The following is a 230,686-nucleotide window of genomic DNA, read 5'->3' as shown; positions in this document are numbered from 1 at the left end:
GGCTATATATTGATGTAAAACGGAATTTGAATCAGCGAAGTTTACTGTTATTATACACCAATTTTGAAACCTTAGATGCTCTGTATAGGCAACTGCCCTATTTAAAAGCCATTGCTAAAAGTCATTTATTGGTAGTCATATTTTTTGAAAACACCGAGTTGCAAAAACTCACCCAAAAGAGTACGACAAATACTTTTGAAATATTTGAAAAAACCATTGCTGAAAAGTTTATTTACGAGAAAAAAATAATTGTAAACGAACTCCAAAAACATGGTATCCAAAGTATATTAACGGCACCAGAACATTTAACCATCAATACCATCAACAAATATTTAGAAATAAAAGCAAGAGGGCTTCTTTAAAAAAGTTCAGAGTTATGAGTTATGAGTTATGAGTTCAGAGTTATGTAACTAAAGAACAAACTCTTTAACTCATAACTCATAACTTTTTTTATACCGTTTCGCTTAACCAAGCTTTCATCATCCAAATGGTTTTTTCCTGTTCCGTTATAAAATCACTCATCATAGAGTTTGTTCCTTCATCGTTAGCATCATTCGATTTATCTAAAATGGCACGCTCAATTTTCAATAATTCCGTCAAAGAATCAACTATAAGAGTTACCGCCTTTTCATCTTGCGATATGTTTTTTCCAACTGGCACTTGTGCGTTTTCAATATAATCCTTAAAGGTATGAAGCGGCGTTTCCCCCAATGTTAATATGCGTTCCGCAATTAAATCTACTTTCATATTCGCATCAGTGTATAATTCTTCAAACTTCACGTGCAAATCAAAAAATCGCTTCCCTTTGATGTTCCAATGTATCCCGCGCAAATTTTGATAATATATTTGAAAATTCGCTAACAAATTATTTAGATCCTTTGCTAAATCTTTGGTCTTTTCAATATCTAATCCAATACTATTCAATATCATAACTATCTCGTTTTATTATACTACAAATTTAATCTATAATTAACAGTCAGATCAATAAGTTTTATTGATAGTTTTTATATTTTTATAGGCTAAATTTATATCCATGACAATTACACAATTATACTATGTTTTGGCTGTAGCCGAAAATCAAAACTTCACAAAAGCAGCAGAAAAATGTTTTGTTACCCAACCGACTCTAAGCATGCAAATACAAAAGCTGGAAGAGGAACTTGATATTCAAATTTTTGACAGAAGTAAAAAACCCATAGAATTAACAGATGTTGGTAGAAAAATAGTAACCCAAGCCAGAAATATTGTAAACGAATCGTATAGAATACAAGACATTGTAGATCAACAAAAAGGTTTTATAGGTGGTGAATTTAAATTGGGCATTATTCCAACCATCATGCCAACATTACTCCCCATGTTTTTAAAGAATTTCATAAAAAAACACCCCAAGATAAAGCTTAAAATAGAAGAATTAACAACCGAAGAAATTATTGATCGCCTAAAAGACGGTCATTTGGACGCAGCCATTGCTGCAACACCTTTAGAGGACGAAAACATAAAAGAGCGCGTTCTTTATTTTGAACCTTTTGTAAGTTATATTCCTAAAGGTCATAGACTTCATTCGAATAAAAAAATTGATGTGGCCGATTTAGATATAAACGACATGCTACTACTTGAAGACGGGCATTGTTTTAGAGACGGTGTGCTTAATCTATGCAAAGCCTTTAAAGATAATTCGGACGAAGTATTTCAACTAGAAAGTGGCAGTATTGAAACATTGATAAAATTATCGAACGAAGGTTTGGGTATGACGCTACTTCCCTATTTGCACACTTTGGATATTAATGATAGGGAAAAAGAAAACCTGCATTATTTTAATGAGCCTTCACCAGCTAGAGAAGTGAGTTTAATTTATCATAAAAGTGAATTAAAAATGCAAATTATTGAAGCCCTACAAGATGTTATATCGGGCGTCGTGCGTGGTGCTATTGCTTTTCAAGATGTAAAAATTATAAGTCCGTTAGCCCAAAAACAAAAAAGGGTCACTATATAGCGACCCTTTTTTGTGGTTTTAAATAAATTAAACATTGATTTAGTTCTGGGTTTTGCTGTACAAGAGAAAGAATAAATAATTTAAGCTCTTCCAACTCATGAGGCAATAATCGTTGTACTGCCTTTTGTACTTCTTTGCAAAACAATGATGCATCAAAACTAACTTTTTTAAGTACAGTTTTGGTATAATCAAGCATTGCTCTTGCCATAGTTTTATTAAGGTTTAGGTTTGTGATAAAAGTAGATTTTTTTAATAAGCTCCTATTTTTAATTCAACTTTTAAATTTAGTAAAAAAAAATAAGTTTTTTTAAGTTTTAATTAAAATTAACGTTTTAATATTTTTAAAAAAGCTTGACTATATTCAAATCCAACAAAACCAGTTTGTAATGCTATTTAAAAAATTTAAGGCTTTTAGTAAGTAATTTAATCATTTTAGTAAGTAAATATTTTAAAGAATAGCACTAAACTTGTAATTTAGCAGCGTTAAGTTTCTCTAATTTATAAATTGCTAACATAACAGTATTGTCTCTCAACTTTCAATGTCTCTCACACAATGAATATTTTTAAATTATTTTCCATTTTCCTTATTGTCCTTTTTTTTAATAATACGTATTCGCAAACAGGTCCTGGTGGTATTGGAAGTGCTACCAATAATGAGTTATGGCTTATAGCTGAAAAAAATGTATTTACGGATGCTGGAACGCTTTCTGGAGCTGATGGCGATTTAATATTGCAATGGAATGACAATTCCGGTAATGCTAATAATGCTACAACAACAAGCTCAAGGAGACCAATACTAAACACTAATAATTTAAATGGGTATGCAACTTTAAACTTCGATGGTATTGACGATCGTATGCTTTCTAGTTTAACAAATGGAACAAGCTCACAATTAACCATATTTGTTGTTGCCAAATTCAACTCTTACATAAATGATAATGATGGTGTTATTCAAGGCTCTCCTTCTGGACAAGCCTTTACTGCAACTACAAATATGAAATCGGTTGGAATGTGGGTAAACAAAGCAAGTGGTAAACTATGGGGAAGAGGTGTTGAATCCAGTGGAAACCAAAGAAGTCTCCCACAGAGCACAACACTAACTCCAGGACAATGCTATATTATAACCCAAGACTTTGATGGGAGTACTATTGGACAATATGTAAACTCTACATTATCTTCTAACATATCATATAATAATACATTGCAAAGTTGGACTGATTTTGGGATAGGTGAACAAGGAGATAAAAATATGAATGGTAATATTGCAGAGGTTATTGTTTTTAAAGAGCACTTAAATCAAGCAAAACGTACAATTATTGAAAATTATCTAGCCGCAAAATATGGACAATCATTAGCAAGTAATGATTTTTACACCAGAGACAACCCTGGTAATGGTGATTTTGACCATCATGTAGCGGGTATTGGGCAAGCATCCGATGGCTCAAACCATACAGAATCAAAGGGTACTGGCATTGTAAGAATAAGCGATCCGTCTTCATTAGCCAATGGAAGCTTTTTATTTTGGGGTGAAGAAACTAAAAACCCTACTTATACTTTTTCCACAAATACCAGCAATTACACAGAACAGTTAAACTCCAAATGGCGTGTAAGCAAAACTGGAGGCCATATAGAAACCGTAACCGTATCTTTTGATATTAGCGGCATCAACTTAACTGACAAACAAAGTTGTTCGCCTTTACAGTTGATTGTTGACAACAATAACAATTTCTCATCACCAACTATTTACCCTTTAACTATTTCAGGCTCAACAGCTACAGCGACCGGAGTTTCTTTTAACAACAATAATTATTTTACACTCCGCTATATAGATCAAATTGTTTGGGATGGCTCAAATTTTCACAATGGTGTTGGCTCTGGAAATGCTCCAAACAGTACTAATTTATGTTTAAAATTAACTGTAAAATCTGGAGGAGCCGCAACCTTAACTTTTGATGCCCATGTAAGGGAAGTTGAAGTTGAAACTGGAGCCATTTTAAATGTTGCCGACGGCGTGTTATTGGAAACAGAAGACCGAGTTGTTATAAATGGCACTTTAGATTTGCTGGGTGAAGCACAACTTATACAAAACCATACGGGAACTACTGCTAACTCTGGCAGTGGAAGTTTTAGAATTAAGCAACAAGGCACTACCAATCTATATAATTATAATTACTGGAGTGCTCCCGTAAATAGAGATGGTTTTTGGAGAATTGGTTATTTAGAAGATGCTACTGGAACCGTGAATTTTACGAGTGCATTAAACCCTAACCCTTCAACATCACCAATTACCTTAAGCAGTAGGTGGCTTTATGGTTTTAAAGGTCCCATTGGAGATTATAATGCTTGGGAAAAACTATCTCCAACAGCTAATTTATCGCCAGGGGTTGGTTTTACAATGAAAGGTTCTGGAGCCTCGACCACCGAACAAGAATTTGTTTTTAGGGGCATCCCTAATGATGGAGATTATACAATTTCTGTTACCGAAAATACCGAATTTTTAATAGGAAACCCATACCCTTCTACTTTAGATGCCAATCAATTTATTACAGATAATTTATCAGTTATTGATGGCTCGTTATATTTTTGGGAATCGTTCGCAACCAATAATAGTCATTATTTAGCTAATTACGAGGGAGGTTATGCCACTTACAATTTAATGATGCCCTTACCTGCAGTTGCCGATGCCTCCGGATTAACAAGTGGCAATGGTACTTCATCAAAGCCCGCACCCACACAATATATAAATATGGGACAAGGCTTTTTTACAACCATTTTAAATTCAGGTTCTTTGGTGTTTAATAATGCCCAACGCGGTTTTGCCCGTGAATCTGCAAACGAAACCATTTATTTTAAAACCAGCACTAAAAACAAACAAACTATAAATGAAGACAACAGACCTAAAATTTGGTTTTCGTTTACTGAACCAAAAGGCTATACAAAAATAATTGGGCTTGGCTACGATGAAAAAACTACTAACGGCTATGATAGAGGCTACGATGCCAAATCGTATGACAGCTTTAAAAATGACCTATATTGGGTATTAAATAATGAACGCTTGGTAATTCAAGCGTTACCAGAAATACATATTGAAGACCAATTGCCCCTAGGTATTAAAGTTTCGGATGCTGGTCTATATAAATTTTCGATTAGCAACATGGAAAATGTTCCCGATGATTTAAACATTTATTTAGTTGACAATATCCAAAACAACTATTACAACTTGAGAGATGGCGATGTGCAACTATTCTTAAATTCCGGAACAAAAAGCAATCAGTTTTCAATGGCGTTCAAAAATGAAAATTCATTAGGAACTATTTCCTTTGAACATAAAAACTTTTTCACATCATACAATAACAACAATAAAATATTGGCATTACACACAGAAGAATCTTTAGAAAATGTTCAAAGTCTAAAAATTTTCAACCTGGTTGGTCAAGAAGTTTTATCCATACATGCCCCTCAATCTTATTTAATTAATCTATCTCAACTTAACGATGGTGTTTATGTTCTTAAAGCTATTTCTAAAACTATAGAAAATGCCAAAAGCATTAAATTTGTTAAGTATTAGATAATATAAGTGTGTTTTTAATGAGGCTGTCTAAAAAGTCTAGTTCTATGTCATCCTATGTTTGCAAAAGGAAGTTCTTTTAATATTTTATAAATTTATTTCAACAGAAGAAAGAGAAAGATAAAAGCTAAATCTTGTCATTGGTCAATTAAGACTGTTCAATATGCTAGTTCCTTTCTCTCTCTGCTTTTGAACTTGGACAGTTCATTGGTCATAAAGACCGTATTTAGGATTGATAAGTCTCAAGCAGATTTCTTCCGTTTACTTTAATTTCCTTAAAAGCAAATGTATGAAAAAAAGCAAAAATTATGTTGGAATTGATATTTCAAAATTAACTTTTGATGTTGCTATTTGTAATTCTGAAAGCAAGTATAAGTATTTTAAATTTGCTAATAATCATGAAGGTTTTATTTTGTTTTCAGAACTTTTAAATGCATCAGAATCTATTTGCATAATGGAAGCTAGCGGTCCATACTATCTAAAGTTAGCTACTTTTTTATCAGAGAGTGGGATTGGTGTTTGTGTTGTAAATCCATTGATAGTCAGGAGGTTTTCTCAAATGCGAATGAGTCGGGCAAAAACAGATAGAAAAGATGCTATGCTAATTGCAGAATATGGAAAAACCGAACGACCAAATCTCTGGCAACCAGAAGCAGATTATGTTTTAGAGCTTAAGCAAATGCAGGCATATCTAGAACAATTGAATAAAAATAGAACAGGATATATAGTTCAAAGAGAAGCTTTTAATCAAAACCCTATAAAAAGTAAAACCCTTGAAAAAAGTATTAATTCTGTTTTAGAAACAATAGAACAAGAGATTAAACAAATTGAAAAAAGAATGGAGTTAATAATAAAAACCCATCATCAAGAAATGTTTAATCAACTAAAAAGCATTCCAGGAATGGGAGCTAAAACATCTTTGTTTTTGATTGTAATATCAGGAGGATTTAGCAAGTTTAAGAATCATAAACAACTTGCTTCTTATGTTGGAATATCACCAAGAATATTTGAATCTGGAACAAGTGTAAAGGGTAGATCGAAAATTTGTAAAATGGGAATGAGTAAAATAAGAGCTATGCTGTATGTTTGTGCATGGTCAGCAAAAAAATGTAACAAAACCTGTAAAGAATTATATGACAGGTTAGTAGAAAAAGGGAAATCAAAAAAGCTTGCATTAATTGCAGTTGTAAACAAACTATTAAAACAAGCTTTTGCTATTGCAACAAAAAAAGAATATTATTCAGTAAAAATTAACTAAAATAAATTTGGAAATAAACACAGTTCATATTGAGCACTTCGACAAGCTCAGCACAGGCTTTGTCGAAATATTTTAACTTACTGGTAATCAATATCGGTTTCGACAAGCTACCATTGACGTATTTGCTAAACCGCTGTTTTATAGCTAATTGACAAACCAAGTTCTCTTGCCATTTTCATAATGTTCTTTTGTTTATTAAACAAGATCTTCTCCTCATAATCTTTGATTCCCTTCTCTACATATGACAGTCCTTTAACAAATAGCTTCCAATAGAGCTCTGCCAGTTTTCTTGCCATTGCCTTTATTGCCGGTGATGCCCCTTTCTTTGCCCTTATCTTTCTGCCAAAAGCACCCAATGCAATTTTCTTGCTGTTGAGCAGGCTCGTGGCCGCTTGCTTAAATATCAGGCCGGCCTTTGGTTGTCCTTTAGCCTTATAGTTTTTTTTCATCTTGCCCGAATGGTGCTGTTTTGGCGCCAGTCCCAACCAGGAAGTAAAATGCTTTTCTGTTTTCCATTTATGTAAATCAGTCCCTATTTCCGATAGGAGCTGCATCCAATTATAATCTGTTATACCGGGTAGGACCGTAGCATCTTTGCCTTCAAATATTTGCAATAGATAACGGTCCATTCCTTCTATATTTGGTTTGTGGTGCCTCACGTTTTTTCGTGGAGTTGCCTTATTTGATACTTTAGGCCGGTTTGCCCCCATCTTTTTAAGGACTTCTTCCATTTTCAGATCACAACCGGCAATTTGTTGTTGATAAAAATCATAGCACACCACTGCTTGGCCCAAAGCAAATAGCCCTGCTTCATTGTAGTGCCCTTTCAAGGATTTAAGGATCAGTTCCTTTTTTGTTTTCAACACACTCCCATGGCATAGCTTTACCAAAACCCCGGGATCCCTTTCGCCCTTTAAGATCGCCCTGATTATTTTCAATCCACTTACCCCGTGAACTTGGTCCAGAACTTCTTTTAGCCGAACGTTCATCAGGGTCAGTGCTTTTTGCATATGGTTAATATGCATAGCAGCACTACGGATGTGATCTTCGCGCAGGCGTTGATAGCTCCTTAGTTCATGTACCAGTTCATCTGCAACAAAACAACGGTTCAACAAACCATAGCTGTGCAATTGCTGTATCCATTGACAGTCCTTTACATCGGTCTTTCTGCCTGGAACTTGTTTTGTGCTCCTGCCATCCACCAACCATACATCGATGCCTCTTGCCTTCAATATATCATAGAGGATGACCCAATACACTCCCGTGGCTTCCATGGCCACTGAGGTTACATTGTTTTCCTCTAAGTAAGATACCGCCTGTTCCAGATCTGATGTGAAGGTATCAAAACTGCGAACCTCCTTATCTTCAAGACCTATGAAGATTTTTTTGGCTCCGATATCGATCCCTCCTGCGTTTTTCCTGATTTTTTTCATCCTACATTATTTTTTAAAATCACACCCAGAAAATTTTTATGCTTGCTAGACTACCATTCGGGCATTATTATAAATAAGCACCATAATCGCTACCCCTATTTTCTGAAAACCATACTCAACCACAGGTATATAAACACTACGCTGTGCCTCGGAAATATTGTGACTTTTTGTTAAACTTGCACAAAATACGTCATCGCATTCGCTAGTTAAAAACTTTAACAAAAGTCTCAACCTGACAAATTAAATGTAAAGGACTTTTTAGACAGCCTTGTTAAATTGTTTAAGAACAAGACCTTTTAAAATCTATTATCGCCATCTAAAATATTACCCAAACCACCTAAAATACTCCCTTCGCCTTTATCTTTGCCACCACCTTGAGGTGCCGATGCCAATACGCGACCAGCTAATCTGCTAAATGGCAAGGATTGGATATAAACAATTCCGGGACCTTGCAATTTGGCAAAAAACAACCCTTCACCACCAAAAATGGTGTTTTTAATACCACCCACAAATTCAATATCATAATCGATATCTTGGGTAAACCCGACAATACAACCCGTATCCACACGCAAGATTTCCCCACGTTGCAATACCTTTTTTGCCATAGTACCGCCTGCATGTACAAACGCCATACCATCACCTTCTAGCTTTTGCATGATGAAACCCTCGCCACCAAAAAGTCCGCGACCTAATCTTTTACTGAATTCTATTCCAACGCTCACACCTTTAGCTGCGCATAAAAACGCATCTTTTTGGCAAATAAACTTGCCTCTAAACTCTGTTAAATCAATAGGAATGATTTTTCCGGGATATGGCGATGCAAAACTTACATTTCGTTTTCCCGTTAAATTATTATAGAAAGCCGTCATAAACAAACTTTCACCTGTTAGTATGCGTTTTCCCGCGCCTAAAATTTTTCCTAAAAATCCAGAATCGTTTTGAGACCCATCACCAAAAATAGTCTCCATTTTAATGCCATCGTCCATCATCATAAAACTACCTGCTTCGGCAATCACCCCTTCTTGCGGGTCGAGTTCTATTTCTACATATTGCATTTCTTCGCCGTAGATTCTATAGTCAATTTCGTGTGCTGTCATGTTATTTTTGATTTGTTAATTTGTTGATTTATTGATTCGTTAATTTGTATGTCTTAAAAACACTCATAATGTTACATATAGCTGGGTGTTGGGTGCTGGACACTAGGTTCTGGGTGATGGGTGTTGGGTGCTGGGTTTGGTAAAACGTGAAAAGGTGAAAGGTGAAAGGTGCGTCTTGTCGTTTAAAAACTTCTTTCTAACCGTCTAACTTTCTAACCGTCTAACAATCTAACCAGTCTAACAATCTAACCAGTCTAACCAGTCTAACCATCTAACTACCTAACCTTCACACTCCATTCAAAAACAAAGGCAGAAACCTCAACACCTTCTTCATTGATCCCAACAGATTTCATACGAACGGTTTGTCCCTCGCCTGTTTCAATTGTTTTTTGTAATGCTTCATCTATTAAACTTCCATCGTTACAAGTAAAGGTAATTTTACCCGTTGCTTTTTTTGAAAATGTTGCCGAATTTGATGTTACTAACATGGAAACCTGTTTTCCAGATTCTTTAATTTTCGCCATCATTAAAGCCCCAGTTGAAAACTCTGCCGCCATACCTTGTACCGCCCAAAACATGGACTTAAAAGGATTTTGGTTTATCCATCGATGGGTGACTCTAACAATGCATTTTTCAGCATCTATATACTGTGTGCGAACACCACAAAAAAAGGCTGAAGGCAGCTTAAACAAAGTGAAAACATTTAGTTTTCTGGGAGTTATATTCATATGTAATGATTTAGAGACCGTCTGAATTTTTCACTAAGTTATGAAAATAATCCATTCCTATAAATGTTAAATTTATGTTAATTATCAGTACTATGCGTAACATAATACCTGTTTAAAGACATATATTTGCATAAGAAACTATTATATGCTTTTAAATCATGTTAGATAACCACCAAAAAAACATCGCCACATTCATTCATTTATCAACCTTTAGTAGGTTTATTATTCCGTTTGGAAATTTTATCGGACCTATAATATTATGGGTTGCCAATAAAGAGAAGTCTGAATTTATAGATGCCCATGGAAAACAAGCCATTAATTTTCAAGTAAGTATTTTGCTTTATGCCATTATCCTTGGTGCTATAACGGTTCCATTTTTCATATTTAAAATGTTTAGTGGTTTAGACTTTATAGACTTTCATGGTTTTCACGATTTTCATATCAACATCGGCAAGCCTTCCCCTCTTTTATATATTGGTGGTGGCTTAGGTGTTTTGGCTATTATAGGTTTTATTATTGAACTTGTTTTAATAGTTATAGCAAGTTTAAAAGCACGAGATGGCGCATATTATAAATACCCACTAACAATCAATTTCTTAAAATAAATTTCATCAATAAATCATCATCAAATCAATCAAAAAATGAACAGTTTCACATTATCAAAATGTTTTAGAACATGACGCAAGCATGGGTAAAATCATCAATCAATTTAAATGTCTCGAATGCGCACTGCAGAAGACTTTAAAAAAACAATATTAAAGGACTTATGAAAATAGAAAACACAAAAGCACAAATGCGCAAAGGGGTTTTGGAATTCTGCATACTATCGGTCTTAAAAGACGACGATGCTTATGTAGCAGAAATTTTAGATACCTTAAAAGACGCTAAACTGCTCGTAGTGGAAGGTACCATTTACCCACTACTTACACGATTGAAAAATGCCGGACTTCTTAATTACCGTTGGGAAGAGTCTACTTCTGGACCACCAAGAAAATATTACGGACTGACCGAAACTGGCAAATTATTTTTAAAGGAATTAAACACCACGTGGAGCGAATTACAAAACGCTGTGAACCTAGTAACCATTCAAAAAAAACAACATTAAAATGAATAAAACAGTCAACATAAATTTAGCAGGTACATTCTTCCACATTGATGAAGATGCGTACTTAAAACTGCAACGCTATCTTGAGGCTATAAAACGTTCATTTACAGACTCTCAAGGTCGTACTGAAATTATTGCAGATATCGAAGCACGTATCGCCGAACTTTTTAGTGAACGCGTTCAAAACGATAAACAAGTCATTCGCATTAAGGAAGTTGATGAAGTTATATCCATCATGGGGCAACCAGAAGATTATTTGGTTGATGATGAAATTTTCGAGGACGAACCACAACCATCGTATCAAAGAAAATCATCAAGTTCAAAAAAACTATTTAGAGATACCGACAACTCATATATTGGCGGTGTTGCTTCAGGACTGGGGCATTACTTAGGTATTGACGCCGTATGGGTACGTTTACTTTGGATTTTGCTCACCATTGGTTCGGGTGGTACTTTCATACTTATTTATATTCTGTTCTGGATTTTAGTTCCCGAAGCTAAAACAACTGCCGAAAAAATAATGATGACAGGCGAACCTGTAAACATTAGCAACATAGAAAAAAAAATTAAAGATGGTTTTGATACTGTTTCAGAAACGGTATCGGACGTCGCTAAAAATGTCACAGACTCTGTTTCTGGTGCTGCTAAGAATGTATCGGACGCAGCAAAAAAAGTCGATCTTCAAAAGCAAGGAAGCAGAATTAAATCGAACTCAAAATCATTTTTTGACACGTTAGCAGATGTCATCATGTTTTTCCTTAAAATATTTGCAAAGTTTATAGGAATCATCTTAATATTAGTGGGTGCCTTTGCCCTAATATCATTAATAATTAGTTGGCTTTCATTAGGCGTTGCCGATATTGTACACATACCAGGAATGGATTTTGTAAATATTGCCATTGCAGGAAACTCACCGGTTTGGTTGGCTTCTTTATTAGCCTTTTTCGCTATCGGAATTCCTTTCTTTTTCCTTTTCTATTTAGGTTTGAAAATTCTTGTGAACAACTTAAAATCTATTGGAAACATTGCAAAATTCACCCTTTTAGGCTTGTGGTTATTCTCAATCATCGGATTAATAGTCATTGGGTTAAGAGAAGCAAGCGAACATGCATTTAACGAGCATGTTATAGAAAAACAAGCGCTTTTTATTACTGCCAATGATACCTTAGAAATTAAAATGGCTGAAAATGATTTATTAAGAAACCGCCACCACAGGCACGATTCGTTTAAAGTAGCAAATAATGAAAACGGTGAAAAAACTATTTACAATTCAGATATTAGCATCACTGTTAAATCTACAACCGATTCTTTAGCCACGATTAGTATAGAAAAAAGTGCCGATGGCAGAAATTATGACAAAGCCATAGAACGTGCTAAAAACATACATTATAATTACGTTTTAAAAGGAAATATGCTCGAATTGGATTCTTATTTATCAACGGATGCAAAAAACAGATTCAGTGACCAAGAGATCGTTGTGATTCTTTATTTACCAGAAGGTTCCGTGGTGAAATTCAGTAACAATACCAGACGCTATTTAAGCTATGACATAGATTCAAATTATGTAAATCAATACTTAAATATTACTGAAGACGGTCTAGTATGTAATGATTGTGATGATGAATTTGAAATAGACGTGGATACGCCCAACGTGAAAATTGATGAAAGTGGTATTGAAATTAAGGGCGACAAAAGCAGTTTAAAAATTGACAACAAAGGCATTAATGCCGAATCGGAAGACGTTAAGGTAAATATTAATTCGGAAGGCGTTAGTGTTAAATCAGAAAACTAAACAATTCATCATTAAAAAACAACAGTTCAGATATTTAAGTTACTAATCAATAACAAAAAACTAGATATTTGAATAATAAAACCATCAATCATACTGAAATAAATTCAGCATACATACTGAAACATGTTCAGCATACATACTGAAATAAAACCATCAATCAAAAAACGAACAATTATGACAACTTTAGCAAAAATTATAGTAGCTACCCTCATTAGTTTAAGTTTATTTTCTTGCAATTTTGATATAAACATAAACTCAGGCATTGAAGGAAACGGTAATGTAACCATTAAAAAAAGAAACATTAACCAACCTTTTAGTGCCATAAAAGCTACCGAAGGTTTAAATGTATATGTAACACAAAGCGACAACGAAGACATCAGCGTTGAAGCCGATGAAAATCTACAGGACATTATTATAACCGAAGTTGTCGATAATGTTTTGAAAATTCACACCAAAAAAAATATAGGCAAATGCACCTCAAAAAAAGTATTGGTAAGCTTTAAAACTATTTCCAACATTAAAGCTACAAGTGGCAGCAATGTAAAATCCACAAACACCCTTGCTATAAAACATTTAGATTTAGAAACTAGCAGTGGCAGTAATGTCGATTTAAGTATTAACGCCGCCAATCTAAACTGTAAATCTTCCAGTGGTAGCAGTTTAAAACTATCTGGAAAAACCATTAAGCTTACTGCCGAAGCCTCAAGCGGCAGCACTATAAAAGCTAAAGATATGGAAGCCCAATCCAGTTATGCAAAAGCCTCAAGTGGAGCCAATATTACGGTAAACACTTCAAAAGAATTAACAGCGAAAGCAAGCAGTGGAGGCCATATTACCTATTTGGGAAATCCTGAAAAAGTAACTAAAACCGATAGTGTTTCTGGTAGTATAACGAAACAATAAAATCTTAAAACCATCTTAAGCTAAAAAATAAAGTTTAAGGTGGTTTTGCTTATATTTGTTACGCAACAACTTTCTTCAAATCAATGATTAAACCATATATTACCACCCTTGTTTTGCTGTTTTGTTTCGCTACCGCGGCACAAAATCCTGAAAAAGTAAGAGGAAATAAAATTGTTACCATTATACAAACCGAAATCAATCCGTTTCACACTATTATAGTTGATGAAGATTTTGACATTGAAATCATTTATAACAAGGTGCCTTCCGTAACTATTGAAACCGATGAAAACCTACATGAATTTATAAAGTTTGATGTTGTTAACGGTGTTTTATCCTTTAATAAAACGACAAGAATAGTCACAAAAAAACGCTTGAATATTACTGTGAATCACGATGATAGTTTAAACACTATTAAAGTCACCGATTCTGGTGAAATTCTATCATTAACAACCATGAATTTGGCTAACGCTATACTTATAACGGAAGGGGCATCAAGAGCAGGATTAACTATAAAAACGACCGATTTTGAGTTTCAATGCCAAGGTAAGTCCAAAGTAAGACTTAATTTAACCTGCGAAAACGCTAAACTGTCATTATCTGATAACAGTAAATTAGAGGCATTAATTTATTCACCAATTACAAACATAGATTTATACCAACGTGCTCACGCAACAATTGAAGGAGAAACCAATGAATTTAGGCTAAGAACCGATAATTACTCACAATTTAATGGTAAAAATTTTACTGCCCATATCTGTAGCACGTTAAATGAAATATCCAGCGATGCCTATTTGGAAGTAACCGATACAGTAACCATAGATGCTTCGGGTAGTAGTAGCGTGTACCTATATGGCAACCCAAAAATTATAGTAAATAAACTTAGTGATACTTCTAAGCTTCAAAAAAAGGAAAAATAAAAAGTCAAGATGAGTTCATTACGGACAATCCAAAAAACAAAAAAGAATGATATTATATTTAACATCATTCCTTTAAAAAATTTGAATCCGAACTAGCCCAACCTAAACTATTTTTCTCGAACTGCTAATTGAAAAAAAATTTCAATTGTATCATCTACAGAAATAAGCCCGAACATTTTTTTTGGTGCTTCTAAGCCATAATCGTCCAAGCTTATTGCCAAGTCTCCCGTGATAAGCATGTCATTATTTTTTTTGACTTTTACAGGAATTTTATAGGCTTTAACAATCCCTGCAATTTCTATATTTATGGATGCTTGAACATCCAATGTGTTTTCTAATGGCGTAATCTCCTTTAGAAACAATGTTATTTGAGGATACTTATCTGTTTTTAAAATTTTTTGAAAATCACTATTTATTCCCTTACCCCCACAATCAAAACAATTATTATCTAAAACTAAAGCAGTTTTTTTGAAAACCATTTTAGCACCTTCAACACAATAGTTTACGTGAATGGGATTTTTAAATTTATTAATATTAAATACACAAGAAAAGGTATTAACATTGGTTGTTCCTCTAACTACCAAAGAACTCTCAGTAGTTATAATAACCGATGTACTTTTAATTGTTGAATCTCTAGTTGTAAAAGCCAATGCGGTCACTATAGAGATTAAAAATATAATCCTCTTGATAATCATAACATTAAAACTTAATTTCTGGAACCTTATTATAAACTTGTTTAAACTTTTAACAATTGGCTAAAAATTGCCCTTTTGCGCTCGCTTTTTGTAATAATTAGTTGCTTAGCGATTATTAAAATAGAAATGTAAATATATATTTGAATATCAACGCATTACAATTTTATCTATTTTTCTATATTCTTTATTCTTTATTCTTTCAGCAAAGCGGTCTTGAGTCTTTAATCAAAACCAATGATATAAAAACAAGTCTCAAAGTAAATGCCAATTTAAAAATATTTTTGTAAATAATTTTGACTTTGTACTCTTGAGACTTGTTGCACTTAATTATGAAACACTTAGAAACTTATAGCTGCTTCTAACATAAGACCATTAAACTTGCCATCCTCTAAAAGGTCCCCTGTTGGATAATCTTTATATTTTTGAACAACATACTCAGCTTTCATTAAGACATTTTTGGTCATAAACCAGCCAGCACCTAATTGGAATCTATCAATATTTATATCATCACCACTTGCCAATTCAGCACTTACTGTATTGTATCGACCACCTAAGTAGAAGTTTTCACTGTTACCAAATCTATAGATAAGTTCACCAGCGTATTGTGTTGCTTTTCTTCTATCAGCTTCAGTTAAAGATCTTCCAGAAGTTAACTCAACAGTTCCAAACATTTCCAAACCACCATACTTTATGAATGGGTTGATCATTATAGCAGTGATTTTGTTTTTAAACCCTGGATCGAAACGTCCTGATCTAAAGTTATCGCTAGTAGCTGTTGCAGGTAGCATAACACTATAATATCTAGAACCAGCTCTATCTGCAGTATATAAATATACAGATGGTGCGTACCCTGTGTTATATAAAGACCCAGTTAATCTAAATCTGAAATCATCGGCAATTTGTTTATCGTAACCTACTTTTGCTAAGAAAGCTGCGCCTCCAGTCGTACCATTAGACTCTTTAACGCTTTGATTTAATTTACCATTAGAGAAACCTACCATTCCTAAAAAGCCACTATCACATTGGTAAAGTAATTCAGCTCCAACTTCAGTTGTAAATGAATCCATAATCAGGTTTCCTACAAACGGATTGAAAAGCGTTTGGGCGTTATCACTTCTTCTAAAGTGGGCGTCACCATAATTATTTTCCATATGACCAATTTTAATGGTAGCATGGCTCATGAAATCTTCTAAAAACCCTTCACTAATAAAATCTAATTTATCAATTTGAAAATAGCCCCCTTTAACATAAGGTTCTGGGTGATGTCTTGAAGATAAATACGTTCTTAAATGCATTCTTACACCATCATAAAGTGCCACGTCTAAATCTAAATTGGCAGTAGCTAAGTTAAAGTTACTTCCTATTTTCCCTAATGGAACGGCTCCAGAGTTTTCATTATCCAAAGCTTGGAATTGGAGTGTAGAAGCACCTCCTACTCTAACTTTCACGCCATCAAAGGTTGACACGGTATCTTTTTGTACTTCAAAAACACCTATCCCATCTTGATCTTGTGGTTTAAAATTATCCAAGTGTCTATTTTGAGCATAAAAACTGAATCCTATTAATATGATTCCTAATAATATTGATTTTTTTAATATTGTTTTCATAATTTTTAATTTTTGTTGTTTGGTTTATTAAATTGTTTGGTTTATTTAAATATGGTTGAAAATTTGATTGTTATATCATCGCCTGTTGTTATGGTACCTAATAATGCCTTTGGTGGATCAATCTTAAAGTCGGTCATCTTAATTTTTTTTTCACCAGTAAGCGTTATTTTATTTCCCACAATGTTTAAAGTAAACTCTAAAGGAATGCGTTTCTTAACACCCGAAATGGTTAAGTCGCCATCTGCTTTTACTGTAAACTTGCCGTTTCCTTTGTTTAAAGTTTCTTTAACCTCGATCAATTGAAAAGAAATTGTTTTATAAGAACTTGAGTTTAAAGCTTTATAAGTATTTTTATCCATAGAAGATTTGCCACTTTTTAAGCTTTCTACAGCTATATCAACTGTGCATTTATCAACATCGCCTGTTTCAAGGTTTTTAAAAATTATTTTTCCGCTTTGTTGTTCGGCAGTAATGTGCCAATCATGTAAACTTGAAGTTCCTAAAACGGTTAATGAAGATTCTTTGTTTATTAAATTGAATTGTTGCGCTTGAATTAAATGACATGTTAAAATAAAAAGAGCCATCAAGCTTAAAACTCTTTTGTATGTTTTTTTATTTGAATTCATAAGTTCTATTGTTTTTTAATTATGGTACAAAGTTCATCCGAAACCAAGTATTAAAATATGATTTTTGTCATATCGAAGTTTAAGAGACTGTCTAACTGTTATAACATCTCCAATTTTTAACAAAAAAAAGAGGACTTCATTTTTTTTGAAGTCCTCTTTTTTTAAACTGGTATCTCGTTCTGAAAAAATCACATAAACAACTGACTGTTATACTATTTAATATACTTTTAAAATAAAAGATTCTAAGCTTTCCAATTTTATTTTGATGCTTCCAACACCATTTTTAACTACAATAGCGGACGAAAACGCTTTATATAATTCGTCCTTAACTTTATAATTTCCATCTACTAAATCCCATGCTTTAATAATATCCTGAGGTATTTTTAATTGGAATTCCTGACTGTTATCGGCATCAAAATTTGAAACAATGATTAATTTTTCATCAGGACTCCAACGTATAAAAGACAATACCTTATCACTATAATCTTCAGTATTTTTTCTATTGAATAGATGAATATCTCGATAGTTTCCCGTTAATGCCGAACTATTAATCGTGAAATTTAACAGGCGTTTGTAAAAATCCCGCAATGATTTTTCGGCTTCGGTTGATTGTCCGCCGTCAAACTGTTTGTTATTAACCCAACGCTGTAAATGGGGCACTCCAATATAATCAAAAATAGACGTTCTGGAAGGCTGCCCAAAACCGGCATTTTCGGCACCTGGCTCGCCCAATTCCTGTCCAAAATAGACCATAGTTGGCGAAGTGCTTATTGTAGCAGAAACCACCATGGCCGGTTTTCCTTTTTCTGCACTTCCCGCAAATTCGGGACTTGCAATACGCTGCTCGTCATGGTTCTCTAAAAAGTGCAACATGTGATGCTCAATATCTTTTAATTCATTTTGAATAGCCGGAATATGATCGGTTTTTCCATAACCTTGCATAATATGTTTTATGGTGTCATACAACTGTACTTTATCATACAAATAATCCATTTTTCCTTTTTTAATGTAATCTCTGTATAAACTTGGGTTGTACACTTCTGCCATTAAAAAAGCGTTTGGGTTTTTCATTTTGATACTGGAATTCATATAGCTCCAAAACTCAACAGGCACCATTTCTGCCATGTCGTAACGGAAACCATCGACACCAAAATCTATCCAATACAGTGCAATATCCCTGAATTTTTTCCAAGAATTTGGAACCGTTTTATCTTTCCAAAATTCAACATGCTTTTTATAATCCTTATTTTCAAAACCTGCTGGTAATTCGTCAAAGTCTTTTTTGCCTTCTGGCGAAACACCGTAATTAATTTTAACGGTTTCGTACCAATCGTTTGGATTGGGTTGAGCTAATCGCGAACCATTACCTGTCCATTTTGCAGGATTTTCATAAAATGCATGATCTTCTAACGGATGTTTTTCATCCCCTAAAGGTGTATAACCTTGTTCCCATACTGGCACTTTAAAAGCGTCATTCGGATTGTAATAAAAGTTGTTATTTACATGATAAACCTTCGATTTATCGTCTGAAGCACCAAAATCATCCACCCCTTTTGGGTTGGTTAAACCTTGGTAATTTCGGGCTACATGATTTGGCACCATATCAATAATCACTTTTAATCCTGCTGTGTGGGTTCTACCAATTAAATCTCGAAACTCTTGCAATCTGTTTTCAACATTTACAGCTAAATCTGGATTTACATTGTAATAATCTTTTACGGCGTAAGGCGACCCTGCACGTCCTTTTACCACATCGGGGTCGTCGTTAGAAATGCCATATTTACTATAATCTGTAATGACATCGTGGTGTGGTACACCTGTGTACCAAATATACGTTACACCTAAATCCTTAATTTCCTTTAATGCCTTGTCTGTAAAGTCGTTAAACTTACCCACACCATTTTCTTCTATGGTGCCCCAAGGTTTATTGTTTGTATTTGTATTACCAAATAAACGTGTAAATACCTGATAAACCACTTGCTTCTTTTGGTTATCTGAAACTGATGGTTCTTGGGATATATCAGCTTTCTTTTCACCATTACAGCCAAGTAATCCTAAAAATACAATAAAAACAAGACGTGAGATGTAAGTTAAAGATTGATTCATTATTAAATTTTAGTTGATAAAATGGTGATTCCTTTTGAGTTTAATACCATGTCATCTTTCCAAACAAAAGTTTCGTTAGTTACAATATTTTTTAAAGTTTTACCTTTTAAACCAATTTCATCATAACGTTTCAAATTGATTGTTATCGGACTATCGTTTTTATTTATTATTACAGCAACTGTTTCTCCATCAATAATTCTAAACAATAAATAAGTCCCTATAAACGGTGCAAAATGAATGGTTTTTCCATCATGGATGGCTTTGCTGGTTTTACGATAGTTCAACACTTTTTTCATAAACGACTGCATGTCCTTTTGGGCATCGTTTAAGCCTTCGCCAGTAAATGCATTTACGGCATCTCCTTGCCATCCTCCAGGAAAATCGGTACGTATTAAGCCGTGATCACCTGGTTTTGCAGTATCATTCATTAAAATTTCGGTACCGTAATATATTTGTGGAATTCTAGGTAATGTTAAGATGTAACTCAGTGCCATTTTGGTATTGGTTACATCTTCTTTCAATTGGGTAAAAATGCGACTCATATCATGGTTATCTGGAAAAATCATAATGTCTTTAGGAGTTGCATAATAAAAATCGTTTGCCAACCCTTCATACATTTTAATTAAGCCGGTATCCCAACTTTCTCTTTCATTCAACCCATTCACTATTTGGTGTTGCATGGCGAAATCCATAGGTGATTTTAAATTGGACTGATACCCATCCTTGTTGTCAGCGCCCTTTTGCCAATAACCAATGAGTAGTGGGTTTGTGCTCCATTCTTCACCGACAATACTGAATTTTGGATATTCATTCATAATAGCTCCTGCCCATTGGCTCATAAAATCTTTATCTGGATATGGATAGGTATCTTGACGAATACCACCTAAACCAGCCGTTTCTATCCACCAAATACTATTTTGAATAATGTATGTGGCCATAAATGGATTGCGTTGGTTTAAATCGGGCATTCCAGAAACAAACCAACCATTAACCATTTCTTTATGGTCATTTTTTGAAGCGTATCTATCTTGGTTTGTGGTTCGCCTGTGATTGGATGTAATGGTTACTTTATCATTCCAATTAGCTTTATTATCTTCATAGTTTTTTTGATAATTTACCCAGTCTTTAAAAGGTAAATCTTTCATCCACCAATGTTCTATACCACAATGATTTGCCACTTGATCCATAATTAATTTAATCCCCTTTTTTTCTGCAGCATGAGATAATTCTATATAGTCAGTCAGTGTTCCAAAACGTGGGTCTATTTCATAAAAATCAGTCATGGCATAACCATGATATGAGCTTTGAGGCATATCATTAATTAGTAATGGGCATGGCCATATAGCCGTAAAGCCCAAATCTTCAATATAATCTAAATGATTTGTAATGCCTTTAATGTCACCACCGTGCCTTGCATAATCATTGGTTCTATCGATGTTTTTTTCCAGTAAACTTTGGTTTATATCATTAGATGGGTCTCCATTTGCAAACCTGTCGGGCGTCATTAAATAAACAGCATCCGAACTATTAAATCCAACATAATTTTCTGCGGGTTTTGGTCTTGCTTTAAATTGGTAAGGCTGTTTTATTTCATTGCCATTTTTAAACTTAAATACGATATCAAATGTTCCTGCTTTAGTAGTTTTATCTATTTCTAAATCGATAAATAAATAATTAGGACTATCGGCTTTATGAACTTTTTTAACAGTAACACCTTTATACAATATGCTAGGTATTGCTTCAGAAATATTTGGATGTTTTACCAACAATTGCAATTGGGTATTGTTAAAGCCAACCCACCAATTTAATGGCTCAACCCGTTCTAATTGGGCATGTCCTAACATGTCCATAAATAGAAGCATTAAAACAATAAAAATTAATTGCTTACCGCTTTGTTTCTTTTTTAGATGGTAATTCATAAGTCTATTTTTTTAATTTGACTATTTAACTTCTATAATACTAATAGCATAACCACCACCTGGAACAGACACTTGCGATAGTTTCGATTTACTAGTTACTTTTTTTGTTTTAATGGTATAGGCCTGCGGATTGGTTTTATAGTGCGCATCTTTGGCATCGGCATAAATGGTCGCCATATACTTTTTATCCTTATCTAAAAAATCGAAGGTTATGTTTGATGTTCTGGCTTCATTACCATTCACATTGCCAACAAACCAATTGTTACTCCCTTTTTCTTTACGGGCAACAGTAATATAATCACCTGGTTCTGCTTCTAAATAAACACTCTCATCCCAATCGATTGCCACATCTTTTATAAACTGAAAGGCATCCATAAATTGTTCGTAATGCTCGGGTAAATCGGCCGCCATTTGCAAGGGGCTATACATGGTAACATATAATGCCAACTGATTTGCAAGCGTGCTATTGACATGAGAATCATTATTAGGGTTTAATTTACTAATATCCATTTCAAAAATTCCTGGGGTATAGTCCATAGGACCACCAATTAAACGCGTAAATGGCAAGATGGTAACATGATTAGGTTTAGAACCTCCAAAGGCTTGAAATTCGGTACCTCTAGCAGATTCATTTCCTATTAAATTGGGATAGGTCCTACAGATTCCCGTAGGGCGAATAGCTTCGTGTGCATTGACCATAATTTTATAATCGGCCGCTTTTTCAATAGCATATTGATAATGGTTTATAATCCATTGGCTATAATGGTGTTCGCCTCTTGGTAAGATATTGCCAACGTAACCACTCTTTACGGCATCATAACCGTTGTCATTCATAAACTGATAGGCTTGATCCATGTGGCGTTCATAATTTCGGACCGATCCGGACGTTTCGTGGTGCATGATCATTTTAACGCCTTTAGATTTTGCATAGGCATGAATCGCTTCCACATCAAAATCTGGATACGGCGTTACAAAATCGAATACATAGTCTTTAGATTTTCCAAACCAATCTTCCCAACCTTCATTCCAACCTTCAACTAAAACAGCATCAAAACCATGTTGTGCAGCAAAATCAATATAGTATTTCACCTTGGTATTGTTTGCTGCGTGTGTACTGTTTGGCTTTACTTTAGTATAATCGGTCACTCCAAGTTGTACTGCAGGCAACTCATCTGTATAAGCCCAAGAGCTCTTCCCTGTTATCATTTCCCACCAAACGCCGATATATTTTACTGGTTTAATCCAAGAAGTATCTTCTATGGCACAAGGATCGTTTAAGTTTAATGTCATTTTTGATGACAAAATATCCCGTGCATCGTCACTTACCATTATCGTTCTCCAAGGTGAATTTGAAGGTGCTTGCATATAGCCTTTATCGCCAACGGCATCCGGTGTTAACCAAGATTGAAAAACCATGTTTTCATCATCCAAATTTAGATGCATACAAGAATAATTGATTAATGCCGCTTCATGAATATTTATATATAAACCTTCATCGGTTTTCATCATTAAGGCGGTTTGCACACCTGTTTTGGAAAACTGTTCTTGAGATGCGTTACTTGTTACAGCATTATCAAATGCGCCACGAATTTCAGAGAGTTTAGATTCCGTATAATCGTATTCTTGCGTATCATAATCTCCCGGAATCCAAAATGCGGTATGATCTCCCGCCATGGCAAACTGTGTTTTCTCCTCTTTTATAACAAAATATACTAAGTTTTTTTGAGCAGGAAACTCGTAACGAAATCCTAAACCTTCGTTAAACATTCGAAAACGGATCACCAGGGTTCTATCTGTTTCATTCTGGGTCAAAGTAACCGCTAATTCGTTATAATGGTTCCGAATGGCTTTCACTTCACCCCAAACAGGTTTCCAAGTTTCATCAAAAGTTGCTGTTTCAGTATTTGAAATTGTAAAATCGTTCACCAAAGATTTTTTATCATCTTTTAGTTCCAAACCTAAACGGCTTTGTTTTACAACAGCGTTATCTTTATAAGATAGTTTATAAGTTGGTGCGCCATCACTATCAAGTGAAAACTGCATGCTTAGTGCGCCGTTAGGTGATTTTAATTTTTGTGCATTGAGCTGACTGCATGCCGAAATCAAAACGGCTAGGGTTATCATAAATGATTTCATCTGTTTATATTTGTTTTCAAAGTTTCAAAGTTTCAAAGTTTCAAAGAGGCAAAGCTTCAAAGTTGCAAAGGCTCTTGATTCTTGGCTCTATTTTCTATTTTCTATTCTCTATTCCATAACCCCAAATAGTCATTTCCTTGAGTGAGTAAAGTTTTGGTCATGGATATTTGCTACGCCAGTTCGCCTAAAGGCTCGTGTCATCTGTTTATTTTTTTATTGTTTTTATTTGGTCAGATGGTACACCCTAAAATGAGTATTTCATCTATTAATTTTAAAATTATATATAAAACGATACACTAATTTAATGTTTGTAATTGTTTCTTTTGAAGTATTAGAGATTTATTGTTCACTAAGATCTCCAGTACTTCACCGTTTATTAATTCAAAATTTGTTTGATTTTGATTCACACTTACTTTCAAAATATGGTTTCTAAAATTCACTTTGAACGAATACCCTTCCCATTGTTTTGGTATTTTTGGTGTAAATGACAACATGTTATTTTTAACACGCATACCACCAAAACCTTCTACAATACTCATCCAAGTTCCAGCCATAGACGTTGTGTGCAATCCTTCGTGAACTTCGTGGTTATAATCGTCTAAATCTAAACGCGATGTTCTTAGATAAAAGGTGTAAGCTTGTTCCATTCTATCTAACTTAGCCGCTTGTATACTGTGTACACAAGGTGATAACGAACTTTCATGAACGGTAAATGGCTCGTAAAAATCGAAATGACGTTCTAATTCTTCCATAGAAAAATGTTCTTCAAAAAAATAGAATCCTTGTAAGGTATCGGCTTGTTTTATATAAGGCGAGCGCAAGATTCTATCCCAACTCCATTTCTGGTTGATGGGACGATGCGACTTATCTAAATCGGTCACCGTAATTAATTCTTTATCTAAAAAACCATCTTGCTGTAAATAGACTTGATGTTTTTCAGAATAGGGAAAATACATAGTCTCTGCCACTGTTTTCCAATCTATTAATTCACTTTCAGATAAGCGTACCTTATTCATTATACGGGTATAATCTGAAGGATATTCTGCTTCAATCTTACTAATGTTTTCTAAAGTATAATTAATACACCACTGTGCTAAATAATTGGTATAAAAATTATTATTGACGTTGTTTTCGTATTCATTAGGTCCCGTAACACCTAAAATAACATATTTGTTTTTGTCTGTTGAAAACGTAGCACGCTGTTGCCAAAAACGAGCAATCCCTATTAAAACCTCTAAGCCTTTTTCTGGTATATAACTGTAATCTCCCGTGTAGCGGTGGTAGTTATAAATAGCAAAAGCAATGGCGCCATTTCTGTGTATTTCTTCAAACGTAATTTCCCATTCGTTATGGCATTCTTCTCCGTTCATGGTTACCATAGGGTATAAAGCTGCACCGTTTTTAAAGCCTAACTTTTCTGCATTTTCAATGGCTTTTCCTAAATGATTGTAGCGGTATTCCAATAAGGTTTTTGCCACCTGCTGGTTTTTTGTTGCCATGTAAAACGGGATGCAATAGGCTTCGGTATCCCAATAGGTACTGCCCCCATATTTTTCACCTGTAAAGCCTTTGGGTCCGATATTTAAACGTGAATCTTTACCTAAATAGGTTTGATTTAATTGGAAAATATTAAAACGGATCCCTTGTTGTGCCTTTACATCGCCTTGAATGGTAATATCGGCCATGTCCCAAATATTTTCCCAAGCCTGTTTTTGGGTTTCTAACAGGGCATTAAACCCTAAATCCACAGCAGTTTTTAATACGTTTTTTGCTGCTGAAATCAATGCTTCTTTTTCATGATTTCTATCTACTGTATAGCCCCCAAACTTATGAATGGCAACTGTTTCATTTGCTTTTACTTGCTGTTTGTAACTAAAAGAAATGGATGTTTCGGTGGTTTTAACACTTGGCTGTAAAGCAACTTCTTTTTCGTTTAAAAATAATTGGGATTCCATAAATGTGCATGTATGGAAATCTGTTTTCATGGTTTTGGCCTGAATAAAAGCTTGCTGGTTTTTGTGATTTACGTGTAATGTATCCCAAAACTTATCATCCCAATTTGTGTCCTTATTGGTAATACCACTACTTAAATAAGGCTGAAATATAATTTCTGCATCTTTATTTATAGGTTTTACACAGTATTGAATGGCTCCAAGTTCGTCAAATTCCAAACTTAAAAAGCGCTTTGCCTCCACTTGAATGACCGTATTATTTTGAAGTGTTGCGTTAAAACTTCTGGACAGCCAACCTTCTTTCATGTTGAGTTCCCTCTTAAAGTTTTCTACTTTTTTACACGTATATAAATCGAGTTGCTCTCCATTTACAATAACATCGATCCCAATCCAACTTGGGGCATTAAGTACCTTGGCAAAATATTCTGGATAGCCATTTTTCCACCACCCCACTCTGGTTTTATCTGGGTAATAAACACCTGCGATGTAACTCCCTTGAAAGGTATGACCAGAATACTGCTCTTCAAAATTGGCACGCTGCCCCATGGCACCATTGCCAATACTGAAAAGACTTTCTGAGGACTTAACGCGAGAGGCGTCAAACCCTTCTTCTATGATTGACCAATCTCTTGGTATGATATAATCTTGATTCATTATTTTTTAATTTTTTCTGATTAGTACATGACAAAAATTGAAGAATGTCACATTGAGCACTATCGAAAATGAAAATATATTTTTATTTGAAGATAAAAGCGCAGCTTGCGAAATGCTATTAAAACAATATTTCCAATGTCTTCGACTGCGCTCAGACTGACATCTGAACATATTTGGATTTTTGTCATGTACTATTTTTTTCTGAAAGAAATCTGCTGAAAAAATCTTCAGGTATTTCTGTTAAACTATTAAAATTAAAATCGGCTTCTTTAAGGATTTCCTTATCTCCAATTCCTACGGAAGTCATATTTGCTATATTAGCGGCTTCTATACCCGCAATGGCATCTTCAAAAACAATACAGCTTTTTGGAGGCATGTTTAATTTTTTTGCTCCAATTAAAAACACTTCGGGATCTGGCTTTGCTTTTGAAACTGCATTGCCATCTACAATACCATAAAAACGATGGTATAGCCCAACTTGCTTTAAAATTAATTCGGCATTCTTACTTGCGGAACCTAGTACATAGTTGATACCTAAATCGTCTAAAGTGTTTAGTAGTTTTTCTGCACCAGGAAGAATTTCATCGGCATTCATTTTCATTATATACCCAAGATATTCTTCGTTTTTACTGATTAATATCTCTTGCTTTCGTTGTTCGGGTAATTGAACTTCCCCGATATCTAACAAAATTTCCAACGACCTGACGCGACTCACGCCTTTTAACAACTCGTTATGCGTTTCGGTAAATTCAAAATCCAAATTATCTGCCAGGCTTTTCCAAGCCAAATAATGGTATTTTGCGGTGTCCACAATAACACCATCTAAATCGAATATAACTCCTATTTTACTCATTTATCTTTCTAGCCTTCTCCTAAAGAGAGGGCTTATTTGTTATTTATTATTTTATTGTACAACATCATCAACGTCTTTCACTTTATAGACTAATGATGCTGCTATTAAAAAACTGATGCCACTCATCATCAAAGCAAATATGGCTTGATTTCCGTAAGCGTATTTTACAAGAGGGCCACCAATTAGCGCATTGATTATTTGTGGAAGGACTATGAAAAAATTAAAAATCCCCATATAAACACCCATTTTTTTAGGTGATATAGAACCTGCTAAGATGGCATAGGGCATGGCCAGGATACTTGCCCAAGCAATACCGATCCCTATCATGGAAACAATAAGCCAATTTTTGTCTGGCATCATATAAATGGACAGCAAGCCCAAGCCACCTATAATTAAAGAGATGGAATGGGTACGTTTTCTTCCTATTTTTTTAGCTATATATGGCAAGGCAAAGGCATAGAACGCAGATACTAAATTGTAAACACCAAATAGAATTCCTATCCAATCACCCGCATCCTGATACATGACACTACTACTGTCTGTGTACGGCAACCCATAAATATGTTGTGCGATAGCTGGGGTTGCAAAAACCCACATTCCAAAAAGCCCAAACCAAGAAAAGAACTGCACCCAACTTAGTTGGCGCATGGTTGTTGGCATTTTTTTGAAGTCATCAAAAATATCGAGCAAGCTAGATTTTTCTTCTGGACCATCTCTTACGATGGTCTCAGAATGCACTTGCTCATCTTCAAAACTTGCTAGTTCTTCTGGGGAATATTCTTTAGTCGTTAAAACCGTCACTAAAATAGAAATGACCAATATGACAGCGCCAATAATGAATGATAAGATTAAGTTTGTTGGAACAACACCTGCTGATGTTTCATTTGATATGCCAAACCAATTAGTAAGTGCGTAAGGTAGCCACGAACCAATCACCGCACCAAACCCAATTAAAGCTGTTTGAACACTAAATCCTAAAGTACGTTGGTCTGTTCTTAAATTGTCACCAACTAAAGCGCGAAAAGGCTCCATGGCAATATTAAAAGAGGCATCCATAATCATGAGCATTCCTGCTCCTACCCAAAGTGCGGGCAAAAACGCGATAAACATATCGGCTTGTGGCATTAACACCAAACCTATAGATGCTAAAATAGCTCCAACCAAGAAATAGGGTTTTCTTCTGCCAAAGCGTCCCCATGTTTTATCGCTATAATGACCCACTATGGGTTGAACAATTAAGCCCATAAGGGGTGCAATTATCCAAAACCATGATAGTTCGTGAACATCGGCTCCGAAAATTTGAAGTATTCTACTGGCGTTGGCATTTTGAAGGGCAAAACCCATCTGGATCCCCAGAAATCCGAAACTCATGTTCCAAATTTGCAGGAAACTTAATCTACGCTTTTCCATTAAATAGTATGTTAAATTAATACTATTTGATAAGCGACTTACTTATCAAAACTTATTGTGAGAAGTGAAAATATAAGTTTTGATTCGGTTACAAATATATATAATAAAAATTTATTCCTCCAAATAAATTTTTATTTAGTAGATTCTCTTTCAATAATATCGGTCTCTATAACGACCTTAATAAATTCTTTTTTAGTATCATTATTGGTAAAATATTGTTCGTTTTCGGCGTCTTCTGCCTCTAATCTATCAATCAATAAATTAGCCGATTGTTCACCCATTTTTTGCCCATGTTGGCTCACCGTTGTTAAGCTAGGTGTTGCATGTTTTGAGAGCACGCCATCTGTAAAACCTATAACTTGGATATCGTCTGGGATTTTCAACCCTAATTTTCTAGCAACTTTCATAGCGGAGACCGCATAAAGTTCGTTTACAGCAAACACCCCATCAATACTAGGGTTCGACTTAAAAAATTGGGCTATCTCTGCTTCTAAAACTTCCAAATTATTTTCAACATCCAAACTATCATCAATTTTCAAAATCAGATTTGAATCAGCAACTATTCCACTATATTGTAATGCTTCTAAATACCCTTGGGTCCTTAATCTACCTACACTGATGTAATCCATTGTTGTTATTAAGGCAATATTTTTACAGTCATTTTCAATGAGTTTCTTAACCGCCTTAACTGCTCCATTTAAATCATCAACAATAACTTTGTCGCAATTTACCTCATTAACAACCCTATCAAACATGACAATGGGGATTCCTTGGCTTATGGCGGCGTTAAAATGATGATAATCTTGTTTCAATAACGTTTCCTTGGAAATGGATAGAATAAACCCATCAATACTGCCATTGGCAAGCATTTCCATATTTATAACCTCCTTGGTAAATGATTCATTGGACAATCCCACAATAACATTATAACCTCTACGATTGGCAACCCTTTCTATACCTCGAATTACCGTTGAAAAAAAATGGTGTACAATCTCTGGAATTAAAATACCAATGGTTTTTGTCTTTCTGTTTTTTAAACTGAGCGCTATATTGTTAGGCTTGTAGCTATAAAGTTTAGCAAAGGCCTGTATCTTTTTTGTAGTATCCTCACTAATCTCTTTGCTATTGCTCAATGCTTTTGAAACTGTAGAAATGGAGACGTCTAGTTCTCTCGCAATTTGCTTTAATGTGATCTTTCTTTTCATATGCAATAAATCATTTATTTGTATAGGTCATACGGAATCGCTTATCTTCATTGGTGTTGCAAGCAAACTTCTTGTTTATGGCGATTTCATTAGTTGGAATCTTAATTATTTTATCTGTCATATGCCGAGAGCTAGTAAAAACATCAAGCTAATGCCTCGCATTTTATTGGTATTGAATTCTTACTAAAATAACAATTTTATATGGTTATGTAAAGATACCATCTTAATTATTTTAACAAAAAGAATTACGACTTTATTAGAATAATCCATTTAAATTAAAAAGTTGTCAACACGAAAACGTTTTCGTTAAATATTTCGTAACTTATAATTATTTCTTAACAATTTGTTTACATAGTTTTGATTTGAGAAGTGAAAATATAACTAAACTAAAAATTAAGACTTTAACTAAAAAATGTATGAAGACAATTATTAATGCTATACTGTTTTCTCTGCTTTTTGTGCCCACCATCTTAGAAGCACAAACAAATTTAAAAGGAACAGTAACAGAACAATCAACATCTTTACCTATCCCAGGTGTTAACGTGCTTATTAAAGGCACGTACACAGGAACAGCTACAGATTTTGATGGTGAATATCAAATTGAAGTAAATAACGGTGATGTGCTATTGTTTTCTTTTATAGGTTATAAATCACAAGAAATTATTTACTCAGGGCAAACCGTTTTGAATGTCGTATTAGAAGAAGATACTGCTCAATTATCTGAAGTTGTAGTGATTGGTTATGGCTCCACTACTAAAAAGGATGCTACTGGCTCTGTAGAATCGGTGACATCTGAAGATTTTACGAAAGGTAACATTGTAACCGCAGAAAACTTACTAAATGGTCGGGTATCTGGCGTCACGGTTACTACCAGTGGCGCACCTGGTTCGGGCTCTGAAATTAGAATTAGAGGTGGTTCGTCTATAAACGCGTCCAATAACCCTCTTATTATTATTGACGGCTTGCCTATTACCAATGATGGTGTGAGCGGATCTAGAGGTGTTTTGGCCAGTATAAACCCAAATGACATTGACTCGTTTACTGTTTTAAAAGATGCCTCAGCAACCGCTATTTATGGTTCACGGGCATCAAATGGTGTTATCATTATTGTTACCAAAAAAGGGAAGTCTACTTTTAGTGCGACTTATGATACACAATTCAGTTTTTCAGAGGTGTCTGACCATATAAATGTCTTTACTGGAGATGAATTTAGACAACTAATAAATTCCCAACCCATTAATGGGACAACAATAAATACTGATTTATTGGGAAGTGCCAGTACAAATTGGCAGGACGAAATATTTAGAAATACCATGTCATCGCAGCACAATGTTTCTATGCAAGGAGCTCTATTTAAAGTTTTGCCAGCAAGATTTTCATTTGGAACAACCAATCAAGAAGGTACTTTAGAAACTTCAAAGTTTGATAGACGAAATTTAAGCTTAGCATTAAACCCAACTTTTTTTGATAACCACTTAAAAGTAAACTTAAATGCTAACCTTGCTTTTGAAGATAACCGATTTGCCGATGCTTCGCAAATAAATGCAGCACTAGTGTATGATCCATCACAACCAGTTTACGATCCATCGTCTCCTTTTGGAGGCTATTACCAACATAGAAGTGGAACACTTGTAGCGAACGGAACGACAAACCCCGTTGCCTCTTTACTGCAAAGAACCAATACTGGAGATGCCAATAGATCGTATGGTAATTTAAATTTTGATTATAAATTCCATTTCTTCCCAGAATTAAAAGCAGTAGTGAATATAGGTTATGATGAAACGGAATCTAAAGGATTAGATATATCGGATGCGCTAGTAGCAACGACAGATGCTGATCAACTTTTTAAAGGTTCGTACAAGCAAAATTTCCAAAAGAGAACTAATAAGTTACTTGATGGATACTTAGCATATGATAAAGAGTTTGATGATTTTCGAACTGAATTAACTGCAGGTTATTCATATCAAAAATTTACTAACAGTGGAAAAAATGGTAGAAATTTAACAGACCCTTTAAGTGTTGATGACTTTTACTCTGATCCAAATATTGTTTTAATAGGTTTCTTTGGTAGAGCGAATGTTACTTTACTAGATAAATATTTATTAACTTTTACATACAGACGTGATGGTTCTTCTCGCTTTAGCAAAGAAAATCAATGGGGTGACTTTCCTGCTGGTGCTATCGCTTGGAATATTAGTGATGAAGACTTTCTAAAAAACTCCAACACCATTTCGAACTTAAAATTAAGAGCCAGTTACGGGATTACTGGACAACAAGAGGTATCTGAAAAGGATATATTCTTAAGTAGATATAGAGGCGGAAGATCGGACTCCCAATATCAATTTGGGAATTCTATAATTGAATCTTTAATTCCCTCAGAAATTAATCCAGACTTGAAATGGGAAGAAACAACGACTATTGAATTCGGTATTGATTATGGTTTATTTGATGATAGAATCTCGGGGTCATTAAATGTCTTTAAGAAAAGTTCCAAAGACTTATTATTCGTAGCACCGGTAGCTGATGCTTCTAACTTTTCAAATAGCATCATTCAAAATATTGGAGAATTACAAATTCAAGGTTTAGAGTTTTCTTTAAATGCTGATGTGGTTAAAAAAGAGGATTTTAATGTTAATTTAAACTTTAACGCCACCTTTTTAGACAGAGAAATTAAAGATTTAGCACTTGGACAAGATGTCAGAACTGGTGGAATCTCTGGAGGAACTGGAAATAACATCCAGATACACAGAGAGGGCGAAGCTCCCAATTCCTTTTATGTATTCAAACAATTATATGATCCTTCTGGAAATCCAATTGAAGGTGCTTACGCAGACTTAAACGGTGATAACATTATTAATGACAACGATCGCTACATAAAAGAAAACCCAGGAGCTGATGTTATATTGGGATTCCAATCCAACATTAACTATAAAAATATTGATTTAGCTTTCAACTTGAGAGCCAATATAGGGAACTATGTTTATGACAACGTAAACTCATCTAAAACACAATACGAAAAACTGCTCGATAATGCCGTACTTGGCAATCTTCCAACATCCATATTAGAGACCAATTTCCAAAGAACGTCGGATGTTATCACTTCAGATATATACATTAAGGATGCCTCTTTTTTAAGAATGGACAATATTACTTTGGGCTATACTTTTAATGAGATATCAAATTCCTTAAAAAGTATACGCATATGGGGTGGACTACAAAATGTCTTCACTTTAACAAATTATAGTGGATTAGATCCAGAGGTAACAGATAATGATTCAGAAGCTTCATTATCAATAGGAATTGATAACGTCGTGTATCCCAGACCTAGAACCATTTTAGTTGGAGCTAATTTTAAATTTTAATAAAAACAACCATGAAAACAAGATTTAAAATATACAAAACAATTGGGGTTTTAAGCCTTTTTCTTGCTACGATCACCTCTTGTACCGATGACTTGAACATCATACCCAATGACGACCAGACCATATTAAGTGATGAACTTTTTAAAAATGAAACGGCTTATAAACAGGTTTTAGCAGGTATTTATGCCAATTTAGCCTTAACAGGAACGGATGGCGCTGGAAGCTCTAACCTTAAAAATATTGATGCGGGAACCAGCCAATTTGGACGTGTACTTTTGTACGTACAATCGCTATCTGCCGATGAAATGATTTGGTCTTATGAAAACGACCCTGGCACCAGGGAAATTCAAAGAAACCTATGGACCGCTCAAAACCCTTTACTATTAGGAATGTTCAGTAGAGCTCATTTATCAATTGCTTTAGCAAATAATTTTTTAAGAGAAACTACGGATGCCAAACTGGACGAAAGAGGCGTGTCGACATCTGTAAGAAGTGACATAGTAGCTTATAGAGCCGAAGCACGATTGATGAGAGCAATGGCATACTATTACATGATGGATATTTTCGGAAAAGCAAATTTTGCTACCGAAGATGATGCCATTAATTCACAGCCAGCAGTAGCAGACAGAGACGAATTATTCGCTTTTATAGAAAGTGAGCTAAAAGCTATTGACACAGACTTGATAGCACCTAGACAAAATGAATATGGAAGAGCTGATAAAGGCGTTGCCTATATGATTTTAGCAAAAATTTACTTGAACGCTGAGGTTTATATAGGGGAAAACAGATACAGTGATTGTATTACTTATTGTGAAAAAATAATTGATGGTGGTTATTCATTAGCAACAAATTATCTTCACAACTTTATGGCAGATAATAATACAAATTCAGCTATGAATGAAATTATTTTCCCCATTATATCAGATGGTGTTTCTACACAGAATTATGGCCCAACAACCGTGATGATTAATGGATCTGTAGGAAGTCTTGAGGTTAATGGTGAAGAAGTTGGTGTTGGCGCTGCTGGCTGGGGAGGCGCTCTTAGAGTAAGAAAGCAGCTTGCAGATTTGTTTGGATCGAGTTTTGCAAATGATGATCGCAATACTATCATTTCGGAAAACAGACCTATTGATATTATTGATATTTCTGACAAAGATACTGGATATATTATTCAAAAATATTCTAATGCAACATCTACAGGAAGCTTTGGTACCGACAAAACATTTGTTGACACAGATTTTCCTTTATTCAGATTGGCCGATGTGTATTTAATGTACGCCGAAGCTCATTTAAGAGGTGGAGGCGGAAGCTTAACTACTGCTGTAGGTTATATAAATGCTTTAAGAACAAGAGCGAACAACTCAAACACTATAACATCTGGGGAATTAACCTTAGATTTTATTTTGGACGAAAGAGCAAGAGAACTTCACTGGGAAGCACATAGAAGACAAGATTTAATTCGATTTGGACGATTTACAGGTGGTAATTATAATTGGGCATGGAAAGGTAATGGTAGTAATGGTATTTCGATTCCTTCTTATTTCAATATATATCCTATACCAACGGCGAGTATTGGTGCTAACCCTAATCTTACCCAAAACCTTGGGTACTAATAAAAAAATGTATTAAAATGAAAAATTTGAAAAACATATCAATTTTAGCATTTGTGGTATCTATGTTTTCGCTGCTTAATTCATGCGAGGACACCACAGATACTTTTGAAGTTGCGGTTACAGCCCCAATTACTTTGGCAGATTTAACAATAAATACCATTGAGCTAGATCCTGTAAACACAAATAATGCAGCGTTAACGCTTAATTGGACTGAAGCCGATTATAAACAACCAGCATCTGTAAATTACAGTATTGAAATTTCTGCAGACGAATCGTTTACTAATCCAGTAAAAGCAGCCACTGTAAATGGAAAAAACACTGTGACGTTATCGGTTAGCGAATTAAATTCGGCAGCTGGAACAATCGGTTTACCGCCATTTGCATGGAATACTTTATATACAAGAGTAACATCTTCTCTTGGTACACAAAACGGTTTGCCAGTGGCATCAAACAGTATCAGTTTTAGCGTCTATCCCTATTTTAATTATCCTTTTAATGATTTTTATTTAGTAGGAAACGGTGTCTCGTCCGGTTGGAATAATAATAGTAATAACCATCCTTTATTCAGAGATCAAGGAAATGCTAATTTATATCATTACACAGGCTTTTTTACAAAAGGAGGCGGTGGCTTTGATGATGGCAGATTCAAAATATTAGAATCTAGAGGCTTATGGCAGCCACAATGGGGTGTTACCGATAATGAGGGTGATGATGTTCTTAAAGAAGCCGGTGACATTGCTGGAAACCCGGGCACACAAAGTGGCGATCCTGGCCGTTTTGGAGTTCCTGTTGATGGATATTATATGTTTACTATCAACTTTTCTTCAAAAACATATACTATCATCCCTTATGATGCCTCAGCAGCAACCAATTTTACTAGTATGAGTATTCAAGGGACTGCGACAACTACAACAGCTATGAACCAGTCAAGTTTTAACGGACATATTTGGTATTTAAATAGTGTTCGATTGATACCTGGAGATTTACAATTTCTAACCAATACAGGATCTGTTTGGGCAGGAACAACGGCATTCTCTGGTCAAGCTACAGAAAACGGAGAAAACATTCCAGTTGTTGTAGAGGACGATTACGAAGTTTGGTTCAACGATTTAGATGGTCGTTATATACTAATTCCGTTGAATTTATAATTATTAAAAGAATATAGACATGAATTTATATATAAAAAAGTTAGGCATCCTTTTTCTTTTTCTTGCTTTTATTTTTACAGCTTGTGAAACTCAAGAAAGTATTGAGATTACATCTCCAGATCCAGCATTGGTATTACAAGAACCAGGCATTAGTAATGTGTTTTTAAATTTTGGAACACCAACCAATGCGGCAATAACAATCTCTTGGAACGATGATTTAACAGAGAGTTCTTCTTATGATATTGAAATGTCATTAGATCCCGAATTAACAACCATAGTTAATTTAGGGAGTGTAAGTGCTAAATCTTATACAATAAATGTTGAAGATTTAAATGCAGCTATAAGAAGTGCTGGCGCTACAAACTACAGAGATGTTGCTATTTATTTAAGAGTTAAAGGAAGTGGAATATACAGTAACGTGATACAATATTTAGTGACTACCTACCCTACTGAAACACCTCAAATAACCAGTCCGTCAGCAAATGACGCTTTCGTACTATCTTTAAGTACTTCAAACGAAACGGTTATTACAGTTGAATGGACAGATCTTGCATTATCTTCTACTCTTGGAGTTGATATAAACTATATAGTAGAAGCTGCCTTAGAAGGAACAGACTTTGCGGTTCCAGTTTCTTTAGGCACAATTGAAAACGATACGAAAGTATCTTCGACCCATGCCGATTTAAATGCCGTTGCCATTGGAATTGGATTGACTCCAGAAATTTCAGGAAATATGGACATTAGAATTGTCGCAAAAAACACGAATTCTAATGGCAATGTTCTAGAAAGAGTTTCTGAAGTTTTAACTATTTCTGTAACGCCTTACCTCGCAAGTTTCCCTAATTTATATATGGTTGGTGATGCTACGACACCTGGTTGGGATAACAATAATAATAACACACCCATGTTCAGAAATCAAGATGTTCCGAATGCTTATGTATTTACTGGTTACTTCAAGGCTGGAGCATTCAAATTATTAGAAACTAAAGGACAATGGCAACCACAATGGGGCACAAATGATGGTTCTTCACTAGCCGTAAATCCTGGCGGTGGTTCAGACCCTGGCACATTTAATGTCGCTTCTGCTGGCTACTACACCTATAATATGACGACAGTTGGCGAATCAGGCAGCTATACGGTAACACCTTATGATGCATCTGCTGCTGCTACTTATACAACGATGGGTCTTATAGGACAAGCTATTGGTGGTTGGGGAGATGGTGATGAAATTAACTTCACTCAAGATCCAAACAATCCTCATTTATGGTATTCATTAGCTGTTAACTTTACTAATGGTGAAGAGTTTCTAATAAGAGCCAATGATATGTGGACGAACGTTTGGAGATACACAGGCTCCACAGAGCTTTATGGTAAAGCATTTTTAGGCGACGGAAACAACTTCCCGTTTACAGAACCATCTGGCAGTTACGATGTATGGTTTAATGATTTAGATGGCAGTTACCTAATTATTCCAAATTAGATTTTTTTTAAACATATTAAAAGAGGCTGTCTAAAAAGTCCTTCAAACTTAATTTGTCAGGTTGAGACTTTTGTTAAAGTTTTTAACTAGCGAATGCGATGACGTATTTTGTGCAAGTTTAACAAAAAGTCACAATATTTCCGAGGCACAGCGTAGTGTTTATATACCTGTGGTTGAGTATGGTTTTCAGAAAATAGGGGTAGCGATTATGGTGCTTATTTATAATAATGCCCGAATGGTAGTCTAGCAAGCATAAAAATTTTCTGGGTGTGATTTTAAAAAATAATGTAGGATGAAAAAAATCAGGAAAAACGCAGGAGGGATCGATATCGGAGCCAAAAAAATCTTCATAGGTCTTGAAGATAAGGAGGTTCGCAGTTTTGATACCTTCACATCAGATCTGGAACAGGCGGTATCTTACTTAGAGGAAAACAATGTAACCTCAGTGGCCATGGAAGCCACGGGAGTGTATTGGGTCATCCTCTATGATATATTGAAGGCAAGAGGCATCGATGTATGGTTGGTGGATGGCAGGAGCACAAAACAAGTTCCAGGCAGAAAGACCGATGTAAAGGACTGTCAATGGATACAGCAATTGCACAGCTATGGTTTGTTGAACCGTTGTTTTGTTGCAGATGAACTGGTACATGAACTAAGGAGCTATCAACGCCTGCGCGAAGATCACATCCGTAGTGCTGCTATGCATATTAACCATATGCAAAAAGCACTGACCCTGATGAACGTTCGGCTAAAAGAAGTTCTGGACCAAGTTCACGGGGTAAGTGGATTGAAAATAATCAGGGCGATCTTAAAGGGCGAAAGGGATCCCGGGGTTTTGGTAAAGCTATGCCATGGGAGTGTGTTGAAAACAAAAAAGGAACTGATCCTTAAATCCTTGAAAGGGCACTACAATGAAGCAGGGCTATTTGCTTTGGGCCAAGCAGTGGTGTGCTATGATTTTTATCAACAACAAATTGCCGGTTGTGATCTGAAAATGGAAGAAGTCCTTAAAAAGATGGGGGCAAACCGGCCTAAAGTATCAAATAAGGCAACTCCACGAAAAAACGTGAGGCACCACAAACCAAATATAGAAGGAATGGACCGTTATCTATTGCAAATATTTGAAGGCAAAGATGCTACGGTCCTACCCGGTATAACAGATTATAATTGGATGCAGCTCCTATCGGAAATAGGGACTGATTTACATAAATGGAAAACAGAAAAGCATTTTACTTCCTGGTTGGGACTGGCGCCAAAACAGCACCATTCGGGCAAGATGAAAAAAAACTATAAGGCTAAAGGACAACCAAAGGCCGGCCTGATATTTAAGCAAGCGGCCACGAGCCTGCTCAACAGCAAGAAAATTGCATTGGGTGCTTTTGGCAGAAAGATAAGGGCAAAGAAAGGGGCATCACCGGCAATAAAGGCAATGGCAAGAAAACTGGCAGAGCTCTATTGGAAGCTATTTGTTAAAGGACTGTCATATGTAGAGAAGGGAATCAAAGATTATGAGGAGAAGATCTTGTTTAATAAACAAAAGAACATTATGAAAATGGCAAGAGAACTTGGTTTGTCAATTAGCTATAAAACAGCGGTTTAGCAAATACGTCAATGGTAGCTTGTCGAAACCGATATTGATTACCAGTAAGTTAAAACATTTCGACAAGCTCAATATGACATAGAACTAGACTTTTTAGACAGCCTCTTTTTTTACAAATAACAAAATAGACTATGAAAAAATTATACGCACTTTTTTTATTATTTACATCTGTAATTTATGGTCAAGTAGTTACCACCATACCTACCATACCAACTGCTACAGATGCTATTACAATAACATTTAATGCTACCGGAACCGAATTAGAAGGCTATGCTGGCGATGTCTATGCACATACCGGAGTCATAACTACAGCTTCAACAAGTAATTCAGACTGGAAACATGTTATAGGAAGCTGGGGAAATAATACTACACAACCAAAGTTAACCCGAACCGGCACAAATACGTATCAACTAACCATAACTCCCGATATCCCAACTTTTTACAGTACATCTGTTGGTGAGGTTGTTACCCATATTGCTGTTGTGTTTAGAAACAGTGCAGGAAACGCCCAATCCAGACCCGATATTTTCATTCCTATCTATGCTGAAGGCTTGAACGTTACTATAACAAACCCCACAAACAGTGCCGTTTATAATTTAAACGATAACATTACCATCAGTGCAGAATCCAGCATTAATGCCAATTTAGAATTGAAAGTTAATACGACTTCCATACAAACAGCTTCAAACACGACTTCAATTTCAACCTCATATACGTTTACGTCAACAGGAAGTTATACTATTGATGCATTGGCATCTCAAAACGACGAAACCAAACAAGAAACCATTTCGGTTTATGTAAAAACAACGACCCAAAACCAAACCATGCCCACAGGTTTAAAAAATGGTTATAACAACAATGGCGACGGTACTGTAACGTTTGTTTTAGAAGCACCTTTTAAAACCGATGTATTCTTGGTTGGAGGTTTTAATAACTGGATGCTCAATGAAACTTACCAAATGAAAAAAGATGGGGATCATTTTTGGTTAACGGTAAATGGACTGAACCCAGATACAGAATACGCCTATCAATATGTTATTGATTACACTTTAAAAGTAGCCGATCCCTATTCTAAAAAAGTTCTTGATCCTAATAATGACCAATATATACCAACGACCACCTACCCTAATTTAATGGCGTACCCAACAGGTGAAACAACGGGAATAGTTTCTACTTTTAAAATTAATGAAACATCGTATACTTGGCAAAATACCTCGTTTACGAGACCCAATAAAGAAAACATCGTTATCTATGAAATGTTATTAAGGGATTTCACAGAAAGCGATACGTACCAAGAAGCCTTAACACATCTGGATTACTTACAAGACTTAGGCGTTACAGCTATTGAACTCATGCCCATTAATGAGTTTGAAGGCAATGATAGCTGGGGCTATAATCCTTCATTTTATATGGCTTTGGATAAAGCATACGGAACAAGCAACGATTTAAAACAGTTTATTGATGCATGCCATAGCCGAGGTATGGCCGTTATTACAGATGTTGTTTTTAATCATTCATACAGCCAATCACCTTTATTACAAATGTATTGGGATGGCGTAAATAACCGCCCTGCAGCAAACAGTCCTTATTATAATCAAAGTCATAATTTAGTTGATAATACATCTGCACATTGGGGATATGATTTTAACCATGAATCTACTTATACAGTCGACTTTTTTAATGATGTTTTAAAGTTTTGGATGGATGAATACAAGATTGATGGTTTTCGTTTTGACTTTACCAAAGGTCTTTCTAACACCCTATATTATGGGACAAACAACTGGGCAAGCGCCTACGATGCCGATAGAATAGCAAACTTAAAGGCGTATGCAGACCATGTATGGAACCAAGACCCAGGAAATGAAGCTTATGTTATTTTTGAGCATTTATCCGATAATTCTGAAGAAACAGAACTCGCTAATTATGGCATCATGCTTTGGGGGAATCTTAACCATAGTTTTAATCAAAATACCATGGGATATGCATCAGATGCCGATGTTTCTTGGCTATCATATAAAAACAGAGGCTGGAACAACCCACATGTTGTTGGCTATATGGAAAGTCACGACGAAGAACGCCTAATGGTTAAAAATTTAGCCTATGGCAATTCGAGTGGTGACTACAATGTAAAAACCTTAAGCACGGCATTAGACCGACAAGAAGCCGCCTCCGTAATTTTTTATGGCGTTCCCGGTCCTAAAATGCTATGGCAGTTTGGAGAACTTGGCTATGATAAAAGTATTAATTGTGCAAACGATATTAATAACGGTAGCTGTAGACTAGAGAGAAAACCTGATGCATGGACACTGGGTTATGATACTGAGACAGACCGAATGGATTTGCACAACGTAACAACAAAAATGATAGCGCTTAAAAAGCAATTTCCATCTACTTTTAATACCGATGATTTTAGTTTTAGTTTAAACGGTCTTGTAAAACGCATCAACTTGAATGATAATGTTGGGAATTTAGATGTTGTTATTGTAGCAAATTTTGATGTTACTGCGCAATCTGTAAATCCAAACTTCCCTACTACCGGAAACTGGTACGACACGTTTTCTGGAAACACACTAAACGTTACCAACCCAACAGCCTTATTAAGTTTACAACCCGGTGAATACCGATTATACTCCCAAACACAAAATTTAAGCACGGACCAAGTTGGTTCTTCAGAAAGGATTAAAATGTATCCAAACCCAACAAACACTAGTTTTTCACTCAATAAAAACAGTAACAATATTGTTATTTACAGCCTTACCGGAAAACAGGTAAAACAATTTAAAGGGCCTTTTTCAAAAGGAACTTCATTTGATGTCTCGAACTTATCCAAGGGTATTTATTTAATGAAAATAACCAATGATTCTGGAGAACTAAACGTTATGAAACTATTGAAAGTATAAACTAATAAACCAGTATATTCATGGGTTTGGAAATTATAAAATAAAGCTTAATACGTCTTTGCGAACTTGCTTTTTGTTATAATTTGTTGCCATTTAGTCTATGAAGTAGTTTAATCTTTTTCGCTTGAAACGAAAAAGGTTAACCGCTTCTATTGTCTATTGTCTATTAGTCTATTGTCTATAGTCTCTTTTCTTTTTTCTTCTAGCAAAGCGGTCTTGAATCTTTAATCGGACACTAATGATTATAATAAAAGACTAGTAGGCTCTATATTTTTTTCAACGACCAACCTTGCCAACAAATAACTTACGGTGCTTTCTGCTCCTTGATTAAGGTTGACTTGATGTTCTTCCAATCCATCATAACAGCCACCAGTAACAGGGTTGTAAATGATTTGGCTCAAATGATTTTCACCCAAAAACCAATTAAAGGCCGTTTTCATTTTATCCAAATATGTTTTATCATTCTTTATATAAAAAAAAGTATTTAAAGCTAGAATGGTGTAGGCCACTTCAATGGGTTGTTCACCAAAATGGTTTTTATCTTTTCCCTTATGGTGCCAACCACGATTGGAAATCACCTTGATTTTTCCATCATTGAGAGTCGTCTCTAATAAAAAATCAAACGTTTTATGGGCAATGTCTTTAAATAGTTCGTTTTGGGTACATACGCCCGCCAGTAACATACCCTCTGGAATTACAGCATTGGCATAGGTAAGATACTCTTCATACCATTGCCATTCGTCATTAGAAACACCTCGGTATTTTGACACCAAATTATCAGCTAATTTTGTGATAAGGTGTAAAATAGACGCCTCTTTTTTAAAAAGATAATAGAAATACAAACCTTTTATACAAAACGCCATAGCCCGGGGGGATTGTATGCGATGGATGACGTGAATTGCTTTTTGAAAAGCAGTTTCAACTTGGGATTGTAAATTGAAATCCAACAATTGTTTTAATGATAAAAATTCCCCCAATGCCCAAATGGCCCTTCCATTGGCATCTTCAAGGTTTTCATCTTTGTTTTTATCAAAAAAAGATTTGTCAGTAGTCACATAATTCAAAAAGGTACCATCTTCCTGTTGGCAAAACAGAATAAATTTCAAATACGTATTGATTAAAGGCAAATCACTAAACTTCCCTGTTAATTCAAAGTGTTTGGCCACTGCAATTAAAGCCCTGGCATTATCGTCAATTGTATAACCAGATGCTAAATCGGGATCGGATATTTTAGCAAATTGAATCATTCCAAAATCGGTCGTCATTCGATTGATGTGCTTTAAATTGATTTCAGGGACTTTGTAATTCAGTTGAAAACCTGTTCCCTTTACGACTGTTTCAGCAAGTTTGATATGGGAAATAGCAGCATTTTGCCAAGCGGTAGGACTTATTCTGTGTAGCGCATTTAACCGCATATTTTCCATCATGTCTGGGTTTGAAAGTATCAAAATAGCAGCGTCTGCAAGTTGTTCCGCATTTCCGAAGTCAAAGTTAATGCCTGCTCCGTCTAGCATTTCCAACGAGTGTGGAATAGGGGTTGATAACACAGGACACGCAGCCGACAAAGCATAAACTAACGTACCACTTACCGCTTGTTGAGGATCTTTGGATGTGAAAAAATAGACATCGGTACGCTGTAAGTATTCCAGCAACACCTCTAAAGCAAGATATTTATTGATAAACAGAACATTATTCTCCATTTTCAACTCCTTTACTTTCTCATGTAAATAATCCCTATAAATTTCCCCATCTATTTTTATAACTTCTGGGTGTGTTTTTCCAATAATCAAATACAAAACATTCGGAAATTTAGCTACAATTTTAGGTAAAGCATCCAGTGCTGTTTCTATACCTTTTCCTTCGCTTATCAACCCAAAAGTAGAAATGATGATTTTACTTTTAAAAGGAACCGATTCTTTTAAAGTTAGATGTAATGGCTCTATAAGATGTGTCCCATGTGGAATGATTTTTATTTTCTCTTTAGGGATTACATATTCGTTTTTTAATATTTTGGCTGATAGATTTGTCATTATAATGACTTGACTCGACAGTGCTATAATTTTTTGAACAACTACTTTTCTATCATCATTGGGATTTGTTAGAACGGTATGAAATGTAGTAATAACTGGCTTATCTAGATATTCTAAAAAGTCGATAATAAAATCTCCTAAATGACCACCATATAATCCGAATTCGTGTTGTAAGTAGATTATTTTAATAGCTTCATCTGCATTTAGCGTTAAGGCTAATCTTCTGTAATCTTCTTTCAATCCTGTTTTTAAAAAATAGTTTACTTCAGGTGGATATCTTAAAACACTGTCCCCTTTTTGCAAAGCGCAAACTTTGATGGTAAAACTATCACCATATTTATCCTCAATAGCTTTAATCAAGTCTTGGCTATAGGTCGCAATACCACATTTCCTCGGTGGGAAAGAGGTTATCATTACTATTTCACTAACAGTCATTTTTATATTTTATATTATTGTATATCCGTAATCAATCATTTAGAGAATATCGTTGTCTGGTCGAGCGCAGTCGAGACCTAATTTTGAAGTCGTTAAGTTAATAACCTCTCGACTGCGCTCGAGGAGACCCGCTCATTATGATTAATAACGGATAATCAAATTTATATTTAATAATTCCATAATTAATTCTTCTAAATTTACTGATGATGCTGCGATTTGAATGTCAGGTCTTAATTCAATGCAAAAACATGACTTTTCCTTTTACCATTTCAGTACAAAATGGGATTTTTGTCCCAAAGCAATAATTTTTATCTGGATTACTTTTAATGTTGTTATTGATGTAGCTTATGGATTTAAAGCATTTACACCATCATAAGCACAATAGGTTAAATAACATACATTAATCAATTTTTACTATTCTTGGATCTTCAATTCCATGGATTTCATAATCCAATTCGGTTTCTGAAAGAGCAATGCCTTCATTTTTGATAGCAATCATTTATTTAATATTTGAAATTGGTTAAGGAGGGGCTTCCTTGGTAGCTCGATTTGAGGTTGCAGTAAGGCTATTTACTGATGTGAAATATTCAATGGGTAAAACATGTTGCTTTTCTATAAAGTATTAATGGACTACCAATGCCGTTTTTTAAAATTGGGACTTGGACAAGCTGACAAACTAAACGTCATTTTATATTGCTTTTTTTAGAATAAAAATGATACTTCATCTTGGCTTTTTTCAATTGGCTGCAAAATGATCTATATCCTCTTTTAAGAAAATTATTTGTTTTCTTTTGTTGCAACTGCTCTTTCGGTTTCCTGTTTTTCTTTTCTATGGGCCGAATTATGGAATTAATACTATGGTAAACTCAGTTCCTTGATTAACTGTGCTCTTCACACTTATTTCTCCACCTAATTTTTCCACTTGTACTTTTACCATATAGAGTCCCATTCCTTTTCCTTCGGCTTTGTCGGTATGAAAGCGTTTGTATAATCCGAATAAATCATTCCCACTTTTCTTTAGGTCAACTCCCAGGCCGTTATCTTTAAATGTGAGAATAATTTTTTCATCGACTAAATCGCTTTCAACTGTAATGTCTAATGGCACATCAGGTCTCCTGTATTTTATACTATTTGAAATAAGATTATAAAAAACACTATACATGTAACTTTTAATCGTGAACATGTCATCCACTCGACTAAAATCTATTTTAAAATTGGCTTGTTCTTTTTCCAAAATGTTCCTGATGCTTTCTTGAATATCACTAACTAGTTTTGAAAATTGGATCTGCTCCTTTTTTTCGTTTAATTGTTTTCCAAGACTTAGAATAACATTCAAATCAACAATCACCTCATCTAATCTTTCCGCAGATGTAGCAAGTGCATTCATGATAAACTCTTTTTCACCTTCTTCTAAATCTTTATCATTTATTAATGTTGTCAAACTAAGAATATTTGAAACAGGTGCTCTTAAATCATGGGAAATAATGTTGTCAAAGTGCTCGTGGTCTTTGTTTCGCTGAATTAAATCAGCTGTAATTTTTTCCTTAAGGGCTTCCTCTTCCTTTTGTTTTGTAACATCTCTGAAAACAAGTACAACGCCCATCATATTTCCTTTTAGATCGAAAATAGGCGCACAACTGTCGTTAATTGAATATTCCTTTTTTTCATCGCGGGAAATCAATATAGTGTCTGGATCTAATGCCAATGCTTTTCCCGTTTTAAGAACGGATTTAATTGGATTATCACTTTCTTCCCTTGTTAGTTTATCGATAATATAAAACACCTCTGTTATTGGTTTGTTTTCCGCTTCTTCTGACTTCCATCCAGTAAGGTTTTCGGCTATCGCATTCATCAATATGATGTTTCCTTCCATATCTGTCGCAATCACCGCATCGCCAATACTCTTAAGTATCACCGACTGCCGTTCTTTATCAAATTGCAAAGCAGTATTAAAATATTTTTTCATCTCTTTAATATCCGCAAAAACCGTTACGTCATCTTCATGTACCGGCTTTGAATTTAATAGTTCTTTATTGTTCATAATAAAATAGTATTTATATTAATAGTGGCAACTTCAGCATGGTTACCTCTTGCTGTGTTAAGTTCTACGAAATAACATCTTACAGCAATTTATAGTTTTTCGTTTGCTTTCGTTTAATATGGGTTTTACTTGAATGCTTATAGCATCATATTTTTTGACTTTTTAAATAGGTTATCAAACAAACATTTTAAGCTTTTTTAAAACTGTACTGTCCTATGTGTATAAATCTCACTTTTGGAATTTATGTATATTAATATATAAAGGTGATTAATTTAATCCCTCAAGGCATTACACTTAGTCGGTGAAAGTTTACATATATCACATATTTTGAATAGAATGGGTTGAATAAATTTATAATTCAAAAATTATAAAATAAAAAAAGCAGATTATAGAATCTGCTTTTTAAAGCCAAATAAGATTGAGGGTAATCATTTGGACTTTCCCTAAACCAACTAAAAAGTTTATAAACTTAATTAAGAAACCATGAAATAAGTTACACTTTTATTGAGAAAATTTACATAATTCACATATTATGATAATGAACCCCTCTTGACTTTTTGTTTGTAAGCGAAAATGAGATGATGTTTCCATACTAATTTGTTTTACATAAATTAAGAGCATAAACCAGACGTACCGAACCAAAATAAGTTGTATAAAACCAAATCGAATTTGTTTTTTACAAGTGTGGTAAATTTCACAAAAAACCTTATATTTGGTTCATGGAAACAGCAACAAAACCAAACCACATAGGCAGAAAGATTAGCCGTATCAGGGAGCTAAGAGGCATGAAACAGGAAACACTCGCCGAAGGACTGGGCATTAGCCAACAAGCAGTGTCTAAAATTGAGCAGTCTGAAACCATTGAGGGTGACAAACTGGAACAGATTGCAAAGGTTCTTGGTGTAACCAAAGAATCAATTGAAAAATTTTCTGATGAAGCAGTATTAAATATTATATCAAATACTTTTAATGACAGTTCAATTCTGAATGGCATAAATTTTCAGCCTAATTTTAATCCTCTAGATAAAGTTTTGGAACTTTATGAAGAAAAGGAAAAACTTTATGAACGCTTGTTGAAAGCCGAAAAGGATAAAATCGAATATTTGGAGAAACTACTCAATAAATAATACCATACCAGAAGAAAATAATTGCTAATTTAAATCTCAAAAAATTCCCTTTTTATATGTTTCTAGCTGAATAGGAATGTATTTAAAGGGAATTTTATTTCAGCCTTATAAAACAGCTGCATAGACGCACTCAAAGTGATGGTTTCCTTTAGTTTAAAATCGCGGCTATAGGTTGGTTTGGTAACTTATAAGGTTGGGAATTATAAGTAAAAATCAATAAACCCATCTAACTTTTTATCTTCGGTTTCGTGAATAGTTATTTTCTTATAAAGAGGGACTTCAAAAAAAAATATTTTCAATAGTTTGGTTTTAATATTGCTACGAAGTCACAGACTTCGCAGAGCTGGTGCGAGAATCCGCAGTTACAATACCGCACCAACCCCACTCTGAAATATGTACTTTGTTATGTACTGGCTTTTAATCGTTCATTTTTTTTAGTATTTCATCAACTCTTAAATAATACTTGCTAAATACCTCTCTTTCAGTTTGAGCATACATTAGTAAGGAGAATAGTTTTATGGAATTACTCATTTGAAAAGTAAGTCCACAAATTCGATTGTATTCAATTTCTCTTTTTTTGTCGGTATTTGCTAACATCATTTCATTGTAGGATTTCATTCCTCCGTGTACATATGAAGAAAGGTTAGAGTATTCAATAATTATTTGACCAAGAAAAGAGGACATGCCTTCATCACTTTTTCTAAACTCACTGTTTAGAAACCTGACAATATTCTTAAATGCATATTTACGTGTTTCATTTTCTACTTCCTGTCTTGTTTTGTTTTTAAAGTCTGGATGGTCTTTTAGAAAGTTGTCCCAATCTTTTATTTTAAAATTTTGGTCGTACAGTTGTTGTTCGGATACTCTAGCTTTTATTATGTCTAAAACTTCCCTGGCATTTCCGTAATCCATGTAATTTTTGGCAAAATCATCTGATTTTGTTTTTCCCCAGTTTACAAAAAGATATTTGAAACGAACAAAGTGTTCAATTAGACTTCTGAATAAAATCTTAGCACCATAATAATCATCTGCTTCACAGCTGTCGAAAATCGAATTTTTAATAAATGTTCCACTGGTATCAAACATACCTAATAACAGATATGTAGCGTGATAATTTTTTTTGAATTCTGACGAAGTGATTTGAGGGAAATATTCTTTTAATATTTCAAATATTTCATCATCTAAATCTCTATATTTCTCAATGTCGTTCATCTTATTTTAAGCTTGTGCATAACGGTCACTTGCAAGTTGTCGTTGCGGATTTCGAAGAGCGTCAGTGTCCGATAGGACATGACGGTCAAGAAAGGAGCAGAGACAATGAACACCACTGCACCCGCAATGCAATTTGCAATTTGTTATGTACAGGTATTTTAATCCCATATTATCTCATTATTTTTTAAAAAGTCAATAAACTCTTTTACTTGTCTTAACGCTTCTTCTTTTGATTCTGAGTCCAAAACTCTTATTTCAACATTCTCGAATTCATTGCATCCAAAATAATGTTTTGTGACATCTGTTATTTCGTAAAACTCAACGTTATTTTTTTCTATAAAATTTGGGAATAGTTCTTCAATTTTTCGTCTATGTCTGTTTATCTCTCGTTCTAAGTCTAGTTCCTCCCAAATGTGTATATAATATTTTGTTTCTTTTCTTTTTTGTTCAATCCAGTCTTTAGTGTTTGCTGATAAGGTATTTGAAAGTATTATTAAAACATCCGTTGGATTATGTTCTTCTGCATCAATGAGAATATTATTAATATCTGCTTTTGAAGGTGGCTTTGTGATATACCTTTTACACTGAATGACCCATTTATTTGACTTTGTCACTCCAGGAAGAGGTTCTTCATATTTGTCACCAACTAAATCTCGTCCTTTGTCTCCTCCTGATTTTCCAAACCATTTCAAATTTTTAAAATCATTTTCTTCAATTATCTTAAAACAAATCCGCTCAAAGTCTTCGGGAGATATTTCAGTCCAGTTTATTTTCATGTTAGGTATTGTTGTCTTTTTTATACTTGTACATAACGTTCTAGGGTATGAAACGTAGGGCATTCGGAGCTGCGTACTTGTCCACCGAGACTAAGCTTGCTAAGAACCCGAAACTTGCGGAAACCACTGTCCGCCCTATGTTTTATACCCATTGTTGGGTGCTGGTGTTTTTCAATTTCATACTTTTTAATGAAACAGATTTCCTTGAATAGCATTTCCCCTTTTCGCCAAGGAAGATTTATTCATTACCTTTTTTACTGTTTCAGAAATGTTATTTTGTTCAATTATAATAATGTCTTTCTGTTCTTTAATCAAGTCTCTGTTTAAATCAAACATTGGATTGGTTTCATCAATTTCTTTATCATACATAACAGCTCGTGGAATGTTATAGTCTTTTGCAAACCCCATAGCCAATCTAGCTCCACTATCGAGTTTCTGTCCGTGCAATTTCCAACGTTCTGCACTATTTTGTGCGTAACTTGCAGCTAAGATTATTGTCTCGCAAAATAAAGCCTGTAATCTATCACGCTCTTTATAACGGCTACTTAATTCCATTTTGCTTTTAAAATCAGTGCCATATTCTGTAATTAAAAGGCCGCCTTCATCTACAATTTTAAACGCTAGACCTTTATTTGTGGCTGGCATTATATCATAGAGTGGACTTGGTAAAATTGCTACGGTTTTGCCATTTTGGTCTAAAGCTTCTTGATGTGAAATGCTATCACAACCTAAAGCCAAACCACTAACTATTGTTGCTCCGTTTTTAACGAACTCAGAAACAATATTTCTTTCTCTTTCTTCTATGTCACCTTCAGGACTTAAAAGTCCAATTACAGATATATTTTTGTTGTCAATGTTTAAAAGGTCTATATCTCCTTTATAGTAAAGAAATACAGGCTTCTCACTATCTTTAACATTTCCACGATATTGTGGGAAATCATTATCGCCTAAAGCGACAAAACCATCACAACAATCCTTAAATTTTTGATTGAGTTTGTCCTCAAATATTTCCCTTAAATTTTTGAACTCATCAATATTTGTTTTCTCTTTAATTTTATTGTTTAGAAGAGAAACAATCGTATCAATATCTTCATTGCCCTCTAAATTCTTAACTAACCAAGCGTTACCAATACCTTTGTAAGATTTGGCTGTTAGTATATTTAGAGCATTGGTAGTATATTTCATTTTAAGTTTATTTATCCGTTAAAAATGGTTTTGCCGATTGCATAAAATAAGATAGAGTTTGCTCCAAGGTTTATTAAAGTTTGAAGCATATCTTCATCAATATTTACCGTTCTTGTGTAAATGTCATCTATCAGTAAAATATCACGACCTTTAATATTATTTGAAAAATTACAAGTATCTAAACTTATACCTGGATATGGTTCAGAGCCGTCATTTACATATCCTTCCATTGGTTGCCGTAGGTGGGTTGTCTTTGTGTTTGTATGACGGACAATAAAATTAGTGCCATCAATGAAATTATTGCCTAATTGATTTATAGCATTCCTTATTGTTGCTTTAAAAAGAAGTTGGTTTTGGCGATACGTATTGTCGGCTTTTGCTCTTGGAACGACACAAACTGTTAAAGAATTTGTATTTACTTGGTTCAATACATCTGGCAAATCACTCAAAAGCACCTGTAATAATTGCTGTTGTGCTTGTTGAAGACGATAATCAGTCCAATTATGGTGTGGATCATTTTTTAATTTATACAGGTAATTCGGATTGTTTGGTAAGTCAACACCGCCAAAATCTGTGTGATAAAATCCTTGAATATTTTTAGCTAAAAACCGATTTCTTTCAATTGTAAAAGGTGTCATAATTAAAGGCTTAAAATTTTATTTTCGTCAATTCCTGCATTTATAGCGTCATTTATTTCAGTTCTTTCGTTTTCAAAAACGATTACTTTGTTTGGTGAAATATTTAATTTGTTGATAGCATTTTTGTACTTATTTATCTTTTCGTTACCGTCAAATTCACGGAAGAAAATGTAGTCAAATTTGTCGGATAATTGAAAGTAATTTAAAATTTGTAAAGCCCTGTCTTTACGACAATTTGTAACCAATACAGTCTTGTTTGTTGTAGAGTATTTGAACAAAATGTTTGAGACTTCATTGTTAAGCTTAATCTCGTTTAGAAAATCTACATAATACTCTTCTTTCTTTTGGATTATCCTTTTGTAGTCGACTTCACTAAGATTTAAAACTTCTTTTTTTAGATTACTGCGATTAAACCTTTTGTCAGGATTGTAAGTTATGTGGTAGTCTGAGTTAGTAATAGATTGTATCGCTTTTTTATAAGAAAGATAATTTGCAAGATTAGTATCAACTATTGTTCCGTCCATATCAAAAAATAAAACCGTTTCAGAGGTAATTTCGAGTTCAATTTCAGATATTTTTCTGTCTGGTATTTCCACTTTCCTTTCAGTTCTTGTTTTGATGTTGGTGGGTTCATACACTTGCACCCAACACACGTATAACCACAACAAACAGTTATACCATTGTAGTTATATCGTTTATATGTTTACGAATATAATAAAAAACCACTTACAAAAACATTTTAAAATATACTAAAGTGGGTATGACAGCAGTCTTAGTTTAGTTTCGTTCGCCCATTGTTCAGGCAAACCCCCATCCAAAAAATAGACCCCCGAACTGTAGCTGAACAAAACCCGAACAAAACTCGAACAAAACCCCTCTATTTTTGGACAGGTGTGTCAATTTGTGTCAATGTGTGTCAATATGTGTCAATGTGTGTCAATATGTGTCACGGGTTTGTTTGTTAGCGTGCTGTGAGTTGGGTTCAAGGTTCTGGGTTTGGGGTTCAAGGTTTTGGTGAATCGGTTAACTATAATCAGGGAGGTCAAAATCGTGAAACGTGAAAAAAATCGTGAAAGGTGAATCGGGAATCGTCAATCGTCAATCGTCAATCGTTAATCGTTAATCGTTAATCAGAAATCGTTAATCGTCAGGTTTTGGTGAATCGGTCAATTCTAATCAGGGAGGTCAAAATCGGAAATCGGGAATCGTAAAGTAGGGTCTTGTCGTTAAAAAAAAGCATCTTTCTAACTTTCTAACAATCTAACCATCTAACTATCTAACTATCTAACCTCTTGGGTTTTGGGTTCTGGTTGTTAGACTTCTTAGAATGTTAGACTTTTTAGATTGGTGATACAATACAAAAAAGAGCCGTTATTTAAAATAACGGCTCTTTTTTCGGCCTAAGTTCAATCAATTATTGTTGTCTTGACAGCATGTTTTTTGATTAGCTTTCAAAATATAAATAATTTCATTAAGGTTTTTATTTAACTTGTTTACTAATCTTTGAAATAAATCGGTTTCTTTACCAGTTTCAAATTTTAAATCTTCACTGGTCAGTTGCGGATATCTTGCTTTTAAGACATTGGCTTGTTTATCCCAATCACCTACAATGACATATTGTTCACTGCGCAGTACCTTAATTTCTGTGTTGCTGGTTTCTATCATAATAATATATTATTTTAGATATTTACTGACACAAAGATTGCTGAAAATTCTATATTATAGTTACATAAAAAAAACAAAATATTATATATGTTACAGGTTTTCTAAAGTACCCCTTCGTTTCTTCCCTAACTTTTTATAGAAAGTTGGAGTATGTCCCGTTACTTTTTTGAATTGATTGGATAAATGGGCCACACTGCTATAATGTAACTTATAGGATATTTCTGAAAGATTTAATTGGTCGTAAAGTATGAGTTCCTTGGCCCTTTCTATTTTATGTTTTATGATGAAATGTTGTATGGTGATTCCTTTTACCTCTGAAAACAAGTTGGACAAATAAGTATAATCATAGTCGAGTTTTTCACTTATATAATCAGAATAGTTGACTTTGGGTATCTCATCAGTATAATGCACCATTTCTATGATAATGTTTTTAATTTTATCAATAAGAATGTTTTTTTTATCATCCAACAGTTCCAATCCAGAACACGCTAGATTGTGTTTAAGCATCGCCTTTTGTTCTTCGTCAATGGTCTCTACAATTTCAATCATACCAAGTTCAATACTCATATGATGCAGCCCGAGTCTTTCTAATTCTTGCTTAACCATAAGTTTGCATCGTAAACTTACCATATACTTTATATATAATTTCATATGAAAGTTTTCAATTGCATGTATTTGTATTATTTAAATGTAAGATACAACTATTTTATGTAAGTTGTGTTACACAACTTTAGGCTATAGTTACATAACACACACCCTTATAAACCAAAACACTTTAAAAACAAGAACTTAATCAAACCCTTCATAACCACTTTTTATGACGGTAGATATCATCTTAAATTGCTCGTTGGCAGTAAAGTGATGTCTTTGATTACTGGGAATAACAATACCCTGTCCGAGACTTAGTTGGTATTCAACCTTATTAATGGTAAGATTGGCGGTACCATCGATAATTTGTATATACGTGTCAAAGGGCGAGGTTTTTTCGGCTAGTTCTTCGCCTATATCAAAAGACAATGCGGTTATGTTTCCAGTAATTTTTTTGATAATGGTCTTGCTCACTACAGCATTTGGTATATATTGTATTATTTCTACTACAATATGGGGGGCAGCTTTTTCTATTTCATTGCCAATTGATTTCATGGTATTGCTTTTTTATTTACTATTAATAATTATTGTATCCAATTGCACATACACGTGCTATTGATTAATAGCTTAAATGGCTATCTATGGGTTGGTTAGCTAAATCTTTTTTAACTTTGCAGAATAAAAAAGTAAGCATGATGTAATACTACGATTTTATATTCTAATGTTCTTAAAAATAACAACAAATAATAAAATAAGGGTTGTTATCGTTAGACCGACTAAAACGAATCGCATTACGCGATATTTTAAAAAGATGGATTCCATTGAGGGTTTTAATTTTATATTGTGGGTTTTTAATTTTATTTTTTACACCATTTCTTTAACGATATACAACTATTATCACTTCAGTTAAAGTTAATATAATGATAATGGTATTTAATAATGTAAAGATGGCATAATCGTGGTATGTAGTTATTACATAAAATGTTTAAATACTTACATAATCTACAGGTATTTTTGGTATGCAGTCTTTTTCGAGGGAGTTTTTTATGCGCTTTCTTCTATGGCGGATATGCTTTGTTTATTTCTCCAGACACTTGCCTCTGCCTGTAATTCTGCCTTTTTTAGTATCTACATGAGTATTTTCAATGAATTTTTAATACTCTGAAGGTGTAAGAATTAAACATTTCTATAAACGAATTCTGTCTATTACAGATATTATTATATATAATTAAAGAGAAAAGAAAAAAAAGCAGACATTAAGTCTGCCTTTATCACCATGTTAGATTATTCATTTCGAATTCTTCTAACTGAGTCAATGGAATTAATTAATAGCGGTATCAAAAGTAATTGGAAAGCCAATAAATTTAGTTACACCTTTTTTGAAGAGAATTACATAAATCACAGATTTTTAATCATTAACCAACTCCATCAAACGGTCAACCTTATTTAGGACTCCACAAACCATCAACCAACAACCATCAACCAACAACCAACAACCACATGGTCCGACATAGCATCTCAAGTTTCATGTCTTTTATAAACCCTTAGGCCATACCAAGCAATATAAACAAAACAAATCAGCGGAAGTATAAACGAAAAATTAACTTCATACACACCTAATATTTTTGTATCGGCTACACCATTCCCACCTATATCTATAAGTATACCTTGAAGTTTTGGCATCAAAGCGCCTCCAACAATAGCCATAATTAAGCCAGCAGAACCCACTTTAGATTGCTCTTCTGTTAAATCGCCTAAAGCAATACCATATATGGTTGGAAACATTAAAGACATACAAAAGGAAATCCCTACTAAACTATACAAACCTACCATTCCTTGAATCCAAATAGTTCCTCCAGTAAAAATTATGGCTAAAATAGCAAAGTACATGAGCAGTTTACCTGAACTCATAAAACGCAGTAAGTAAGTCCCAATAGCACGACCTATAGTAAATATTACAAAAGCTCCCATTTGGTAATATCCCGCAGTGACACTATCCATCATGATCGCTTCTGCATATTGGTAAATATAGGTCCAACACATAATTTGAGCGCCCACATATAAAATCTGGGCTAAAACCCCTAACACGTACTTTTTATTTTTACTTAAAATAACAAAGGTATCTCCAATTCTTGGCATCTCTCCTTCCTCCTTTGATTGGGGCATTTTACTTACCACAAATAGGATAAAAACCCCTATTAAGACCAATCCTAATATAACATAGGGATTGCGTATCACTAATAAATCGGCGGTTTTAATTAAAACCTTTGAAACTTCATCTAAAGCACTAAAATCTTTTACATCGTCTGATTGTAAATTTTTCAAAACAAATTGTTGTGCCACAAACAAACCTAATATTAAACCTACCGGATTAAAAGCTTGTGCTAAGTTTAAACGCTGCGTTGCAGTTTCTTGGGCTCCCATTGCTAAGGCGTATGGATTTGCCGCTGTTTCTAAAAATGCCAATCCGAAAGTCAGAATGTATAATCCTATACAGAAAAACACAAAACTTTCTGACTGGGCAGCCGGATAAAATAACAAAGCACCTATCGCATATAATGCTAAACCAATTAAAATACCTGTTTTATAAGAATATTTACGCATAAACATAGCTGCTGGTAATGCCATACAAAAATAACCGCCATAAAACGCCATTTGCACCCAAGCCGCTTGGGAGTTGGATAATTCCAATACTTTTTTGAATGCCTGCACCATGGGGTCTGTAACCGCATTGGCAAACCCCCATAATGCGAAAAGAGAGGTGACTAAAATAAAGGGAATTAACACCTTTTTTGATACTACTGGTACTTTTTTAATTGCTTCCATTTAATGTAATTACCCGTTGGGTATATTTCTTTATCAATACTAATTTTTATATAAATTGCCACATTGAGCACTTCGACAAGCTCAGCACAGGCTTTGTCGAAATGCATCTTCTAGTGTCTTCGACAGGCTCAGACTGACACTTGAGTACTAAATTGACTTTAAATTCGTTATAAATTAAATTTTCTTAATTTCACCCAACGGGTTATAATTATATTTTTATATAAATCCGATACTTATCAAGCCACCACCCTAACCCCCAACATAATAGCATAAATACTAATGCCGTAATTAAAGCTCCAAATGCTCCTGGAAATACGTTTTGAAAAATATTTTCGCTTACCCATTCAAATAGATCTAATCCAGAACTCGTTTTAATTTGACGTAAAGAGACATAGAACAACTCGGAAAACAAATAAATAAACAACGGGTTTTTCCCAAAAACATCAAAAAACTTAACACCAAACTTTAGGTTTTGTATTTCGATAGCATAAATCAAAATAGCCATTACAGATAAGTCCAATCCTATAGTGTAAAGGACAAATGAGCTTGTCCAAAGTTTTTTTGAAATCGGAAATACTAAATCCCACCAAAGCGCTAATGAAGCCAAAAGAAATCCTACTATAAGTAATTTAGAAATCCCTTCATAACTTTTCCCTTTTTGTTGAACAAAAACCCCAGCCATATATCCAGCCAGTACATTTACAATAGCTGGCAACGTACTTAAAACACCTTCGGGATCAAACGGGATACTGTCTTTTTTATAAATATGCCCTTCTCCTAACAAGCTTAAATCTAATTTAGTAACTGCGTTTGTTGCCATATCCAAAACGCCACCTGGCTCTCCAAACACGTATAAAATCACCCAATACGCCAACAGAATAATCCCTGACAAAATCAAAGCGACCCTTTGTGATAGATAGTAAAAAATGATGGATGCAAAAAAGTAACATAAAGCAATACGTTGTAATACGCCCATAACACGGGTCTCGCTGAATGGTTTTAGTTCCCATGAGCCATTTGTTTGTTGAAAAAATGGAAACCAATACATTAAATACCCAATCAAGAATATTAGAAAGGTGCGTTTTAATATTTTTTTCCAAACAAAACTTGGTGGGGCAGATTTTAGTTTTCCCATTGAAAAACTCATGGCATTGCCCATTGCAAATAGAAATGAGGGAAATACCAAATCGGCAAGTGTAAAACCAAACCAATTGGCATGCACCAAATAAGGATATAAATTGGCGCCAGTGCCAGGTGTATTTACAACAATCATTAAACAAATTGTCAATCCTCTGAAAACATCAAGAGACAAAAACCTTTTGGACTCTTTTCTAAGTATTTCTTCCATTTAATTTATTATAATAATCTAATTTTTACCCAATAGCACGTATATAAGTACGGTAACAAAGCAAAGTAAAATGGACATCAGCTTAGTATGCTTCCATGCTTTCATATCTACTATGTGTAAATCTTCCTGTTGAAATTCAGAATCAGCAGGATAATAATAAGACACTGCAAACATAACAGCTAAATTCAATAAAAACTCAATACCCCATAGATGTACAAAGTGAATATCAACTTTAAAAACAAATGTTGTTAAAATATAAAATGCAAGTCCTACAAAAAGTGATGCTTTTGCTCCCATAGCTGATACTTTTTTAAGAAAAAACCCAGCTAACATAATAGAGGCTATTGGTATAAAAAAGATCCCGTTTAATTGTTGTAATAATTGATATAAACCATCGGGAGCATTAGCAACCATAGGTGCTGCTAATATTCCAAAAACAGCTAGAATGGTAGAGGTTAGCTTTCCTACCCTAACTAATTTTTTGTCGCTGATATTTTCATCTAAATGCCTTTTATAAATGTCTATACTAAATATGGTTGCCGCACTATTTAAAACACTGTTAAAAGTACTTAAAACAGCTCCTAGTATAATAGCGGCAAAAACGCCAACCAATCCAATGGGTAACACTTTCTTGATTAATTCCGGATAAATCATATCTTGATTATCATACAAAGCATCTCCAAAATAATAGTACCCAATAACGCCAGGTAAAATGATAATAATTGGAACCAATATTTTTAAAACACCCGTAAAAAGCAATCCTTTTTGAGCCTCAACCAAATTTTTTGCACCAAACGCACGTTGTATTATGGTTTGATTCATACTCCAGAAATAAAGTTGGTTAATAATCAATCCGGTAAAAAGAACACTAAATGGCAATACCGAATCCTTAGCTCCTATAACATTAAATTTCTCTGGGCTATGCCTATATACTTTACTTAAACCTTCTAAAGGATTGCCATCGCCAATACTTATAAGAGCCAGCAAAGGAATAAGAAGCCCCCCAATTAAAAGGCCATAGCCATTAATAGTGTCTGATATAGCCACCGCTTTTAAACCTCCAAAAATGGCATAAACAGAACCTAAAACCCCTATGGATACGACTGTAATCCACAACCCTTCTTCTTTTGAGACATTTAAAACTTCTGAAATATTAAAGATACTTTCAATATTTATGGCGCCCGTATAAAGAACTATGGGGATTAAGGTTACTATAAATGAAATCATTAAAAACAATGCCACTAAAGTTCTGGTGGTATTATCAAATCTTTTTTCTAAATACTGGGGAATTGTAGTAAGTCCCATTTTTAGATATCTTGGGATAAAATAAATAGCGGCCGCTACTAAGGCTAACGCAGATGTTACTTCCCATGCAATAATAATAAACCCGTTTTTATAGGATGACCCGTTCATTCCTATAAGGTGTTCTGTTGAAATATTAGTAAGTAACATGGATCCTGCAATGACAACGCCCGTTAAACTTCTACCTCCAAGAAAATAACCATCTTGTGAGTTTAGTTTTTCTTTTCTTAATCTATACCAAGAATAAAAGGCGACAAATGCCGTAAAGGCAACAAAAGTAATAACAGTATACATGTTTAGTTAGTTCGTTTTTGGTTAGTTGATTTAGATTCCTGCGTTTACAGGAATTTTATTTACATTCGAAAAGAGGCTGTTCGAAAAGTTCATTTACAAGTAAACTGTAACATTGAGGACAGTCGAAACACGTTGGTAGTCTGACTAACAAGGTTTTCGACTGCGCTCAAACTGACATTAAGGTTCACTTTTTAGAAGACAGCCCTCCTATTTTAAAACTTTAGCTTCTCTGGCAAATATTTCGCTACCAATTCTTTATAATAAGGAAGCAATGCCTTAACGTCCGGCTTTACAGGAGCCTTTGTGTATAAATCGTAAGGATTGAATTTTTTAACCCATTCAAACATGTCCATATCTTTCTTGTTCATTAAATGGGTGTATGCATTTTCTTTATGCTGGGAATAGAACGAATGGTATCTAATCATATACAAAGCTGGATCTGGCAAGTAATCCTTCATAATTTGATACAGGTATTCATCATGCCCCCAACTCATTTTCACGTTATCAAGTCCGCAATTTTCTGAATAAACACCAAATTTAGTGTTGAAGCGTTCATCGTTATAATCCGGATTGTCTTTGAAAAATTCCGGGTACACTATCTTATCTGAATACGCACAGCCAACAGGAAACGTATCACCAACAACGGCCCATTGTGGCTCACCAAACAAACATAAAATTTTTCCAAGATCATGTAAAAACCCGGTAAGCACAAACCAATCTGGATGTCCATCGGCTCTAATGGCTTCTGAAGTCTGTAAAAGGTGCTGTGTTTGGTCTAAATCTATATCTGGATCACTATCATCAACAAGGGTATTTAAAAATTCAACAGCCTCCCAAACAGACATTTCCTTTTTATTGAATTTTAAAAATTCTTCTTCCTTGCTACATACAAAATCATACGTTTGATAGGTATGGTTTATTCTATAAAACTCTTTAACTGTTTCTGCTCGCTCTGAATCTATATAATTTCTAAATGCTTCTTTTTCCTTTTTCTTTTCAGATGGATCTGGATATCGTAATAACAAATCGTCTTCCCACTCATCCAAATTGTTTAATGGATTCTCTGAGTCTAGAGGTTTCTTCATGATATTAAATATTAAAAAATTAGTATAACGAAACTAAAATTTTCAATAAAAACAAGAATGGATTAATACATCAAAAACATGGATAAATTTATATATACCTCTATGTTTTTGACTTGAAGGCTTTAAATGAACTCGCTTAATTAGTTAATTAGTTTGCTTGGTGGAAAACCAAACTGCTTTTTAAAACATCGGCTAAAATATAAGGGGTCATTAAAGCCTACTAAACTTGTTACTTCTGACACGTTATACTTTTTTGTTTTTAATAACTGGGCCGATTTTTTTAGACGTAAGGTTCTTATAAACTCATTGGGAGCTAAATCTGTCAGTTCTTTAATTTTTCGGTATAATTTTGAAGAACTCATCCCCAATTCATTGCATAAATAGACGGTTGACAAGTCTACTTCACTTAAATTATCGTTTATTAAAGCAGTCACTTTTTTCATAAACTCTTCATCAATTGGGGAATGGGTGAGCAACCCTATTTCGCTTTCTACTTCACCAGAAAATTTAGCTTTCAATTCTAATCGTGTCTTAATAATGTTCTCAATTACTGTTTTTAAAAGGGAAGGATCAAAAGGTTTTACTAAATAGGCATCTGCTCCAATACCATACCCTTTTACTTTATCTTCGTTTTCAGAAAGTGCCGTTAATAAAACAACAGGGATGTGACTTATAAACTCGTCTTTTTTTAGTTCTTCACAAAAATCAAGTCCGTTCATTACTGGCATCATGATGTCGGCAATACAAATAATAGGTTTAATTTGTCTGCAAATCCGTAACCCATCTTCGCCATTTTCCGCATCGTAAACCTTGTAATAATCAGACAAATAGTCAACTAAATATTTTCTAAGTTCATTATTGTCTTCAATAACTAATATTTTTTGCTTTAACTCTGTACTTTGAATTATTTTCTTAGCTGGTAAAACTGGACTTATCGGTTCTTTTATGTCCTTAATATCAAATTCAAAAACCTCCTTGTCTTTATAAAAATGGCGCACTATAGGGATTTTAACTATAAACTCACTGCCTTTATTTGGCTCGCTCTTTACTTTTATTTTTCCTTTATGAAGTTCTACTAATGATTTTACCAACGATAAACCAATACCCGAGCCTGTATTGTTCTCTTTACTATTAGTGGCTTGGTAAAACCTTGTAAAAATCTTTTCTTGACTCTTTAATGGGATGCCGATACCATCATCAATGACTTCAATAACTAAATAATCTTCACTGCCATTTTTTAACCTAATAAACAAGTCTACATTACCATATTTATTTGTAAACTTTAAGGCATTTGACAACAGATTATAAAGGATTTTGTCATACTTATCATTGTCTATCCAACCCACAATATTTTCATTTTCAGAAATAAAATTTAACTGAATTTTCTTATTGTAAGCCAGTTCTTTAAACGATTCAAAAATGTTTCTGGAATAATCTACGATATTTGTTTTTGAAACTTTAAGCTTCAACTCTCCTGTCTGCGCTTTTCTAAAATCCAGCACTTGATTTACTAATGTCAATAACCTACTGGCGTTTTGATGAATAAGATTAAATCTGCTTTTTTGATAATCAGTAGCAGTTTCTTTTCCTTCTTCCATTAATTGTTTAGCGGGCCCTAGAATAAGTGTTAATGGTGTTCTTAATTCATGTGATATATTGGTAAAAAACCGAAGTTTTTCATTATTTAATTTCACATCGCGCTCTCTATTTACTTTTTCTGTAAGTAATTCTTGTTTTAATCTAATTCTGTTTTTAATTTCTCTTCTGATAAAATAGAAAAGAGAGAAGCAAACAACTACGAATAAGATAAATGCTTGGGGCGTTAACCAAAAGGGGGGCATTATTTTTATTTGATAAGAAGCAACCTCACTCCAATAACCGTAACTATTACTTGCTTTTACTTTAAACACATAATCGCCTGGAAACAGATTGGTATATTGTACAGTCCTGGAATTACTGTTGGTCGTTATCCAATTCTCATCAAACCCTTCCAGCATGTATTGAAATTTATTAAGCCTTTCGTTTGTAAATGATGGTGCTGAAAACTGTAATGAAAAATTACGATTTGCATAATTTAGCTCTACATTTTTAGTATAATTAAAATTCTTTAAAAGCGGCACTTGCCCATTAATATCCATGCCCGGAAATATTTCCCTATTCTGTATTTTAAATTCGGTAATCATTGGTTTTGGCGAATAGGTATTGTCTTTTATATTATCTGGCGAAAAATAGATGACTCCATATTTACCACCAACATAAATCAGTGAATTATTAAAATTGTAGAACCCTTTCGAACTAAATACATCTAATCTATTACCGCTCGTTACATGATAAACGTTGGCCGCTTTTAGCGTTGGATTATATTTTGCGATGCTATTGTTATTTATGTTCAACCATAAATTATCATTGGCATCTAAAGTCATATCCGTAATCCATTTGCCACGCAATTCCTTCGGTTCAGAAATGAGCTCAAACTCATCGTTTTCTGGCACATAAATAGCCATTCCATTTCGTGTTGCCGCCCAAACATTTTTATTTGAATCAATTAAAATATCACTCAAATTGTCTTGCGGCAGTCCATTCTTCTTTTCTGGATTATACTTAAATAATTTCGTGGCTTTTGTAGCAAAATTATGTCTTACCAAACCTCCTTCAGTCGCAAGCCATAAATCGTTATCAACTTTCCTTATGGTATTAATTTCAAAATTGGGCAACAATCTGCCACTAGATCGTTTTGGAATTAGCGTTTTGGAATCCAAAACAACGACACCCTCACCAAAAGACCCCACGAGCAAGGTATTATCATCATATTTTAAAAATGTAGAAACAGATGCATTCGCAAAACCCGGATCAACCACTTTTGATGTCTTTTTTATGTAATCGTAAACTAATATGTTCCCATTCCATAAACCACAATAAAATATGTTCCCATCTTCAGAATAAATACACGAAATATCCATCTTAGCATTATACAAAGGAATGAAAGTTTTTCCTTTAGAAATAAAAAGCCCATTATGCCAAGTGGCTACAATGATTTTTTCATCATAAGTTTTAGCAAACCCTCTAACCCTAGGAATTTGATCACCAGTATAGGAAGCAATATCATTATTTATATTAAATTGGTTTTCATAAGGATCATACTTATCCAATCCGTCTTCCGTACCAACCCACAAAACACCTGAAGCGTCAAAATAAAGAACAGAAATCAAGTTATCTACTAAAGATGTATTGTCTGTTAATATGGAATAGTACCATTGAAATTTACCCTTTTCAATATCTTCCAATTGGTCACATACTAAAAGCCCCCCTAAAGTTCCAATCCAGAATTTACCATCAGGAGCACGTGCTATTGACACAAAATAAGGGCCTATTTTTTCTCTAAGCAAATCGTCTTTAACATATATATTTATAAAAGTATTAGAAGCTTTATCCAGCTTATAAAGTCCTTCTCTGGTACCTACAAAAATATCCGACTTGAAATCTTCATATATAAAATTTAAATAGGGATTTATATTATTTGAATTTGGAATCGATAATGTATAGGTTCTTAATTCTACAATATTCCCGGTATTGTCTAAAGAAATCTTTGCAACCGAAGCTGTATCATAACTCCCTATCCAAATATTTCCTTTACTGTCTTCATAAATTTCCTTGACATAATTAAATCCTGGGAGATCGATCTTTACAAATTTATTTTCTTCTTTATAAAACAAATAAACGCCTGCACTTTTAGTACCTACCCAAATTCTATTAAATTTATCTACATAAACAGAACGAATTTCTTCATCAGGCAAACTGTTTGGATTATTTTTTTCTGGCAAAAAAGTGGTAAATTCTTGAGTATCCAGTTTTAATAGCGTTAGTCCCACTCTTGTACCAATCCAAAGATTATTGGATGTTTCGTCCAACTCCAAAGCCGTTATATCATTACTGTATATACTATTTTCTTCTTGAGTAGAGCTTAAATAATTTACGAAATGATACCCATCAAAACGATTAAGTCCGGAAAAAGTACCTAACCATAAAAAACCTTGCTTGTCTTGCACAATATGCCTTACCGCATTATGGGAAAGCCCATTATCATCATTATAATGCTCAAATTTTATGTTCTGCGAATTGGAAACACAAAAATTAATTAAGAAAAAAAGCAAAATGAATGCATGTCTGTTCATAAAATGAATTGTACTATGTGATTTGCTAATTTAAAATAATTATACTTCATCTTAATTAAGATGCTATACGTTCTATTTGGTTTGTCTTTAGGTTTATTTTAAAATGATTTGAAGGCTGACCTTTTGTTGCTTTATAAAATATTTTAGACCATAAAACAAGCTTTGCATCACTTGCTTTCCCTAACACGTCACAAACCATTTGGTACTGTTTTAATCTTTTAGTCCCAATTTCCGGAACAGCTAATTCATCGGCACTCCTCAACCTATAATAATCAAAAATCATATCATAGCCTGTCCATGATTCAAAGTCTTGGATCGTTAAATTATTAGCTAATAATTGTGTCTCAATTTCTGAAACATTTTTATTTAATAACAGTAAATCTTTACCCGAAAGTTTAACAATTGATCCTAAAAATTCAACAGGGAAATCTTTTGGCAAAAACCTAAGTCGAACCAATTCCTTTAAATGCCATTCTGTAAAATCCTTATAATCTGCAGACTTAAGTATGTCTTTATTCCAAATAGTTGAATTTTCCGAATTTTGTAAATAGGTATATTCTTTTTCATAAAAGGGGAAAAGATTATTAAATTTAGCAACAGAATCCACAACGACTGTTTCTACCTCGACTGCTTCATTTGAATGTATTGTCAAAATTTTATAAGCCGGCATATAAGCTGCCAGCGAAGGGGTTTGAATATTAAACAGTGTATTGCCTTGTGCCGTTGCCCTCACACCTGTGTCGTTAATGTGCATGTGCCCTCCAAAATGAATCTGAATACCTGCATCTGCAAATGTTTTGGAGACATCTTCATTTGGAACTCTATGTAGTTGCATTTTATTGACCCCAAAAAGTGATTCCATTTCTGCGGAAGCATCATCATTAAAATCGACCATAGGGTAATGGCTAAAGGCTATTAATAGTTTCCCTTTTTCCTTGGCTTGAGCCGAAACTTTTTTCACCCAATCAACTAAATGGCTTTTATATAAAAACACATTATTATACCCTATGCTTGCCCCCGAAAAGTCTTTTGGATTATTCAGATTTCCCGATAATTTTTCAACAGGAACGTAAGCATTGGCATCGATAGCCAACAACCAAATTCCCTTTACCGGTTCGACCAAATAACTCACATCCGGAAGAAACAGATTGGTGTTTTTGATAGCATAAGTTCTTTTATCCAATGACGATTCTTTTAAGGCTTTATTAAACGTATAACCCTCATAAGTATCATTGGAAAAAGGGGTTTCCCAATACACATATTTTTTTTGGGGAAAGAATCCAAAATCAGCCATTTCCTGCGTCATTTCTTTATAGCCCCAGTTCTTTATATCTGAGGTAACAATGGGCTCCAACTCGTCTTCTCCGAGCGTTAATTTAACTTTTGAACTTGTGATGATTTGTTCTTTGCCGCCTTTCCCCAAAAAATCGGTTTTGCCAGCATCTTGAGAAAAAGGTCTTACCGCATCATGATTTCCTGTGGTAACAAAAAATGACATGCCATGCTTTTCTGTATATGCATTCAAAATACGTTTCAAACCTCTTAAATGTACAGGTTGACCATCATCACTAAAATCACCTGGCAACGCCACTATTTTTATTCCCTTTTTAGAAATATCATCTAATGTCGCTATAAACGCAAAATAATTTTCATTGAAAATCCGGGTGGATTGCAATTGAGAACTCATGGTTCTGATATTGGCATACTCACCCGTTACCGGATTTGGAATTCCTTTATAATCATTATCTTGAAATGTGCCAAAAATATCTGAAAAATGCACATCTGCAATAAAGGCTATTTTGACGTTTTCTACATCATTTGCCTGCCTTGTTTCACATGCACTCAAAAAAAGCAATATGATAAATGATATTCTAACCATCAAAGTAGTTTATTCTTGGTTTGTAATGCCCCATAAGCTTCTGGTTTTTTTGTTTGATTACATGATGAAAAATCAAACTTAATAAAACAAAAAGACAAATGTTAAAAAACTTAAAACGCTCTTAATAATTATTACTTTATTTATTTAATATTCTATTACCATGAATCCGCCAGGTCTTACAATTTGAAATGCGAACCTTGGGTTTATATGGTTTAAATCGGTGGCAAAAACTTCTCCCGATTTTAAAATGGGTAAATTTATTTCTATCGGCTTATCATCACTTGTTTGATATTGCAACTCATACCCCCTAACTGTATAAGAAGGGATACTATTCTTGACTTTAATTTCTATTCTTGCTGTGGAATCATCCATTCTTTCTACTTTAGTAATGTCTATTGGAGACGCTAATTGTTTAAAAACATAGTAAGATGGCTTTGGGTTTAAGGCAACATCTGTAATACCGTGTCTTCTAATTTTAAATTTACCAAAACCTTCTTCCCCCATTTGAGTACGATAATCATTTAAACAAAAGTAAATATAGCCTATAACATAAGGCTGCCTGCTCCATTCCTTAACATGGAACAGCATATCATCAATTCTACGCGTATCGCCTCCAGAATTTGCTGGTTCACACAAGCCGTTTTCTGTTATAAGTAACGGTCTTTTTCCAATGGCGTTTTTAACTACATCAAATTTATTTGGCAATTCATTTCGATCTCTTCCATGCCATGTACCAATATATTCATTCCAAGTAGGTATATCGCAAAGCAATGTTTCATCATTTTCTTGTTTTTCCCAAATACGATTAGAAATAATGGTTACAAACCTGGATGAATCTTTAGATTTAACAAAATCGCGCAGTTCTAAATAGGCCTTTTTATCTGTATCACCATTTATTTCGTTGCTAATGCCCCATGAAAAAACACTCGGATGATTGTAGTGTGCTTCTATCATATCATTTAATTGTTTGTGGGCGGTGTTAACAAGTTCGGGTGTTAATCTTTTTGGGTTTTGCCACCACGGCAATTCTTCTTGAACCAAAATACCATATTTATCCAACAAACTGAGCATATAATCATCTTGTTGCCAATGAAAACGTGTAATACATACATTTAAGTCTTTCATAGCGCGAACAATAGAATCCATATAACTACGTGGTTCTGCTATTCCATATTTAGGGTTACTGCCAGGCATGTATTCTAATCCGGGTAATCTAACTGGTTCTCCGTTAAGAAAAAATTGTTCCCCAATAATTTCAATTTTTTTAAAACCGAAAACAGAAACCTCTTCATCTGAAATTCCATACTCAGTTTGTATGGAGGTTTCAAGTTCGTAAAGATTTGGGGCATCAAAATGCCATGGTTTTATTTTTCCTAATAGAATATTTAATGAGCACTCGCCATCTATCACTTGTAATTCTTGTTCAAGAGATTTAATGCTTTCTCCTGTTTCTTTATCTTTAATAATAAAGTTTAGAGCTACGTTGTCTATATCCTTTTCCCAAAACTTGACAGCTATTTTTATAATTCCTGAACTGTCTTGTAAATTTATTTCTGGATTGATATGCACATATTTAAAAGATGGTTTTCCTGTAGATTCAAGTGAAACCGAACGAATAATTCCACCGTCGTTCGACCAATCAAAAGAAGTGTCGTATGGCAAGTTATTTTCTGAAAATTCATTGTTAACAGATACTACAACTGTATTTGCTTTTTCAAACGACACAAAATTTGTTATATCAATTATAAAAGGGGTGTATCCTGCATTTAAGTTTTCTCCAACTTTTTTTCCATTTACATAAACCACAGCATCATGATAAACAGCTTCAAATTTAATTCTCACATTTTTACCCTTCCAATCTATAGGCAATTTAATTTCTTTTTGGTACCATGCCAATCCTGCATACTCTTCACTGCCCGATTCAATATTCCACGTATGTGGTACTATTACTTCACGGGATAATTGAGAAGGAATACTATTTTCCCAATGTTCTTTGAATCCTAAATTTGTAGAATCAATAGCAAACTCCCAATTTCCATCAAGCAATATAACTGCACTACTTAATTGTTTATTTGCTGTTTTATCATAAGATCGATCTTTACAATTTGTAAAAACCAATGTTATAAATATTAAAAAACCCGCCTTTAAAATTTGATGTTTCATAATATCTTAATTTTTACACCTTGTTTCTTTTGGAAACGCATAACTCGATTTCCAGCCTCCCAAATCAATCAACACCTGGTCTATCATGACACCCGAATCTACCATCCAAATTTTAAGTGTATGTTTTCCCGCTTTATTGATAATTTGTTTTGCCGATTGCACACTGGCATTTTTTAGTACGTTTTGTTTCCATTCCTCACTTCTACCGGAAGTCTGAAAATCAACAATAACTGGTGTTGCATCATCAATAGCAACTGCACAACGCACGCCACGTCCTTCATAATCAGCATGTGTTGGGATCGCTTGCACTCGAACATCTGCTTCTCCGAAATTAAAGGTATAAAAATCATATTCCAGTACAGGATTATTTTGTTGAATTAATTTTAAATCGGTTTCCGAATCGACACTTCTCGGCAATGCGGTAATCACTTTCCCTGTATAACCAACACCATCAAACACGTCCCAATACGCTTGTTTTCCTGCTTTATTTCGTGTAAAATTTTCAGCATGGATGGATACAAAACCTTTGTCTTCAATAAAACCGGTATAATTTTCTAATGCTGCAAACTTCGGATTGTAAGCTGAAACCCCTACTGTTATTGTACTATCGGCTGAAATAAAATCAATGGCACTACTTACTTTATAACTTGGTGGAATCAATTGAAAATCGTGTCCTAAAGGAGCCTCTTTTTTGTTCTCTCCTTGAGGTACTTTTTTCCAATCTATACTTACCCATAAGCGTTTTGTGGGATTTCCGGATTTACTATTCAATATCCCTTGAGCTTCTGATATTTTAATCCAATCGGCTTTTGGCAGAGCTTTCCATGTGACGCTTCCTTCTCCTTTTAAATACACATCAATAAAATAATGGCTATCGGTGTACCTATTAAAAATGGGCAAAACATCAGCAAAACTATTAACAATTTCATGATTGACTTCCATTTCGTAACCTTCCAATGCCAAGCCTAAAGTCGCTTTCTCTTTTGGTTCAACAAATACATAGGATGGTTTTGAAAATACTGGAAGAAACCTAGGGGCCATGGTCATGATATGGTGCCATTTTCCTTGATGTAACGTTTCATTATAATATTGGGTTTCTTTTTGAATGCGATTAAAAGCATTGGCAGATTGCTCAGCATAATAATTGGCACTGATTTTACCTTGTTTGGCATCAAAATCATTTTTAAAACGGTACAACCATTTTTGATTTATTTTTGAAGCGGCTACCACAGGATAATACACCAATTGATAAAAAGCATCTTTACGATGAGTGACAATATTGGGATATAATTTTTCTACTTCATCCTCAATGGCTTGATAGTCTTTTATTCGCGCTTCAACTTCATCACCATAATGAAACTGAGTCAATTCCGTAACACCTGATTTCGTAACAGGTTCCACTTGGCTCCATGCCATAAACTCAGGACGTCTTATAAAGGCTAACCGATTATTTTCGAACATGACATCGGTAATTGCAGAGGCATGTTCATTTCCAAATTCTCTTGTTGCCCATATATTCATGTGGTTTTTAACAGCACTACTTTTTTCAAAAGCATCCATATCCCAAGCCATGTCCAGAAACAATTCGATATTGTATTCGTGTGGTTTAATGTCGCCACAATTGAGAATCCATAAATCACGGGAATGAAATTCATAGGCTTTAGACATTTCTTCCCACATCAACACAGGATTGGTAGAGTTTAACCATAAATAGTCATGCGGACGCCCCCAATAGGATGTGTGATAATACACGCCTGCACCGCCAGACCGTTTTTGTTCTTCGGGCTTACTAAACTGGCGTATGTAGCCATAATTATCATCCGTCCAAACCAGTGTAATATCTTCTGGAAGTTGTAAGCCTTCTTGATAATAGGTCAATACTTCTTTATAAGGAATAAAAGCTTGTGGTATCGCTTTCGGATCTTTTTTTAGTTCTTTCTTTAAAATCGCCCTTTGGTCTGAAATGATTTGCTCCAATAATTTGACTTGTTGATCGGTATCATCTTCACCAACAATCATAGGGGAATCATGCTCTCCACGCATTCCTGTGGTATACATATTTTCAAATGGAGTAGCTTCTTTTACACGTTTGGTAAACAAATTTTTTATGACCTCCGAATTGGTATCATAGCGATATTCACCCATTGTTTTATGGTTCCACTCTGTATTGATATTACTCAACATGGGCTCGGCATGCGATGTGCCTACAACAATGGCATAATCATCTGCTACCTGCTTATTTTTAGGGTAGGAATAAAATGGTTTGGTACTCGAATGCATGGCAGGCCAAATGGTATTGGCTTTTAAACGTAATAATAATTCAAAAATTTTCGCATAGGTTTTTGGACCCATATCCCCTATTTCCGGTTCAAAATTTAATGTTGCCCAACGTTGTAAACCCCAATCTTCATCATTTAAAAACACGCCTCTGTATTTTACCGATGGGCCTTTATATGTTTTGTTTTCAACAGAAATTATAATCTCATTTTTATTCTCGGGTGTCACATCTGCCCACCATTCCCACGGTGAAATCCCAATCATTCTAGAGATTTCGAGTAAACCATAAGCGGTTCCCCGCCTATCTGAACCCACGATTACCAAGGCTTGATCAACACCTTTAAAAGGATTTTTAACGACTTGGATGCTATAACATTCCCATGTCCCCTTGACGGAATCTATATTTATTTTATTGGAACGAACGAGCTGATCTATGTGTTTATTCTTCCCAATAGAACCGGCAAGAATGATATTAGAACCCATGTCATTTGAAACTTCAACTGTTTTTCCTATACTATTTTTTATATCGTTTGCCAATATGTTTGCTGCAATTTCAACGACTTTGGCATCTTTTTTATCAATAACAATTTGGCACGACTCATTTCTTTTAACAATTATAAAATCATTACTTTTTTGAGCATTTAAAATAGATAATTGTGATAAAATCAGTATTAGTAAAATGTGTAACTTATTCATAGTTATTGTTTTATTCTTTCAAATGTGTTGTTACCAAAAGAAACCTTGAAATCAGATGGAAATAATGTAGATGGCAAATAATAGTCGGTTGAAATAACCTGTGCTCCAGAAGTTTTGGCTTTTTCAAAAGGCGTATAATCATTGGTTCGTGCTTCTTTAGTTCCAGAATCAGCTCTAGTTCTAATCAGATATCCTTTAGCTACTAATTCTTTTATATAATCAAAATCCTTAACAGGATCATTAACTATCCTAAATGCGGCTTCTGGATTGCCTTCTTTACTATTTACAAATAAGATTCTATTTTTTAATGAAGGGTGTCCATCCAAATATTTATTTATTTTATCTTCCTTTTCATCTAATACAAAAAGAAAACGCCCTTTTAAATCGCACAATCTTGGCCAACCTTTTTTTAGAATGGCTTCCTCCAGTATTTCAAAATCACCTCTAACTAAATCTGGAATTATTAACTGACTTTCCGAAAACACACTGCTAATCTCACTATCTATACTATTTAAAGCTTCTTTTGTAAATAGCAAAGGCTTCAATAAATTTTCAATAACTTGGTCTTTTGTGTTTATCAAAATAAATATCGGTGTATGATCTGGGTTTTTATCAGACCACTTTTTCAATGCCCTTAAGGCGTCTTTAAATAATAAATAATGACTTCTAAAATCTATATCCTGAATATGAAACATTTTTAAACCCGGCTGCTTAAGCTTCTGCTCTTTATCAAAAACCCGCGGTTCCTTACCCAAAGCTTTTACTATTTCCAATCCTTTAGGGTTAGAATAATAACCACCATGAGGATCATAAAAAACATCCAATTCTAAATTCCGCAATCCCAAATCCAGTTGGTCTTCCAATGATATGTGTGTATATTGTAACGACCTAGCTCTTGAAGAATCTTGCTCAAACAAATAATTGAATAAAGGCTGTTCTATAGCTATTTTATAGGAATTGTGACTACCTATCACCTGTACATCATTTAAATACACATCACTATCACCACAACTATAAAAACATACTGCTATCATAATTTGAAAAAGATAGTATTTTTGCATCGTCCGTTTCTTAAAATTTATTATTTGATAATTTCACTTATCAACCCATAGTCATCGTATGATGAAATGGGGTATATCCTGTTAGATAAACATGTACCCCATTAGTACGTAAGCTGCCTTGATGATACGTATATTCCTCACTGTCAAGGTTCTTTATTTTGTTGTGTTCTACTTTTCCAGGTCCAAATTCTATAATATCAGACCCCAAGGACAATTCACCCAATCCCGATGTTAAGAAATAATTGCCATTTTCATCTTTTTGGGCTCCCGATAGCAAACTTCCTTCTTTAAAACACATTTCTATAGTGACCTCAACATGTGGTGGTCCATCTACTTTAAAATCCATGCTTAATTTTCCATTATTTTCAGTGATTTCAATAACTGAAATTTGTGTTTTTACGTTGCTTTTGGTTCGTGAATCAAAATCCATTTTATTCCAAAACCTTCCATCTTGTGACCGAGAGAGTTTATAATCGGCATCCTCTCTGCGGTATTCCTCAGCGAGTGGTTGGTAATAATTAGCTTCTTTGGTTTCCTTAAAAATATACTTATTTCCTTCTTTCACCAAGCCATCGCTACTAAAATATCCCATTCTAAAAAACGAAGTAGACAAACGCATGTATTTTAAAATGGCATCACCTTTTCGGTACATTAAAAAATTGGGGTTTGAAGATCTTCCTGAAATAACAATTACTGGTTTATCGTTTCCACCGAATAAAGTTACCGACGTTTTACCTCGTCTAATTCTAGCCAGATCGGAGACTGCAAAAAACTTTTCAAAATCATTTTCTACATTTGCGTCAAGAGGAATTTGCTTTTGAAGTTCCCTGTTTGCCATAAAATGCACCAACGCATGTGATAAAATATCGGTGGTAAAACTAGGAAGCCCCTCAATGACATGAACCATATGAGCAAATATGGAATTATTGGTACGGATGGCCATATAACGGTACTGCAAATAAAATTTAGAAACATCTATATTCATAAATTGATCCTGTCTTCTTGAATCAACAGTTACTAAGTCGCCATTGGTTTCGGTATAATAATAGTAAGTTATAAGGTTTGCATGTACTTTATCTAATAATTCCGGTTTATTAAGCAATCTTGCCATTGTTATAAACGCCTTATCAATAACGGCAGAATACACACCGCTTCGTTCCAAATAATGTCCATCGGCATTTAAATAGATACCTTCTGCAAGCCATTCATCAATTCTTCGAATATATCTAGCGTCAGGGTATAATGCATTGATACTTGCTAAGGCCGCTGAAATAACCCATCTGTGATTTGGCGTATGAACACCGCCTGTTACCATGGCTTCTCCTGCATTTACAATAAAGGTTTTCATTTTACCTCTCAACCCTTCTAATTCTTTTTGCTTATAAAGATGTAATACTTTTGCGGCTTCACAAATGTACTCCAAAACAAAAGCAGTATCAGGAGGTGATTGTCTATTACCTCCAGCATCTAGAGTACCGTCATGATATTGATTCTTTACCAAAACATCCAAGGCTTGGTTCAAACGTTCTGCTACACGTTTTGACTTATAATAAACCGATTCAGAATGAGATATAGAAGCTGACATAGTCGCTATGGCAGTAGCTAATGGTCTAAAATTATTTATGATAACATGCGATTCATCGGGAATTTTATCTAAAATGGCTTTAACTGCAATATCATTATTGGTAATGAGCTTTTTCATCAAATTAACATCTAATATCATTTTTCCTTTACTAAAAAAAGTATTGTTTGCAAAGGCAATGTTACTAACGAAAGCACTTGTCAAACCCAAACCACTTAGCTTAATAAATTCTTTACGATCGATGTGGTCTTCCATACTGTTACGTATTACTCATTTAATTCCGATGAAAATCAAAAACTTTATTGACCAACAATTTCCGTAAGCGTAAAATTGATGCCTAATGGGTTTTTTGCTACTTTACAAAGCAATGGAAAATCGGGATTTTCTAAAATCCACAGTTCAGTATTATCAATTTGCGCAACTACATGTAACGTGCTTAGTGCTTTTCCATCAATGATTACAGGATTCTTTTCTTCATTTTTATCCAATACATACGTCGTATTATTATAAACAAATTGATTATTTTTTAATAAATCCTGATAAGCTGATTGCGAAATCATAAAAAACGTTTCCGTGGGTTTCAATACTAAAATTGGTGCATTTTCGCCTTGATTAAAACTCAATTCCGTGCCGCTTTTAACCGCTTCCGGCATCGTTCTGATACTGCTTTTTACGCCTCTCGTTTCCAAGTTTAGCACCAACGTATCCGAAGTCATTTCTGTAGTGAGCGTCAAAGTTCTTGTTTGCCCATGTAGCTTGCAGATATAATGCAAAGTGGTATTATTTCCAATCGATGGCACGTAGTTTTGCGCCATTACTATTTGATATGTTGCGCAAAAAATGATAGCTATAATAATGTTTTTCATCTGCATAAATTTTAAAGGATTTCATATCCTAATTATTTTGTTGGTGGTAATATAGTGGTTCCCCAAGCGGATGGTTTTGATGCCATTTCTAAAATTAATTCACCACCATTAACGATGTCTTCATGTAAAATCCATGCTTTATTATAGGGTTTTCCGTTTAATAAGGCTGATTTGATATACCTCTTTTTATCACTCAAATTTTTAGTGGAAATCTTAAAAGATTTGCCTGCTTCTAGCTTTAGCGTGGTTTCTTTAATCAAAGGTGTATTTATTAAATAATAAGGCTGCCCTGCATTGGGATACAATCCCATCATGTGAAAAGCCAACCAAGAAGACATGGCTCCAGAGTCGTCGTTACCCGGCAAACCATTTGGTGAACTATTAAAATTATTTTTTATAATAGTACGTATTCTATCGCTACTTAAGTCTGGGCGACCAATCCAATGGTACATGGTTGGTGCTAAAAAAGAAGGTTCGTTTGATACATCGTACAATTCCTTTTCAAAAAACGTATCTAATCTATTTTTAAAAGCTAAATCTCCTCCAGACCTAGCAACAACTTCAGGTATATCATGAGGAATACTTAATGAATATTCCCAAGAAGTCCCTTCATAAAAAAACACACACCAGTGGCAAACATACCAAGGAGATTCGGTAATTGTTGGCGTATATTTAAAAGTTGGTTTCTGAATTTTTGACTCGCCAAAAACAACATCATCCAACCAATTTCCTGAAGCATCTTTGGGCATAATAAATCCTTTAGAACCATTATTCTCATAATCTGCACGCCATAAATTTTTCCAATTGTCAGCTTGTTTTATATATCTATCGTAAATATTCTTATGATTTAAACCCTTGGCTACTGTAGCTATATTGTAATCATTATAAGCATAATCAATAGTTCTGTTACCTGCTCTGTCTATACCATAAGGAATATACCCCAATCGTAAATAATCGACTAATCCGCCACGGCCTTCTTTTTCTTCATTTCCCCCAGGAGGTACCTCAGCATCTTTAAGCATGGCTTTTAATGCCAACTCATAATCTATTCCTTTTAAATTCTTAACAAAGGCATCGGCTATTACTGTTTCAGCATTAGAGCCACCTTGTGTACGGCCGTTTTCGTTTCCGCTTCTGCCTTCTGGCAAATAGCCATCACGCTTATAAATATTCAACATCGCGTTAATAATTTCAACTTCCCGGTCTGGATCTATAAGTGTGATTAACGGACTAGAGGTTCTAAACGTGTCCCAAATACAATAAAAATCATCGTAATACGGTTCATCATTGGTCCATAAAGGGTTTTCCCCTGTTCTATCAACAGGCATGATCATGGTATGATACAAGCCTGTATAAAACATTTTTTTATAATCTTCTGAAGTATCTGGCGACAGTGTGATACGGCTTAACAGTTGTTCCCATTTATTTTCTAAAACTGACAAAACGCTATTAAAATTCCAATGCGGAATCTCTTTTTCTATATTATTCTTTGCTTTTAACGAACTTAAAAACGAGATGCCTATTTTAACATTGAGTTCTTGTTTGCCTTCTTTTCCAAAAGACAACAAGGCGCCTGTTTTTTTTCCAGAATCAAATTGCGCAGGTTCATTTGCAAATAATTTTCCATCTTTCCATGTCACATATTTTGCAATGGGCTGATCAAAAACGACCCAAAAATAAACGGTATAGGCACGACCGTTATTCCAGCCGCCTCTAATTCGGCTATAGCCTCTAACTTCTGTGTCTGAAACTATTTCGATTTGCGACCCAACAAATTGCTGAGCTTCCCTAGCATCTGGATCAGGCTCTTTTGGTTCTCCCAAGAAGAACCCTGGATCAATCTTTAATTCCTTGGTGGCAGTTTCAGGATATGTTATTCTATAAAATGATACTTTTTCTCCTGTGGTTATTTCTGTTTTTATTTGATTTTCCTTAAAAACAGTTTCATAGTATCCCAGTTTTACGTTTTCTTCTTGTCTAAATGAGGTTTGGTCTATCTTATTTAATTCACCGGAAAATGGCATGATTTGAATGTTTCCGTATTTTGGTCCGCCGCCAGTGCCACTAACATGCACTTGACTAAATCCGGTTACTTCTTTTGGCATGGGCAACCAACCACTATTCGGACTTACAGTACAATCTGGACTTGGTTTTACCATTCCGAAGGGACATGAAGGACCAATAAATACGCGTCCATCTCCTTCGGATCCAATCATGGGATCTACATAAGTATGGTGTTTTTCTTGAGCATTGCTGCTATTAAAAAGAAATACCAAAAACACAAAAAAGATTGTTTTTTTTATTGATTCCATATGCCGATTATTAATAAAAGATTGTATCATAATGCTTTATAAATTATTTATAAACTGGTTTGACATTTCTAAAATTAACTCTCCTCCATTTGTAATATCTTTATGAGAAATACTATAAGCAGGCAAAGTAGTAGCATTATATTTAAGCTTGTTTACATAAATATTTTCATCGCTATTATTTATTGCCTTAATAACAAATGTTTCACCTGAATAATACTTTGGATGTAACTGTATGGTAACTTTATTAAAAATAGGACTTCCTATTTGATATGCTGGATTTTCTTCCGTTCCACCATTCATTTGAAATAAGCCCATTTTAAACAACACATTCAAACTACCCATTAAGCCTTGGTCTTCATCGCCGTTATAGCCTGTGCTTGGAGCCAAACCACTAAACGTTTCTTTAATCACAGTCCTTGTCCAATATTGTGTTAAATCTGGCCTACCTAATTGGTTAAAAATAAATGAGGTTTGTATGGAAGGTTGATTCCCAAAATTGATTGGAATGCGGCTATATTCTGGATGTAATTCGGCATCATGTGATGTCCCTGAAGTAAACTTTAATGCTTTGGCTGTTTCAAATTGCGTATTTAATTTTTCAATAGCTTTGTCTTTTCCGCCCATCAATAGTGCTAAACCATCAACATCATGTGGTACAAACCAAGTAGATTGTGCCGCATTTGATTCTATAAATCCGTGTTCGTATTGATAAGGGTCAAAGTTTTCGGCCCATGTCCCTTCAACATTTTTAGGTCGCATCCAACTTATATTGGTATCAAACACATGTTTATAATTTTTGGATCTAGCCATAAAATAATTGTAATCTTCATCATGATTTAATTTTTTAGCCAATTGCGCCAATGTCCAATCTTGATAAGCATATTCCAAGGTTTGGCTGGCACCATCTTGATGCAATCCAAAATTCCCTTCAGGAATAGGATAAGGCACATAGCCTTTTTCTAAATAATATTTTAAACCGCCTCCTAGATCCGTAGTATGCTCGTAACCGGCTTTTCCCATAATACCGCCAGACATGTGGTTTTTTTTGAGTGCGATATAAATAGATTCTAAATCTTCTTTTATGATTCCTTTTTGAATAGCACTTACGATAAATGGTGTTGTGGAAGCTCCTGTCATTACATAAGTATAATTACCACCAGAAGGCCCCCGGGGAATCATACCGCCATCTTTATAATATTGCATTAAGGAATGTACAAACTCTTCCATAATTTCTGGATACACCAATCCCCAAAGCGTATTGATAGTCCATTGTGCGCCCCAAAATGAATCGGAATTGTAATGGTTGAATTTAGGTTTACCATCTGCATTCAATGGCAACTGGCCAACCCTAAAAGTTTTTCCCGTATTATCTGGGTAGGCGCCATTAACATCACTAATGGTTCTTCTGCCTTGTAAGGCGTGCCATAAATCGGTATAGAATCGTTTTTGGTCTGTATTGGTTCCTCCTTCCACTTGAATTCTTGATAACATCGTATGCCATTCGGTTTTCGATTCCGTGACTACTTTATCAAAATCCCAATGGGGTAATTCTTGCTGAATATTATTAGTTGCGTTTTCTATTGAAGTATAAGAAATCCCAGCCTTCATTAAAACAGCTTTCTCTGTATTTTCTATGTTGATTAAATAATTTCCTGTTTCAGCATCTTCTTCCAAAGCTGTCACAGGAACATTTAGTTGTACTTTAAAATATATGGTTAATGGTTTAGGACGTCTGTGCGTTGGATCTGCTACTAATTTACCCGACAACTCGCTTTTCCCCGTTTGCTTTAGTACGCCCTCTACATTTTCACAGGGTCCCAATATGGTATTTAAGTTGAAGAGGATACCTGCCTCTTTATTTTTTGGAAACGAATATTGGTGAAACCCAACTCGTTTTGTACTTGTTAATGCGACCTTAATTTGATACCTATCTAACTCTACTGAATGATATCCTGGCGTTATTGTTTCTGCTTGATGATTAAAGCTTGAGAAAAAATCAGTAAAAATATGATCTTTGTTTTCATGGGAAATGGTTACAGGCATTACCGACAAACCAGACATTTGCCAAGCATGAATATGACTGAAGCCTTTTATGGTATCCGTATTGTAGCGATACCCGGTGCCCCAATCGCCTCCAATTTGCGTATCCGGACTTAAATTAACCATTCCAAATGGACGACTAGCAGACGAAAAGAAAAACCATCTTGAGTTTTCAGTATCTAAAAAAGGATATACTTTATCTGATAAAAATTCTTTCTCAATAGAAGGTTTTATTTCCTCTTTACAGGAAACTAAAAAGGAAAGTATGATACTAACCGTTAAAATGCCATTAACTATATTATTGCTTAACTTCATTGATAATATTAACGAGAAATTTGTCTTGAACGCAATAGGCTTTTATTTGACCAACAGGTTCTGCCTAAATGAATTTATTTATTGCTTAAGAAGCAGGCTAATAGAAAGCTTTTATTAAATCTCTAACTTTCACTTTCAAAATAAATGTGTTATTGAACTCGTTTAATTTTTTTTCAATTGGCTAAAAAATTGCCCTTTTACGCCCATTCTATGTCTTTTTGTCCTTCCATAGCCCTGCTATGTAACTCAAAAAAAACTTCGATTGGACAAAAAATGACTGATTTTCACTTCAATCAAAAAAGTTTAAATGAGTTTTAAAAATATAGGCAGACTACAAACATGTCTGCCTATATTCAATTAACAAAAACTAAACTAACTCAAAAAACTAATTTGCTATTAATAGTCAGGATTTTGTGTAATACTATTAGCTGATGCATCAATTTCATTTTGAGGTATTGGTCTTAAAAGATGCTTTTCTTGAAGCGCATTATTTAAAGCTGCATGCGGGTTATGTGCTAAAGTACGCTCTATTAACTTATCTGTTCTTTTTAAATCCATCCACCTATTTACTTCTCCTGTTAATTCCCTAGCTCTTTCGTCTAAGATAAAATCTATATCAACATCTCCAGGGTCTACAGCTGTAGTTAACCCTGCCCGAGATCTTAGTGTAGTAAGACGTGCTGCTGCATCTGTAGTATTATTTAACTGTAAGTAAGCCTCTGCTGCGATTAAGTAAGCTTCACCAGATCTCATCATAACCATATCCCTTTCTCCTTGTGAAGACTGATCTGGTTGTGTAAATGGTATGGTTGGATCATCAAACTTAGTGAACATTGGGAAATGCGTATTCGTTACACCGTTATTTTGAAAATAAGTACCTGGATTAATTACCTTATAGCGTTTTGCATCAATCTCTGCTTGTGACCATACGGTTTTAGGGAAATATATTGCTGTATCACCAGCAACAACATTTACAGGTGTACCATTTTCGTAACCTACATAGTCTTCTGTTGCATAATTAACTCTTGTGAAAGTAGCGGTTGCTCTTTCATCATTATCTTCAAAAAGTGAATAATAAAAAGGCGTTGGCATACCACCTAATCCTTGTACTGTTTTTTCTAAACCTGGATAGTCATAAAATCTAAATTTGTACATCATGTGTTTAGAGTTACCCCAACCTCTACTTACTGAATTACTTCCAAATAAATAAGAGAAAATTACTTCAGAATTTCTTTGATTACCTATATCTACCAATGATGCAAATGAAGGCACTAAAGAATGATTAGCTATAACTGTCTCTGCTAAAGATGCAGCTTCAGTAAAATCTGATGATGAACCAAAAGATTTGTAGCCTCTTGTTAGTAATACTTTAGATAATAAGTGTCTTACAGCATCTTTAGATATCCTACCGTAAGCACTTGGAGTTTCATTTACTGACACTAATGCGTCCCTTAAATCTTGGATGATTTGTACATAAACGGCTTCTTCTGTCTCACGAGGATAGTTGGTTTCTGCAGTTGCAACTTGATTTAAAACTAAAGGAACACCACCATAATTTTCTACTAAATTAAAGTAGCTCCATGCTCTAAAAAATTTAGATTCTGCTATTCCTAAAGCTTTTTCACTATCAGTAAGGCCATCTATATTATCAGCATTATCTATAGCTGTATTTGCTGCTGCAATAATACTATACTGATTCGCCCAATACACCGAAATAGCCCAAGTGTTAGAATTCATATTCACGTAATCATTAATTTCATCGGCACCTGTAATTGTTGATCTTCTAGTTACAATATCAGTACCTAAATCTTCTAAAGTATAGTACATATCAGAACGATAACGTGTTGTTGTTTCTCTAGCTCTTTCATATACCGAGGCAACCAATTGATTAAAAGTCTCTGGATCAGAACTGGCCGTCTCTATAGTTATAGAAGACTTATTTTCTTCTTCTAAATAACTGTCGCAACTAGTGCTAAATACACTTGCTGTAAGCAGTATAACAATTATTTTATAATTTATATATTTCATTTTTTTGAATTTTATTTAACAAATAATTAAAAATTTAAATTAAGTCCTAGCATATATGTACGAGACAAATAAGAGGCTCCCCAAGAGTTTCTACCAGCACTATCTGGATCCCATCCGTCATAATCTGTAATAATGAACGGGTTTTGTACGGTTGTATAAATTCTTAAACCTTCAATTTTAAGTTTATCTAAAATATTAGATGGAAGTGTATAACCTAATGTTATAAAACCAACTCTAGTATTCGAAATATCTTTGTACTTAATAACATGTTGATATTGCCCTCCATTACCTGGTTGATACCAGCTGTTAATTGGATTAGTTGGTGTCCAATAATCTACATCATAACCATTAAAAAGTCTTGATGGGTCATTATCATAAGGAAATGAGTTATTTGAATGGAAATTACTCATTAATTTATTCCCTTGACTTGTGTTTATAAAGAATGTAAAATCAAAGTTTTTATAATTTATGGTACTAGTAACACCTGCTGTCCATTTTGGAGTAGCTTGACCAATAACTTGTTTGTCATCATCATTTATTACACCATCATTATTTAGATCCTTTACTCTTACTTGACCAGGCCTTTGTTCATAAGCATCAGCCTCAGCAACCTCATCAAGTTGCCAAATTCCATCAAATACATAGTCGTAAATAGCACCTATAGGCTCGCCTACTCGATGAATAAAATTTGTACCTCCTACATTAAAAGGAATATCTTCTCCATTTAATTTATCAATAGTATTCTTGTTTGATGCAAACGTAAAATTAGTGGTCCATTTAAAATCACCCTTATCAATATTCACTGTATTTAATGCAATCTCAATTCCTTTGTTTGTTGACTCTCCTATGTTTTCAAAAATAGTTCCATGACCAGTAACGGCTGGAATAGGCTTTTCAAATATAATATCCTTGTTTTTTCTATTGTATATATCAACAGAACCATTAATCTTGTTATTTAAAAACCCAAAATCAAGACCGAGGTTTACCTCACTTGTTTTTTCCCATTTAAGATTTTTGTTAGCAATATCTGTCACATATAAAGTTGGAACAGCAACATCCCCTATGTTAGTAGCACTACTAGCAAGTAATGATTGAGATCTTAAAGGTCCTAATCCGCCACCTTGACCATTATTACCTGTCTTACCATAACTTAATCTCACTTTCGCATTAGAGAATGTTGTTTGGGATTGCATGAAATCTTCATCAATTAATTTCCAAGCAAAAGCTGCAGATGGGAAAAATGCCCATTTGTTGCCTTCTGCCAATATAGAGGCACCATCATATCTTCCTGTGAAAGTAAATAAATACTTATCCATTAAAGCATAATTTAATCTTCCTGTATAAGACTCTAAGGTTTGTTTAATAAAATCACTTGAAACATCTCTAATATCAAGTCCAGCATCTAAATTATAGAATGAATAACTATCTGTGGTGAAATTTCTAACCTGATTATAGTACCCTTCTGAACGTTCGCTAAATCTAGAAATTACACCTGTAAAATCGATAGCATGTATGCCTTTAGTAAATTTATAGTTAAGTATATTATCCCAAGTATAAGAAAAATAATTAAAATTATTTACTTGAGCTCTTCTGTTGGCTGGAGTACCTGTTACACTTTTTGAATATAAGGCGCGATACTCACCATATCTCGTATATTTTACATTTGGAGAGAACTTAGTAGTAAATGTCAAACCTTCCAAAGGTTTAATTTGCAATGCAATATCCCCAATGTATTGTAAATATTTTGTTTCTTTGGTTTCTCCAGTTGGCTCAAATAGTGGATTTGTAATTTGAGTTTCCTTTTCAGTAGGAAAGAATCTTAAAGAGCCATCGTCATTATAAGGTCTCCCAATTGGCTTTAATCTGTAAGCACTTCTAAATCCTTCCCAACTTGCAGAATTTTGAAGGGCATTAGTAATATAGTTACTTACACTCAAATTCAACCATTTATTAAGATCGCTACTTAAACTTCCTCTAATGTTATAACGATCAAAAACTTCCCCACCAAGAGTACCTTCATCTTTAGTGTAAGCCAATCCTGCCGCATATTTAGTTTTCTCTGTTCCTCCACTTACATTAATAGTATGATTGGTTTGAAAACCGTTTTGAAGTGTAAGATCTACCCAATCTGTGTTTACGCCATCGGCAACATTTTGTAATTCTTCATCACTCAAATAATCTGCTATATTCACATCTCCTCTCCTATAATTAAGATCCCCTTCTTGCTCAGCAAATTCATTACCAACTACAACATCCCTAAGGTATTCTATATATCCTGGTCCATCTTGCATAGGTGGAAGATGATACGCTTGTTTAAAACCTACATAATTGCTATAATTAACTTTAAGTTCTCCTGTTTTACCACGTTTTGTTTCAACAATAACCACACCATTACTACCTCTTGAACCGTAAATAGCGGTAGCAGAAGCATCTTTTAGAACATCCATTCTTTCAATATCCGCGGGGTTCAAAAATGAAATATCATCTAAAAAGATACCATCAACTATAAAAAGTGGATTTTGCCCTGGATTAAAACCGCCTTGCTCTGCAGTTTCATTTCTATTAATGGTACTAGCACCACGTATACGAATATTGAATCCTCCTGAGCCAGGCTTATTATCTGTACGTTGGATCACCACCCCGGCAGCTTGTCCTTGTAATGCAGAAATCGCATCAACTTTGTTTGCTCTCTGAATCTCTTTAGAACCAACTGATGCAACGGAACCTGTTAAATCACTTTTCTTTACAGAACCATAACCAATAACCACGACTTCGTCAAGTTTGGCTGCATCTTCTTCCAATTTAACATTTAATGTAGGCTCCCCATTAAAAGCAACCTCCGTTGTTTGGTAACCTAAATAAGAAAACACCAGTACATCACCTGGGTTTGCTTTAATTTGATATTTACCATCAAAATCTGTGGCACTACCAGTTGAAGTCCCTTTAACAACAACATTAACACCAGGTATAGGAACGTCTTGATTATCAGTTACAACACCTGTTACTTGGTTTTGTGACCATGATGTTGATGAAAAGCCTATTAAAAAGGCCAATAATAAAAGTTTAAGTTTCTCCATTTTAATTTGTTTAGTTAATAATTAGTTTGACTGCTTTCATCATAATTTTTTGTTAATTATAATTTTTTGTTAAAATTACTGTTGTTGTTATTTCGTCTAATGGACATTTTATTCCAAAACATGGACATTTTTACTATCCCTTGTGTTTATTGACCTAATACACCCATTTTACAAAAGCTTCCATGGCAGCATAATGTGACAATCCTAATTGATGGTATATATCAGCTGTTTCTTTATTTCTGTCTTCTGCACGTTGCCAGAACTCTCTGCTATCTGCACCTTGAAATACCACACCGTCCTTTTGTGATTGGTGCTTAAATATCCCCTTACGTTTTTCAAGCACTTGGTCCGGTCCCATGGGTACCGCCATTTCAATTTCATCAATACTCCATTCTTGCCATGCGCCTCTGTATAGCCAAACCCAACAATCGTTCATAAACTTCTTAGGTTTCAATCGTTTTACAGCCTCAAAAATGGCATCAAGACATACTTTGTGGGTGCCGTGTGGATCTGCTAAGTCTCCTGCTGCATAAATTTGGTGAGGCTTTATTTTCTCTATCAAATCCATGGTAATCTGGATATCTTTTTCTCCTAATGGTTTTTTCTCAATACTTCCTGTTTCATAAAAAGGAAGCTCCATAAAATGAATTTGACTGTCTGGTAAACCAACAAAATAGCAGGTCGATTGGGCTTCTCCTTTTCTTATTAAACCTTTTATATATCTTACTTCTTCAATATCTATTTCACTTGCCTTTTTATTTTTAAGAAATGTAATTGCTTTTTTATAGATGTCTTCTGCCTTTTTATTTTCTATTCCAAACCTATTATTATAGTCACACACAAAACTTGCAAACCTTAATGCTTCGTCATCTGCTACGGCTATGTTGCCCGAAGTTTGATAGCCTACATGTACTTCATGCCCCTGTTCTTGTAGACGCTTAAAAGTGCCACCCATGCTAATAATGTCATCATCTGGATGCGGACTAAAAATAAGCACACGCTTTTTTGCAGGTTCGGCACGTTCTGGTCGTTTACTATCATCGGCATTCGGTTTTCCTCCTGGCCAACCTGTAATGGTGTTTTGAAGTTTATTGAATATTTGAATGTTAATATCATAAGCTGGCCCTGAATCAGCCAGTAAATCGCTCATCCCATTCTCAATATAATCGGCATCGGTAAGCATCAAAATAGGTTTTTTTAAATGCAGAGCTAACCCTAATACTGCTTTTTTTATCAGGCTATCTGTCCAGTCAACTTTTTCAACCAACCAAGGTGTATCGATACGCGTTAATTTCGATGCTGCAGATTTATCCAATACAAATGTGGCATTGTTATGTTCTTGTAAAAAAGAAGCTGGCACCAAATTAGTGACCGTTCCTTCTACCGAAGCTTTTATAATATTTGATTTTCCTTCTCCCCAAGCCATTAATATAACCCGTTTGGCTTCCATTATTTTTTTTATACCTAGAGTAATCGCGGTTCTTGGCGTGTTCTCCAACCCAGAAAAATCATTACTAGCCGCTACTCTTGTAATATGATCTAAAGCTACCAATCTAGTTTTAGAGTTTTGAAGAGAACCCGATTCATTAAACCCAATATGACCATTACCACCAATACCTAGAATTTGCAAATCAATCCCGCCTAAAGCTTCTATTTTTGCTTCATAGACGTTGCAATATTCCGCTATGTCTTCTTTTAAAAGCAAGCCATCTGGTATATGAAAATTTTCCGGTAATATATCTACATGGTTAAATAGCTGTTCCTTCATAAAACGGACATAACTATTTATGGAGTCTGGCTCCATAGGATAATATTCATCCAGATTAAAGGATATAACATTTTTAAAACTAAGATTTTCTTCTTTATGCAATCTAACCAATTCCGCATACAAACCCTTTGGTGAAGAACCTGTTGCCAGACCTAATATACAAGGCTGTTTTTGGCTTTGTTTTACTCTTATTAAATCTGCTATTTCTTTGGCAACAGATTTGGAGGCTTCTGTTGAGTTTTCAAAAACTATCGTTTCTATATTTTCAAATCGTTTTTCAAAACTTGTTGCTTTATCTATACCACTCTTTAACATTGTTTTTGTTTTGTTTCGTGTTTGTTTTTTAATTACGTTTTCTTAGACCAACTTTTGTACGTACACCCCAAATGGCAAAAAAAAAAAAAAACAATCTGATTTCATCGCAAGGAATCAAGATCCCATAACTACTTATGGCTGTTAATGCTAATATATGTTGTCGCTATTACACCAGTTTATTTCCCATTCTTTTATTGATTTCCTTTCTTCCAATTCATCAAAGGGTTTGTTATTTACAGTAGATTCCCTAAGTGCTTGCAAAAACATGTTCCACCTTGGCCAATAAAATTCCTTGTACATACCTTGCCAAGCTCTAGATGCATAATCATTTAAATGGCCTTCGCCTCCCCACATGGTAATTAGCATTTTTGCGTTTTTCAAATAGATTTTAGAAGCTTCGGCGGAATCCCCATAATTCCAAGCTGATGTTAACCAATTATTTAGATTATTCAAAGGTTGCCCCGACAGCATATCATCTATAACTAAGGCACGCTTCTCTATTTCATTATATAATAAATCTGCTTTTTCTATATCCTTTTCATTATAGGCTTTAACACATTCTATTAATAGCTCATCAATAATTAAAGAGCCATACTGTCTGGATGCTTCTATTAAATCATAATAAAAAAGACTGTTTTCATCATAGTTTTTTGATTCCTTAACCAAAATATCCAAAGCTTGCTTTAGCTTTTCTTTGTCTCCTGGATTTCCTTCAAAGGCCGTTATTTTTAATGTGGGTCGTTTAAAAAACAAATACGCTCCTGCTCTACTGTCCCACCAACGGGTTTCCCAATATTTGGTACTGTAAACCGATGCTATTAATAATTCCCAAGCTTTAAAAACCGGTTCAGAAGTTTTTCCATATCTAGCCGTTAAATACGTTTTTAACCAATGGCTGACCGGTTCTTTTCCTTGCGACCATGGCAGATCATAAATATATTCGTAAACTACAGAGTTATTGTTTAATCCTTCCGGCATCACTCCATAGCCAACAAGGTTTCCTTTAGTGGTACGGCTCAATAAACTTTTAAGTTCTTGATTGTAGAAGTTTAAGTCGCCATAAACAGGATTGGAGCCTCCATAATTATGCACATATCCATAGGTCCATTGCTTTCCATAAAAGGCTTCTTGGTTTTCCCACACTTTATATCTGTCATTGGCATAATCTTGAATGATGAGCCTATCGTTAGGCACTTTACTTAAAAACGCCATGGTAGCTTCTTTGGTCCAAAATTCTTTATCACTACCAAAAAGCCAACCTTGCATAACCCAAGTTGCTCCAGGAACTGCTTCATCTATGGTTTCATATATAATGTTCCCATAATCTGATAGTTCTTCATATTTGTGTTCTTCAGATACGGGAGGCTTAATTTCGTTAAAGGAATCGGCTAAATAGAAATCGGATTTCCCATATAAATAAGAGTATATTTGAATAAAACGTTTTCCTATGTCTTTAAACAGCGGATCTTTGGGATCTAATAAATAGGTGCTTTCAAAACCGCCACCAGACCAAGAACTTAATGCAGTTATCTTTGAGTTAGGGTGCATTTCCGCAAATGCCTTTGGCACATAACCACTAAAAGCTGGCACAACAGGATGCATACCTAATGCCCTCATTTTTTTCAATATTTTTTTCTGAATCTCTGACTTTTTATCAATCCATTCTTGTGGCAATGGTCCTTCATGACTATTTATATTGCCCATTCTTTGCCATGGTAAAAAAGCGGGACCTGCAAAATGTTCTTGTAGTTGACTATCTGATAAGCCGTATTCTTTCCATAGTTGTTGCCAAACAATTTCTTGCCCTTCTAGAGCTGTTGGTAAATTAATACCATGTAGTGCCATCCAATCTATTTCTTGCGACCAACGCTCCCAATCCCACCAAGGCGTTGTATAACCAAATGCACAGGCATTTAAATATTCTCTATATTTGAAAGGTGTCGATCCTTTTTTAGAATAAACTGGCCATGTTTTGGGCAAGTCAATTCTGTTTCCTTCCCAACTGACCAAAACTGCTCCAATATCTTTAAGGAAATTATAGGCTGCATAACAAATGGTCGTATTAGATGTTCCTTGAATGGTTACTTTGTTTGCTGTAGTTTTGATTTCGAACCAATCTGCATTATCGGATTGTGAATTTTCAACAATGTTTAGTTCAAATTCATTGACACGACTGCCTATAAGCTTTTCTATGACGGCTAATGAACTTTTTGTGTCTTCAGTATTTTTACATGACATATTGAAGAACAAAAAAAATAGCAATAAAATAAATTGAACAGGAATTTTAAGCGCATAATAGATTTTGTTATTTAAAGCGTGTTTTCTCATTTTGAAAATAAATTTAAACTGAAGCTTTTAAAACTTTTTATATAAAATCAATGCCATTCATACTGTCCAAAAGGTTGTAAAAAAAGGGAGCATAAATTATTATAGAATAAAATAATCTCCCTATTAAACAAACCAATTCAACAATTAATATTTATTTAGTACAAGACAAAAATTGAAGCATATTACATGGAGCTTGATGAAGCTATTATCATTTCTTCCTTCTTATAGCTTCGACAGGCTCATACTTCGACAAACTCTGTATGACAGGCATATTTTAATACCATTCTCGATGTCAGACTGAGTTTGTCGAAGTCCCAATTCTATAACTTTTGTATACAGTTTTGGTTTTTTGTCTTGTACTAAAAATATTTACATTAAAATATTTTATTTGAAGTGGTTTAAACTTTTTCTAATTGGCTAAAAAATCGCCCTTTTTTGACCACCCCACATCCTTTTTTCTTTCCGTAGCTTTTCCAACGCGACAAGCTGGCTCCTTCTCTAAAAAGGTTTAATAAACCTTTTCTTTACGCTCGGCCCTAACTCTAAAAAGGCTTCGATTGGACAAAATTGCCATTGCGCTGGCTGGCTCGTTCGCTAAAATAAACCACTGGGTTATTTTTTCACGCTCCGTCCTGCTTCAATCAAAAAAGGTTAAACCACTTCTGTTTTTTAAGTTTTAATAACTCATGATAAAATTACAATCACTTATTAATTTTGAAATGGACACTTTAATCAAAAACATAGACAAATCGTTTTTCATTTTTCTATGCTTATTTACTTATACCCGTAAGATTCAGTATTACAATCGCTTACCTTAATTTAGTATTAGATCATGTGAGTGCAGCATTAAGCATTCTAGACGATGACCACCTAAATAATTTAAAACTTAAAAAACAGGATTTATATTATCACGGATATGTATGACAACGGATGTGTATCTACAAAAAGGATTTTAAAATTCGATAAAAATTCATACACTTGAATTTATCTTGTGCTTCTTGGGATTCAACTTTTAATGCATATTATTTACTAGGGAATAAAAGGCTTTACTACTACCAATTTATCACCAGATAAGTCTACTTCAAACAAATGTGGGATTCTAATTGTTTTTTCTCCTATCTTTTTATGGCTATGAATGGCCATTAATGTTTTTCCTTCGAAAGTTTTAAACAGCATCCCATGACCAAAATTTGTTGGCGTTATAGGGTCTTTTTCTTGAATCCAAGGGCCATCTAAAGTGCCACTTTCAGAATAAGCAACACCTTGCACATACACATCGTAAATCCAGCTTGTCCAGAGCATTCCCAAACGTCCTGTTCCTGTTTTAAACAAAAAAGGACCATCGGTTACCTTATTTGGTCTGTCATTACCTTTGCTATCTTTTTCGCGACTCCAAGGCGAATCACTTGCTTTAAACAATAACTTACCTTCTCCCACCGAACCACTTAAATCGGATTTTAATTCAATCTTTTCTATAGTGCCATTACCATTCTGCAACCATTCGTAACAATAAACCATATATGGCTTTCCATTAGTATCAACCCAAAACGTACCATCTAGCGTTGGCATACTGGCAGGTAAATAAATAGCGTCTTCCATAGGAATGTAAGGCCCATCGGGTTTATTGCTTACTAAAATATGACTTGCACGACGCTCAATAATATTTTCTGCCACTGTATCTATTTTTACTTCTCTATTGGTAAATGTGGAGAAATAATAGTATTTATCTTTATACCGATGAAGTTCTGATGCCCAAATCATGGGATTAGCTCCCATCCATGATGCTGTATCGATTTGCGTTACTTTATAAGGACCTTCCCAATACTTTAGGTTTTTACTTTTCCAAAGCAAGCCTCCTGTACCTGTCATATAGTACATTTTTGTTTTAGCATCCGCGAGAATAAATGGATCGCTTAATCGTATAGCATCTAAAGTTATGTCCTTTTGTATGTGCCATTTTTTCTGTGCTTTAGATGCAGTAATACATGAAAGGCATAAAAGCATCGACAACGCAAACCTAAGTATGTATTTATAGTAACTTTGTGATGTTTTGGTTTCTATCATTTTTTGATTATTATACTTATTTTACAGCTTCAATTTTATATAATCCCGAGGCGTGAGGGGCTAACTTTTGAGCAAAACCATGGTTAAACTCGCCAACTTCCTCGCCTTTCCACATATTGGATATTTTAACTTTTCCTGATAAGCCCAAATCTGATAATTTCACTTCTACATCAAGCGAAGAGGCATCTGACACATTGAATAATGCTAAATAAGTCACGCCTTCCTCTTCATTTTTTGAGGTGATTGCTAATTTTTCGTTTTCAAAATACAGTTTACGTACATTCGTACTTTCAGCATGCATTTTTAACACCTCTTTATTGGTTAACAACGACAGCGTAAACGCATCGTTACTAGGCAAATCGCCTCCAAAAAACAACGGTGATTTAAAAATGGTAAAAAACGTCATTAACGTATATTGTTCCTCCTTGGTTAAATTTGCCATACGGTCTTCTCCAACCTCACCTCTGATAGCTAACCTTCCCAAAGGAATCATATCGCAATCTGGCCAGGTGCCTGGTTTAATATAATCGAACCAATCTTGACTTACCTCCATTAAATGTTTAATATGCCACCAACTGTCCCAAACATCATTTACCATACGCCACATATTGGCATGTTCACTAACATGACCTGCTGCATTTACAGGTGTTTCACCAGGTGATGTACTTAACACTATATTGCGTCCACAGTTATCAATAGCTTTTCTTATTAATTCAATTTCCTCTTTATGATAAATTGGTGCCGACAAATCATCTATTTTAATAAAATCAACACCCCAATCGGCATACAATTCAAAAATAGAATTATAATATTCTTGAGCTCCAGGTTTGTTAGCTACAATGGTGTAATTATCCTTTAACCATTTACACTGGTTTTCGGTTGAATATACTTGATCTGCCGTAATACCATTGGTTCCTTTTATGGGAAGTTTATTTTCAACCGCAGTTTTTGGAATTCCTCGCATGATATGAATTCCAAATTTCAGTCCTTTTTTATGAATATAATCTGCTAAGGCTTTAAATCCATTTCCATTACTGGCAGATGGAAATCTATTCGCTGCCGGCAAATATCTACCATATTCATCTATAACATATATTGGATTTTTTTGATTGTAACCTCCAGATGTTGGATTTTCTACAAACCATCGAATATCGACAACCACATATTCCCAACCATAATCTTTAAGATTTTCGGCCATATAATCGGCATTCGCTTTTATTTCGTGCTCCTTTACTGTAGGACCGTAGCAGTCCCAACTATTCCAGCCCATTGGGGGTGTTTGAGCCCATGCTTTAAAACCCTCTTCCTTTTTAAGTGCTTCGGTTACAACAATTTCTTTTTTTATACTGTTTTTACAGGCTACTAAAATCGCAGTAATAGCAATTAGTTTGAATACTTTGAATACGTTGCTTAGTTTCATTAGTTTATAATATTGTTTTTAAGGTCAGATGTTGCATCCATAATCATGCTTCTATATGTTAAAAGTACTTTTAACATGGATGTTTCATCTGTTTTTAATATTGTTTTTTTAAGGTCAGATGTTACATCCATAATCATGCTTCTATGTGTTAAAAGTATTTTTAACATACATGGATGTTTCATGTGTTTACATCTATTTTTTTTCAATGTCATATGAACATCCAAACAACCATCGCTGATATGAGATATAGAGTCAATCATGGATGTTTCATACTTCGTAAGTTGTTTATTTATTAACTCCTGTTGTCGACATTATAATTGGCTTTATAGTTCCATCTTTATTATATTCCAGTTTATCAATACATACCGATCGACTATAACTCCCACCATCGGTTTGTATGCCTCCGTTATGATATATAAAATATGATTGCCCTTTAAATTCAACAATAGCCTGGTGGTTGGTGTTGCTATTCCCTGCTATTTCATTTAAAATGCCTTTATATTCGTAAGGACCTTCAATATTATCGGCCATGGCATAGGCTATTTTCTCAGGAAATTCTGTAGCATAAGTTAAATAATACTTCCCTTTACGTTTATGTATCCAAGGGGCTTCCGTAAATTCAAAACCTTCAAAATTTAATTGTTTTACCTCTCCATCAATTTCAATCATATTCTCTTTTAGTTTGGCATAGTAACATTGTCTGTTTCCCCAGAAAATCCAAGCCTGACCATCGTTATCTATAAAGATTGCCGGATCGATACATGCCCATGAATGCGAAGACGCAAAACAATCTTCATTCGTTAATAAAGGTTTTCCTAAAGCATCTTTAAAAGGCCCTTCAGGGGTATCGGAAACAGCTACTCCTATGCCACTCCAATTGGTACTTATGTACCAATAATATTTTCCATTTTTCTCTATAACATGACCAGCATAAGCATCTCCGCTCGTTGCCCATGAAAAATCTGTAATTTTAAGCGGAATGGGGTATTCTGTCCAATTTTGCATATTGGTAGTGGAAAACACGCACCAATCTTTCATTTTATAGCCTTTTTGCCCACCTTCGAAATCATGACCCGTATATAACCAGAGGGTATCATCTTCAACAATGGCGGCAGGATCGGCAGTATACTTATGAGTAAAAATTGGGTTGCCTTGCGACTTATAATGCCTTGGCTTTTCGGGATCATTTCCCCATTGGTCTTTAAGTCGGTTTAATTCTTCCTTGGTAATTCCTATAACGCTTCCATGCCTTGGATGGAAATTTTTAGTGAAGGATTCTGGTTTTTGAGTAAAACTGTATAAATCTTTACTACGCTGAAACTCATAGCGTCCACTAGAATATAAATCGTACATTAAAATATATTCTTCAGAATTATTCAACTTAAAAACTGAAGAGCCCTCAACCGTTGTTTTATTATCGGCGTAATAATCTATATATTCAAAAGATTCCTTCCACGGTCCTTGTAACGATTTGCTGGTTGCCTGTTTTATACCGTTTTTAATTTCTTTACCATTTTCATCTTTGGTATTTCCCTTGTAGAATAAATGATACGTTCCGTCTTTATAAATAATATCACCATCAATGGCGCCGTCTTTGGCACGGTACATTAATGTTGGAACAGATTCAAATCCTGAAAAATCCTTGTTGGCATAAGCACTGTAAAAATCTAGCTTATCATCATCTTTGAATTTTACAGTAAAATAAATTAGATATTTTTTGACCACAGGATCATAAATGGTTTGTGGCGCCCAAACCCAATAGGCATCAGCAAATTTATCTGGGTAATCTTTTGACAAATTGATTTTACTGTGTTTCCATTCGGTTAGATTATCAGATTTCAACAATACGATTCCCGGATTTTCCTTCCAACCATTTGATGCTGTTGACATATCAGTAGCGACCATGTAATATGAGTTTTTATCTTCGCCTCTTAAAATATGAGGGTCGCGAATGCCTCCGGATTGTGATATGTCATCTGAATTTAATATAGGTTTGTTATTATTTAAGGCCGTCCAGTTAATCGCATCTTCACTGATTGCAAAACGCAGTTGTTCTTCACTTTTTCTGCTTTCCGAAGCGCCTTCAAAATAGGCAAATAGATAACCGTCAAAATGCAGATTTTGTGCTTGCAAGGTAAAAACACATACTACCGACAAAACAACCGTTTTTAACACTAATTTCTTCATGGTTCTTCCTTTTGAAATGATGACATTCCCCAATGATTTTCCAAGCGGATAGCTTCAGATTTAGTTAAAGGAATAACAGCACCATGCTTAGGTGACGTAAAATTTGTTGTTTTCATTTTGCCTTTATTAAAATGCCCTAAATTTTTAAAGGTTTTAAAATCCGTAGTTTCAACAAAACCAAAATTATGTGGTTTTATACTGAAAATATCATACATAAGCACCCATGCTTCGCTGTCCAATCGTTTCCATACATTAGGTGCTTCGCAAGAGCCTGGTTCTTTATCAATCCATTCCGGATTGTATTCGTATCCCTTGTTTATTTCGTTTGAAAACGCCATTTTTATACCTCCCGGATTTTCCTGCGCAACATACATCATACAATAACGACCGTCTGGTAAAGGCGTTATATCGGCATCTAACACTTGAATCTTTTCATTAGGGTAGTCAAACAACAGTTGAGGTTCGGTAATTAGTTTTGTAAAATCTTCGTTGGCGTAAGCATAATACATTTTTGTTAATCCGTGCCCCATTCTCATGGTGAAATACACCATCATTTTTTTCTCCTTCGGATCGTAAATCGCTTGAGGCGCCCAAGCACAACCCATATCTTCATAACCTTCGAAAGCTTCATGAAACAGGAAATTGCTATGTGTCCAATGAATCAAGTCGTAGGATTTCATAAGTACAAAGCCACGGTTGTTGCCCCAATCGTATTTTTCAACAGGCCTTTCCCATTGTGTGTCTCGCAAACCTTGTTCTTTACCAAAGATGTGGAGATCGGTCATCACCACATAAAAAGCACCATCTGGTCCTCTAGTAATGTGAGGATCTCGAATACCTTGTTGACTTGCAATGGTATCGCCCGACACCACAGCTTTTCCTTGATTTACATCGGTAAAACTATAGCCATCGGTACTTAAAGCCATGTGCAAACTATGATCATCATCTTTAAAATAAACCATCAAATAACTACTCATGTCCTTTGGTTCTTCAGTGCTTTTTATCCTTTTTTTGATTGATTCACAGCTAAAAAAAAGTACTATAGCAAGTAATAGATGTATGCTTATTAAGTTCTTTATTTTTCTCATGAATTTGGTTTTTATTTTAAATTTTTTTGAACATCCATTTAATATCATAAATGTGTAGCTTATTTATAAACCATCATCGAAACCGTTTTTACGTGTCTTGTTTTAAGACCTCACAGGTTTTGAAAACCTGTGAGGTCTTAACTGCTCAATATTTTATTACTAAAAGCGGATAATCAGTTAAATTTTTAAAGAATCAGGATGCTTTAAAACATATTCATTATTTTCCGGTTAGGTGTATTATTTTTTGAGCGCCATTATAGGAAACCGATTCATATTTTTTTGAACTGTCCAAACCGACTCCATTATCATTACCAACTAAAGCAATTTTAAAATTATATTGGTTTATGATACCCTTATAATCTCCCTGTTGTTCTCCTATGGTTAGTATTTTAGCCTTGTCGTCCCATTTAAAGTTAATTGTGCTATATTTTCCTTTTTCGTAATTATAATTATCCCCTTCGTCGTTATATAAAGTAAATTCGCAATCAGATCCTGTATAAACCCGTATTTCCAAAGAATCCCAGTTTTTTTCATTCGCATATTGTACCTCTGGTCCCCAAGGAATGATGGCACCTGCTTTTACATATAATGGCATGATATCTACAGGGGTTTCCTTAACTATTTCTTGACCACCTTTTATGGTCTCTCCTGTCCAAAAATCAATCCAGTTGTTTGACTCAGGCAAGTAAACCGAACGATTTTTAACTTTACTAAAATCTTCAACTATATTTTCGTCTTTTCCTTTGGAATACATTTGATTTATTACGGGAGCAACCAAAAATGAGCTTCCAAAAACATACTCATCTGTAATATTTAGTGTTTTTTCATCTTTTGGATATTCCAATGGAAGTGCTTTCATGAACGAATCGGATTGATTGGTTACTTTCCAAGCGGTGGAATACAAATAAGGTAACAATCTATATCTTAACTTGATTGATTTTTCAATGGCATCAAAAGCCCAATCACCTCTATTTCCAAATTGATAAATTTCTCTTGGCAAGTCTGTACCATGTGAGCGCATCATAGGCGTAAAGGTTGCAAACTGAGCCCAACGTACATACAGTTCTTTAAACTCAGGATTTTTTACACCGCCTCCTTTACGATGTCTTCCTGCAAAAAAGCCTCCTATATCTGCATTCCAATAAGGTATTCCACATATGGTGAAGTTTAGTGCAGCAGGAATTTGTTCTCTTAGAGCATCCCAAGAGGATTGAACATCGCCAGACCATGAATTTGCCGCATTTCGTTGTTGCCCTGCAAATGCTGACCTGGTTAATATAAATACCCTTTTGTTTTCAGTTGTTTTTCTTTGGTGCTCATAAATACCTTTTGTGTGCTCTAAAGAAAATGCATTTGATACCGAGCGGTATGACCCTAATTTTGTTTGTTGATCAAAATCACTGTCTTTTACATTAATATGGTCTGGTTCCGTGGAATCTAGCCACCAAGCATCCGTTCCTTTTGAAAACACCCCTTTATTTAAATAGTCCCAATAAATATCCCTAGCTTCTGCGTCATATACATCGTATGGCTTTGTACCACTCTTTGGTGGCCACGTATCAAAATCAATCAGCATATCCTTATCTTTAAACTCAGCATATTGTTCTGTTAACGGTCCAAAACCTGGCCATGCAACTACCATTAAATGGGCATTCATAGCGTGTACCTTGTCAGCCATTTCTTTTGGGTTTGGAAATCTATCGACATCCCATTTCATGGCATTCCATAAGCTATCTTCTCCCCAATATCTCCAATCTTGGATAATACCGTCTAAAGGCACTTCTAATTCCCTATATTTTTTTACGACACTTAATAGTTCTTCTTGGGTTTTATAGCGCTCCCGTGATTGCCAATACCCATAGGTCCATAAAGGAAACATGGGCGCCTGACCTGTTAAATCCCTCATTTTGGTTATGGTTCCTGCACCTTCTTTTCCATACATAAAATAATAATCAACACAATCTCCCAAAGATTCAAATGATGTTTCTTGGTCAGAATCCACAAACTTTGTCTCGGCATAATTATCCCAAAAAACGCTGTAACCTTTTATAGAATAAAAATATGGTATGGTAATATTATGGTTGCTGTTTTTTAACATGACCTCTTGATTGTTTTGCATGAGGTTTCCGTTTTGTAATTGTCCTAAACCATATATAGCCTCATCTGCGGCAAGCTGAAACGATTGCTTTACCATATAGCTTTGTTTACCTGCATCATTGAATGGGGTAAATTGATTTTCTACACTTTGCTCACTTAACAGACTATTTCCATTCAAGTCTTCATATAAAACGTCTCCTGTTTTTAAATTTAATTGAACTTTTATGTCTTTTGATTTTAAAACAATAACATCTTTCTTGTTTGATATCTTTAGTTTTAGGTCTTCTAATGGCTTAATGACTGTTAGCGATTCTTTCTTTAAATTAGAACTGGAAGGGGACTTTAACACCCTTACAATTGATGATGAATAAAATTGAATTTGGATCTTGGTTTCTCCAACGGTTGCAATGATTCCATTTTCTGATTTCACATACTTTTCATTTGAGAATGAAGTGAATAGAACAAAACTTAATGCGATTATACTTAAAATTACTTTTTTCATAAACTTATTCTATTGATTTTATTCCAGACACCGTTGGTTTTACAGGCTTGATACTTCCATCGGCATTAAACTCCAATTTATCTATACAGACTTCCCTGTTAAACCCTGCTGCTCTTCCCATTGTAATACCGTTAGGCCTGTTAAAACGGTGGTAGACAATATGCCATGTGTCGGTATCTGGTGTTTGTATCACACTATTGTGCCCAGTACCGTAAATGCCATCTTCTGGCCTTTTTTCTATTACAATGTTATTTTCCGGAATATTTAATGGCCCTGTTGGAGCATCTGAAGTGGCATATCTTACTCTGTAGTTTGGACTTCTTGTATCGTCTTCAGACCACATAAAGTAGTATTTTCCGTTTCTATAAAAAACCTCGGTGCCTTCTCTAAAGGTGTTACCTGGGTTTAAAAGTTTTAAGGTGTTTGGCTTTATAGTAACCATGTCGTCATTTAACTCAACACACGCCATATGGCCATTACCCCAATACAAATAGCTTTTACCCGACACTGGATCGGTAAAAATATCTGGGTCTATTTCTTGACCGCCTTTAGCTCCTTCTGGTCTTTCTGAAATCAATGGTTCTCCAGAATCTACAAAAGGGCCTGTTGGATTGTCTGATACTGCTACTCCTATTTTCTGTGCTGCCGTGAAATAATAAAAGTATTTATAAGCACCATTAATTTTCTTTTCAATAGCACAAGGCGCCCAAGCATTTCTGTCGGCCCAACTTACATCTTTTTTTAAGTCAAGAATCACACCTTCATCTGTCCAATTAATTAAATCCGGTGATGAGAATGTTTTAAAATACGTACCGGACCATCCTGTAAAACCATCACTTGTTGGATAGATATAATACTTGTTTGTTTTTTGTGAATAAATAATTTCTGGATCGGCATAAAACCCACTTAAAACAGGGTTGTTATCCTCATGAACAGAAACTTTATACGTTTTTGATTTTCCTGCTGATTCAACAACATAATCTACAGCACCTTTAGAAAAATCCTGTGCTCCTGTGGTTTTTAGATTAACCCACGACACCGTTTGAATTTTTAGGTCTAAATTTGTTATGTCAGTTCCTAATTTTACAGGAATGTACATCGTACCTGCTTCGTCATTTATATCAACATTATGGGTTCTTACGGCATCGGAATTAAAATTCACAAAGGCACTTTTATCTAACAAGCCCCATTTTTGAATTAAGGCCTGAGTTTCTTCTTCTGTGATAGGAATTACGGTACCATGTCTTGGATGGAAATTCATAGAAATTTCGTCATCTACAATAGTAAAGTTTTGCAAATCTTTTGTTTTAGTAAACTGATATTTTCCTGATGTGTACATATCATACATTAAAATATATTCATCTGAATCAATCAATTTAAAAATTCCAGAGCCTTCTACTGCCGCATCTGTTTGATCGAAAAAGCCATCTAACTGAACATAACCTTCATTTATTTTATCAGATACTGCTTGCCTAATGCCTCCTCCAGCACTTTCGTTCTTAAAAAACAGGTGATATTTACCATCATTATAAATAATATCACCATCTATACAAGCACTGTTTGATGGGCTATAAAACAACTGTTTTGGGGTCGTTGCCAATCCTGTAAAATCCTTATTTGCGTAGGCATAGTAAATAATATCTGGCCCTTCGTTGCCTAACATAGACCAGTATATCATATACTGATTTGTCTTTTCGTCATAAATGGTTTGTGGTGCCCAAACACGTTTAATGTCACCATATTCCTTTGGATATGTTTCAGGAATGTTTATAATTGATGAGGTCCAATTAATCAAATCGGTTGATTTCATTAAAATCATGGCATAATTATTCCAACCTTGTTCTGTTACATACAAATCCGTAACCACCATATAAAACGTTTTTCCATCTGCACCACGTAAAATATGAGGGTCTCGAACTCCTCCCGATGAGCTAATTGCCTTAGAATCTATAATAGGTTGATTGTTATTAAGCGCATAATAATTATAACCATTGCGACTTAAGGCATAACGAATGGATTCTTCTCCTGGTCCATTTCCCGTGAAATAGGTAAATAGATAATTGGTGTATTTAGCTTCTTTACAAGAATACAAAATTGTCACTGTAAGGCACATTAAAATAAGCTTGTAGCCTAATTTCATTAGTTTCATTTCTAAATATTATAGTTATTATTGTTTAGTTCTTTGGGTATAATGAATTACCAGGATTTCATTTCTTATTTTAAAAAATGAAAAACACATATTATAAGCGTATAAATAACACTTATCAAATATAAAGATTATTATAAATACTATTTTATATTAATTCTATTTTTTTTGATGTATGGCTTCATTTTTCGTGTGCTTATATTGAACTCTTTTGTTTATTGTTTTCAATATTCATATGGAACACCATAGATAACCATGCTCCTGTGTGTTAAAAATATTTTTAGCATGGATGGTTCATCTTAACTTGTAATATCTATTTATTCTACTTCTAATGTAACACTCTTTGGTTTTAACCAAGGACTCGTAAATTCCACTTCAATTGGTGCGCTTTCACCTGTCGCCTGTATATAGGCTGAAATTTTTCCATGAAAAACCCGTTGCTTATTATCCGTGTAATCGGTCATATCACTATTATTACCTGCTTCCAATCCTAATAATTTACCTGGACCACTTATGTTACATGTTATTTCATCATCGGAATGCATAACAGGCACGCCATTTTCATCTACAACCTCCACCATTAATTGAACAACTCCTTTATCTTTATTTATAATATTCTCTTCAACTTTAACTGTTAGAGCATATGGTCGTTTCGATGAGCTTATTGTATAGCGGCTCACTTCTCTACCATCATCATTAATGCCTATTGCTTCCAATTTCCCTAATTGATATGGAATATCCCATGAAATAATTCCTGTTTCCGAGTTATATTTTTTTTCTTCTCCAATAACTTCACCATTTAATTCCAGACGTGCTTTAGAGGCATTGGTATAACAAACCACTTTTATTAGTTGACCTTCTTGATAATTCCATGATGGCCATGCATCCATAGATAATCCGCTATTATTTCTTCTGTTTGAAATATAGGTCCCTATATATATCATTGGTTTTTTAGACCAAAGCGATTGCCTAAAATACCCTCTTGGTTTTATGTTTCCTGAAAAATCCAATAATCCTGAATAAAACCCTCTTGAAGGCCACCTGCCAGATTCTCCAAGATAATCGATACCTGTCCATAAAAACTGCCCAAAAATATGCTCATTGTTTTTTACGGCCAACCACGCTTCGATATCATGCCTATTCTCACTACCATAAATGATACGGTTAGGGTATTTTTCATGATCTGATTGGTATTTGCTTTCGGTATAATTATATCCTGTAATGTCTAAAGTTGCTGGATATTCCGTTTCGTTAGACATGGCTACTCCTGCTAAACCAGCAGTAGTAGGACGTGATCTATCATGCTTTTTTACAGCTGCAACCAAACGTTTTGCAATGGCTCCAAGACGCATAGCATCTGGAGCATCTTTTTTATAACCGCCATATATCGCTTGTGAAAATCCTGTACCGCCGCCGCCATCTAAAACAGGGTGCGAATACGGATCGTTAGGATAATCGACCTCATTACCTATACTCCATGCGAAAACAGACAGGTGATTCCTATCTCGGCGCACCATGTCTTCTAGATCCTTTTCAGCCCAATCGGCAAAAATATCGTAACTACCTTCATATCCTGGTGTTCCTTGGTTCCAGCCTTCCAGCCATTTACGTTTAGGAAATTCCCATTCATCATACGCTTCATTTAAAACCAATAAGCCTAATTCGTCGCAAAGTTCATAAAAAGCCGGTGCTTGTGGATTATGGCTCGTTCTTATGGCATTTACACCTATGTCTTTCAAGGTTTGTAATCTGGTTTTCCAAACTTCCCGCGGTACAGCCGAACCTAAAACACCTGCATCATGATGAAGACATACGCCTTTTATTTTCATCCAAGTATTGTTAAGTGCAAACCCTTTATTAGCATCAAAAGTAAACTTACGAAACCCTGTTTGTGTAATAGATTGGTCTATTACCTTACCATCTTTAAACACCATTGTTTTAAGTTGGTATAAATTTGGAGTGTCTATACTCCATAATTTAGGATTGTTAACTTTTAATTTAGTTGAAATTTTCGCTGATTCGTTTGAAGCTATTTTAATTCCGTTTGAGCTTTTAGCTACTGTTATTCCACCATTTGTAATTAACTCATTAACTACTACTAAACTTGCTATATTATCTGAATCGTTTGTTAATTCAACTTCAACATTTAATATTCCTGAGTGTTTTTCAACTTCAGGATATGCATATATGCCCCACTGTGCTATGTGCACAGGATTTGAATATACTAACCAAACATTACGATAAATACCCGATCCGGTGTACCAACGCGAATCGGCACTTTTGCTATGGTCAACACGTACGGCAATTGTATTATCTTCACCATACTTGATATAAGGCGTCGCATCGTATGCAAAAGAAATGTATCCATTAGGACGTTTTCCCAAAGATTCGCCATTAATAAATACCTCACTTCTATTATAAACACCTTCAAAATATAAGTACACTTTTTGTCCATCCTTTTCTAATGGAATATGTATAGTTTTTCTGTACCAAGCAATACCTCCTGGCAGATAGCCTGTTGCGCTTGCCAAGGTAGGACTTAACTGTTGTTTTATACTCCAATCATGTGGTACATTAACTGTTTCCCACGCATCAGTGTTATATGTAGGTTGCTTAAATTGTTCATTTTCTTGAAGAATGAACTTCCAATCCTCATTTATCTTTTTTGGATTACCAAATGACATCTGACCAAAAACAGATGAATAGCATTGAATAAAAACTATTAAAAAAACTCTTTTTAAAGTTAAACCCATAATAACATCATTAATTTATAATTTATTTGATAATCAATCATTTTTCATTCCTTGTATAATTAAGGCATGCTTGATATAAAGCACAGAATCGCCAGTATCTTCATGGGCACCATTAATTCCATAAGGTCAAAAAATGGGTTGCATTTCCTGATAAAACATTATAATAGATAACTTTTTAACCCAAATATCATCTATGCAAAAATTATTATTCTAAGAGACTGTTTAAGTTTTATCCTTTGGCTCTTTTTATGTGCCTTTTTCCGCCATACATCAGCTATTTTTCGGTCCATAGCTATGTACCTCTCCCTCGCGACAGCCTGGCTCCTTCGCTAAAAAGGTCTCCTAGACCTTTTTATACGCTCGGCCCTGTCTGACAAAAAAATACCCTATAAAACATTCCAAAAACAAAATTTAAAGAGTCTCTAAAAATACGACCAGAAATCTATCTGTGAACGAAAACACTTTTGAAATAAAATTTGTTAAGCACCTAATTACTTATAACTTTATCAATTACATTTAATCTTTTAATTATTTAAGAGCAGTAGCACAGATATTGTTAGCTAAATATTTCGATCTAAAAATAAGTGACATCAATTCAGTTTAATAATTTCAATCTATAATTTAATTACTTTTTTAATACTAAATGATTGATTCACATCCGTAATCTTTAACATATAAACCCCTGATTGAAGACTACTTAAGTCTATCTTATTCTTATCTTTTTGTAATTTAATTTCCATTATTGTTTTTCCCGTTAAATCAAAAAGCCTTACAAAGGGATTAACGTAATTACCTTTCAATTCAATATTCAAATAATCATTGGTAGGGTTAGGAAATATATTTATATTATTGATATTTATATCGTTTGTACTTAGCGTACCTCCATTGATTTTAAAAACCACACTGCTTTGCGCCCCACAAATACTTGTATTGGTTGCTGTTACAGTACAAGAGCCCGTAGGATAAAAAACTTGTTCTCGTGAGGATCCCGATATACCACATCCACTCCAACTCCATGTGCCACTAAATGGTTGGGGACCAAATCTAACCTCTTCTCCTGAATTTACTGTAATATCTGTAGCTGTTGTCCAGGGGCCTCCGTTAACCTGAACATAAGGAGTAATAATAGGTTGCTCACAATCATTATAAAAGTCTTCCCTATATGCCATTGTAGATTCTAGATCACGGTAATTAACACCCGCTGGCTTCAATGAGCCATCATAATTAGTCATTCTTAATGATTCATTACAACCATCCCATACGTAATACCTTTCTACAAACGGTGCATCTTCTAGCATTGTAATGAATTGTTGAATAACCACGGCATTTTCTTCCTGAGTTGGTTCATTGCCATTATAGGTCCAGTTACACCCATTATTAAATTCGGTAATCCATATGGGTCGCCCAGTTCTATTATGAATTGCTAGTAATTGATCATAAAGCTGTTGAGCCGTGTTATTAGCTCTGTAGAAATGCCAAGCCACAAAATCTACCCGATACCCCAATGCATCACATTGATCCATAAAACTATAAAGCCAATTTAAACCACCATCTGTTGGTGCAGGAGAGCCTAAACGTAACCCAGAGGCCATCATGTTGGGCCATGCTGCAATAGCATCTGCTATAGTACTATAACCATCATCTACAGGATTATCTGGCTCATTATAACCAAGTGCATGCGTACTGCCAAATTTATCCATAAAGTTGCTGTAAGCATTCCAGTTTGGATTGTGTCGCATAGGGACGTATTCAACATCTAAAGTGCCGTAAGAAGAATTATTATAATCGTAATGCGAACCTGCATTAAATTGGTCTGCTCCAGAGGAACTGCCTCTCCAACCTTTTTTGGTTGTCCACCTCCATTGCCTTACAACCACCATAGAAGCTGTATTAGACAAACCTGTTGGCATAACATTTACTATTACATCTTCATCATCGGCTATGTAAATCCTACTAGTGCCGGTGCCGTTCTCATTGCTTGCAAATGTAGCCATATATCCTCGTTTAAGAATAAAAGATTCTATATTATCGGCCATTACTCCCAATTCTGTTGTTTTATAATGCTTATTAATCATAAGATTCATTGAAGTTCCACTTTGGCTAGCACCATCAAAAACAGTTAATGCAGCGTATGTATTAGTATGAGCTATAACCATGGCTCCGTTTAGGTAATTGGTTATCCTTATATTTGTACCCACAACTGCATCTTCTCCATTGGCTTTAAGATTATTTAAATATGAATTTACTACTTGAGATGGTCGTAAATTTTCAAAATAAACCCAAGCATCAGAAGAAGCTAAATCGATAGCACTATTACTCATAGGTTCTGATGATGAAGTTAGAGTAACCAGTCCTTTACCTGTCAACTTCATGTTTACATTGGTAAGGGAGGTATATGTAGCGGTATAATTGTCATATACCGTTTGGGAGGCTTCAAAAATTGCTGCTTCAACATCTGCAATAGCTTTTTTCATATCGTCTTCGGCTTGTAAAATTGCGCCTGCAGTTGCAGTCGCATCATCTAAAACTGCTTGAGCATTAGAAACGGCCGTCTGAAGATCTTGATATACTGTTGAGCCATTGGGAACAGTCTCTGGATTAGCAATCATATCATTTGCAGTGTTAACCAATGTTTGTAAAGCATCCTTATTTACTGGTAGGCTAATAAGTTTTACATAATCAACAAAAACTCTTGCATTTGATGTAGATCCAGATTGATTAGGTCTCATTCCTACTTGGATAACCCCAGTGGTTTCCGAAGCTATACGAATAGATAATTGAAGCGTATACCAAGCACCTAAGGCTTGTATTGAGTTTACATTTGATAAAACTACATTGCCATCATTTCCTAGCCAGCCAGTTAAGTTTTCAGCGATATCATTTTGCCCCAAAAACGCTGTAGCAAACTCAAGGGTATATAATCCTGGTGGTAAAGTAACCTGTTGGCTATAAGTAAGATTTCCACTCCAACCGGCAGTTAAACCTATTGCACCTTGACCAGCCCCACTAGCAGCATCTGAACCAGAAGCTGGTGTGGATACACCATTGAAAGTACCATTCCAGCCATATTCAAAAGTAGCGGCGGCACTCCAAGGTTGAACAGAAGTAAGTGTCCATCCTTCTATATTACTTGTATTTCCAGGGTCTGCTGTTGCTACTGTGCCAGTTCCTCCAGTAAGGTAATTACAATTTGTATTAAAACCAGCATTTGTTAAATGAGTATTCGTAACATCAGTTTGTGAAAAGGACTGAAGAGAAAAAGCACTTAAAAATATTATTAGTAATAATTGCATACTCATTGCCCCTTTAGGTTTTATAAAACCAATTTCCTTAAGGCCATAGCTTTTTGTTGTTTTATTTAGTTTGTAATTCATGATCATTAAATTATAATTTATTACTTAATTAGTTGATTTAATTACTATTAATCAAAGAGATTAAAAGCTGCTATATTTTTAAACATTTACTAATTTAATAGTTGATTTGTTGATTGATTTTGTTGTTGTTTTTATAAAAAAAATCATTTCTTTACTATATATTTTGAAAATACATGTTTATCATTTGAATGTATTTTCAAAATATAAACGCCATTACTAAAACCTGAAAGATTGACAAATTTGGTATTTTTTACCTCTAACAGTTTTTTACCAAGCATATCATAAAGCTCAACTTTATCTATATCTTTATTACCAATAGATATGTTCAAAATATTATTTACGGGATTAGGAAAAAGTTTAAATTCTACTGCTCCTTTAGTTTTATCGTTACCACTTAGAGTACCTGTCTTAACAATTCTAAGGATATTCCAAACCCAGTTTACATCTCCACCACCTTGATCTCCTATTAAAAGATCTAATTTGCGATTGGTTATGGTCACATCAAATTCATTGGTTATATAAATTCCTGATTCACAAGAAAAGTCATTTACAAGATTTTCACCATTAGCTAACAAAAACATATTATCATGGGTATATTGACTGTCTCCATGAGTTGTAGTTATATGATAAATTCCATTATCTAAAAAGACCCGAAATTCCTTATCTAGTGAAGATAAAATAAAATCACGATCAGGATAAGAGGCAGAGCTTCCACGATCTCTAGCGTAAAGACCGCTAGTATCTGTCCAGCCGTAAGACGCATTTAACTCATTGGTATCATCTATACGTATAGCTCCAGCTATTAAAGGAGAAGTAGCCGTACCAAAATCGAAAGTCACCTCATCAGATAAGGTTACAATGGCATTAACCGTTACCAAACAAGAATCTTCAATACTACCACCATTCAGGCTTGCATATATAGTAGCTGTTCCGGGAGATACAGCTGTTACTAACCCGTTAGCATCAACAACGGCTATATTTTCGTTACTAGAAGACCAAGAAATGTCTTCGGGGTTAGTACTTATAGGATATGTTGCATAATGAAGTTGAACATCATCAACTTCATATATAGAAATATTATCTTCTTCTATGTTCAATCCATTTACATTTAATTGTTTGGTTTCGATAAGCAGACTATTTATAACCCATACATTATTATTTCCGTTAGAATTACTAATTTCTAATTCAAGCGTTCCATTAATAATATTTATATCAAACGTATAAGATTTCCATTCTCCTACATTAGATGATTCGTTAGTTACTACTGTTGTTCCATTTGCTTTTATTGATTGTCCACTAAGTGCTGTTGTATTTGTTCCCTGCACTACAGTTACAGTATAAGTGCCATTAAACAAATTAACTTTAAATATAGCAGGGCTTGTTCCTTCTACGTAATCTGTTTGTGCTTTATTGGTTTGGAAATCATCGGTTGCTGTTAAGCCTGTTGTATTAACAAAACCATATTCTTCATTAAATAAAGTTTGGTTAGTTACCCTAAAGGCACCTGTATCTAATTCTGAACTATCGTTACCAAAATCATAGTATTTTACTTCATCAGCAGGGCTGTAATACATTATAGATGTGTAATAGTTTTGGTAAGTAATGTATTGACCACGCATCCACATCACATCAAAAACCCCAGGTTTATGGTTACGAGGCACAACAGGTCTAACATTAACCATATCAATAGGTGTATCTTTTGTTATGGCTTCTGAGTTCCATGTTATTCCTTCATCTGGAGTTTGGTATTTATAAATTTCAAAAACGCCATTAACTTGTTTTGATAAATAAACCGTAGACGCATCGTTAGTATCTACACTCATTCCTCCAGAATAATTGGGTTCTGGTTCATTTTGCCCACTAGGTGTTTGGGGAAACCATTTACCACTGTTTACAATATGACGATTATTCCATTGCGTACCATCCCATTTAGCATAGTAATAATGATGATTATAATCATCCGGAAATGCAGCATAAAGAATTACAGGGTTTTCATTTTCATCAAGAGCAATATCCCAGGTCCAGCCTTTTCCATTTGAAGCATCGTAAACCACTTCAGGTTCTCCTGCATCTATATCTAAAGCCGAAGATGTACCTGTATAATCCTTTATAAGGGTTCCATCTGCTTTATAAAACTTATCATCCTTAAAATACACATAGTAGACTTTATTTGCTGCTTCTTGTCTAGGATGTCCAGTAGTAAAAGTAATATGTATTCCGCCTTGGCTATCTTGTGTATATTTTACATAAGGTCTTTTTTGAGCCGCATCTCTTTTTATTAAGGTTTGAGGAGCTCCCCATGACAATCCTCCATCAGTTGAAATCGCTATACTAGGATGCCAAGTACTTCCATCTCTGTAAAACATATAAATATCCTCGCCTATTTGATAGGGATTGGCATAGGTAACCGAGTTTCCAAATGTTGCTTCTGGCCCAAAAGAGGAAATATCTTCAGGGTTATCTGAAACTAAAACACGCATAGGTCCAAAAAAATGTCCTGAATAACTTACCATGATACGCCCATCATTTCTAATTAAAAATGTTGGATTATTGTGGTCATCGACTTGAAAACCTTCTTTTATAGTCGTTTTTTTGACCTCACCTGTAATATGGTTGTAACTAGCGACTTGTATTTTTCCATCATGTGTAATCCATCCAGAGTAAGTTTGTTCTTTTTTCCCTTTATAATACAATGCTCTTGGATCTTGAAACCAACACCACGTCCCGTCTACAGTTAGTGATTTTGTACCTGCCTTCAAATAAGGGGTTGGTGGTGTTAAGATTTCTGTTTCTTCCAAGTTTAAGTTGGCTAATCCAATAAGTCCGCCTTGAGAGCCGTTTAAACCACTTATTTGTTTTAATTGAATGTAATACTCACCATTTGAAGGTGCAACGAAATAAATTTCAAAAGGTTTATAAACTTCTTTTGCAGATGTATTATAAAGCTTTGTAACGACTCTATTTCCTCCATCTGGAGCATCTGATATCACAAACTCATAAGTGGGAGGGTTTGCATTATTAATCCATTCAAATAAGCCTGTAAAGTTATAGGCTTTTCCTCCTTCAAGGGTTATACCTCCTTGCTCTGTAGTTACACCTTGATTTAAAGGCACCCCCAAAGACATGGTAGAGCCTATATAGCTTCCTTCCCATCGGTATAAAAATTCTCTTCCTGTAAAGGTTTCCCCTCCTTCTATTGTGACATTAGTTACATCTCTGTATCTTACCCCTAACTGATTAGCCTGCTGCCAGTCTGTTCCACCTGTAGACGCAGCAAAACCCCATTTATTTGCTTCACTTCCAGTACCTGTTAATCCGTTGGCATCCCAGTTTGGAATTAAATTTTGTGCGTTAGAAAAAGTCGTTGCTAAGACCCACAAAAACATGATTAACATTGATATCTTTATTTTCATTTTTCGCAAATAATTAACTTATTTATTAAATTGAAGGGGCTATAAAACCAATGCATTTGCAATCGTTTTATAATAATAAAAATTAGGCCGAAACAATTAGGTTTCGACCTAATTCTAATTGAACTCATCTTGACTTTTTCTGTTTCCTAAAACCTGCCTGCCGGCAGGCAGGAATGGTTGAAATTTATCCATATTTCGTTGCTTTTTTTATGCATAGCGATGCTATGTATTGCAAAAAGCGCTTCATCTGTACAAATTTTATCTCGTTTTCGGTTAAAAACAAAAAGTCAAGATGAGTTCATTAAATAATTTCATATGTAAATATTTATTGTTTTTTAAAGGTCATATGGTATCGCTTTATTTTCATTGATGTTTAGGTTTCCAAATCATGGCGATTTCATATATTATTTAAAAAACCTGTACTATTTCACTAATAGTTTTACCGATTTTTCGCCTTCAGAAGTTTTTAAAGTAGCAATCCAAAGTCCTGATTTAAAATCAAAGTCTATATCGTTCCCTGCTTGAATAGATTTAACTAAAGCTCCAGTAATACTATAAATCTTTATTTCGGTAGAAGACTTCACATCAGACACATAAATTCTACTTCCAACTGCATGTATATTTGAAGAAACAGCTGACGTCACATCCGCTAAACCTAATGTGCTTCCTTCTAGGTTTAAATTAGCTAACATTATAATACCACCAGATCCAGTTGTTCCACCATCTCTCCCAGCTATTTGTCTTACCTGAAAAAAGTATTCTCCTGTAGCAGTAGGTGTAAAATCAAGTGTAAAAGGATAATAAATCTCTCTTGTTGTTGCAGCGAAAGACTCACTAACAGTAGGTGTTCCTGTAGGTGTTTGACCAAAAGCAAATTGATAGGTAGGAGCATTTGCATTATTTAGCCACGAATAATACCCAGTTATAGTATACGTCGTGTTTGCTGTCATTTGAATTCCTGCCTGTTCTGTTGTTACCCCTTTGTTAACAGGTACTCCCAGAGACATTACAGAATTTACATTTTCTGTAGTCCCATCCCATCGATAAAGAAAATGCCTACCTCCGTAAGTTCCACCTCCATCGATTGAATAAGTATTTCCGTCACGGTATCTACAATCACCAGCTCCATTGGCTATTTTCCATACTGCAGCATCCGATCCAAACCCCCATTTGTTGGCTTCGGTACCCGCTCCAGTTGTTCCATTAGCATCCCAATCCGGGATTAAGTTTTGAGCATTTAAAACGTTTGTGGCAATCATTAAAATTGCTGATAAAATAGAAATTGTAATTTTTTTCATGTTATAAGATTTATTATTTATTTTTAACTTAGTCATCCCCTTGATTTTTAGGGGCAATAGATCAGATTATATTCAATATGAAATTATTTATTACTAAAATATGGCTTCACTTAATTACTTGGTAACCCATCTGTCTTCATGCCCTGTATTATTAGTGCATGTATCATATATAACTCATCTGCTCCACTATCTTCATGAGCGCCATTAATTCCGTAAGGCCAAAAATGAACGCCGTCTCCTTTAACAACAGCACTACTATTATTAGTTAACATCTGCAAAATTTTATTTGCTCGTGTGCCTTGCCATGTTCCTTTCATTAATTCCCCATACTTCCAATGGGTTCCAACACCCACGGTATGTGCCATTTCATGCATAGCTGTACCTGCTTTTTGATAACTAGGGTTAGCCCCCATATTTATCCAACCATCAAAATTTGCATTGGCTGTTGGCGTTGCTGGTGAATAATTAACATTGACATGCTTTTCTATAGAAGTGAAATTATTGTAGTATTCCGTGGCTTCGTCAAAAGCAATTCTTATGCGGTCAAAAGCGGCTTTAGTTTCTGCATCGGCGTTAGGGACTTCATTCCAAAAAGACCAAGTAAAATTGCCTTTTTTAATGGTACGCATACTTATTTGGTTACTATATGAAACACCATTTGAAGTTATAGCATAAGGTCTAATATAATACAAGGTTTCAGGTTCCAAATTAGAAATACGCTGTTTAAAACTAGATTCAACTTCATCTCTAACTATTTTGCTATCATCAATAGTAGGTGCTTCATGCGTACTAAAAACAACACCCACTTCATTAATGCTTAAATCTCCGTTTTCTGTTAAGTCTATATCAATAAAAAGATCATGTGCTCCAGCTACTTTTACTTCTCTTATATCGAGTATTGGCACATTTGTCTCTAAAGTTTTAAAACTTACTTGATTACCATAACCAACACCTTTTCCATTAACAGCATAAGCCCTAGCATAATAAACCAATCCTGCCTCTAGATTGGATATATCAACTTTAAACTCACCCGATCCCTTTGTAACGGTCGGTATTTGTTTTGAGTCATTATATGTAGGGTTTTCATTTAATCCATAACAAACGCCTCGCTCAATAACACTACTCCCACCATTGCTTGTTAGATTACCCCATATTGTTACCGTAAGCGCATCTATATCTTGAGCCTCATTGGTTTCTAGGGTAGGTAATTCAACCGTAGGTTTAGGTTCTTCAATAACGCCCTTTTCATCTGTTGTTTTTTCAGATGAACAGTTATAAACAATAAGTATGACTAGTATTAATAACTTTGTGTGTATGTTATAGTTCTTCATATTCTATATCTTTATTTATTAAATCATGTCTATTTAGCAAGGTCATTGCTGCTACACAGCTATTTTTAGCTTGAAAATACTGTATATTGCTTCTTACAATTAAACTTTTAGTAGTTGAACTACCAACTCTTTCCATTCCCATATTTATTATTAACCAAAATGGTTGGTTGAAAGTGACCTAAATCCCATCGGTATAACAAATGCCATTTGGCATCATAAGACTCTTGATAATTAAAATTTATTGAATCAAATAAACAATGGGTTTGATTACTATCTACTTGAAAATCTCACCCATAACCCTACTACACAACATATAAGCGGCATTAGTGTTAAAGAATATTTTTTTCATTTTTCACTTTCAAATTTACTTCTTCAATAATTTTCATGTTCTTTCAAAAGAAATACGGTAAATAAAACTTACCGCATTTCTTTAACTCATTAATCTATTATATTAATTTTTAGTCAATGTAAAAGAGTTTATTTTCAAATAACGACCATAAGAATTATCTGCATTTGTCGTTTCAACTCCTATAGAAACTTGTGCCGCTTCTGTTAAAGTAAACCCTAAAGATCTATTTACTCCATTGTCTTTATTAATTCTTTCATAAACTATTGTTTCCGAAGATGTCTCAACATCAATAACATCTGGTAAAGTGCTACCTTTTGCTACAACAAAATAAGCTTGTTCTTTATTGGCTATTGCCCCTTCATAATTTGTTTCCTTGATATTAATCCCATAGGTATATGTCCCAGCCTCAAGGAACATGGTTTGGTAAATCTTACCGTTTATGATAGGTGGAGCTCCCCAACCACTTTCTAAATTAAACAAGTCCCCATCTAATCCTCCTTGTCCACCATGGCTTTTTGCTCCTTCATTTACAACCCAATCTGCAGGAGTAGACCATCTTCCATTATCAAATACTTTATCAAATGGTGCCGAAGCATTTTTAAAGTATGGTGCTTCAGTAAATTGATTCAATGAAAAGGAATTGATTTTCAAATACCTTCCCGCCCCTTTATCGTTCGTAGTCTCTACACCTATCACAATCTGTGTTAATTCTTTTGTTAGTGTAAATACCAATGTTCTGGTTAACCCATTGACTTTGTTAACACGCTCGTAAACGATTGTTGATTCAGAAGTCTCAGCATCACTTACATCTGGTAAATCTCCACCTTCAGCAACGATAAAATAAGCTTGATCAAGGTTATTGTCTGCACCTTCATAATTGGTCTCCTTAATATTAATCGTGTAAGCATAGGTTCCAGGAGGTAAATTCATTCTTTGATATACCTTACCATTTATAATATCTGGTTGTCCCCAACCACTTTCTAAATTAAAAATATCATTATCCAAACCACCTTCTCCACTATGGCTTTTTGCTCCTTCATTTACAACCCACTCTGCTGGTGTAGACCATCTCCCCTTATCTGATACTTTTGCAAATGGTATAGAAGCATTTTTAAAATACGGTGGCAAAGTTATCTCTAGTAGTGGTTTATGGGTTGTGAAATCTGTAGAAAAAGTATCTATACAGGTTTCATCAGGCAAGAATAACGTTCTGTAAGCATATTCAGTACCACCTTTAAAATCTTCTATAACAACATTTGAGCTATCAATTGGAACGATGATACTTTTTTGACTATCGTTTACATCAATATAATTCACTTCAGTTCCAAAAACACCTGAGGACAAATCCATTGAAGCATATTCAATAGTAAGTGCCCCTCCTATGATTTCATTTGATATAACCGGACGTTGAAATAAAGATTTTTGATAACGTTCTCCATAAGAAGTTCCTATTTCTGAGACAGAAATAGATTTATTACCTAAAGCATCATAGGTACGAACATCAAAACTATAAATATTTTCCTCTAGATCATTAATTATAATGTCAAGTGTATCAACTCCTTCGGTTCTGGCTATTGGAACTACTATAGAATCTGCTCCACTATTCCAAAAAACCCTACACTCTGTAATTTTTGGATCCGATATAAAAAGTCCTTTTACTTTAACTCTATTTTTACCAGAAAAAATTTCTAAAGAATCTATTTTTCCTGTATAAGAGATTTCCCCTCCTTTCAAGAACTTATTATACCCTTCATCCATTGTAGTACATGCCACTACACTTATTAACATTATTAACAAGGCAGCTCCCTGTAAATAAAATTTCTTATATATATATTTCATCGGACTATTTTTTATATTAAACAAACTAATTAGGGTCTCCATAAACCTGAATTTCTCCAATTGACATAGATCCAATACCCGCCCAGTTTTTAAGTGATTTAATTCTTAAATATCTAACTTTAGGAGCATCAGACTCGAAATCCCAACTAAAGCCTGCATTGGCAACTTGATAATCTTCATCTGTCTGTTCACCAAATGGCAGACCCGAAGGTTTTACGGCATTATAAGATCCTAATTTAATCCATGAATCGTCAAGACTTCCATCTGGATTGGGGTTTGCTGACCCATAAATTTCAAACTCTTTTAAGTTTCCTATATAATAATAGGTTCTACCGTTATAATATTCTGGATAATCCCAAATAACTATTCTACTCATTTGGGCCAATACTCCTGTGTCTATTGTTACGATATGCTGACCAGAAATATTTCCTTGAGTTAAAAACACATTAGGCCAATTCATTATTTCACCGTCCCACATTCCTTTGGGGACTGCCGTTGTGTGTGATGGTGTATCACCTGGTAAAGGAAAGTGTTTATAACCAGATTTTGGCAATGGTAATTCTAGTAATGGTGTAATAGTAACAAAAAGCGTATCTGTATAATTCAACCACCTGTCCCTAACAGTAATTGCTAAATCATGCGCTTCAACAGTAAATGGTCTAACCGTTCTTTTTATTTTATCTGTTGAAGTATATACACTATTAGGATTTATAACCCACTCACCAGATTGATCTTTTTCCATAACTAGTAAAGCAAGTTCATGACGCAACATGTTTTCAGCACTAAGAAAAACCCCGCCAAAGGCTGCTTTGGTTTCAAGACTTCTAAAAACATCCCAAATAGGAGACTCTAATGGGTTTACTTTCACCTCAACTGGTTCAGACGATACCTCACTTCTATTTACAGCATACAAAGTTACCGTTTGCTCTTCGGCTTTAGAAAAACCTTCAACAATAAGGGAATTACTGTAATAAGAAGATTTTATTTCCATCCTTTTTCCATTGGCCAATGTATATTCTGCCTTTACGTACAGTAAATCTTGATCTTTTGGAAGCGCATATGTTATTTTAGCTTTCCCCGCAAGATTTTCTACAGTAACATTTGAAACAGTTCCTGGAGGCGTTGTATTATTTTCTATAGGCTCCAGTTTATTCTCATCACAACCAACAGCTATAAAAGCTATTATAATTGTAATTATTTTAAGTTTAAAAAATTTATAGTTCATCTGTTTATATTTATTGTTTTTTTAATTGTCAGATGTTACATCCATAATAATGCCTCTATGTTTTAAAAGTATTTTTAGCATGGATGTTTCATATTTCAACTTTTTTAATTACCATCCTAAATTTTGAACCAAATTTGGATTTTGAACCATTGCATTTTCTGGTATTGGCCAGAAATAATCTCTGGGAGAAACAAAACTTTGTTGGTACACAGTTCTTATTTGGTAGTACGACACCTCGTCTTCTCCCTTTACATTCCATCCTGTTATAGGGGCATTTAGCTCTGCCGCTGCTTTTTTCCAGCGTCTTAAATCCCAAAAACGATGGCCTTCAAAAGCCAATTCAATCAATCTTTCTTGTTGAATTATTTCTCTTAAACCGTCTTGGGTTGTTGGTTTTGATGGGCTTGTAGAAAAATTACTCCAAGATTCTACAACACCTTCTAAACCAGCTCTTTCTCTGATTATATCTACATATTCATATACATCTGCTGAAGGTCCTTGGGCTTCGTTTAATGCTTCAGCATACATTAGATATAAATCTGCCAAACGTATCTCAGGCCAAGCATAATCTTGATAACTCGCACCTCCACTGCCGAATGTTACCTGATTCCAGTCTACTAATTTTTTAACAAAATACCCCGTTTCATTTTTATGGAATGCATGGCTAGCTCCTGCTGGATCGGTAAACTTTCCTTTAAGATACCACACATCTCCTTCATCTGAAGAAGACGGGCTATCGTATTTATACCAAATACCGCCATCAAAACACATATCTGCATAAAAACGTGGTTCTCTATCAAAATTCAATCTAGCAGTTCTAAATCCTTCTTTTATATTAAAACGCTCATCATTAGTAGCTTCTCTCAATTCTTTTTCGTTTGTAAAATCTAAAGTTTTATCTTCATCAATAGGCACCCCGTTTTTGGTATGAAACATTCTAGCTATTTTAAGCGGTGGTGAAAGAATTTTTCTAGCATCATTATGGTTATGGTTTACAGCTAACGGCGCCATAGCTAACCTTTGTAGTTCCGTAGCCCTACTATTGGGGTTTGCCCAAACAATTTCGTCATTCCATCTTTCACATACTGCCTGACGAATACTCATCTGCGTCATCGTTGTTTCAGAAAGTGAAAACGCCGACGAAGGAAACACATATAAACTTTTCCCATTAGCCTCAGCCGATTCTATTGCCGCTAATGAAGCATCGGCTGCTAACCTCCATTTATTTTCATCATACGTTGTATTAAAAAGCGATGTTCCATCATTATTTTTTAGTGATGCAAAATCTGAATTACCATTATATAACGGACTAGCTGCCATTAATAACAATTTTGCTTTAATACTTAAAGCGATTGTTTTTGTAATTCTTCCTGCTTCTATTGTTGTTACAAGTTGATTGTCTTCTGGTAATTTTTCAACGGCATCATCCAACAAATCTGCTATATAGCTCACACATTCGTCAACAGGTTGCCTCTTTACATTAATTTGCTCTTCTGGAGCATCAATAGGTATGTTTTTATCCATTACAGGAATAGGGCCATACATTCTTAGCAAATAATAGTGGTAGTAAGCTTTTAAAAACTCAACTTCTCCAATCCAACGTTTTCTTTCAGAAGAATCAATATCGGGTACTTTGCTCAAATCGTTCATATTCTCTAAAAATATGTTACAATGACGAATTCCAATAAACATCTTATAGTTGTTATTCGGACCTCCTCCTGTCATGGTACCATCCCAAACATTCATATAAGGATTTGTAATTCTTTGATTCCCTCGTGCTATTTCAAAAGCATCACTCCAAATAGAAGTACGGTAAGGAATCCAAATTTCATCTCCAGATAGCATGGAGATATTAAAGTTCACATCACCGTTTTTTGGTAAATACGAATAGCAAGTAAACAAATATTTCTCTGCTTCATTTCTAAGCTTAAAAGCATTCTCTATTGTTGCAACATTATCTGGAACGACATCAAGAAAGTCTTCAGAACATGATTGCATAAACAATAATACCATACAAAGCATACTCCATATAGAAAGTGCTTTTAGTTTATTGATTATTTTATTATAATATTTCATATATTTTAAATTTTTATTTATACCTAATTATAGTTCCAATAATATCCCAAAATTATAGGTAGTTTGAACTGGATAGCCTAAACCATTCCCTCCCATTTCTGGATCCCACATCTTAAACTTACTAAAAACAACAGGGTTTGTTGTATTAGCATAAAATCTTAAGCTAGATATTTTAACCTTATCTAAAAAACTTTGTGGTATATTATATCCCAGTTCTACACTTTTAAGTCTTAAAAAGGCTCCATTTCTCATCCACCAAGTCGAAGTTCTATTATTATTATCAACAAACGTATCGCTTAGTCTAGGCCAAAATGCATAAGAATTTCTATTGTCTTCAGACCAATGGTTATCTGCAATAACTTTTAACAGTCCATTTTGTGCCCCTCCATTAATAACAAATGGTGAAATATTTTGTGGATTAATAAAAAATGATGAACGTGCAGAGCCTTGAAGAAATAAACTAAAATCAACATTCTTATATCCTACTGTACCTCCAAAACCATACACAATCTCTGGTGTGGTTGGATATCCTATAGGAGCTTGATCTAAAGATGTAATAACACCATCGCCATTTAAATCTTTGTATTTAATATCCCCTCCACCATATTCTCCAAATTGTCTCGGTGAATTCGCTGCTTCTGCATCATCTACAAATAAACGCTCTGCCACATAACCAAACCTCTGCGCAATAGGTTGACCTTTTTTATACAAATAACTTAATTCCGGTGGATAATAATTTTCATCAAATTGAAGTATTTTACTTGTTGAATATGTTAGATTACCTCTTAAGTTTGTTGACCAACCATTTCCAAAATACATATTATAACTTATGGAAGCATCAAGACCTTTGCTCTCGGCTTCCCCAAAGTTTGTATATGGTATTACAGAAAGCCCTAATGTTGATCCTATATTTGAACGCTCTTGAAGTATATCGCTTCTATTCTGTTTAAAGACATCTGCTGTTAAGCTAAGGGAATTATTAAAGAAACTCAGGTCGATACCTAAATTAATTTGTCTGGATTTTTCCCAGCTAATCTTATCATTGGCATACCTAGATATTGAAACCCCTGGGCGATAATAGTTATTTAATTCGCCAAAACTTGCCCCGTATGTGCCATTATCTAAGTTAACTTCAGCTAGATAAAAGAACCTTTCATTTGAATTACCTATTTCATCATTACCAACCCATCCATAACTTGCTCTAAGCTTTAGACTACTAAATACTGGTTTTAAAGATTCGAAAAACTTTTCGTTAGAAATAGCATATCCCACCGCAAAAGATGGAAAAAAACCGAAGCGATTGTTTTTTGCAAAACGCTCAGACCCATTGTAGCCAAAATTAATTTCAGCTAAATACTTATCTGCATACCCATAGGTAAACCTACCTGAAAATCCAATATTTCTACTTGGCAAAGACAACTGCAAAGATCCTGGGTTAGCAGTTTCATAACTAGACATAATACCTATCAACATGGCAGACACATCATGGCTTTCGCCAAAAGTACGATCGTAATTAAAAGCCGTTTCCACATATGCTCGGGAGTTAAGATCTTTTTGTCCTTCCCCATAACCTAAATATTCTCTTCCTGGTGTTCCTATTGATCCTTCTCTACCGTGGTTAATAAGCGATAAAGTAATTTCATTTGTTTCTGGGTTTACAATGCCCGAATAATAAAATGGATTATATTGTCTAGTAAGCCTAAAAGAAGAAAATCTTCTTATATATCCCATGGTTCTCAATTTAAGCCCTTCTAATATGCCACCTAAATCTTGCTTAAACTCTAACTGAGCTTGAACATTTGAAGCTCTGCTGACATCGTAGCCCCTTACCATTTCTGCATAAGGATTTGTTAATAAGGTTGTACTTCCTTGGCCCGTTACAGCTCCTCCAAAAAGTGGATGCTCTACATACGGTAATAATTCTTGGGGATATACTGCTGGGAATTTTACTGGATTTGACCAAACTGCTCTATTAAAAATATTTGCACCACCATTTACATAATTTCCATTGGAATCAAAGCCTCCGACAGGACCATTATAATCATCGAATTGTGCATATAAACGAACTGCCAAATCTGTAGTTTGAGTAAGATTTAAATCGACATTACTTCTAAAAGAATAATTTCTTAATTTAATATTACTATTAAAATCGTTTAAATTATCAACTTTAAGTACACCATTGTCTATATTATAAGTACTTGCAACATAATAACGTGCTTTTTCTCCTCCTCCTTGTAAACTTACATTATAGGCATTGTTAATGGTTACATCTTGAATTAATTGATCAATCCAATCGTTATTAGGATACAAAATAGGATCATAACCTGCAGCTGTTCTATCAATCTTCGTTTGAGAATAAGGCAATACTGCTAACGGATCTCTGGTTAATGCAGCCTCATTAGCCAAATTCATATAAGTTATATTGTCAGAAAACTTAAAGTTTCTGGTATTAGTGGACGCTTTTTGCTCTGCCCTAAATCGAATATTTAGCTTTCCTACAACTCCTTTTTTTGTGTTAATCAATACAACACCATTAGCTCCTCTGGCTCCATAAATAGATGCCGCAGAAGCATCCTTTAATACTGAAAAAGCTTCAATATCGTCTGGCTGTAAACGTGCCATATCTGTTGGGCTCGACTCTATACCATCTATAAGAATTAAAGGATCTCGCTTACCTGAACCGAAATTCCCTAAACCTCTAATAAAAAACTCAGCATTATCTGCTCCCGGTTCTCCACTGCGCTGGTAAGCTACCATACCAGATACCCTACCAGCCATCATGGTTGTTAAATTACTTGTAGGTCCTTTAATTTCTTTTGGGTTTATAGTTGTAATGGAACTTACAAGGCTCGTTTTTTTCTGAGTACCATAACCTACTACAACGACTTCCTTTAAAGCTTCTGAATCCTCATTCAACAAAATTAAAAACACAGATTTATCCCCAATTTTAACTTCTTGGGTATCATATCCGATATAAGAGACTACCAAAATTTCCGCTCCTGCATCAATATCTAGCTTAAATTCACCATCAAAATCAGTCATAACACCATTTGTGGTTCCTTTTACTAAAACGTTGGCTCCTGGAAGTGCCATGCCTGTTGCATCCTTAACGACTCCTGTAATGGTTCTCTTTTGAATTTCATTTTTAAAATCTTCATTTTTTCCCTCAGAAGCTTGAACCTGATAAGTAGTAATACACAATAAAAGCATTACTAATTTAAATCTATAGTCAAACTCTGAACAAGAAAAAAAGACTTTTCTCATTTTAATTAGTTTTATCATATTTAGTTTATTTGGTTTAGTTAATTTTTGAATATGTCTTTCCTTATTCTGGAAATAAATATTGCAATGTGGTGGTTTTAAAGTTGGTTTTATATCATAAGGTTTCGGTTTTATTGATTCATAAAATTGTGTTTAAATAGTTAGTTTTTTTATCTATTAATCTATTAGTTTAATCTGGTAACTGTATGAATATTTGTTTTCATGCAAACGGTATTGCTTATGTGGATATGCTCCCCAACTGTCATCTCCGCCAACGCCTCGCTGTTTTAAATCTATATGTAAATAAATTTTGTCTTTTTCTACAACAATATCGGTGGGGTGTGTTTGAGATTTCGTTTCACCCCCGTCCAAAGTTTCGGTAGCCATATGTAAAGCACTAAAGCCCAATGGTTGTTCTCCAATAATCTCGATACCTTTGCTCGCTTTATTTTTTAAAGTAAGCCAACGCACATCTGTTTTGTAACCTGCTTCTTGTGGCCGTATATACTCCCAAGTGTATTGATTTTTAACTTTATCATTATAAACACCTAAAAATGCTGCTGTATTTCTATCGGAATAATTTTCCCAAGGGCCTCTACCATAAAATGACAAATCATCGTAGCTACCATCTAATACCATACGCATTCCAAATCTTGGTAATTCTGGTAATTCCTTAGCGCCCATATCGATACTGGCTGTTATTTTTATGGAACCATCATTTTGAATTAAATAGTTTACAGTAAAGGAGGCCTCTAATTCTTTTACAAGAAACTCAACACGAACAGGAAGACCTTGAGTATTTTTTTCTCCTACTACTGCATTTTTAACTTCTAGCTGTTTATGAGCATCTTTCCAAATACCTAAACGTTCTGGCATTTTATTACCATAATCATTATCGGTTGGAGCACGCCAAAAGTAAGGTTCAGGGAAATTTGTTATGGTTTTACTACTGCCTTTTCTAAAAACGTATTTAGTTAGTTTACCTAATATTAAGTTAAGCTCTCCTTCTAGTATGTCATTTGAAAAAGAAAGTATATTGTCTTTAACAGTATGTTTTAAATCTCCTCTACTAACTATGTTATTATCAAAATACGAATGGCTACCAAGTTTAAACTGTTCTCTAGCAATTTCATGGTTTTTCGGCACTAAAGGTGACTCGTTCTTAGTGTACCCATAAACATCCAAATAATATTCCTTGTTCGATTCTAGCTTAGGTAAGTTTAAAAGGATTTCTTTGGTTTCGTTAGGTGCTGCCGAAACTTCAAAAGTATTTTCACCTATTACCACACCATTGGCCTTAAGTTCCCATTTAAAAGTGTAATTATCCAGATTGGTAAAATTGTAGGTATTGGTTACCTGTAGGCTATTGCCCTCTTTAAATTTAAATGCTATAAATTGAAATACCTTTTTCACTTCTTCCAAGGCTGGGTGAGGTACTCTACCAGCTGTTACCAGTCCGTTAGCACAAAAGTTTTTATCGTGTTGCAAATTTTCGCCACCTAAATCGCCGCCATAAGCCCAAAACGGCCTTCCATCTGGAGTCTCGGTTTTTAAGCCTTGGTCTACCCAATCCCAAATAAAACCACCTTGCATTTTCTTGCTAATGTTCATAATGTCTCGGTACTCTTGAAAATTACCATTGCTATTCCCCATAGCATGGGAGTACTCACACATTATAAATGGTCTTTGTTTGTCTGATTCCGCATAATCTTTCATGGTTCCAATACTTGGGTACATGGGTGCTACAATGTCAGTGTTAGTATTTTCATTAGCTTGTTCAAACGTTACATAACGCGTTTTATCCCGTTCTTTAATCCATTTATAGCCTTCATAAAATACGGGACCGTTACCGCATTCGTTCCCCATAGACCAAAGGATAATTGAAGTGGAATTCTTGTTTTGCTCAAGCATACGTTTCATTCTATCCATATGAGCTGGTGCCCATTCTGGCAAATATGCTGGATGCTTTGTTTTATCAAACCTGCCTTGTTTTTCGGCTCCCATGGCATGGGTTTCTATATTAGCCTCATCTACAACATAAATTCCATATTCATCGCATAAGGCATATAAGTATGGATCATGCGGATAATGACTCATACGAATGGCATTGATGTTATTTTGCTTCATTAATTTAATATCCTCCAACATGGTCTCTCGATCTGGCGCATGTCCTTTAACGCCATGATGTTCGTGAAGGTTTACCCCGTTAACCATTAGCGGCTGTCCGTTAACCATTAATTGAGCGTCTTTAATTTCAACCTTTCTAAATCCTATTTTTTTAGAAGCAACTTGTGTGCTTTTTTTATCGGTCAGTTTTAATATGTATCTATATAAATAAGGATTTTCGGCACTCCATTTTGACACATTATTAATGGTTGAAGAAAAGCTAATATTATTAGTTAAACCGTCTATTTTCTTTTCTTCTTCATACACTTTATTTCCATCTGCATCAACAAGGCAAACTGAAACAACTTGGCCTTTAGAAACTTTTTTACCAAACGATTTTAAATTAACATCAAGACTAAAAAGTCCATTATTATAAGTATCATCTAAATTCGCTTTGGCAAAATAATCCCAAATAGCAGTTTTAGGTATTGCTTGTAAATACACATCGCGTTCTATACCGCTTAAACGCCAGAAATCCTGATCTTCTAAATAGCTCCCATCATGCCAACGAAATACTTGTACTGCTAATATGTTTTTATCTTTCTTTAAAAATTTAGTAATGTTGAACTCTGCTACTGTTTTTGAAGCTTTTGTCATGCCTACTTCTTCACCATTTAAAAATATTCTAGCATAACCAGAAATAGACCCAAAATGCAATATAACCTCTTTGTCATCCCAAGATTTAGAAACACTAAAAGTCTTTCTATAACTTCCTACAGGATTATAATTTCCATCTATAAAAGGAGGGTTTTTAGGAAAAGGATAGGTGACGTTTGTATAAATAGGTATATCAAATCCCTGTAACTCCCAGTTTGAGGGTACCTCTATATGTTTCCAGTTAAAATCATCTAAATTAACATCGAAAAAGTTTAAAGGTCTATCTGCTGGTTTTTTAACAATGCTAAACTTCCATGTGCCATTTAAAGTTTGATAAAGTTTTGAGTTTTCGGGGGTATCTGTAATTGCAGAGGTTTCATCTTGATATAATACAAACGATGCTCTTCCTGTTTCTTTATTTCGATCGATTACGTTTGGGTTTTCCCATTCATTGGCTTTTACTTGAGCAAAACCTATATGAAAAGGCAATAAAAAAATTAATATGAAAATTAATTTGGACATATTTGTGTTATTATTTTTTAATGCTTATTTAAAACATTGTAAGTGTTGACAACACACTTAACTGAATGTTTCACAAAATTATGTTAAACACATAAAGACAGAGGGTACAAATGATCTAAATAAAGGGTACAAAATGACCAAATTGAATAAAAAAGAGAATAAGTTCCTTTAAGGAACGTTTGTTGAAAGAATTTTATATTTGGTTAGGGGAATAAATATTACTCTTGTAGAAAGCGATGGATTTTTATTTATTAGATGGATTTTTTCTTACCCCGCGTTAATTCCGAAGGAACTTGTTCAAATTGCTCTTTAAATAGTTTCCTGAAATATTTTACATTATTAAAACCAACTTCGTAAGATGCTTGAGCAATGGTATAATTTCCACTCTTTATTAATTCTGCGGCTTTATCCATTTTTACTTTTCGTATATATTGGTTTATGTTCAATCCTGTAATAGCTTTTATTTTACGGAAGAGCGACGTTCTACTCATTCCAATACTTTGTGCCACAACCCAAACATCCATTTTTTCTTCATCCAAATGGTCTAATATAATTTTTTCTAATTTGTTTAGAAATCCTTTTTCTTGATCTAATAAAGTAGCGTTTTTATTAAAAACTTCTGCCTTTATTTCTTCTTTATTTAAGAAATAATTGCGCAACTGTTTTCTAATATCCAGTAAATTTCTAATTCTTGCTTGTAAAATTTGACTGCTAAATGGTTTTACAATATAATCATCTGCACCGTGTGTATACCCTTCTTGTATGCTTTCAATATTTGCTTTCGCTGTAAGAAGTATAATGGGTATATGGGTCGTTTCTATGGTTTCTTTTAAAACATTACAAAGTTCTATGCCATTCATTTTTGGCATCATGATGTCTGAAACTATTAAATCTGGCACATAGCGTAATGCCTTTTCAACACCTTCTTCTCCATTATTAGCATAAATAAGATCATACTTGCCTTCTAACAAACCGTCTAAATAATTAAGGATATCTGGGTTGTCATCAATTAATAATATAAGTTCTTTATTTTCATTTATATTAATATTTGAAGTTTTCTTTTCTGAAGATTTTAATTCTGCTGACGTAATCCATTCTTCTAAATCAACCGTTTCATTTTCAGTTACCGCATTTTTATTATCCAAAACAGCATCTACAAATAACGTTTTATCTCTGGGAATCATTACTGAAAAAACGCTTCCTTTATTTAGTTCACTTTCAATATGAATGGAACCCATGTGCAGTTCTGTGAAATTTTTAGCCAATGCTAAACCAATGCCTATGCCGTTTTTACTTTTAACAGCATCAGATCGGTAATATCTTTCAAAGACATGTTCCAATTCATCTTGTGCAATACCGTAACCAGTATCTTTAACTTTTATTTCGAAACTTTCCTCATCGTAATTAAGGGATACGTGTATTTCTCCTTTGTCTGGTGTATACTTAAATGCATTTGATAAAAGATTGTTGAAGATGATGTGCATTTTTTCCAAATCAAACCATGCCAATAAACTTTCCTCAGGAAAATCATAACTTAATGCGATATCTCTTTTTTTTGCCAAAAGAAAATAATTATGCACCCATTGCTCTAAACAATCCGTAAGGTTGTGTTCTTCAATCCTTAATTTACTTAAGCCCAAATTGGATTTTCTAAATTCCAAAAGCTTATTTATGGACTGTAGTAACAGCTTCGCATTTTTCTGGATTAATTTTAAGCTGTTTTTTTCCTTTATTGATTTAACTTCGGAAATCAAATCTTCTAACGGTGCTAAAATAAGTGTCAATGGTGTTTTTAACTCGTGTGAAAAGCTTGTAAAAAATCGAATTCTTTCTTCGTTAAAATTGTATTCTAATTGACGCTGCTTTTTTTCAAACAATAAGGAGTTTATCAATTTAATACGCTCAGAATAGTAGCGCATAAATCCATAAATTATGCCTGCTAAAAGCAATACGTAACATATATAAGCTAAAGGCGTTTTCCACAATGGTGGATTAATTGTGATACGTATTTTTTTCACGACCTCATCTCCAGATCCAAACTTAGCCTTTACGTTTAAAATATAATCTCCATGAGGCATGTTTATTAGATTGACCTTTCCTGCTTGGTTAGTATTTATCCAGTTATCGTTATAACCATCTACCATATAAGAATAAACTACATTTCTTATAAAGGGATACTTTATTGCAACATAATCTATAGAAAAAAAAGTGTGATTATAGTCCAGAAAAAAATGATCTTCATAAAGAATTGACTTATCCAAAATTTCATTTTTATTGCTTTTTGAAACTTGAACTTGTTTATCCAATACTTCCAATTTTTCAAAAACTATGGGATGCCATTCTTTTTCTCTTTGTAGATTATCTGGATTAAAAATATTAAGTCCGTTATCACCTCCTAGATAAACAATTCCAGATTTGGCAATTATACCAGATCTAAATATGCCTTGTTGAATATTGGTATAGGTATTTAAATTATATATTTTATTGGTTGAAGCATTATAATTACTAATTCCTTTATAAGTTCCTAGCCAAATATTATTTTCATTTTCCACAACAATATTACCAACCGTATTGTTACTTAATCCATTTTTTTGAGAAAAATTTAAAATTGATTTTTTTATTGGGTCTAATCTAATAAGGCCTTCGTTTTCTGTTCCAGCCAATATATCACCACTTGAAAGCGCTAAAACACTTAGAATATTATCACTCTTAAAACCTTCCGTATTTGTTGAACTATATGTAATTCTTTCATCATTGTAAAGGTCGTATCTTAAAATACCATTACCATAAGTTGCCAACCATAAAAACCCATTTTTATCTTCATCAATATCTCTAATATCTATTTTACCCAAAGAACTAATAAATTCAAACTGATCTAGATTGTCTTTATATTTATATAAGCCACCTCTATTAGTACCTACCCATATTTGGCCATTGCTATCTTCAAAAATGACTCGAACGTCGCTACCTTGGTCAATACTGCCTTGTAAATAATGGGTACAGTAACCTGTATTTGGATTCATTTTATTCAAGCCCCCTTGGTAAGTTCCTACCCACAGTCTTTTTTTCTTGTCTTCATATAAAGAAATGATATAGTCATTACTTAAACTAGATACATTATTAGGTTCATGTCTATAATGCTTAAACAACCCCGTAGTTGAATCAAATAAGTTCAAACCCGCCCCATCTGTTCCAATCCAAATTTTTCTTTCATGACTTTCAGCCAAAGCACCTATCCTATCGTGGCTCAAACTCTCTGTTCGAGAACTGCTTTTTCTTAACAGTTTTACTGGTTCTCCATTGGGGTTTACAAAATTTAGTCCCGTACTTGTGCCTATCCACATATTACCATCCCTGTCCATTCTTAAAGCAGATACGGTTCTATTAAAAATACTAGTGCCATCATCTTTCGGCAAATACCATTTTACCGAAAAATTTGATTTTTTTCCTAAGAAATCGGATTTATTTATAATATTCAAACCGCCATTTCTGGTGCCAATCCATAAGTTTCCCAAATTGTCTTCCTCAAAGCAAAGGACATTGTTATCGCTCAACCCTTTTCCTTCAGTTAAAGATTTTTTTAAATGTAACGTATCGCCTTTAACCGTAATGACATGCACTCCTTCATTTGAGCCTACCCATACATTGCCTGCTTTTCCTGTGTAAAGTTCATCTACCTGTAGTGAGGACGCATTTTTATTATTGCCAAGTAAAACACGCGTAACTTTTTTTGTTTTGTAGTTTATTTTATTCAGTCCGTTTTCTTTAGTACCCACCCATAGCAAAGAATCTCCTTGCTTTGCCATACAGGTTACTTTATTGGAAGAAAGTGAAGACATATTATCTGGACTGTATGTATATACTGTTGACTTGTTATTGGTATCGACAATTTGAATTCCCCTATCATAAACCCCAATAATAAACTCACTTTTGGTTCCAAATTCAAAACAACTAGTATTAATACCTATTAAACCGCTTTGTGCATTAAGAATTTTAAAAGTTTCGCTTCTTGAATCGTAAATATTTAACCCTTCATCCGTAGTTATGACTAACTTACCTTTATTTATTATACTCAACTGGTGAATAAAATCATCGGTTAAACCTCGATTCCCTCGAAGATCACTCTTTTTATAGACTGAAAATTTGGTTCCATTATACCTGTTTAAACCTTCGGGTGTTCCAATCCAAATAAGCCCAAGAGAGTCTTGTACTATATCATGGATATAATTACTTGATAAGCCAAACTCTGTATCTAAAAGGTAAAACGAAAGGTCATCTTTAATTAGTTTAGGTTGCTTTTTATCGCTTTGCCCATAAACTAAGTTTAAGCATAAAAATAATATGAGAAAGAGATTGTTTTTCATTTGAATTAGCATCAAAATTCACCACCTAAAAACCTACAAAAAACATCTTTATAGGAATACGAATTTAAATTAAAAATACTCAAAAAAAAACCTTATTCCATTTAAGAGATTGTTTTAAGTTTTATCCTTTGGCGCTTTTATGTGCCTTTTTCCGCCGCACTTCAGATATTTTTCGATCCGTGGCCATGTACCTCTCCCTCGCGGCAGCCTGGCTCCTTCGCTAAAAAGGTCTCCCAGACCTTTTTTATACGCTCGGCCCTGTCCGACAAAAAAATACCCTATAAAACATTCCAAAAACAAAATTTAAATAGTCTCTAAGAATGAATACCTTTTGTTTATACTTAAAATGAACTAACCATTAAATTGTTATTTTGGTAAGTTGCAATACAAACTTTCTACAACTTTAATTTAACCAAAAAACTAATCTTTTACTTTTTTGAAATTGTCTTAATATTAAAAAATGCATGCTTAATGTATTCTCTATTAAAAGTGTAAAGTATGTGGATTTTTTTATCAGAAGTCTGAATAATGGCTGGATAACTAAACTCGCCTTTTTCTTCATTTTCAAGATCAAATATTTTTTCCCAATGGATGCCATCAACAGAGAACTCAACATCTAATACATTCCTTCCATAAAACCAATCTGGACCTTGTTTTAAAGGGTTGTTGACTAATAAAAATGCATTTTTCGAAATAGTTAGGGCATCAATACCTGAATTGGAATTGACCACATAAATGCTATCAGCATCCGTCCAATGCTTTCCTCCGTCTTTAGACCAGCTTGTTATTAACTTATTGTGCTTGCTCCTGCATAACATTTGAATGACACCGTTTGAATGTTCCAAAAAAGTTGGTTGAATAATATCAAACCCACTTTTGTTTGTAACAGAGATTTTTTCCCACTTATCAGTCGTTTCATCATAGATTTCCACATGCACTCGCCATTGGTTAGTATCTGCATCTTCGGTACTGCTACCACATAAAATGACTCCAGGTTTTATCTCAATGGGTTTATTTTTAATGGGGCCTAAAAAACCTTTAGGTAGTAAGACGGCATCGCTCCAGTTTTTCCCATTGTCTTTTGATGTTACCATGGCTCCATACCATTCTCTTGGGTTTTTGCCAATTTTATAAAAGAGGTACAGCAATTCACTTTTACTTTTAAACAACACGGGGTTCCAACAAGGTAATGTGTCTTTCTCAACAATTAAAGGTTTTATTAAATTATGGGGAATAGACCATGCTTTTCCATCATAAAAAGATGCATAAATCCCCACGTCTTTGGCTCCTTCATAAGAACCACCAAACCATGCTGCCATTATTTTGTTTGGCATAATTTCAACCAAGGTCGCCGAATGGCTATTTTTAGTTACAGGAACATCAAACACATTTTGCTGTACAATGTTAATTGGCAAAGGTTTTTTTAAAACTGATGCACACCAAATACATAAAAAAAATGGTATGAGTAATAATAAATATTTCAACTTTAATAGACACTTAACTACGTAACTCAACATATAACATGGATTCTTTTAAGCTAGGGTATTTACTTTTTTCAGTCCTAATTTATGTCCAAAAATAGCATAATACAAAATAATAATATAACAGGGTACTAATATCCAATACCCTTTTGTAGAAGCTGTCGCAGTAGCTAAGGCTTCATTCATTCCTTGAGCTATATAATCTGCTTTATTTAAATCTACTAATTTACCATATAAAGGAGGAATGATGGCGCCTCCTGAAATAGCCATAATCAATAGTGCTGAAGCCGTTTTGGTAAACTTGCCCAACCCTTTTAGCGTTAAAGGCCAAACTGCTGGCCAAACCAAGGCATTTGCTATTCCCAATGCTGCTACAAAAATAACTGATGTAAATCCTGTTGTGAAAACAATACAAAAAGAGAATACAATACCTAATACTGCACTAAGTTTTAGCGCAAGAGTTTGGCTAATAACCTTTGGTATTAACACAACACCTAAAGCATAGGTTGCTACCATAGCCATTAAAGTAAATGTGGTAAAAAATTTGGCATCGGCAGCAGGAATTCCAAGAGAAATTCCATAAGCTATAATGGTATCTCCCGCAATGACTTCAACGCCTACATACATAAACAAAGTAAGGACCCCTAGCCATAAATGAGGAAATTGAAAAATACTCGTTTTTGTTGTTGCCCCATCTTTAGGTGCTTCAATAGGTTCAGCTTCAACGTTTGGTAAAGGTGCTTTTCTAATCAAAATTCCCAAAAGGAATAAAACAGCTGCCATTACCAAATAAGGAGTTACCACGCTATTGGCCATGGTATCTAATAATTGTATTTTTTCCACATCAGATGCTGTGCTTAATGTTGCTTGATTCTCATCAATCCCAGATAATAAAAGAGCTCCAAAAATAACGGAACCCAAAGCACCTGCCACCTTATTGGCAATTCCCATAATAGCAATACGCTTTGCCGCACTATCTATAGGTCCTAAAATAGTAATGTATGGGTTCGCTGCTGTCTGCAATAGGGTCATTCCGGCGCCCTGAATAAAAATTCCTGTTAAAAACATCCAATAGGTTCTGGCCTCGGCAGCAGGAATAAAAACCAATGCCCCAATGGCCATAACAAATAAGCCTAATGACATTCCTTTTTTATATCCAATTTTGTTTAAAACATATGATGCAGGTATTGCCATGACTACAAAAGAGATATAAGATGCTGATGCTACTAAGAGTGATTGTGCAGAAGTCAGCTCGTTAATGGCTTTCATAAACGGAATCAATGCACCATTAATCCATGTAACAAACCCAAAAATGAAGAACAATCCTGCTATTATTATTACAGGAACTATGGTGCTATCCTTTGTATTGGATGAAAATTTACTGCTATCTGACATATGTTTTGGCTGTTTTATATTTGTCCATATAAGTTTCTATTTACTAGCAAGTTATACAACCTGTTGGGCGTAATTATTTTTTATTGTTAATTTTATATCCATTGGCACATTGAGCCTGTCGAAATGTTTTTTTGATGTCTTCGACAGGCTCAGACTGACATTTGCCTCCTGATTGGCCTTTGAGACTGTTTAAATTTTAATCAAAAATTCACTCTTGATTAATTTTGCCTAATTATTCCAACGGGTTATATTAAATCAATTATACCTAAAGGTTCGTTTTACTTGATTATATATGGAAACCAATTGGAAATATTTTTTCTCACAAACTATTTTAGATTTACTCGCTATAATAATCTCCATGGTAAAATCCGTCCTTTTTTTAATGCTTAACCATCCACTAGGGTAATATACTTTTAATCCTGTGGAATTCTCTTGAAGATATAAATCGAATTCTCCTAAAAGCCAATTAACGAACTTATAGTAAACGTCTTTATCCTCTATCGATTCTTCCTGAATCAATTTATAATAGGGCTTTGAATAAACCATCACATTTTCACAATCCATACTTCTTGTATTACAAGTACTTTTTTATTTTTTTAAGTAGGTGGTAATTGAACTCATCTTGACTTTTTGTTTTTAACCGAAAATGAGATAAAATTTGTACAGATGAGGCACTTTTTGATGAGTTCATTAATAAACATTTAAAAAGAAGAACTGATTCCTCAGTTCTTCTTTCAAAACAAAAAATACCAATCCAAACAATTAAAAAATAAACTTTTTCTAAGTAAAAGAAAACACAAGGAGGAACTAAATTATTTCGACAGACAGCAATTGAATAAAGACAAAGGATGAATTAACGTGTGATTTGCATTTTTGACAATCATTTTTTAGTACATAACAAAAATCAAAATACATTGAGGTGTCAGTCTTAGCCTTTCGGCTGCGCTCAAGATAAACTAAAGTCGAAGATATTGGAAATATCGTTTTTAATGGCATTTCGCAAGCTGCGCTTTTATCTTCAAATAAAAATATATTTTCATTTTTGATAATGCTCAATGTGACACGCTTCAATTTTTGTCATGTACTAAACAATCCTTTAATAGCAATAATTAATTAGTGTCTTTTTTGATATCACCTATAAGCACCCCTGAAACATTCCAATGATTTGTACTGGCGCCTTTATTAGACCCTTGTTCAATGACAACTTCTAAACGATGTTTCCCTTTTTTTAAATTACTTAACGGAATAATATACGGAGACGTCAGCGTTCCGGGACACCAATTTGAACGACTCAAATCGCTTGATGACAGGCCGTCTTTAAAATTACCAGATGCTGGATTAAATAACCGATATGTTGCACAGTCAGTTCGCCATGGAATAATTTTAAATACTTCATTCCCATCGACATATATTTTATTCATTCTTGGAGTAAATTCATCACCACCATCCCAACCTCCATGACCGGTAGAGGTGTAAAGCAGGCTCAGGTTTTTAATATTTTCAGTAATTTCAAAATCTACTCTTAAGGTATCATTACTAAAAAGCCCTCCATAATTTTGACCTGACATTTCTAGGGTATTTACCGTTAAAAAAAGCGGATTTATGTATTTTGATTGGGTATTGTTTTCCTTTTCCTCATTGGATGGATACGAGTCTAATTCAAGACTTATTATATGCCCTCCAGAATCATAATTTCCGATAAAAACACCTATCCAGATTTCATCTTCATCGGTTGGAATTAAAGACGTGACATCTCCTTTATAAACTACATCATCTGCCCAATTATAATTATTTATTTTTCGTTTATCATTAAAATAATTGACTCCAAAAGAAGTATAAAAACGGAGAATTTCTATGGGAGGTGCATAGCCTTTTTCTTTTTTAATCCCTTGATATTTATTTCCATTATTATCTGTAAAAACAGGTAGCTTTTCTAGTCCATACAAATACGCTTCTAATAGTGTTTTAGACATGTCTTTTTTTGCAGGAATAACAAAAACAGAACCTGTCCTATCGTAAGCATCCCCATTAGATTTACAAGTTACTTTAGCAAACATAGAACCACTACCCTTCATCTCAGGTGTGATCTTTATTTTTTTCATGACAACACTCCCTTTAGAAAAATGGAGCACTTTGTCAGTCACAAGCTCACTTTCTTTTGGAAGCATACGATTAGGATCAAAGTTTAAAATTTCATTATCAAAAACTATTAATCTATTATATCTGGATTTAATTATAATTTCTTCAAATTCAGCACTATTTACTAATTGGGTGTTTTGTAAAAAATTATGAGTTGGTTTATAATTTTCAACTTTTTCTATTGAGGTTGCCATTAAAGTTTGGTTGCCATTAAAAATCATTTTTAAAACCAAGGCGTTACTATTGGGCAAATAACTACTATGAGGGGTTCCTTTGGCTAAAGACTTTTCGGTATACCAAACATCAATTTTATTGGAAAAATAAGAAAATGAAGCATGTTTACATGGATAACCTAATATGAATTGTGTATCATCTTCAACATGTGGTCTAGGTAAACTATCAATAGGCGTTTCCTTTTTAAAAATTTGATTGTCAAACAGTATTGTACTAATGCTCTTTTTATTTTTTAAATCTATAAACTGTTGACTTTTGTCTTCAGGTTTTGAAAAATAAACAATTTGATTCTGATAAAAAATCATTCGAGTTATATTTGTTTTTTTATCATTCATATATTGATCATAGCTTATTTTATATACATCTGCTTTGTTTTGGGCAAAAATCAGTAATGGAAAACAAACTAATAACTTTAATACTTTCATATTCTATTTTTATTTATACAATTCTCACACTTAAGGTAATATGTGATTTGCATTTTTTATATTATAAAAAAGGAGGGATTTATTTTAAATCCCTCCTTTTTTAATCTCGTACACTTTATAATTTTATGCTCGTTAATAATATTAATTAACGTCCCACCAAAGGTTTGTATTTCCTTTATCAGGGCCTCCAAGAGTAGTTACTGCATCTAAAACCGCAGCTTCATTTGTAGCATATTCATTTGGCAAATAGGTTACACGCTTTATTACCCCAAAACCTATCGTTGGATCTTCTGTAGTAAGTAATGGGTATAATATATCTGCATCCGTTCTACGTAAATCAGACCAAGCTTCCCAAGATTCTGGAAAAAGCCCTAAATACTTTTGAACCGCTATTTGTTTTAGTTGTTCTCCTTCTGTGGCAGCCCATGCTACAGGCACATCAACCGGAGGTGTAGAATCTTCATATAAATCACCAAAGGTAGGTACTGCTCCTGTTGTTGCTCCTGCTAAATAAGTATCTACATCTGTACTACCAACGCCCCATTGTTCCATTGACAAACGAACACCATCTTCATAAAGTGTTTGGGCTGTTCCAGACATGTTCCAACCTTTCAAAGCACCTTCTGCACGGTTAAAATTAGACTCTGAAGCCATCATAACCTCGATGTCTTTTGTGCTATTATCAGCAAATGTAGTTTCTTGATTTGTTAAGCTTAAATTATTGCCATCTCTGTCTAATAAGGCGCCTCCTCCATTAGGCAAACCAACATAATCCCCTAAATAAGGAGAGTCTTCTCCTGAAACAGGAGCAAACCAAATAGACATTCTAGGATCATCATACCCTTTAAGTATACTTTCCATATCGGCAGTCATATAAAAACCCCAAAATTTCATAATATCAACAAAGTTATTGTATGTGTCGGGAGTTACTGCATAATATGCATTATCATCATTAGATTGCATAACACCTGCTGAAACAGCTGCTTCGGCTTGAGATTGTGCCTCCGACGCATCAACATCAGAAATTCTTAAAGCTAAACGCAACCTTAATGAATTACCAAATTTTCTCCATTTCTCTACATCTCCACTATAGATTGCATCATAATCCCTAAATATCCCAACAGTAGATTCTGAAGCGGCACTTAAAGTCGCATTAGCAGCCTCTAAAAGGTTGAAAAAATCGGTGTACATAGATTCTTGAGAATCATAAGCTACTGATGATCCTCCAATCCCCGCTTCCGAATAGGGAATAGGTCCCCAATGGTCTGTAAACCTATGGAACATATACACTTTCCAGATATCAAGAATAGCAGTGGCTTCTGCATTTCCTTCAGCAGCCTTATAGGTATTTAACAAAGAAGGTACGGCCAATGTATAAAATCTTAACCAACCTCTACTTCTCCACCCATCGTTAATGCCATTGGCATCGGTTGCAGCGGCCCAACCCGGAGTCATGTAATGCGCAAACAGCATGGAGTGCAATGCAGTTGCCAACCCATATGTTCCATAATCATCTCCAGGAAGGCTCCAAGAAGCATTACCTATTCCTTTGTATAGTGCATTCGCAAATGCTGGACCGGCTAATGTTGCATCTAACTGATCTGTAGTTAGTGAATTTGGATCGGTATTCACTTCATCAAAATCTGAAGTACATCCTGTTATTTGAAACAGGAAAACTATCGTAAAAAATTTGATTATATAATTTTTCATATTTTATTTTTTTAAAAATTCAATTTCACATTAAATCCAAAGTCCCTAGTAGACGGAATATTATAAGATTCTATACCTTGAAGGTTCCCAACACTTACCCCTTGTTCCGGATCGAAGTGTTCGGCTTTGTTAGCAAAGAAGAATAAATTTCTCCCTACAATTGATAGATGGACACCTGAGAAAGGTGTTTTTGTCAAGGCTTTACTTGGTAAAGAATACCCTAAAACCAGCTCTCTCAATCTAACATTTGTGGCATCAAAAACAAAATCTTCAGCTGATCTTGGATCCCTACTAGCTACTTGTGACCAATAATTTTCAGCAGTAATTGATGTTGTATTGGGAGAATATGTACCATCTCCATTATCAACTACCCCATCAACAACAAAACCATCCCTACCACTTAAGGTAATATCACTTACACCAGCTCCAGCCATTCTTGCTTGAGAATATGATACGACTTCACCTCCTATACGAAAATCAACAAGGAAACTAAGCGTAAAATCCTTATATCTAAATTGGTTATATAAGCCTGCAGTCCAGTCTGGGTTGAAATTACCTGCCAGTACATCAAATCCTGAAGTAAACTCAGGCAATCCGCTAGTTGCATTAACAATAATTTCCCCATCATCTGTACGGTTAAAACCTCTTATATATAAGTCTCCATAATCTCCTCCTTTTTTTACGATAGCTTGAGCCAATCTTTCAAACCCTGTAGAAAGATTAAGTTCTTCTCGGTCACCTAAAATACTTAGTACTTTAGTTTTATAAGTTGCAAAATTAACGGTTGCATCCCAAGAAAAATTTTCGGTATCAACTATGTTAGCATTTAAAACAGCTTCAATACCTTTGTTTTCAATTTCTCCACCATTAACTACTTGGTTGGAATATCCAGAAGATTCAGGCACATTAATTGTAAAGATTTGGTCTGTAGTATTGGTTTTAAACCATGTAAAATCTAAACCAATTTTGTTATTTAAAAAACGGGCATCGAAACCAAACTCTGTGGAACTTGAAATTTCTGGTTTAAGATTTGGGTTATTAAGTAATGTGGAAGCTTGTACAACACCACCATTAAAACCATAAAAGGCAAGACCTGGAGCCAAAAGATAAGGTCTAGTATCGTTTCCAACTTGTGCATAAGATCCTCTCACTTTTAAAAATGATAAGGCATCAGACTTCATATCAAACATATCGGTAAGTATTCCTGTTAAACCAACAGATGGGTAAAAGAATGATCTATCTGACGCAGGCAGAGTTGATGACCAATCATTACGTGCCGTAACATCTAAAAACAAATATTCTTTAAAAGCAACTTGTGCAGAGCCATACAAAGAATGAATCTTTTTATTTGAATAACCAGGGGTAACCGTTGTACTTGCTAGGTTATTTAGAGAAAAATAGTTTCTTTTAGTTAAGGTTCCGCCACTACTTAAAGTTGTACTTTTCTGTTCCATGGCATTCCCTCCTGCCATTACATTTAGTTTCAAATCTCCTAAATCTTTATCGTAAGACAATAAGAAGTCGGTGTTTAATTCTGTGTTTTCACCTAAAAATTCAGAATAGCTTCCAAAATCCTGATTAAGGATTGCAGTAGCTGCATAGCGAGAAATGTTTTGTTTATTTGTGGCTTGATCTAAACCCGCTCTTACCATTAAGCTTAATTCATCCGTAAAATCATAAGTTAACGAAGCAAAGGTTATTATTCTGTTTCTTTCGTCTGTTCTTAGGTTTCTTTTTGCAAGCCAAAAAGGGTTGTTACCCAACGTACTCAATGTATTGGCGTTTATATAATTGTATTGTATTTGGCCTGTATCATCAATATATTCAAAATCTTTGTATTGGCTGTAAGGTAAGTTTCTTGGCATTGTATATACGGCTTCTCCTATTTGTCCTTCTCCAGCACCTATAGCATTGTCTATTTTTTGTGAAATAAAATTCGTTTTAACATCTAAATGCAACTTATTTGTTAAATCACTTGTTAAACGCAAATTAACATTATGTCGGTCCAGTTCGTTTCCTACTACAATACCTTCAGCTTCGGTATTTGTATAAGAGAAATACCCTTGTGTTTTTTCACTACCCATAGAGGCAGTTAGGCTTCTAGACCAGGTATAACCTGATTGAAAAAAGTCCATGCCATTATTGGGCTGTGGATTGAAGGCATAAGTGGCCGGTCCAGCATAATCGGGATTATGCTCGAGCTGCCAAGCCGCTACAGATTGTCCTTCCATTCTAGGTCCCCAACTACTTTTGGATAAAGCATCATAAGTTCCCTCATTTCCCTGTCCATACTCGTTTTGCAGATTTAATAAATTATAGGCACTTGACCCCATAAAATTAGAAGACACCGTAATACGAGCCTTATCTGTCGCAGAACCTTTTTTTGTGGTGATTACTATAACCCCATTACTTGCTCTGGATCCATATAAAGCCGCAGCAGATGGCCCTTTTAACACCGTAATAGAGGCAATATCTTCTGGGTTAATATTGGAAATACCATCAAAACTTGTAAACCCACCGATATCTGTAGAAGGTGAAGAAACCGAGTTATCTATCGGCACACCATCTATTACATATAGTGGTTGGTTATTTCCTGTTAACGACCGGTTACCCCTAAGCGTTATCCTAGAAGAACTTCCAACACCACTACTGGTTGTAGAGAAATTTAAACCTGCAACCTTGCCTGAGAGTGAATTGGCTATATTTAACGATCTAGCCTCAGTAAGGGACTCGGTAGATACCGTTTGCGCAGAATATGTTAATGATTTTTTCTCTCTTTTAATACCTAATGCAGTTACTACAACTTCTCCTAACGTCTCCGTGTCTTCGGATAAAGTGATGTTTATTGTAGTTGCACCTGTAAGTTCTACTTCTTTTGTTGAATAACCGACATAAGAAACCACTAAAGTTGAAGCATTAGCGGAAACTTCAATACTGTAGTTTCCGTCAAAATCTGATGAAACACCATTGGTTGTTCCCTTAACAACTATACTTGCCCCAGGCAGTGGAATCCCACTGGATGCATCCGTAATTGTTCCTGTTACTGTAGTTTGTGCATTAGCATATTGAAATAGCGAAATACAAAATACAAACAGTAGTTTTAGTACATTTTGAATCATAATTTGATTTTTGAGTTAATAAATTAGTTTTATAGGTTATTAATATGTTAAATCTAGAAATCTATACTGTTATTATTTGCATAATTTCGACCAATAACAAGTTTAAAAAGGCGTTGGTTTAATTTTTATTTAATAGCAGTATATTTTTTAAATATTTCCTTGATGAAATAGTATAAGTACTCAGAACATCAGTGCCTTCAATGGTTTCTTTTTATAAATCTTCAAATGGATACAAATTAATTTGTAGATATTAATTTGAAATATGTCTTATTAAGACTTTAATATAACCTTTACATTAATTTAAAACTTTGAAATTTGTTTTTAGTAAATCTGTCGAATTTCCTCCCACCATCACTTCAAAATCGCCCGGTTCTACTATGTTTTTCATTTCCCTGTTCCAAATTGCCAATTCTTCTGGGATTAAAGTAAATTCTACTTTTTGGGTTGTTCCTTTTTTAATAAAAATACGCTTAAAGCCTTTTAATGTTTTTGATGGTGTAGTGACGCTACTATAAACATCGTTAATATATAATTGTACCACTTCATCGCCATCATAATTCCCTGTATTTTTAACATCAACGCTTACTTTTATTTCGCCATCGGTTTTTATTTCATTAGCACTCAATGTTAGGTTAGAATATTCGAACGTGGTATAACTCAAACCATATCCAAAAGTATACAATGGATTTTCACTTTCAGAAACATATCGATGTATAGCAGATGGTTTCTGATTGTAATAAATAGGTAACTGTCCCACCGATTTTGGAAACGTAATCGGAAGCCTTCCTCCTGGATTGTAATTTCCAAACAAAACATCGGCAACCGCCTTTCCCCCTGCTTCTCCCGGAAACCAACCTTCCACAATGGCTGGGATATTTTCATTGATCCAATTTATAGAAAGCGGACGACCGTTTAATAACACACAAACTACTGGAGTTCCCGTTTTTTGAATAGCTTCAATCAGTTCTTGTTGCATGCCGTGTAAATCCAAAGTCGCCACATCTCTATTTTCTTCAACTAATTCATTTGATTCTCCCAAAACCACAATGGCAACGTCTGCTTTTTTAGCAATATCAATCGCTGGCTGAAAGTTTACTTTTTCTAAATTCCAACGCAAGTGCGCTCTGGCTCCCCAGCCGCCTTCCCACATTTCGATGCGGACTTTGTATTTTTTACCTGCTTCGATATTTTTTGGAGTGGTAACCATACTGGTAGCGCCTTTTGTCCAATTGTCAATCACTAATTGATCGTCAATCCACATTCTAATTCCGTCATCAGAACTTAAACCCAACCAACCGTCAAATGATTTTTCTGATTTAATGTAACCTGTCCAACGAATGGAGAAATCATCATCTGTAACGCCGTCACCTGGGGTCCATGGCCAGTCAAATTCCAATTGACTATCAATACGTGTCAATACTGGTGTTCCTTCAACATGTCGGTTATTAAAATATTCGCCTTTGAGTCCGTTTTGGGATTCATCAGGCGTAAATAAATATTTTGATGGAATAATTTGTCCTTTTACAATTAAAGAAACCCCTTCTTCATAAAGTACATTTGTATTGGCACCCACCACTTGTTTAATCCCTTCCAAAATGGTTGTCCCTACTTTATTTTTTACCGAATAGCCTCCCAATCTTGACGCATCGGCATTGGGGCCGATAACAGCAATGGTTTGAATATCTTTTTTTAAAGGCAATATATTATTGTCGTTCTTTAATAAAACGATTGATTTATGTCCCGCCTCTAAAGCAATATCCTGATTTTCTTTAGAATGAAAACGCTCTTGGATTAGATTTTTATCGGTATATGGATTTTCGAACAAGCCCAATAAAAATTTCAGCCTTAAAACACCCCCAGCAGCACGGTCTATTTGTTCCATGGTCAATTTCTTTTCATTCACCAATTCGATGATGCTTTGTTGCCAAAATTCGTTGGTAAAATCATAAAATTGCATATCAACTCCAGCAGCAATTGCTGTTCTGATGCTTTCTTTTGGAGAATCTGTAACAAAATGTGTGGTTTGAAGGTATTTAATAGCCCCTAAATCAGACACCACAATGCCTTTGAAGCCCCATTCTTTTCTTAATACGTCTGTCAACAACCAATGATTGGCAGCACACGGAATTCCGTCTAATTCTGAATACGCACACATGGCTCCTAATGCGCCGCCTTTAGTAAATGCTTTTTCGAAAGAAGGAAGGTGATCTTCACGAGCCGAGCGTTCGCCTACTAAAATGGGAGACGAATTTCCTCCAGCTTGTGGAATTCCGTGAACAGCGAAGTGTTTAGGTTCTGCAATTATAGAACGGTCTGATGTCAAATCGTCGCCTTGCATACCTTTAATCATTGCCAAACCCATCTCACTGTTCAAATAAGCATCTTCACCAAAAGTCTCCGCAACTCTTCCCCAACGTGGTTCGCGACCAAGGTCTAAATTAGGTCCTAAACCAAAATGAACACCATGTGCCCTAGCTTCGGTTCCGATAACCTTGCCCACTTTATCCATTAAATCAATATCCCAAGTGGCACCTAAACCAATATTCATGGGGAAAGCCGTGCTTCCATCGTCTAAATAACCGTGAAGCATCTCGCACATAATAAGCGCTGGAATGCCCCAACGGTTATTTTTAATCACCTCTTTTTGAAGCTCATTAATCATTTTTGCCGAGCGTGGATAGATATCATGAATTGCTCCTATTCCTAATTTTCCAATTTTAGCGCTAGCTTTTGTTTTAGAAAAATCTTCTTCTTCCTTAAAAAATTCGCCTTTGTACATATCCATTTGGCGTACTTTTTCTTCCAAACTCATTCTGCTTAATAAGTCCTTTACTCTTTCTTCAATCGTTAATTTAGGATCTTGATAAGGCAGTTTTTTTTGTGCAAAACCAAGGTTACAAAAACCGAGGAATGCTATTAAAACAAGGGTTGTTTTTTTCATTTTAATTTATGGTTTTTATTATCCGCTTTTCATTTATTAAGCTGAAAACAGCTTTCAGAATTTAGCTAAAGCTTAATTTTATTAATATTTAACAAATCCAATACTAAGCGAACTCAGATTTCTATTATTTTTAAAATTCAATTTTCACAGGCTAGATTGTGAATTTCTACCGCAAATTCGCAAATCATTAAAAGTTATAGCTGTTTTAAAATTTGCGAATTTGCGGTTAATTTTCTTAAACTTAATTTTGGATCACTTTCAATGTTGTTCCATTCACAAAATCGTCATGGGAAATAAAAAAACTATTGCGTGTTTTTCCGTCCAATTGAATGTGTTTGATTTTACCATCATTATTGATGTCCCGTTCAATTACAATACTTTCTTTTTTATAATATTTAGGATCTAATTTGATGGTGATTTTATCAAACATGGGTGTTGTAATGGTGTAAATGGGTTCACCTGGAACAATAGGATATATCCCCATCATCGCATACACCAACCAAGCAGACATGGTTCCTGTATCGTCATTTCCTGGTAATCCTTTTGGTTTATTTTGGAAATATTCGCGAACTAATTTTTTAACCAATTCCTGACTTTTGAATTCTTCTCCTTTCAAATAGTTAAATAAATACGGATAAGCAATATCTGGCTCGTTTGCCATATCAAATTGTTTGCTATCGAATACGTTTTGCAATTGATTGGAGAAACCTTTATTTCCGCCCATTAACTTGATTAATCCCTTCATGTCATGCGGCACCATAAAAACATATTGCCAAGCGTTGCCTTCGATGAAACCTACATTTTCTTCAAAATTAGCTCCCGACAAAGGATCAAATGGTTCGTACCATGTTCCGTCAGGATTTCTAGGACGCAATAATCTTAAGTTTTTATCGAATAATTTTCGATAGGATAGTGAGCGGTTTTTAAAAAGATTTGCATCGGCGGTTTTCCCTAAAGCTTTCGCTAAAAGTGAAATCGCATAATCCGAAGCATTGTATTCTTGTGTGGTAGAAACAGGTCCTTTTTCGCTAGTGGTGACATAACCTTTTTCGATATACGCTTTTAGTCCGTTTCGCAATGGGTTATTCTCCATTTGGTCTGCACCTTTCAGCATAGCCTTATAAGCTTTCTGCACATCAAAATCCTGAATGCCTTTTAAATACGTATCCGCAATAACAATACTGGCAGGATCGCCTACCATGGTAAAGGTTTCGGTAGCGTTTAATTCCCATTTGGGTAACCAGCCGTTTTCATCATACATTTCCAACATGCTTTTTACCATATCGGATTGTTGTTTCGGATACACCAAAGACATCAATTGATGCACATTGCGATAAGTATCCCAAAGCGAAAAAACCGTGTACCGCGTGCCTTCAGTTTTACCAATTTTGCTTCTTTTTATCTCCGGGTATTCGCCATTGACATCATTCAACGTATTCGGATGAATTAAGCTGTGATACAAAGCTGTGTAAAAAATGGTTTTATCGTCTTTTGAACCGCCTTCTACTAAAATTTTAGAAAGTTCGGTGTTCCATTCGTTATAGGTTTCTTTATAAACGGCTTCAAACGATTTGTTTACTGTTTCCTTTTCCAAATTTTCACGGGCATTTTCGATACTTACATAGGAAACACCAATCTTGACTTCAACAGTTTCTTCCGTGTCGAATTTATAGGTAAAATACGTTCCAATACTGTCACCAACCACCGTTTTAATGGTATTATCCATCATTCTGGTTTTTCCATTATAGGTCATCCATTGGGCTTCTACGCCTTCATACTTTGAAGGCTTTTTCCAAACACCAAACGAATCGGCTGGTTTTGAAAATTTAGCCACAAAATAAATAGGGTAAGCGGCTTCGGGACTGTTATAACAAAACGACCCCACGCTTCGCAAACCTTCAATTTCGGTTGATGACACCACTTTGACCATAGCTCCTTCTTCATTGGTCAAACCCAAACCAAGATTCAGTAAAATATTCGATTGCCCTTTTGGAAACGTAAATTTGCTGACTCCTACTCTTTTCGAGGCTGTAAATTCGGCTTTGACTTTGTATTTATCAATATCTACACTATAATAAGCTGTTTTTGCTATTTCGTTTGAATACGTTGAACCGTACTCTAAATGATTGGTTTCAACGGTTCCCGTAGTTGGCATCAACAAAATAACACCTAAATCCGGACAACCCACACCGCTGAGATTGACTTGACTAAAGCCCGTTAAAAATGTATTTTCATGTACATATGGATTCGACAACCACTGACTGTCTTTTTCCAAAGGTAAATTTTGAGGCCCTGCTACGTTAAACGGACTAATACTAGCCATGCCTCTTGGCGCTATGGGTCCAGGAAACGTAGCTCCAAAATTAGACGTTCCAATAAACGGATTTACATAATCTGCCGGCTGCTGTGCCAAAATAGCTCCGCTAAAAAACAGCATGTAAAATAAACAGGTTGTTTGTAATGTGATCCTTTTATGTAAAACCATAATTTAATTTTCTATCTGTTAATCGCTTCTATTTTTAAAGTCCAAGCTTCTTTACAAGGCAAATTATTTCGCAAACTTTTCGGAATGATGACTTTAAATCCTTTGTCTAATTTAGTCCATTTTAATGAAGTTTTTGAACCTAACATCGTGATTTTGCTTCCTTTTTTAGGGCTAATTGATTTTACAATTACCTCTGAAGGCATTTTAGTTTCTCCTTCTTTTGCCAAATAAAACAAGAACACATTTCCCCCCTTATTTTGAGTCATACAAATATTATTTTCTTTGTAAGGCGCAATAGGCTTGGTGTTATAAATAGCGGTACTATTTACCTGCATCCAATCGCCATAAGCGGCTAATAAATCATAAGCGCCTTGCTGCCACTCACCATCAGGACCCGGCGCTACATTCAACAACAAATTTCCTCCTTTGGCAACCACATCAATCAGCATGTGAATGCCTTGCCTGCCAGTCATGTATTTGGCATCAGGCGTGTAAGACCAGCCACCACCTGAAGTGATACAAGATTCCCAAGGATAAGGCAATGTTTTCTCTGGAACACGGTTTTCTGGTGTCAAATAGTTTTGATTTTTTCCGTGAACGGCTCTGTCCACCACAATCAATCCTGGTTGTTTTTGACGTGCTTTTACCACCAATTCGTCCATTTTAATGTCTTGATCAACTACTCTGTGCTTGATAAATCCATTTCCAGACTCATTCTCAGCAAATTTTTCAGAATAGCCATTTTTGATATCATCCTGAGTTCTTTTGGCAACCCAACCACCATCTAACCATAGAATATCAATTTTACCGTAATCTGTCAATAATTCTAAAATTTGGTTATGTGTAAAATCCACATATTTTTTCCATTTATCCGGATATGCCGCTGGATCATAATTTACATTTCTGTCGGAAGGAGGGAAATATGGATCCCAATAATTTTCATTATGCCAGTCTGGTTTAGAAAAATAGGCTCCTGTTGACATATTTTCATTTCTAAAGGCACTAAAAACTTCTTTGGCAATATTGGCTCTTGGATTGGTGCTGAAAGCACATTCAGAATCAGTTACTTTATAATCGGAATATTGAGTATCGAACATGTTAAACCCATCATGATGTTTGGTAGTAAACACCATGTATTTCATCCCTGCATTTTTAGCGGCTTTCGCCCATTTTTCCGGATTGAATTTTATTGGATTGAATGTTTTTTTCAATCCTTCATACTCTTTTACATACTGATAATAATTGTCTGGATTGCTCCCTTTAGTCCGTTCACACCATTCATAATCTTCAGGGCAAATGGACCATGACTCTACAATTCCCCATTGAGAGTAAGTCCCCCAATGCATTAATAAACCGAATTTTTTTCCTTGCCATTCCTCTAAATTCTTTAGTACTAATGGATCGGTTTCCGGCACATATCTTTCGTCTTCATAAATGGCTTGTGAAAACATTTGAACCGAAACTAATAGGGCGATTATGAATATTCTTTTTTGCATCTTTATATTTATTTTACAATTTTTATTTTTCTTTTATTTTAATACATTACAAAATTGAAGGGTGTCACATTGAGCATTATCGAAAATGAAAATATATTTTTATTTGAAGATAAAAGCGCAGCTTGCGAAATGCAATTAAAAACAATATTTCCAATGTCTTCGACTTTAGTTTATCTTGAGCGCAGCCGAAAGGCTAAGACTGACACCTCAATGTATTTTGATTTTTGTCATGTACTATTTTTTTTATTCAACTAAAATTTCATCTACAAACAACCAGGAATCTTCTCCTTTTGGACTTTTCTTTAGGTTGCTTGCTATGACTTTTACAAATCTCACATTGCTTTTTTCAAAACTGATTATAAAATCTTTCAATTCTGAATTTGAATTGATTGCAAACGGACGCTCTATTGCTCCAACTTCTTTATAACTGATTCCGTCATTAGAAATGAAAACTTTTATAGCCGTTGGAAAATAAATGCCCGAACCTTGATTTTCCAAGGAACCAACGGTCACTTGATTGATAGATTGAATCTTCTCTAAATCAATAACCACTTCCATATCATCAACCAACCAAGCTTGCCATTGTCCGTCATGAAAATTTTTGCTTCCTCTGAGAATATTAACCAAACTTAATGGCCCATCGCCTTTGTAATTTTCATTATAAGGCGTTTTAAAATTCAATGTATTTCCTACTGCCTTGTGAAATTGAATGGTATCAGTAAAAACTTTACCCACTGGCTTATCTTCTTTAAACAAAGAAGCTTTTAGAATGGTTGTTTCCTTGATGGCAATAGAATCGGTGTATTTTGTGGATTGTTCTCCTAAATTTTTATCGTCCAAAACATAGCGAATATCTGCATTGGGGAATTCATTTTTCAAAACCACTTTTACTTGTTTATGTTCTAAATCGGCTGTAGATGAAGCAGCAACCAAATAAGCACTTTTTGAATAATTAATTCCTAAATAATCATAACGCTCTAATAGGGAAGGCAATCTTGTTGTAAAGTCATCCCAATTGCGTGCTTCTTTCGGACTCCATAAAACCTCTGCCATTGCTGCTAGTCGTGGAAAAATCATGTACTCTGATTGTTGTGTGGTGGGTATATATTCTGCCCATAAATTGGCTTGACCTCCTAAAATATGTTTGGCTTGCTCAGGACTCATTGCATCAACCACAGGATCAAATTGATATACTTTGCTCAATGGCGTATAACCACCAAAAGCTAAGGGTTCTTCATTTTGTGGCCCTTGATAATGATCAAAATAACAATGGGATTGCGGTGTCATTATGACATCGTGCCCTTGTTGAGAAGCTTCAATGCCTCCTTCTGTGCCCCTCCAACTCATTACTGTGGCTTCAGGAGCTAATCCGCCTTCTAATATTTCGTCCCAACCAATTAATTTCTTGTCTTTAGAATTGATGTATTTTTCCATTCGTTTTACAAAATAACTTTGCAATTCGCGCACATTTTCCAAACCTTCATCTTGCATTCTTTTTTGACAATGTGGACATTTCTCCCAATTGGTTTTAGTAGCTTCATCACCACCAATATGGATGTATTGGGATGGAAAAATAACCATCACCTCATCCAATACATTCTGTAAGAATTCGAATGTCGATTCTTTTCCGGCGCAATAAATATCGGTAATGGGCCAAACCCCTCCCGATGGCACGCCAATACGTTGATTAAAACAAGCCAATTCTGGATAAGCCGCAATAGCGCAACTCACATGTGCTGGCATTTCAATTTCTGGAATGATTTCAATGTTTTTAGTTGCTGCGTATTTTACAATGTCTTTTAATTCCTCTTGAGTTAAAAAACCGCCATAGGTTCCTTTTTCATCTGGATCAACGCTGAGTCTGGCATTCCAAATCACATCTTCTTGATCGACTCTCCAAGCACCCACTTCGGTTAACTTAGGATATTTTTTAATTTCAATTCGCCATCCTTGGTCATCTACCAAATGCAAATGCAGCACATTCATTTTTAACATCGCCAAACGATCGATTGTCGCTTCTATATACGATTTATCAAAAAAATGACGGGATAAATCGAGCATCAAACCTCTATATACAAAGCGAGGCTTATCTTGGATGGTTAAGGCTGGAATATGCCAATCTGTATTACTAACCACCTTGTTGCTCTCTATTTGTTCAGGCAATAATTGGCGTATGGTTTCTAAAGCATACAAAAAACCTGCGTGTCCTTTAGCTGTAATTTCAATATGGTCTTTATTTACAACTAATTTGTATTCCTCTTTACTTAGGTTGTTGTCTATGTTGAATGACACAAAATTAGTGTTAGGCTTTTTTGTAGTTGTATTGAGTTTCCAGCCAGATGCCTTTTCAAAGGTATTGATGAATGATTCCGCAAGATGTTTTTGTTCATCATTAACAACCACAAAAGAGGTTGTTCCAGTAAAATCAAAACGACCTTCCGTCAGTTTTAATTCGACCGGTTTAGGAATGATGTGAATATCTTTTTCTGTAACTGTTTTTTGTTTGGCACAGGAAGCAAAAACAATCATCAAAGTGGTAAATAGTATGTATTTAAATTTTATCATATTAATCTTTTATTGAGGGCGTTAGTTTAAATTGATATTGGTAGGTTTTATCTAAAAGTCGGTATTTTTCCATGGGCCAAGATTGCCAACTATCGATGCCACCAACACCCATTTGTTTGTCATCTATTTTCAAACTTGTTAAATCCCGTTCCTTGATATCGGCGGCATTTCTTTGATTTTTTTCCAATCCATCGTCTAAATCTTCAGTCAATAAATGCAGTGCTGTAATACTCAATAAATCATTCGATTGGACGTATAATTCTATTTTGTCATTCGACACATTCAACCAGCGAATAGCCGTTTTATTTCCTGTTTCTTGTGGTCGGATATATGGATAATATTGCTCCGAAACCGTTTGATTGTAGAGCCCAACTGGAGCGCTATAATTCCTATCCATATAGTTTTCGCGTGGTCCTTTGCCATAATATTGCAAGGTATTGAAGGCTTTTGGCAAGACAATCTCCATTCCAAATCGGGGCAACATAGGCACCTCTTGGGTTTTATCAATGTTTAATTGTTGTTGAACGCTGAGTTCACCATTACTATTAATTTCATACTGTAAAATCAATTCGGAAGACACTTGAGGCAGACTATAATTTGCTTTTACCACAATGGTATGGTCTTTGGCTTCTTGGTAATTCCAACTCAACAATATGGGGTTTTGCATCGCTTCTTTCCAAGGCAATAATTGACGCTGCAGTCCGGCTCCGAAATCATTATCATTAGGCGCTCTCCAAAAATTGGGACGCCATTGATAACCTTCCTTCAAAATAGTTTGGTTTTCGAAAGTGTACTCCGAAATAAAGCCTGTTTTTTTATCGAAAGTGATTTTGGTTTCATCACTTTTGAATGTAATACTATTAGCTGTTTTCTCAACCAACATCTTATTTGCTCCTGCAACTTTTATATCATTTTTCCAATGGCCTTTATAGTGTAATTGTTCGGTAGCGATTTCGAAATCTTTAGGTAAAAAAGGTTCTGCGTCTTTAAGCTGATAACTCACATTGACAAAAGCTTCTTGAAAGGTTTTCCCTTTTATCGAAATAGGCAAAACATAATTCTTGGATTCTTGCGGATCAATGTCCAAAGTCTCAATGTTTCCTTTACTATCTACAACACCATCCAAAACCAATTCCCAGTGCAACCGCACATTCGACAAATCTTTGAAGAAAAATTCGTTAAACACTTTTATTGTTGCTGTGTCTTTATTTTCCCAAGAAGTGAGTATGTTTTGATATACTTTTCGCATTTCAAAAGCATGCGGATGTGGTTGTCGCTCTGGATTAAAAACACCATTGTTTAGAAAGTTATTATCACTCGGAACATCTTTTGGTCCAAAATCACCTCCATAAGCAAAAACCTTGGTTCCGTCTTCCCTTGTTTTATAAACGGATTGGTCAATCATATCCCAAATAAAACCACCTTGAAAATTCTTGTGTGCCCGAAACACATTCCAATAGTCTTTAAAATTACCCATGGAGTTTCCCATGGCATGTGCGTATTCACTCAAAATATAAGGACGCTCCGGATTTGGATTGGCTTGAATATATGCTTCCATGGCTGTTGGAGCACTGTATTGCGGATTGATGATATCCGAATCCCAATCGAACTTCATACTTTTTCCATCCCACCCGGCAAAAGAAGCCCTTTCGTATTGTATCGGTCTTGAAGCGTCTCTATCTTTCAACCACAAATAGGCGCGATAAAAATTATAGCCATTACCGGCTTCATTTCCCATGCTCCAAATGATGATTGACGGATGATTTTTATCCCGTTCCACCATTCTCTGAATACGTTGTAAATGTGCCAATTCCCAGTTGGGTTTGTTTCCCAAAGTTTTGTCCGTTTCATATCCCATGCCGTGAGATTCTAAATTGGCTTCATCTACTAAATAAATCCCATATTGATCGCACAGTTCATAAAAATAGTCATCATTGGGGTAATGAGACATTCGGACAGCATTGATATTGTATTGTTTAAGAAGCTTAATATCTTCTTCCATGCGTTCCTTCGAAATGGTTTGTCCCGTCACTGGATCGGTTTCCTGACGATTGACTCCTTTTATATAAACGGCTTGACCATTCACCAAAAGTTGACCTCCTTTAATTTCTACTTTTCTAAAACCTGCATTTTGCGGAATGACTTCAAGAACATTTCCTTTTTTATCTTTCAAAAGAAAATTGACTTGGTATAGATTTGGGATTTCAGCACTCCATTTTTTCGGATTACTAACCGCAAAATCAAAAGCGACTTTCTTTTTGGATGCATCCAGTTTTAAGCTTTTGGTTTCCAAAATTGTTGGTCCATCCTTCAGTTGTACTTCTAAGGTAGGGTTGTCTTTTTTATGTAAATCCGATAATTCTACTGCAGTTTTTAAAGTGCCATTTACATAAGAAGCATCTAAATCAGGAATGATTTCAATATCTTTTATATGCACTTTATTTCGAGCATACAGATAACTTTCCCTTGTAATGCCACTCATGCGCCAAAAATCCTGACATTCCAGATACGAGCCATCACTCCATTTCATTACTTTTAAGGTGATGCTGTTTTGACCTGTTTTTACATAGTGGCTTATATTAAATTCCTGTGGCAATTTGCCATCTTCACCATAACCAACATAAGTTCCATTTACCCAAACCATAAGATTGGATTTGGCTGTTCCCACGTGCAGAAAAATTTCTTTTTCTTCCCAATTTTTATCTATTGTAACTTCTCTTCTATACACGCCTGTCGGATTGTATTTTTCAGGAACTTGAGGTGGATTTACTGCAATATATTTAGCAAAATCATAGGTTGTGTTCGTATAAATGGGATATCCATAACCGTTTACATCCCAGTTGGCAGGGATTGTAAAATCATCCCATTTGGTATCATCAAAATCACTTTTCTCGAAACCGTTGGGTAAATCATTCGGACTTGCAACATATTTAAACTTCCACAATCCATTTATATCTAAATAGTTTTTTGAAAGTTTCCAATCCTTTTTTGCAGCCAAAACTTCATTTTCATAAACAAAATAAGCAGCATGCATGGGTTCTCTATGTTCCTCATTGATTTTTTCATTTTGCCAATAAGGAATAGTCTCCTGAGCATTAGAAGCTACTGCTGAAAACATAAACGTAATTATGAAAAGGATTTTTGTCATTAATTAATTCTCTTACTTATCCCAAGTCATTTTAAACTGTGCGTCTTCCATCCTATTACCCTTTTCATCATCACAAACGGCGTAGTTGAAACCTGAGCGTAAACTATAACCTGCATGTTCACCATTTTTATTCAGAGCAATAAAACCCACTTGCAAATATGCCATGTCTTTGTGGTTTTTATGTTTATTATAAATCCGCTCCGTAATTTCTTTACAGGCTTCGAATGGCGATTTTCCTTGACGCATTAATTCGACCACCATGGCGCTTCCGGCAGTTCGAATCACCGCTTCTCCCAATCCTGTTGCTGCGGCTGCACCGACTTCGTTATCTAGAAAAAGGCCTGCACCAATGATTGGCGAATCGCCAACACGTCCGTGCATTTTCCAGGCAGCGCCACTTGTGGTACAACCGCCAGCAAGATTTCCGTCATCATCAATCATGAGCATACTAATCGTGTCATGATTTTCGATATTGATTACGGGTTTATATTTTGAGGCTTCGAGCCATTTTTTCCAATCTTTCTCCGATTCTGGCGTTAACAAATTTTGCACTTTGAAACCTTCCGATAGAGCAAATTGTAAAGCGCCTTCACCTGATAACATCACGTGAGGTGTATTTTCCAAGACTCTCTTAGCTACTGAAATAGGATGCATAATCCCTTCTAAAAAAGAAACCGAACCACAATTACTGTTATGATCCATAATACAAGCATCCAGCGTAACCTTGCCTTCTCGGTCGGGGTAGCCACCATAACCTACACTGCGGATATTGGGATCGGCTTCAGGGATTTTCATTCCTGCTTCAATGGCATCTAAGGCTGATTTCCCTGCTTTTAATTGTTTCCATGTTTCGGCATTAGCAGGTAAACCATGGTTCCATGTCGAAACAACCACAGGTTTTTTCTTTGTCTTTAAATCTGTTAATCCATCTGTTTCTTTCTTAACGACTTCATGACATCCTGTTACAGTACTTAAAGCGATCCCACTTAAAGCTATTTTCTCAATAAAATTTCTACGTTTCATAAGAATAAAGTTTCATCTGTATTATTTTATTTGTTTTTCAATGGTCACATGGAACGCTCCGAATAATCATCCTCGTGTGTGTGCCATTCTCATGGGCGTTTCGTGTTTCTGTAGCCAAACCACACGATGTAGGTATAACAAGCAACAATAAACAATAGGGCATTTTTGAACTCGATGATGTCTGATAAATATCCGAAAAACGGTGGAATCAGTGCACCACCTACAATTGCTGTACATAATAAACCAGATGCTTTTGGTTTTAAATCCCCTATACCATCGATGGCTAATGTAAATATGGTAGGAAACATAATGGAATTAAATAACCCCACTGCTAGAATGCTCCACATACTTACCAAACCAGTTGTATAAATAGATACTAAAATGAGTGTAATAGCCATGAATGCAAAAAAAGCAAGCACTTTTCCCGGCTTAATACTTTTAGTAAGGTACGCTCCTATAAAACGCCCAATCATGGCTCCAGACCAATAGAATGTTACAAATACCCCTACAATGGCTTTATTATCGTTTTCTGCTATTCCAGAATTAAGAATGGCTTCTGCAATAAACTTCATAATCTGGTTGTCTTTTATCACAGAAACCAGATTCATATCTAAAAAATAGTTTACCAAATAGCTGCCAATTGCTACCTCAGCTCCAACATAGAAAAAAATCCCCAATACGCCTTGCATGAGTTTTTTGTTATTTAAAGCCTGTCTATAAGTTCCTGTTGATGCTTCGGTAATAACTTTAGGTAATTTTGAAAACGAAAAAACAACCGCTATTAAGCCTATAAATATGGCTAACCCTAAAAAAGGTGTTTGTACTGCGGTGGCTTCGGATGCCAAATATGTTTCTCTAGCATAACTATCTAAAATGGCTATTTCATCTTTGTTCTTTATGACATCACTTAAAATAAAAAGAGCGCCTACGGCGGGGGCAATTGCAGTTCCTAAAGAATTAAATGCCTGAGACAGATTTAAACGGCTTGAAGCACCCTCTTCGGGACCTAACACTGCAACAAACGGATTAGCTGCCACTTGCAAAACAGTCATTCCTGCTGCCAAAATAAAATAAGCCAACATAAAAACACCAAAAACCCGATAGGACGCCGCTGGATAAAACAACAAGCAACCCAATGCCATGGTTAATAGCCCTAGAACAATCCCTTTTTTATAGCCTATCTTTGAAAGAATGTAGCTTGCTGGTATGGAGAGCAAAAAATAAGCTCCAAAAAACGCAAATTGTACCAATCCTGCTTGAAAATATGTTAAGGTAAATAATTCCCGTAGGCGGGGAATTAAAGAATCTACCAATACTGTTATAAATCCCCATAGAAAAAATAAAACAGTGAGTAAAATAAACGATGACCGATACGATTGTTTGTTTTCCATGTTTAATGCTTATTAATTTAGTCCATGATAAAAATTGAAGAATATTACATTGCGTACTATCGAAAACGAAAATATATTTTTATTTGAAGATAAAAGCACAGCTTGCGAAATGTGATTAAAAGCAATGTTTCCAATGTCTTCGACTGCGCTCAGACTGACATCTGAATATATTTGGATTTTTGTCACGTACTAAAAGTTTTTAATTTACAACTATTCCATTGATGCTTTTACAGTCTTAATGACTTTTAAATAACCATCTGACAATCCTGTTCCATCATAAAAGGCTACTCCTTTGGCACCGTTTTCTTTTGCCAATAAAATAGCTTGTTTTAATTCATCTTCCGATTTGAATGCTGGTAAATAAACCCCCGTATTTACGTTTGTTTGTTTGCATTCTAAATCTGTCACACCTTGTTGTGTAGCATATGCCACCCAATCAATTTCTTCGTTATAAAAACCATGATAGATCATTGGGTAAACTTCGTCTATATCCCATTTATCCCAACGTTGGCGCACCATGTGGTCGGCCATTTCCGGATAAGGAAACACAGCCGCTGTTAGTTTTTTATTATGACTATGCACTATCTTATAAGCGTCATCTACTACCGATTTTATAGCATTCAACCTAAAGTTTTTCCATTCCATATCGATGGCGGTGTTGTTGCTCTCTTTAGGGTTTTTATGGTGTATTTTTTCAAATGCCTTAATACATGTATCACAATAGCAAAAATCGTATTCGGCCATTTCAGAATCTTGAACTAAATTATATTTTGGAAGTAGGCCAATTGGTAAAAAAATATCCGGGAAACGAATATAATCTAAGTGTACACTTTCAATACCATCAACTTTAGCCAAACCTTCAACCAGACTTAATACATGGTTTCTCGATTCATTTCTTGTTGGGCATAGCCACTGGTAATAATCTACATAAGGACGCGTATCAAAACATGATTTTCCATCTCTACTCACCATATACCAATCTGGATGTTGGAGCGCTACGGAATCTCCGGGTCGGTTCATTGCCATAATCCAAGCATGTACTTTTAAACCTTTTTCTTTAGCGACGTTTACAAGTCTTTGTAAAAGTTTTGGATCTGTTTCCGTGTTTATTAAAACCTCATCTATACCGCCGTTTTTATACCTCTCAAATTCGGTAGCGTACTCATTATTTGAGCGTTTTGCATCGGCTGTAATCCATACACCAAATTTGAAAGATGTATTTGTGCCAGTAGTGCTATTTTCAGCTATCTGAGTATTGTTAGCCTCTTTATTTACGCAAGAAAACACACTTACTAGCAATACGAAAATTAATAATCTATATAATTTTTTCAGGGTTTTATTTTGATATGATTTTGCCATCTTCTTTTATGATTAAGGTTTTATTTGAAAAAGGACTCTTTGCCGAAATATTAAATCCAGAGATATGTGCTTCTAACTTTACAGGAATGGTTTTACCATCAATAACAACTTCATGCTTTGAAATACTATTCATTGGAGTGGTATTTGTTTCACGTTTTTTTTGTGCTCTATAAATACTATATAACTCCCATTTTAGTTTTTCATCTGGAGGCATGGAAAAGGTAGCACCTTCAGCAGTTTCTTTTGAAGAAAAATACACATAACCCCATTTTTCGGGTTCGTGCATATTAATGACACCCATGGGCGACCATACCCAATTGTATTCTGGTAAAAAATCACCTTTATTATCTTTTTTACGCATGTATTTGCCATTAGAAACAGCGTGTTGCCAATTAACTCTAGAGAAATTTACACGCCAAAATTTATTTTCTGGAACGTTTTGGTCGTAATAGGACGTTTTGTAGGCAGCCCAAGGAATCGCTATTTCCAGGATCCATCCTTGATCAATATCAGTAGGGTTGTTAATGGTTCCGTTAACTTTAACTGCCGATTTTAATCCCGTTAAAGTCCAATCGTTTAAAACAACATGATCATCTTCTCTATATGGTTTGCTAATGAACAAATCCCAAACTGTATTTAGGGCATTTATTTCTAATTCATAATAATTATGGGTATCACCATCGGGGTCTATAAACACTTCAAAATCGTTATTATAAAAAATAATAGTGTCCCGTTGTTTTAAATAGCCCCAAACATGTGGTTCGTCTATTTTCGCAAGGATGTAGTAGTATTGATTATCCCAAAGCATTTTTACCTTGGTACTGTATTTTGGCACTTTTTCTCCTTCAATATCGACAAAAAGGGGTGTCCATGCTGCTTTGTTCCAAGCATTGTCCGAGTCATCACCATCAATAACGATAGTACCTGCTGTTTTGTAAGCCGTATAACTTTGGGGAATAATAACCTTGCTTGGTTGTGCGCAACCAAACAAGGATATAGAAAAAATTGCTATTAATGAGACTCTTAATTTCACGTACATACTTTATTATAAACTGTTGTTTTTTGTAAACGCAACAACTTCACTTAATTTACCAAATGCCATGGCTACAACGGTATCTGCAGCTCCATAATAAATTGCCAATTTATCTTCTTTTATATCGTGTAATGCTGCACATGGAAATACTACATTGGGAACATCGCCAGTTTGTTCGTAAGATACGGCAGGCCCTAATAAATAAGGCTGCGTTCTATATTTTACTTTATCTGGTTCGTTTTCGTCCAATAAAGCGGCACCCATGGCATAACGAAACCCGTTACATGTTTTAATGACACCGTGATATATCATGAGCCAGCCTTCGTTGGTTAGAATCGGGATGGGGCCTGCTCCTATTTTGGCACATTGCCACGCGCTATCTTCAAAAGCTGCTGCTTTCATAACGCATCGGTGTTCTCCCCAGTACTTCATATCTGGACTGTAACTAATGTAAATATCACCAAAAGGCGTGTGTCCGTTATCACTTGGGCGGCTTAACATGGCATATTTTCCATTTATTTTCTGTGGAAACAATACGCCGTTTCTGTTAAAAGGTAAAAAAGCATTTTCGCATTGAAAAAATTCTTTAAAATCGAATGTATAGCCAATACCAATTGTTGGTCCGTTGTACCCATTACACCACGTTATCCAATAGCGGTCTTCAATAAAAACAACTCGGGGATCGTATTTATAATCAGATGCTATCATTTCGGTATTACCCGCTTGCATTACTATGGGTTCGTGATTGATATTCCAATCGATACCATTTTTACTAAAACCAGCAAAAATATTCATTTGTACCGCTTTGTTATCGCATCGAAAAACACCTGCAAAGCCATCACCAAAAGGCACAACAGCACTATTAAAAACACTATTGGATGATGGTATGGCATAGCGGTCTATAATTGGATTATTGGAATATCTCCAAATAACCTCGTTGCTATTGTTTGGTCTATCTTGCCAAGGAATTGTACTCACTTTTATATTTATTTATTATTAAACTTTACTTTTTCTTACTCAACAAAAAATTCTGTGTTCTAATTTGGTATTTTTTTTACTTTATCTAACCATGTGTATTTCAAAATGACTGAAGTAATCAAAAATACAGTTAATGAAACTATTGTTTGTGGATAATCTCTAATTAGGAGATATATAGGAAGTAAAATCATGCTTGACTGCCAAACAATCCCTATAACGCAATTCAACATATCCCTTGCAAATTCGTTGTTTTTTTCAAAAGTTTCATCCTCCTTTTTTAGTATTTTATAAATGGGATGCCACCAACCCCAAGGACGTACATTGGCATAAAAGGACTTAAGTACCTCAATATTTGTTGCAGGAGTTAAAAAAGTTCCTAAAAAAGAGCCTAATAATGACACCGCAAAAATGATGGGAAAGACGTAAATTGCAGACATTTGAGCTAAATAGTACAGCCAAGTGTCTACTTCCAAATTTGCTTTGTTTTGGTCCAATAAAAACTGTAAGGTTGCAATAACCAATCCTGAAGCCATTCCATAGAAATAGCCCCAACCATTAAAACGCCACCAAATCCATTTTAAAAAGTTTGCTGCTACATAACCTCCAAATAATGCGCTGGTTATCCATAATGTTAAGGAGTTAATGGAATTAGCAAAAAAACCCATAAACACCCCAAAACCAACAACTAGAAAAGAAGCAATATGACTTACTTTTATATAATGTGCATTTGTTTCTTCCGATTTAAAGTATTTTTTATAAATATCATTTACAATGTATGCTGGTCCCGCATTTACAAAGGCTGAAAATGTGGACATAAATGCCGCCAATAAACCTGCCAACAACAAGCCCTTAATTCCTACCGGCACATGAAAATTAATGACTTTTGGCAATAAAATTTCTAGATCGCCTCCATTTAATAACGCATCGGCATTCATTTCAGGAGCCAAGGTTACCAAAGCAATAACGACGATACCTGCAATCATTAAATATCTTGGAATAAACAAAATCAGATTTGTAAAACCACTCATGTAAGCCGCTTCTTTTACTGATTTGGTTGAAAGGATTCTTTGCAAATCGTAACTTGGCGTAGGGCCTGCAATACTTGCAAAAAAACCTTTAAAGAGTGACATTCCTATAAAAGCCCCAAACATTTTATACCCTTCGGAATCTATTAAATTATTAAAAGCTTGGTATTTTTGATTCCATTGTGCATCAAGTTCCCAACCAAAAAAGACATTCTTCCATTCATCACTAATTACCGATGTTATCTGTATATCACTAAACTCAAAGAAAGTATATCCAGCAACCAACATTCCTGCAACAACCATAATAATATATTGTAATACCTCTGTAGCTACTACCGAAAACATACCTCCTTTAACTGTATAAATAGTCGTTAAAAAAATAATCATTAAAGCGTACGATTGTTGTGATGTTAAGACATTTGTATCACCAAAAGACAATGCAAAATCCCAAGGCAAAATGATAGTCATAAATTTACCGATGCCTTCAAAAAAATAAGCGATGAACCCAATTGCCGATACGATAGCGAAAATAGCAACGATGATATGCGATGCTTTACCTGCCTTGTCATTTCCGAAGCGTGTTAAAATCCATTCAGAGCCAGTCATAATATTAGATCGTCTTATCCAAACGGCTAAGAACATCATAACAAAAATTTGGTTCCAAATAGGCCAAAGCCACATAAACATAAAACTTTTAACGCCGTATAAAAACAGAATTCCAACCATCCATGCAGTTCCAGATACGTCAAACATTCCCGAACCATTACTTAAACCTAGGTAATACCATTTTATAGATTTTCCACCAAGGAAATATTCGTCCAAACCAACGGATGCTTTTTTAGAAATCCAGATTCCAACACCTACTGTTAATAATATATAACCTAATATTATTGATACGTCTATAATATTCATCAGCCTCTTTTGTTATTAGTTAATCCCCAATTTTTATTAGGACTGGATCCCATAACAACACGTAAAATACCACCTTGCATTATTTGTTGATGTGAAATGGACGTTTGATTAAAATCTACACCGTTTAGCGTCGCCGATTGAATGTAAAAATTTTGATTTGAAACGTTTTCAGCTTCAATAACAAAGGTTTTGCCTTCAGGAAGCTTTATGGTTGCTTTTTCAAAAATTGGACTTCCGATTTCGTATACTCCCGAAGCTGGGTTCATGGGGTATAACCCCATACTGCTAAACACATACCAAGCAGACATTTGTCCACAATCTTCATTGCCACTTAACCCATTAGGTGTGGTATTATATTGTGTATTTAAAATATGGTGCACCCAAAACTGCATTCGCCAAGGCTTATTTGCTTTATTAAACATATAGGCTATATGGTGGCTTGGTTCGTTACCGTGTGCATATTGACCTATTAGCCCAGTAATATCGGCAGATATGTTATCACCAGTAATTTCAGAACTCTCTGTAAACAACTGTTCCAAACGATTTGTAAAAATGGTATCGTTTCCGTGTAATGAAATAAAATCTTCTACATTATGGGGTACAAACCAACTGTGTTGCCATGCATTGCCTTCGGTATAATCGGTTTGTTCTCTATGGTTGGAATGTTTGGCATCAAAAGGTTCGTTCCATGATTTTCCGTCTTCTGATTTTCCACGCATAAATCCTGTTGCCGGATCAAATAAATATTGGTAGGCTTTAGAACGATTTAGAAAAAACTGATAATCCGCTTCTTTTCCCAAAGCTTTTGCCATTTGTGCTACACACCAATCATTAAAAGCATATTCTAAAGTTATGGTTACCGATTCGTCCAATAAATTATATGGAATGTAGCCGTATTGTTTATAGAAATTCAATCCGCGCTCGTCTTGCATCATGGTTGTTTTCATAGCTTCGTAAGCCGCTTCAGCATCAAAGCCTTTTATTCCTTTTATATAAGCATCTAATATTACGGGAATGGAATGATACCCTGTCATGGTATTGGTTTCGTTTGCATAAAGCGTCCAAACGGGTAATATTTTTTTAGTTTCGTAATAGGCCAACATGGAATTAACAATATCTGATACTCTTTCTGGAGCTATAATTGTCAATAGAGGGTTTTCGGCTCTAAACGTATCCCAAAGGGATAAGGTGGAATACGCTGTATAGTTTGTTGCCGTTTCAATACTATCATTCTCCTTTCTAAATTGGCCGTTTTTATCACTGTAAATTACCGGTGCCAATTGTGCATGGTACATGGCTGTATAGAACATGGTTTTTAAAGAATCTACGGGCGTTTCTACCACTATTTTTGACAATGCCTCATTCCAAGTTGTTTGAGCTTGATTTTTTACACTTTCAAAATTAAATCCATCTGTATCTAAGTTGTCTTTTGCGTTGGCAACACTAACCGATGAGAGTGCTACTTTTGCTACTAGTTCCTTATTATTTTCAGCTTCAAAAAACAGCTGTGATGCTACTTTTTCTGCTTCAATGGTCGTACTGGCAATTGGTTTTCCATCGGCAAACAAAAGATGTTTGGAAATTGGTTTGGAAAATTTTGCCACGAAAAACACTTTTTGATTTTTTGCCCAACCTGTACTAAACCTATAGCCACTTATGGTGTTATTATCTTCAATGGTGATAGCTGTTTTTGTTGCTTTATCCCAATTGATGGCAAAACCTAAATCTATAATTAAAGCTTGTTTATCATTTTCAGCAAAGGTATATTTATGATAAGCTGTGCGTTCTGAAGTTGTTAATTCTACATTTATTTTAGGGTCTTCGAGAAAGACTTGGTAATATCCTGGAGTAGCCATTTCGTTCTTGTGGCTATATGATGATTTGTACGGAAATGAATCTCTGGAAGTTGGCTGTATTGTTAAGTCTATCACTTTATTTGTTGGCATAAACAACACATCGGCTAAATCGCCAATACCTGTGCCGCTTAGATGTAAATGGCTAAAACCAACAACAATAGAATCGGAATAATGGTACCCCGAACACCAATCCCAATTTGAAATCCCATTATCGGGGCTTACTTGTAGCATGCCAAAAGGAACTGTTGCCCCAGGGTAGGTATGCCCATGACCACCTGTTCCTATAAAAGGATCTACATGGTTAACTAAAAGCGGATTTTTATTGTTACTATTACCGGTGTTTTTATTACAACTTATAACCGAAACAGTAAATAAAACTAATAAGAGAATGTTCTTCATGTAAAAACTATCTGAATTTAAGTCTAAATTTTCATAAATTTAAACATTATTAAAAGTTATTTAGACGGACAACATATTAACTAAGCTAAACATCAAAAAAAGCAGTGACAACCAATCAATCTTTGTATAATGATTTTCAATTCTAATAAGTTTTATAAAATCCCAATACATTATCATATCATATTTTGGGTAATCTATTTTTTGTTCAATACATTTCGTTGGGGAAGCTATTTTAATGATTATCTATATTCATTAAAATCCAACTTAATTGGGTTTCCGATTCACATGACGTTGTGCTATTTGAATATTCTAGTGCTTATGCCCTACTTAGTATACAAAAGAAGATATGCATTATATATACTTTCGGTTTTGTCGGCCATATTTATCATGGTTATTGTAAAGTTTAATCTCACGTATTTATTATTAGATCAAAATGTTTGGCCAGAAGGACCTCAACCTATAGATAAATTAACACTTAACTATACCATTGAGATGATGATTGGCGAACTTTACGTCGTTACATTTGCCACAGCGATTAAAATAACACTAGACTTTTTAAAAGAGCATAAAAGGGTCACCGATCTTGAAAAATCCCAACTAGAAACCGAGTTGCTTTTTTTAAAATCGCAAGTGTCTCCCCACTTTTTTTTTAATACCCTTAACAACATTTATTCGTTAGCTGTTGAAAAGTCCAATAAAACACCTAAAGTAATTTTAAAGCTTTCTGAAATGATGCGCTATATGCTTTACGAAACTAAAAATAAGCGTCAAACATTAGAAAACGAAATACTTTGCATTCAAAACTACCTAGACTTGGAAAGAATTAGGCATGATGAACGTTTAGAAGTAAATATGTCTATTTCCGGCGATATTCAGGACAAAGAAATTGCACCTATCTTACTGCTGTCCTTTGTTGAGAATTCTTTCAAGCATGGTGTCAACAAAAACATTGGAAAAGTAAAAATTGATATTATTTTTAAAATTAAAGAAGATTTTCTTTATTTTACAATCTCAAATCCCATGCCCACAACTACAAAATACGAAGAAAACCTAAGCAAGTCTAGTGGAATAGGCATCGAAAATGTAAAGAAAAGACTTGAATTAGGCTATAACAGAAACGATTATAAGCTAAGCATAAAAAGTAAAAAGAATAATTTTGTTGTTAAACTTATAATAAGAGTATCTTAAAAAAGAACTCATCTTGACTTTTTTGATTGAAGCGAAAAATAGAGATTTTTTTCCGGATTTTAGCTTTTTAGCACTTCATAGCAGCGCTACGGGGTAAAAAAAAGGCAAAATATGGGGTAAAAAGATTATTTTGCAGCCAATTGAAAAAAGTCAAGATGAGTCCATAATATGTTCATTCTTTTAAAACATCCATTAAACTAACCTGACTTTAATAATATTAATTAGAAATGAAAATAAAGTGTTTGATTATAGATGATGAGCCATTAGCTATTAATGTTATTAAAAACTACTTAGAAAAAATTGAAGACTTTGAATTGGTAACCTCATTTAGCAATGCCATTGATGGTTTAAATTTTTTAAAAAGTAACCATGTCGATGTCATCTTTCTAGATATTAACATGCCCGTATTAGATGGTATTAATTTCATAAAAAGCTTAGTAAATCCTCCTTTGTTAATCATTACCAGTGCCTACGATGAATTTGCAATAGAAACCTACGAACTAGATGTTTTAGACTATTTGGTGAAACCTATTGAGTTCCCTAGATTCATGAAAGCTCTAAATAAAATCAACAGAAGGCTCGATATTGTTAGTAAAGTACCATTGGAAAGCACCAAAGAACGCCCTTATATTTTCGTGAAGATTGATAAAAAGAAAATGAAAAAAATCTTTTTAGATGAAATCTTAATTATAGAAAGCTTGAAAGACTACTTAAAAATAAACACCTTAACAGGCAAATATATAGTACACAGCACCCTAACGGATTTCACCAACTTATTGCCAGAAAGGGATTTTATAAGAATCCACCGATCTTACACCATTGCGATTGATAAAATTGATGCCGTAGAAGGAAATAGCATAGAAATTGAAGGTCTTAGATATGTCATAGGCAGGTCTTATATTGATGAAGTGAAACAAAAAATATTGAATTCGTCCATATAATTATAAACATGAGTGTCCGGTTAAAGATTCAAGATCGCTTTGCTGAAAGAAAATAGACTATAGACAAATGACAACAAATTGAAGAGGCTGCCTTTTCAGACAGCCTCTTTCTTCTTAAGGGTACTTACTATTAATCTAAACAAAAACAATTGCTTAATATGGTTTAAAAATAATAACGTTTGAAAGCTTCAATGGCGGCATATTCCGCTAAGCCTAAATCGTTATATTTTTTTGCTGTTAGTCTATTTCTATCTTCAACACGAACCCAAAACTCTCTAGAGTCATCTCCTTGAAACATGACACCATCTTTTTGGGATTGGTGATAAAAAATGGCATGTCGTTTTTTAAGTACCTGATCTGGGCTCATAGGAACAGCCATTTCAATTTGATAAGAATCCCACTCATGCCAAGCACCACGGTATAACCAAACCCAACAATCATTCATATAATCCTTATGTTTTAGCCTCCTTAAAGCTTCAAATAGGCTATCTAGACAAACTTTATGGGTTCCGTGTGGATCTGCTAAATCGCCAGCAGCATAAATTTGGTGTGGTTTTATGGTTTCAATGATATGACACATAATGTCCACATCAGCTTCTGAAAGGTTGTTTTTCTTTATGGTGCCGGTTTCATAAAAAGGGAGATCTAAAAAGTGAACATTAGAATCTTTTAACCCCAAATATCTCGTGGCTGCCAAAGATTCACTTCGCCTTATTAATCCTTTTAGTTTTCTAACTTCTATAGAATCAATATCATTTTCAGATTTATTCTTTAAAAAGTTTATAATGTTTACCGATTCGCTTGAATTTTTATTTAAAGCCATGGAAATCTCAGCGAACTTTAAAGCTTCTTCATTAGACACTGCAATATTTCCAGATGTTTGATAAGCTACATGCACGTCATGACCTTGCTCTACAAGCCTATCAAAAGTGCCTCCCATAGAAATAACATCGTCATCTGGGTGTGGACTAAAAATAATAACTCTCTTTTTGGTGGGTATTGAACGCTCCGGGCGATGGCTATCGTCTGAATTTGGTTTTCCCCCTGGCCAACCAGTAATGGTATGCTGCATTTTATTAAACATCTTAATGTTTAAATCGTATGCAGTTCCTTCTTCTGTTAGCAAACTAGACATGCCATTATCATTATAATCTTTATCTGTTAGCTTAAGGAATGGTTTCCCCGTTAATTCACTTAACCATACAACAGCTTTTAATTTTAATTCTTCGGTCCACACACAGGATTTTACCAGCCATGGTGTTTTTACCCTTGTTAATTCAGATGAAGCTTCGTTATCTAAAACAAACGTTGTGTTATTATGGTCTTGTAGATACGTTGCGGGAACATGAGAGGAAATCTCGCCTTCTATTGTTTGCTTTATAATTCCGGCCTTACTAACACCCCAACCCAAAAGCACAATTCTTTTGGCGTTTCTAATAGTACCAATTCCCATTGTAATGGCTTTTCTAGGGACGTTTTCAATTCCTAAAAATGATGGTGCGGCATCTATACGTGTTACATGGTCTAAAGTAATACTTCTTGTTCCGGAATTAATATGGGATCCTGGTTCGTTAAACCCTATATGGCCTGTTCTGCCGATTCCCAACAATTGAAAATCCAATCCTCCATAAGATTTGATTTTCATTTCATAATCGATACAATATTGTTGTAAATCTTCACTACTTACCTTACCATCTGGAATATTAATGTTTTCAGGAAGAATATCTATATGGTTAAAAAGATGTTCATGCATAAAATGGAAATAACTCTGAATATTATCCTTATCCATAGGGTAATATTCGTCTAAATTAAAAGTTACCACATTTTTAAAACTCAAATCTTCTTCTTTATGCATGCGTACAAGTTCTTCATAAACTTTTATTGGTGAAGATCCTGTTGCCAGTCCTAAGACACAAAATTCATTTAACTCACTTTTCCTAAGAATTAAATTTGCAATTTCTTGCGCTACTAAAACAGACGCTTCTTGTGAAGAATTGAAAATAACATTATGGATTTTCTCAAAACGGGTTTCTTCAAATTTTCCGGCTTCTTTAAAATGGATACCTTCTTTTATCATTTTATTAGCATGTTTTTAATTACATTAATAAAATTAAGCCTTTTATTAATCTTAAAAATCAAAAATTCGACTAATAACTAACGAGCATCGGCAAATGAATAAAAAATTTCCAGAAAACAGATTATCCTCGGAGGCAGAGCCATAAAGATATACTTCGACTAGGTTCAGTACAGGTTTCGTCTGTTTCATTTTAACCTCTGTGCCAAAAACCGAAATTTCATATTTTACCTCACCCAGAACTACCCCAAAAGGCAGTTCTGACCTCTCCAAATGAGAGTGAACGGGACACAAGCAAAGCAAACTGGCGAAGCAAACCACGAGGCAGAGCTATCGGAGAATTATTTAGACTTTGAACAAAAGCATCTGCTTTATATCTTAGTTTTATTTACTGTTTTCAATAACGCCTATTTCTCCAATAGAAATCGTTTGCCCCAGATCTACCCCAGATTTGGCTACAAAACGCAAATACCTTGCTTTTGTTGAATTGAATATTTTTACCTGCTCTATGGGATTGTTTTTAATGTTTGAAAACTCACCATCCGAACGCTTTGTCCATTTTATATTATCAATACTCGTATAAAACTCATAATTAGACACCAAATTAAGATTATTCCCCACTTGTTGCGGTGTATATGTAAATCCGTTTATGTCTATCAAATCTCCCATATCTATAATTATTGCTTGCGGAAGCTTATCGGTTTCTCCTCCAAAAGACCAACAAGTACTGGGGTTACCATCAATAACGCTTTCTGCTAATTTTAAATCGCCGCTCGTTGCCGAAACTATGGTCCATTTTTCTTTAGACTCGCCATATTTAGCTGTTCTAACACCACTGTTTATATTTTCATTTGTATTTCTTGCTATTGCTTTTATTTTTACTGCTTTGCTAAATATAAATGGCTTTTCATAGCGGGTACTATTTACTGATGGTTCTGACCCATCCGTGGTATAATAAATACGGTCGTTTTCTTGAGCAGTTATGGTTACAAGTCCTTTTTTATCTCGTTGTATTATAGGCAAACGCACCGAAGCAGGCGCGTTATAAGCTTCAATTTTTGAAATAACAATACACGCTTTTGAGTCTGTGAAATTTATTCTAAGAGCCTGAGCGACGACCCTCTTTACTCGTAAAATCCTTTTATATCCAATAGTAGTCTCATTAGCTATCGTTTGCCACTTCCCATTAATTTTAGCTTCAACATGAAATGCTTTTATTCGCTGTCCCAGTTTTATATATTCCTGAAGAAGAATACGATTGATGGGTGTTGGTTTATCAAATTCAAATGTTATGGATGCTGATTTCACATCATCATCGGTAGCCCAATACGTGTTTTTGTTTCCATCTATAACATATTTAGCGTTATAGGTATCACTTCCACCCCGAACATTATTTGCTGACACCTTAGTGCCTGCCAATAACTCTGTTTTAAAATCGGCTTTAATTACTTTGGCAAATTCTTTAAGTCTTTCTTCATCATGTTCATTAATCAATCCTCTTTTATCTGGAGGAATATTAAGTATTAGATTTGCATTGCGCCCAATGGATTTATAATAAAAATCTACCATATCATCTATGGGGTGCACCAAATCGTCTTCAATTTCATGATAAAACCATCCTGGTCTAATGGAAACGTCTGCTTCTCCAGGCACCCACTTTTCACCATCCTCATGCCCGGACATATACTCTGTATAATGTACTTTGCCATTCAAATCATCTTCTTGGCGTAAAAGACACCAATTGGTTTTGTTTGCATAGCCTTCTTCATTACCTATCCATCTAGCTTCCGAGGGACCAATGCCCCAAACAAGTGTATTTGGAGATGTTTTGTATATTAATTTATAGGTCTCTTCCCAATTATAATACTTGAGCGTGTTTATTTTTCTTGTCTCATTGGCTCCTCCATAATAACCATCACCCCCATTAGCACCATCAAACCACATTTCAAATACGTCACCGTAATTGGTTAGCAATTCGTTTAACTGATTTCTAAAATAGGTGACATATTCAGGTTTCCCATAACCTGAGTGATTTCTATCCCAAGGAGAAAGATATATTCCTAGCTTCAATCCATACTCTTTACAAGCTTCTGCCAATTCTTTAACCACATCACCGTTACCGTTTTTCCAAGGAGAATTTTTCACCGAGCGATCGGTATATTTTGATGGCCATAGACAAAATCCATCATGATGTTTTACTGTTAAAATAATACCTTTCATTCCAGCCTCTTTAACAATACGAGCCCATTGACGTGTATCCAAAGCCGTTGGGTTAAACAGTTCTGGAGATTCATCACCATATCCCCACTCTTTATTGGTAAAAGTATTTAACGAAAAATGAATAAATGCATAAAATCCCATGTCATGCCAATCAATCTGTTTTTGCGTAGGCAGAGGTCCAAATGGAGCCGGTGGATTTACCGATTCCTGACAATTACTAACTATAAAAACACTGAAAAAGCATAAAAGAATTATATTGAATTTATTGATCATACTTATAGGTTTATCATCTCAAAGCTAACGCTAATTGATATTTCTATTTATAAAATTTCGACCAACAACAATTTTGAAAGCGTGATAAGTTTGATCCGTCCTGAAACGGCTATAAGATGTTTTATAAAAAATCAAACAAGGTATCAGCAACACATTTTAATCCTTATCCCGCTTCTTCCTTCTCCTCCAAAGGATATAAAAGATAATCATTAGTACAGGTAGAACAATATATACAATGACATCAAATGGGCTTGTAAAATCGATAGGATCATTGTCATCTTGGTTTCGTGAGCCTATAGGCAATTGTAGTAGTAAAGGATATAGTTTGTTTAACATTGTTTTTTTTTGAATGACTATTATGCAATTTACGAAATTAAATAGACTGTTCCTGTAGGTTTCCCTAAAACTCCAACTATACGAGAATCGAACAGTACTGTAAGAAGATGAAGCGGTTGTTTTAAATAACCTTAAGAATAATAGAGCTTCGTTTTAACCAGTAAAAACCTATAATTTTACATTATAATAACTCTTAACTTTATTTATAACAGCTCAAATTCACAAACTCTTGGCAGTAGGTTATTAAGGCTAAAAACAAGATTCGCCTGTGTTTGTAAATTTAACCTTAACTTTAGTTCTTATTTATGAGTAAATGACTCATATATTTCCTACCTATTTTTAATATCTGAAACACCCATGAGAATAGCATTCACATATGAGGAGGATGATTAACCACTGATAGTGGTATACTATGCCTATTTTTGCATAAAATCCCGTTAATTTAAAAGTTTTTTAAGCGGTAAGTAAGTGTGAAAACGAAAAAACCCTAAGACTTCAAGAAGTCTTAGGGTTTTTAATATTCTAATAAACTAAACTATTACTTATTCTTCTTTGTTCCAAACAAATGGTAAATACCAGTTACTGGTACTCATAAGTTTACTACGTACCTCACCTGCGTTAGGATTACCATCTTTATCTAATTTATTGTAAACTTTATCGGCTAAAAAAGCAGGATCGTTACGACGTAAAGCCACGCGTAATAAATCTCCCCAACGGTTTCCTTCGTAAGCCAGCTCTAAAGCACTTTCTTTAACCAAGTTATTTTCAATAGATGTTAAACTATCTCCTACAATTTCCGCACGCTCAACATAAGCACGTCCACGTAATCCTGTATTACGATACCAGTTTCCTCTAAAAAATGGAAAGTCTCCCTGTCTAGCATCAAAATCGTATGGAAATGGTTGATGGGTTTGCTCAATATCGGTTACATCGGTAACACCACCAACGGTATAAGCGTTTTGAATTCCGAAATTAAGAAGTGCATCGGCAATTTTATGCTGATTATCGCGATTGGCTGCTTCTGCATATCTTAAATGTAAAGTAGCTGCACGGTATAAAAACCAATCGCCTCCAGTTTGAAAGACATCAATAGGCAATTGTGTGTCTGAGTCAAGATATTTAAATAAGTACTTCATAATTACAGGTTGCCCACTAATGATGTTGTATGAAAATTTAGGACCACGGGCATCGTAAGGGAACCCATTTCTTTGTACTTGATTATCCCAAAGATCCATGGCTTCCTGCGAAGGTTTTACTAAATAATCTCCTCCCTGATTAGAGAACAACTCAACAAACGGATTTTGAGGTGCAAAATTACTATCGAAAGGTAAAGACCAAATCCACTCTGTATTCCACAAAGCATCTTTTTCCCTGGCAAACATCGAACGCCAACCTTGAGTATTATTATTAACTAAGGCCTGTGCATCTTGTTCTCTGTATCTAATGTAACCAACTGCCAAATCATTGTTACTTGCTATTTCAGCCCATTTAACACGGTAAACATCATAACGTTCAGAATCACTGCCACTACTACTAGCTGTTTCCATTACTGTCTTATAATGTGCTGCTGCTTGCGTATAGTTGTTAGCCCATAAGTTTAAATCCCCTAGTAAACATTCTTTATTAATGAAAAATTTTGCTGTATTATATCCATCTACATCAATCACCAGCGTACTATTGGCGCTATAAGGACTGGTATATGGTAGAGACTCTGTGAAGTCTACCAATTCATTAATAAGAGCTGTTAACGATAGTCTGGGATACAGATTTTCATTTTGAACATCATCAATATTAGCTATCGGCTCCGTAATATAAGGCACCTCACCATAATGTATACCTAATTGCAAATACAACCAGCTACGAAGCGTTCCAATGTCTGAATAACGTTCATTAAACTCGCCCTGATCCATTTTATTTTCCTCGGCCATGATTTTAAAATTCTTAAGGACATCATTACAATTATTGATGATTTCATAAAAATCTTTAGGGTTTGCGTAAGGGTTATCTTTCGTTACTGCATGCTCATTAATTTGTTGCAAATACATATCGGCATTATCTGTCGGACTCATAAGGTCTGCCCTTAGCTCGTTAAGTATAACGTATTTTTTAGCCAGCCCCATAAACTTACCGTAAATACCTACTACAGCAGCATCGGCATCGAAAACATCACGGTATACCTGATCGCTGTTTAATTGGTCTTTAGGTTCTACATCCAGATAATCTTGGCAAGAGGTTAGACCCAAAAGTACAACCAAGACTCCTAATGCGACTTTATTTCTAGTTATTTTTATCATTGTCTTCATGTTTTTCTCTAAAATTAATTTCATTACAATCCTAAGCGTAATCCTAGTTGAACGGTCATAAACTGCGGAATAAGACCAATGTCTGCTCCTTGTCCGAAAATAGAAGACGTCGCACTAAACTCCGGATCGAATCCTAAATAATCGGTTATCGTAAACAAGTTATTACCACTTGCGTATAATTTTAAATACTTCACAAGGTTAGACTCCACAGCAACATCGTAAGACACCATTAATGTTTTTAGTCTTAAATAAGACCCATCTTCAATCCAACGGCTAGAGAATGATGCATTCCCCATAGGATCTCCCCAAGTGGCTTTAGGAATTGAAGTTTCCTGACCTTCAGCAACCCAACGGTTGTTAATCGCAATACTTTGGTTATCGTAAGTGCTCATAGACTCTAAGCTACGACGCACCCCATTGTAAATATCGTTACCCACCGAGAAATTGAATAAGCCAGAAATAGTAAACCTTTTAAGCGTTAGGTTAGCATTAATACTTCCTGTTAAATCCGGATTCGGGTTACCAATAATTTTACGATCGTTTTCATCGATAATTTTATCACCGTTAAGGTCTTCAAAAATGACATCGCCGCCTCCAAATGGTACTAAAGTTCCATTATCTAAACGGCGTGATAAACCATCGGCATTGGCCTGATTTGTAGTACTGTAGACACCATTAGCCTGATAACCATAGAATAAGTTAGCATCCAGACCTTCATGCGTAATATAAGTTGCCCCGCCAAAGTTTGTAATGATACGTTCGTTAGGAATATTTAAAACTTCATTTTCATAAGCACCTAAATTCACACCTAAATCGAACTGTAAATCAGCCGTATTAATAAGTCTGCCGTTAAGTCCTAAGTCAAAACCTTTTGTACGCATACTTCCACTGTTGGTTACCATATAGTCAAAACCAGAAGTTGTATTGGTTGACTGGTAAGTAATCATATCGGTGGTTTTGTTAGAATACACATCGAAAGTAGCGTTAAGGCGTTCTTTAAATAAAGCCACATCTAATCCTAAGTTGAATTTAGTAACCGTCTCGTGTTTAAGATCCGGATTTCCAATATTTCCTCTAACCAAACCTTGCATTCCTAAAAGGTTTTGGGATACGTATAATTGTTGAGCTGTATAGTTTCCTATATCGTCATTACCACTTACACCCGCAGATGCTCTAAGTTTTAAAAAATCGATAGCATTTGCACTTTTCAAGAAGTTTTCTGAAGAAATTAACCAGGCTGCCGAAACTGAACCCATTGGTGCAAAGTGTACCGTTTCACCAAAACGGCTAGACCCGTCGTAAGCCGTATTTAGAGTTATAAAATACTTATTTACGTAGTTGTAATCAAAACTCAAGTAATTGTTAAACCATTTCCAGTCACCTAACTGACCACCTACATACCTTAATAGGTTACTCCCTGACCCTACTGTAGTAAAATCATCGGTTGCTGAGTTATACCCTAAACCTAAATCACTTTCAGATTCGTTAGACTGGGTACGGGACCCAATACGAAAATCGAAATTATGTTTAAAATCTATACTCTTAGTATAAGATAAAGAAGCATCGGTGAATAATGAATAATATCGTTGTACTTCACTACCACTACGATTACCAGCAATCGCTGTTGGTAACATAATATCAGCCACACCAAAATCTGGAATAAAGAAACGCTCGCGCTCTTTATTGTAAGTCAACCCAATAATTAAGTTCGCCTTAAAATTATCATTAATAGCGTAATCGAAATTTAAGTTTCCTGAGAAACGGTAGTTTTTATTAATTCCTATGCCATTTTCTATAATAGCTAAAGGATTCCCTATGTTAAACATATCTACATCAGCTAAATTAGGTGACACATCGCCTTGGGCATCTATCACATTTACCGCAGTAAAAGGCGATTTGGTGAGCGCTAAATGCAAAGGGTTGGTTTTATAAGCAGGTCCTTGATTATAAAGATTTTCTTCATTAAAGATGAACGATAAGTTCGCATTAACAGATAATTTATCTGTTAAACGTAACGCGGCATTTAACCGGGTACTGTAACGTTTTAAATTGGAGTCACCAACAACTCCTTCGTTGTTAAGAAACCCAACAGATATACCGTATTTGGCTATATCGTCTCCCCCTCTAATCTTTAAAAAGTAATTCTGGTTGATACTGCTTTTAAACACTTTATCTTGCCAGTTGGTCACATTATGGTACGGATAATAATTTTCGCTTTGCGGATTATCATTCATCCAGGGCATGTTGGCTATTTGCTGTTGACTATCACCTCGAGATGCCATTAACTGAGATAAATATGGTCTGAACTCCCAAGGACGCATCACAGGTAATTGCTTTGGATCTTCGTTCATTCCGCTATACATGGTAAAGTCTATTTTTGTACTTAACTCCGTTGGGCGAGTTGTTGTAATGAGAATTACACCATTGGCTCCTTTTACTCCGTAAATTGAAGAGCCGTCTTTTAACACGGTAATATCTTCAATATCCTTAACATCAATCATGGACAAAGGCGAAGAACTATTGTACTGAAGAATTCCAGAACCATAATCTTCATCGTCGTATACCATACCATCTACAATAATTAATGGTTTGTTGGTGGCATAAAGCGAATTAAATCCTCTTAAGGTTAAATACGCTCCGGCTCCAGGAACACCCGATTTCCCTACACTGTTAAGTCCAGCGACACGCCCCTGTAAAAAGTTCCCAATAGACTGGTTAACAGGATTTCCCCATTGATCCTTTTTTAAATCTATAACATTGGATGCTTTAGAATTTGTGTACTGTAACTGTTCTTTACCCGGCAACGTAGCGGTTTGATAAAACTGAGAATAATTATCTTCGAAAAGACTAATCTCTAAGCCACTTTCTTTATTGTTTAAAGGCACAACTTTGCTTTGGTACCCTTCCGCACTTAACATCAATAACGCGTTTAAATGAGGAACTTTAATAGAGAAATTTCCTTGATCATCTGAAATGGCTGCAGAAAAATCTTTTACCGCAACATTGATTCCCGGAATTCCTTTACCTGTTTTTGCATTCTTTATAAGGCCTTTGATTTCGATACCTTTACTGGTCTGGGCACTTACAGCCTTAGAATCTGAGTCTTGTGCATACAGATTAACTGAAGTCCCACCAAATAACAGTATACATAGTAGACCGGTTAGTTTAAATATTTTGAGCATAATAGTTGGTTTAAAAGACATTATTTAATAACTGGTACCAGTTTAATATAATCTAAGGTTAATGTATTCACGCCATTACTACCGGAGTTGGCTGCAATTAGCGATATTAGATCTAAGTTCCCAGCTTCTTCTAGTGTAAACTCTCCTACGTAAATTTCATCATAGACATCAGGAGCAACATCGGTATAATCCAAGGTCGCTATTGGATCTACCACTACTCCTAGTTCATTAAACATCCCTCCAAAACGTAAACGCTGCTGGAATGTATTTTCCTGAATATCATTTATCGCTCTCCAGTATACTTTGTAGGTCGTACTGTAAAGATTGCTCGCACCATAATAAATTGAAAATAACGGCACCCCATGGTTCTGTACCATAATATCTTCAAACATAATACCATCCAAATCTTCTTTTTCCCTGTAATAGGTATTTGCTCTTTTGTCTCCCTGACTGAATCCACGAGGGCTTTCTCCTTCAATCTGGGTGGTTAATAATCTGGTTTCTAAAGGCACATCCATACTTCCCATAATGTAAAGCACCCCATTACTTAAAGGAACTTCTTCAACAATATTATCTTTATTTATTGGCACTTTTACTCCAAATCGAGACACTAAAGTATCCGGCAGGTTTTCCTTTGCCACCGACTTATGAAACGCAAAATCCCTGGTATTAAAATAACGCGCGTAGGTTGTTGTGGAATCGGCATTACTTTTGGTTAAGTAAGGCTCTAACTTCCCGACTTCGGTATTAAACGCATCATCTTCCAATAAAAAGAAGGTGTACTTATTACGTTCGTTATTTAAGTTATACACATTTTTAAGGTATGAATTTGATAGGGAATCTGAATATATACCTGGGTTTTCCTCTGCTGTTGCCTTAGCAATACTATCTGATTGATAAATATTGAATTCATCCAACGATAATAAATAGGAACTCATGGCATTACTGCCCTCCATGCTTTTAATGTACTCCCAAATACTTAATCGCGGAATAAGCGCATCGCTTACTATGTGATAAAGCCCATTGGATGTGTACTGATCGGCAGTAACCACCGAAGCGCCATCCATGACCGTACCATTAATAAATTCTAGGTATTTACTGGAAAGCATTTGTACAGTAACAGTATCTTGATTAGAAACCGATCCAAAAGCAGTAAGCGCTAAATGATTACTAACGAAACGTTTTTTGCTTTCTAAACTCCCCAGCTCACTTGCTGGAACGGCAGCCATGGCCTCGTTTGTTGGCGCCCAAACCGTATAGGTTTTGGAATTAGCCAAAACTTTATCGTAACCTGTTTCGGTTAACAGCTTACCAAATTCTGAGGTTTCAGAAATACTGGTAAGACGCTCTGCTAAATTCTGTTTTAAATTCTCGTCTGAGCTCTTGGCATGATCATCCCATGGATCGGAACATGAAACGACTGCTAAAAGAGACAAACTAGCTAATATAGCTTTAGAATATGTGTTTATTGATATCTTCATCCTTATTGGATTAGTTTAATTAATAGTCTTTTTTTTTACTCATAGATAAGTCCATCTCCTCCGGCTTCAAACTTAGGATATAATTGATCCATGTCTACCGGCCTAAACTCCACCACATCAAGCCAACTGTTACCTCCGGCATATGCCAAAGATTGCAGTCTGAATTTATGTCTTCCTGTCGTTTCTACGTTGATAACCCCTAACAATCTACAGTTATATCTAGACGTAAAAGGTGAAATATGACGTTTGTATCCTTGTGACTCTAAAACACGCTCTGGTGTACTACTATCTCCGTATTCGGTCATATTAAATGTTCTTGCAAGCTGCGTGTCATTAAAGTACGCTCTTACTGAATTAGGAGCTCTACCATTTTGACGCCAAGAAATCCATACTTTATATTGCCCTTTAATAATTACAGGGGTATTGAATTCTATGTTGTTAATATAACCATCACGTAAGCGAAGTATGTCTAACACATCGCCATGCCATCCAGGTCTGCTCGAGCTACCTAGGTCGAAACAAGAATAGGTGACACTCGGGGAGCCTTCCCAAGTTACATCGGCTAATTCAGCATTTGAAAGTGATGCCCACATACCTGGCACTCTAAAAACAGAACTTAATTGTCTGAATTCTGGCTGATCGGCTAAGTCAAAATACACGGGTGCCGGTAAACGTTTTTTGATAAAGTAATTTTCTTTAACCAAATGTACGACTCCGTTAGAGGTCGTTTCATCACTCGATGCTCTATCAATTTCAAAACCTTTTTCAAGAACTCCATTAAAGGTTTCCTCGTTAATTAAAAGCGTATCTGCAGCCAGTTTTATACTAATAACCTCTAAAGGCGCTTTAGTCAGTAAGGCTGGAGTAACCGCTAAATCGGCTAAATAATTTAAACCTGGTGACACTCTATAAGCCATAAACAAGTTTAAGCTGTCTTCTGGATTCATAGGGTCGTCTAAATGGCTATAACGTGCTTTTAAATCGTCTAAATTAGAAAAACCTGCTTCTTCAAAAACCGCATTGGTTTGCGCTATAACACTTAAATAAGACGGTACACTATCTACATAAGTAATGGGGCGATCTAGCTCTTCGTACCAACCGGTGGCTTTCATGACCTCTGTAAACAGAGATAAAGAAGGGTCAGCTTCAATAGTCTCGGCTATAGTTTTAGTTGCAACTCTAAGCACCTTATCGATCTCATGTATTACACCATTTCCAACCTCAACATTGGAGGTGGTTATTTTTGCTGATTTATTTACCGTTATACTGGAACCATCGGCACTGTTTACTGCTCCGGTAATTAAAAACTGACCTTGCATACTTGGCGTTGCAATTTTACCATCAGTAAATGAGGTCGTCAAAACTTGTTGTTCAAGGATATGTAGCTTTGCTAATTCCTGTAGATCTTCAAGAGGTACAGCATCTAAAGTACTCACGCCTAAATCGCTCATATAAGCCTCTACCGCTCCATTGGTTGGCAGGAACAAAGTATAGGTTCCGTAGGTATTCATAAAAGATGCGTAATCGGTAATATCTAAAATCTCGAGAAACAGCGAATACCGATCGGTATTGGCTCTTAAAAACTCTGTGATATTCAAGGTCTCGTCGGTTGACTCTTTAAACTTTTCATCTGAACAGTTATATAAAACTGTAACCGTAAAAAGGGCCAAACACACAAACCGTAACACACTAGGTAATTTGAATATATTTTTCATGACACAATTTTTTTATTTATAAAACGGATTTTGCACAAGGGCTTTATTGGTATACAGCTCATACTCGTAAATAGGCAAATAATGGCTGTTAGGATCTTTAAGTTTTGCAACAATACTTTGTTGCTGGTTTGCTGGTGCCGTTTGAATAGCAATCCCTAAGATAATGTCTATATAAGTGTAATTATCTTTTCTGGCATTTCGTAATACATCAAACCATCGTTTGCCTTCGAAAGCCAGTTCTCGGGCTCTTTCGGCTAAAATATACATACGAACCCCGTTTTTATCGGCCCCGCTAACTTCTTCTTTAGTTAAGTCGATTGCTAATCGAGACTCTCGAATTTCTTCTATAATCTCTAAAGCTTCATCGCCGCGATCCAATTCATTAAGGGCTTCAGCTTTCATTAGCAATACATCCGCATAGCGGTATACAAACCAATGCGTGTCTGAGTCTTCATTAGCTTTACGCTGATCTTCATTCAGACCTGTAAACTTATAAATTTCATTGGTTCCCGGTATTAATGAGGCGCGCTCGCCACGAACATCTTTATTTTCCGGGTCTTCAAAATCCAATCCAAAAACATCTTCCAGAACACCTGCATCAGCTAAATACTGTGGACGTTGTAAAAAGATAGAGTAAAAAGGTCCTCTATTTTCCGGTGTATATTGAAATTCAAAAATACTTTCGCTAGAGTTCCCTCTAGCAAATACAGTGGTAAACCATGATGCACTACCTGGAACTAGTTCATAACCTGCTGGTGAATTAATAACGGCATCGGCAGCTATTAAGGCATTGGTATAATCTTCCTGCCATAAGTACACGTCGGCCAACATCGCATTGATCGCGTCTTTGGTGATACGCCCTTTGTTAGACGGGATATCTCCATAATCTTCTACTGCAGTATTTAAAGCCGTTGTTAAATCGGTAACCACCTGATTGAAAATCACCTCCTGAGATGATGTTGGAATTTGAAAATTATCATCATCCGATAAGGTGGCTTCTAATTTTAAAGGCACATCCCTAAAGGTTCTGGCCAGTGTAAAATACAGGTATGCTCTTATCGCCAAGGCTTCAGATAAATATTGGTCTAACTGCTCTTGGGTAAAGGTTGGATCTAAAGCCAGTACATTGGGCGCTAAATCAATTACCGTATTACAATAGTTGATTACCGTATAAAACGTTCCCCAAGAGGCTACGGTATTAGAAGGCAAAATATTAGAGGTTATTATATCTATTTGGTCGTTACTAGAGCCAATGCCAGCGCCTACCATGCCTCCTCTAAGTTCGCCATACATAAAACTGTATTCTGCTATGGTTGTTCCTGACCCCGGTGTGTTTAATAATCCGGAATAGATACCTATAACAGCGGCCTGTACATCTTCTTTCGTTTTCCAGAATTCTTCACGAACCGTTCCGTTTTCTGGCTGTAAATCTAGATAACTGTCGCAAGACTGTAACAGCATTACAACAATTAACACTAGGTTGTATATTATTTTATTTCGCATGTTGAATTAGTTTTTAAAATCTGGTTCTTAATCCTAAAGTGAAACGTCTCGTTGGTGGTGTACGTGAATTATCGATAGCTATTCCAAAGGGATCGCCTCCACGCATATTAACCTCTGGGTCTTGACCACGATATTTGGTAAAAGTATAAATGTTATCGGCCGTGAAATACAGATTTAAATCGTCTAGTTTTAAACTCTTTAAAAAGTTCTTACCAAAATTATAGCTAAAGGTGGCCGATCTAAATCTTAAGAAAGAGGCATCCTCTACATAACGGCTGGACCCTAACCAGTTGTATCCTCCTCTGTAAATAGCGCGAGGCATATCGGTAACATCTCCTGGGTTTCTCCATCTCGATAATACCGCTGTACTTTGATTATCGAAACCGTACATATTCGTGGTAATCATATCTGTACCGTTAATAATATCATAGTCTAAACGATATGTAAAGAATAACTGCAATTTAAATTGCTTGTTATAAGAAAATGAAGGACCAAAACCTCCGGTGAATTTAGGGTTACTGTTTCCTAAGTACACGATATCTCTACTGTCTATATTACCATCTTTATTAATATCCTCGTAAATGGCATCTCCAGGTTGGAATGTATAATCTATGTTAGGATAATTAAATCGCATATAAACTTCTTGACCATTAGGACCTACAATAACATTTCCGTTGGCATCAACAGCTTTGGTAGATTCTAAATCTGAATAAACGCCTTTAAACTTATAGCCGTAAAACGATCCGAATGGGTTATCTACCTGTAAGAAACGTTTGTACTCTCCGTTACGGTCTATGTTTCCGCTTTCGTTTGGATAAAACTCTGAAATTTCACGAATTATGTTTTCGTTTCTTGAAATATTGAAGTTGAAATCTATCATCCACTTATCATTTTTAAACGGGGTCGTATATAAACCTATTTCCCAACCTTGGTTATCTAATACTCCCACGTTTTGGTCTGATAAACGCGGGTAACCTGAAATGGTTGTGATGTCGATATTTTCAAACAAAAGATCTTTGGTTCTGTTTTGATAAAGGTCAATGTCCATCATCACGCGTTTATCAAACAGTTGAATATTGAACCCTAAGTTTTTACCGGTTAAGGTTTCCCAACGTAAGTTGTTTAATTGTATGTTGGCTGGATACACACCATTTGATCCTAAATATTCCGTAGGATAATTGCTGTAATAATTAAAGTAACGGTAATCATAACGTGGCGCACGACCCGATTGCCCTAAACTGGCACGTACACTAAAGTCGTCTACCCAATTTAAGTGCTCCATAAATTTCTCTCCAGATACTCTCCAACGTGTCGAGATAGAAGGAAATAAGGCATAACGGTTATCCGGTCCAAACTTAGAATTACCGTCGGCACGAAGACCAACATTAATTAGATACCTATCGTCGTACCCATATTGTGCATTAATTAAAGCACCCACATTTCTAGACTGGCTATTATTAGTATATAATTGTAAATCTGAATTTTGTGTTCTAGATGGCACCGATGGGTCTGTTAACAATGACGAAGCCGTGTTAGAAGTTAACGCCTGGTGCGATTCGTATCGGAAGTCGTTAGATTGAAGCGATAAAATAGACTGTAAGCTATGTTTTTCACCTAAATGTGGTGTATAAATAAAATTCGTTTTTGTGGTGATACTGGTGGCATCAACATCGGCATCAGACGCACGATTCACCACGGTTTCGGTAAATGGTCTACCTGTTGCATTTTGCGGTAAAAACGATTTAGCTTTTGTACTATTAAAATCATACTGAATATCAAAAGTAGAAATTAAGCGATCGGGTACTAAATCTACTTTTAAATTAAAGTGCGGTACAATACGTTCTCCGACTTGGTTATTGGTCGCAAACTCAGCCATAGCCACCGGATTATAGGTTCCAGAATATTGTCCTTGTATATTTTGTGCCGGAGAAAAATAGTTAGGTGTAATATCTCCTAAATCGTCGTACTCATAAATACTCATGTTTGGCATTTTTACATAAGCAACACTACGAAGTCGGTCTCTATCACGACTCTCACCAAAAGAATTTACATAATTTCTGTCCGTACTAGAGTGCGTATACGAGATATCTGCTTTAAACCGAATACGATCGGACACGACGTAATCTAAATTCAAACGTCCGTTAAGACGCTCATAAGCCGTCCCTTTGGTAACCCCTTTAGAGTTGTAGTACCCTACAGAAGAATAGTAACGAGCGCGTTCACCTCCACCCTGAAGTGAGATATTGTGTTCTCCGGTTAATCCGGTCTGTGTAATGGCATCAACCCAATCGGTATTGTTTCCGTAGTTTTTATAATAATACACTTCCTGTGGATCGTATTGGAATTCCTTAACTGTTAAGGTATTAAGTGGAGTACCGGTACGATTCATATAGGCTTCTGGAATTAATTGCGAATACTGATCACCACTTAACATAGGAATCGTATTTGGCATCTTTTGAACGGTACCTGTAAACGAGTAGCCTATTTTAGGCGCACCTACCGCACCACGTTTGGTGTTAATAATTAAAACCCCACTCGCTGCGCGAGCCCCCCACATGGCGGTTGCGGCTGCATCTTTTAAAATGGTAATACTCTCAATATCGGCTGGTGCCACATTTAAAAGTGCGGCATAGCCTTGCTGATCAGCGGTACCAAAGTTAAAATCTTCTGGAATAGAGGTTTCATAAGGCATTCCGTCTACAACTATTAAAGGATCAGACGACCCTGTGATAGACGATGTACCACGTATACGAATTTGCATTCCTGCTCCCGGATCTCCTGAATTTGCTGTAATATCAACCCCAGGTACACGCCCTTGAAGCGCTTCATCAATCGATGCGGCCTGCGTATTTTGTAAATCGCTGGCTTTAACGGTTACCACACTGGTAGTTAAGTTACGGTTGGCAATGTTCAAAAGTCCGTCATCAGAGCCTTTTGACCCCGTAATTACTATTTCATCTAAACCTTCAATCTTTTCTACCATCTCTACAGCAAAATTTCTTTTACTGCCTATTTCAAATACTTGTGTAGCATATCCTATGGTTGAGATGACTAATTTATTGTTGGTACTCTTTATACGAATGGCGAAGTTCCCGTCAAAATCGGTAACAACCCCCGTTATGGTTCTGTTTTCGGCATCCTGTTCTATTATGGTTGCCCCCAAAATTGGTTCTTTTGTCCCTGCATCGATAACTTGACCTCTTACCACTTGTTCTGAAGATTGCGCAGACAATTGGAATGATGTAAAGAAAATCAATACAAAAGAAAAACTATAAAGTAAGTTGGTTATGTTATATTTCATTTTATTCCGTGTATAAAAGATAATTATCTACTAAGTGAATCAGTGTACGATCGGCTAAATGATTACTTTCTAAAGGAATGTAGTTAGCGATTCTGTTACCTGCATCAACAAAGTTTAGATCACCAGGACCGGAAACGATATTCACATAGGTTTTCTCGCCAAACTCTGTTTTAAGTAGTGTTTCTGTTAATCCGTTAATTAGTCCATCATCGGAGGCCGTACGTGTAGCTATAAAATGGTACTTAACAAAATTTGATATACCTTCTCTCGCTATATCGTTAGCCGGAACAAAGTTGGGTTCTCCGGTTACAGCATCTCCTGGCAATACACCATCCATTACAGCTTGTCTTATGGCATCATTACTAGGAATAACAAAAGTATACGGCGTTCCTAATTCGATACCATCGATGGCACCTGAAGCCTCATCGTAAAGTCCTGAACTCTTTAAAAATTCATAGAAATATGCGTACTGCGAGCCTGTTTCGGCTGCTAAAGCTGCCAAATCTACACCCTGAAACTCTTCACTAAACTCCAATATATTATCGATATAATAAGTACGGCCATTTCTTTGATCTTCATATCCTAAAATATTCACACGATTATCAAGTACTTCGTTACCTGCAGCAAATACCTGATTATTGTCCCATTTGATGTATTCTCCCGGTAAATCGAAATCTCCAGATCTGATAATTCCTGATCCCGAAAGGTCATTCAATTCCATATTAGGTGTTGGCACGATACCATTGTATAGTACTCTGGCTATTCTGGCTCTGGCTAAACTACCACGAACTTCATTGCCTGTTTCTGGCGATACGTAAACCCACTCTGATCGATTGATATCATAATCAAATCCTAAGTTCATTAGTATCTCATCAGAAGGTAGAAATAAGGTATAGTTACTATAAATATTACTAGCTATTTCGCGGTATCCGGAACCATCATTAAACAAACGGGTTGCTAATGTAAACGCAGGATCTAAATACGCCGAGGTATAAACACTGTAGAATAAATTTGACTCTTGAATTTTATTTGTACCGTAAAAGAACCCGTTACTTAAAAGCTCGGCTTCTATAACATCGGTATCCATATCAATACGGATATCTTCATCTAAAGCATTACTATAACCAGCAACTTTTGAAGGCCAAACGGCAGCTTGTACCATATGTGCATTAAAGAAATCTTCAAAGACATATTTAGGAAGTTTATCTAAAGCCGAATAGTTTTTCAATAAAACCTCATCCACAAATACTTGCAAGGCTGTATTTTCAGGAACGATTAAGGTATAAGCATCACTTTGTCCGTCGTTATCTGTAGCCTTTAAGAAATTTTCGTTGTTTGGTGAGAATGATAATGCTGGATCGTAAACTTTAACATAAACTTCATCAGACTTACGTGTGTAGTTCTGATAGGTTGTTGTCGCTTCCTGATCGAAAACATAGTTTACCAAATTGTCTTCAAGTAATTGATAAAACAAACTGTAATTTGGGCTTTCTTCTAATTTTTGATCCAAATTTAGCGGTGGTAACGACACTTTGTTTACCTCGTGAATAATGCCGTTTTCCGCAACGATATCAGCCTGAACGACTTCTGAACTTAATACATTAAATCCTGTATACGTAGAATTTGGAAAAAAGAAATTATAATCATAACTACCTAAGGTAGCAGCGTTCATATATTCTTCGGCAAAGTAAGTAATGTACTTATTATTATTGTCTCCAGAAATATAAGGATCGCCACCCTCTACATTATTGCGGTTAGACCCGACAACAACCATAGGTGTACCATCTACAACTTTATTTTGAAAGCCATCGTAATAGGCCGTTCTACGTCTAAAAGCCATATCTTCTTCCCAACCTATATTAGATTGGTAATCGGAAAGTCTTTCGGTACGAAAAGCATTATAAATTAGAGCATATTTAACAATTTTTGATGCGGTTAACGAGTCTATGCCCGAAACATCTGCGATACCCTGTTCCTGAAAATAATTTTCAAAAGCGGCATCGTTTGGTGCCATCATGGTCCAGTAGCCTGCTTTGCCAAGAATATCTTTATAACCCGCAACTTCAATAAGTTTGATTAGGTTTTGGAAATTCCCTGCAGCTTCAAGCTGCTGGTAGATAGGGGGCTCAAGATCATCTGGTCTTGCGTAATACTCATCTACTTCTTTTTTGCTACAATTAGCAAGAAAAAAGATAAGTGGTGAAAATAGCAAATAATAGCGTATTATTTTCTTCATTATGGTTTGACTTATTTAGGTTGTTAAAAAATAAAAAGTGGTTTCTATACCGAATTTTGGATAAAAGGGATGCCTTCTAGTAAATAGATAATTAGTTTTTGGTTAATAATTTAGTTTAGTTGTCAGTTTTCAGGATTATCGGTTACATAAACCTGAGTGGTTTAAATGTAGCAGCTACATTTATTATCCAAATTAAAAGTTAAAATTTTGTTAATCCATCCTGCACTATCCTGCTATAATCCATATTTTATAGCTTATTTTAGACATAAGGATATATTTTAGACAAGGATATATAGTTTCGTATTTCAATTGATTTAGAATATTTTTAGAATATTATATTTTACACTTCCTGTAAAATATAGTACTCGTAAAAAGGCTGCTACTCCCTAATTTTGAAGCAGTATATTTCCTCTTCTCCTTTTATCAATAAAATATTGTTTACTAATTTGCAAGCCCTAAACTCCAAGAGGTAATATTACAGTATAAATTACCATTCTGCGTAGCCACCTCTCCTATAGAAATCTCAGAACTTTCATCTAATACAAAATCTACAGTGTAAGTTCCAGCGGCACCAATTCTTTGGTATCCGATAACTTCGGGAGCAGTTTCTACATCGGCTACGTTAGGCAAGCCTCCATTTCCTTTGGTAATCACAAAATAAGCACCATCAGTGTTTGAATTGTGGTTAGTATTAAGCACCTCTACCGTTAATCTATAATTTGCTGGTTGTGCATCTATTACCTGATAGATCTTTCCATCAACAATATAAGGCGATCCCCAACCGGACTCTAAATTAAAGATATTCCCATTCTTTTGATCCCATCCACCAAGACCACCGTGGTTTTTAGCCGCATCGTTAGTAATCCATGGTTCTCCTAAAGTTCCCCAACGTCCACTTGTTTCAGATGCAACATATGGCACAGCTGCATTTTGTAATACTGGTAAAACAAAAGGCTTATGATTCGTATAGTCTGTATATAAGGTATCAAGACTTAATGGAGAATACATATAATATGAGCGGTGTTTTAAAGTAGAACCACTCATAAAATCGGAAATGTTTAGCAAATCCCTATTGGTACTAATAGTGACTTCTTTTTCTTCTCCTTCATTATTAGTATAAATTAATTCGGTTCCTAAAATTCCAGAGGTTTCATCTGTTAATGCAAAGCTTATACTTAAAGAACTTTCCTCTAAACTACTCGATAGAATTGTACGGTTCTTAATACTTTCAACATAGGTTGCTCCGTAAACTTCGGTTCCCGCTCTAATAATCTCTGAGCTTTTTCCTTGAGCATCTACCGCTTTAGCTTCAAACACATAAAGTTTTTCTTGTAAATTATCAATTTGAACAGAAATACTTCCGTCTGACACCGGAACAGTAACCGATTCTGCCTGATTATCCCAATGAATAATTACTTCTGAAATATTAGGATCGTCGATTACACCTTCGATTAAAACCATATTTAATCCCGGCCTTACAACAAAAGATTTCACTTCTCCTAAGGACTCGTCATATTTATTGACATCTGGGTATTCCTCTGAGCCGCATGATAAAACACCCAAAACAAGGGAAACAAAGAGCAGCCTTATTGCATAATTAATTTTGAATTTCATTTTTAGTTTAGTTATTTGGTTATAGTTGTTTAATATTCGTAAATGTATTATATCCAGTTATAGATACTATCCTGTAGTATCCTGTGTAGCTCATTCGATTATGCCACTATTTAGAACATGTTTGCTTTCTTTAGCTTAAGTGGTAATAAAAAGTTGATATGAATAACTATTGAAAAAGATAATATCACGATATAGATATTCTTAAACAAACATCAATTCGTATAGATATGTTTCAATATGTAGTATTTATTTAAATGGGTGTTCACCAATTTGTGCACCTTTTGGTTACTTCTCTTTGTTTTTTAAAAATAAAAAAACCTGTAAATCATGTGATTAACAGGTTTTTGTTGTTGATTGATATTCTATTGTGTCGGGGTGGCAGGATTCGAACCTGCGACCTCCTGCTCCCAAAGCAGGCGCGATAACCGGGCTACGCTACACCCCGAAGTTAGTTTTATTCTAACGGGATGCAAATATACTTTTTTATATAATATACTCATTAAATATTTTATTTAATTTTAAAAAATCTATTTTTAAACTTTTTTATATCAAATCAAGTTATATTAAGTTTTAATGACTAATAAATTAACCAAATTCAAATGATCAAACCCAGCTTATTCATTTTAAGGAAAACAGTTTTAATAACTGTTTTTTTTATTGGTATTTCTTTTACTTATGCACAACAGATTATAAAAGGTAGAATTATTGATAGCGAAAATGGTACACCTATTTCTAATACAACAATTATAAACACACAAAACAATATCACTGTAATTTCAAATAATTCAGGTGAATTTGAAGTACAGGAAACGGGAGTTTATCAATTTACCATAACAGGTTACCAAGAAAAAAACGAACACTTAAAGTTTGGTTACACCATTATTCAGCTCGAATTGAATCCTTCCAACTTAAACGAAGTTATAGTAAACACAAATCACATTCCCCAAAAACTACAAAGAGCAAACACAACCATTGATATTATCTCTTCTAAAGACATCGAACGTGGAAATACGGTTAATGTCGTTGACATTTTAAATAGAGTACCCAGTGTGTTTATGCAATCGGGCGCATTAAACACAAACAAAATCTCCATTAGAGGTATTGGCTCAAGAAATCTCTACGGAACTTCTAAAATAAGGGCTTATTTTCAAGACATTCCGTTAACTTCCGGAAATGGGGAAACGACTATTGAAGATTTTGAACTTAGTTCTATTTCACGTTTTGAAATCATAAAAGGAGCTGGTTCTAGTATCTATGGTGCAGGACTTGGCGGCACCATTCATTTAATTCCCAAAAGTGCTTATCTAAACCAAACTACGGTACAAAGTGATATATCATTTGGATCTTTCGGACTCATGAAAGGTGTTTTAAACGTAAACCACGGAACTGAAAGACATAGTTTTCGTGCCATTCACAGTAATACGCATAGCGACGGATATAGAGACAATAACAACTACGACCGACAAACGTTTACCATAAATACCAATCATTTTTTAAGCAACAATGATGATATGACATTTTTGGCTAGCTATGTAGACTTAAAAGGATTTATACCTAGTTCCATAAACGAAAATGCTTTTAAAAACAATCCGAAATCGGCTGCCTTTACTTGGGCACAATCTAAAGGACATGAAGATTCACAACGTGGTATTCTTGGACTATCATGGAACCATCAATATAATAGCAACACAAAACAAGTCACCAGTATTTTTACATCATTCAAAGAAGCCTACGAACCAAGACCATTTGATATTCTTACCGAAAACACTTCTGCAATCGGCATTCGAAGTCGTATTTTAGGCACAATAAAGAAATTGAATTGGACACTTGGTAGTGAGTTATTTAAAGACTCCTATAAATCGAGAAATTACGAAAACCTATATCAAGATTATCCCGCAGGCACAGGTAGTGTTAAAGGTGATAAATTCTCAGATTTTAAAGAAAAACGAACCTATTATAACCTCTTTTTCGAGACCAATTATATCGCTTCAGAAAAAACGACCCTTTCTATTGGATTGAATTTCAACAAAACATCTTATGATATATTAGACCGATTTGTTACAGATGAAAACCCAAATCAATCGGGTACTTACAACTTTAAAGGCATGCTATCCCCTAAATTTGGTATTTCACATGTATTTAATGATAACATCAGTGTTTACTCCAATGTGAGTCATGGTTTTTCGCCACCTTCAACTGCCGAAACCCTATTGCCCGATGGTTTAATCAATCCCCATATCAAACCAGAAACCGGCTGGAATTTTGAAGTGGGCACGCGCTCTTCTTTCATCAACAATCGTTTACAACTTAACTTAGCATTGTACAGATTGGATGTTAAAAACCTTTTAGTATCTAGAAGAACGGGCGATGATCAATTTATAGGCGTAAATGCTGGAAGAACCTTGCACAATGGTTTGGAAATGGTTTTAAAATATCAATGGATATCATCGGAAATCATCTCATTGAACCATTATGTTTCGTACACACTTAACGATTTTAAGTTTAAAGAATTTATTGATGATGGAAACAATTTCTCAAATAACAAACTAACAGGCGTCCCTTCAAACATATTAAATACGGGTATAGACTTTGACACAAAATTAGGGCTGTATACAACCGTTAACTACCAATTTGTTGGACGGATTCCTATGACAGATAGTAATTCGCTTTTCACAGACAGCTACAGTTTAACACATATCAAATTAGGTTACAAACATCCTATTAATAAAAACCTTAAATTAAATGCTTATTTTGGTTTAGATAATGTTTTTGATAAACGCTACGCATCACAAATACTAATTAATGCCACTGGTTTTGGCGGTGCAACACCAAGATATTATTACCCAGGCAATCCTGTTAATTTTTACACAGGAATAAACGTAAGTTATCTATTTTAACTAAATTTATAACAAAAAAAAACATGAAACAACAACTTATTGTATTCGTCATAATTTTAATCTCCTTAAATGCTTGTGCACAACAATCCGAATCTGCAGTAAAAGCCCAAAATCCTGAAAACGTAAATTATACAACAGAATTAGTTGTTTCAGATATAAACATTCCTTGGGGCATGGCATTTTTGCCTGATGGCAGTATGCTAATAACAGAAAAAGCAGGCGAACTTATCCATTTTAAAAATGGCACAAAAACCTTAGTTGAAGGCGTTCCCGAAATATATGTGCGTGGTCAAGGCGGTTTTATGGACGTAAAATTACATCCAAATTACGAAACTAATGGCTGGATTTATTTCTCTTATGCTTCCGCGGAAGGAGAAGGCGATGGTGGTAACACAGCCATCATGCGCGCCAAACTAAAAGATAACACCTTAGTTGAGAAAGAAGTCCTGTATAAGGCATCGCCTAACTCTAAAAAAGGACAACATTTTGGCTCCCGTATAGAATTTGATAACGACGGCTATTTATATTTTTCTATTGGCGAACGCGGCGAACGCGATATAAACCCACAAGACATTACCCGCGATTGTGGTAAAATTTACAGACTTCATGACGATGGACGCATTCCTAAAGACAACCCTTTCGTTAATTCAGAAAATGCAAAACCAGCTATTTATAGTTACGGACACAGAAATCCGCAAGGCTTAATTAAAAATCCGGAAACAGGAGACCTTTGGGAGCATGAACACGGACCACAAGGCGGTGATGAAATCAACATTATCCGAAAAGGAAAGAACTACGGGTGGCCAGTTATATCGTATGGCATTAACTATAACGGAACACCTTTTACAGATATTACTGAAAAAGAAGGCATGGAACAACCTCTTTTTTATTGGACACCCTCCATTGCTCCTAGTGGCATGGCATTTGTTACGTCAAATAAATATCCAGATTGGAAAGGAAGCATTCTAGTTGGTTCGCTTAAATTTGGATATTTGGAACGTCTTGTTTTAAACAAAGAAAAAGTTGTGAAACGCGAAAAATTGTTAGATAAAATTGGTCGTGTTAGAGACGTTATTCAAGCGCCAGATGGCTATATTTACGTGGCAGTAGAAGGCAAAGGCATCGTTAAAATAGTTCCTAAAAATTAAAAACAAATAGTATGAAATCGCCATGATTCGGAAACCCAAGTACCAATGAAAAACAAAGCGATTGCTTCGCCAGTTAGCTATCGCTCGTGTCCATATAATTTTTAAAAAACAATAAATATTTATATATGAAATTATTCCTGTTAAGTTTATTCGCTACACTTTCAGTTATTTTTACAAGCAATTCGCAAACCAACACTTTAAAAGCAAGCATGGAACGCGGTGAAGAAATCTACACCGATTTTTGTGTATCCTGCCATTTACCTAATGGGAAAGGTGTTGAAAGAGTCTATCCGCCACTTGCCAATTCAGATTACCTGCTTAAAAACAGGGAAGCTAGCATTAAAGGCATTAAATTTGGAATGAATGGTGAAATTGTTGTTAATGGAAAGAAGTACAACAATGTTATGACGCCTTTAGGCTTAAGTGATGATGAAATTGCCGATGTTATGAATTACATCAGCAATAGTTGGGGCAATAAAAACGACAACATAGTAACCAAAGCAGAGGTTTCAAAAATCAAAAAATAAAATAAGACACAGTAATTGATTTACATTTAACTAACTTTGTAAGACCTAATTAATCAAACTATTCATGCTTATTATAGGAATTGCTGGCGGAACGGGTTGTGGCAAAACAACTGTTGTAAATCAAATACTTAACGAACTTCCTGAAGGCGAGGTTGGTGTTATCTCACAAGATTCTTATTATAAAGACACCACGTATTTAAGTTACGAAGAGCGCATCAAAATAAATTTCGACCATCCCCGATCTATAGATTTTGAGCTTTTGGAAAACCATCTTAAAGATTTAAAAAACAACATTCCAATACACCAACCCGTGTATTCTTTCGTTAAACATAATAGAACAGGCGATACTATTTTAACGCACCCAAGAAAAGTAATGATTGTTGAAGGCATATTAATTTTAACACATCCAACGTTACGGGATATGTTCGATATTAAAATATTTGTGCATGCCGATAGTGACGAACGCTTAATACGCCGATTAAAACGTGATATTTCTGAACGTGGAAGAGATTTAGACGAAGTGTTAACACGCTATCAAACCACATTAAAACCCATGCACGACCAGTTTATTGAACCTATGAAAGAGTACGCAGACATTATTATACCAAATAACAAATACAACACGGTAGCGGTTGATATTGTTCGCACCATTATTAATAACAAGCTATAAATATGACTTTTTTTAAGCATAAAATATTCAAACCGTTTAAAAACATATTCATACTCATTTTAGCAGTATTTATAGTTTGGATGCTTTTTTTCGACGCCAATTCGTGGTTAATCCATCATGAATTAAATACCGATATTGATGCTTTGGAAAGCGAAAAAGAATACTATAAAAAAGAAATTGAAAAAGATAATAAAGCTATCAAAACACTAAGCACCAAAGAAGGTTTAGAAAAATTTGCTCGTGAAGAATATTATATGAAACGTGATAATGAGGAAATTTACATCATTGAATATGAAGATAGCCTAAAAACTAAAGAAAATGATTGATGGTTTGTTTGATGAATTCGATTCGGTTTCAGCTAAACAGTGGAAACAAAAAATCCAGTTCGATTTAAACGGTGCTGATTATAACGAAACGCTTATTTGGAAAAGTAACGAAGATATTTCGGTAAAACCATTTTACAATTTAGAAGATTTAAAAGCCATCCCAGAAGTTCCCAACACCAAAGCAACACCATGGCAAATTTGCCAAACTATTTTTGTTGCTAATGTTGAAAAATCGAACCAAAAAGCCATTAAAGCCATTCAACGAGGCGCAGAAAGCATCAAATTTATCATACCCAATCAAGATATTTCAATTAAAGATTTATTGGAAAACCTTGATGGCATTCCTGTTTTTTTAGAATTCCAATTTCTTTCTGAAACATATATCAAGAAGCTAAACGCATGGCAACTTGAGCACAATCAAAAGGCTTCTTTTAAAAACGACATCCAAATTCAAACAGACATCATAGGAAATCTTGCCAGAACAGGCAATTGGTTTCACACTATAAACAGCGATTTCACTGAATTTAAATCAATAATCAAGCAAACCAAGTCTTTTAAAATCGATGCTACCTTATACCAAAATGCTGGCGCCAACATGGTACAGCAATTGGCTTACGCACTTGCACATGCCAATGAATACTTAAATGCCATTGATAGTGATTTTAACACAGAAACCAAACAAACTTTTCAAATCACCTTTGAAGTTTCGATAGGTTCAAACTACTTTTTTGAAATCGCCAAATTGCGTGCCTTAAGAGTGCTTTGGAATACACTAGCCTCAGAATACGACATAAACAGCCATTGCCACATCACGGCAACACCTACAAAACGAAACAAAACCATATACGATTACAATACCAATTTATTACGGAGCACTACCGAATGTATGAGTGCCATACTTGGTGGTGCCAATACTATTTGCAATTTGCCTTATGATGCCATATATAAAAAAGCCAATACGTTTAGCGAACGAATGGCTCGTAACCAGCTTTTAATTTTAAAGCACGAAAGCTATTTTGATAAGGTAAACAATCCATCTGATGGGGCTTATTACATAGAATCTTTGACCAGCCAACTTGCAGAAAAAGCCTTAACTCTATTTAAGGACATCGAAGCTAATGGTGGTTTTTTAAAACAATTAAAAGAAGGTACCATTCAACGAAAAATAAAAGAAAGTGCCACCAAAGAACAGCAACAGTTTGATACTGGTGAAACTATTTTATTAGGTACAAACAAACACCCAAATCCTAATGACGTCATGAAAAACGAGTTAGAACTTTATCCGTTTGTAAAAACACATCAAAGAAAAACCCTTATAGAACCTATTATTGAAAAACGATTAGCCGAAACATTAGAACAAAAACGATTAAAGAATGAATAGAAACAGCTTCATATTATTTTTAGTTTTTAGTTTTTTATCTCTGTGCAATACATCCTGTTTAAGCATAGCCAAAGACGTTAAAAGCTGGATAGAAGTTAGCGATATTGAAGACGTTCGAGGTAAATATCATTTTTTAACCGAAGACCAAATAAAAATTTATTTACCAGACACTTTTAAAAAATATTCAAGAGCTGGATACGAAAAGCTTTTAGACTCTTTAGCGAGTAAAAAAAATTACGAACTGGAAATAAAACGCCTGGAGTTTTTACGCAATATGGAAGGCAATTTTCATATCTTTTTTGATGAAGAAACCCGTTCCACCTACACCATTAACACCATGCCGTATATGCCAATGCACAAAGGTGACGCGCAGTATATTTTAGGCATGATTTCCATGAATAACGATAAAATTTCAAGAACAACCGATTTAGAATTTACCAAAATCACCGCAAAATACAGTGCCAATGCCTGTACTCAAATTTTTAAGGCAATCCATAAAATCGAAAACAAAAAAAAACAACTCACAAGTTTCAATTCATCATACATCGTATCTGCAAATAGCAAAACTATTTACATACAATTATTAACAGGTTTTGATGTGAATTTCGACCCGTTTTTACAAAAAATGATATTATAATGTCTAGAAAAAATCTTCAGCATATTAATCTAAAGACCGAAATCGGGAAACCAAAATCAGAAGCTTCTGAAACTTTTGTTACAGCTGAAGGGATTGACATAAAATCAACTTATTCAAAACAAGACATTGAAAATTTAGAACACCTCAACTTTGCTGCTGGCATAACCCCAAACCTTCGCGGACCGTACAGTACCATGTATGTTCAAAAACCATGGACTATTAGGCAATACGCAGGGTTTTCAACTGCTGAAGATAGCAATGCTTTTTACAGACGCAACTTGGGAGCAGGACAAAAAGGACTTTCGGTAGCCTTCGATTTAGCAACACACAGGGGTTACGATAGCGATCATGAGCGTGTTACGGGCGATGTTGGAAAAGCAGGTGTAGCCATAGATTCGGTGGAAGACATGAAACGGCTTTTCGACCAAATTCCACTCGATAAAATGAGTGTCTCCATGACCATGAATGGCGCTGTTTTGCCCATTATGGCATTCTATATAGTGGCAGCACAAGAACAAGACGTTAAAACAGAACAACTTTCCGGCACCATTCAAAATGATATTTTAAAAGAGTTTATGGTGCGTAACACCTATATCTACCCACCTAAACCATCCATGAAAATCATATCGGATATTTTTGAATACACTAGTAAAAATATGCCAAAATTCAATAGCATCAGTATTTCGGGATATCATATGCAAGAAGCTGGTGCCACTTGCGATATTGAATTGGCATACACATTGGCTGATGGCTTAGAATATATAAGAAAAGGGTTAGACGCTGGCATGGATATAGACATGTTCGCCCCTCGCCTTTCGTTCTTTTGGGCCATTGGCATGAATCATTTTATGGAAATTTCCAAAATGCGGGCTGCACGCATGCTATGGGCAAAATTGGTAAAACAATTTCATCCTAAAAACGAAAAATCGTTAGTTTTAAGAACACATTGCCAAACCTCTGGTTGGAGTTTAACAGAACAAGACCCTTTTAATAATATAGCCAGAACCACTATTGAAGCCGCTGCAGCTGCTTTTGGCGGCACGCAAAGTTTACACACCAACGCTCTAGACGAAGCCATTGCGTTACCAACCGATTTTTCGGCACGAATTGCCAGAAACACACAACTTTTTTTACAAGAAGAGACTAAAATCACAAAAACGGTCGACCCCTGGGCGGGCAGTTTTTATGTTGAAAAATTAACCCATGATATTGCCCAAAAAGCATGGGCACTTATTGAAGAAGTTGAAGCACTTGGTGGTATGACCAAAGCTATTGAAGCAGGCATTCCCAAAATGCGTATTGAACAAGCAGCAACAAAAAAACAAGCACGTATTGACTCCAATCAAGATATCATTGTGGGCGTCAATAAGTTTAAACTTAGTAAAGAAGACCCCATAGTAACACTTGAAGTTGATAATGAAACGGTACGCAGACAACAAATTGAGCGTTTAAACACCATTAAAGCTGAAAGAAATTCTGAAAAGGTAAACATAGCCTTATCAAAATTAACAGAAGCGGCTAAATTTTATGTAAATTTGAATAATAAATCTGGGCAAGATTTTACATCTAAACTAAAAGATTCCCAACGTCGTGAGAATGAGAATTTATTAGTTTTAGCTGTTGAAGCAGCTCGAGAACGTGCCACATTAGGAGAAATTAGTGACGCACTTGAAGTGGTATTTGGACGTTATAAAGCTGAAATAAAATCGTTTTCTGGTGTGTATAGCAAAGAAATAAAAAATGACGCCTCGTTTAAAAAGGCACAAGAATTAGCCGATATTTTCGCCAAACAAGAAGGGCGAAGACCCCGTATTATGATTGCTAAAATGGGACAAGACGGTCATGACCGTGGTGCTAAAATAGTTGCTACAGGTTATGCCGATGTCGGTTTTGATGTCGATATTGGTCCCCTTTTTCAAACACCACAAGAAGTCGCAAAACAAGCCATCGAAAATGATGTGCATATTCTAGGTATTTCATCGCAAGCAGCAGGACACAAAACACTTGTACCTCAAGTTATTGGGGAACTTAAAAAATATGGTCGCCATGATATTATGGTTATTGTTGGTGGTGTCATACCAAAACAAGACTACCCATTTTTACTAGATGCAGGTGCCACAGCCATATTTGGCCCAGGTACCAAAATTAGTGATGCAGCCATTGATATTTTAGAGATTTTAATAGAGGCTAAATAAAATGGGGCTGTATAAAAAGTCTAGTTCCATGTCATATTAAGCTTGTCGAAATATTTTAACTTACTGGTAATCAATATCGGTTTCGACAAGCTACCATTGACGTATTTGCTAAACCGCTGTTTTATAGCTAATTGACAAACCAAGTTCTCTTGCCATTTTCATAATGTTCTTTTGTTTATTAAACAAGATCTTCTCCTCATAATCTTTGATTCCCTTCTCTACATATGACAGTCCTTTAACAAATAGCTTCCAATAGAGCTCTGCCAGTTTTCTTGCCATTGCCTTTATTGCCGGTGATGCCCCTTTCTTTGCCCTTATCTTTCTGCCAAAAGCACCCAATGCAATTTTCTTGCTGTTGAGCAGGCTCGTGGCCGCTTGCTTAAATATCAGGCCGGCCTTTGGTTGTCCTTTAGCCTTATAGTTTTTTTTCATCTTGCCCGAATGGTGCTGTTTTGGCGCCAGTCCCAACCAGGAAGTAAAATGCTTTTCTGTTTTCCATTTATGTAAATCAGTCCCTATTTCCGATAGGAGCTGCATCCAATTATAATCTGTTATACCGGGTAGGACCGTAGCATCTTTGCCTTCAAATATTTGCAATAGATAACGGTCCATTCCTTCTATATTTGGTTTGTGGTGCCTCACGTTTTTTCGTGGAGTTGCCTTATTTGATACTTTAGGCCGGTTTGCCCCCATCTTTTTAAGGACTTCTTCCATTTTCAGATCACAACCGGCAATTTGTTGTTGATAAAAATCATAGCACACCACTGCTTGGCCCAAAGCAAATAGCCCTGCTTCATTGTAGTGCCCTTTCAAGGATTTAAGGATCAGTTCCTTTTTTGTTTTCAACACACTCCCATGGCATAGCTTTACCAAAACCCCGGGATCCCTTTCGCCCTTTAAGATCGCCCTGATTATTTTCAATCCACTTACCCCGTGAACTTGGTCCAGAACTTCTTTTAGCCGAACGTTCATCAGGGTCAGTGCTTTTTGCATATGGTTAATATGCATAGCAGCACTACGGATGTGATCTTCGCGCAGGCGTTGATAGCTCCTTAGTTCATGTACCAGTTCATCTGCAACAAAACAACGGTTCAACAAACCATAGCTGTGCAATTGCTGTATCCATTGACAGTCCTTTACATCGGTCTTTCTGCCTGGAACTTGTTTTGTGCTCCTGCCATCCACCAACCATACATCGATGCCTCTTGCCTTCAATATATCATAGAGGATGACCCAATACACTCCCGTGGCTTCCATGGCCACTGAGGTTACATTGTTTTCCTCTAAGTAAGATACCGCCTGTTCCAGATCTGATGTGAAGGTATCAAAACTGCGAACCTCCTTATCTTCAAGACCTATGAAGATTTTTTTGGCTCCGATATCGATCCCTCCTGCGTTTTTCCTGATTTTTTTCATCCTACATTATTTTTTAAAATCACACCCAGAAAATTTTTATGCTTGCTAGACTACCATTCGGGCATTATTATAAATAAGCACCATAATCGCTACCCCTATTTTCTGAAAACCATACTCAACCACAGGTATATAAACACTACGCTGTGCCTCGGAAATATTGTGACTTTTTGTTAAACTTGCACAAAATACGTCATCGCATTCGCTAGTTAAAAACTTTAACAAAAGTCTCAACCTGACAAACTAAATTTAAAGGACTTTTTATACAGCCTCATTAAACCCACATTATGCCATGGAATGAAAAAAGTTAATCTACCTTTTCGTCTTTGTTTTTAATTTCATGCTCAACAAAATCACCTGCGCTAACAACAGTCCATTTGTCAAAAGTTTTAAAGTGTTTTTTAATTACTTTATTAACATCTGCAACGGTTAATGCTGTTATTTTATCTTCAATTTCTTTGTGAAACATCATATCCCTATCATAATACAAGTTATTATTAATCAATCCGGAAAGTTCATTATCTTTTGCTCTAGAGACATTCTCACCTTGCACCCAACTGGTAATGGCAACTTTTAATTCTTCTTCGGTAATTCCATCTTTTATAAAACGTTCTATTTCTTCTTTGAAGCCCGTTTGTACTTTTGCTGCATTTTCTGGTGCATAAATAGCATAGACCAGCATCGATGAATTTTTGTCATTTTTATCTGCATCAACACGAACTTGTCCACCAGCCCCATAACTAACACCATCTTGTTGACGTAATCGTGTGGTTATTCTGGAACTTAAAACACCGCCACCAAAAATTTCACCTGCTATTTGTAAAGCAGCATAATCTTCATCAACCTGGCTACTTTCAAACGGCAAAACACCTATACTTATGGCATTTTTCTTATCTGGTGTTTTTATATGCTCATTAGCTACCTTGTTAGGTGCAAATTTATCGGCTATAGGTGTATATGGTTTGTTCGACTTAAAATCAGCAAATTCGGTTTCAAAATAATTTTTCAATGTCTGCTCGTCGATATTCCCTATGGCAATTAAAGTAGCGCTATCTGAAAGGCCATAAAACGTTTTATAGTAATCTTGAATGGACTGAACTGTAACAGCATTAATATCTTGGATATCTTCCTCTATGGTTGTAGCATAAAGCGGATGTCCTTTTTTATACTTTTGATTTAATAACGACAACCTTTTGCTGGCCAAAAACTGAGGCTCCGTTTTATTTTGTTCAATGCCTGCCAATTCTTGTGTTTTAAGCTTATCGAGTTCATCTGCATCAAATTTTGGGTGCTTTAGCATATCGGTCATTAAAGCTAATGCTTCCATAAGATGCTCTTCAGTTGTATTTATGTTTGCTGTTACACGGCCATTGGAACCATTAAAGTAGATAGATGATTTTATAGCACTTAATTTGTCTTCAATGTCCTGTCTTGAATTGTTCTGGGTGCCTTTATTAAGCATTCTAGCCGTATAGCTTGCCACCTTACCTTTGTTCATAAAATCGTTTACATTTCCATTTCTAAAAGTAAAGGATAGTGTTACCGTTTTACCACGATTATCTTTTTTAATAAAACCATACTCTATAGGTGTTTTTTGCAGGGTCCCAGAATTTAATCTGCTTTGAATATTATCATAAGACACATCAAAAGCTTCACCTGCTCCGTAGCCTTCTTTTCCTTTATAGCTAGAAACCAATGCTTCAATACCTTCAGTATGTTCAATTTCTATTCTAATTGGTTGTTTGCTTGGTATAAAATTTCCAACGGTTCTATTGGTATTAATTAAGTAACGTTGGATGGCTGTGTTAACCTTATCAGCAGTCATACTTTCAACTCTATCGCGATGAATAAAGGACAACCTCCAATCACCTGCACCAATAAATTCACTCATATAAGTACCCAAATACGCCGAATTCCTGCTTATTTGATCATATTGCTTCAATAAATTGGCTTTAGCCCTATTTACTTCTTCTTCGGTTACCGGTTCATCTTTAAAAGCATCTAGTGTAGAAAGCAATGTAGATTCAGCTTCAGTTATTAATTTATCTGATGGCACATCTACATTAATATACAAAAACGAAGGTTCTTTTGTAAATGGTGAGTAAGACCATACCGAAGAAGCTTTCTTTCCATCAACGAGTGCTTTATAAAGTCTTCCTGAAGGCTGGTCGGTTAAAATTTCTTCTGCAATTGCCATGGCTGCATAGTCTTCATGAGAACCAGCAGGTATATGATATAAAGTGGATACAATTTGCAAATCGCCTACTCGGCTAACTGCTACACGTTTTTCACCATCTTGCGCTGGCTCAATAGTTGGAATATCTCGAAGTGGTATGCTAGGGTTTTTAATCCCTGAAAACTTTTTATCAATTAGAGCTAAAGTTTTATCGGTTTCAAATTTCCCTGTCACCATCAATACAGCATTATCTGGTCGGTAATATTTTTTGTAAAATGCTTGTAGATTTTCAATAGGAACACGCTCAATATCAGAACGATTACCAATGGTAGAATTTCCATAATTATGCCACATGTAAGCTGCATCAATAACCTTTTGCATTAATACCCTTGATGGGGAGTTTTCACCGCTTTCAAATTCATTTCTAACTACTGAAAATTCCGATTCTAAATCTTTTTTTGCCACATATGAATTTAGCATCCTATCTGCCTCCAGATCTAAAGCCCAATCTAAATTTTCGTCATTTGCATTAAAAGTTTCAAAATAATTGGTTCGATCGTAATAAGTCGTTCCATTGGGTCTAGCCCCTCGAGCGGTTAACTCCTTAGGTACATCCGGATGGTTCGGTGTGCCTTTAAACAGCATGTGTTCCAATAAATGAGCCATGCCTTTTTCTCCATAACCTTCATGCCTAGACCCTACTAAATATGTAATGTTTACGGTGATGGTTTGAGATGAATTGTCTGGAAACAACAAGACTTTCAACCCATTATCAAGCATGTATTCGGTAATACCTTCAACACTGGCTGTTTTTTTAGTTTGGGCTTCTAATGTTAGTGATGTTACCACCAACATGATAGAAATCATTAAAAATTTCATGTTTTGATTGATTTTCTTCATAATTTTTAGCATTTCCGTAAAAATAATAATTAAAAACAAAAACTTATGTTAAATTTATTACAGATTTCCTCTGATTTTAATTCAACTTATCATTAATTAATTCTTAAAGACTGTCTAAGTTTTATCCTTTGGTTCTTTTATGTGCCTTTTTCCACCATACTTTAACTATTTTTCGGTTTGTAGCTATGTACCTCTCCCTCGCGGCAGCCTGGCTCCTTCGCTAAAAAGGTCTCCCAGACCTTTCTTTTACGCTCGGCCCTGTCTGACGATGAAATACACTATAAAATATTCCAAAAACAAAATTTAAACAGTCTCTTATAATTTGGGTTTTTATTACTCATAAATAATTGTATTTTTACCGTTCATAAAACCAAATCATTTAATGGGTAAAATCATTGCAATTGCAAATCAAAAAGGAGGCGTTGGAAAAACAACAACATCCATAAATTTAGCCGCTTCACTAGGCGTTCTGGAAAAAAGAGTATTACTTATTGATGCTGACCCTCAAGCAAATGCAACTTCCGGAATAGGACTTGATGTAGAATCTATAGAAATAGGCACCTACCAACTTTTAGAACATTCTAGTTCTGCAAGAGATGCCATTCTAAAAACAGAAACACCTAATTTAGATATTATCCCAGCGCATATCGACTTAGTGGCTATCGAAATAGAACTCGTTGATAAAGAGGCTAGAGAGTACATGCTAAAAAAAGCATTACAAGAAATTAAAGACGATTACGATTATATTTTAATTGATTGTGCGCCATCTTTAGGTTTATTAACCTTAAATGCTTTAACAGCCGCTGATGCTGTAATAATACCTATTCAGTGTGAATATTTTGCACTTGAAGGTTTAGGAAAGCTTTTAAACACCATTAAAAGTGTTCAAAAAATACACAACCCCGAATTGGATATCGAAGGCTTATTACTAACTATGTATGATTCACGTTTAAGACTGTCTAACCAAGTCGTAGAAGAGGTTCAAAAGCACTTTAACGATATGGTATTTCAAACCATCATACAACGCAATGTAAAATTAAGTGAAGCGCCAAGTTTTGGGGAAAGCATTATTAATTACGATGCCGCTAGTAAAGGCGCTACCAATTACTTAAGTTTAGCAAAAGAAATTATCAATAAAAACGCTTAATTATGGCTAAGGCAATAAAAAAACAAGCTTTAGGAAGAGGTTTATCGGCACTTTTAAAAGATCCAAGTAACGACATACAATCGGCACAAGATAAAAATGCGGATAAAGTTGTTGGTAATATTATTGAGTTAGATATTGCCTTTATAGAAGTCAATCCCTTTCAACCGCGTACCAATTTTAGCGAAGAATCGCTGCGTGAATTAGCATCATCTATAAAAGAATTAGGCATCATTCAGCCTATTACCGTTAGAAAACTAGGTTTTAACCAATACCAGTTGGTATCTGGTGAACGTCGTTTTAGAGCCTCAAAATTAATAGGTTTAGAAACCATTCCTGCATACATACGTATTGCAAACGATCAAGAATCGTTAGAAATGGCTTTGGTTGAAAACATTCAACGTCAAGATTTAGATCCTATTGAAATTGCTTTATCTTATCAACGTTTAATTGATGAAATCAACTTAACACAAGAACAAATGAGCGAGCGCGTTGGTAAAAAACGTTCTACCATTACCAACTACTTGCGTCTTTTAAAATTAGATCCTATTATTCAAACAGGGATGCGTGATGGGTTCATTTCTATGGGACATGGCCGTGCTTTAATTACGGTTGAAGACCCAAGCACCCAGTTAGATATTTACGAAAAAGTACTTTCAAACGAACTGTCGGTACGGGATACAGAAAATCTGGTTCGCAACTACAATACCACCCAAGAAGTAAAAGTAGCACCTAAAAAAGAAGAAAGCGAAGAAACCCCAAAACATATTAAAGAGGGAATTAAAGCCATTTCAGAATACTTTGGGCATAAAATAGACGTTAAAGTCTCTAAGAATGGAAAAGGAAAAATTACGATTCCGTTTCATTCTGAAGAAGATTTTAATCGTATTAAAAAATTAGTTGAAGGTGCCAAATAAACTCTTTATAGCTAGCGTATTCTCACTATTATTTTGCTGCTTTCTATCAGCACAAGAAAAAAACAACAAAAAAAAAGAGTTACCTGCAACTATTACTGTTGATTCTATTATAGAAATCAAAAAACCCTATAATCCGCTTTCTCCCGCAAAAGCTGCTTTTTATTCGGCAGTTTTGCCCGGTTTGGGGCAAGCCTACAACAAAAGATATTGGAAAATCCCCATCGTTTATGGTGGATTAGCCACAGGCATTTATTTTTACACAAACAACAATAAAGAATACCATCGCTACCGAGATGCCTACAAAAGCAGACTGGCAGGTTTTAAAACCGATGAGTTTTATTTTGATTCTCAAGGCAACCCATTAACGACACCTCGCGTTACAACCGATGGTTTAGAACGAGGCCAAAAGTTTTACCGAAAAAACAAAGAAATTTCACTTTTGGTAACATTGGGTATTTATGCCTTAAACATTATTGATGCCAATGTAGATGCACATTTAATGCAATATAATGTAGATGAAAACCTATCTTTGGCACCACATTTTAAAATCAATGAGATTGATGCAACAAGCAATCTTGGATTAACTTTAAATTTTAAATTTTAGCCCATAATGGGCATTTGACAAATTAAAACTATAAATAAATGAAAATAGCTTTACTTGGATATGGGAAAATGGGAAAAACCATTGAGCAAATTGCCATTAAACGCGGACATACCATTGTTTTAACCGTTGATAAAGATGATGAAGGTTACGATATAACAAAAGCCGATGTTGCTATAGATTTCAGTATTCCAACCGTGGCTTTTAATAACATTTCCAATTGTTTAAATAACGGTGTTCCTGTAATTTCCGGAACTACCGGTTGGTTGGATAATTATGATAATGCGGTCGCTTTATGTAAAGAAAAGAAAGGCGCTTTTATTTATGCTTCAAATTACAGCTTAGGGGTTAACATCTTTTTCGAGCTCAATAAAACACTGGCTAAAATGATGAGTACTCTAAAACAGTATAATGTGTCTATGGAAGAAATTCATCACACACAAAAATTGGATGCACCTAGCGGAACAGCTATTTCTTTGGCTAATGATATTATTGCTAACAATGCCAATTTTGATGCTTGGAAATTAGACGAAACTGCTGACAGAACCATTCCTATTATTGCCAAACGTATTGAAGATGTTCCGGGGACGCATACAGTAAATTACGAAAGTGACGTAGATACCATTACTATAGAGCACGTGGCACATACCAGACAAGGGTTTGCCTTAGGTGCTGTCATTGCTGCCGAATGGCTTGCAGGAAAAACAGGTGTTTTCACTATGAACGATGTGTTAAATATTGGTTAATAGATTCAAAAACACGTAACAACATAAGTAAGTTTAGCTACTAAAAAAAATAAAAAACTACGATTATGACATTGATGCAATGGTTTATTTTCATTTTAATTATTCAAGTAATACATGGTTTAGGAACTTGGAAATTATACATTAAAGCAGGAAGACACCCATGGGAAGCTTTCGTGCCTGTATATAATGCGGTTGTTTTAATGAAAATTATTAATCGTCCGTGGTGGTGGGTCATTCTTTTATTTTTACCTATAGTAAACCTTATTATGCTTGCCGTAGTTTGGGTAGAAACCGCTAGAAGTTTTGGAAAAAACAGCAATTTAGACACGTTTTTAGCAGTAATCACTTTAGGTTTTTACAATTATTATTTAAATTATGTTTCCGATGTTAAATACGTAGAAGACAGAAGCTTGCATCCTAAATCTGGTGCAGGCGATTGGGTAAGCTCTATTTTATTTGCCATAGTTGCTGCAACCATAGTGCACACCTATTTTATTCAACCGTTTACCATTCCTTCTTCATCTTTAGAAAAATCGTTATTAGTTGGCGACTTTCTTTTTGTAAGCAAGTTTCATTACGGTGCCAGAGTGCCCATGACAACGGTGGCCGCCCCTATGGTACATGATACCATTCCTCTATTAAATACGAAATCGTATTTGTTTGATGACCACAAAGGGAGCAATTCTTGGAAAAACAAATTACAATTACCATACCTTAGAATTCCAGGTTTTGAAGATATAGAACGAAATGATATTGTAGTTTTTAACCAACCGGCGGATACCTTGTTGGATATGAATGATTTTCATCCAGACAGAAACTATTATAAACCCATAGACAAAAAAACCAATTTAGTAAAACGCTGTGTTGGTGTTGCAGGCGATTCCTTAGAAATTCGCAACGGTTTTGTTTATATTAACGGAAAGAAGAATGAGCTGCCAGATAGAGCCCATTTACAGTTTAGTTATAAGGTTGATGTAAAACCTGGTCAAGGGTTTGATAATAACATATTGAGTTATCTTAAAACAAGATATGATATTACAGACGGCATCTACCGTGATAATAATGGTGATATTATTGTTCCTGCTGCAACAGATTTTGCTGCTGATCAATTTAAAAACCATCCTAGTGTTGCTAATATTACACGTCAAATTGCAGAAAAAGGCGTTAGAGATCCTAAAATTTTTCCACACGATCCCGACTATAAATGGAACTTAGACTTTTTTGGTCCACTATACATTCCTGAAGCTGGAAAAACAATAGATATAAACCTAAAAGTATTACCTCTTTACAAACGTGTTATCACAGAGTACGAAGGCAATTCGTTGCAAGTAAAAGGCAACCAAATTTTAATTAATGGTGAAGTAGCAACTACTTATACCTTCAAACAAAATTATTATTGGATGATGGGTGATAACCGACACAATTCTATTGATGCCCGCTCTTGGGGCTTTGTGCCTTTTGACCATGTGGTTGGGAAACCCGTATTTATTTGGATGAGTTGGGATGGTAAAAAGCCACGCTGGGAACGTTTCTTTACGACCGTTAACGGCACAGGTAAAGCAACCTCTTATCTTATTCCTTTCCTTATTTTATTATTTGGATGGATTGGTTTTAACAAATGGAGAGCGAGAAAGAAAAAAGAATAGTTGATTCGTTTTTTGTTGATTTGATGATTAAAAAACATAATAGAATTCCTTATAATACAGAAATCTATTTTATAATCATTCATGTCCAATGAAATCACCTTTAACCACGAATTTGTTTAAACAATCATCAATAGAAATGAAGCGATAGCTCGTGTTTTTCTTTAAAAGTCAATAAATATTTCTATATGAAAAAGATTCCTGCCTTCGCAGGAATTAGCGCATCAACAAATGAACATCATCATACACCCAACATATTTCCCTAACATCGCCCATTTTGTAGCCATAGCAAATGCTAAAGATGTTATGTTTGAAGTTGATGATAATTTTTTAAAACAAACCTACCGAAACCGTGCTTATATTTATGGCGCAAACGGCAAACTTGCTTTAAACATTCCTGTTATTCATACCCAAAAAAACAGGCAGAAGTATCGGGATGTTAAAATTTTCAATGAAACCAAATGGCAAGATTTACATTGGAAATCTTTACTTTCGGCCTATAGAACCTCGCCTTTTTTTGAGTTTTATGAAGATGAATTACAGCCCTTATTCAACTTAAAAGCTGATTATATTTTAGATTATAATTTGAAATGCTTTGAGGTGATTTGTGATTGCTTACAATTGGATTTGCATACTTCAAAATCGGAAGCTTATCAAAAAACCATCGAAAACACAAGTGATTTTAGGTTCTTGGTAAACGCAAAAAAAGAACAACCACAGGCATTTGATCGTTACACCCAAGTCTTTAGCGACAAACATGGTTTCATTCCAAACTTAAGTATTTTGGATTTGTTATTTAACGAAGGTCCGAACGCTCTAAATTATTTAGAATCCCAAACTATAATCCCTCAATAATGTTACAAACAGTAGCACATTACGGTTGTCATTTTCTAATACCGTTAGTGGTGGCTTTGTTTTTCTATAAATCGAATTGGAAATTCGCCTATTTAATCATGATTTTAGGCATGTTCATAGATTTAGACCACCTGCTAGCAAACCCAATTTTCGACCCCAACAGATGCAGTATAAACTTCCACCCACTACACTCCTACTATGCCATTGGTGTCTATCTATTGCTTTTTATTCCGAAGAAAACAAGACTGATTGGTTTAGGTTTGGTCATACATATTTTTGCTGATCTGGTAGATTGTGAGTTGATGTGATTTTTTTGAAGTTGCAAAGTCTCAAAGCTACAAAGTTTCAAAGCTACAAAGTTTCAAAGATGCAAAGTTTCAAAGCTACAGAGTTGCAAAGCTGCAAAGAATCAAAGTCTTGGAATTAAAGATTAACGAGTAACGATTTTTGATTTCTGAATAAAATTGAGACTGTGACTGCAACTGCGACTGCAACTGCGACTAAAACTACTCCTCCAAACTCAAAGTGGCCATAATAGGATAATGATCGGAATAATGTTCATTGTACGCCTTAAACCCATTTACCGTAAAGGCTTCATCTGAAAAGCGATATGTTTTATTTTGAAGTCTCAAAGGTGCAAAGTTTCAAAGCTACAGAGTTGCAAAGCTGCAAAGAATCAAAGTCTTGGAATTAAAGATTAACGAATAACGATTTTTGATTTCTGAACAAAACTGCGACTGTGACTGCGACTGTAACTGCGACTGCGACTAAAAACTACTCCTCTAAACTCAAAGTAGCCATAATAGGATAATGATCGGAATAATGTTCATTATACGCCTTAAACCCATTTACCGTAAAGGCTTCATCTGAAAAAATATAATCAATCCGTACTGGAAAGAATTTAAACTCGTAAGTGCGTCCGAACCCATTGCCTGCTTCTTTAAAGGTATCGTTTAAATCACCTTTAATTTTTCTATATACATACGAATAGGCCGTATTATTAAAATCACCACAAATAATCATCTTATAATGGCATTGTTTTTTATGTTCTAAAAATATTTCCGATTGGAACTGTTGTCTTTTAAAGGTGTTCTCAACTTGCTTAAAAATGCGCGATGTACTTTCTTGTTTCAGTTTTTCTACATCAGTATCAATTTTTAAGGATTGCAGATGAATATTGTAAACCCGAATGGTATCTTTTCCTTTAACAATGTCAACAAAAATGGCATTATTATTCGTATTTGGAAATTCTAAAGAGCCTGAATTTACTATTGGAAACTTAGATAAAATAATTTGCCCGGTATGGATTTTTTTTCCTGAAATTTTTTCAAATTTATGTTTAAAAAAGGTCAAATCAACTTGTGAACTTGGTCGATAATCTTGAATACATAAGACATCGGGAGCTTCAGTTTTTATAAAATCGACTATTTTGGTGTCAATATCTTTTTCGGGAATCCATTTATACAAATTAAATAATCGCACGTTATAATTCATAACTTTGATGTTATTGGGATTTTCTACCTTTTTTGAAGATGAGAATCTATACAACGACCCAAACACTATTTGTCCTACTAAAAGCACCACTAACGATATAATAAGCTGCTTTCTAACTCTAAGCAACCAATATAAAAAAAACAGTACATTACATAAAATCAAGAAAGGCACTCCTAAACTAAGTACAGACAATACAGAAAACGCTTTTGGAGGTAAAAAAGGTAAGGCATAAGCTAGTAATAGAACAGCTGCTACCAATACATTGATAACGTAGATGATTTTATTTATACCTTTAAGTTTTTTCATGTTCTTATTAATGACGGCTGACTGATGACGGTTGACCGACAACTATGGACCACATAAAAATCTTATTTTAAATTGTTCCTAAATAGCACCATCCTATTCATTATAATAATTTTCAAATCGTTATATAGACATATAATTTCTTCTACTTGTTTTTATGTAAACACATTACAACTTCCGCTAGATGACAAATAGGAAATCCAATGAATTTTCTTTATTCTAGATTAGGTTGATCCATAGAGTCTTTTGGTACATTAGCTATAGAATCAGAAACTCTTAATTGATGGCATCAATCATCTGTTTCTTTTTTTTAACTGCTACTTCCCTGACCTAAATAAAAACTCCTTTTCTTCTGCCGTTAAACTATCGTAACCGCTTTTGCTTATTTTATCTAAAATAACATCTATTTTCTTTTGAGTATTAAACTCATTAAAATCAGCTTTAGTATATCCGCCAACTTTACTTTTATCTTTATATACCGTTTTTAATGGTCCCTTTTTTGACGTTTTAAACATATTGACAACAAAATCCATAAAACGTTCAAATCCTTTACCTATATCATCGCCTTTTAATAATTGCTTTGCGTAAAAATAACCCAATAACGCGCCACCTAAATGCGCTAAATTCCCTCCAGCATTACCTGTTTCGAGATTGCTTATTCCTGTAAAAACGCCTAAGACATCTAAAATTACAATAGCTAAACCAATATACCAAAGTTTAATATTGAAGGCAAAAAAACGTATCTCTTGATTGGGCATATAAGCACACAGAAAAATTAACAATGCCCTTACCGCTGCCGATGCCCCAACTAAATTAGAATTAGTACCAAACACACTTGGAAACAAGGTGTAGCATAACATAAATAACAATCCCCCAAACATGGCCCCAAGAAAGTAAATATTTAAAGCCATTTTAGCGCTAAATAAATTTAAGAACATACGCCCAATAACATACAGCCAAAGCATATTAAAAAGAATATGCCAAAAGTCATAATGCACAAAAGCATAAGTAATAAGTGCCCAAGGCTTTACTATAAAATCACCTAAACTACTGGGTAATTCAAACCAATTCAGTTTAAAAAAAAATGTTAGAATGTATATAACTAGATTAACAGCTATAATTTTTTCTAAAACATTAAGACGAGATAATTTATATTTTATGTCGTTAGTCAAACTCATTAATACCAACGGTTTTTGTTAAACTGATTTTTTTTCCAATACCACATAATGAGAAACCCAGTGAGTGCTCCCCCAACGTGTGCCATGTATGCTGTATTACTCGGACTGAAAAATGATTGTCCCGTAATGCCCGATATTAAATCTAAAATAATAATACCAGGTATAAAATATTTAGCCTTTATAGGAATGGGCAAAAATATAAGCATCAATTCTGCATTCGGGTTCATCATCCCAAAAGCTGCCATAATACCCATTAAACATCCCGATGCTCCTACCATAGACGCATTAAACACTTGGAATATACCTTGTAATTCTAAAAATTGAGTTTGCGTTACCCCTTCTAAAACTTTACTGGTAGTAAGCATATAATGGATTTGATCTGAATTCAACCCCGAAACTATTAAAGAATTATAGCTGGGTATGTATTGAAAATAATAATACCCCAATTGCAACGCAACAGCCCCTAAGCCGGCAGAAAAATAAATAAACAAAAAGCGTTTGGAACCTAAAACATGTTCTACGGGAGAACCGAACATCCACAAAGCAAACATGTTAAAGAATAAATGCATCCCCCCACCGTGCATAAACATGTGCGTAATTATTTGCCAATATTGAAACGATTCGTTTTTTGGAAAATGCAACGCAAACCAATCATAAAACAACACGCCACCACCAATGGTTAACGTACCGACAAACATAATCACGTTAATAATTATTAAATGCTTAACGGTTTCAGAAATTCGCATCATAGTTTTAATCTTTCTTATAAAGTAAAAAAGTAATTTTAAAAAACCTTTCGATTTTAGTTTATCTTGAGCGTAGTCGAAAGGCTCAAGGTGATAATAATTACCTGCTTCTTTGTTTTATATAAATTTTTTATCTAACTCGTCAACACTCATCGTTATAAATGTTGTTCGGTTAGTAGGTGACACATTGGGTTCTTTACATGCAAATAGTTTATTTACCAAATGCTCTTGCTCATCTTTTTGTAACGATTGTCCTCTTTTAATCGCTAAACTTTTCGCCATCGATTTTGCCAATAAATCAGTCGCGCTAAAATGAGTATCGGGTACTTCATTTTCAACATCACCAATTAATTGTTCCAAAATAATGGACACTTCACTTTCTGGAACCGATACGGGAACACCTGTGATTTCAATCGTTTCATTAGTAACGTTTGAAAACACAAAACCTGTATGTTCTAAGTCTTCTTTTAATTGGCTGATAATTTGAATCTCCTGTGAAGAAAAATGCAACTCCAAAGGAAATAATAATTGTTGACTCACCCCTTCCTTAATAGTTAAATTATTAAGAAAATCTTCATATAGAATGCGTTGGTGCGCCCGGTGCTGGTCGATAACCAACATACCCGATTTTATGGTGCTTACGATGTACTTATTATGAAGTTGGTAGGTGGTTTTTGTTTGCTCAATTTTATTCTCGTCACTAAACGCCGACATGGTCGTTTCTTCGCTTTCAAAATGTACTTCGCTAAAATCATGATCGGTTTTGGTGCCTTTAGACTCTAATCCTACATACAAACTTTCCCAATGGCTTGGAGCTTGCTTTTTAAAAGCTGTTGTTTGCTTTCCAGATGCATAGCTTTCCTTGAATGGATTAAAACTCCTATCTACTTCAATTATAGGCGTGCTTGTCTCTTTATTGTTGTAATGATATGGTGTATCTAAGCTGGCATCACGTTCAAAATCAAGCACCGGTGCAATATTAAACTGTCCCAAACTGTGTTTTACCGCCGAACGCAATAAGGCATAAAGCGTATGCTCATCATCAAACTTAATCTCTGTTTTTGTAGGATGTATATTGATATCAATAGTTTGCGGATTAACCGTTAAGTTTAAAAAATAACTAGGATGGTTACCACTTTTTAACAACCCTTCGAACGCCGATGAGATGGCGTGGTTTAAATAGGGACTTTTTATAAATCTATCATTTACAAAAAAATACTGCTCGCCCCTGGTTTTCTTTGCATACTCTGGTTTTCCAACAAAACCCGAGATTTTCAGAACCTCGGTTTCTTCTTCAACAGGGACTAATTTTTCATTCGTTTTATTTCCGAAGATATTGACAATACGCTGTCTGTAATTACTAATTGGCAAATTAAACGTTTCGCTTCCGTTGTTATATAAAGCAAAGCTAATATTAGGATGCGCCAAAGCAACACGATGAAACTCATCAATAACATGACGCAGTTCTACAGCATTCGACTTTAAAAAATTACGTCGCGCCGGAATATTAAAAAAAAGATTCTTTACGGAAATTGAGGTGCCCTTTGGTGTCACTACAACTTCTTGGGACACAACGCTACTGCCTTCTATAACAATGCTATTTCCAACCTCGTCTTGTTCTTGTTTGGTTTTTAATTCTACATGTGCAATAGCCGCAATACTTGCCAAGGCTTCTCCACGAAACCCTTTTGTGTGTAAACGAAATAAATCGTCGGCAGTACGAATCTTGGAAGTAGCATGACGCTCGAAACTCAATCGGGCATCGGTAGTACTCATGCCCTTACCGTTATCAATAACTTGAACTAGGGTTTTTCCAGCGTCTTTTATAATAAGCTTAATAACTGTCGCATTGGCATCAATAGCATTTTCTAATAATTCTTTAACTACCGAAGCAGGACGTTGTACAACTTCTCCAGCTGCTATTTGATTTGCTACATGATCTGGTAATAGCTGTATAATGTCTGCCATGTACTTATTTGGAAAAGAAGATGGATAAATCGAATTCGATGATCGCTAAAAATATAAAAACCAGTACAGCAACAATAATTAAAATACGTTTATCGACTTGTTTATCTGGATTATTCTTTAAATCATCTAAAGCGTTGTTCAATTTTGCTTTAAAGCCTACATTACCGCCAACGGTTTTTCTATGTTCATCAAATTTATGTTTAATTTCAAATGGATTCCCTTCACCTTTATCATCAAAATAACGTGGTGTATAACTAAATTTTTTATTTTTTCTCAGTTTTAAAATTCCCATAATCTCTAAGTTTTTGGTTACATATATTTCTTCTCTAACAAATACATGCAAATCAATAATAATACCAAAACTATGATGAGTGTTCGCATTGGCATAGCGCCTTTTGCTTTTCGGCTTCTTTCGCTATTACGTTTCCATTTAGAAACAAAATCCATCTTCTTAGAATCTTCTAAGTCGTTATCTAATTCCTTTCCTTTCGAAAAAGGAGATTGGTAACTAAAGGCTTTATGTTTGCGCTGTTTCAACAAAGTGAATACGTTCTTATCCCTCAAAAATACTTAAAAATAGGCAGAAACTAAGAATAGAATTGCTAAAAAATGTTAACAGTTGGTTGGGAAGTTATAAAGTGGAAAGGTTATGAGGCTATATGGTTATTAGGTTATATAGTTACAGAGGTGCAAAGTTGTAAAGTGGCAAAGACGCAAAGTTACAAAGTCAAATCTCATAAACTTTTAAACTCTGTAACTCAGAAACTCCCAACCTTTGAAACTCTCAATCTCTGAAACTTTGAAGCTCTGAAACTTTGAAACTTTGAAACTCTGAAACTCGTTTAACTATTTTTCCGTAACTCAGCCATTTTAATAGCGGCAATGGCGGCTTCCGTACCTTTGTTACCGTGTTTCCCTCCTGAACGATCGATAGATTGTTGCATGGTATTATCGGTAAGTACACAGAAAATTACAGGTGTTTCGTGTAATACGTTAAGGTCTTTAATACCTTGTGTTACGCCTTCGCAAACAAAATCGAAATGTTTGGTTTCACCTTGAATAACGCAACCAATGGCAATAACAGCATTAACCATTTGTTGCTGCATTTTTTTACTGCCATAAATAAGTTCGAAGCTTCCAGGAACGTCCCAACGGATAATATTACTTGGCAACGCACCATTTTCAATAAGCGCATCATAAGCACCTTGGAACAAACCTTCGGTAATTGTATCGTTCCATTCTGAAACAACAATCCCAAACCGAAACTTGCTCGCATTTGGGATTGTTGTCTTATCGTAATCGGATAAATTTTTGTTTGCCGTAGCCATATTATTTATTTGCCAATACTTGAGCTTTGCCAATAAACACATCGATTGTTCCAGCTTCAGATGAGCTTGGATACTCTTCTTTTATTCTGTTGAAATAAGTAAGTGCCTTATCAGCTTTACCTAACTCTAAAGCAGTAATACCTGCTTTATATAAATACATAGGTGTTGTGTATTCATTATTACGTAATTCTGCAGCTTGCTCATAATAATCCAAAGCATCTTCTGATTGGTTTAACTGTGCGAACGCATCACCAATATTTCCTTTAGCTAAAGGCGCTAATATTTCATCATCACTTTTAAAATTACTTAAATGTTCTATGGCTTTTTTATAATCCTTTAAATGCAAATAAGCAGTTCCCGCATAATAATTAGCTAAGTTGGCAGATGGTGTACCACTGTGTTCCTCAATAATATCCAGCATCCCAAATTTTCCTTCACCACCTTTTAACGCTAAAGTGTAAAGTGAATCTTTTGCAGTACCATTTACAGCGTCGTTAAAATATTTCTGTGCTTGAAACATATCGTTCATTGCTGTTGCTTGCTTCGGTTTTGCAATAAATTCGTTATAACCTAAATATCCTAACACTACTGCAGCAGCGATACCTATAATAATAAAAATATATTTTTGATTCTTTTCTACAAAAGCTTCAGTTTTTGATGCCGACTCATCAAGTGTATTAAAAACTTCGGCAGTCGTAGAATGTTGTTCTAATTCCTCTACCTTTTCTTCTTTTGTTTTAGGTTTGTATCCTCTTTTATTATAAGTTGCCATCTATCTAGTCTAAAATTAATGCGCCGCAAAAATATAATTTTTCTTCATAACTAAAAGGGTATTTATTTGATATTTTTCAATAATTTGCACTTCCTTTTAAAGAGTCGCGCCTTCTGTGTACCATTTAAGTTAACTTTTTTATGATTTTAAAATCACTTTCATTACTAAATTACAAGAATTTCGATAGTAAATCATTCATTTTCAATGATAAGATTAATTGTATTGTTGGCAATAATGGTATGGGAAAAACAAATGTTTTAGATGCTATTTATCATTTATCCTTTGGGAAAAGTTATTTTAACCCGGTTGCGACTCAAAATATAAAGCATGATGAAGACTTTTTTGTGATTCATGGTGATTACGAAAAAGACCAAAAAATTGAAAAAGTGGTTATTAGCTTAAAACGCGGACAAACCAAAGTGATTAAACGCAATGGCAAACCCTATGAAAAGTTTAGTGAACATATAGGTTTCTTGCCCTTAGTTATTATTTCGCCAGCCGATAGGGATTTAATTATTGAAGGTAGCGAAACCCGTCGGAAGTTCATTGATAGCGTCATTTCACAAAGTGATAAAAACTACTTAAGCAATCTAATAAGTTACAATAAAATACTGGCACAACGCAACGCACTACTAAAGTATTTCGCATTAAACCACACCTTTAACAAAGACACTTTAGACGTTTACAACAACCAATTAAACGATTTTGGTACCGTGATTTTTGAAAAACGTGACGCTTTTTTAAAAACATTCATCCCCATTTTTAAAGCGCGTTACGAAGCTATAAGCAATGGCAACGAAGCGGTTGAATTAAATTACCACAGCGATTTGTTTGAAGACAACCTAAATACGCTTCTGCAAAAAAACATTAACAAAGACAAAGCCTTACAATATACAGGTGTTGGCATCCACAAAGACGATTTACATTTTAATATCGAAAGCCATCCTATTAAAAAGTTCGGAAGTCAAGGACAGCAAAAATCGTTTTTAATAGCTTTAAAATTGGCACAGTTCGATTTTATAAAAACACACAGTAATATAAACCCCATTTTATTGCTTGACGATATTTTTGATAAATTAGATGAAAATCGTGTGGCCCAAATCATTAAATTAGTGGATAATGAAAATTTTGGACAACTTTTTATAAGTGATACACATGCCGAACGAACGGAGAATGCCGTGAAGCAAGTACACCAAAGCTATGAGATTTTCAAATTATAAAATAGAAAAGACCATCAACCAGTAACCATCATCCAACAATGGCAAAACGCAACAACGAACATATAAGTATATCCGATGCCCTTAAAGAATTTGTTGAAACCAATAAATTGGAAAAAGGCCTAAATAAAGTAAATGTAGCCGATGCTTGGGCAAACCTTATGGGCAATGGCGTTAACAACTACACCACATCTGTAAATTTAGAACGCGACACCCTTTACATACAACTTAGTTCGAGTGTTTTAAGAGAAGAATTAAGTTATGGCAAAGAAAAAATTATTAAGATGCTCAATGAAGAATTGGGAAAGGAAATTATTAAAAAATTGATTTTAAGATAATTAGATGATTGCGTATAAAATAAAAAAACCAATAAAAAGCATCAGCTTACAAAAAATTATACTACCTTTGTTCCTTTAATTTTTATAAATAAACATAATGAGTAAAGGTACCGTAAAATTCTTCAATGATTCTAAAGGTTTTGGATTTATCACTGAAGATGACAACAACAAAGAACATTTCGTACACATTTCAGGACTTATCGATGAAATTCGTGAAGGTGATGCCGTAGAATTCGATCTACAAGAAGGTAGAAAGGGATTAAACGCCGTAAACGTAAAAGTAATCTAATACATATACTTTAACAATTACAATTAAAAGTCTATCAATCAATTTGATAGACTTTTTTGTTTGATTTCACTTCAAAAATAAATTAATTGAAAAATATAGGGTATATGATGATATTTAGCAGTACTTTTGAAGTAATTAATAATTAATATTTACAACATGAGTAAAGGCAACGTAAAATTCTTCAATGATTCTAAAGGTTTTGGATTCATCACTGAAGATGACAACAACAAAGAACATTTCGTACACATTTCAGGACTTATCGATGAAATTCGTGAAGGTGATGCCGTAGAATTCGATCTACAAGAAGGCAAAAAAGGTTTAAACGCCGTAAACGTAAAAGTAATCTAATACATATACTTTAACAGTTACAATTAAAAGTCTATCAATCATTTTGATAGACTTTTTTGTTTTTGAACTCATCTTGGCTTTTTTGATTGAAGCGAAAAACATCCTTTACGCAAGCTGACCCGTTCGCTAAAATAACCCATCGGGTTATTTTTATACGCTCCGTCCTTCAGATGTTAGCTTTTTAGCACTTCATAGCATCGCTACTGAGTAAAAAAATAGGTGAAATATGAGACAAAAAGATCATTTTGCAGCCAATTGAAAAAAGTCAAAATGAGTTCTTTATAAGCTTTCTGAAAAAACATTTTTTTTTTAATAATTTTTTACATTACATTTATATTATTAATTTAATAATTTAAAGTATGAGTAAAGGAACAGTTAAATTCTTCAACGATGCCAAAGGATTTGGTTTTATAGTTGAAGACGGTTCGAAAAAAGAGCATTTTGTTCACATTTCAGGTTTAATTGACGAAGTTCGCGAGGGCGACGAAGTTGAATTTGAATTAAAAGAAGGTAAAAAAGGATTAAACGCGGTAAATGTAAAAGTAATTTAATAAATACTATTTAATTTTTTTTAAGACACAAAAAATCCCGTAACCATGTTGCGGGATTTTCTATTTATAAACTGAGAGACTGTTTAAACGAGTTCACTCAAAAAGTTTTAAAACATCTCTCTTCCAGAAAAATGAAAAGCACTTTCAATAGCAGCATTTTCATCACTATCACTTCCGTGTACTGCATTTTCACTTATAGAATCTGCAAACAATTTTCTAATGGTACCTTCGGCAGCATCAGCAGGATTTGTAGCACCAATTAAGGTTCTAAAATCTTCAACTGCATTGTCTTTTTCTAAAATTGCAGCTACTATTGGGCCGCGTGTCATATATTCAACCAACTCACCAAAAAACGGACGCTCATTATGTATAGCATAAAAAGTTTGCGCATCTTTAGTCGTCATTTGTGTTAATTTCATTGCAACAATTCTAAATCCTGAAGCTGAAATTTTTTCTAATATTGCTCCAATATGCCCTTTCTCTACAGCATCTGGCTTTAGCATTGTAAATGTTCTATTTGTTGCCATTGTTTTGTTTTAATTTTGTTCAGTTAAAATAATTTGATAAATAGGTCTTGAGTTACAAAAAACAATTTTTCAGAAAACAGACCAACTAATCTCATATGATTTTGCTGCAAAAGTAAGGTATTTATCAATAAAAACAAGTCTGTCAATTTTAAAAAAATTGTATCTTCGTCACCTATGAATAAGCAAGATATTTCGAATACAAAACAGTTATTATCAACCTCAAAAAAAATAGTAATTGTACCTCATAAAAACCCCGATGGTGATGCCATTGGTTCCATATTGGGACTCTACCATTATCTTTTAAAAAGCAATCATCAAGTACAAGTTATAACACCTAATGACTACCCAAACTTTTTAAAGTGGATTCCAGGTGAGCAAAACATTTTAAAACACGATTCGCAAACAAAAAAATGTGATGATATCATTAATGATGCTGATATTATATTTACTCTAGATTTCAATGCGCTTCATAGGACTGGGAGTATGGAAACGGTTTTAGAGGCAAGTAAAGCCATTAAAATAATGATTGACCATCACCAAGCACCAGATGATTATGCAACCTATATATTTAGTGATGTTAGCATGAGTTCTACTTGCGAAATGGTCTATCATTTTATTGATATGTTAGGCGATTTGAATGTTATCGACATTAATATTGCAACGTGTTTGTATGTAGGGATTATGACCGATACGGGCTCGTTTAGATTTTCTTCCACTAGCAGTAAAACCCATCGGGTTATAGCTGATTTAATTGACAAAGGCGCCAACAACTCCGAAATCCATAATAACGTTTACGATACCAATAGCTACAAAAGTTTACAATTATTGGGGTGTGCACTGACCAATTTAAAAGTCATTCCAGAATCCAAAACGGCTTACATAACCCTTTCCCAAGAAGAACTAAACCGATACGATTTCAAAAAAGGGGATACAGAAGGTATTGTAAATTATGGTTTGTCATTAGAAAATATAGTTTTGGCTGCTATCTTTATAGAAGACAAACAAGAAGGTATTGTAAAAATTTCATTGCGTTCTAAAGGCAGCTTTTCTGTAAATGACATGTCTAGAACACATTTTGATGGTGGTGGTCACATAAATGCCGCTGGCGGAAAAAGCAATTTATCTTTAAAAGATACCGTTGAAAAATTTATTAGTATATTGCCTAGTTATAATAAAGCCCTAAACAATGAATAAACCGTATTTAATAATCGTTATTTTACTAGCTTTTGTTAGCTGTAAACAACCAGAAGCCAGACGCCCGGTTTCTGTGAGTTCTGGTTCTTTTATTAATGCTTCGGTTGAACGAAATAAAAAACTATATGCCCACGAGCAATCTCTAATTGAAAAAATAATAAAGAAAGACAAAGAAAATAATTATATCGCTTCAGAAAGTGGTTTTTGGTATTACTACAATACAAAAGTTGAGATTGATTCTTTAGAAACCCCAAAATTTGGAGATATTGTTAACTACGATTACAATGTAAAAGCACTAAATGGCAGTGTGATATATTCCAAAGAAGAACTTAAAACCCAAAACTACGCTATGGATAGAGAAGAGCTATTTACAGGACTTCGTGAAGGCTTAAAACTTTTAAAAACAGGCGAAACGGCAACCTTTTTATTTCCATCCCAAAAAGCGTATGGCTATTATGGCGACGAACATAAAATAGGAAGCAACAAGCCTATAATTTGCGAAGTCACCATCAATTCTATTACCCAAAATCAAACAAATTAGCATGACCCCATTAAAAATTTCTTTTAAAATTTTATTTATTACTTTATTAATAACTATTACGTCTTGCAAAGCACAATACCCAGACCTAGAAGATGGTATGTATGCAGAGTTCGTTACTACGAAAGGCACTATGGTCGCTAAATTAGCTTTCGAGAAAACACCTATTACCGTTGCTAATTTTGTATCGCTTGCAGAAGGCACCAACACAATGGTTGATAGCGCTTATAAAGGAAAAAAGTTTTTTAACGGCACCATTTTCCACCGTGTTATTGATAGTTTTATGATTCAAGGTGGCGACCCAACAGGTACGGGTGCCGGAAGTCCTGGATATAAATTTTTAGATGAGTTTCACCCCGATTTAAAACATGATAAACCTGGTATGTTATCTATGGCGAATTCAGGTCCAAAAACCAATGGCAGTCAGTTTTTTATAACGGAAAAACCTACGCCGTTTTTAGATAACAAACATGCCGTTTTTGGCGAATTGGTTTTAGGTTTGGATGTACAAGATAGTATTTCAAATGTAAAAACAGATTCAAACGACAAACCTCTTGAAGCTGTTGTTATTAAAGAACTAAACATTATAAGAAAAGGAAAAGCAGCCAAAACGTTTGATGCTCCTAAAGTTTTTATTAATCATTTTGCTGAAGCTGAAAAACTGGAAAAAGAAAAAGCAGCCAAAGCCGAAGCGCTTTTAAACGCTACTAAAGATAAATTTAAAAAACAAAGGGAACAGGCTACCACCCTAGCTTCCGGTTTAAAATATACCATTACCGAAAAAGGCACTGGTGCCAATTTAAAAGAGACTAGCAAGGTTTTAACGAACTACACCTTATTTCTTGAAGACGGCAAAATACTTGACACTAACAAACTAGAAATAGCTGAAACGTTTGGCATTGTTAATGAGCACCGAAAAGCGGCCAATCAATACCAGCCCATCGTGGCCAATTTAAGTCCTAATGCACAAATGATTGCTGGATTTAAGGAAGGCTTACAACAATTGCAGGTAGGCGACAAAGCAACTCTATTCATTCCGTATCATCTGGCATACGGTGAAACAGGAAACAGAGCGATTCCTCCAAAAACCAATTTAATTTTTGAAGTTGAAATTTTAGAACTTCAAAAGTAATTTCGAAAAAAGCATAAAGCATATTAATAAAACGCTGAAAATTATAAATCTATGTACCTATTAAAATTTGACTGGAATCCCATAACAGGTATCGACATTATTGGAAATTTTAAATTACACTTTTACAGCCTTATGTGGGTGGTTGCCTTTGTTTTGGGCTGGTACATTATGAAGCGTATTTTTACAAAAGAAAAAGTATCCTTAGAATATCTAGACCCTTTATTTATATACACCGTTTTAGCGACTATGATTGGTGCACGTTTAGGGCATGTATTATTTTATCAATCGGAGTTAATTTCTCAAGATTTTTTCAGCATCTTTCTACCTTTTAAATTTAAAGGTGGTTTTGAATTCACAGGTTTCCAAGGACTTGCAAGCCACGGTGCTGCTATCGGTATTATTATTGGCATGTATTTATACCGTAAAAAATACAACTACAAATCGTTACTTTGGATTTTAGACCGTGTCGTTATTTCGGTAGCTTCGGGTGCTATTTTTATCCGTATTGGCAACTTTATAAATTCTGAAATTATTGGAAAAGTTACCGATTCTTCTTTTGGTGTTCGGTTTATTCAAGATGAATACTATAAAAACCAAATCGTGCAATTAACGGGGATCAACGATGTCCAGAAAGCATATAATGCCGTTACCGATAACCCTCAGTTTGTTGAGCTATTAAATGCAGTTCCATACCGTCACCCTGCGCAATTATACGAATCGTTTTGTTATATTTTTGTATTTTTAATTTTATGGTATTTCTACTCTAAAACAACAAAAAGAGACCAAACCGGATTCCTTTTTGGCTTGTTTTTAATTTTATTATGGACGGTACGTTTCTTTGTAGAGTTTGTAAAAGAACCACAAGGTGATGAATATATAGATTGGTTTGGATTAAATACCGGGCAATGGTTAAGCATTCCGTTTATAGGTATTGGTCTGTATTTTATGTTTGTTTACAAACCCAAAACCGCCGTTAAATAAGATGTTTTTTAAACACGTTACATTCATTTCAATCATCCTTTTAAGTGTTTTTGCCTGTAAAGAAGACAAAAAAACAGTCACGCAAACAGACATTTCATTTAAAAAAGAAGGTGATCTTACTATTTTTAAGTCGGCTGATTCTACTAAAATACATTTAGATATTGAAATAGCCGATACCGATTTTGATATCCAAACGGGATTAATGTACCGTGATGCCATGGAAAAAAACCAAGGCATGTTGTTTGTCTTTGATGATGCAACCGAACGTTATTTTTACATGAAAAACACCAAAATACCTTTGGATATTATTTACATAAGCGACACTAAAAAAATTGTAAGCTTTCAAAAAAATGCCCAACCTTTCGATGAAAGCTCGTTGCCATCACATGTTCCTGCAAAATATGTATTAGAAATTAATGCGGGTTTATCAGACGCTTGGTCGCTTGCTGTTGGTGACAGTATTAGTTTTAGGCAATAAGCTACACATTACATTGAAAACAACAGAAATATTCGGTATTTACAGAATATGTTGGGACATAGTTCGCCAAAAACAACAGAAATTTATACCAAACCCTTTGAAATTAACAATAAGACCATTATAAGCCCATTGGATACCTTATAAAAAGTAATATATTGCAGACATAAACGATATGACTACAATGGTATAGCTGTTTATTGTGGTTATATTATTGTTACCTGTTATTTTATGACCGACCATTCAACAACTAAATGACCGACCAAATATTACTTGACAAAACTGCTTCTATTCTATTAATTGAACAAAGAGACAACAACGAAGTTGTTATTGGAGCACCACACCATACATTAGGTGGCGTGAAAACTATGCCTTGTCCAGAGCATACCGACGGAGATGAAAACACAGGATTTATTGCACGACGAGTTGCGGAACAAATAAAATCTTCTTCGGTCATTGCTTGCAATTATCGGGTTGACCCAAACAAGAATTTAAGCACAGACTATTCATCTCAAATTGCAAAATGGAAACCCAAGTATTTAATTGAAATTCACGGACACGGTGCAAGAAAAATAGACAATTTTTGCATTGAGGTTTCATCAGGAAAAATTGAACGGAATGAAATCTCAAAACTGTTTGCGACAACTTTAAAAAATAAATTTCAAGACAACAAAACATTAAAAGACTATAAAGTTTGTGGCGACTTCAATAATATATATTTTAAAGCCGCCAAGACAGCGACTATTATTGATGACAGGTGGACACCAATTCACATTGAACTTCCACCATCAATACGGCTAGACAAGACAATAACTTGCCAATTTTTACAGATGAATTCATTAAATACTTAATTGAAACAATTTCTGAAATTTGTAAATAACAAACGTGGCAAAACAAAACGGCAGGTAACATCGGTTTGGCAATATGGAGGCAGAAGTGTTTCTATGAAAAATTTGCATAAGGTTCAACATTAGGAATTCTATTGAGCTTTGGTGCTAAAAATCCGCTACATCGCCAAGCCAAAAAACGTTATGTGCAATTTGAGTTATCGTAAAAATTAAAATTATGAACATCAAAGAAATTTTAAAAGAACATGTGAAAAAGGATAACAGAGAACAAGTTTTTGATATTATTGATAATAAAATGACGGAAGGCGATGTAAAATTTGCCATCAGTTATATCGATAATTTAGATACCATTTCTAAACACGAAGTAACTAAAATTGAATATGCCGATAATGGCAACTTTTGTATTCAATGCTCAACTGGAATAAATTATATAAAATAGTGTAATGAAAAAACTCATACTTACTTTCGTTATTGGACATTTTTTATTGGGATGTGGAATCTCAGAAGAAAAATACGAAGCTCTAAAAAAAGAAAATAAAGAATTAAAAACAGAGGTTTCAAGATTGAACAACTTATTATTCGACTTACAATTAAAAGAAAGTTTAAGAAATCAATTTAGCGAAGAAGATGTCTGTGGATTGACAAAGCAATATCTCGAAAAAGAATATGACTTTTGTATTGAATATGTGGTATTCGACAAAATTATTGCAGAAAAATTGACTAATGGAAATTGGTATGTTTATGTCAGCTTTACTGATAAATCTGGTGGCGTGAAATTTAAGGATGAATTTTTTAATAAAAAATCAACTAACAAATATTTATTTAAAACTGGAGAAAATCGTTCCTATAACATTGAATTAATTAAAGGAACAATTCCATTTTGTAGCTAATAAAAAAGACTACACACAACAACTAACCGTTGCACAAGCCCATAATTTTATAAGAACAAGATATAAATGCGCCCTTTTAAGGGCGTTTGTTTTTTATGGAAGCTATTTATAATCTTAATTCAAGGTCATTATAACGCAGTAAAACACTAAGCACTGGGTTCGTATCGGGCAATCGACACAGACTTTCTTTGATGCCCGATATTCTTTCTTTTTGCTGTGGTTCTTGGTTTCGTGGGAATACTTTTTAAACAAAACAACCTACCTTGTGAACACACATAACGATCTTCAAATTGTGTTCAGACAAATACTTAACTGAAACTGACTGAACAGCTTCTTTTAGTATCGTTTTTTGCCTTGCATGCTTAAAAATAAGAAGTTTCATGCAAATATTAGAATTTTAAATTATGTTTGAAGAGTTGTGTAACGGGCACACCGTATAAAATTAATTGTTAGTGCAAGCTACTTACGAAAATCCTTGCGGATTTTCTATCCAGTTTTTATTTGGTTAATTAGGTGCCTGACCACACAATAAACCATATGCAGGCAGTTGCGTGAAATTTGGAAGTTTGGTACATTATTTGTACATTTAATTTATATTATGTAATTAAATAAGCAATGGGAAAAGTTAGACTAGAAAATATCAATAAAAAGTATTTATCAGGAAAGGATAAATCTGAATCTGAAAAAGCAGTAGCTGAATTTAGAGTTATTGAGGATAGAAGTGACTTATCCTTATTGGGATGGATTGCAGCAGAAGGCACAAAAAAAGGATTTGAAAGAGCAAAAAAAGTTGCTCACGAAATAATTATTGTTCAAAACGGAAAACTTATCCGTAAAAGACCTGGTAAACCTAACCAAGTTATTTCTAAATTAGAAGAAAGACAGGTTGTTGTTGGAAAAACTACTTCTCTTTAAAAATTTAGAATGAAATAAATGCAAAATAAAAGATTAAGAATGTTTGCTGGACCAAATGGTTCTGGAAAAAGCACAGTCTTCAATGAAATTAAGGCCGAGTACGATTTAGATTTAGGCATTTATTTGAACGCAGATGAAATTGAAAAAAAACTAAAGAAAAAAAATTCAATTGATATTTTGGATTATAATCTTTCAGTAAATATTGGAAACAAATTTAATGACTTTATTTCTTCCCATTCCCTTTTTAAAAAAGCAGAAAATGATGGATATAAGATTGACTTAACTTTCAAAAATGGTTTGATTCTAAATCCAAATTCGCAAACTCATTCTTATGAAGCATCAATTTTAACTGACTTTTTACGACAAGAATTAATTAAATCAGGACAAAAACTATCTTTTGAAACGGTAATGTCTCATCCATCCAAAATAGAAACTCTTAAATTCTCCAGAGAAAATAATTATAAGAATTACTTGTATTTTATATCAACTGAAAGTGTCGAAATTAATAAATCACGAGTAATAGAAAGAGTTATGAACGGAGGTCATCCAGTTCCTCCAAAAAAAATAGAGGAAAGATATTACAGAAGTTTAGAGATGTTGCAAGAAGCTATAAAATCGACCTATAGAACATTTATTTTTGATAATAGCGAGAGTAAATCAAGATTAATTCTTGATATTCACAAAGCTAAAACAGTAACATATCGGAGTGAAAGAATTCCAAAATGGGTAGATAAATATTGTTTAGGTATTCATTAAAAAACTGCACACACCGGTAGCTGTTGCACAAGCCCATAATTTTATAAAACAAGATATAAATGCGCCTTTTTAAGGGCGTTTGTTTTTATGGAAGTATTTACAATTAAATTCAAGGTAATTATAACGCTGCAAAACACTAAGCACAGGGTTCGTATCGGGGGATCGACACAGGCTTTCTTTGATGCCCGACATTCTTTCTTTTTGGTGTGGTTCTTCGTTTCGTAGAATACTTTTTTGAGCGGAACAACCTTATCTTGTGGACGTAAATAGTGATCTTCAAATTGTATTCAGACAAATACTTAACTGAAATTGACTGAACAGCTTCTCTTGGTATTATTTTTGCCTTGCATGCTTAAAAATAAGAAGTTTCATGCAAGTATTAAAATTTTAAATTATATTTGAAGAGTTGTGCAACAGGCATAACGTGTAAAAATAATTACTTGGTTCTCACCTACTCGGAAAATCCTGCGGATTTCCCAAAGCCAGTTTTTATTTGGAAAGGTTCGTGACTAGATACGCCACAACTCATATACAAGAACGTTGGCATCGATATAAGAAACCGGCAGCAATTGAAACTTACAAAGAAAAAAATAAAAGATTGAATGTTTTACAACGGAGCAAATTGTGATATTTATATCGGAAAAGGTGCAGGAAAAAAGCTCCTAAATGATATTCGGAATGCAAAAAAGTCAATAAAAATTGTTTCTCCATATCTTTCTCCATTTTTAATCTCCGAGTTAATAAGCTTAAGAAAACAAAATTTAGATGTTGTATTGATTACTACAGACAACATTGAAGATTTTTATGGAAACTACGAAAGAAATATTCATCAACTCATCATACAAAATAGGGAAACGGACAAAAAAGCATTTGAAAAGCGAGAAAAATGGAAAGATGTTTCAAAAATTCTAACATACATAACCTTTGGACTTTTAGCAATATTAATTGGAATATCATATTTATTCAGAGACATAAAAGTTGCTTTCGGACTAATTCCTATTGTTATAATATTTATTATCATAAAGTTTTATAAAAACAAAATCAAGAACAAAAGAATTTACTCATATTGGTATTCACAACTTTTTCCTTTCAAAGTATATATGTCACCAGATACGACAGATTTGAGCGACACTTTTATTCACGCAAAAATTTATTTGATAGATGACCAAATTGCTTATTTAGGTTCATTAAACTTTACAGCAAGCGGAACAAAACACAACTATGAAACAAGAATAAGAACAACCGACCCAAATGCAATAAAAGAAATTAAAGAAGAGCTTTACCAACTGTTGAATCATTCAAATTTACCTGAAAGAGATATTCAGTATTGGGGAAAGGAATTATATAAAGAACCTATTAATTAAAAAATGCTACTGCCAATAACTAGACACCGGCAACTGTTTCACAAGCCCGTAATTTCATAAAAATAAGATATAAATACGTCCTTTTAAGGGCGTTCATTTTTTATGGAAGTTGTTTACAATCTAAATTCAAGGTCATTATAACACAGTAAAACATACCTATAAAAATTCTTTATACTGCATCACCCTGAAATCGAAAGTGGTAAATTTCGGGTTTTCAGCCTTTAACTGTTTGTATGATGGCAGCTTACTTATTGAAATATTGGCAGCACCAGAACCCGAAGTCAGTGATACCGTTTTAATGGTTCTTGTGGAAGCTCCAACTGCATTCAAGCCATTTGGTAATTCAAATTGATGAATTCGAGGCACTTCAGACGAAACAACTTCTAACTTTAAACCAAAGTCTTTAAGATGCTTTCTAAAGAAATATTCAGGGCCATTTTTACTGTTTCCACCCGTAAATAAAAGCGTATCAATGTTTGGAAATGTTTTTAAATACCCTATTAAATTTCTTAGTTTTATGTTTTTCATCCCCAAATCGGATGCATCAATTTTATCGCGTTCGCAACTTTCAACAATATCACAAACACCAATTTTATGGGCCATTAGAAATGCTTTGCGTTCATCTATTGCTTCTTGGGAATTGTTATATTTTAAATTGAGATTGTAAATTTTATCAATATACAACCATAGTGAATTATAATAACTTCCATAACAAAAATCGACATCCTTTTCTAAAAGTTCACCCATTGAAAAACGTGGAGGCGGCAGTGTACCTACAATTAATTTGGTAGTATCTGTTTGTATAAATGGTTGATATGGATGCTTATGTTTAAACAGCTTTACTTTGATTTTATTATGAAATTTTGTATTTTACCTAGAACTGTCTTTTCGGGCAGTTCTGACCGCTCCAAAGGAACGGTGAATTGGATGCCCCGAGGCAGAGCCTTCGGGGAATTATTTAGATTAAAAATACATAGAATTATGGGAAAAGGAGATAAAAAAACAAAACGGGGTAAAATAAACAGAGGCACTTTTGGCGTTAGACGCCCTAGAATAAAAAAGAAACCATCCGTTGAAACCAAAATCAGCATTGATAAAAAAGCCATTGCAAGATAATGACTATTGATTAAGTTCTCCCAAGAGTTTTTCAACCTCTTCTATAGTGGCTCGGTAAATGCGTTTATTGGGACGCGTCATGTTTTGGGATTCAATCCTTATTTCTTCTAGTATCTCTTTAGCATCGGGCGTTTTATCTCTGCTTATTAAAAATTTTGCGAGTGTTAAACGTTCATTATAAAAGGAATAACGAACATCAATTTGCCTTAAATTTGACTCTGCCTCTTCAAAATTATCTAACTTTTCTAAAGCCAATCCATATAAAAATTGCGCTCTCGATTTTTTAAACTCAAATTGATTTTGAATTTTTTCTGCATATAGAATGACGCTACTATAATCTTCAATACCATAATATGCTTCTATTAATTTATTAGTAACATAAAAATCATTCTGGGAACTGTCTTCTAAGGCCTCTAAATAATGTGGTATTGCATTTTTATAATCCTTAAGATCCCATAAAGCATCGGCTAAATTAACCCTGTTTTGATAAGTCTCTGTAAATTGAAGGCGTTTTTCCAAATCCTTAATTTTTTTTGTTGGATTGATAACCGATACGATCTCCTCTTGAATTTTTTCTGCATCACGTTTATTATAAACTTGGGTTATTAAGTAAATAATACAGCCTATAACGGGGATAAACATGATTAAAAAATACCAGTAGTATGGGCTTCTGTGTTTATACGCGTGATAAATACAGTAACCTTGAAGTAATAGAATTAAATAGTATGGCATAACTTATCTTATAAAAACCAATTCTGTGTCGGTTGACATAGGTTCACTGAAATTATACCCTTCATAATTAAAAGCCTTAATAGCATCAACTGTTTTTGCATTGGTATCTATAACGTATCTCGCCATGAAGCCTCGGGCTTGTTTAGCAAACGTCATAATCATTTTATATTCGCCATTTTTAAAATCTTTAAAATTTGCAGTAATTACGGGTACTTTTAACGCTTTAGCATCGATGGCTTTAAAGTATTCGTTGCTGGCTAAGTTTAAGAATAACTCACCGTCTTCCAATTCTTCATTTAAAGCTTTAGCAATGGTTTTCTGCCAAAAGGCATATAGGTTTTTGTTTTTTCCAACAGGGAATTTGGTTCCCATTTCCAATCGGTAAGGTTGAATTAAGTCCAAAGGCCTAAGCAAACCGTATAAACCTGAAATAATACGCACTGTATCCTGTACCGTTTCTATTTTTTCTTTTGAAATGGTATAGGCGTCCAATCCTCTGTAAACCTCGCCACTAAAGGCATACATGGCAGGTCTTGCATTGTCTGGTGTAAAAGGTAATTGCCACTCTTGGTTACGCTGATAATTTAACTGTCCCAAAGTATCGGAAATACCCATAAGTTTCGATAAACTTTTGGCCGATTTCTTTTTAAGCAATTTATTTATACGTTCCGATTGGTCTAAAAACTGCGGCTCGGTATATTGTGTTGTGGGTAACTTAGTTTCAAAATCGAGTGACTTTGCTGGTGACAATACTAGTTTCATGTGCTTATATCTATTATTTTTTCAATGGTCACATGGAACATCCTGTTTAATCATTCCCTTGGGAGGTAAAATTTTTCCACGGATGTTTCATGTACTTGTATCTATTGTTTTTTCAATGGTCACGGAACATCCTATATAATCATTCCCTTTTTGTATCGAGACCTCATTATGGAAGTTTCACTATCTCATTTTATAATCTCAAAGTTACAACTACTAAGCAATAATTAAAACTTAGATAGCAAGTATTTGTTAATAGTTCAATCATCATGTAGCTTCAAAAACATAAAGCCCTTCTTCTACCCCATTATTATATAAACATTTTTTACGTTGAAAACCGTTTTTCACATAAAAGGCATCTAATTTTAAATCTTCAATAGTTAGCCAATAGTTTTGTTTTGGATGCATCGCTTTTAATTCACTTAACCAAAGTGAGCCCAAATTTTGTTGCCTTCTTTCTTCTATAACAAAAATAAAACCTAAATATTGATAGCCTTTATGAAGCCAAGTGTTCGATTCAGCTTCAGCATACAACATATCGGGAGGGCAGGTTGAAAACACCAAACCACCAGCAATGATTTGGTTACTATCTAAAAACACATAACATTTAGTGGTTTCTTTATAACGTTCCCAAAAAGGCACGATGCCATCTTGCCAATCCTCGGGCAGTATTTTAAAAAATTCGGAAATATCTGTACAGACTTTAA

General features: G+C 34.8%; 154 protein-coding genes and 1 tRNA gene (2 of these 155 running past the window's edge). 51 read left to right on the top strand and 104 right to left on the bottom strand.

The genetic code is table 11. From position 1 onward, the window contains the following. Window positions 1-362, top strand: the 3' end of a protein-coding gene (locus CJ739_RS12245; protein ID WP_117175722.1) for a DUF58 domain-containing protein. The gene continues 970 nt to the left of window position 1, outside the view; 362 of the gene's 1,332 nt are visible here — the last part of the coding sequence; the start codon falls outside the window, past its left edge; its stop codon occupies window positions 360-362. A gap of 88 nt (window positions 363-450) precedes the next feature. Here CJ739_RS12245 and CJ739_RS12240 read toward each other — a convergent pair whose 3' ends face one another. Beyond that, window positions 451-930, bottom strand: coding sequence for a Dps family protein (locus CJ739_RS12240; protein WP_117175718.1), 480 nt, complete (start codon window positions 928-930; stop codon window positions 451-453). Between the two features lie 103 nt (window positions 931-1,033). Here CJ739_RS12240 and CJ739_RS12235 point away from each other — a divergent pair, with 103 nt between their 5' ends. Next, window positions 1,034-1,993 (top strand): hydrogen peroxide-inducible genes activator, encoded by a 960-nt coding sequence (locus CJ739_RS12235; RefSeq protein WP_117175715.1) that lies wholly within the window; start codon window positions 1,034-1,036, stop codon window positions 1,991-1,993. On the opposite strand, the gene CJ739_RS12230 is transcribed toward CJ739_RS12235, so the two are convergent. Next, complete coding sequence (locus tag CJ739_RS12230; RefSeq protein WP_117175712.1) at window positions 1,986-2,201, bottom strand: hypothetical protein; 216 nt, start codon at window positions 2,199-2,201, stop codon at window positions 1,986-1,988. The two genes, CJ739_RS12235 and CJ739_RS12230, sit on opposite strands and share 8 nt — an antisense overlap. Before the next feature lie 345 nt (window positions 2,202-2,546). Between CJ739_RS12230 and CJ739_RS12225 the strand changes: the two genes are divergently transcribed. Both CJ739_RS12225 and CJ739_RS12220 read left to right on the top strand, forming a co-directional pair. Continuing rightward, window positions 2,547-5,561 carry a T9SS type A sorting domain-containing protein gene (locus CJ739_RS12225; RefSeq protein WP_117175709.1) on the top strand — a complete coding sequence of 1,005 codons (3,015 nt, stop codon included), beginning with the start codon at window positions 2,547-2,549 and terminating at the stop codon, window positions 5,559-5,561. Between the two features lie 289 nt (window positions 5,562-5,850). Then, window positions 5,851-6,819 carry an IS110 family RNA-guided transposase gene (locus CJ739_RS12220; protein WP_117175707.1) on the top strand — a complete coding sequence of 323 codons (969 nt, stop codon included), beginning with the start codon at window positions 5,851-5,853 and terminating at the stop codon, window positions 6,817-6,819. A 125-nt stretch (window positions 6,820-6,944) separates the two neighbouring features. Here the strand turns inward: CJ739_RS12220 and CJ739_RS12215 are convergent, their stop codons facing one another. From CJ739_RS12215 to CJ739_RS12205, 3 genes are all read right to left on the bottom strand, one after another. Next, on the bottom strand, window positions 6,945-8,252 hold the full coding sequence (locus CJ739_RS12215) for an IS110 family RNA-guided transposase (RefSeq protein WP_117172209.1): 1,308 nt from the start codon (window positions 8,250-8,252) through the stop codon (window positions 6,945-6,947). 296 nt (window positions 8,253-8,548) lie between these two features. Next, a complete protein-coding gene (locus tag CJ739_RS12210) occupies window positions 8,549-9,349 on the bottom strand; it encodes a TIGR00266 family protein (RefSeq protein WP_117175704.1) in 801 nt (266 codons plus the stop codon). 275 nt (window positions 9,350-9,624) lie between these two features. Continuing rightward, window positions 9,625-10,077 carry a DUF4442 domain-containing protein gene (locus tag CJ739_RS12205; protein WP_117175701.1) on the bottom strand — a complete coding sequence of 151 codons (453 nt, stop codon included), beginning with the start codon at window positions 10,075-10,077 and terminating at the stop codon, window positions 9,625-9,627. Between the two features lie 158 nt (window positions 10,078-10,235). Between CJ739_RS12205 and CJ739_RS12200 the strand changes: the two genes are divergently transcribed. The 5 genes from CJ739_RS12200 to CJ739_RS12180 all read left to right on the top strand — a co-directional run bounded on the left by CJ739_RS12200 (window position 10,236) and on the right by CJ739_RS12180 (window position 14,794). Then, on the top strand, window positions 10,236-10,682 hold the full coding sequence (locus CJ739_RS12200; protein ID WP_117175698.1) for a DUF4870 domain-containing protein: 447 nt from the start codon (window positions 10,236-10,238) through the stop codon (window positions 10,680-10,682). Window positions 10,683-10,843: 161 nt separating this feature from the next. Further along, complete coding sequence (locus CJ739_RS12195) at window positions 10,844-11,182, top strand: PadR family transcriptional regulator (protein WP_117175695.1); 339 nt, start codon at window positions 10,844-10,846, stop codon at window positions 11,180-11,182. A 1-nt stretch (window position 11,183) separates the two neighbouring features. Then, the gene (locus CJ739_RS12190; protein ID WP_117175692.1) at window positions 11,184-12,974 is read left to right on the top strand and encodes a PspC domain-containing protein; all 1,791 of its coding nucleotides are present in this window, start codon (window positions 11,184-11,186) and stop codon (window positions 12,972-12,974) included. A gap of 174 nt (window positions 12,975-13,148) precedes the next feature. Further along, window positions 13,149-13,877, top strand: a complete 729-nt coding sequence (locus tag CJ739_RS12185) for a head GIN domain-containing protein (protein ID WP_117178950.1) — start codon at window positions 13,149-13,151, stop codon at window positions 13,875-13,877. A gap of 83 nt (window positions 13,878-13,960) precedes the next feature. Then, complete coding sequence (locus CJ739_RS12180; protein ID WP_117175689.1) at window positions 13,961-14,794, top strand: GIN domain-containing protein; 834 nt, start codon at window positions 13,961-13,963, stop codon at window positions 14,792-14,794. 107 nt (window positions 14,795-14,901) lie between these two features. On the opposite strand, the gene CJ739_RS12175 is transcribed toward CJ739_RS12180, so the two are convergent. The 10 genes from CJ739_RS12175 to CJ739_RS12130 form a co-directional block, all read right to left on the bottom strand. Further along, window positions 14,902-15,489: a YceI family protein gene (locus tag CJ739_RS12175; protein ID WP_117175686.1), complete on the bottom strand. Its 588-nt coding sequence runs from the start codon at window positions 15,487-15,489 to the stop codon at window positions 14,902-14,904. A gap of 338 nt (window positions 15,490-15,827) precedes the next feature. Then, window positions 15,828-17,096 (bottom strand): hypothetical protein, encoded by a 1,269-nt coding sequence (locus CJ739_RS12170; RefSeq protein WP_117175683.1) that lies wholly within the window; start codon window positions 17,094-17,096, stop codon window positions 15,828-15,830. Window positions 17,097-17,137: 41 nt separating this feature from the next. Further along, window positions 17,138-17,722: a YceI family protein gene (locus CJ739_RS12165; protein WP_117175680.1), complete on the bottom strand. Its 585-nt coding sequence runs from the start codon at window positions 17,720-17,722 to the stop codon at window positions 17,138-17,140. A 216-nt stretch (window positions 17,723-17,938) separates the two neighbouring features. Continuing rightward, window positions 17,939-19,828 carry an alpha-amylase family glycosyl hydrolase gene (locus CJ739_RS12160; protein ID WP_117175677.1) on the bottom strand — a complete coding sequence of 630 codons (1,890 nt, stop codon included), beginning with the start codon at window positions 19,826-19,828 and terminating at the stop codon, window positions 17,939-17,941. Between the two features lie 2 nt (window positions 19,829-19,830). Then, complete coding sequence (locus tag CJ739_RS12155; RefSeq protein ID WP_117178948.1) at window positions 19,831-21,690, bottom strand: glycoside hydrolase family 13 protein; 1,860 nt, start codon at window positions 21,688-21,690, stop codon at window positions 19,831-19,833. Between the two features lie 78 nt (window positions 21,691-21,768). Continuing rightward, window positions 21,769-23,883, bottom strand: a complete 2,115-nt coding sequence (locus CJ739_RS12150) for a glycoside hydrolase family 97 protein (protein WP_117175674.1) — start codon at window positions 23,881-23,883, stop codon at window positions 21,769-21,771. A gap of 296 nt (window positions 23,884-24,179) precedes the next feature. Further along, window positions 24,180-26,489, bottom strand: coding sequence for a maltose phosphorylase MdxK (mdxK, locus tag CJ739_RS12145; RefSeq protein WP_117175672.1), 2,310 nt, complete (start codon window positions 26,487-26,489; stop codon window positions 24,180-24,182). Between the two features lie 184 nt (window positions 26,490-26,673). Further along, window positions 26,674-27,342, bottom strand: a complete 669-nt coding sequence (gene pgmB / locus CJ739_RS12140) for a beta-phosphoglucomutase (RefSeq protein ID WP_117175669.1) — start codon at window positions 27,340-27,342, stop codon at window positions 26,674-26,676. Between the two features lie 51 nt (window positions 27,343-27,393). After that, window positions 27,394-28,752, bottom strand: coding sequence for an MFS transporter (locus CJ739_RS12135; RefSeq protein ID WP_117175666.1), 1,359 nt, complete (start codon window positions 28,750-28,752; stop codon window positions 27,394-27,396). Between the two features lie 131 nt (window positions 28,753-28,883). Beyond that, a complete protein-coding gene (locus CJ739_RS12130) occupies window positions 28,884-29,957 on the bottom strand; it encodes a LacI family DNA-binding transcriptional regulator (RefSeq protein WP_117175663.1) in 1,074 nt (357 codons plus the stop codon). Between the two features lie 416 nt (window positions 29,958-30,373). Between CJ739_RS12130 and CJ739_RS12125 the strand changes: the two genes are divergently transcribed. The 6 genes from CJ739_RS12125 to CJ739_RS12100 all read left to right on the top strand — a co-directional run bounded on the left by CJ739_RS12125 (window position 30,374) and on the right by CJ739_RS12100 (window position 42,060). Further along, window positions 30,374-33,319 (top strand): SusC/RagA family TonB-linked outer membrane protein, encoded by a 2,946-nt coding sequence (locus CJ739_RS12125; RefSeq protein WP_117175660.1) that lies wholly within the window; start codon window positions 30,374-30,376, stop codon window positions 33,317-33,319. A gap of 11 nt (window positions 33,320-33,330) precedes the next feature. After that, window positions 33,331-34,932 (top strand): RagB/SusD family nutrient uptake outer membrane protein, encoded by a 1,602-nt coding sequence (locus CJ739_RS12120; RefSeq protein ID WP_117175657.1) that lies wholly within the window; start codon window positions 33,331-33,333, stop codon window positions 34,930-34,932. Between the two features lie 17 nt (window positions 34,933-34,949). Next, on the top strand, window positions 34,950-36,080 hold the full coding sequence (locus CJ739_RS12115) for a SusE domain-containing protein (protein WP_117175654.1): 1,131 nt from the start codon (window positions 34,950-34,952) through the stop codon (window positions 36,078-36,080). 19 nt (window positions 36,081-36,099) lie between these two features. Further along, window positions 36,100-37,560, top strand: coding sequence for a SusE domain-containing protein (locus CJ739_RS12110; protein WP_117175651.1), 1,461 nt, complete (start codon window positions 36,100-36,102; stop codon window positions 37,558-37,560). A gap of 292 nt (window positions 37,561-37,852) precedes the next feature. Next, complete coding sequence (locus CJ739_RS12105) at window positions 37,853-39,160, top strand: IS110 family RNA-guided transposase (protein ID WP_117172209.1); 1,308 nt, start codon at window positions 37,853-37,855, stop codon at window positions 39,158-39,160. A gap of 131 nt (window positions 39,161-39,291) precedes the next feature. Continuing rightward, window positions 39,292-42,060 (top strand): alpha-amylase family glycosyl hydrolase, encoded by a 2,769-nt coding sequence (locus CJ739_RS12100; protein WP_205419359.1) that lies wholly within the window; start codon window positions 39,292-39,294, stop codon window positions 42,058-42,060. Between the two features lie 242 nt (window positions 42,061-42,302). On the opposite strand, the gene CJ739_RS12095 is transcribed toward CJ739_RS12100, so the two are convergent. Together CJ739_RS12095 and CJ739_RS12090 are read right to left on the bottom strand one after the other, a co-directional pair. Further along, window positions 42,303-44,525 (bottom strand): glycosyltransferase, encoded by a 2,223-nt coding sequence (locus CJ739_RS12095; RefSeq protein WP_117175649.1) that lies wholly within the window; start codon window positions 44,523-44,525, stop codon window positions 42,303-42,305. An 841-nt stretch (window positions 44,526-45,366) separates the two neighbouring features. Further along, the gene (locus tag CJ739_RS12090; protein WP_117175644.1) at window positions 45,367-46,566 is read right to left on the bottom strand and encodes a sensor histidine kinase; all 1,200 of its coding nucleotides are present in this window, start codon (window positions 46,564-46,566) and stop codon (window positions 45,367-45,369) included. Window positions 46,567-47,285: 719 nt separating this feature from the next. On the opposite strand from CJ739_RS12090, the gene CJ739_RS12085 reads away from it, so the two are divergent. Then, window positions 47,286-47,693 carry a helix-turn-helix domain-containing protein gene (locus CJ739_RS12085; RefSeq protein ID WP_117175641.1) on the top strand — a complete coding sequence of 136 codons (408 nt, stop codon included), beginning with the start codon at window positions 47,286-47,288 and terminating at the stop codon, window positions 47,691-47,693. A 417-nt stretch (window positions 47,694-48,110) separates the two neighbouring features. Here the strand turns inward: CJ739_RS12085 and CJ739_RS12080 are convergent, their stop codons facing one another. The 61 genes from CJ739_RS12080 to CJ739_RS11780 form a co-directional block, all read right to left on the bottom strand. After that, a complete protein-coding gene (locus CJ739_RS12080; RefSeq protein WP_117175639.1) occupies window positions 48,111-48,905 on the bottom strand; it encodes a DUF5677 domain-containing protein in 795 nt (264 codons plus the stop codon). A gap of 158 nt (window positions 48,906-49,063) precedes the next feature. Next, window positions 49,064-49,681: a restriction endonuclease gene (locus CJ739_RS12075; RefSeq protein ID WP_162880201.1), complete on the bottom strand. Its 618-nt coding sequence runs from the start codon at window positions 49,679-49,681 to the stop codon at window positions 49,064-49,066. Window positions 49,682-49,867: 186 nt separating this feature from the next. Beyond that, complete coding sequence (locus CJ739_RS12070; RefSeq protein WP_117175633.1) at window positions 49,868-50,866, bottom strand: DNA-processing protein DprA; 999 nt, start codon at window positions 50,864-50,866, stop codon at window positions 49,868-49,870. An 11-nt stretch (window positions 50,867-50,877) separates the two neighbouring features. Then, the gene (locus CJ739_RS12065; RefSeq protein ID WP_117175631.1) at window positions 50,878-51,504 is read right to left on the bottom strand and encodes an amidophosphoribosyltransferase; all 627 of its coding nucleotides are present in this window, start codon (window positions 51,502-51,504) and stop codon (window positions 50,878-50,880) included. Between the two features lie 2 nt (window positions 51,505-51,506). After that, window positions 51,507-52,100, bottom strand: coding sequence for an HAD hydrolase-like protein (locus CJ739_RS12060; protein ID WP_162880200.1), 594 nt, complete (start codon window positions 52,098-52,100; stop codon window positions 51,507-51,509). Window positions 52,101-52,914: 814 nt separating this feature from the next. Further along, entirely contained in the window at window positions 52,915-53,169 is a 255-nt protein-coding gene (locus CJ739_RS12055; RefSeq protein WP_117175626.1) for a hypothetical protein, read from the bottom strand. 90 nt (window positions 53,170-53,259) lie between these two features. After that, a complete protein-coding gene (locus CJ739_RS12050) occupies window positions 53,260-53,820 on the bottom strand; it encodes a helix-turn-helix domain-containing protein (protein WP_117175623.1) in 561 nt (186 codons plus the stop codon). Window positions 53,821-53,958: 138 nt separating this feature from the next. Beyond that, a complete protein-coding gene (locus tag CJ739_RS12045) occupies window positions 53,959-54,312 on the bottom strand; it encodes a cupin domain-containing protein (RefSeq protein WP_117175620.1) in 354 nt (117 codons plus the stop codon). Window positions 54,313-55,275: 963 nt separating this feature from the next. After that, entirely contained in the window at window positions 55,276-56,583 is a 1,308-nt protein-coding gene (fucP, locus tag CJ739_RS12040) for an L-fucose:H+ symporter permease (RefSeq protein WP_117175618.1), read from the bottom strand. A 208-nt stretch (window positions 56,584-56,791) separates the two neighbouring features. Beyond that, the gene (locus CJ739_RS12035) at window positions 56,792-57,931 is read right to left on the bottom strand and encodes an acyltransferase family protein (protein WP_117175615.1); all 1,140 of its coding nucleotides are present in this window, start codon (window positions 57,929-57,931) and stop codon (window positions 56,792-56,794) included. An 18-nt stretch (window positions 57,932-57,949) separates the two neighbouring features. After that, window positions 57,950-59,527, bottom strand: coding sequence for a solute:sodium symporter family transporter (locus CJ739_RS12030; protein WP_117175612.1), 1,578 nt, complete (start codon window positions 59,525-59,527; stop codon window positions 57,950-57,952). A gap of 212 nt (window positions 59,528-59,739) precedes the next feature. Then, on the bottom strand, window positions 59,740-60,612 hold the full coding sequence (locus CJ739_RS12025; protein WP_117175610.1) for an inositol oxygenase family protein: 873 nt from the start codon (window positions 60,610-60,612) through the stop codon (window positions 59,740-59,742). A gap of 140 nt (window positions 60,613-60,752) precedes the next feature. Continuing rightward, the gene (locus tag CJ739_RS12020) at window positions 60,753-64,784 is read right to left on the bottom strand and encodes a hybrid sensor histidine kinase/response regulator transcription factor (RefSeq protein WP_117175607.1); all 4,032 of its coding nucleotides are present in this window, start codon (window positions 64,782-64,784) and stop codon (window positions 60,753-60,755) included. 55 nt (window positions 64,785-64,839) lie between these two features. Beyond that, window positions 64,840-66,663: a metallophosphoesterase family protein gene (locus CJ739_RS12015; RefSeq protein ID WP_117175605.1), complete on the bottom strand. Its 1,824-nt coding sequence runs from the start codon at window positions 66,661-66,663 to the stop codon at window positions 64,840-64,842. A 144-nt stretch (window positions 66,664-66,807) separates the two neighbouring features. Further along, window positions 66,808-68,826 (bottom strand): glycoside hydrolase family 2 protein, encoded by a 2,019-nt coding sequence (locus CJ739_RS12010; protein ID WP_117175603.1) that lies wholly within the window; start codon window positions 68,824-68,826, stop codon window positions 66,808-66,810. A 6-nt stretch (window positions 68,827-68,832) separates the two neighbouring features. After that, window positions 68,833-71,799 (bottom strand): glycosyl hydrolase 115 family protein, encoded by a 2,967-nt coding sequence (locus CJ739_RS12005; protein ID WP_117175601.1) that lies wholly within the window; start codon window positions 71,797-71,799, stop codon window positions 68,833-68,835. 2 nt (window positions 71,800-71,801) lie between these two features. After that, a complete protein-coding gene (locus CJ739_RS12000; protein WP_117175599.1) occupies window positions 71,802-72,860 on the bottom strand; it encodes a phosphatidylinositol-specific phospholipase C1-like protein in 1,059 nt (352 codons plus the stop codon). 40 nt (window positions 72,861-72,900) lie between these two features. Further along, a complete protein-coding gene (locus CJ739_RS11995; RefSeq protein WP_117175597.1) occupies window positions 72,901-74,697 on the bottom strand; it encodes a hypothetical protein in 1,797 nt (598 codons plus the stop codon). 44 nt (window positions 74,698-74,741) lie between these two features. Further along, window positions 74,742-75,308, bottom strand: a complete 567-nt coding sequence (locus CJ739_RS11990; protein WP_117175595.1) for a hypothetical protein — start codon at window positions 75,306-75,308, stop codon at window positions 74,742-74,744. A 32-nt stretch (window positions 75,309-75,340) separates the two neighbouring features. Next, window positions 75,341-77,620: a GH92 family glycosyl hydrolase gene (locus tag CJ739_RS11985; protein ID WP_117178944.1), complete on the bottom strand. Its 2,280-nt coding sequence runs from the start codon at window positions 77,618-77,620 to the stop codon at window positions 75,341-75,343. 36 nt (window positions 77,621-77,656) lie between these two features. Next, window positions 77,657-79,975, bottom strand: a complete 2,319-nt coding sequence (locus CJ739_RS11980; protein ID WP_117175592.1) for a GH92 family glycosyl hydrolase — start codon at window positions 79,973-79,975, stop codon at window positions 77,657-77,659. Between the two features lie 396 nt (window positions 79,976-80,371). Then, complete coding sequence (locus tag CJ739_RS11975) at window positions 80,372-82,003, bottom strand: RagB/SusD family nutrient uptake outer membrane protein (protein WP_117175588.1); 1,632 nt, start codon at window positions 82,001-82,003, stop codon at window positions 80,372-80,374. 26 nt (window positions 82,004-82,029) lie between these two features. After that, the gene (locus CJ739_RS11970; protein WP_117175585.1) at window positions 82,030-85,080 is read right to left on the bottom strand and encodes a SusC/RagA family TonB-linked outer membrane protein; all 3,051 of its coding nucleotides are present in this window, start codon (window positions 85,078-85,080) and stop codon (window positions 82,030-82,032) included. 154 nt (window positions 85,081-85,234) lie between these two features. Then, window positions 85,235-87,163 carry a glucosamine-6-phosphate deaminase gene (nagB, locus tag CJ739_RS11965; protein WP_117175583.1) on the bottom strand — a complete coding sequence of 643 codons (1,929 nt, stop codon included), beginning with the start codon at window positions 87,161-87,163 and terminating at the stop codon, window positions 85,235-85,237. Between the two features lie 147 nt (window positions 87,164-87,310). Continuing rightward, window positions 87,311-89,491 carry an alpha-N-acetylglucosaminidase gene (locus CJ739_RS11960; protein ID WP_117175581.1) on the bottom strand — a complete coding sequence of 727 codons (2,181 nt, stop codon included), beginning with the start codon at window positions 89,489-89,491 and terminating at the stop codon, window positions 87,311-87,313. 1,029 nt (window positions 89,492-90,520) lie between these two features. Continuing rightward, window positions 90,521-91,555 carry a glycoside hydrolase family 43 protein gene (locus CJ739_RS11955; RefSeq protein WP_236951500.1) on the bottom strand — a complete coding sequence of 345 codons (1,035 nt, stop codon included), beginning with the start codon at window positions 91,553-91,555 and terminating at the stop codon, window positions 90,521-90,523. A gap of 16 nt (window positions 91,556-91,571) precedes the next feature. Next, window positions 91,572-92,975, bottom strand: coding sequence for a glycoside hydrolase family 27 protein (locus tag CJ739_RS11950; RefSeq protein WP_117175579.1), 1,404 nt, complete (start codon window positions 92,973-92,975; stop codon window positions 91,572-91,574). Beyond that, window positions 92,975-93,142, bottom strand: a complete 168-nt coding sequence (locus tag CJ739_RS20350) for a hypothetical protein (protein ID WP_162880199.1) — start codon at window positions 93,140-93,142, stop codon at window positions 92,975-92,977. The genes CJ739_RS11950 and CJ739_RS20350 overlap by 1 nt, the downstream gene beginning before the upstream one ends. Window positions 93,143-93,260: 118 nt before the next feature. Next, a complete protein-coding gene (locus tag CJ739_RS11945) occupies window positions 93,261-95,162 on the bottom strand; it encodes a family 43 glycosylhydrolase (protein ID WP_117175576.1) in 1,902 nt (633 codons plus the stop codon). Beyond that, window positions 95,159-96,250, bottom strand: a complete 1,092-nt coding sequence (locus CJ739_RS11940; protein ID WP_205419358.1) for a glycoside hydrolase family 43 protein — start codon at window positions 96,248-96,250, stop codon at window positions 95,159-95,161. The genes CJ739_RS11945 and CJ739_RS11940 overlap by 4 nt, the downstream gene beginning before the upstream one ends. Before the next feature lie 217 nt (window positions 96,251-96,467). Further along, the gene (locus CJ739_RS11935) at window positions 96,468-98,849 is read right to left on the bottom strand and encodes a glycoside hydrolase family 31 protein (RefSeq protein ID WP_117175573.1); all 2,382 of its coding nucleotides are present in this window, start codon (window positions 98,847-98,849) and stop codon (window positions 96,468-96,470) included. Between the two features lie 4 nt (window positions 98,850-98,853). Next, window positions 98,854-100,998: a glycoside hydrolase family 43 protein gene (locus CJ739_RS11930; protein WP_236951499.1), complete on the bottom strand. Its 2,145-nt coding sequence runs from the start codon at window positions 100,996-100,998 to the stop codon at window positions 98,854-98,856. 314 nt (window positions 100,999-101,312) lie between these two features. Continuing rightward, the gene (locus CJ739_RS11925; protein ID WP_236951498.1) at window positions 101,313-103,679 is read right to left on the bottom strand and encodes a glycoside hydrolase family 2 TIM barrel-domain containing protein; all 2,367 of its coding nucleotides are present in this window, start codon (window positions 103,677-103,679) and stop codon (window positions 101,313-101,315) included. A gap of 683 nt (window positions 103,680-104,362) precedes the next feature. Further along, window positions 104,363-107,122, bottom strand: a complete 2,760-nt coding sequence (locus tag CJ739_RS11920; protein WP_162880198.1) for a T9SS type A sorting domain-containing protein — start codon at window positions 107,120-107,122, stop codon at window positions 104,363-104,365. Window positions 107,123-107,265: 143 nt separating this feature from the next. Continuing rightward, window positions 107,266-110,535, bottom strand: coding sequence for a BNR-4 repeat-containing protein (locus CJ739_RS11915; RefSeq protein WP_117175561.1), 3,270 nt, complete (start codon window positions 110,533-110,535; stop codon window positions 107,266-107,268). 422 nt (window positions 110,536-110,957) lie between these two features. Beyond that, a complete protein-coding gene (locus CJ739_RS11910) occupies window positions 110,958-111,833 on the bottom strand; it encodes a T9SS type A sorting domain-containing protein (protein WP_162880197.1) in 876 nt (291 codons plus the stop codon). Window positions 111,834-111,943: 110 nt separating this feature from the next. Then, window positions 111,944-113,164 (bottom strand): hypothetical protein, encoded by a 1,221-nt coding sequence (locus CJ739_RS11905; protein WP_117175558.1) that lies wholly within the window; start codon window positions 113,162-113,164, stop codon window positions 111,944-111,946. 451 nt (window positions 113,165-113,615) lie between these two features. Beyond that, the gene (locus CJ739_RS11900; protein ID WP_162880196.1) at window positions 113,616-115,352 is read right to left on the bottom strand and encodes a DUF4998 domain-containing protein; all 1,737 of its coding nucleotides are present in this window, start codon (window positions 115,350-115,352) and stop codon (window positions 113,616-113,618) included. 25 nt (window positions 115,353-115,377) lie between these two features. After that, window positions 115,378-116,577, bottom strand: a complete 1,200-nt coding sequence (locus tag CJ739_RS11895) for a DUF5000 domain-containing lipoprotein (protein WP_117175554.1) — start codon at window positions 116,575-116,577, stop codon at window positions 115,378-115,380. Window positions 116,578-116,685: 108 nt separating this feature from the next. After that, complete coding sequence (locus CJ739_RS11890; protein WP_117175553.1) at window positions 116,686-118,653, bottom strand: RagB/SusD family nutrient uptake outer membrane protein; 1,968 nt, start codon at window positions 118,651-118,653, stop codon at window positions 116,686-116,688. Window positions 118,654-118,680: 27 nt separating this feature from the next. After that, the gene (locus tag CJ739_RS11885; protein ID WP_117178940.1) at window positions 118,681-121,917 is read right to left on the bottom strand and encodes a SusC/RagA family TonB-linked outer membrane protein; all 3,237 of its coding nucleotides are present in this window, start codon (window positions 121,915-121,917) and stop codon (window positions 118,681-118,683) included. 174 nt (window positions 121,918-122,091) lie between these two features. Beyond that, window positions 122,092-125,199 carry a beta-galactosidase, LacZ type gene (gene lacZ, locus CJ739_RS11880; protein WP_117175551.1) on the bottom strand — a complete coding sequence of 1,036 codons (3,108 nt, stop codon included), beginning with the start codon at window positions 125,197-125,199 and terminating at the stop codon, window positions 122,092-122,094. Window positions 125,200-125,450: 251 nt separating this feature from the next. Further along, a complete protein-coding gene (locus CJ739_RS11875) occupies window positions 125,451-129,563 on the bottom strand; it encodes a two-component regulator propeller domain-containing protein (protein ID WP_162880195.1) in 4,113 nt (1,370 codons plus the stop codon). Between the two features lie 428 nt (window positions 129,564-129,991). Continuing rightward, window positions 129,992-130,978: a sialidase family protein gene (locus CJ739_RS11865; RefSeq protein WP_236951497.1), complete on the bottom strand. Its 987-nt coding sequence runs from the start codon at window positions 130,976-130,978 to the stop codon at window positions 129,992-129,994. A gap of 117 nt (window positions 130,979-131,095) precedes the next feature. Next, the gene (locus CJ739_RS11860) at window positions 131,096-132,439 is read right to left on the bottom strand and encodes a sugar MFS transporter (RefSeq protein WP_117175543.1); all 1,344 of its coding nucleotides are present in this window, start codon (window positions 132,437-132,439) and stop codon (window positions 131,096-131,098) included. Between the two features lie 255 nt (window positions 132,440-132,694). After that, window positions 132,695-133,003, bottom strand: coding sequence for a hypothetical protein (locus CJ739_RS11855; RefSeq protein WP_117175541.1), 309 nt, complete (start codon window positions 133,001-133,003; stop codon window positions 132,695-132,697). Window positions 133,004-133,548: 545 nt separating this feature from the next. Then, window positions 133,549-135,237: a peptide-N-glycosidase F-related protein gene (locus CJ739_RS11850; protein ID WP_117175539.1), complete on the bottom strand. Its 1,689-nt coding sequence runs from the start codon at window positions 135,235-135,237 to the stop codon at window positions 133,549-133,551. Between the two features lie 141 nt (window positions 135,238-135,378). After that, the gene (locus CJ739_RS11845) at window positions 135,379-136,947 is read right to left on the bottom strand and encodes a SusD/RagB family nutrient-binding outer membrane lipoprotein (protein WP_117175537.1); all 1,569 of its coding nucleotides are present in this window, start codon (window positions 136,945-136,947) and stop codon (window positions 135,379-135,381) included. An 11-nt stretch (window positions 136,948-136,958) separates the two neighbouring features. Beyond that, window positions 136,959-140,066 (bottom strand): SusC/RagA family TonB-linked outer membrane protein, encoded by a 3,108-nt coding sequence (locus tag CJ739_RS11840; protein ID WP_117175536.1) that lies wholly within the window; start codon window positions 140,064-140,066, stop codon window positions 136,959-136,961. Between the two features lie 295 nt (window positions 140,067-140,361). Next, on the bottom strand, window positions 140,362-143,007 hold the full coding sequence (locus CJ739_RS11835; RefSeq protein ID WP_117175533.1) for a glycoside hydrolase family 3 protein: 2,646 nt from the start codon (window positions 143,005-143,007) through the stop codon (window positions 140,362-140,364). A gap of 241 nt (window positions 143,008-143,248) precedes the next feature. After that, window positions 143,249-145,492 (bottom strand): GH92 family glycosyl hydrolase, encoded by a 2,244-nt coding sequence (locus tag CJ739_RS11830; RefSeq protein WP_117175531.1) that lies wholly within the window; start codon window positions 145,490-145,492, stop codon window positions 143,249-143,251. Window positions 145,493-145,503: 11 nt separating this feature from the next. Beyond that, complete coding sequence (locus CJ739_RS11825; RefSeq protein ID WP_117175529.1) at window positions 145,504-146,988, bottom strand: alpha-L-fucosidase; 1,485 nt, start codon at window positions 146,986-146,988, stop codon at window positions 145,504-145,506. A 243-nt stretch (window positions 146,989-147,231) separates the two neighbouring features. Then, window positions 147,232-149,553, bottom strand: a complete 2,322-nt coding sequence (locus CJ739_RS11820; protein WP_117175527.1) for a glycoside hydrolase family 20 protein — start codon at window positions 149,551-149,553, stop codon at window positions 147,232-147,234. A 1-nt stretch (window position 149,554) separates the two neighbouring features. Beyond that, window positions 149,555-152,701: a glycoside hydrolase family 2 TIM barrel-domain containing protein gene (locus tag CJ739_RS11815; protein WP_117175525.1), complete on the bottom strand. Its 3,147-nt coding sequence runs from the start codon at window positions 152,699-152,701 to the stop codon at window positions 149,555-149,557. 12 nt (window positions 152,702-152,713) lie between these two features. After that, window positions 152,714-153,724, bottom strand: coding sequence for an isoaspartyl peptidase/L-asparaginase family protein (locus tag CJ739_RS11810; RefSeq protein WP_117175522.1), 1,011 nt, complete (start codon window positions 153,722-153,724; stop codon window positions 152,714-152,716). Between the two features lie 89 nt (window positions 153,725-153,813). Then, the gene (locus CJ739_RS11805) at window positions 153,814-155,115 is read right to left on the bottom strand and encodes a sugar MFS transporter (RefSeq protein ID WP_117175521.1); all 1,302 of its coding nucleotides are present in this window, start codon (window positions 155,113-155,115) and stop codon (window positions 153,814-153,816) included. 210 nt (window positions 155,116-155,325) lie between these two features. Continuing rightward, a complete protein-coding gene (locus CJ739_RS11800; protein ID WP_117175519.1) occupies window positions 155,326-156,474 on the bottom strand; it encodes a putative glycoside hydrolase in 1,149 nt (382 codons plus the stop codon). Then, window positions 156,452-157,513: a carbohydrate-binding family 9-like protein gene (locus tag CJ739_RS11795; RefSeq protein WP_117175517.1), complete on the bottom strand. Its 1,062-nt coding sequence runs from the start codon at window positions 157,511-157,513 to the stop codon at window positions 156,452-156,454. Before CJ739_RS11795 ends, CJ739_RS11800 begins: the two co-directional genes overlap by 23 nt. A gap of 6 nt (window positions 157,514-157,519) precedes the next feature. Further along, window positions 157,520-158,485 carry a glycoside hydrolase family 130 protein gene (locus tag CJ739_RS11790; RefSeq protein ID WP_117175515.1) on the bottom strand — a complete coding sequence of 322 codons (966 nt, stop codon included), beginning with the start codon at window positions 158,483-158,485 and terminating at the stop codon, window positions 157,520-157,522. 59 nt (window positions 158,486-158,544) lie between these two features. Next, on the bottom strand, window positions 158,545-160,422 hold the full coding sequence (locus CJ739_RS11785; RefSeq protein WP_117175513.1) for a sodium:solute symporter family protein: 1,878 nt from the start codon (window positions 160,420-160,422) through the stop codon (window positions 158,545-158,547). Next, window positions 160,422-162,677 (bottom strand): GH92 family glycosyl hydrolase, encoded by a 2,256-nt coding sequence (locus CJ739_RS11780; protein WP_117175511.1) that lies wholly within the window; start codon window positions 162,675-162,677, stop codon window positions 160,422-160,424. The genes CJ739_RS11785 and CJ739_RS11780 overlap by 1 nt, the downstream gene beginning before the upstream one ends. 129 nt (window positions 162,678-162,806) lie before the next feature. Between CJ739_RS11780 and CJ739_RS11775 the strand changes: the two genes are divergently transcribed. Further along, a complete protein-coding gene (locus CJ739_RS11775) occupies window positions 162,807-163,865 on the top strand; it encodes a sensor histidine kinase (RefSeq protein WP_117175509.1) in 1,059 nt (352 codons plus the stop codon). Window positions 163,866-164,092: 227 nt separating this feature from the next. Then, complete coding sequence (locus tag CJ739_RS11770; protein ID WP_117175507.1) at window positions 164,093-164,806, top strand: LytR/AlgR family response regulator transcription factor; 714 nt, start codon at window positions 164,093-164,095, stop codon at window positions 164,804-164,806. Between the two features lie 163 nt (window positions 164,807-164,969). On the opposite strand, the gene nagB (CJ739_RS11765) is transcribed toward CJ739_RS11770, so the two are convergent. The 11 genes from nagB (CJ739_RS11765) to CJ739_RS11710 all read right to left on the bottom strand — a co-directional run bounded on the left by nagB (CJ739_RS11765) (window position 164,970) and on the right by CJ739_RS11710 (window position 187,489). Continuing rightward, window positions 164,970-166,883 (bottom strand): glucosamine-6-phosphate deaminase, encoded by a 1,914-nt coding sequence (gene nagB, locus CJ739_RS11765; protein WP_117175506.1) that lies wholly within the window; start codon window positions 166,881-166,883, stop codon window positions 164,970-164,972. 381 nt (window positions 166,884-167,264) lie between these two features. Then, window positions 167,265-169,373, bottom strand: a complete 2,109-nt coding sequence (locus tag CJ739_RS11760) for an alpha-L-fucosidase (protein ID WP_117175504.1) — start codon at window positions 169,371-169,373, stop codon at window positions 167,265-167,267. A gap of 878 nt (window positions 169,374-170,251) precedes the next feature. Continuing rightward, window positions 170,252-172,003, bottom strand: coding sequence for a RagB/SusD family nutrient uptake outer membrane protein (locus CJ739_RS11750; protein WP_117178938.1), 1,752 nt, complete (start codon window positions 172,001-172,003; stop codon window positions 170,252-170,254). Window positions 172,004-172,035: 32 nt separating this feature from the next. After that, window positions 172,036-175,194: a SusC/RagA family TonB-linked outer membrane protein gene (locus CJ739_RS11745; RefSeq protein WP_236951496.1), complete on the bottom strand. Its 3,159-nt coding sequence runs from the start codon at window positions 175,192-175,194 to the stop codon at window positions 172,036-172,038. Between the two features lie 20 nt (window positions 175,195-175,214). Beyond that, window positions 175,215-176,675: a fasciclin domain-containing protein gene (locus CJ739_RS11740; protein ID WP_117175498.1), complete on the bottom strand. Its 1,461-nt coding sequence runs from the start codon at window positions 176,673-176,675 to the stop codon at window positions 175,215-175,217. Window positions 176,676-176,710: 35 nt separating this feature from the next. Then, window positions 176,711-178,390 (bottom strand): fasciclin domain-containing protein, encoded by a 1,680-nt coding sequence (locus CJ739_RS11735; protein WP_117175496.1) that lies wholly within the window; start codon window positions 178,388-178,390, stop codon window positions 176,711-176,713. A gap of 12 nt (window positions 178,391-178,402) precedes the next feature. Next, a complete protein-coding gene (locus tag CJ739_RS11730) occupies window positions 178,403-179,893 on the bottom strand; it encodes a RagB/SusD family nutrient uptake outer membrane protein (protein WP_117175494.1) in 1,491 nt (496 codons plus the stop codon). Between the two features lie 13 nt (window positions 179,894-179,906). Beyond that, complete coding sequence (locus CJ739_RS11725; RefSeq protein WP_117175492.1) at window positions 179,907-183,194, bottom strand: SusC/RagA family TonB-linked outer membrane protein; 3,288 nt, start codon at window positions 183,192-183,194, stop codon at window positions 179,907-179,909. A 1-nt stretch (window position 183,195) separates the two neighbouring features. After that, on the bottom strand, window positions 183,196-185,430 hold the full coding sequence (locus CJ739_RS11720; protein ID WP_117175490.1) for a fasciclin domain-containing protein: 2,235 nt from the start codon (window positions 185,428-185,430) through the stop codon (window positions 183,196-183,198). 441 nt (window positions 185,431-185,871) lie between these two features. Next, window positions 185,872-187,044 (bottom strand): DUF4998 domain-containing protein, encoded by a 1,173-nt coding sequence (locus CJ739_RS11715; protein WP_117175488.1) that lies wholly within the window; start codon window positions 187,042-187,044, stop codon window positions 185,872-185,874. A 370-nt stretch (window positions 187,045-187,414) separates the two neighbouring features. Next, window positions 187,415-187,489, bottom strand: a tRNA-Pro gene (locus CJ739_RS11710). Window positions 187,490-187,643: 154 nt separating this feature from the next. Between CJ739_RS11710 and CJ739_RS11705 the strand changes: the two genes are divergently transcribed. From CJ739_RS11705 to scpA, 8 genes are all read left to right on the top strand, one after another. After that, window positions 187,644-189,941 carry a TonB-dependent receptor gene (locus tag CJ739_RS11705; protein ID WP_117175486.1) on the top strand — a complete coding sequence of 766 codons (2,298 nt, stop codon included), beginning with the start codon at window positions 187,644-187,646 and terminating at the stop codon, window positions 189,939-189,941. 23 nt (window positions 189,942-189,964) lie between these two features. Then, window positions 189,965-191,089: a PQQ-dependent sugar dehydrogenase gene (locus CJ739_RS11700; RefSeq protein WP_117175484.1), complete on the top strand. Its 1,125-nt coding sequence runs from the start codon at window positions 189,965-189,967 to the stop codon at window positions 191,087-191,089. A gap of 125 nt (window positions 191,090-191,214) precedes the next feature. Beyond that, complete coding sequence (locus CJ739_RS11695; protein WP_236951495.1) at window positions 191,215-191,616, top strand: c-type cytochrome; 402 nt, start codon at window positions 191,215-191,217, stop codon at window positions 191,614-191,616. A 64-nt stretch (window positions 191,617-191,680) separates the two neighbouring features. Further along, window positions 191,681-192,286 (top strand): uridine kinase, encoded by a 606-nt coding sequence (udk, locus tag CJ739_RS11690; RefSeq protein ID WP_117175482.1) that lies wholly within the window; start codon window positions 191,681-191,683, stop codon window positions 192,284-192,286. Between the two features lie 2 nt (window positions 192,287-192,288). Continuing rightward, the gene (locus CJ739_RS11685) at window positions 192,289-192,612 is read left to right on the top strand and encodes an FtsB family cell division protein (protein ID WP_117175480.1); all 324 of its coding nucleotides are present in this window, start codon (window positions 192,289-192,291) and stop codon (window positions 192,610-192,612) included. Next, entirely contained in the window at window positions 192,605-193,993 is a 1,389-nt protein-coding gene (locus tag CJ739_RS11680; RefSeq protein WP_117175478.1) for a methylmalonyl-CoA mutase subunit beta, read from the top strand. Before CJ739_RS11685 ends, CJ739_RS11680 begins: the two co-directional genes overlap by 8 nt. After that, window positions 193,986-194,630 (top strand): hypothetical protein, encoded by a 645-nt coding sequence (locus CJ739_RS11675; RefSeq protein ID WP_117175476.1) that lies wholly within the window; start codon window positions 193,986-193,988, stop codon window positions 194,628-194,630. The genes CJ739_RS11680 and CJ739_RS11675 overlap by 8 nt, the downstream gene beginning before the upstream one ends. After that, the gene (gene scpA / locus CJ739_RS11670) at window positions 194,630-196,825 is read left to right on the top strand and encodes a methylmalonyl-CoA mutase (RefSeq protein ID WP_117175474.1); all 2,196 of its coding nucleotides are present in this window, start codon (window positions 194,630-194,632) and stop codon (window positions 196,823-196,825) included. Before CJ739_RS11675 ends, scpA begins: the two co-directional genes overlap by 1 nt. Before the next feature lie 108 nt (window positions 196,826-196,933). Here scpA and CJ739_RS11665 read toward each other — a convergent pair whose 3' ends face one another. Together CJ739_RS11665 and CJ739_RS11660 are read right to left on the bottom strand one after the other, a co-directional pair. Beyond that, window positions 196,934-198,241 (bottom strand): IS110 family RNA-guided transposase, encoded by a 1,308-nt coding sequence (locus tag CJ739_RS11665; RefSeq protein ID WP_117172209.1) that lies wholly within the window; start codon window positions 198,239-198,241, stop codon window positions 196,934-196,936. A gap of 304 nt (window positions 198,242-198,545) precedes the next feature. Continuing rightward, window positions 198,546-201,314: a M16 family metallopeptidase gene (locus tag CJ739_RS11660; protein ID WP_162880194.1), complete on the bottom strand. Its 2,769-nt coding sequence runs from the start codon at window positions 201,312-201,314 to the stop codon at window positions 198,546-198,548. Between the two features lie 382 nt (window positions 201,315-201,696). Here CJ739_RS11660 and CJ739_RS11655 point away from each other — a divergent pair, with 382 nt between their 5' ends. From CJ739_RS11655 to CJ739_RS11625, 7 genes are all read left to right on the top strand, one after another. Further along, the gene (locus CJ739_RS11655) at window positions 201,697-202,461 is read left to right on the top strand and encodes a ParA family protein (protein WP_117175470.1); all 765 of its coding nucleotides are present in this window, start codon (window positions 201,697-201,699) and stop codon (window positions 202,459-202,461) included. A 2-nt stretch (window positions 202,462-202,463) separates the two neighbouring features. Then, entirely contained in the window at window positions 202,464-203,375 is a 912-nt protein-coding gene (locus tag CJ739_RS11650) for a ParB/RepB/Spo0J family partition protein (RefSeq protein WP_117175468.1), read from the top strand. After that, window positions 203,365-203,979, top strand: a complete 615-nt coding sequence (locus tag CJ739_RS11645; protein ID WP_117178934.1) for a DUF5683 domain-containing protein — start codon at window positions 203,365-203,367, stop codon at window positions 203,977-203,979. The genes CJ739_RS11650 and CJ739_RS11645 overlap by 11 nt, the downstream gene beginning before the upstream one ends. Window positions 203,980-204,017: 38 nt before the next feature. Continuing rightward, window positions 204,018-204,722, top strand: coding sequence for a 4-hydroxy-tetrahydrodipicolinate reductase (gene dapB, locus CJ739_RS11640; protein ID WP_117175466.1), 705 nt, complete (start codon window positions 204,018-204,020; stop codon window positions 204,720-204,722). Between the two features lie 65 nt (window positions 204,723-204,787). Then, the gene (gene lepB / locus CJ739_RS11635) at window positions 204,788-206,368 is read left to right on the top strand and encodes a signal peptidase I (protein ID WP_117175464.1); all 1,581 of its coding nucleotides are present in this window, start codon (window positions 204,788-204,790) and stop codon (window positions 206,366-206,368) included. A 228-nt stretch (window positions 206,369-206,596) separates the two neighbouring features. Beyond that, entirely contained in the window at window positions 206,597-207,220 is a 624-nt protein-coding gene (locus tag CJ739_RS11630; RefSeq protein WP_117175462.1) for a WbqC family protein, read from the top strand. Further along, a complete protein-coding gene (locus CJ739_RS11625; protein WP_117175460.1) occupies window positions 207,220-207,528 on the top strand; it encodes a DUF6122 family protein in 309 nt (102 codons plus the stop codon). Before CJ739_RS11630 ends, CJ739_RS11625 begins: the two co-directional genes overlap by 1 nt. 466 nt (window positions 207,529-207,994) lie before the next feature. Here CJ739_RS11625 and CJ739_RS11620 read toward each other — a convergent pair whose 3' ends face one another. The 8 genes from CJ739_RS11620 to CJ739_RS11580 form a co-directional block, all read right to left on the bottom strand. Next, entirely contained in the window at window positions 207,995-209,020 is a 1,026-nt protein-coding gene (locus CJ739_RS11620) for an endonuclease/exonuclease/phosphatase family protein (RefSeq protein WP_117175459.1), read from the bottom strand. 314 nt (window positions 209,021-209,334) lie between these two features. After that, complete coding sequence (locus CJ739_RS11615; RefSeq protein ID WP_117175457.1) at window positions 209,335-210,195, bottom strand: rhomboid family protein; 861 nt, start codon at window positions 210,193-210,195, stop codon at window positions 209,335-209,337. Continuing rightward, window positions 210,195-210,944: a rhomboid family intramembrane serine protease gene (locus CJ739_RS11610; RefSeq protein WP_117175454.1), complete on the bottom strand. Its 750-nt coding sequence runs from the start codon at window positions 210,942-210,944 to the stop codon at window positions 210,195-210,197. Before CJ739_RS11610 ends, CJ739_RS11615 begins: the two co-directional genes overlap by 1 nt. A gap of 114 nt (window positions 210,945-211,058) precedes the next feature. After that, complete coding sequence (gene mutL / locus CJ739_RS11605; RefSeq protein WP_117175452.1) at window positions 211,059-212,909, bottom strand: DNA mismatch repair endonuclease MutL; 1,851 nt, start codon at window positions 212,907-212,909, stop codon at window positions 211,059-211,061. Between the two features lie 4 nt (window positions 212,910-212,913). Beyond that, window positions 212,914-213,201, bottom strand: coding sequence for a riboflavin synthase subunit beta (locus CJ739_RS11600; RefSeq protein WP_117178932.1), 288 nt, complete (start codon window positions 213,199-213,201; stop codon window positions 212,914-212,916). A gap of 17 nt (window positions 213,202-213,218) precedes the next feature. Then, window positions 213,219-213,446 carry a hypothetical protein gene (locus CJ739_RS11595; protein ID WP_117175450.1) on the bottom strand — a complete coding sequence of 76 codons (228 nt, stop codon included), beginning with the start codon at window positions 213,444-213,446 and terminating at the stop codon, window positions 213,219-213,221. 305 nt (window positions 213,447-213,751) lie between these two features. Next, a complete protein-coding gene (ribH, locus tag CJ739_RS11585) occupies window positions 213,752-214,237 on the bottom strand; it encodes a 6,7-dimethyl-8-ribityllumazine synthase (protein WP_117175446.1) in 486 nt (161 codons plus the stop codon). Window position 214,238: 1 nt separating this feature from the next. Beyond that, entirely contained in the window at window positions 214,239-215,009 is a 771-nt protein-coding gene (locus CJ739_RS11580) for a tetratricopeptide repeat protein (RefSeq protein ID WP_117175444.1), read from the bottom strand. Window positions 215,010-215,149: 140 nt separating this feature from the next. On the opposite strand from CJ739_RS11580, the gene recF reads away from it, so the two are divergent. From recF to CJ739_RS11555, 5 genes are all read left to right on the top strand, one after another. Continuing rightward, window positions 215,150-216,229, top strand: coding sequence for a DNA replication/repair protein RecF (gene recF / locus CJ739_RS11575; protein WP_117175442.1), 1,080 nt, complete (start codon window positions 215,150-215,152; stop codon window positions 216,227-216,229). Window positions 216,230-216,267: 38 nt separating this feature from the next. After that, window positions 216,268-216,564, top strand: a complete 297-nt coding sequence (locus CJ739_RS11570) for a DciA family protein (protein ID WP_117175440.1) — start codon at window positions 216,268-216,270, stop codon at window positions 216,562-216,564. 97 nt (window positions 216,565-216,661) lie between these two features. Continuing rightward, window positions 216,662-216,853 (top strand): cold-shock protein, encoded by a 192-nt coding sequence (locus CJ739_RS11565; protein ID WP_034044451.1) that lies wholly within the window; start codon window positions 216,662-216,664, stop codon window positions 216,851-216,853. A 156-nt stretch (window positions 216,854-217,009) separates the two neighbouring features. Further along, on the top strand, window positions 217,010-217,201 hold the full coding sequence (locus CJ739_RS11560; protein WP_117175438.1) for a cold-shock protein: 192 nt from the start codon (window positions 217,010-217,012) through the stop codon (window positions 217,199-217,201). Between the two features lie 359 nt (window positions 217,202-217,560). Continuing rightward, the gene (locus CJ739_RS11555) at window positions 217,561-217,752 is read left to right on the top strand and encodes a cold-shock protein (protein ID WP_117175436.1); all 192 of its coding nucleotides are present in this window, start codon (window positions 217,561-217,563) and stop codon (window positions 217,750-217,752) included. A 107-nt stretch (window positions 217,753-217,859) separates the two neighbouring features. Here the strand turns inward: CJ739_RS11555 and CJ739_RS11550 are convergent, their stop codons facing one another. Further along, entirely contained in the window at window positions 217,860-218,279 is a 420-nt protein-coding gene (locus tag CJ739_RS11550; protein WP_117175434.1) for a nucleoside-diphosphate kinase, read from the bottom strand. 174 nt (window positions 218,280-218,453) lie between these two features. On the opposite strand from CJ739_RS11550, the gene CJ739_RS11545 reads away from it, so the two are divergent. The 12 genes from CJ739_RS11545 (at window position 218,454) to CJ739_RS11490 (ending at window position 227,372) form a co-directional block, all read left to right on the top strand. Next, window positions 218,454-219,473, top strand: a complete 1,020-nt coding sequence (locus CJ739_RS11545; protein ID WP_117175432.1) for a DHH family phosphoesterase — start codon at window positions 218,454-218,456, stop codon at window positions 219,471-219,473. Then, the gene (gene gldI / locus CJ739_RS11540; protein WP_117175430.1) at window positions 219,466-220,014 is read left to right on the top strand and encodes a gliding motility-associated peptidyl-prolyl isomerase GldI; all 549 of its coding nucleotides are present in this window, start codon (window positions 219,466-219,468) and stop codon (window positions 220,012-220,014) included. Before CJ739_RS11545 ends, gldI begins: the two co-directional genes overlap by 8 nt. Window position 220,015: 1 nt before the next feature. Further along, complete coding sequence (locus tag CJ739_RS11535; RefSeq protein WP_117175428.1) at window positions 220,016-221,143, top strand: peptidylprolyl isomerase; 1,128 nt, start codon at window positions 220,016-220,018, stop codon at window positions 221,141-221,143. Between the two features lie 51 nt (window positions 221,144-221,194). Beyond that, window positions 221,195-222,124 (top strand): prolipoprotein diacylglyceryl transferase, encoded by a 930-nt coding sequence (lgt, locus tag CJ739_RS11530; RefSeq protein WP_117175426.1) that lies wholly within the window; start codon window positions 221,195-221,197, stop codon window positions 222,122-222,124. Between the two features lies 1 nt (window position 222,125). Next, window positions 222,126-222,602: a DUF192 domain-containing protein gene (locus tag CJ739_RS11525; RefSeq protein WP_117175425.1), complete on the top strand. Its 477-nt coding sequence runs from the start codon at window positions 222,126-222,128 to the stop codon at window positions 222,600-222,602. 12 nt (window positions 222,603-222,614) lie between these two features. Then, window positions 222,615-222,746 (top strand): hypothetical protein, encoded by a 132-nt coding sequence (locus CJ739_RS11520; RefSeq protein WP_257791461.1) that lies wholly within the window; start codon window positions 222,615-222,617, stop codon window positions 222,744-222,746. Window positions 222,747-222,853: 107 nt separating this feature from the next. Next, complete coding sequence (locus CJ739_RS11515; protein WP_117175423.1) at window positions 222,854-223,450, top strand: hypothetical protein; 597 nt, start codon at window positions 222,854-222,856, stop codon at window positions 223,448-223,450. Between the two features lie 214 nt (window positions 223,451-223,664). Next, a complete protein-coding gene (locus CJ739_RS11510) occupies window positions 223,665-223,886 on the top strand; it encodes a hypothetical protein (RefSeq protein ID WP_117175421.1) in 222 nt (73 codons plus the stop codon). A gap of 4 nt (window positions 223,887-223,890) precedes the next feature. Then, a complete protein-coding gene (locus tag CJ739_RS11505; protein ID WP_117175419.1) occupies window positions 223,891-224,337 on the top strand; it encodes a hypothetical protein in 447 nt (148 codons plus the stop codon). A gap of 615 nt (window positions 224,338-224,952) precedes the next feature. Next, a complete protein-coding gene (locus CJ739_RS11500) occupies window positions 224,953-225,252 on the top strand; it encodes a hypothetical protein (protein ID WP_117175417.1) in 300 nt (99 codons plus the stop codon). A gap of 18 nt (window positions 225,253-225,270) precedes the next feature. Then, a complete protein-coding gene (locus CJ739_RS11495) occupies window positions 225,271-226,008 on the top strand; it encodes a zeta toxin family protein (RefSeq protein ID WP_117175415.1) in 738 nt (245 codons plus the stop codon). Between the two features lie 602 nt (window positions 226,009-226,610). Further along, the gene (locus CJ739_RS11490; protein WP_117175413.1) at window positions 226,611-227,372 is read left to right on the top strand and encodes a phospholipase D-like domain-containing protein; all 762 of its coding nucleotides are present in this window, start codon (window positions 226,611-226,613) and stop codon (window positions 227,370-227,372) included. Window positions 227,373-227,528: 156 nt separating this feature from the next. On the opposite strand, the gene CJ739_RS11485 is transcribed toward CJ739_RS11490, so the two are convergent. Next, entirely contained in the window at window positions 227,529-228,209 is a 681-nt protein-coding gene (locus CJ739_RS11485) for a uracil-DNA glycosylase family protein (RefSeq protein ID WP_117175411.1), read from the bottom strand. A 144-nt stretch (window positions 228,210-228,353) separates the two neighbouring features. Here CJ739_RS11485 and CJ739_RS11480 point away from each other — a divergent pair, with 144 nt between their 5' ends. Further along, the gene (locus CJ739_RS11480) at window positions 228,354-228,488 is read left to right on the top strand and encodes a 30S ribosomal protein THX (protein ID WP_117178930.1); all 135 of its coding nucleotides are present in this window, start codon (window positions 228,354-228,356) and stop codon (window positions 228,486-228,488) included. A 3-nt stretch (window positions 228,489-228,491) separates the two neighbouring features. Here the strand turns inward: CJ739_RS11480 and CJ739_RS11475 are convergent, their stop codons facing one another. The 3 genes from CJ739_RS11475 to CJ739_RS11465 form a co-directional block, all read right to left on the bottom strand. Beyond that, complete coding sequence (locus CJ739_RS11475; RefSeq protein WP_117175409.1) at window positions 228,492-229,220, bottom strand: hypothetical protein; 729 nt, start codon at window positions 229,218-229,220, stop codon at window positions 228,492-228,494. Between the two features lie 3 nt (window positions 229,221-229,223). Then, window positions 229,224-229,982 (bottom strand): peroxide stress protein YaaA, encoded by a 759-nt coding sequence (yaaA, locus tag CJ739_RS11470; protein ID WP_117175407.1) that lies wholly within the window; start codon window positions 229,980-229,982, stop codon window positions 229,224-229,226. A 264-nt stretch (window positions 229,983-230,246) separates the two neighbouring features. Next, on the bottom strand, window positions 230,247-230,686 hold the 3' portion of the coding sequence (locus CJ739_RS11465) for a GNAT family N-acetyltransferase (RefSeq protein WP_117175405.1). The gene runs 7 nt beyond the window's last position; the window shows 440 of its 447 coding nt (coding positions 8-447); its start codon lies beyond the right edge, outside the window; its stop codon occupies window positions 230,247-230,249.

It is taken from the genome of Mariniflexile sp. TRM1-10 (assembly GCF_003425985.1).
Lineage (GTDB): Bacteria > Bacteroidota > Bacteroidia > Flavobacteriales > Flavobacteriaceae > Mariniflexile.
This window is presented reverse-complemented; position numbering and strand designations above follow the sequence as displayed.

Coding starts and splice junctions, on each gene's coding strand:
- CJ739_RS11805 (WP_117175521.1), bottom strand. CDS start 155,115: ATGGAAAACAAACAATCGTATCGGTCATCGTTTATTTTACTCACTGTT.
- CJ739_RS12000 (WP_117175599.1), bottom strand. CDS start 72,860: ATGCAAAAATACTATCTTTTTCAAATTATGATAGCAGTATGTTTTTAT.
- CJ739_RS12085 (WP_117175641.1), top strand. CDS start 47,286: ATGGAAACAGCAACAAAACCAAACCACATAGGCAGAAAGATTAGCCGT.
- CJ739_RS12110 (WP_117175651.1), top strand. CDS start 36,100: ATGAATTTATATATAAAAAAGTTAGGCATCCTTTTTCTTTTTCTTGCT.
- CJ739_RS12055 (WP_117175626.1), bottom strand. CDS start 53,169: ATGATAGAAACCAGCAACACAGAAATTAAGGTACTGCGCAGTGAACAA.
- gldI (WP_117175430.1), top strand. CDS start 219,466: ATGAATAAACCGTATTTAATAATCGTTATTTTACTAGCTTTTGTTAGC.
- CJ739_RS11885 (WP_117178940.1), bottom strand. CDS start 121,917: ATGAGAAAAGTCTTTTTTTCTTGTTCAGAGTTTGACTATAGATTTAAA.
- CJ739_RS11715 (WP_117175488.1), bottom strand. CDS start 187,044: ATGAAATTCAAAATTAATTATGCAATAAGGCTGCTCTTTGTTTCCCTT.
- CJ739_RS11740 (WP_117175498.1), bottom strand. CDS start 176,675: ATGAAGATATCAATAAACACATATTCTAAAGCTATATTAGCTAGTTTG.
- CJ739_RS12235 (WP_117175715.1), top strand. CDS start 1,034: ATGACAATTACACAATTATACTATGTTTTGGCTGTAGCCGAAAATCAA.
- CJ739_RS12230 (WP_117175712.1), bottom strand. CDS start 2,201: ATGGCAAGAGCAATGCTTGATTATACCAAAACTGTACTTAAAAAAGTT.
- CJ739_RS11600 (WP_117178932.1), bottom strand. CDS start 213,201: ATGGGAATTTTAAAACTGAGAAAAAATAAAAAATTTAGTTATACACCA.
- CJ739_RS11500 (WP_117175417.1), top strand. CDS start 224,953: ATGGGAAAAGTTAGACTAGAAAATATCAATAAAAAGTATTTATCAGGA.
- CJ739_RS12030 (WP_117175612.1), bottom strand. CDS start 59,527: ATGTATACTGTTATTACTTTTGTTGCCTTTACGGCATTTGTCGCCTTT.
- dapB (WP_117175466.1), top strand. CDS start 204,018: ATGAAAATAGCTTTACTTGGATATGGGAAAATGGGAAAAACCATTGAG.
- CJ739_RS12190 (WP_117175692.1), top strand. CDS start 11,184: ATGAATAAAACAGTCAACATAAATTTAGCAGGTACATTCTTCCACATT.
- CJ739_RS11555 (WP_117175436.1), top strand. CDS start 217,561: ATGAGTAAAGGAACAGTTAAATTCTTCAACGATGCCAAAGGATTTGGT.
- CJ739_RS11620 (WP_117175459.1), bottom strand. CDS start 209,020: ATGAAAAAACTTAAAGGTATAAATAAAATCATCTACGTTATCAATGTA.
- udk (WP_117175482.1), top strand. CDS start 191,681: ATGCTTATTATAGGAATTGCTGGCGGAACGGGTTGTGGCAAAACAACT.
- CJ739_RS12065 (WP_117175631.1), bottom strand. CDS start 51,504: ATGACACCTTTTACAATTGAAAGAAATCGGTTTTTAGCTAAAAATATT.
- CJ739_RS11700 (WP_117175484.1), top strand. CDS start 189,965: ATGAAACAACAACTTATTGTATTCGTCATAATTTTAATCTCCTTAAAT.
- CJ739_RS12150 (WP_117175674.1), bottom strand. CDS start 23,883: ATGAAATCATTTATGATAACCCTAGCCGTTTTGATTTCGGCATGCAGT.
- lgt (WP_117175426.1), top strand. CDS start 221,195: ATGTACCTATTAAAATTTGACTGGAATCCCATAACAGGTATCGACATT.
- CJ739_RS12120 (WP_117175657.1), top strand. CDS start 33,331: ATGAAAACAAGATTTAAAATATACAAAACAATTGGGGTTTTAAGCCTT.
- CJ739_RS11570 (WP_117175440.1), top strand. CDS start 216,268: ATGGCAAAACGCAACAACGAACATATAAGTATATCCGATGCCCTTAAA.
- CJ739_RS11825 (WP_117175529.1), bottom strand. CDS start 146,988: ATGCAAAAAAGAATATTCATAATCGCCCTATTAGTTTCGGTTCAAATG.
- CJ739_RS12105 (WP_117172209.1), top strand. CDS start 37,853: ATGAAAAAAATCAGGAAAAACGCAGGAGGGATCGATATCGGAGCCAAA.
- CJ739_RS11875 (WP_162880195.1), bottom strand. CDS start 129,563: ATGAAAAACAATCTCTTTCTCATATTATTTTTATGCTTAAACTTAGTT.
- CJ739_RS12225 (WP_117175709.1), top strand. CDS start 2,547: ATGAATATTTTTAAATTATTTTCCATTTTCCTTATTGTCCTTTTTTTT.
- CJ739_RS11615 (WP_117175457.1), bottom strand. CDS start 210,195: ATGAGTTTGACTAACGACATAAAATATAAATTATCTCGTCTTAATGTT.
- CJ739_RS11810 (WP_117175522.1), bottom strand. CDS start 153,724: ATGAAACGTAGAAATTTTATTGAGAAAATAGCTTTAAGTGGGATCGCT.
- CJ739_RS11980 (WP_117175592.1), bottom strand. CDS start 79,975: ATGAAGTTAAGCAATAATATAGTTAATGGCATTTTAACGGTTAGTATC.
- CJ739_RS11800 (WP_117175519.1), bottom strand. CDS start 156,474: ATGGCAAAATCATATCAAAATAAAACCCTGAAAAAATTATATAGATTA.
- CJ739_RS11550 (WP_117175434.1), bottom strand. CDS start 218,279: ATGGCAACAAATAGAACATTTACAATGCTAAAGCCAGATGCTGTAGAG.
- CJ739_RS11750 (WP_117178938.1), bottom strand. CDS start 172,003: ATGATAAAAATAACTAGAAATAAAGTCGCATTAGGAGTCTTGGTTGTA.
- CJ739_RS11745 (WP_236951496.1), bottom strand. CDS start 175,194: ATGCTCAAAATATTTAAACTAACCGGTCTACTATGTATACTGTTATTT.
- fucP (WP_117175618.1), bottom strand. CDS start 56,583: ATGGAAGCAATTAAAAAAGTACCAGTAGTATCAAAAAAGGTGTTAATT.
- CJ739_RS11725 (WP_117175492.1), bottom strand. CDS start 183,194: ATGAAATATAACATAACCAACTTACTTTATAGTTTTTCTTTTGTATTG.
- CJ739_RS12010 (WP_117175603.1), bottom strand. CDS start 68,826: ATGAAACATCAAATTTTAAAGGCGGGTTTTTTAATATTTATAACATTG.
- CJ739_RS11505 (WP_117175419.1), top strand. CDS start 223,891: ATGAAAAAACTCATACTTACTTTCGTTATTGGACATTTTTTATTGGGA.
- CJ739_RS11735 (WP_117175496.1), bottom strand. CDS start 178,390: ATGAAAAATATATTCAAATTACCTAGTGTGTTACGGTTTGTGTGTTTG.
- yaaA (WP_117175407.1), bottom strand. CDS start 229,982: ATGAAACTAGTATTGTCACCAGCAAAGTCACTCGATTTTGAAACTAAG.
- CJ739_RS11705 (WP_117175486.1), top strand. CDS start 187,644: ATGATCAAACCCAGCTTATTCATTTTAAGGAAAACAGTTTTAATAACT.
- CJ739_RS11850 (WP_117175539.1), bottom strand. CDS start 135,237: ATGAAAGTATTAAAGTTATTAGTTTGTTTTCCATTACTGATTTTTGCC.
- CJ739_RS11990 (WP_117175595.1), bottom strand. CDS start 75,308: ATGAAAAACATTATTATAGCTATCATTTTTTGCGCAACATATCAAATA.
- CJ739_RS11935 (WP_117175573.1), bottom strand. CDS start 98,849: ATGAAAAAAGTAATTTTAAGTATAATCGCATTAAGTTTTGTTCTATTC.
- CJ739_RS11995 (WP_117175597.1), bottom strand. CDS start 74,697: ATGGAAGACCACATCGATCGTAAAGAATTTATTAAGCTAAGTGGTTTG.
- CJ739_RS12195 (WP_117175695.1), top strand. CDS start 10,844: ATGAAAATAGAAAACACAAAAGCACAAATGCGCAAAGGGGTTTTGGAA.
- CJ739_RS11580 (WP_117175444.1), bottom strand. CDS start 215,009: ATGGCAACTTATAATAAAAGAGGATACAAACCTAAAACAAAAGAAGAA.
- mdxK (WP_117175672.1), bottom strand. CDS start 26,489: ATGAATCAAGATTATATCATACCAAGAGATTGGTCAATCATAGAAGAA.
- CJ739_RS11625 (WP_117175460.1), top strand. CDS start 207,220: ATGTTACAAACAGTAGCACATTACGGTTGTCATTTTCTAATACCGTTA.
- CJ739_RS12130 (WP_117175663.1), bottom strand. CDS start 29,957: ATGAAAAGAAAGATCACATTAAAGCAAATTGCGAGAGAACTAGACGTC.
- CJ739_RS11475 (WP_117175409.1), bottom strand. CDS start 229,220: ATGCCATACTATTTAATTCTATTACTTCAAGGTTACTGTATTTATCAC.
- CJ739_RS12050 (WP_117175623.1), bottom strand. CDS start 53,820: ATGAAATTATATATAAAGTATATGGTAAGTTTACGATGCAAACTTATG.
- CJ739_RS11960 (WP_117175581.1), bottom strand. CDS start 89,491: ATGAGAAAACACGCTTTAAATAACAAAATCTATTATGCGCTTAAAATT.
- CJ739_RS11675 (WP_117175476.1), top strand. CDS start 193,986: ATGAATAGAAACAGCTTCATATTATTTTTAGTTTTTAGTTTTTTATCT.
- CJ739_RS11495 (WP_117175415.1), top strand. CDS start 225,271: ATGCAAAATAAAAGATTAAGAATGTTTGCTGGACCAAATGGTTCTGGA.
- CJ739_RS12095 (WP_117175649.1), bottom strand. CDS start 44,525: ATGACTGTTAGTGAAATAGTAATGATAACCTCTTTCCCACCGAGGAAA.
- CJ739_RS11950 (WP_117175579.1), bottom strand. CDS start 92,975: ATGAAACTAAGCAACGTATTCAAAGTATTCAAACTAATTGCTATTACT.
- CJ739_RS12180 (WP_117175689.1), top strand. CDS start 13,961: ATGATTAAACCATATATTACCACCCTTGTTTTGCTGTTTTGTTTCGCT.
- CJ739_RS11915 (WP_117175561.1), bottom strand. CDS start 110,535: ATGAAAATAAAGATATCAATGTTAATCATGTTTTTGTGGGTCTTAGCA.
- CJ739_RS11940 (WP_205419358.1), bottom strand. CDS start 96,250: ATGAGAAAAATAAAGAACTTAATAAGCATACATCTATTACTTGCTATA.
- CJ739_RS11910 (WP_162880197.1), bottom strand. CDS start 111,833: ATGAAAAAAATTACAATTTCTATTTTATCAGCAATTTTAATGATTGCC.
- CJ739_RS12045 (WP_117175620.1), bottom strand. CDS start 54,312: ATGAAATCAATTGGCAATGAAATAGAAAAAGCTGCCCCCCATATTGTA.
- CJ739_RS11665 (WP_117172209.1), bottom strand. CDS start 198,241: ATGAAAAAAATCAGGAAAAACGCAGGAGGGATCGATATCGGAGCCAAA.
- CJ739_RS11655 (WP_117175470.1), top strand. CDS start 201,697: ATGGGTAAAATCATTGCAATTGCAAATCAAAAAGGAGGCGTTGGAAAA.
- nagB (WP_117175506.1), bottom strand. CDS start 166,883: ATGATAAAAGAAGGTATCCATTTTAAAGAAGCCGGAAAATTTGAAGAA.
- CJ739_RS12100 (WP_205419359.1), top strand. CDS start 39,292: ATGAAAAAATTATACGCACTTTTTTTATTATTTACATCTGTAATTTAT.
- CJ739_RS12160 (WP_117175677.1), bottom strand. CDS start 19,828: ATGAATCAATCTTTAACTTACATCTCACGTCTTGTTTTTATTGTATTT.
- mutL (WP_117175452.1), bottom strand. CDS start 212,909: ATGGCAGACATTATACAGCTATTACCAGATCATGTAGCAAATCAAATA.
- CJ739_RS12205 (WP_117175701.1), bottom strand. CDS start 10,077: ATGAATATAACTCCCAGAAAACTAAATGTTTTCACTTTGTTTAAGCTG.
- CJ739_RS11660 (WP_162880194.1), bottom strand. CDS start 201,314: ATGAAGAAAATCAATCAAAACATGAAATTTTTAATGATTTCTATCATG.
- CJ739_RS11760 (WP_117175504.1), bottom strand. CDS start 169,373: ATGATCAATAAATTCAATATAATTCTTTTATGCTTTTTCAGTGTTTTT.
- CJ739_RS11525 (WP_117175425.1), top strand. CDS start 222,126: ATGTTTTTTAAACACGTTACATTCATTTCAATCATCCTTTTAAGTGTT.
- CJ739_RS11490 (WP_117175413.1), top strand. CDS start 226,611: ATGTTTTACAACGGAGCAAATTGTGATATTTATATCGGAAAAGGTGCA.
- lepB (WP_117175464.1), top strand. CDS start 204,788: ATGACATTGATGCAATGGTTTATTTTCATTTTAATTATTCAAGTAATA.
- CJ739_RS12020 (WP_117175607.1), bottom strand. CDS start 64,784: ATGAACAGACATGCATTCATTTTGCTTTTTTTCTTAATTAATTTTTGT.
- CJ739_RS11815 (WP_117175525.1), bottom strand. CDS start 152,701: ATGACAAAAATCCTTTTCATAATTACGTTTATGTTTTCAGCAGTAGCT.
- CJ739_RS12170 (WP_117175683.1), bottom strand. CDS start 17,096: ATGAAAACAATATTAAAAAAATCAATATTATTAGGAATCATATTAATA.
- CJ739_RS11795 (WP_117175517.1), bottom strand. CDS start 157,513: ATGTACGTGAAATTAAGAGTCTCATTAATAGCAATTTTTTCTATATCC.
- CJ739_RS11975 (WP_117175588.1), bottom strand. CDS start 82,003: ATGAAATATATAAATTATAAAATAATTGTTATACTGCTTACAGCAAGT.
- CJ739_RS11905 (WP_117175558.1), bottom strand. CDS start 113,164: ATGAAGAACTATAACATACACACAAAGTTATTAATACTAGTCATACTT.
- CJ739_RS11630 (WP_117175462.1), top strand. CDS start 206,597: ATGAACATCATCATACACCCAACATATTTCCCTAACATCGCCCATTTT.
- CJ739_RS12185 (WP_117178950.1), top strand. CDS start 13,149: ATGACAACTTTAGCAAAAATTATAGTAGCTACCCTCATTAGTTTAAGT.
- CJ739_RS12220 (WP_117175707.1), top strand. CDS start 5,851: ATGAAAAAAAGCAAAAATTATGTTGGAATTGATATTTCAAAATTAACT.
- CJ739_RS12125 (WP_117175660.1), top strand. CDS start 30,374: ATGAAGACAATTATTAATGCTATACTGTTTTCTCTGCTTTTTGTGCCC.
- lacZ (WP_117175551.1), bottom strand. CDS start 125,199: ATGTCCAAATTAATTTTCATATTAATTTTTTTATTGCCTTTTCATATA.
- CJ739_RS11770 (WP_117175507.1), top strand. CDS start 164,093: ATGAAAATAAAGTGTTTGATTATAGATGATGAGCCATTAGCTATTAAT.
- CJ739_RS11780 (WP_117175511.1), bottom strand. CDS start 162,677: ATGAAGAACATTCTCTTATTAGTTTTATTTACTGTTTCGGTTATAAGT.
- pgmB (WP_117175669.1), bottom strand. CDS start 27,342: ATGAGTAAAATAGGAGTTATATTCGATTTAGATGGTGTTATTGTGGAC.
- CJ739_RS12200 (WP_117175698.1), top strand. CDS start 10,236: ATGTTAGATAACCACCAAAAAAACATCGCCACATTCATTCATTTATCA.
- CJ739_RS12215 (WP_117172209.1), bottom strand. CDS start 8,252: ATGAAAAAAATCAGGAAAAACGCAGGAGGGATCGATATCGGAGCCAAA.
- scpA (WP_117175474.1), top strand. CDS start 194,630: ATGTCTAGAAAAAATCTTCAGCATATTAATCTAAAGACCGAAATCGGG.
- CJ739_RS11945 (WP_117175576.1), bottom strand. CDS start 95,162: ATGAAGAAATTAGTGTTAAAAACGGTTGTTTTGTCGGTAGTATGTGTT.
- CJ739_RS12075 (WP_162880201.1), bottom strand. CDS start 49,681: ATGAAAATAAACTGGACTGAAATATCTCCCGAAGACTTTGAGCGGATT.
- CJ739_RS11840 (WP_117175536.1), bottom strand. CDS start 140,066: ATGATTCAAAATGTACTAAAACTACTGTTTGTATTTTGTATTTCGCTA.
- CJ739_RS11845 (WP_117175537.1), bottom strand. CDS start 136,947: ATGAAAAATTATATAATCAAATTTTTTACGATAGTTTTCCTGTTTCAA.
- CJ739_RS12135 (WP_117175666.1), bottom strand. CDS start 28,752: ATGGAAAAGCGTAGATTAAGTTTCCTGCAAATTTGGAACATGAGTTTC.
- CJ739_RS11835 (WP_117175533.1), bottom strand. CDS start 143,007: ATGAAAAAAACAACCCTTGTTTTAATAGCATTCCTCGGTTTTTGTAAC.
- CJ739_RS11925 (WP_236951498.1), bottom strand. CDS start 103,679: ATGTCATTTGGTAATCCAAAAAAGATAAATGAGGATTGGAAGTTCATT.
- CJ739_RS20350 (WP_162880199.1), bottom strand. CDS start 93,142: ATGTTAAAAATACTTTTAACACATAGAAGCATGATTATGGATGTAACA.
- CJ739_RS11695 (WP_236951495.1), top strand. CDS start 191,215: ATGAAATTATTCCTGTTAAGTTTATTCGCTACACTTTCAGTTATTTTT.
- CJ739_RS11510 (WP_117175421.1), top strand. CDS start 223,665: ATGAACATCAAAGAAATTTTAAAAGAACATGTGAAAAAGGATAACAGA.
- CJ739_RS11930 (WP_236951499.1), bottom strand. CDS start 100,998: ATGAAACTAATGAAATTAGGCTACAAGCTTATTTTAATGTGCCTTACA.
- CJ739_RS11895 (WP_117175554.1), bottom strand. CDS start 116,577: ATGAACTATAAATTTTTTAAACTTAAAATAATTACAATTATAATAGCT.
- CJ739_RS11650 (WP_117175468.1), top strand. CDS start 202,464: ATGGCTAAGGCAATAAAAAAACAAGCTTTAGGAAGAGGTTTATCGGCA.
- CJ739_RS11535 (WP_117175428.1), top strand. CDS start 220,016: ATGACCCCATTAAAAATTTCTTTTAAAATTTTATTTATTACTTTATTA.
- CJ739_RS11830 (WP_117175531.1), bottom strand. CDS start 145,492: ATGGTTTTACATAAAAGGATCACATTACAAACAACCTGTTTATTTTAC.
- CJ739_RS11565 (WP_034044451.1), top strand. CDS start 216,662: ATGAGTAAAGGTACCGTAAAATTCTTCAATGATTCTAAAGGTTTTGGA.
- CJ739_RS11730 (WP_117175494.1), bottom strand. CDS start 179,893: ATGCGAAATAAAATAATATACAACCTAGTGTTAATTGTTGTAATGCTG.
- CJ739_RS12210 (WP_117175704.1), bottom strand. CDS start 9,349: ATGACAGCACACGAAATTGACTATAGAATCTACGGCGAAGAAATGCAA.
- CJ739_RS11515 (WP_117175423.1), top strand. CDS start 222,854: ATGACCGACCAAATATTACTTGACAAAACTGCTTCTATTCTATTAATT.
- CJ739_RS11920 (WP_162880198.1), bottom strand. CDS start 107,122: ATGAATTACAAACTAAATAAAACAACAAAAAGCTATGGCCTTAAGGAA.
- CJ739_RS11775 (WP_117175509.1), top strand. CDS start 162,807: ATGATTTTCAATTCTAATAAGTTTTATAAAATCCCAATACATTATCAT.
- CJ739_RS11855 (WP_117175541.1), bottom strand. CDS start 133,003: ATGGATTGTGAAAATGTGATGGTTTATTCAAAGCCCTATTATAAATTG.
- CJ739_RS11820 (WP_117175527.1), bottom strand. CDS start 149,553: ATGATAAAATTTAAATACATACTATTTACCACTTTGATGATTGTTTTT.
- CJ739_RS11985 (WP_117178944.1), bottom strand. CDS start 77,620: ATGGAATCAATAAAAAAAACAATCTTTTTTGTGTTTTTGGTATTTCTT.
- CJ739_RS12115 (WP_117175654.1), top strand. CDS start 34,950: ATGAAAAATTTGAAAAACATATCAATTTTAGCATTTGTGGTATCTATG.
- CJ739_RS11860 (WP_117175543.1), bottom strand. CDS start 132,439: ATGTCAGATAGCAGTAAATTTTCATCCAATACAAAGGATAGCACCATA.
- CJ739_RS12165 (WP_117175680.1), bottom strand. CDS start 17,722: ATGAATTCAAATAAAAAAACATACAAAAGAGTTTTAAGCTTGATGGCT.
- CJ739_RS11970 (WP_117175585.1), bottom strand. CDS start 85,080: ATGGAGAAACTTAAACTTTTATTATTGGCCTTTTTAATAGGCTTTTCA.
- CJ739_RS11680 (WP_117175478.1), top strand. CDS start 192,605: ATGATTGATGGTTTGTTTGATGAATTCGATTCGGTTTCAGCTAAACAG.
- CJ739_RS11480 (WP_117178930.1), top strand. CDS start 228,354: ATGGGAAAAGGAGATAAAAAAACAAAACGGGGTAAAATAAACAGAGGC.
- CJ739_RS12035 (WP_117175615.1), bottom strand. CDS start 57,931: ATGGAAGAAATACTTAGAAAAGAGTCCAAAAGGTTTTTGTCTCTTGAT.
- CJ739_RS12175 (WP_117175686.1), bottom strand. CDS start 15,489: ATGATTATCAAGAGGATTATATTTTTAATCTCTATAGTGACCGCATTG.
- CJ739_RS11785 (WP_117175513.1), bottom strand. CDS start 160,422: ATGAATATTATAGACGTATCAATAATATTAGGTTATATATTATTAACA.
- CJ739_RS11900 (WP_162880196.1), bottom strand. CDS start 115,352: ATGAAATATATATATAAGAAATTTTATTTACAGGGAGCTGCCTTGTTA.
- CJ739_RS12025 (WP_117175610.1), bottom strand. CDS start 60,612: ATGAAGAAACCTCTAGACTCAGAGAATCCATTAAACAATTTGGATGAG.
- CJ739_RS12090 (WP_117175644.1), bottom strand. CDS start 46,566: ATGAACAATAAAGAACTATTAAATTCAAAGCCGGTACATGAAGATGAC.
- CJ739_RS12080 (WP_117175639.1), bottom strand. CDS start 48,905: ATGAACGACATTGAGAAATATAGAGATTTAGATGATGAAATATTTGAA.
- CJ739_RS12015 (WP_117175605.1), bottom strand. CDS start 66,663: ATGGTTAGAATATCATTTATCATATTGCTTTTTTTGAGTGCATGTGAA.
- CJ739_RS12070 (WP_117175633.1), bottom strand. CDS start 50,866: ATGAAATATACTACCAATGCTCTAAATATACTAACAGCCAAATCTTAC.
- nagB (WP_117175583.1), bottom strand. CDS start 87,163: ATGTTAAAGAGTGGTATAGATAAAGCAACAAGTTTTGAAAAACGATTT.
- CJ739_RS11545 (WP_117175432.1), top strand. CDS start 218,454: ATGAATAAGCAAGATATTTCGAATACAAAACAGTTATTATCAACCTCA.
- CJ739_RS12240 (WP_117175718.1), bottom strand. CDS start 930: ATGATATTGAATAGTATTGGATTAGATATTGAAAAGACCAAAGATTTA.
- CJ739_RS11560 (WP_117175438.1), top strand. CDS start 217,010: ATGAGTAAAGGCAACGTAAAATTCTTCAATGATTCTAAAGGTTTTGGA.
- ribH (WP_117175446.1), bottom strand. CDS start 214,237: ATGGCTACGGCAAACAAAAATTTATCCGATTACGATAAGACAACAATC.
- CJ739_RS11685 (WP_117175480.1), top strand. CDS start 192,289: ATGACTTTTTTTAAGCATAAAATATTCAAACCGTTTAAAAACATATTC.
- CJ739_RS11720 (WP_117175490.1), bottom strand. CDS start 185,430: ATGAAGAAAATAATACGCTATTATTTGCTATTTTCACCACTTATCTTT.
- recF (WP_117175442.1), top strand. CDS start 215,150: ATGATTTTAAAATCACTTTCATTACTAAATTACAAGAATTTCGATAGT.
- CJ739_RS12005 (WP_117175601.1), bottom strand. CDS start 71,799: ATGAATAAGTTACACATTTTACTAATACTGATTTTATCACAATTATCT.
- CJ739_RS11610 (WP_117175454.1), bottom strand. CDS start 210,944: ATGATGCGAATTTCTGAAACCGTTAAGCATTTAATAATTATTAACGTG.
- CJ739_RS11890 (WP_117175553.1), bottom strand. CDS start 118,653: ATGAAATATTATAATAAAATAATCAATAAACTAAAAGCACTTTCTATA.
- CJ739_RS12155 (WP_117178948.1), bottom strand. CDS start 21,690: ATGCTTCTATTTATGGACATGTTAGGACATGCCCAATTAGAACGGGTT.
- CJ739_RS11955 (WP_236951500.1), bottom strand. CDS start 91,555: ATGATAGAAACCAAAACATCACAAAGTTACTATAAATACATACTTAGG.